The sequence below is a fragment of the Actinorhabdospora filicis genome (assembly GCF_030269765.1).
Lineage (GTDB): Bacteria > Actinomycetota > Actinomycetes > Mycobacteriales > Micromonosporaceae > Actinorhabdospora > Actinorhabdospora filicis.
The window spans coordinates 2,367,927-2,592,175 of the sequence record NZ_BSTX01000001.1 but is presented as its reverse complement, the minus strand read 5'-3'; the positions used below and the strand labels follow the sequence as shown (position 1 = coordinate 2,592,175).

Genomic DNA, 224,249 nt, shown 5'->3' with positions numbered 1-224,249 from the left:
GCGCGACACCGAGTAGTGACAAGAATGGCGGGGTGACGAACTCGCGCTGCCCCGCGCAATTGACCAAAAGAAAGAGAACCCGCCGCGGCCACCACCGCGACGGGTTCTCTTTATCACGGAAGTCAGGAAACGCGCACGGTGCCGTTCAGCGCGTTGAGCGCGATATCGGTGCGGTGCTGCGAGCCCGCCAGCCGGACCCCGTCCACCAGCGCGTAGGCCTTCTCACGCGCCTCGGCCAGATCCGCGCCCGAGGCCGTGCAGCACAGGACGCGCCCGCCGCTGGAGATCAGGCGCCCCTCGGCGTCACGCGAGGTCCCGGCGTGCAGGACGCCGTCCACCCCGTCGGCGCCCTCGATCACGCGGCCGGTGACCGGCGTGTCCGGGTAGTTCTCGGCGGCGATGACCACGCCCACGGCGTTCCCGTCGCGCCAGGTGAGCTCGACCTCGTCCAGCCGACCGGTCGCCGCCGCGCGCACCAGCTGCCCGAACGGCGTCTCCAGCAGCGTCAGGACCGCCTGGATCTCCGGGTCGCCGAAGCGGCAGTTGAACTCGATGACCCGGATGCCGGTCTTCGTCAGGGCCAGCCCGCAGTACAGGACGCCCGTGAACGGCGTGCCGCGCTTGCGCATCTCGGCCAGGGTCGGCTCGGCGACCTTCGCCATGATCTCCCCGACGAGACCCTCCGGCGCCCACGGCAGCGGTGTGTACGCGCCCATCCCGCCGGTGTTGGGGCCCTCGTCGCCGTCGCCGACGCGCTTGAAGTCCTGCGCGGGCAGCAGCGGCACCGCCGTCTCACCGTCGGAGACCACGAACAGGCTGACCTCGGGACCGTCCAGGTACTCCTCGATCACCACCCGCTCGCACGCGGCGGCGTGCGCCAGCGCCTCGTCCCGGTCGTTCGTCACGACCACGCCCTTGCCGGCCGCCAGACCGTCGTCCTTGACCACGTAGGGCGGCCCGAACGCGTCCAGCGCGGCCGCGGCCTCCTCCGGCGTCACGCAGTTGAACGAGCGGGACGTCGGCACGCCCGCCGCCGTCATCACGTCCTTCGCGAAGGCCTTCGAGCCCTCCAGCAGCGCCGCCGCCTTCGACGGCCCGAACACCGCGAGCCCCTTGGCGCGCACGGCGTCGGCGACCCCGTTCACCAACGGCGCCTCCGGGCCCACCACGACCAAGTCCACGCCCAGCTCCACCGCCAGGGCGGCCACGGCGTCATTGTCGGTGAGATCGACCGGAACGCAACGCGCCACGGCCGCCATCCCCGGGTTGCCCGGGGCGCAGACGAGCTCGGTGACGGACGGGTCGGCGGTCAGGGCCAGGGCCAGGGCGTGCTCGCGCCCACCGGTGCCCAGGAGGAGGATTCGCACAGCTAGAGCCTACGGGGACCCGTTATCCACAGCCCCCGCGGACCGGCGACCGACACGCCCGGGTGTGCCAACCCTGAACTTTCCTTCGTCCACAGGATGTGCACATCGTCACCCCAGCTCAGGGACGCAATTCACAGCCCCCCACACCTCTGTCCACAGGTTGTCCACAGCCCCGTCCACATGATCCACCGACTTATCCACACGTTATCCACAGGGTTGTCCACTGTCCGATTTGAGCCCTCGCCCAAGGCCTCGTACAGTGCATACCCCGTCCTGTCGGCGGGCAGCCGATCTGGCAATAGAGTGAACCCCGGGGCCGGGGAAAGGAGCGGGCGCGTGGCCATCAGCGACGACATGCGCACCGTCGAAGGACCGCCCCCCGACGAATACGGCGGCGGCGCCTACGAGCGCACCCCACCGCAGGACATCGCGGCCGAGCAATGCGTCCTGGGCGGCATGCTGCTGTCCAAGGACGCCGTCTCCGACGTCGTCGAGATCCTCACCACCGGCGACTTCTACCGCCCCGCCCACGCCCTCATCTACGACGTCATCCTCGACATGTACGGCCGCGGCGACCCCGCCGACCCCGTCACCGTCGCCGCCGCCCTCACCAACTCCGGCGAGATCGGCAAGATCGGCGGCGCGCCCTACCTGCACACGCTGATCTCCTCGGTCCCCACCGCGGCCAACGCCTCCTACTACGCCCGCATCGTCTCCGAGCGCGCCACACTGCGCCGCCTCATCGAAGCCGGCACCCGCATCGTCCAGCTCGGCTACGGCACCGCCGCCGGACAGGGCCGCGACATCGACGACCTCGTCGACCTCGCCCAGCAGGCCGTCTACGACGTCACCGAGCGCCGCGTCACCGAGGACTACTCGGTACTCGCCGAGCTGCTCCAGCCCACCCTCGACGAGATCGAGGCCATCGGCTCACGCGGCACCATGGCCGGCGTCCCCACCGGCTTCACCGACCTCGACCGCCTGATCAACGGCCTCCACCCCGGCCAGCTCGTCATCGTCGCCGGACGACCCGGCGCCGGCAAGTCCACCGCCGCGATGGACTTCATGCGCTCGGCCTCCCTGCACCACAACATCGCCTCCGCCATCTTCAGCCTGGAGATGAGCAAGGTCGAGATCGTCATGCGCCTCCTGTCGGCCGAGACCCGCGTCCCCCTCCACGTCCTGCGCTCCGGCGACCTCTCCGACGACGACTGGACGAAACTCGCCCGCCGCATGGGCGAGATCTCCGAGGCGCCCCTCTACGTCGACGACAGCCCGTCGATGAACCTCATGGAGATCCGCGCCAAGGCCCGCCGCCTCAAACAGCGCCAGGACCTCAAGCTCATCATCGTCGACTACCTCCAGCTGATGAGCTCGCCGAAGAAGACCGAGAGCCGCCAGCAGGAGGTCTCGGAGATGTCGCGTGGCCTGAAGCTGCTCGCCAAGGAGCTGGAGTGCCCGGTGGTCGCCGTCGCCCAGCTGAACCGAGGTCCCGAGCAGCGGACGGACAAGCGGCCGCAGCTGTCGGACCTGCGCGAATCCGGATCGCTCGAACAGGACGCGGACGTCGTGATCCTCCTCCACCGCGAGGACTACTACGACAAGGAATCCCCCCGCGCGGGCGAGGCCGACTTCATCGTCGCCAAGCACCGTAACGGCCCCACCGACACCATCACGGTGGCCGCGCAGCTCCACCTGTCGCGGTTCGTGGACATGGCGATCGGTTAGCTTCCGCCGAGCCTTACTCACGAGTAGCCTCAAGGGGCATGACCCACGAGGTGTTCAACCAGCCGCCGCCGTACGCCGACCGGAACCTGCTCGCCGACAATCTGCCCTTGTCGCAGGCCATGAACTGGTCGGGCGCGGGCTGGGCGCGGGAACGGGCCGGGGAACTGGCGTCCACTGTGGGCGATGCACTGTGGATGGAGCGGGCCGAGCGGGCCAACCGGTGCGAGCCGGTCCTGCGCACCCACGACCGCTACGGGCATCGCGTGGACGAGGTCGACTTCCATCCCGACTGGCACGCGTTCATGTCGCTGTCCATCGGCGCCGGGCTGCACTCGATGCCGTGGACGACGCCGCGCGGGCACGCGGCGCGGGCGGCGATGTTCATGCTGGTCGCGCAGGTCGAGGCGGGCCACGGGTGCCCGGTGTCGATGACGTACTCGTCGATCCCGACGCTGCGGCAGAACCCGGAGCTGGCCGCCGAGTGGGAGCCGCTGATCACCTCCACCGCCTACGACTTCGGCCTGCGGGCGCCGCAGCTGAAGCAGGGGCTCGTGCTGGGCATGGCGATGACCGAGAAGCAGGGCGGCTCCGACGTGCGCGCCAACACCACCCGGGCGGAGAGGGTGGACGGCGGTTACGCCCTCACCGGGCACAAGTGGTTCTGCTCGGCGCCGATGTCGGACGCGTTCCTGGTGCTGGCGCAGGCGCCCGGCGGGCTGTCGTGCTTCCTGCTGCCGCGCGTGCTGCCGGACGGCACCCGCAACTCCATGCGGCTGATGCGCTTGAAGGACAAGCTGGGCAACCGGTCCAACGCCTCCTCGGAGGTCGAGTACGACCGCGCCTTCGCCCACCTGGTCGGCGAGGAGGGCCGGGGCGTGCGCACCATCATCGAGATGGTGAGCCACACGCGGCTGGACTGCGTGCTGGCCACCACGGCGGGCATGCGGCAGTCCACTGTGGAGGCAGTGTGGCACGCCACCCACCGCTCCGCCTTCGGCGCGCACCTGCGCGACCAGCCGCTGATGGCGCGGGTGCTGGCCGACCTGTGCGTGGAGTACGAGGCCGCGCTGGTCACCGCGATGCGCCTGGCCGCCGCCCACGACGATCCGGCCGACACCGCGTTTCGCCGGCTGGCCGCGCCGGTGGCCAAGTACTGGGTCTGCAAGCGCGGCCCGGCACACGCCGCCGAGGCGCTGGAATGCCTGGGCGGCAACGGGTACGTCGAGGAGGCCCCGCTCGCCCGCCGCTACCGGGAGCAGCCGCTCATGTCGGTCTGGGAGGGCTCGGGCAACGTGATCTCCCTCGACGTCCTGCGCGCCCTGGCCACCTCGCCGGAGTCGGGGCAGGCGTTCCTGGACGAGCTGGTCACGGGCGCCCACCCCTCGCTGGACGCGCACGTCCGGCGGCTGAAGCGGCAGCTCGCCGAGGGTGTGGCGCCCGAGGACGCCCGGCTGCTCACCGAGAACCTCGCGCTGGCGCTCCAGGGATCGCTGCTGGCGCGCCATTCCACCGATGAGGTCCTGGACGCGTTCTGCGCCTCGCGGCTGGAGGCCGGGCGCGGCCACTCCTACGGCGCCACCGCCATGGACGCCAAGGCGATCATCGACCGGCACCTGCCCTAACGGGCACAGCATCGTTCCCTTCGCGGCGAAACCGCAGGTCACCGACATCGAGGGCGGCGGGCTCCCGCTATCGTCCCTAAGGGACGAAGGGGGAACGATGGCCCGGTGGACCCGCATCCGCGCGCTCGCGCTGACCGCCGCCCTCGCGCTGGCGCTGACCGCGTGCGGTGGCGACGACGAGGGCGACGGCGGCGTCCAGTCCAATGAGGACGGATCGGTGTTCGCGCTGGACGTCGGCACCGAGTCCTTCGACGCCGCCGCGACCGCGCTGCTCAAGGGCGACAAGCCCAAGGGCAAGCCGCGCCCGCAGGAGTTCGTGAACGCCTTCGCCCAGGACTATCCCGAGCCCGAGGGCGACGGCGTGAGCGTCACCGCCGACGGCGCCAAGCCGCCCGCCTGGTACCCGGCCTCGCCGCAGACCCGCATCGTGCGCGTCGGCCTGCGCACCAGGGACCTGCCGAAGGGCGGGCGGACGGCCGCCTCGCTGACCTTCGTCGTCGACGTGTCGACCTCGATGGGCGACGGCGGCAAGCTCGACGCGGTGAAAACGGCGCTGCACGGCCTGATCGACCAGCTCAAGGACGGCGACTCGATGGCCGTGGTCGCCTTCGACAAGCGCGCCAAGGCCCTGCGCTCGATGACGCCGGTGAAGAACGGCCGGGAGCTGCTGCACGCGGCGGTCGACAAGCTGAAGTCCGGCGAGGAGACCGATCTGGAGAAGGGCCTGGCCACCGGCTACGTCGAGGCCCGCAGTGGCTACACCGACGACGCCACCAACCGGCTGGTGCTGATCAGCGACGACCTGTCGGCCACCGGCGTGACCGACGCGTCCCCGATGATGAAGACGATCGCCGAGGAGGCCGCCGGCGGCATCTCCCTGGTGGGTGTGGGCATCGGCGTGGACTCCGATCCGCTGCTGGAGAGCATGGCCGACGCCGGCGGCGGCTTCACCCTCTACGTCAAGGACGCCGACGCGAAGGAGGCCGAGCGGGTCTTCGCCGAGCGGCTGCCGACGAGCCTGGCGGTGCAGGGCCGCGACACCAAGGTCCGGGTCACCTTCGACAAGTCGACGGTGACCTCGTTCCGGGCGATCGGCTTCGAGCCGCGCCTGGCCGAGGCCGACGACTTCCGCGACGACTCCGCCGACGGCGGCGAGCTGCCGCCGGGCCACTCGGTGACCGCGCTGTACGAGGTCACCCTCAAGGACGGCGCGTCCGGCCCGGTCGGCAAGGTCTACGCCCGCTGGCTGTCGAGTGTGGACGGCGGGACCGAGGAGGCGGTGGCCAACCTCAAGACCGAGGACCTGGACCGCGACTGGGCCCAAGCCCCGGCGCCCCTGCGCGTCGACCTGCTGGCGGCGTCCCTCGCGCTGGTCCTGGGCGGCGACGCGCCCGGCGACGTGTGGTTGCCGCCGATGACCGAGGAGGGCGAGGGCCTCGCGGCGGCGACGAAGGACGAGGCGGTCGAGAAGCTGGTCGCGCTGCTGAAGGCGGCGAAGTAACCGCAGGATCACGGCACGGTCACCCATCATCACGGTTCGGGCGGCCAGGTCTCGGACGCGCGGCGGTTCGGCGACGGCGGGAACGGGCGCGCGGCCGGGTGAGTCGCACCTCTCGAACGGCCCATCGAGAGGAGTGCCCCATGAGAATCCGATACGCCGCCGCTCTCTCCGTCCTGTTCCTCGCCGCCTGCTCGGGACCGGGCGGAGGCGCCGACTCCGGTCGCCCCGCCACCGCGCCGGAGTCCACAAAGGACGACGCGCTGTCCACCTTCGCGCTGGACGTCGACACCGCCTCCTACGACTTCGCCGCCCGCACCCTCGACGGCGGCGCGCTGCCCGACCGGGCCACCATCCGGCCCGAGGAGTTCGTGAACGCGTTCCGGCAGGACTACCCGCGCCCCACCGGCGAGGGCGTGGCCGTCACCGCCGACGGCTCGCGCGCCCCGTCCTGGTACGGCGCCGCGAAGGACGCCCGGATCCTGCGGGTCGGCGTCGCCACCCGCGACAAGCCCGCCGGTGACCGTGCGCCCGTCGCGCTGACCTTCGTCGTCGACACCTCCGGCTCCATGGCCGAACCCGGCCGCCTGGACCTGGTCAAGGACGCGCTGCACTACCTCGTCGACCGGCTCGGCCCGGACGACTCCGTCGGCCTGGTCTCCTACAGCACCAGGGCCGACGTGCTGCGCGAGATGACGCCGGTGAGCTCCCGCGGCAAGCTGCACGACGCCATCGACGAGCTGGAGATCGACGGGTCCACCAACCTGGAGGACGGCCTGGTCACCGGCTACGAGGTCGCCCGCGAGGGCTTCCGCGAGGGCGCGGCCAACCGCGTCATCCTGCTCTCCGACGGGCTGGCCAACACCGGCTCCACCGAGAGCGCCGACATCCTCGAACAGACGAAGGAGCAGGCGGGCAAGGGCATCGCGCTGCTGTGCGTGGGCGTCGGCAGCGAGTACGGCGACGCGCTCATGGAGCAGCTCGCCGACAAGGGCGACGGCTTCGCCGTCTACGTCGCCGAGCAGGAGAAGGCGCGCCGGCTGTTCGCCGAGCGCCTCACCCAGACGCTGCTGGTGGCCGCGCGCGACGCCAAGGCGCAGGTCGCCTTCGACGAGGCCACCGTCAAGTCCTACCGGCTGATCGGCTTCGAGAACCGGGCCCTGGCCGACGACGACTTCCGCGACGACGCCGCCGACGGCGGTGAGCTCGGCCCGGGCCACACGGTCACCGCGCTCTACGAGGTCGTGCTGCGGCCGGAGGCCTCGGGGCCGGTGGCGACGGCGACCGTGCGGTGGAACTCGCCTTCGGGCGGGGCGGCGCAGGAGGTCGCGGCGTCCATCGCGACCGGTGACCTGGACGGCGAGTGGGGCGCGGCGACGCTGCGGGCTCGGGTGGACCTGCTGGCCGGGTCCTTCGCGCGGGTGCTGCGGGGGGACGAGGAGACGCGCGAGTGGCTGCCCGCGCTGGAGGAGGAGGCCGCGGCGCTGGCGAAGGCCACCGATGACGGCGAGGTGGTCCGGCTGGCGGGGCTGATCGGGCGGGCGCGCGAGCTGTCCTGAGGGGTTCGGGAGGGGCCGTGTCGCGGCCCCTCCCTTTAAGGCGGATTGCCGCACATCCGCCGGTCGCAACTGGCACGATCTGCTCATAACGCCCACGTCCCCGGGGGGTCGCATGCAGGTTCTCGCGTTTCCCGGCCCGGGTGAGGGCTGGCCGTTCTTCCTGGCCCTGGCCGGGCTGGTGCTGATCGTGGGCACCGGGCTGTGGCTGTGGTTCCGCCGGTACCGGCAGGGCGAGGACTAGCTCTTCTCCTCCAGTCCGGCCTCACGCAGTCGCTCCTTCGCCCACTCCCCTTCCGGCAGGGCCGCGTCGCGCAAGCGCTCCTTGGCCCAGGCGGACCATTCAATGGACGCGCGGCTGAAGCGGATGCCCCACTCCATGGCGATGCGCCCGTAGACCGACAGTGCGGTGTCGTCCCACGGGATCTGGCCTTCCAGGGCCAGCAGGTGATCGTGGTAGGCCTGGGCGTGCTTCTCCTGGCCGTCGAGATAGCCCTCGGCCTCGGCCGGGGTGACCTGGTTGAGGAAGAAGACGCGCAGGAGCATGTCGCTGCGGCGGACGCGGGTGGGCTCGACCTCCAGCAGCCAGTGGCGCAGTTCGGCGCGTCCCTCGTCGGTGATCGCGTACTCCTTGCGGCCGCGCGGGCCCTCGGAGGCGACGACGATGAGCCCGGCCGCGTCCAGCTTGCCGAGTTCTCCGTACAGCTGGCTCTGGGTGGCCGACCAGACGTTCGACAGCGAGAGTTCGAAGGATTTCAGCAGGTCGTAGCCGCTGGCGGGGCCGTTGGCGAGCAGACCGAGGACGGCGTGTCGAAGGCTCATGGAGAAATCTTACCTTCCTGTGTTGACATGTCGTCGGTGGAGGTTCTATCTTCGACATGTCAACACAGGAATGTCGGCCGCGAGGCCTTCCGAAGGAGCCACCCCGATGCTGCGTTACGTCCGCACCTTCCTCCCCTGGATCGCCTTCGCCGCCATCACCACCAACGGCGAGCCCCGCTGGGGCGCCATCGTCGGCGCGCTCCTCTCGGTCGTCTTCATCGGCTACGACCTCCGCAAGGGCCACAAGTGGGACGCGCTGATCGTCGAGATCAGCTCCGGGATCTTCCTGGTGGGCCTGGCCGCGGCCACCCTCTGGGACCCCACCCCGCTCGGCTCGTACAGCACCGCCATCTCGATCGCCTGGCTCGCCGCCACCGCCTGGGGCTCGATGCTGGTGAAGCGGCCCTTCACCCTCGGCATCGCCAAGGGCATGGTCGAACCGGAGCTGCACACCAACCCCTACTTCATCCGCGCCGCCTACGTCTTCACCGGCGCGTGGGCGATCGGCTTCACCCTGACCGCCATCGCGCTCGCCGTCCTGAACGCCTACGCCCCCGGGGCCACCGTCTGGCTGATCGCCATCAAGGTCGCCGGGTTCGGCGTCCCCGCCTGGTTCACCGGCTACTACCGGGGCGTGCTGGACAAGCGCCGCGCCGCCGTGCAGGCCGCCATGGCCGCCGCCGAGTAGTCCACCACCCCCACGACGCGAAGAAGGGCACGAAGATGACGACCACCGCTCCCGGATACCTGACCGGCCTGCGCGCTCCCGTCGCCGACGAGATCGGCGCGGTGGACCTGAAGGTCACCGGCACCCTCCCCGCCGAACTGAACGGCCGCTACTTCCGCAACGGCCCCAACCCGCTGCCGGGCGCCGACCCCGGGCACTGGTTCGCCGGCGCGGGCATGGTCCACGGCGTGCGGCTGCGCGACGGCCGCGCCGAGTGGTACCGCAACCGCTGGGTGGAGACCAAGCGCGGACGCTACGTCGACCCCGAGACCGGCCGCGTCGACCTGGACGTGTCCACCGCCAACACCTCCGTCATCCGCCACGCCGGGCGCATCCTGGCCCTGGTGGAGTCCAGCCACCCCTACGAGCTCACCCCCGAGCTGGACACCGTCGGGCCGGTGGACTTCGGTGGGCGGCTGACCACCGCGATGACCGCCCACCCCAAGGAGGACCCGGTCACCGGCGAGCTGCACCTGTTCGGCTACGCCTTCCGCCCGCCGTTCCTGACCTACCACCGGATCTCGGCCTCCGGCGAGCTGATCCACACGTCCACCGTGGAGGGTCCCGGGGCGACGATGATGCACGACTTCGCCATCACCGCCAACCACGTGGTCTGGCTGGACCTGCCGGTGGTCTTCGACATGGAGAAGGTCGGCAAGGCCCTGCCGTTCTCCTGGTCGGACGCCTACGGCGCCCGCATCGGCCTCATGCGCCACGACGGGACCGGCCTGCGCTGGTTCGACGTCGAGCCCGGCTACGTCTTCCACGTCGGGAACGCCTTCGAGGACGAGCTGGGCCGGGTGACGCTGGAGGCGGTGCGCTACACCCGCGAGTCCTTCGCCGGGATCTGGGGCTACGTGGGCGCCGTGCCCAACTCCGCCCGCCATCACGGTTCGGTGCTGCACCGCTGGACCGTCGACCCCGCCACCGGCACGGTCACCGAGACCGACCTGGACGACCGGGACGTGGAGTTCCCGTCCATCGACGAGGGCCGCACCGGCCGTCCCACCCGCTACCTCTACGCCGTCACCGGCGGGGAGATCGTGAAGTACGACGCCGAGGGCGCAGCGAGCGTCCGCGACCTGGGCGTCGTGCCCGGCGAGGCGGAGTTCGTCCCCCGCCCGGGTGCCACCGCCGAGGATGACGGCTGGCTGCTGTCGATCGTCACCGACCGCGAGGGCAGCGGCTCGGACCTGCTGGTCCTGGACGCGGCGAGCCTGGAGACGGTGGCGGCGGTGCACCTGCCGCGCCGGGTTCCGATGGGTTTCCACGGGACGTGGATCAACGACTGAGTCATGGGGAGTGGATCGCCGACTGAGTCACGGTGAGTGGATCGCCGACTGACCTCTGTGGACACTCGATCGGGCGGCCTTCGGGCCGCCCTTTGGCGTTACAGCGCCGCCGGGTCGAAGGCCGCCGCCATCGCCGCGAAGCCCGCCGGGTTGGGGTGCAGCCCGTCGGAGCCCGCGCTGAACTCCGCGCGCATCCGGTCCGGCTCGGCCGGATCGGCCAGCGCGGCGTCGAAGTCGACCACCGCGTCGAAGGACCCGGGCGAGCGGATCCACGCGTTGACGGCGTCCCGGGCCGCCTCGTTGGCCGGACTGTCGTAATAGGACCCCTTGAACGGCGTCAGTGTCGCACCCACGATCCGCAGCCCGCGCGTCTTGGCGGCCACGACCAGGGTCCGCAGCCCCTCCACGATCCGGCCCGCGATCGCCGGGTCCCCGCCGGACTCGCCGATGTCGTTGACCCCGATGAGCACCACGACCGTCCGGACGCCCGGCCGCGCCAGCACGTCCCGCGCGAACCGGGCCAGCGCCGACTCCCCGTAGCGCTCGGTGCCGGTCAGCAGCCGGTTGCCGGTGATGCCGCAGTTGAGCACGGCCGAGCCGAGGCGTGCGGTGAGCTGGTCGGGGTAACGGTCGTCGCCGCCGACGGTGGAGCCGAGGCCGTCGGTGATGGAGTCGCCGAAGGCGACCACGGCGTCCTCGCGCGGCCCGGCGACCTCGACTGCGGTGAGGTAGTAGGACGAGAGGACCGGCGTGGTGAAGGCCGCGCCGCTGGTGTCGTGGCGGTGGTCGCCGGGGGCGCGGTAGGCCCGCTCGGCGGCGGTGCGGTGGAAGGTCGCCGGTCCGGTCGTCCCGGCGAACCAGAGCGTGACGCTGATCCGGGTGAGCGCGGCGGCGTCCAGCCGGGCGGCGTCGGAGCGCAGCTCCTCACCGGGCGCGATCACCGTCGCGGCGCGCCCGCCGAAGGTGAGCGGCCAGGACGTGCCCGGCGCGATGCCGCCCCCGGCGCCCGCCAGCGCGACGCTCGCCCCCGAGACCACCAGCGGGCGGGTGCCGTAGCGGTTGGAGAGCGTGACGCGCATCTTCGTCCCGCCGGCGGTGAGGCGCAGGACCTGCCGCACGCTCTCCCCGGCGAAGCCCGCCAGCGACCAGTCCGGCGAGGCGGCGGCGCTCGCGGTGGGCGCCTGCATCGCCCGCGCCCACGCGCTCGACCACACGCCGGGCGCCTCGGCGGCGGCCGGTACCGCCACCGCCGCCAGCGCGAGGGCGAGGACCGTGGCCAGGCCCAGTTTCCGCATGGCGCCAGTCTGCCAAGCCGGGCGGCCCGGCGCGATGGGCCGGACAGGTCCCCGCCCCCGCCGCCGCGCGAACCGCTACCCTCAAGTCCGACCCGGAAGGAGCCGCCATGCAGCCCGGTGACCTCGTCGAGGACTTCGAACTACCCGACCAGACCGGCACTCCCCGGCGGCTGTCGGCGCTGTTGGAGGACGGGCCGGTGGTCCTGTTCTTCTATCCCGCCGCCATGACGCGGGGATGCACCGCCGAGTCCTGCCACTTCCGGGACCTGGCCGCCGAGTTCGCCGAGGTCGGCGCGCAGCGCGTCGGGATCAGCAAGGACACCGTCGACAAGCAGGCCGAGTTCGCCGCCAAGCACGACTTCGACTACCCGCTGCTGTCCGATGTGGACGGGGACGTCGCGCGGGCCATGGGCGTGCGGCGCAAGCTCGCGCTGGGGCCGCTGAGCACGAAGCGGGTCACCTTCGTGATCGGCAAGGACCGGCGGCTCATCGAGGTCATCTCCAGCGAGACCAACATGAACGCGCACGCCGACACCGCCCTGAAGGCGCTGCGGGACGCGTGAGGTTGCGCGCGGCCGTCAAGATCGGTTAGCTTCGAAGGCGGTGGCGTTGCTCCCGTCGACCTTCTTGTACCGGTCCGGGGTCGGCTTCGTCACGACTTCTAGGAGTACCACCGCACGTGTCTGAACCCCGCAAAAGTTCAGTGCAGCTCAATCACACCATCGTCGCCACGACGAACCACCGCATCTCCGCCCAGTTCTGGGCCGACGTTCTCGGCCTGGAGATCGGCGCGGAGTGGGGGCCGTTCATCCAGGTGAACACCGATAACGGCGTCGGGCTCGACTTCGCCGCGGTGCCACCGGGTGAGGAAGTCCATCCGCAGCACTACGCCTTCCTGGTCACCGATGACGTCTTCGACGCCGGGTTCGCGCTGCTGAAGGAATGGCGGGTGCCCTACTGGGGCGATCCGCGCAAGTCCACGCCGGGCGAGATCAACACCAATGACGGCGGCCGCGGGGTCTATTTCGAGGATCCCGATGGGCACTACATGGAGATGATCACGGTCCCGTACGGGGGCTGGAAGCAGTAGTCAGAGGGCGGCCCGCGGGCCGCCCTTCACGTTCGCCGCCAGAGTCCGCAGCCCTCGCTGCGGAAGGCCACGTCATCGGGCTCGATGGTGATGACCGCCTGGGTGCCGGGTTTGGCGTTGCCGTTGGCGATGATGTCGTCGAGCTCGCCGGTGGTGTTGGACAGCCGCTCCCAGTAGCAGAGGATCGCGGTGGCCGGGACCGTCGTCCGGTACCGCCCGGCCTCGACGTCGGCGCCGACCAGGTAGGTCCCGTCGCCGGGGATCGCCTCGCCGATCCCGGACGCGGCCACGCCCGGCGGTGGCGCGGCGAACGCGGGCGGCGAGGCGGGGGCGGTGGGCGTGTCGGGCGTCGGCTGGACGCCGGAGCCGTCCTCGGCGGGCTTCTCGCCGGCGGCGCGGATGAGCCCGATCAGCCCGAACAGCAGGCACAGGATCCCGACCGCGACGAACACCGAGACGGCGATCAGGACGCCCTTCTGCCGGGGCGGCCCGGATGGCGAACCGGGCACCCCTCCGGGGTGCCCGAGCTGTATCGCGGTCGTCGTCGTGGGGCCCGGAGGCCCCGCCTCCCCGGAGGGAGGCGGCGGCACATCCGGCATGGGCGCCGGTGAATCCGGCGGTACGGGTGTCGGTACGGGTTCGGCCGACCGCGGCGGTTCGACGGGTTCGGCGGGTCGCTGCGGATCAGGTGGGAACGGCCCGGGCGGACGCCACGGGTCCGGCTCCGGCCCACCCGGCCGGGTCGGCTCCTGGCTCATGACTCCATGGTCGTCGCCGAAACGGTCTTTGGGGCCGGAATCGGCCAACCCGTCACCATCCGATGGCGGCCTTGGGGCGGGTGAGGAGCAGGGCGCCGATGAATCCGTAGGTGCCCAGCAGCCAGAGGGCGGAGAGGTAGGTGAGCGCGACGCCGTCCCCCACGCCGAACTTGAGCCCGATCAGCACCGGCAGCCACACACCGGCGGCCAGCGGCAGCCACCGCAGCGGCCCGGTCCACTTCCCCACGCGGGCGATGGCGATCCCCTCCACCGCCATCCCCAGCATGGTCAGCGGCCAGGCGGGGTCGATGACCATGAGCCAGCCCGGCAGGTCGCCGTAGGTCGGGTAGGGCATGGAGGCCACGTTCACGATCGCGGCCAGGAACGCCGTCCCCATCAGGCCGATCGGGATGATCCGGCCCTTGCGGGGGCCGGTGGCGCGGGTCGCCAGGACGGCCCAGTGCAGGCCGATGACCGTGAGCATGAAGACGCCGCCGGTGCCCAGGTCCCAGGCGGACTGGCCGTCGTCGATGGTCACGTTGTTCCGGTCGAGCTGCCCGAGCGACCAGGCGAGCGTGCCGAGCAGGGCCGCCGCCCCGGCGACGCGGATCGCGCCGGGTCTGGTGGCGGTGAGCGGTGCGGTCATGTGTTCCCCCTCGTGGGCGCGCGGCCGCAGGTCGGCCACCGGCACACCGTCCCTTCCGGACGTCCCGGGCCGGCAGAGCCGCGGGCGCGCCGGAAGCGGGCGGGTGTCCCGGGTGGCCCGGGACGTTCGCCCGGCGCGGCGGGACACCCGCGGTGGCACGCTGTCGTGGTGCCGCACGATCGCCCGCTCAGACGCCTCGCCTACACCCTGGCGCTGCTGTGCCTGCCCGCCACCGCCTTCGTGATCTGGGTGGACACCGGGCATCCCGGCGGCGTCGGCAGCGAGGCCCTGTCGGCCCCGGCCTGGCAGGACCTGGGCGCGGGCCTGCCCTACGTCGCGGCGGCGGCGATCCTGGCCACGCGGCTGCCGCGCCACCCGATGACGTGGCTGCTGATGGCGACCGGTCTCAGCGCCTACGCGGTCGGGGTGGGCAGCGCGTACGCGACGCTGTCGCTGGCCGGGCACGGCGGGCACCTGCCGCTGACCTCGGCGGCGATCTGGGCGGGCGGCCGGATCGGGCCGGTCATCAACCTGTCGCAGCTGGCGCTGCTGCTCTACTTCCCCGACGGCAGGCTGCCCGGCCGCCGGTGGCGGTGGCCGGCGGGGCTGGCGCTGGTCGCGGCGGTCTACGTGGTCGGCGTGCTGTTCACCGTCCCGTGGCGGCTGCTGGACCCGGGCGGGGCGGTACCGGAGGCGCTGCGGCCCGACCCGTTCGCGCTGCCGCTGCCCGACGCGTACTGGGTGTCCACCAAGGGATTCCCGCTCATCTTCGTCTCGGTGTACGGGTTCGTGCTGGCCACCTTCGTGCGCCGCTTCTTCGGTGCCGACGCCGAGAAGCGCGCGCAGCTGCGGTGGATGCTGCTGGCCGGGTGCGTCCTGTTCGCGCTCATCCTCGGCGACCGGATCGCCCCGCCGGGCCTGGTCTACGGCCTGGTGAGCTACCTGGCGAGCATGGCGGTGGTGGCCGTGGCGGTGCTCATCGCCGTCTCCCGCTACCGCCTCTACGACGTCGACATCCTGCTGGGCCGCACCCTCCTCTACGGGCTGCTCACCGTCCTGGTCGTCGGCGTCGACATCACCGTGTTCGTCTCGGTGGGCGCGTTCCTGGACGATCCGGTGGCCGCGGTGGCGGGCGCCGGTGTGGTGGCCGTCCTCTATGGACCGTTGCGGCTGCGGGTCCAGCGCGGCGTCAACCGGGTCCTCACCGGTCGCGGCGAGCCCTACGACCTGATCGCGGCGCTGGCGGTGCGGCTGGAGGAGTCCACCGACCCGCGCGAGCTGCTGCGCGAGGTCGCGCGGGTGGTCGGGCGGTCCTTCCGGGCCTCCTACGTCAAGGTCGAGGTGGACGGCGGGCAGTCGGCCGCGTGGGGTGAGCCCGCCGACTCCGCCCTCGACCTGCCCTTCGCCTACCGGGGCGTCCACATCGGACGCCTGCTCATCGCGCCCCGGCCCGGCACGCGCCTGGGCGACGCCGACCAGCGACTGCTGGCCGACCTCGTCCGGCAGGCCGCGGCCGCCGTCCGCAACACCGCGCTGACCGAGGAGCTCCAGGCCGGGCGGGAGCGCCTGGTCACCGGCATCGCCGAGGAGCGCCGCCGCCTGCGCCGCGACCTGCACGACGGGCTCGGGCCCGCGCTGGCCGCCGCCGGGCTCAAGGCCGAGGCCGCCCGCAACCTCGCCGCCCGCGATCCCGCGCGGGCCGGGCGGATCCTCGATGAGCTGCGCGGCGACCTCACCGGCGCGCTGGCCGACCTGCGGCGGGCCGTCCACGACCTGCGCCCGCCGGTGCTGGACCAGTACGGGCTCGCCACGGCGCTGCGGCGGCAGGCCGAGGCCTTCGACGGGCCGCGCCTGCGCGTGGCGGTAGAGGCCGGGGAGACCGGGGACCTCCCGGCGGCCGTCGAGGAGGCGGTCTACCGCATCGCGGGCGAGGCGCTGTCCAATGTGGTCAGACACGCCGCCGCCTCGGAGTGCGTGCTGCGGCTGGAGGTCACCGGCGATACCGTGGCCCTGGACGTCGCCGACGACGGCGCCGGGCTCGCCGACGGCACCGGCTACGGCGTCGGGCTCATCGGGATGCGTGAGCGCGCCGCCGAGCTGGGCGGCGAGCTGACGGTGGCGTCCGGGGCGTCCGGGACCACCGTGCGGGCCCGCATACCCCGCCGGAGGAACGACATGGAGGGGACGAGGTGAGACCGACCGTCCTGATCGCCGACGACCACCCCGTCTACCGCGACGGGCTGCGGCTGATGCTGGAGTCGACCGGCGAGGTGGAGGTCCTGGGCACCGCCGCCGACGGTCTGGACGCGGTCATCATGGCCCGCGAGCTGCGGCCCGACGTCGCGGTCCTGGACATCTCGATGCCCACTGTGGACGGTGTGGAGGCCGCGCGGCGGATTTTGGCGGCCGAACCGGGCACCGGGATCCTCATGCTCACCATGTACGACGACGACGCCAACGTGTTCGCCGCGATGCTCGCCGGGGCGCGCGGCTACCTGGTCAAGGGCGCCGACCAGACCCAGATCCTGCGCGCCATCACCGCCGTGGCCGCCGGGGAGACCATCTTCGGACCGGCGCTGGCCGCCCGCGTCACCGCCTACTTCGGACGGCTGGCGGCGAGCCCGGCCGCCGATCCGTTCCCGGAGCTGACCGCGCGCGAGCGGGAGGTCCTGGAACTGCTGGCGGCGGGCCTGGGCAACGCCCAGATCGGCGCCCGGCTGGGGATCTCGCCGAAGACGGTGCGCAACAACGTCTCGGCGGTGCTGGCCAAACTGCGGGTCGCCGACCGCGCCCAGGCGGTGTTGCGGGCGCGATCGGCCGGGCTGGGCTGACCCGGTGCCCCTCGCCGCATCGCTCTCCCGGCCGGGCCGGAAGACCGGTTCGCGAGGAACACGGAGCCGCCGCATCGCGGCGGACTCCGTCTCGCACACGCCCTAGATGAGGTCGGCGTAGTCCTTGGCGTCGTCCATGGCGCCCGCGCCGTGCGAGAGGGCCTCGTTGAGGGACTGCACCTGCTGGTCGAGACGGCCGATGCTCTCGTCGACCTTCGGGTTGGACGAGCCGGAGGTGGCCTCGCGCAGCTGCGCGACCGCCTCGTTGACCTTGTCGATCGCCTGCTGGATCAGGGCCTGCGCCTCCCCGGCGGTGTCGGCCGCCTGCGCGATGCCGGCCTTGACGTCGTCGATGCCCGCCATGGGTCCTCCTGTGGCGCCAGTGTCGAGTGGTGCCTCGACAGTAGCGGCAGCGCGCCCCGGGCCGCCTCCGTCACCGCCACGGGACGGTGAAGCGCTTGCGGGCCCGGCGGATGCCGGGCCCGTCGCGGGGTAGTAGGGGTGGAGCTCTTCGGGGCTACAGCGCCTCGGGGGCGATGCGCGCGTCCTGCTTGGCGGCGAAGCGCTCCATCAGGCGGCGGTGCTTGGTGTTCTGGAAGGCCGCGAAGCGCCACTGCCCGCCGTTGCGGACCGCGGTGAGCGTCTGCACCTTCAGCTGCGAGCGCTTCGGGGCGTCCTGGCCGGGCTTCAGGACGGCGCCCTCGGTCACGATCACCGCCACGTCCGGGGTCAGGAACCGCATCCGGCGGATCTTGCCGTACAGGTGGGTGTTCTTCTGGAACTTCTCCCACAGCGCGGCGTGTGCGTCCACGATCTGCTTGCGGCCGTGCAGGTGCGTGCCCACGAAGGTCACGTAGTCGGCGTCCTCGGTGAAGGCGTCGGCGTAGGCCTCGGCGTCCCCGGCGCCCCAGGCGGCGTTCAGGCGGTCGAAGAGGGCGGTGACGGCGGCGGAGTCGGCGGGGGTGGCGTACATCGGTTTCTCCCTTGTTCTGTTTCTCATCCGGGGTGTTTTCCCTGATGAGAAGAACTTACGGAGAGACCGGGGCGGCCCGAATCGGTCGACTTACTTAGGTGCCTACCGGCGTACCGACTTAACCCACGCCGGGCAGCGCGAAGGCCACCGACGGGTCGCGGCCGTCGAGGAGGCGGGCGTAGCGCAGGAGTTCCGGGACGATCCCGGCGTTGCCCTGGCCCCAGCCGGTGCAGGGCTCCAGGTCCGGGCGCTCGTCGCGGTAGGCGTGGTTGGACCAGCGGGCGCCGCTGGCGTCCACGGTGGCCCGGTCGGCGAGGTCGGCGTGGAGGGTGGCGGCGAAGTCGAGGGCGTCGCCGTGGCCCGCCTGCCGGTCGACGGCGAAGGCGAGGACACCGGCGGTGCCGCAGCAGCGCCCGTTGTTGTCCCAGAAGCCGGGCCGCACCCGACGGGGCAGGCCCGAACGCGTGACGGTGTACCAGCAGCGCGAGACCAGGTCCGTCCACTTCGGATCACCGGTGGCCCGGGCGAGCGCGTTGAGCGCGTCGGCGTCACCGGCGGTGCCGTTGCACCAGCCGTAGCTGTAGCGGGGCGTCCCGTCGGGCCGGAACTGCGGGTCGGAGTGGGGCACGAGGAAGCCCTCGGGTGCCTGCTCGTCGCGGGCGATGACGTCGGCGGCGCCCCGGGCGGCCAGGTCCACCAGGTCGGCGCGGCCGGTGGCGTGGCCGACCACGGCGAGGGCGTGGACGACGCCGAGGGTGCCGTGGGCGTGGTGGTGGACGATCTCTCCGGCGTCGTCGCGGCGCAGCCAGTTCACGCGGTCGCCGGTGACGATGGCCTCGTCCACATAGGCCTGGAGGGCGCGGACGGCGAAGTCGGCGTCCCCGAGGACGAGGGCGGCCAGCGCGAATCCGGCGTTGCCGCTCATCAGCTCGAAGTGCTCGGTGAAGCGGCGGCCGTCGAAGCGTTCGCGGACGCGGTCCATGATCCGCTCGGCGGTCTTGGCGCAGCCCTCGTCGCCGTAGCGTTCGGCGATGTCCCCCAGGATCACCGCGATTCCGGCGTGGCCGAAGAAGAGCGTGGGGTTTTCGCCCTCGTCGGCCCGGGCCAGGGTCCGGGCGGCCCGCAGGGCGATCTCGGCGTAGCGGTCCTCGCCGAAGTGCGCGGCGGCGGCGACGTAGGCCGGGATGATGCCCGCCCCGCCGTTGTAGAGGTCGTGGTGGACCTCCTCGGCGCTGGCCCATGCGGGCCAGGCGATTCCGCCCTCGTCGTCCTCCCTCGCCTGCGCGGTCAGCCAGTCGAGGGCCAGCACGGCCAGGGTTTCGGGATCGAAGGCGGCGGTCATCCGTGGTCCTCTCGTCGCGACGGCTGGATCGCCATTGTGCGGCATGAATCACACCCGTGGGGCCGCGATTTCGGGCGGACACACGTTGATCATTCGGTTGCGATCGCGCCACAACGCCGTCACCGCAGGCTTTGTGCCGTGACGATCATCGACAGCGCGACCACATCCGCGGCGGCCGCGACGGACCTGCGGGCACTGGCCGCCGTCGCGGGGGGATACGGGCCGGTGCTGGACGCCGACCCGATCGCGGGCGCCGACCGCGCGCGGGCCATCGCCGACTACATCGCCCGCCTGGCACCGATCTGGGCGCGGCTCGGGGTGGACGCCGCCGGGCTCGCCGCGACCGCCGAGGCCTTCGCCGCCGACCCGCGTGAACGGCACCGGGACCTGGCCCGGCTGCTGCGCGAGGCCGTCCCGGCGGGGGAGACCGAGGCGCGCACCGGCTGGGAGCTGGCCTGGCTGGAGACGCACGGGACGCCCGCGAGGGGGGCGCGTGCCGCCTTCGCCCGCGACCGCTTCCGGTCCCTCGCCGCGCACGCCCTCCACGGGCGGCACGGCGAGCGGGCCTCGATGCGGATGCCCGGTTTCGCCGCGACCTGGCTGGCGGCGGTACTGACTCCGGCGCTGATCCCGTTCCTGGGCCTGAAGGTCACCGCGGGTGCCGCCGCGCTGGTGCTGGCGGTGGCCGGGTGCGCGCGCTGGCACCGGCGCAACCGCTGGTCGGCGACGGCCTTCGTCGCGGTGATCGCCGGGGCGACCGCGGCGGTGGCGCTGACCATGACCGCCCGTCACCTGGCCGAGTCGGCGCGGCTGGCGACCTGGCAGGAGCTGCTGGTGCTGGCCCCGGTGCTGGCCGCCGCGCCGGGCGTCCGCCCGTTCGCGGTGCGCCTGTCGGCGCTGAGCCCGCGCGTCCCGATCCTGGCCGGGATCACGCTCACCGGTGCCGCGCTGGCGCTGCTGACCACGGTCGGCGCCGACGCGCATCTGGGCGTCCTGCCGGCGGTGTTCCTGCTGGCGATCGGCCTGCCGCTGCTGTGGACGGCCTCACCGGCGGCCTACTTCGGGGCCTCGGCGGGACTGCTGATCGCGGTGACGGTGGCGGCCGCGCACACCGGTGACCGGCTCGCCGAGGGGGCGTCGCGACGGGACGCCTTCGCGGGCGGGCTGGCGACCGGCTGTGCGGCCGGGCTGGTGTTGCTGGCGATCGGGACGGCGATCACGCTGCTGGCGGTGCGCGATGAGCGTTAGCGGCGTTCGCGCCACTCGGCGACCACGACGTCCACCTTCAGCGGCATCACGGTGACCGGGGGCCCTTCGACGGGTCCCCGCAGTCCCTTCATGATGCGGGTGTTCAGTTCCTCGACGTGCTCGCGGACCTCGGACTCGCGGGTGAGCCGGTCGAGGACCTTCGGCAGCTCCTGGATCTCCTTCTTCAGGGCCAGCGCCGGGGGCAGGACGCCGGTGATCCCCTCGCGCGCGATCAGGTCGCGCACCCACCAGTCCTCGGACAGGTGCTGTCCGGCGCCCGGCAGGGGCTTGCCCATGCCGGGGAGGTTGGCGAACTCCCCGCGCTCTTCGGCCTGGCGGATGGCCTGGTCGGCCGCGGATTCGAAACGGTCGGTCATGGGTCATCACCTCCCCCGCATCCTAGGTTGGGGCGAAGCGCGGTTAATTGAATTGCGACCGGCGTCACGCGGGTGTTCCCTGACCCCGTGCCCCTCATCGAAGCGAAGGACTTGGTCAAGGAGTTCCGTCGGGTCCGGCCGAAGACCGGCGCGTTCTCCACCGTGCGCACCCTGTTCAGCCGCGACTTCGAGGTCACGCGCGCCGTCGACGGCGTCGGTTTCGCCGTCGAGGCCGGTGAGCTCGTGGGCTATCTGGGCCCCAACGGCGCCGGGAAGTCCACCACGATCAAGATGCTCACCGGGATCCTCACGCCCACCTCGGGGACCGTCGAGGTCGCCGGTGTGGTCCCGTGGCGGCAGCGCGAACGCAACGCGCGCAACATCGGGGTGGTCTTCGGGCAGCGCTCGCAGCTGTGGTGGGACCTGCCGCTGCGCGACTCGTTCCGGATGATCGGGCGGCTGTACCGGGTGGCCCCGGCGCGCTACGCGCAGAACCTGGACCGCTTCGTGGAGGTCCTGGGCCTGGCGTCCTTTCTGGACACTCCGGTGCGGCAGCTGTCGCTGGGGCAGCGGATGCGCGGGGACCTGGCCGCCGCGATGCTCTACGAGCCGCCGATCCTGTACCTGGACGAGCCGACCGTCGGTCTCGACGTGATCGCCAAGGAGCGCATCCGCGAGTTCGTCGCCGGTCTCAACGCCGAGCAGGGCACCACGGTCCTGCTGACCACCCACGACATGGACGACGTGGAGCGCCTGTGCCGCCGCCTGGTGCTCATCGACCACGGCCGGGTCCTCTACGACGGGCCGGTGGCGCCGCTCAAGGAGAAGTACGCCCCGCACCGGGAACTGGTGGTGCAGTTGGCCTCCCCGGCCGAGGTGGTCGTCCCGAACGCCGACGTGGTGCGTGCCGAGGAGGGCCGCGTGTGGCTGTCCTTCGACCCGCGCACGACCCCGGCGGCCTCGCTGATCGCGGAGGTCTCGGCGAAGTACGAGGTGACCGATCTGTCCCTTGTGGAGCCGGATCTGGAAGGCGTCATCCGCCGGATGTACCTGGAGCGTGAGGGATGAGCGCCTGGGCGCTGGAGCGCTGGTCCTTCGTGGACAACCGCATCCGGACCGTCTTCGCCTACCGGGTCGACATCCTGGCCTGGCTGGTCGGCATCGCGCTGCACCTGGTGCTGATGGTGACGCTGTGGCGCGCGGTCTACGCCGGGCGTCCCGTCGTGGACGGCGTCCCGCTCGCGGTGATGACCACCTACGCCTCGATCGCCGCGCTCCAGGCCCTGCTGAACAACGACGACACCGTCGACTGGCTCACCGAGCGCATCCGCGACGGCAAGGTCGGCGCCGACCTGGCCCGCCCGGTCGGGCTGCTCCAGCAGCAGGTGTGCGGGCAGGCCGCGCAGCTGGTGATGAAGGTGCCGATGATCGTGCTGGTGGGCCTGGTCGCGATGCTCGCCGTGGGCGTCTCGGCGCCCGCCGCGCCGGGCGCGTTCCTGCTGTCCACGGCCCTGGGCTGGGCGGTGAACTGCTGCCTGGGTCTGCTGCTGGCGGCCACCGCCTTCTGGACCCTGGAGACCGACGGGACGATGTTCCTGTACTTCGTGCTCTCCGGCCTGCTGTCCGGCGCGCTGGTGCCGCTGTGGGTCATGCCTTCCTGGCTGGGCGGGCTGCTGTCCTGGCTGCCGTGGCAGGCGGTGGTCTACACGCCGGTGTCCATCTACATCGGACGGCTGTCGGGATCGGCGATGTGGTCGGCGATCGGCGTCCAGGCCCTGTGGGCGGCCGTGCTGGCCGGGCTGGTCGTGCTGGTGTGGCGGCGCGCCGTCCACCGCGTCGTGGTCCAGGGAGGCTGAATGCTCTGGCAGCTGCGGGCCGGGCTGATCCTGCTCGGCGGCGCCTTCCGCGCCACCGCCCAGTACCGGGCCAACATCTTCTCGAACATGGCCGCCGGGGCGGCCTTCCAGACCGTCGGGCTGATCGGCCTGTGGGTCATCCTCAACCGCTTCGGCGAAGTCGCCGGCTGGACCATGAGCGACGTCGCCCTCATGTACGGCCTGCGGCTGACCGCGCACGCCGCCTGGGCGGTGCCGCTCAACCAGCTCATGGAGATCGAGCACCAGGTCCGCGAGGGCCTCATCGACCGCTACCTCGTGCGTCCCGTCAACCCGCTCGTGCAGCTGCTGACCGGCCGGGTGCGCCTCAACGTCTTCGGCGACCTGGCCGCCGGGCTGATCCTGCTGGCCGTGGCCGCCTCCCGCGCCGACGTGGACTGGACGCCCGCCCGGCTGGCGTTCCTCGTCCTGGCGATCCTGGGCGGCGGCATGATCGAGGGCGGCTTCCAGCTCGGCCTGGCCGCGATCTCCTTCCGCACCCTGGGCACCAGCGAGATGCGCTTCACCGTCGACACCATCTTCAACCTCTACGGCAACTACCCCGCGAAGATCTTCTCCGTGCCCGGCCAGATCGCCCTCAGCGTCCTGCCGGTGGCCTTCGTGGCCTACCTGCCGACGTGCGCGCTCCTCGGCCGCGACTCCGGGCTCCCACTGCCGGACTGGGCCGGGTACGCCGCGCCCGGCCTCGGGTTGCTGATCGCCACCGGGGGATACCTGTTCTGGCGCTCGCAGCTGCGCAACTACCAGGGCGCCGGTTCCTGACTTTCTGACACAGCCCGCTGCGAGCATCACGGCATGGACATCGTCAACCGCCTGAGCCTGCGCTGCTCGCCCACGCGGGCCTTCTACTCCTACGCCGACCTCGGCGCGTGGTGGCCCGCGCGCTACTCCGCCGACCCCGCCACGCTGGAGTCCGTCGTCCTCGAACCCCGCGTCGGCGGCGCGGTCACCAGCACCCACACCGACGGCCTCGCCTACACCTGGGGCGAGGTCGTCACGTGGGACCCGCCGTCCACGCTCGCCCACACCTCCACCCTCGCCCAGGACCCCGGCACGCCCACCGTCGTCCGCGTCCGCTTCACCCCCGAGGGCGAGGGCACCCTCGTCGAGCACTTCCACGAGGGCTGGCGCGAGGGCAACCTCGCCGACCGGCCCAAGTTCGGCGACTGGCCCCTCATCCTGCGCGCCTACCGGGAACACGCCGAGTCGGCGTGACCCCGCCCACAACGGTCACATCCACCCGTCCACGGCCGTCAAGGAGGTGTCGCAACGAGAGAGGACCACCGAGATGTCCCGCATCACGCACCCCGCCTTCGGCCTGCCCGACGTCATGAAGGGCCTCCAGGCCATCGGCAAGGCCGTCACCGACGCCGGCGTCGACCCCAAGCTCGCCGAGCTGGTCAGCCTGCGCGCCTCCCAGATCAACGGCTGCGGCGCCTGCGTCGACCTGCACCCCAAGATCGCCCTCAAGCTCGGCGAGACCCCCGAGCGCCTCTTCGCCGTCGCCGCCTGGCGCGAGTCCCCGCTGTTCACCGGCGCCGAGCGCGCCGCGCTCGCCCTCGGCGAGGAGCTGACCCGCATCGCCGACCGCCCCGAGGGCGTCACCGACGCGGTCTGGGACGAGGCCGCGAAGCACTTCGACGAGAAGCAGCTCCAGGGACTGGTCACCTCGATCGCGGCGATCAACGTGTGGAACCGCATGAACGTGGCGGTGCGGCAGATGGCCGGGAGCTTCTAGCCCGCCGCCGCCCGGGGACGGCCGCCGAAGGGGCCGACGGCCGTCCCACCCCGGCTCATCCGGCCGCTCGCCGCCTTCGCGGCCCGGTGGCCGCGGCACTTCGCGTGCCGGAGGCGTCATCCGATCCAGGCGTGACGGTGGTCGCGGAGCGGCTTCCCACCGGGATCGAGGCCGTCCGGCGCATGCCCGCGCGACTGTGGCCCGGCTCTCATCGGGACGCGTCCCCGCAGCTCACCGCGCTTGCCGAGCGGTGTCGCACGGCCCCGGACACCCTCGAATTTCCTTTCCGGAAACTCGACACTTGCCAACCCGGAAACTCTGCCTTAGAGTTTCCATCATGGAAACCAACGCCCCTTCGGCCCGCCCCACTCCCGAGCAGGCCCGGGCCGCGCTCGCCGAGGCCGCCCAGATCCGCACCTCCGTCACCGCCGTGGCGGCCACGCCCTGGCCGGTCTGGTTCACCGTGGTCATCACCGCGATGTTCGTGATCCTGCCGATCGCCATCGGCGGCGTCCTGGCCGAACCGGAGTGGCTGATGTCGAAGGGCGTCTGGCTGGGCGTGCTACTGGCCTCCGAGACCACCTTCTGCGCGCTGCTGGCGGTGGCCAGCAAGAGCTGGCAGGCCAAGACCGGCGTGGCGCTGCGCTGGAACGTCCTGCCCAAGGCCGTCACGATCCCCGGGTTCCTCGGCCTGGCCGCCGTCCTCATCGGATCCGGCTACGTCTTCCGCTACACCGGCCAGCCGATCTGGCTGTTCGTGGCCTCGGGCATCGGCGCCGCCGCCTCCATCGCCTCCCACATCGTCTTCACGCGCCTCCACCGGAAGTCGGCATGAGCACCGTCGAGACCGACCCCATGGACGGGTTCAACGCCACCATCCACGCCCCCAACCGGCTGCGCATCTGCGCCCTGCTCGACACCGCCGCCGAAGCCGAGTTCGCGATGATCCAGGAACAGCTCGGGGTCTCCGCCTCGGTCCTCAGCAAGCACGTGACGGTGCTGATGGAGGCCGGATACGTCGAACAGCGCAAGGCGGTCCGCGAGACCAGGCAGCGCGTCTGGCTGTCGCTGACCAAGGAGGGCCGGGCGGCCTACCACGCCCACCACGAGGCCCTCAAGGCCATCGTCGGCCTCTAGGGACACCACGGAACACCCGGGCACGGCCCGCCGCGACACCGCGGCGGGCCGCCTCGCTGTCCGCGATTCGCCTGCGCCGCATGATCACCCGGCACGACAATGTCGACGTGCATATAGGGTGGTGTCAACGGCGCGTCAACACGCGTGTCCGGGGAGTGCCGGGAAGTCTGGTCGGCGGCCAACCACCGACCCCTCGGAGCCCCTCATGACCGCCCCGCAGCGCGGCGGCCTCCTCGGCCTGCTGCCCCTCCCCGAACGCAACGCCGTCACCCGCGCCCTGCGCACCGAAACCGTCGGCGGCATCGTCCTGCTCATCGCCGCCGTCCTCGCCCTCGTCTGGGCGAACTCCCCATGGGGCGACGGTTACGCGTCCGTCCGCGACTTCCACCTCGGCTTCGGCGCCTTCGACCTGTCCATCGGGCACTGGGCCTCCGACGGGCTGCTCACCCTCTTCTTCCTCGTCGCCGGCATCGAACTCAAACGCGAACTCGTCGTCGGCGAACTGCGCCGCCCCGCCGCCGCGGCCGTCCCCGTCGTCGCCGCCGTCTGCGGCATCGCCCTCCCCGCGCTGATCTTCACCGTCGTCGCCGGGACCCAGGGTGGCGATTTGAGCGGCTGGGCCGTCCCCATCGCCACCGACATCGCCTTCGCGCTGGCCGTCCTCGCCGTCATCGGCACGCACCTGCCCGCCGCCGTCCGCGCGTTCCTGCTCACCCTCGCCGTCGTCGACGACCTGTGCGCCATCCTCGTCATCGCGATCTTCTACACCGCGAGCCTGGACCTGCTCGCGCTCGCCGGAGCCGTCGCCGGGCTCGTCGTGTTCTGGCTGCTCCAGCGCTTCCGGGTGCGCGGCTGGTACCTCTACATCCCGCTCGGGCTGGTCATCTGGGGACTGATGCTCACCTCCGGCGTCCACGCCACCGTCGCCGGTGTCGCGATGGGCCTGCTGCTGCGCGCACGCCCCAACCCCGGGGAGGAGGAATCGCCCGGCGAGCAGGTCGAGCACGCCGTCCGCCCGCTGTCGGCCGGCGTCGCCGTCCCCCTCTTCGCGCTGTTCTCGGCCGGGGTGAGCGTGTCCGGGACCGCCCTCGCCGGGGTCTTCACCGAACCCGAACCGCTCGGCGTGGTCCTCGGGCTCGTCGTCGGCAAGACCATCGGCATCTTCGCCGGGACCTACCTCGTCGCCCGCTTCACCCGCCTGAGCCTCAACCCCGACCTCGCCTGGCGCGACGTGTTCTCCATCGCCGTCCTGGCCGGGATCGGCTTCACCGTGTCGCTGCTGATCACCGAACTGGCCTTCACCGACCCCGCCCTCACCGAGAGCGTCAAGGCCGCCGTCCTGATCGGCTCGCTCATCGCCGCGCTGCTGGCCACCGTCCTGCTCAAACGCCGCAACCGCCACTACTCGCGGCTGTGCGAGGAGGAAGAGGCCGACGAGGACGGCGACGGCGTCCCCGACGTCTACCAGCGCTAGCTACTCCCGAGAGGCCTTCCCGGTCTCCGACTCCCACGCGCTCAGCTGCCGCTCCAGGGCCTTCATGATCTCGAAGACCTGCGACGGCGGGATCTTCACCCGCGCCACCACCTTCGCCGGGGTGTTCAGGAACCGCTCACCGGTGTTCGGGTCCTCCGCCGGCTGCGGCGGCCGCGTGGTGGTGGCGAAATCGAGGGTGAAGGACTCCGCGTCGTGCCAGATGGCCACGAAGTTCGCGTACACGCCCGCCTCCAGATCGGCGGGCATGTCGAGGGAGATCCGGCGATCCGGGATGGCTTCGTGGGCGGCATGGTCGCTCATTCGGGCGAGGCTACCGCCATTCGGGGACGGACGGGGACGGACACGCGTCACCCGCGCACCACCGCCCCCACCCCTCAGTTGCTCTCCTGAAGCTCCCGCCCCAGCTCACGACCGAAGTGCCGGGCGTTCTTCTCACCCGCGTACAACCCGAACGGCGTCACCGGCGCGTACCCCAGCGACGTGTACAGCGCGATCGCCTCCGGCTGGTGGATCCCCGTCTCCAGGATCATCCGCGCCCGGCCCTGCCGCCGCGCCGACTCCTCCAGGATCGACACCATCCGCCGCGCCAGCCCCAGCCCCCGCGCCGACGGACGCACGTACAGCCGCTTCATCTCCGCGTCCGCCGCCCCGTGCCCGCGCCACGCGCCCGTCGCCACCGGCGCCCCATCGGCGTAGGCCACGAAAAAGGCCCCACGCGGAGCCTCGAAGTCCGAAGCCGCCAGGACGGTCTCGTCCGGGCCGCCGTAACGGACGACATACTCGGCCTGCACCTCGGCGATCAGCAGCTGGGCGGCCTCGCCGTCATAGGGTTCGAGACGGAATTCGACTGCGGTCATGCCCGAAACACTGACACGCCTCCGACCGGACCGCCAAGGGGTTCTCCGACCATCATCCGCACAGCTCACGCATCATCCGTACGGACTGGCCTTTAGGCCCGAAGCGGCGACCGGAAAGGGGTGCCCATGAGCCCCGGCGCCCGTCATGCTGAACAGCGACGATCATGATTGTCCGCATATGGGCGCCCCCGGGCGGCCCGCCAGACCGAAAGCTCATCCCGTGATGGCCCGAGCCAGCCGTGCCGCTCGCACCCGCGCCGCCTGGACCCGCCCCGACGCGCGGGCCGGCATCGGCGCGGCCATCGTGCTGCTCGCCCTCATCGCAGCCGTGGAACTCGCCGACGGCGCCGAACCGCGAGTCGTCGGGCTCCTCGCCACGCCCCCGTTCGTGGCCGCCGCCTTCGCCGGCTGGCGCTCGGTGGGCCTCATCGGCCTCGGCTGCACCCTCTTCGGCGTCGGCGTCACCTCCTTCGGCGCCAACAACGTCGCCCTCGGCGAGGCCACCGACATCGCCGCCATCGTCGTCGCCACCGGCATCGCCATGGCCACCGCGGTGGCGCGCCAGCGCCAGCTCGACCGGATGAACACCCTCTCCCGGCTCGCCTCGGTCGCCCAGGAGGCGGTCCTGAGACCCCTCGGACCGCAGATCGGCCACCTCAACCTGGCCGCGCGCTACGTCTCGGCGTCCACCGCCGCCGACATCGGCGGCGACCTCTACGAGGTCCTCGACACCCCCTACGGCGCCCGCATGATCATCGGGGACGTGCGCGGCAACGGCCTCGACGCCGTCCGCCTCGCCTCCACCGTCCTGGGCTCCTACCGGCACGTCGCCTTCGAACGCGCCGACCTGCGCGCCATCGTCGCCGACCTCGACCGGGCCGTGGCGCGCTCGGTCGGCGACGAGGACTTCGTGACCGCCGCCCTCCTCGAAGAGCGCGGCGGCTCCCTCACCATCGTCAACTGCGGCCACCCGCCGCCCATGCTGCTGCGCGACGGACGCGTCCAGCTCCTCGAACCACCCTCGGCCGCCCCGCCCCTGGGGTTCATGCCCGTGGTCTCGCTGCGCTCGCACCGGCTCGAACCCGGTGACCGCCTGCTCCTCTACACCGACGGCCTGACCGAGGCCCGCCGCGCCGGGGAGTTCTTCCCCATCGCCGAACGCGCCTGGGGCCTGCTCGGGCACGGCTCCGTGGTGGACGGCCTGCGCTCGCTGGAGTCGGCGCTGCGCGAATGGGTCGGCGGCCCCCTGGACGACGACATCGCGCTGGTCCTGGTCGAGTACACCGGCCCCCGCGCCGGAGCCGAGGAGGCCACCCCGAGCTGGGCGGTCGCCGAGCGGGGCCGCGGCTCGGACGGCTCCATGGCGGTGGGCCCGGGCGACATCCCCACGCCGCCCGGGCCCAATTCCCCCGCCGTTCCCCCTGCTGCGGGCCCCTCGTCCCTCTCGGGTCGATAGGGCCCCGCCGGGCATTCCGTCTTCTTCGTGCCCTCTCGGGTCGATAACGGTCAGCCCGGACTCGCCGGACCTTCCCCAGTCCGACGTTCGGCGCGCCTACTCCGTGGACAACAGGTCGTCCATCGGCACGTAGGGCGTGCCGGACAGTTCTCGCCGCGCCTCCACGGCGGCCGCGCGGTGGCGGCCCGTGTAGCCAAAACGGGAGGCGAGCTTCGCGATTAACGTGCGCAGGTCCGCCATGTCTCTCTCCGTCCCGGGTGGTCCGCCCCCCAAGGGCCATGGGGTGCGCGGTTCACCGAATAGAACGAACCCTTCACTTTTCGGTGACGTCGCTCGATGAGTCGGTTACCCGACACGCTTAACCCGGTCACTCGGCAGTGTTGGCACGTCCGGTGCTTGCCGATGGTTACTCGCGGGTAATATCCTGGGTCTACTGACGAGTAGGAGGCCGAGGATGTCCCACTACAAGAGCAATCTCCGAGACATCGAGTTCAACCTGTTCGAGGTCTTCGGCGCCCATGAGCTGATGGGCCGAGACCTGTACGCCGACGTCGACGCGGAGACCGCCCGGGACATCCTGCGCGAGGTCGAGCGCATGGCCCGCGAGGACCTCGCCGAGAGCTTCGCCGACGGCGACCGCAATCCGCCGGTCTTCGACCCGGCGACCAACTCCGTGGCCATGCCCGAGGCGTTCCGCAAGGCCTACGAGACCCTCATGGCCGGCGAGTACTGGCGCCTGGACGTACCCCCGGAGCTGGGCGGAACCTGGGCGCCGCGCGCCCTGTGGTGGTCGCTGGCCGAGCTGGTCCTCGGCGCGAACCCGGCCGCATGGATCTACGCGTGCGGCCCGTCCTTCGCCCACACCCTCCACCACGAGGGCACCGCCGAGCAGAAGGAATGGGCGAAGCTGTTCGCCGACAAGAAGTGGGGCGCCACCATGGTCCTCACCGAGCCCGACGCGGGCTCCGACGTCGGCGCCGGCCGCACCAAGGCCTACCTCCAGCCGGACGGCTCGTGGCACCTTGAGGGCGTCAAGCGCTTCATCACCTCCGGTGAGCACGACCTGACCGAGAACATCGTCCACTACGTCCTCGCCCGCCCCGTGGGCGTCGAGGGCGCCGGCGGCGCCGGCACCAAGGGCCTCTCGCTGTTCGTGGTCCCGAAGTTCCACTTCGACCCCGCCACCGGCGAGCTCGGCGAGCGCAACGGCGTCTACGCCACCAACATCGAGCACAAGATGGGCCTGAAGGTCTCCACGACCGCCGAGCTCACCTTCGGTGAGGATCGCCCCGCCAAGGGTTGGCTGATGGGCGAGAAGCACGAGGGCATCCGGCAGATGTTCCTCATCATCGAGTACGCCCGCATGATGGTCGGCACGAAAGCCATCGCGACCCTCTCGACGGGCTACCTGAACGCCCTGGAGTACGCCAAGCAGCGCGTGCAGGGCGCCGACATGCTGACGCCGTCCAAGGACGCCCCCCGCGTGTCGATCATGAAGCACCCCGACGTCCGCCGCTCGCTGCTGATGCAGAAGTCCTACGCCGAAGGCCTCCGCGCCCTCACGACCTACACGGCCGTCTGGCAGGACCGCCTCCGCATGGCCGAAGCCGCGGGAGACGCCGAGACGGCCAAGGAAGCCCAGCGCGTCAACGACCTGCTGCTGCCGATCGTGAAGGGCTGCGGCTCGGAGCGCGCCTACGAGCTCCTGAGCTCGGAGTCCCTGCAGATCTTCGGCGGCTCCGGCTTCCTGCAGGACTACCCGCTGGAGCAGTACGTCCGCGACTCCAAGATCGACACCCTCTACGAGGGCACCACCGCGATCCAGTCCCTGGACTTCCTGTTCCGCAAGATCGTCAAGGACCAGGGCTTCGCCCTCATGAAGGTCGCCGGCGAGATCCAGACGTTCCTGACCGACGCAGAAGGACACGAAGACCTCACCCAGGTCCGCGCCTCCATCGGCAAGGGCCTGGAGACCGTGCAGGGCATGCTCGGTGTCCTCGGCGGCTACCTCGGCGCCTCGCAGGGCGAAGAGCCCAAGGCGCTCTACAAGGTCGGCCTCCACTCCCGCCGCCTCCTCCTGGCAGTGGGCGACCTGATGGTGTCGTGGCTCCTGGCCCGCCAGGCCGAAGTGGCCCTCAAGGCCATCGCCGACGGCCGCGACGAACCGTTCTACCGCGGCAAGGTCGCCACCGCGAAGTTCTTCGCGGCGGAAGTCCTGCCAAGGCTGGTCGCGGACAAGAAGATCATGGAAGCCGCGACCTACACGGCGATGGACCTCCCCGAGGACGAGTTCTAGGAAGAGCGGGAAGAGCCAGACGAGCAAGAAGAGCAAGAAGAGCAAGAGAAGAGACTTCGCTTCAGGGCGTAGAGACGAACACCCGCCCCGGTCGGTGGACACCGGGGCGGGTGTTCTGCATCCAAGAGACGGCGAAAGACGAAGACAAGACAAGACAAGAGCCGGGCGCGACGTGCACCTGAAGTGCAGCAAGCGCGAGACGAAGGCAAGAGCCGGGCCACCCACGCGGCGATGGGTGAAGCCCGCCCGAGACGAGAACCGGGGACGATGTGTCAAGCCGGGTGCGATGCGCAGCAGGGTAGGGCTCTTGACCTGACCCGCAGCCTGCAAACCTGCCCGTCACGACAGACCAGGCCCCGCACAACCTTTCCCGAAGAGAGCTGGATCTTTCGGCGTGCGGCCTGACGGGTGTTTGGAACGAGGGTTCTGGGGGTGTCAAGACACGCTCTACCGTCTTGACACCCCCGGGTTCCTCGTTCACCGTCGCCGAGGCCGAACGACGGGAGATCCGCGGCCGGCAACCGACACGACCACAGAGGGATGGAAGGGCCGGGCCAAGACGGAGAGGCGGGAGAAGGCCGGTGCGGCCTGGGCTGGTGCGGGCCGGGGTGGTGCGGGCCGGGGTGGTGCGGCCCGGGGTGGTGCGGGCCCCCAAAACCCAAAAACCCACCCCCACTCCCCACATGGGTAACCCCGAACCCACCAACCCACCCACCCGAAAGCCCCCACCATGCCCACCCCACCCCACCCCAAAACCTCACCGGCAAAACCGCCCTCATCCCCGCCGGAGCCCGAGGTCAAGCCCGCACCCACCCCCTAACCCTCGCCCGCGAACGCGCCAACATCGTCATCACCGACCTGCCAGCGCAAGCACCACCACCCCCTCCGACCCAGCCGAAACCAAAGCAATGACCGAATCCACCGGCCGCCCCTCCTCACCCTGGAAGCCGACGTCCGCGACCCTGCCCAAATGCGCGCCGCCGCCGCCCGAGCCGTCGCCGAGTTCGGCCGCATCGACATCCTCGTCGCCAACGCCGGCATCGCTTCCCACGGCTCGGTCGTCGGCATGGGCGAAAGCCAGTGGCACGACCTCACCGGCGCCTTCCACACCTTCCGCGCGAGGGCGGTGGTCGGCGACGAGCGGACTCACTCCCCCCGCCGCACCCCCCGCGGCGATGCCCCCAGCTCGCGGCGGCACACCTTGTTGAACGACTGGAGGTCGCCGACGCCGACCGCTTCGGCGACCGCCGGTATCGGCAGGGTCGATTCGCGCAGCAGGTGCCGGGCGCGGGCCATGCGCCGCCGCCGGACGTAGCCGACGACGGTGTCGCCGGTCTCCGCACGGAAGAGGCGGGTGAGGTGGTTGTGGCTGACGCCGACGGCGCGGGCGATCTCGGGGACGGCGAGGGGTTCGGCGAGGCGGGATTCGATGTGCGCCATCGCCGCCGACAGGGCGGGGTGGCGGTGGTCGGGACGCGCGGAGAGCGCGGCGACGCGGTGCAGCGCGGCCCACACCTCGGCGCGGGCGCGGGCGGGGTCCTCGGGGAACGCGGTGATCGCCGAGGACAGCAGGCTGGTCAGCACGGGCGCGTCGGCGCCGGCGTCCTGCATGACGGGGACCTGGACGCGGCGCCCGGAGCGGCCGGGACGAAAATGGACGTAAAGGTGCTCCGAGGGTCCCTTGTAGATGTACTGGGAGGTCGCTCCGGCGGGGATGAGGCTGACGCGGCCGGGTTCGATGGCGTGGCGTTCGCCGTCGACGGTGAGGTCGGCGCGGTAGCGGTAGAGGTGCAGCTGCCACAGCTCGGGCAGCCGGAAGCGGTCCACGCGCCGCCCGCCGGTGCCGTGGAGGCCGACGCCGAGGTTGACCAGGGTGACCGGGGCGTCCAGAGCCAGCTCGACCATGGTGAAAATCTACCAGTAATGCCTGATCGAGCCCACGTAATACGCGCATGATCTTCCTAGCCTTGTGGGGAAGCGACCACTAGGAGAGAAACCATGACCTCCCAAGGCCCGGGGCCGGAAAGACGGCACCTGCTCACCTCGGCGCAGATGGCGCGGTTCGTCGCGCACGGCTCGCACCGCATGGACGCCGTCGTCCCCGCCGCGATGAACGAGCGCGCGATCTCCGTCTTCGACGCCGGGGTCCCGCACGCCCGCGACGGCGCGACCGTGGACGAGGCGTACCCGCCCGGCTCCTTCGTGCGCGAGCTGCTGGAGCTGCCGGAGATCGCCGGGGCCGTCCACAGCCTCGTCGGGCCGGACCCGCTCATCGACCACCACGCGGTGCACATCCGCCACGCCCGCAACGGCGAGGCGCAGCCGCTGCACGCCGACGCCATCATCGACACCCGCGAGGACGCCTTCGACGTCCAGCTCATGTACTACCCGCAGGACGTCACCCTCGACATGGGCGGCACCCTCTCGGTGCCGGGCTCGCATCTGCGGCGCATCAACGAGACCGACACCGGCCGCTACCAGAACGTGCGCGGCCAGACCCGCCTGGTGTGCCCGGCGGGGACCGTCCAGTTCCTGCACCACGGCATCTGGCACGGCGGCCGCCGCAACGACTCCGACATCACCCGCTACATGTTCAAGATCCGCTTCAACCCGACGGTGAAGCAGCGTCTCCTGTGGAACACCGAGGACCTGGCCGCCCCCGAGGTCCTCGCCGAGCTGCGCACGCGCTTCCCCTGGTACGAGAACGCCTCCGGGCGCATCGAGTACCTGAACCGCTCGCGCCTGTGGGCCGCCCTCACCGGCGATCCCGCCTTCGACCTGGACTACTGGTCGACCCGCGTGTCCAACCGCCCGCAGCGCGTGCTGCCCGTCCGCTAAAAGGAGCCGATGGTGATTCGCCAAGAGGTCCTGGTCCTGTACCTGGCCACGTCCGCGCTGGACGCCGAGGTCATCGCCTGGTCCCGCTACGACGGCACCGGCCGCACGAAACCCGCCGCCGGTGACGGCGACGAGCCGCCCTACGAGACGGGCGTGGCCGCGCTGCTGGACGGGTGGCGGCTGTTCCAGGCGTCCCAGCTGATCCCGCCGCACCCCGGTGACGAGTACCGGACCTCGTTCCTCAAGCACGAGTTCTTCTTCGAGAAGCTCACCGAGGTCTAGAGCTCCCGGGCCGCCGCCAGCAGGCTCCGCGCGTACTTCCGCGTGATCCGCTTCTGGACGAAGCGCGCCACCGGCGAGCCCCACCGCACGTACCACCGGCCCGGGCGGCTGTACGCGTTGATCGAGAAGCGCGTGCAGCCGTCCGGGGTCTCGCGCACGAAGAAGGACTCCTCACCGATCTCCGGATGCCCCTCCAGGGTCCCGTAGGCGAAACCCGCCGCCCGCGGGCCGTTCTTCACCCACACCACCCGGCACGGCGCCCGGAACGGCCCGAAGTACTGCGTGATCTCGGCCCCGACCGCCACCGGCCCGGTGACCTTGTGCCGCAGCGCCCGGTGCGCGCCCCACGCGAACAACGCTTCCCGGGCGGCCTTGAAGGGCACGTCCAGGACCGTCTCGAACCGCAGCGCCCGCATCCGCGCCGGAGGATCGGGCGCGTTCGTGACGCCCTGCGGGCCGTAGGTGAAGTCCATCAGTTCGGCAGCGGCCGGCGACCCGGGAAACCCAGATCGGTGCGGTGATACCAGGCCAGCTGCACGTCGCCCTCCAGCCAGCACAGCCGGACGCTCTCCCCGTCCAGCCGCGCCGGGAAGTCCAGCAGCAGCGGCGCGATCCCCTTCACCTCGATGCCGCGCGCCCCGAACCACGACAGGGCCTCCTCCAGGTGCGCCTCCAGGGCCTTCGCCTCGGCCACGCCCCCGCCACCCGAGCGCCCCACCCGCAGCGCGTGCGACAGCTCCGCCAGGTCCGCCCGCAACCGGACGATGATCGCCGCCCGCTCCCGCAGCTCCGGCATCAGCGCGCGAGCCTCGTCCAGGGTGAACTCGTCCATGGGGGAGAGTCTGGCACGTCCCGGGCGCTCAGCGCGGTGTCTGCTGGTGGAAGTAGAGCCGCCACCCATCCCCGCGCCGGACGTAGTGGCTGCTCACCAGAGCCGCGTACGCGCCGCCCTCACGGACGGCGTGCGCGACGTAATCCACCACCCCGACGTCGTTCGACGGCCGGGTCACCGTCGGCTCCGACAGCCGGTACGCCTCCCACGGCGTCCTGCTCATCAGCCGCACCATCTCCTCCCGGTCGGCGATCCGTAGCCCGCCCGGCAGCAGCATGAGCGGCTCGTCGTCGAGGACCTCATGGTAGAAGCGCTCGGCGGCCCCCTCGGTGGCCAGCGCGCGCCAGCCGCGTTCTTCGAGATCGATCAGCTCGTCCATGCCCGGCGAATACCCGCCCGCGTTGAGGCACAATCCCCCAGTGCGCCCCACCACCTGGCCCCGCGTCGCCGCCGGCCTCGCCGCGCGCCTCGTCGACCATCCCCTCGCCGACGACGCCGCCTACCTCAGCCTCGGCATCGACTCCCCGGACGCCGCCGCGCCCGGCGAGCTGGCCGCCGCCATCGCCGCCGAACTGCGCCCCCTGGGCCACGCGGCCTTCATCGTCCCCACCCGCGGGTTCCTGCGCTCGGCGTCCATCCGCTTCGAATACGGCAAACGCGACCCGGACGCCTACCTCGACCTGTGGACCGACGACGCCGCGCTGTTCCGCGAGGTCTTCAACCCGCTGCTCAAGACCGGCTCCGGCGAGGTCCTGCCCGACCTGCTCGACCCCGTCACCAACCGCGCCACGCGCTCGCCCTACGTCGCGCTGGAACCCGGCACGATCGTCATCGTGCACGGCCCGGCGCTGCTGAAGCACTGGTTCCCGTTCGACCTGACCGTCCACGTGCAGCTGTCCGACGCGGCCTTCCTGCGCCGGACGCCCGAGGCCGAGCACTGGCAGCTGGACGCGTTCCGCCGCTACCGCGAGGAGTACGCTCCGCACGACGCCGCCGATGTGGTCATCCGCGCCGACGATCCCAAACGCCCGGCGTGGTCGGCTTGACCTAGAGTCCACTCTAGGTCGTACGGTCGCGGGTATGACGCAGAAGAGAATCGACTCGGGCTTCGGATACCGCACCACCGCCGACGACGTCCTGTCCGGCATCGACCTGTCCGGTAAGTACGCGATCGTCACCGGCGGCTACTCCGGCCTCGGCCTGGAGACCGTCAAGGCCCTCACCAAGGCCGGTGCCGAGGTCCTCGTGCCCGCCCGCCGCCCCGAGGCGGCCGCCGAGGCCCTCGCCGGGCTCGCCGAGGTCGACACGCTCGACCTCGGGGACCTGGACAGCGTCCGTGCCTTCGCCGGACGCCACCTCGACCGGCCCGTCGACATCCTCATCAACAACGCCGGCATCATGGCCAGCCCCGAGACCCGCGTCGGACCCGGCTGGGAGGCCCAGTTCGCCACCAACCACCTCGGCCACTACACCCTCACCAACATGCTGTGGCCGGTGCTCGCCGACGGCGGCGCGCGCGTGGTCGCGGTGTCCTCCGCCGGGCACCGGCTGTCGGGCATCCGCTGGGACGACATCCAGTTCACCACCGGCTACGACCGCTGGCTCGCCTACGGGCAGGCCAAGACGGCCAACATCCTCTTCGCCGTCGAGCTCGACCGGCGCGGCCGCGACGAGGGCGTCCGCGCCTTCAGCCTGCATCCCGGGCCGATCATGACCAACCTCCAGCGGCACATGACCCGCGAGGAACTCGACGAGCGCGGCTGGGTCGACGAGTCCGGCCGGGCCGTCCCCGACTTCAAGACCCCCGAGCAGGGCGCGGCCACCCAGACCTGGGCGGCCACGTCCCCGCGGCTGGACGGCCTGGGCGGGCTGTACCTGGAGGACTGCGACGTCTCCGAGAACGGGCACGACTACGCCCTCGACCCCGAGCAGGCCCGGCGGCTGTGGACGCTGTCCGCCGAGCTCACCGGGGTCGGCTAGCTAGAAGCCGTCCACCACCGCCCAGGTGTCCACCGTGGACAACATGGACCCGCGCCGGTAGGCCTCCTCGAACTCCCCCGCCGGCATCCGCTCGCGCAGGGCGGCGTCATGCCGCTCGGCGTGGGCGGTCAGCACCGCGAAACCGAACAGCCGGGCCTCCACGTCCGACCAGTGCCAGTGCGCCCGGCCCAGCAGGATCGCCGCCCGGTGGTCGTCGCCCACGGCGGCGGCCACCCAGCCCAGGGCCTCCAGGTTCGCCGCGATGGCGCGCCGGTCTGCGAAATCCTCCTGTATCCGCAGCGACTCCCGCAGCAGCGGCAGCGCCGTCCGCGGATCGTCGCCCATCACCCGCAGCCAGCCCTGCGTCCACAGCAGGTACGCGCGGTGCCAGCGCTCGCCGTGCGCGGCGGCTATCCGGCGGCCCTCCTCGACGCTGGACACCGCCGCGGCCTGGTCGCCGCCCATCGCCCGGGTGATGCCCAACTGCGACAGCGCGTGCTGGACGCCCTGGGCGTCGCCGAGCGCGCGGAAGCGCGACAGGGCGTCGGCGGTGAGCTCCACGGCCTGCTCCAGCGTCCCCGAGACCAGCTCGGTGAGGCCGCGGATCAGCGCCGACCAGGCCAGCGCCTTCGGCGCGCCCGAGGCGGCGGCCTCGTCGCAGAGCTCGCGGGTGCGGCCGATCTCGCCGAGCAGCACCGAGACGTACCCGCACGCCCAGAGCGCGTCGACGCTCTCGGGGGCGTCCCCGCACACCTTCAGCGACCGCTCCAGCCAGTCGCGGCCCTCGTCGATGAGTCCGGAGGCCAGCCAGTACCACCACAGCGACACCGCGATGCGCAGGCCGCGCACCGCCGCGTCCCCGCCGGAGGACAGGCCATGGTCCATGGCCGCGCGCAGGTTCGGCATCTCCTCGCGGATGCGGTTGAGGACCTCCAGCTGACCCGGCCCGTACCAGGCGGCGTCGGCGTTCTCGGCGTAGTCCAGGCACCAGCCCAGGTGCCGGTCGCGCGCGCAGCGCAGCTTCCCCGAGGACGACAGCCGCCACAGGCCGTACTCGCGCACCGACTCCAGCATCCGCAGCCGCCGTCCGGCGCTGACCAGGACCGACTGGTCGACCAGCTCGGAGACCGCGCCCAGCGCCTCGGGCCCGGCGGTGGACTGGACGGCGGCCAGCGGCGCGCCGCCGAGGTAGACCGACAGGTCCCGCCACAGCCGCTGCGCCTCGGGCGAGCACAGGTCGTGGCTCCATTCCAGGGTCGCGCGCACCGAGGCCTGCCGCCGGTGCCGGACGCCGGAGTCGTCGCGCAGCAGGCTCGACGGGGCGTCCAGGAACTCGCACAGCTGCGCCAGCGTGAACGTCCGCAGCCTGCGGGCGGCGAACTCGATGGCCAGCGGCAGCCCGTCGAGACGGTGGCAGAGCAGCTCGGCGATCTCCAGATCGGCCTCGGTGGGGGAGAAGCCGGGCAGGACCGCGCGCGCCCGCTCGATCAGCAACGCCACGGCCTGGCTCATCGGCAGCGGCCCGATGGGGCACAGGTGCTCCTCGGGCAGCGCCAGCGCGCGGCGGCTGGTGGCCAGGATCGAGACGGTGGTGGTGGACGTGAGGATGTCGCGGACGAGCTTGGCGCACTCGACGGCGAGATGCTCGCAGTTGTCCAGGATGATCAGTAAATACCGCTTGGCCAGCGCGTCCATCAGCTGCTCGCGCGGCGGGCGGGCCGGTTCCGGCGGTATGTCCAGGGTGGACAGGATCGCCCGCGGTATCAGCGAGGCGTCGGTGACGTCGGACAGCTCCACCCACCGCGCGCCGTCGGCGTGGTCGAGCGCGGCGGCGTGCGCCGCCCGCTGCGCCAGCCGCGTCTTGCCCGCCCCGCCCGGCCCGGTGATGGTCACCAGCCGGGAGCGGTCGAGCCGCTTGAGGACCACGTCGAGGTCGGCGCCGCGTCCCACGAACGTCGCCGGGTCGTCCGGGACGTGCCCGGCGCGCGTCGGCGGCCGCGTCCCGTCGGCGGCGGCCTGCCAGCGCTCACGCCACGGTCCCTCGTCGCTGACCTCGCAGGCGCGCAGGAACCCGGCCACCACCGGCCAGCTCGGCAGCCGCCGCCCGGCGGTCGCGTCGGACAGTGTGGACGGTGCGCAGTTGGCCAGTTTGGACAGTTCCCGGTACGACCGTCCGCCGGTGCGCTCGCGCAGCCGGCGCAGCGAGGAGGCGAACTCGGCGACGGGTCCACCACCCTCGTCGATTGGTCGTTGCGGCCTTCCCATGCCTCGCTCCCCTTCCTGAGGACCGGCCTTCCAAAGAGTCGGCCATCGCGTCCTCGAGAGGATTGTTCGAACTCCGTTCGGAGCCCGTTCGGATCGTCACGTGTCGGTGGCGGTCAATCGCCCGAAGTTACAAACTAGCCATTCCGAACCCATTCGGCACCGACGGGACTGGACAGCGAGGCACAAGTAGCACGAACGGGTGAACACCGAACGGAGGTCGCCGTTCGGTGACGGTGGATCCGTCACGGGAAGAATTCACGTGACGTCGGGAAACACGGTGTGGCTGGTGGCGAACATCGTGTCAACCCCGGCCGGCCCTAGCGCCCGGCGATCCCCGCCGCTCGTGCCGAGAAGTGCGCTTGGTGGGCGCGCTGCCTCGTCCCGTCGCTGACCAACGGTCGCCGAAACCGGGTTCGGGCGGTCCGGATCGACGACCTCCCGTGGGACGCCGATCCGGACCGACTGCCGACGCGGTTCGAGGTCGCTTGTGAGGAGCGACGCGAACCTGTGGCGCGAGCCGGTTCCAGCGCGCCACGCCACCCCCGGAACCCGGTTGGGGCGGGTACCGGGGGTGGGGCTTCGGTCCCGGACGCCCCGGCCGAGGCCGGATGCGCCGGCGTGAAACGATTTCACCGCGAATTGAGCCTTCGATAACGCGCTATATGCGCGTGGGTCGGCATTTGTCAACCGCCGGTGCCCGACCTGAAACCGTTTCAGGGCAGGCGATCCGAGTGAGATTCATCCGTTTGACGATCGCGGTATTCCCGCGGCGCGGAAAAGTCCGGACGGCCGAAGGCGCGGCGAAATCGCCGGACGGCGATGTTCGGCGCCGCCGCGGCCCGGCCGGTCAACTCGCGAACGCCTTTCGCGCCAAGGGGTCTGCGGCCATTCGCGGGCGCCCGCCCGTTCCCGGCGCGGAAAGGCGCCGCCCCCGGCCGGTGGGGACGGCGCCCGTGCACATCGTCGCGGGGCCGTCCCGCGTCACGCCGGTCTCCCGGCCGCGTACAACAGCGGTACCGGGCCGGAAGGCCGGCGCTAAGGCCGCCAGTCCCAGCTGCCGCCGGGCCGCCGCCATCGCCGCCGGGGTGTGCGGGTGCACCCGCCCGGTCTCGGCCAGCCGCGGCAGCACCCCCACCGCGGTCAGCGCGCGGTGGTGGTCCTCGCGGACCCCGGCGAGGTGGACGTGTTTGCCGGCCGACTCCAGCGCCTCGATCACGTCCCGCAGGAGCAGGGCCCCCGAGGAGTCGATCGTGGACACCTTGGCGCACCTGAACACGACCGCGCCCGATGGCGGGGGCTCGTCGAAGGTGTGCAGGAGCCGGTGGGTCACCGCGAAGAACAGCGGCCCGTCCAGGCGGAAGGTGGCGATGTCGCCCTCGTGCCCGACGCGTTCGGCGCGGGTCGCGGCCGCGATCTGGCGGATGGCCGAGATCCCGGCGACCGCCACGCCGATGGCGATGGCGGCGAGCAGGTCGTGGACGAGGGTCAGTACGGCGGTGAGCAGCATGACCACGCCGTCGGCGCGGCTGACCTTGCCGAAGGTCCGCAGGACGCCCAGCTCCAGCATCCGGATCGCGGTGGCGATCAGGACACCGGCCAGCGCGGCCAGCGGGATGTGCGCCACCAGTGGCGCGGCGGCGATGGCGAGGACGCCGAGGCCGACCGCGTGGGTGAGCGCCGACAGGCGCGAGGTGGCCCCGGCGCGGACGTTGACCGCCGTCCGGGAGATGGCCGCCGAGGCCGGCATTCCGCCGAACAACGGCGCGACCAGGTTCGCCAGCCCCTGCCCGAACAGTTCGCGGTTGGGGTCGTGGCGGGATCCCTTGCCGCGCATGCGATCGGCCACGGTGGCCGAGAGCAGGCTCTCCAGCGCGCAGATGACGGCGATGGTGACGGCGGCCCCGCCGAGCGTCGGGATCGCCGACCACTCCAGGAACGACGCCGATGGTGTCGGCGGCATCGCGGGCAGCGCGCCGATCTCGGCGGTGTTCAGCCCGAACACGCCGACGATGACGGTCGCGGCGATGATGCTCAGCAGTGAGAACGGGATCTTCGGCCAGCGGTGCGCGCCGATGAGGGTGACCGCGGCGACCGAGACGGCGATGAGCACCGGCGTCCACCGTGGTGTGTCCACGAAGGACAGTGCGGAGTGCCAGGCCCCGACGGTGACCTTCTGGGTCGGATCGGCCGACTGGCCGAGCAGGATCGGGATCTGCTGGAAGAAGATGATCCCGGCGATCCCGGCGGTGAATCCCTCGACCACCGGCGCCGGGATGAGCCGCACGTACCGGGCGATGCCGGTGGTGGCGACCAGGACGAGCATCAGCCCGGCCAGCATGGCGGCGGTGAACACGCCGCCGATGCCGTAGGCGGCGACCATCGGCGCCAGCACCGCCGTCATGGCCCCGGTCGGGCCGGACACCTGGAGGTTCGAGCCGCCGAAGAAGGCGGCGACGGCTCCGGCGACGATCGCGGTGGTGAGTCCGGCGGCGGCGCCGAGTCCGGACGCCACGCCGTAGCCCAGGGCCAGTGGCAGCGCGATGATCGCGACGGTGACACCGGCGGTCAGATTGCGTTTCGGGTGGTCGCGAACCAGCTCGGTGAACTCCGAGCGGGGCGGCAGCAGGCCGCGAAAGCCTCGCGTCGCGGCGGCGGCCACATAGGACATGACGCTCATGGCTCCTCCCGGTGCGCGGGAGGCCCCGACGGCGGTCCGTGATTCGGGCAGCTTCGTGGAATGGGCGAAACGGCGGCCATTATTCCCCCTTGGTCGCCTATTTGTCCGGTCTATTTAATTGTGTGAATATCATGGTGCTTTATGCGGGATGCCTGCACCGTAGCGGTTCCGGGGCGGTCGCGCGGTGATCTTCGCCGACGTGTCGTGATCTCGACAAACGTGCGGTACCTTCAGCGCAGCCCGTCCAGCAGCGCCGGAACGGCCGCCTCGTACTCGAACCATTGCACGTCGGGGTCGAAGCCGAGCTGCGCGTTGACGTGTTCGAGGGGCGAGTTCTCCAGCGCGGTCCAGGTCTGGACGTCGCGCAGCTGCGGCTCGGCCGAGCGCAGCTCGGTCAGCATCCGCGCCTTCATCGCCAGCGCCAGCCCGTAGCTGCGGTGGGCGGGGGCGACGACGGTGTCGTACTGGTCGCCACGCGTGGGCCGCTGCGCGGCCACGACCAGCTCGGTGAGCCCGGCGACCTGCTCGGTCTTCTCGTGGACGGCGACGACCATGTGGGTGCGCATGCCGCGGCCCTTGAGCGTGGCGAGGCTGTCGCGCAGGCGGACGGCGTCGGAGCTGCCCCGCCACTCCCCGGCCTGCTGCGGCCCGGCGGTGCGCAGGTTCGCCTTGGTGGTGGCGTAGCGCTCGTGCAGCTCCTCGGGCAGCCCGCCGCGGTGGTATTCGAGGCGGTAGGGCGCCGAGACCTGCTTGGCCTGCTGCGCGATCCGGGACCAGTCCACACTGGACAGCGCCAGCAGCGAGCGCTGCTCGACCACCGCCCGGGCGAAGCCGAGGCGCTCGTAGAACCCGACGGCGGGGGTCGTGGCGATGACCTCGGTGCTGATGGTCTCGCGCCCGTCGGCGGCGGCGTGCTTGGCCAGCTCGGTGAGCAGTGCGCGTCCGGTGCCGCGGCCGCGGGCGGCGGGGCGGACGAAGATCTCGAAGACGCCGGTGTGGGCGAAGTCGCCGCCGAACAGCAGCAGGTTGGCGTGCCCGGCGACGCCGATCTCGTCGTCGTAGGCCGTCCAGGCGATGCGCGATTCGCCGGGCATGGTGACCGACAGGTAGTCGGCGATCCGGTCGTCGCACCAGCGGGGCTCGTCCGGCATGTCCTCGGCCGTCATCTCGTTCAGGACGGTGAGCCAGTCGCCGAAGGCGGTCGAGTCAGCGGTGGACGGATCGAAATCGCGTACCTGCATTGACCCTGCTTACCCGATTCGCGGCCGGAACGCGACCCTCATGCGGGGGTTTTACAACATGTTAAAGGTTCCGGTGACCGCGGCCGACGATTCAGCGGATGGTCACTGGGTCGGACGGGGGGTAGACGCGGAGTGGCGGACAGTCCACTGGCGACGACGGCGTGTCGTGTCGGATCAAGGACAGAACCGCTGGTCACGCCGTGCCGGAGCGTGGCCTCCGCCCTACCCTTTCGAAATGAGTGCCCACCCGCCCTTCGCGCCCGATCAGGACCCCCACCACAACCGCAAGGTCCGCCGCTACACCGTGCTCGGGTTGTGGATCGCGGCGGCGAGTCTGATCGTGGCCGCGGTCCCGGTGGCGAACAACCTGCTGAAGGAGCAGGCGGGCGCGGGCGCCGACACGGTCGCCTCGACGCCGTCCCCGGAGCCCACTCCCGCCCCGCCGGTGGCGTGGGCGGAGGAGCTGACCCAGGAGGGCGTGGGGATGCTGGTGAGCGCGGAGTGCCCGACGCTGTGGCTGGACTTCGACAAGGTCTTCCAGGCCGAGTACGACTCGGGCGTGGTGGGCGACCCGTCGGTGCTGCCCGATGCCGCCGATTACGTCGTCACCGGCTGCCCGGGGGACGTCCACGCGCGCCCGGCGGCGGGCCTGAAGGCGGGCGAGGCGGGTGAGAAGAACGCCGAGACCGCGGCGGCGTGCGCGGCGATCGCGGCGAAGGACACGCGTTCCGAGTGGTCCCTGTCGACCGCCGAGCCGCACGTGCGCTCGGTGCACTGCCTGGTCACCACCGACGGCGGGCGGCTGGCGAGGGTGGTCTACCTGGGCTTCACCGGGGACCTGCCGTATTTCACGTTCACCACGTGGACGCGGGCGTAGCTTTACGCGTCGCCCGCCGCTTCGGCCTCGTGAGGGGCCCGTCCCGCGCACCTTCGGCGTCACCTGCCATGGAAAGAGGGCCCGGCCTGAGCCGGGCCCTCATGTCGTGCGGGTGGGTCTCAGCCGGTGGCTCCGGCGGTGTCGAGGATCCAGGCGAGCGCGAAGGCCTGTTCTTTCCAGGAGTCGTAGCGGCCGCTGCGGCCGCCGTGCCCGGCTTCCATTTCGGTCTTGAGCAGGAACGGGCCGCCGGTGGCGACTTCGCGCAGGCGCGCGATCCACTTGGCGGGCTCGTGGAACAGGACGCGCGTGTCGTGGAGGCTGGTGACGGCCAGGATCGCCGGGTAGTCGACGGCCGTGACGTTCTCGTACGGCGAGTACGACTTCATGTACTGGTACACGTCGGCGTTTTCGAGGGGGTTGCCCCACTCCTCCCATTCGATGACGGTGAGGGGCAGGGAGGGGTCGAGGATGGTGTTGAGCGCGTCCACGAAGGGCACGTCGGCGACCACGCCCGCGAAGCGGTGCGGGGCGAGGTTGGCGACCGCGCCCATGAGCAGGCCGCCGGCGCTGCCGCCGCGCGCGACGAGCTTGTCGGGGGCCGACCAGCCGGCTTTGACGAGGTGCTCGGCGCAGGCCACGAAGTCGGTGAACGTGTTCCGCTTGTGCAGCATCTTGCCGTCGTCGTACCAGTGGCGGCCCATCTCGCCGCCGCCGCGGATGTGGGCGATGGCGAAGACCATGCCCCGGTCGACCAGCGACAGGCGCGGGACGGCGAAGTAGGGGTCGATGGACGTCTCGTAGGACCCGTACCCGTAGATCAGGCAGGGCGCGGTCCCGTCGGGTTCGAGGCCCTTGCGGTACATGAGCGAGATCGGCACGCGGGTGCCGTCCTCGGCCACGGCCCACTCGCGGCGCTGCTCGTAGTCGGCGGGGGCGAAGCCGCCGAGGACCTGCTTGCGCTTGCGCAGCAGCAGTTCGCGGGAGGCGAGGTCGTAGTCGTACACCGAGTCCGGGGTGGTCAGCGACGCGTAGGTCAGCCGCACCTGCCGGGTCTCGTAGGAGGGGTTGCTGCCGGTGTAGACGGTGTAGATCGGCTCGTGGAAGGCCAGTTCGACGGGCTCGCCGTAGGTGGTGCCGTCGAAGTCGAGGACGGCCAGGCCGGTCAGCCCGTCGCGGCGGTAGGACACCACGACGTGCGAGGCGAAGGCCTCGGCGTCCAGGATGCGGGTGTCGGCCCGGTGCTCCAGGATGGTGTGGAACTGGTTCGTGTCGGTGACCGGCGTCCAGCCGAGGGTGAAGTTCTCCGCGCCGTCATTGTGCAGCAGGAGGAAGCGGTCGCCCTGGTGGTCGACGCTGACCTCGATGCCGTGGCGGCGGCCGGCGCCCAGGATCGCGAACTCGCCGGTGGGGTCCTCGGCGGCCAGGTAGCGGATCTCGCTGGTGATCTTGCTGTGCGCCTCGATGAACAGGTACTTCTCGCTGCGGGACAGGTCGACGCCGACCCAGAAGCGCTCGTCGTCCTCCTGGTAGACCAGGGTGTCCTCGGCGCCGCCGAGTTCGTGGCGGAACACCTGGTGGGGGCGCCACGACTCGTCCACGATGGTGTAGAAGAGCGAGGACCCGGCCCAGGCGGCGCCGTAGAACACGTCGGGGATCTCGTCGGCGAGGTGCTCGCCGGTGCGCAGGTCCTTCACGCGCAGGGTGAAGCGCTCGGCGCCGGTGAGGTCGATGGAGTAGGCCAGCAGGTGCCCGTCGGGGGTGGTGGTGAACGCGCCGAGTGAGAAGAACTCGTGTCCCTCGGCGAGCTCGTTCTCGTCCAGCAGCACCTGCTCGCCGGGCAGCGGGCCGCCCTCGCCCAGGTCGGGCGGGGTGTCGCCGTCGGCGGCGAGGCGGCAGTGGATGCCGTACTGCTTGCCCTCCTCGGTGCGGGTGTAGTACCACCACTCGCCCTTGCGGGAGGGGACCGTCAGGTCGGTCTCCTTGGTGCGGGACTTGATCTCGCCGAAGATGGTGTCGCGGAGTTCGCCGAGGTGCCCGGTGCGCTGCTCGGTGTAGGCGTTGTTCGCCTTGAGGAAGGCCAGGACCTCGGGGTCGTCGCCGTCGCGCAGCCAGGCGTACGGGTCGTCGACGGTGTCGCCGTGGTGCGTGCGTGGGGACGGGCGCTTCGCCGCGCGCGGGGCCTGGAGCTCGCTCATAAGACGCGAGCCTACCGGGTGCGAGGAGGCGGGCACGGGACGGCGATCTCAGCCGGGCTCCACGCCCGACCTGCGCAGTTCCGCCGCGCGGCCGTCCTCGAAGGCGCGGCCGAGGTCCTCCAGGCGTTCCTCGGGGACGGCCTTGGCGAGGCGGGGGAGCACGTCGCGCTCCTCTTCGTCGACATGCTCGCGGAGGGTGGCGGCGCATTCGGCGAGGGCCTCGGCGTAGCGCTCGGTGCCCTCGGCGCGTTCGGCGGCGGCGATCGTCTCGACGGTCTCGTCGCGTTCGTGTGCGCCGTGGTATGCGGTTCCGTACACGTGGTCCTCACCGGCGGCGTGGGCGGCGATGCGCGCCTTGAGTTCGGTGAGCAGCCAGGGCCGGCCGCCCTCGGCGAGGTCGTCGATGAGGGATTCGATGAGGCGGTGGTCGCGGGTGATGGCGGTGACTACGTCCATGCCGACGGGTACCCGGGTCCGGTGCGCCTGAAACCCCACGTGCCGCGCAAATGGGTGGTTATGGTCGGGCGATGAGGATCAAGGTCACCGGGGACGGGCCGTACCGCGTCACGGGCGGCGTCCCGCTGTCGCGGCAGACGATCGGCGTGGATGCGCAGGGGCAGTCGGTGGAGTGGCGCGAGGGGCCCGGCTTCGACCACGGGGACGTCTACGAGCTGTGCCGGTGCGGGCGGTCGGGTTCGAAGCCGTTCTGCGACGGCTCGCACGAGCGGGTGGGTTTCGACGGGACGGAGACGGCGTCCCGCGAGCCGTACCTGTCGCAGGCCGGTGAGCAGGACGGGCCGGAGGTCACCCTCACCGACGCCGAGCCGCTGTGCGCGTTCGCGCGCTTCTGCGACGCCGACGGGCAGGTGTGGAACCTGGTGGAGCGTCCCGGGCACGGCGATGACGTGGTCCGCGAGGCCGGGAACTGCCCCTCGGGCCGCCTGGTGGCGTGGAACCTCGCCGAGCGCGAGCCCTACGAGCCGCGGCTGGAGAAGTCGATCGGCGTGGTGGAGGATCCCGCGCAGGATGTGAGCGGGCCGTACTGGGTGCGGGGCGGGGTGACGGTCGAGGCGGCCGACGGCGGGGAGTACGAGGTCCGCAACCGGGTGACGCTGTGCCGGTGCGGTGCTTCGGCGAACAAGCCGTTCTGCGACGGCTCGCACGCGGCGATCGGGTTCCGCGACGGGTTGTGAGGCCTCCGGCCATTGACCTCTCCGGGCAATCGTTGCGGCCCCGGGGCTCCACATTGTCCACTCCGGGCATGCCCAGCCGGTCGTGAGACGAAGTGGAGTGACACATGAAGAAGATCGCGGGGATTCTGGCCGCCATGGCGGTGCTGACGGCGCTGTTCCTGCCCGGCACCGCGTACGCGATTCCGGTGCAGACGGCCAAGACCCTGTGCGACGGTCCCGGCGGCAACGGCTGGATCGACGTGCGGGACTCGGCCGGCCACATCCTCGGCAAGGTCCGCAACTGCACCATCACCTGGTACCACGACCTCGACAACGACTCCTATGGGCAGATGGTCGACTTCGACCTGGCCGACGAGTACAAGGACGGCTACTCGGCCATCGCCCTCGCCGAGTGGTTCGTCCAGGCGCCCGGCAGGTGCACCACGAACGGCAAGGGGTACTGCGCCGACGGTGACGGCTGGAGCCACTACCAGATCTCGCTGAGCGGCCGGTCGCCCTCGAACCAGATCATGTTCTCGGTGGCGTGGGGACCCGCGTCCTCCGGCCCGATCGCCCTGCGCTCGAAGTGGGCCACGGTGATCTCGCCGGCGCCCGCCGGCTTCTAGTTCCCGTACCGGGGGCGGCCTTCCGACGGGGGAGGCCGCCCTTTCCGCGTGCCCCTAAGTCCCCGATCAGCTGATCGGCGATGGAGCTGCGCGAGTAGTACACCGACCGTCCTTTCTGGACGCGTTCCAGCAGCCCGGCCCGGTGCAGGGCGGTCAGGTGGCGGTTGATCATCGGGGCGGTCCGGTCGGTCTCGCGCGCCAGTTCGGTTGTCGTGGCGGGGATGCCGAGCCGCGCCAGCAGCGCCGCCCGGGTCGGGCCGACGAGCTGCTCCACGGCGTCCGGGACCCGGGATCGCGGCAGCCACACCGATCCCCGGCCGCGCGCCGGGTAGTAGATGACCGGCGGATGGTTCAGGTCGCTGTGGGTGGTGGCGCGCTGGAGGAACAGGGACGGGACCAGCCGCAGCTCCCGACCGGCGACGGTGACCGCCCAGTCGGTCTGCCCGAAGTCGTCGATGAAGATCGCGCCCGGCGTCCAGCGCAGCGTCGGGAACAGCGACTCGACCATCGCCTGGAGCCCGCGCGTGACGGCCAGGCCGCCGCGGTGGGCGGCGTCGGCGTCCAGGGCCGCGCGCATCGCCGTCCAATGTGGAGCGAGGCAGGCGTCCCAGTACGCGGCCAGGGAATCGGCCACGCGCGCCAGGACCCGCTCCGGGGTGCCGCGCAGCACGGCCGGGACCGGCGCGCTCAGGTAGGCGAGTTCGATGTCGCGCGCCACGATCTCCGGATCACCGCCGCGCAGGCGGTCCAGGCCCTCGGCGAAGGTCTCCTCGCGGCCCGCCGGGCGCGGGAAGAGGAAGTCGGGCAGCCGCCACCGGTCGGTGACCAGCGCGGACAGCACCGGATCGGCCAGCCGCGCGAAGGCCGGGCCCGTGGCGGTGAGGAAGCCGCCGTGCTCGGGGTGGCGGTGCGGGAAGCGGTGCACGATCAGGCTCGTGGAGACCTCGGTGACGGGAGTGGCCGCGACGGTGATGGCGCCGACGTCGGCGGCGCCCAAACGGAAGCTGATCATTGACTTCTCCACGCAATCGTTGCGAGGCAAGGGCTCCCATTGTCCACTCGGTGTCACGCCCAACCGGTTACGAGACAAGTGGGAGTACCACGTGAAGAAGATCGCGGGCCTGTTCCTGGCGGCCGTGGCCGCCATGTTCGTCATCGCCGCCGTACCCACGGCGGCCTCGGCGGCCACCACCTGGAAGTACTGCGACGCCAATGGCGGCGGCGGAACCCCGAACGACGGCTGGATCCAGATCAACGGCGACGACGACCTGCACGCCAAGATCCGCAACTGCAAGGTCACCTGGCACCGGGAGAACACCGGCGAGTACTGGCAGAGCATCACCTTCGACATGGCCGACGCGATGAGCGACGACGCCTCCGCGCTGGCCGACGCCAGCTCCGGTTCGGACGCCAGGTCGAGCTGCTCCGGTACCGGCAATGTGTGGTGCTACAACAAGGACTTCGCGTGGAAGTCCTACGAGCTGCTGCTGAACGGCCGCGCCGCGTCGGTCGACACCCGGCTCGGCTGGGGCAAGTCCGGTAGGGGCATCACCGACCAGTGGACCAAGGTCACCGCCCTCACCCCCGCGGGCTACTAACCCGCTCCGGCGGGCGGCCCATTGCCCGGGCCGCCCGCCCTCACAGGCCGTAGAGCGTCTGCACCAGCAGCACCGCGATGACACCGGCCGCGAACACCACCGCCCAGTAAGGCCACCGGCGCGGCGTCTCCCCCGGGACGCCGTGCCGGTACCACCGCGCCGTGGCCGGGGCGGTCAGCAGGACGACGTTCACCAGCGCGAGCAGGATCGCCACCGCGAGCGGGACCGTGGTGACGGTGATCTGCTCGTCGCTGCCGTAGTGGATCCATTCGGTGGCGGCGGATCCCGAGTAGGTGAAGAACAGGGCCATCCCGATCTGCCCGTAGACGGCCACCGGACGCATCGCCCGCAGCCGCGTCGAGATGCCCGCGATCACCGCCGTCAGCGAGACCATGCCGATGATGATGGCGACGACGTCGGGCCACTCGTCGATGTGGTCGAGGTCCTCGTTCAGGCCGAAGCCGGAGATGATCACGCACGCCAGCTGCGTCAGCAGGATCGGCAGGGCCGCCCGCAGCGCCAGGGGACGCCGGTCGCCCATCGGGGCGGGATGGCCCGGAAACGGCGGGGGCGAGGTGGGGCCGCCCGAGATCGGCGCGCCGGAGATCGGGCCTGCTGAGACTGGGCCTCCGGAGATCGGGCCGCCCGAGATGGGAGCACCGGGGTGGGGCGGGGAGTAGACCGGGGCGGTGGCGGCGATCCGCCCGGCAGGAGGGGCGGCAGGGTGGCCGGGGCTGGCGGCGGCCTGCGGGTACGCGGGTCCGGTGGGCTGCACGGGGACGCCGGGCGGTGTCGTGCCGGGAGCGGCGGGTGCCGGTGGTGCCGAATGCGGCACCGGCCCTGCTTGCGGAAGCGGATTCCGGTTCCGCTCCCCCTCGCCGTCGACCATCGGCGCCCCCGCCGGAAGCGGATTCCGATTCCGGCTCCGTTTCACGTCCTCGTCGAGGATCGCGCCCCTGGCCACCACCTGCTCCACGTCATCGGTCAGCGTCGGCGCCGCCCCGAGGACCCGGTGCAGCAGTGTCGCCACCAGGGGCATCCGGCTGCCGCCGCCGACGAGGAAGACCCCGGCGCGCCGCTCGGGCGGCACGGCCGCCTCGGCGAGCACGGCGTGGGTGACGGTCATCGCGCGTTCCAGGAGGGGCGCGACGACCGTCTCCAGCTCCTCGCGGGTCAGGTGCGCGTCGACGTCCACGACGGGGATGTACAGCTCGGCGACGGTCTGCCGGGACAGCCGCTCCTTGGCCGCGCGCACGTCGTTGCGGAAGGCCGCGCGGGCGCGGCGGGTGGCCAGGTCCTCGCCCTCCAGCAGGCGCGTCCACGCCTCGGCCTCGCCGACGGTGGCGCGCAGGTGCCGGATGAGCGCCTCGTCGAGGTCCACGCCGCCGAGGTCGGCGAGCCCGTCCACGGCCAGGACTTCGAAGCCGTCCCCCACGCGGCGGACGACGCTGGCGTCGAAGGTCCCGCCGCCGAAGTCGTGCACCGCGACCGCCGAGCCGTCGGGGACGTCCACGCCCAGCTCACCGGTGTAGTAGGCGGCCGCCGCGACCGGTTCGGGCAGCAGCCGCGCGCCGGGCAGGCCCGCTCGCGAGGCGGCGTCCCTCAGCACCGCTCGACGGGTCGGCCCCCATGCGGCCGGGTGTGTGATCGTCACCGACGACGGGACCGTGCGCCCTACTTCGACGCAGCGCTCCCGGACGCGCGTCAGCACCGCCGCGAACAGTTGCGCGACGCTGAACTCGCGGTCCCCGAGCAGGACCGTCCCGTCGTCCACACGCCGTTTCGGGTGCGGCTCGACGGCCGCCGGGTTGGAGCGGGCGGCGTGCAGCGCGTCGAGGCCGACGTTGACGGTCGTCCCGGCGTGCACCGCCGAGGGCATTAACGGGGAGCCGTCGAAGGTGAGCGCCTCGACCCGTCCGTCCGCGCGGCGCAGCACGGCGACGGTGTGCGAGGTGCCGAAGTCGATGCCGAGGTGGGCGGACATGCCCGTTAGCTAAGCACAGTGCCGCCTTGATCGCCCGCGGGTTGTGCGGGCGGAAGCAGGGTCTGCCCGGAGGGGAAGCCGCGCGGCCCTCATCGCCCGGCCCGGCTCAGCAGATGCAGCGTGTACCGGCCGCCCGTGGCGGTCTTGAACAGGTACTCCGCCCGCTCGTAGGACAGCCGGGCGCGCCCGGTGTGCGGGCACAGGTCCGCCGGGCCGGGCATCCGTCCCGGGCCCGGGCGGCGGTCGGTGAGGAACACCGGCCCGGCGGTGCGCGAGCCGGTCAGCGCGCGCAGCAGCGCGGTCGTCGCCGGGCTCCAGCGCAGCCCGCGCGCGCCGTCGCCGTCGAGCTCGCCCACGTCCAGCGACAGGGCCGTGGTGGCGCTCGCGCCCGATTCGGCGAGCACGCGCCAGAACGCGCGCTCGCGCGGCGCGGCGTCCAGGGCGAGGACGGCGTCCAGGTCGGCGATCGCGCGCGCCGAGACCCGCACCTCGTCGCGGCGTTCGAGCCCGTCGGCGAAGGACACGCCGGTCCAGGACGCGAAGCTGCGCGCGGCGGCCACGTGCCGGTTCCAGGTCTTGGCGGCCGCGTCGCCCCAGGCCACGCCGAACAGCTGCGCCACGCGCCGCGCCGAGAGCGTCCCGATGAGCGTGCCGCGTCCCAGGTCCACGCACAGGCGCCGCAGGGTCTGCGCGTAGGAGCGGACGGTCGCCGCGCTCAGGTCCCCGCGCGCCAGGAACGCGTCGGCGCTGGGCCCGAGGGAGGCCGCGGCGGGCGCGGGGGCCTCACCGGCGCGCGCGAGGAGGAACTCGCGTTCGGCGGAGTTGCGGGTGAGGGCGGCGGCGCGCTCGAACTCCGCGCTCGCCTCGGTGTGGCGTCCCAGCCGTACGAGGAGGTCGCCGCGCACCACTGAGAGCGGGTGGTAGTTGCGCAGGGTGGGGTCGGTGGTGAGGTCGTCGGTGAGGGCGAGCCCGGCGTCGGCTCCGTGGGCCATGCCGACGGCGAGGGCGCGGTTGAGGCGGACGACGGGGCTCGGCAGGAGCCGCACGAGCAGTCCGTACAGCGCGGCGATCTGCACCCAGTCGGTCTCGGCGGCCGAGGGCGCCTGCGCGTGCGAGACGGCGATCGCGGCCTGCAGGACGTAGGGCCCGGGCGGCTGCCCGAGGGCGCGGGCGCGCAGCATCGCGGCGAATCCGCGGCGGATCAGCAGCGGGTCCCAGCGTCCCCGGTTCTGTTCGTGCAGGGGGACCGGTTCGCCGCCGGGGCCGGTGCGGGCGCCTGCGCGCGACTGCTGGATCTCCATGAGCGCGACGAGCCCGTGCACCTCGGCGTGGTCGGGGGCCAGCTCGGCCAGGACGCGGCCCAGCCGCAGCGCTTCGAGGGCGAGGTCGGCGCGCATGAGGTCGTCCCCGGAGGTGGCCGAGTAGCCCTCATTGAAGATCAGGTAGACGACTTCGAGGACCGACGCCAGCCGCGCGGCCAGCTCCGGCCCCGCCGGCAGCTCGAAGCCCACCCCCGCCTCGGCGAGGGTGCGCTTGGCGTCGGCGAGGCGCTGCGTCATGACCGGTTCGGTGACCAGGAACGCGCGCGCGACCTCGGCGGCGGTGAGCCCCCCGAGCAGGCGCAGGGTCAGCGCGGCCCGCTGCTCGGGCGGCAGCACGGGGTGGCAGGAGACGAACATGAGGCGCAGGACGTCGTCGGGCACCTCGTCGGCCTGGTCGAGGGAGCGCGCCAGGTCCTCTTGCCGTTCTTCGAGGCGCTTGTCGCGGCGGATGCGGTCGACCGCCCGCCGTTTGGCGGTGGTCATCAACCACGCGCCGGGGTTGGCCGGGACGCCCTCGGCCGGCCACTGTTCGAGAGCGGCGACGAGGGCGTCCTGCGCCAGTTCCTCCGCGAGCCCGACGTCGCGGACGAGCCGGGTCAGCGCGGCGATGATCTTGGCGGACTCCAGCTTCCAGACCGCGTCGATCGCGCGGCCGGTGGCGTCCATGGTGGCCATCAGGGCTGGTAGAGCTCCTGGATGCGGCCGTCACCGTCGCCGATGATGCCGAAGAAGCGGCGGGACAGCTCGACGGCCTCGTCGCGGCTGCGGACCTCGACGATGGCGTAGCCGCCGGCGAGTTCCTTGGCCTCGGTGAAGGGGCCGTCGGTCACGGTGATCTCGCCGCCCTTGGAGACGAGGGTGACGCCGCCGAGCTCCATGCCGCCGGTGGAGAGGAGGACGCCGGAGGCGGTGAGCTCCTCGACGAACTTGCCCATCTCGATGAAGAGGGCCTCATCGCGGCGGACGGGGGCGACGGTGGTCATGAGAAAGCGCATGTCGGTGCTCCTTGGTGGTGGTTTTTGTCTTCTCACCACTACGTCGAACGGGAGATGTGACAGGGAATGCTAGCGGGTCTTGTGCGGGAGGGGTGAGGGCTGTACAAGAGTGGGATTCGATCGTCACGGGGAGTGAGCATGCGGCGAGTGAGCGCGTACGAGTCCGAGCCGGTGTCCGCCGAGGCCGCCACCCGGGTGGGTGAAGGGCGCCGACCTGCGGAGTTACTGCTCGGGTTGCAGCGGACGGCGGGCAACGCGGCGGTGGCCCGGGCGGTGCAGCGGGTGGGTGAGGAGGGCGCAGGCGGGAAGGACCGGCCGGTGGAGCTGCGGATGCTGGACCGGTTCGCGCGGACGATCAAGGGCACGCCGGGCGTGCCCAAGTCGCCCCACTACGCGACCGCGATCGTCCCGCGAAAAGGTGGCTACGAGCTGCTCTTCGCGGGCAACTCCGGGGTGAGCCGGCTGCGGCCGAAGGTCCTCAAGCGGCTGACGGGCCGACTCGCCGGGCGTGACGACCGGCTCGGCGACGCCAACATCGATCGCGACGCGATGCCGCTGCTCCAGGACGAGCGGCCGGATAAGAAGGAGCGCGGCAAACAAGTGCGGTATGCGCTGAACCGGCGTGCCGACCGCGACCGCGAGAAGCTGTGGGCCCTGGCGCGCGGCGGTTACCACTGGAAGAGGCGGGACATGCACCTCCTCGCCACCGGTGCCGGGCACCCGAGGCTCATCTCCAACCCGGCCCGCGAGAGCGGCGACGTGCACGGGGAGATGGTCGTGCTCGGTGAGCTGCTGAAGCGGTGGCGAGCCGAATTCGAGTCCGGGGAAGGGGGCGCCCGCACACCCGTAGAGGTCACCCACGTGGGCGGCGTGAAGAAGGCCTGCGCCGCCTGCCAGTGGGTCTTCGAGGCGGTGAACGAGACCATCGGTGCGACCTATGGTCGGAGGGTCGTGGCATCCGGAACCCACGGGACGGTACCCAAGGGCTGGGCCAAGCCGCCGTGGCTGGCGCAATTTCCGGAGGTCGCGGCAGTGCTGAACGCGAAGGCGAAGCCCTACCTCGATCGTGAGATGTCCATCGAGTACATGCGGGCCATCGGCAAGTGGGCCGGGCTGCTGATCGACCTTGCGGGAGCCGCCGGGGACAAGTCGGCGGTGCGCAGACTGAGCGGCAAGGTCGACGCCGCGCGCGATCCGCAGCCCCCGGCCCCATTCGATCCCGGGTTCGAAGAGATGAGCCACGGCGACCCCGCCCCCACCGGCACCGCGATCAACCTCCTCGATCCCGCCGAATCGGACTCCGAGGCCGAAACCAAATCCAGTACGCCATCCAGAATTCGTCCGCGACATCACCGCGACGATTAAATGACCCCACTCTTGACGTCAGTGACATCACCATGACATCATCCTCCCCATGGAGCTCACCGTCCAAGGACTCCCCGCCACCCTCACGCTCCCCGAAGGCCCCGTCCGCGCAGGCCTCATCCCCCTGCACGGCGCCTCGAACCCCGAGCGCGACCACTGGCTCTACCGCCACCTCGCCGAGGTCCTCCCCCAGCACGGCATCGCGGTACTGCGCTATGACCGGCGCCCGTCCGCCTCCGACGTCCCGTTCGCCGACCAGGCCGCCGACGCCATCGCCGCCGTCGAGGCCCTCCGCGAATACACCGGTGACGTCCCGATCGGCCTGTGGGGCTACAGCCAAGGCGCGTGGGTCGCGCCGCTGGCCGCGGCGACCGCGCCGGAGTGGGTCGCCTTCGTCATCACCGTCTCGGCGTGCGGGGTCAGCCCCGGCGAGCAGATGCGCTACGGCCTCGCCGAGCAGTTGCGCGCCGCCGGGCACGCGTCCGCGCTGGGTGAGCTGACCACCGTCCAGGACGCCCTGTACGCGTTCTTGCGCGGCGAGTCCGACGCCGCCGCCTACAACGCGGCCGTCGCGCCCTTCGCCGAGCGGCCGTGGTGGGGACTCACCGGGTACCACTCGGAGCTGCCCGCCGACCTCCAGGCCACCGGCCTGTGGACCGACCTCGACTACGACCCCGAACCGGCCTTCGCGGGCGTGCGGTGCCCGGTGCTGGCCTTCTACGGCGAGTCCGACGCGTGGGTCCCGATCGAGCACAGCCTGAACGTGTGGAACAACGCCGCGGTGCATTCCCCCGAGGTCGTGCGGCTGGAGGGCTGCGACCACAAGCCCGCCACCGATCCGGACGGCCCGCCCGCGCGGGAGTACGAGGACGCGCTGGTCGAGTGGCTGGCCTGGCGGGTCACGGGGCGGAACCGGTGAAGGGGCCCGCGCGTTCCCGCCGATGCGGACGGATGAGGCCCACCGGGACGACCGGCTGCCGCGCCGGGCGGCGCGCCCCGGGGGTGCGCGGGGATGGGCCGCGTTCCGGCTGAGCGCCGCACGGGCCGCCCACCCTCACCCCGGGTGTCGCGTGACCGGCGCCCGCGCGGTTCCCGGACGTCGCGTGGGCCGCTCTCACCCCTGGTGCCGCGCGCCGGTGAGGCCCGCCCGGCGAGGGCCGGCCGAGCCGACGCCGGGCGACGGGTCCGCGCGCGACGGGCGTCCTACCCGTGCCGCGCCGGCGTTCCCGCTGTCGTGGCCACGGTGTCGTCCGCCGCCACCGCGTCCGGCTCCACCGGCGCCGTCCCGAACAGCTCGTGGAACCTCCCGCTGAACAGGTCGCGTCCCTTGTAGTCGACCACCATCTCCCGCGGCAGCACCCACGCCCCGCCCTCCCCGGGGAACTGCCCGACGCCGCCCTCCGGCCCCAGCGGCAGCAGGATCGCGGGCACCGGCGAGGGGTGGTACTCCGCCGTCGGCTCCTCCCCGCGCAGCGCGGCCAGGATGTTCTCCGCGACGACCGCCGCGTGCTGCATCGCGTAACCGGCCATCTTCGCTTCGGGCACGTCGGTCACGTCGCCGACGGCGTGGACGTTGGTGTGGCCCTCGACGGTCAGGCGTGGCGTAACCCGGACGCGGCCCCGCTCGTTGACAGGGAACCCGGCTAGAAAATTCGTTCGAACACCGTGCGCGCGGAACCAGATGTCGGCCTCTTCATCACCCGTGCTCACCACACCGTGCACACCGGGCTCGCTCGCGGGCTCGGGCAGGCGCACGCCCAGGCGCAGCCGGACGCCCAGTCCGGCGAGCTGCTCCAGCAGGTCCGCGCGGAGGGCCTCGTCGAAGCCGTCCAGCAGGCTCTCGCGGGGGTCGACGATCGTCACGGCCTTCCCCGGCCACACCGAGGCGATCTCGCCGGCCAGCTCCAGCCCGACGGGCCCGGCGCCGAAGATCAGCACGCGCGCGGACTTGCGCAGCTCCTCGTGCGTGGCCGCCAGCTCGGCGAGGGCGGCGGCGCGGTCCGGCGTCTCGGTCTTGGCGGGGTAGGGGTAGCCGGAGCCGACGGCCAGCACGATGTGGTCGGCCTCGACGCGCTCGCCGGACGCCAGCGTCACGCCCCGGGCGTCGACGGCGGTGGCCTTGTCGCGCACCACGCGTCCGCGTTCGAGCAGGTTGTCGTAGGAGAAGAACATGTTCGGCGCCCACTCGGGGCGGACGAGCGCGCGCAGCGATCCGGCGGCGTGCACGAAGGCGTCGCGCGGCTCGATGAGGACGACGTCGGCCTCGGCGTCGAGGGACTTGGCGACCTGTGCGCCGCCGTAGCCTCCGCCGATGATGGCGACGGTGCTGCTCATGATGCCTCCAGTGGTTCGTCATCCGAACCAGATTGGTTCGTGTAACGAACATTAGTGGTTCGTGTTGCGAACCAAAAGGCATCGTGGTCGCGGTCACAAGGAGATCTGCATTCCCTGTCGCATCGCCCAGTCGACGTATGGGCAGAAGAACGAAAACCCGCAGGAGGACAGAGAAATGACCGCCATGATCGCCGCCCCCGCCGCCCGCACCGCCACCTCGATCTCCACCAAGGTCCTGCTCGCCGCCGGCGCCCTCGCCGGGCCGCTGTGGCTGGCGACCTCGTGGACGCAAGCGCTGACCCGCGAGGGCTTCAACCCCGCCTTCCACCCGCTCAGCCAGCTCGCCACCGGTTCGCTCGGGTGGCTCCAGATCACCAACTTCCTGGTGGCCGGGCTGCTCTACGTCCTCGGCGCCGAAGGGCTGCGCCGCATGCTCCCCGGCCGCTGGACCGGACGCCTCGTCCGCCTGATCGGCATCGGGATGGCGGCCGCCGGAGTCTTCGTGATGGACCCCGGTTACGGCTTCCCCGTCGGGACGCCGAACGAGGCGCCCACGTCGATGAGCTGGCACTCGGCCATGCACATGGTCGCCGGGACCTTCACCTTCAGCATCATGACCGCCGCCCTGTTCGTCATCGGCCGCATCCACGCCAAGGCCGGCCGCAAGAACCAGGCGATCCTCGCCCGCATCGCCGCCAGCGCCGTGATCGTCGGCAACGTCTGGGCCATCACCCAGCTCCCGGGCGCCTCCCCCGTCATGGCCGTCGGTGTCGGCATCGGGCTCCTGTGGACCTCGGTCACCGCGCTCCGCATCCGCCTCGGCCGCTAGTCCCCGACCCCGAACCCCACCCCTTCCGATCAAGGAGAAACCCGATCATGACCACCGTCAACGATTACGCCGCCACCCTCCCCGCCCACCAGCGCGAGATCACCGACATCCTCCTGCCGATCATCGAGGCCGAGCTCCCCGGCGCCGGAGCCCTCTGGCACGGACACCCCGTCTGGAGCCTCGGCATCAAGCCCGGACAGCGGACCGTCTGCCTGGTGAAGGCCTACCCCAAGAACGTGACCTTCGGCTTCTTCCGAGGCCAGGACTTCACCGACCCGAGTGGCCGCCTGAAGCCCGGAGCCCGCCGGATGGCGGCGGTGAAGCTCACCTCGGCCGACGAGGTGGACGCCGAGACCTTCACCGCCTGGCTCCGAGCGGCCCGGGATCTGGAGGAGTAGGGAAAGCCGAAAGGCGAAGACGAGAAGAAGCGACACGAAGGCCCGGCCACACGGCCGGGCCTCATCGCGTGCTCACAGCTCACAGCTCACGGCCACAGCTACCACCCCGGCCCACTGGCCTACTTGCCACAGGCAGGCGGCTCGCGCCTTGAGGCTCGCGCATCACGGCCCACAGCCACAACGCCATCGCCCACGCCCATGGCCGTCTGGCCCGCAGGTGGGCGCCTCGCGCCTCGCAGCCACGGCTCCGGGTGCCTGCCCATGGCCCGCTACTGGCCCACCGGCGGGCGGCCCGCTTCTCATGGCCCACAGCCACAGCCACAGCTACCGACCCCGGCCCACTGACCGCAGCCCGGTGCCCGGCCGGTCTCGGCCGCCGCGCCCAGCCATCGCGCCCAGCCACCGCCCGAGCCCCTAAAGCCTGCCCGGCCGCCGCCCGAGCCCCTAAAGCCCGTCCAGCCATCCCACCAGCCGCGCTCCCTCGCGCGTCATCACCTCCGGGTCGCGCAGGGCGCCCGCCATCATCGACATCCCCTGGTAGCCCGACACCAGCGTCAGCGCGAGGTCGTCGGCGTTGGCGTGTCCCATCGCGGTGAACTGCGCCGCCACCCAGTCGAGGAGCTGGCGAACCACGCGTCCGGCCTCCACGTCCAGGATCCCGTCGGCGCGCTTGTCGAGCTCGACGGTGAGGGTCCCGGTGGGGCAGCCGTAGCGGGCGGCGGTCTCCTTCTGCTCCACCCAGGCCGCGACGAGGGCCTTGAGCCGCTCGCGGGGTTCGCCGATGGCGTCCAGCGCGTCCGTCATCTGCTTCAGGTACGCCGAGTGCTCGCCGAGGGCGGCCTGGACGAGGTCGTCCTTGGTCTTGAAGTAGTAGTACACGTTGCCGACGGGGACGTCGGCCTCCTTGGCGATGTCGGCGAGGGTGGTCCGCTCGACGCCCTGACGGTGCAGGACGGCGGTGGCGGCGGCGGTGAGGCGGCGGCGCTTCTCGGCTCCGCGCGGCTGAACTGAGTTGGTCACCTAACCCACTCTAGACACGATCATGGACGGCTGCTACCGTTCTCCTCAGTCAGTCAACTAACTCAGTTTTGGAGCGAGACAATGATCGTCGTCACCGGAGCCACCGGCAACATCGGACGCACCCTCACCCAGCTGCTCACCTCCGCCGGCGCCGAGGTCGTGGGGATCTCCCACGAGGCCGCGCCCGCCGATACCGGCATCACCTACCGCACCGGGCTCGACACCAGCACCGTCGAGGGCATGCGCGAGGCCGTGGCCGGTGCCGACGCGCTCTTCCTGATGCTGGGCGGCGCGCAGAACGCCTTCGGCGGCGATCCCGCCGAGCTCGTCGGCGCGGCCGTCGAGGCGGGCGTCAAGCGGATCGTGCTCAACTCCTCCCAGGCGAGCGCCACACGTCCGCAGGCCGCTTCGCACGCCCGGTTGCGGGCCTTTGAGGAGGCGGTCCGCGCCTCGGGTGTGGAGTGGACGATCCTGCGGCCGAGCGGCTTCGCGTCCAACGCCTTCGCGTGGCTGGAGAGCGTCCGCACCCAGCGGACCGTCTACGCGCCCTACGGCGACGTGGCCTGGCCGGTGGTCGACCCGGCCGACATCGCGGGCATGGCGGCGGTCGCGCTGCTGGAGGACGGGCACGTCGGGCGTGTGTACACCGTGACGGGGCCGGTGGCGGTGACCCCGCGCGAGCAGGCCGCGGTCCTGTCCGCCGCCCTCGGTGAGGATGTCGCGTTCGTCGAGCTGAGCCGTGAACAGGCCCTGGAGGCGATGTCGGCGTACATGCCGGCGGAGATCGCGGCGGGCACCCTCGACATCACCAAGGAGCCCCTGCCGGAGGAGTCGCGCATCAGCCCGGACGTGGCCGCGCTGCTGGGACGCCCGGCGGGCGACTTCGCGGGCTGGGTCGCGCGGAGCGTGGAGGCGTTCCGGTAGGGGCCGGGTGGCGCATTGGGGTGCCCACCAGGGCGTTTGCCTGGGCAGACGGTAGGTCGGCGAATCCTGTACGACGTGCGGAACTCGGTTCTGTACGGCGTACAGGATTCGGCGTATTCGGGACGGGGTCAGCCCCGCGGGTGTGGGCGTGGCTTGCGCCACGCTTGCTTGGCGCGGGCGCGGAGACCGGAGACCTGAAGCCCCCGGAGGTCCCCGGCGTTCTAGTCGAAGACCGCCGGGACCTCGTTCGCCTCGACGACTCGTGCCAGCAGTCCCGCGAGGCGGCCGCGTTCGGTGCCGGACAGGCGTCCCGCCAGCTCGGCGAGGCGGGCGCAGGTGTCGTCGTAGAAGGTCTCCGCGAGCGCCGCGCCCGATGCCGTGAGCGCGACCTGCACCGCGCGCCCGTCGGAGGGATCGGGGACGCGTTCGACGAGCCCGCGCCGGGCGGAGCGGTCGACGAGGCCGGTGAGGCTGGACTTGGCGAGTCCGAGCATGGGACCCAGGTCGCTCATGCCGAGTGGGTGGGCCATCAGGACGCACAAGAGCTGCCCCTGCTGCGCGGTGACGCCGTGCTCGCGGGCGGCCTGGGCGTAGACGGCGTCGACCAGGAAGGCGGTGCGCACGAGGGCGGTCACCATGGGCATCTTCTCGTCGTCACCGGCGCGGACCATGATCCGACGATACCTTTCGTGGTGCGAACTACCCAGGGGGCGGGACGCGGGTGGGATGGGCTCGGATGGGACGGAGACGGGGACCTCGGGTGGGACGGAGACGGGGACCTCGGGTGGGACGGGGATGGGGGCTGCGGCAGAGGCGCGCGCTGCCAGGGGCGGGCCGGATGGCTGCCCGGCCGAGTGAGTGGAGCCGGGACGGGGTGAGTGCCGCCGCTCCATCGCGTGTGGGCGGGGGCGGGGTTGAGGCCCGCCTCAGCGAGCGTGCTCTGCCGGTGGGGTAGAGGTTCACCTGACCCCGCCCGATCGTGTGGTTGGAGAAGCGCACCGCACCTCACCGCCCCGGTGCGCCTCGCCGGAGAGACCGGGGGTGGTGGGGCGGGTGCCGGTGACCGGAACCCGCCGCGTGGTTCGCCGGCGGGGCTGAAGGTCGGCCCCGGGGCTTGCTTGCTTCGCGCGTGGGGAGAAGCTCGCCTGACCGTGACCGTGTGCTCGGCCGGTGGGGCGGGTAGCCGAAGTTGCGGTGGATGCCGGTGGCCGGAGCCCGCTCACAGGCTTCGCAGTGAGGCTGGGCCGGGGCGAGCACCGGTGCCTGCGAACCCGTCGACTTCGCTCACCCTGCCAGCCCGGTTCGCCCTGTGTGCTGTGGGTGGGGTTGAGGCGCGTCTCGGCCCACTCCCGTGTCGGGCGGGCGGGAGTGGGTGGCCGAGGTCGCGGTGGATGCCGGTGGCCGGAGCCCGCCCGCATGCTCTGCCGTGAGGCTGGGTGAGGCTGGGTGAGGCTGGGTGAGGCTGGGTGAGGCTGGGTGAGGCTGGGTGAGGCTGGGTGAGGTCCTGCTCCACCCCGTCAGTCCGGTGTCTCGTCTGCTCGATGCCCGTGATCTTCGAACTCTTCGGCGGTGATCCACCACCGGAGGTCGCCCGTGCCGTGGTCGTGGAGGGTGCGGGGCACGCCTACTCGCCCACCAGGTGGCCGACGACGGGCCAGCCCCAGAGCCAGAGGTAGCCGACCGCGAGGCCGACGGCGACGAGTCCGACGAGGCCGACCACGCCGATGACTCCGCGGCGGACGGGCCCGAACCAGCCGAGCAGCCACGATGTTCCCGCGAACGCGATGGCCCCCGCGGCCGTCGCGCTGAGGATGCTGACGAGGCGGCAGGCGGGGGTTCCGTTCTCCGCGAGGAGCAGCCCGCCGGGGTTGGCGAGGAAGACGGCCGCCGCGGCCGCCGATCCCCCGAGTAGCGACAGTGGCGCGGTGAGCACCATGCGCGTCACGCTCTTCATAACTACAGGGTCGGATGTTAAAGGACCCTCCACATCAGACCGGCGTACCGATCCGTCCGGTCGGTCTCCTCCCAGGGGCGTCATCCCCAAGGCTGGTGTCACGAGAGCGACGCCGTGGCTACCGTTCGGGGCATGCGAGAACCGTGGTGGCTGCGGGAGAAGGACCGCCTGCTCGTGGCCGTGGACGCCGGGATCGCCGTCCTCATGGCGGTTCCGGCGGTCATGGGTGTGCTGGATCCGATGGACCTGCGGACCTTCCACGGCTGGTTTCTGGTGACGGGACTGCTCGTCGCCCTCTCGTACAGCTTGCCGATGTCGCTGCGGCGGCGGTGGCCGCGGGCGATCTATGTCGTCGTGCTGGCCGCGACGGTCGTCGCGGATGTCATCGAGGTCAGTTCGGGGGCTTCGGCGGCGGCCGCGTGGGTGCTGTACATCGTGGCGCGGGACCGGGCGCGCCGGGAGTCGCTGGTGTGGCTGGGGGCGGGTGCCGGGTCGATCGGGCTGATCCTCGTGGCGAGCCGGATCCAGCTGCACGCCGAACCGAACCCGTACGGGCAGGCGCAGGCCGGGCTGGGACTGCTGCTGTTCGGGCTGGCGTGGGTGGTGGGTTACATGGCCCGCAGGCACAAGGAGATGGTGGACGCGGTGGCGGCCGAGGCGCGCCGGCGCGACCGGGTCGAGGCGAGGCTGCACCTGGCGCGCGAGGTGCACGACGTCGTCGCGCACAACCTCTCGGTGATCACGGTGAAGGCGGGTGTGGCGTTGCACGTGGCCGGGCGCAGGCCGGAGGAGGCCGTGGACACCCTCCGCGTCATCGAGCGCACGGGCCGGACGGCGCTCGCCGAGGTCCGCCAGCTCGTGGAGACCCTGCGGAATGACGTGCCTGCCGCCGCCGGGCTGGCGGGGTTGCCGGAGCTGGTCGAGAGCGCCGCCGAGGCCGGGGTGACGGTCACCGTGGAGCGGGACCTGCCGCCGCTGCCGCCCGGGTTGGAGGCATCGGTGTTCCGGATCGTGCAGGAGGCGGTGACGAACACCGTCAAGCACGCCGCGCCCGCGCGCTGCCGGGTCACGATCGGGCATGACGAGCGGCACGTGCGGATAGAGGCGGTGGACGACGGGGACGCCCGGCGCGCGCCGCTGCCGGGTGGGCATGGGCTGATCGGGGTTCGGGAGCGCGTTGAGGCGTACGGCGGGGTCTTCACCGCCGGGCCGGTCGGGACCGGCGGGCCGGGTGAGCGGGGCTGGCGGCTGGCCGCTTCCCTGCCGTACCAGGAGGTCCGGTGACCGGCTGGAGGCTCGGTGACCGGGTGGGAGACACGGTGAACAGGTGGGAGGTTCAGTGATCAGGGTGGTCATCGCCGATGATCAGGAGCTGTTGCGGGCCAGCTTCCGGGTGCTCATCGACTCCGAGCCGGATCTGACGGTGGTGGCCGAGGCCGCCGATGGGATCGGGGCGGTCAGGGCGGTCCGTGAGCACCGGCCGGACGTGGTGCTGATGGACGTGCGGATGCCGGAGATGGACGGGGTGGAGGCCACCCGCATCATCTGCGCGGGCTCGGATGGGAACACCGAGGCCACCAAGGTGGTGATCTTGACGACCTTCGATCTCGATGAGTACCTGTTCGCCGCGTTGAAGGTGGGCGCATCGGGTTTCCTCCTCAAGGACTGCCCGCCCGGGGATCTGCTGCGGGCGATCCGGGTGTCGGCTTCGGGTGAGGGCCTGCTGGCTCCGGCGTTGACGCGGAGGGTGATCCGGGAGTTCGCGGGGACGGTGAAGAAGCCGCCGGTGGAGCGGGAGCTGGACGTGACCTCGCGCGAGCGGGAGGTCCTGGAGCTCATCGCCCGTGGGCTGACCAATGACGAGATCGCGGTGCGGTTGTTCCTGAGTCCGGCGACGGTGAAGAGCCATGTGCGGAGGCTGCTGGCGAAGCTGCGGGCGCGGGACCGGGCGCAGCTTGTGATCTCCGCCTATGAAGCGGGTGTGGTGGTGGCCGGCGAAGGATGACGGGCGTACTTTTCCTGCTCCACAAGCGATCGGGCTTGGGTGGAGCTGAGGAGGTTGCGTGCGCGCGTTGCGGCAGGTTTCGCATGAGGGACCGAAGGATCTGACCTATGTGGAGGACGTGGAGGTGCCCACGCCCGGGCCCGGTGAGGTGCTGCTGCGGGTGACGTCGGCCGGGGTCAACTTCGCCGACGTCTCGCAGACCTACGGGATCTACGACGGTGGTCCGGATGCTCCCTACATCGCGGGTTTCGAGGTGACCGGTGAGATCGTCGGTGGGGACGGTGAGGTCGGGAAGCACGTCATCGGCTTCGGGAACGGGGCCTTCGCGGAGTACACGGTGGCGCCGGCGGCGGCGTTGATGCCGATTCCGGAGGGCTGGCGGGACGAGCAGGCGCTCGGGCTGGTGCTGAACTGGGCCACGGCGCTGGCCGCGCTGAAGCCACTGGGCCGGCTGGCGGAGGGCGAGACGGTGTTGATCCACGCGGCCGCCGGTGGTGTCGGGCAGGCGGCGGTGCGGATGGCGAAGCACTATGGCGCGCGGGTGATCGCCACGGCCTCACCGGCGAAGCACGAGGCCGTACGGGCGCTGGGCGCCGATGTCGTGCTGGATTACCACGGGGATCAGGAGGGCGTCGCGGCGGCGGTGAACGAGCTCGGCGGTGCGGACCTGGTGCTGGAGTCGGTCGGCGGCGAGACGTTCGCGGCGAGTCTGGCGGCGGCCAAGCCCGTGGTAGGGAGAGTGGTCGTCTTCGGTGCGGTGGCGGGGAACGCATCGGTGTCGAACTGGGAGCTGATCTTCAAGTACCGCGTGAGCGTGATCGGGCTGCACATCGGGGCCCTGCCGCAGCACGCGCCGGAGGTCTACGGCTGGATCATGTCGGAGATCGAGCGGTTGCGCGAGGAAGGTGTCTACCTGCCTAACGACCCGACGATCTATAAGTTGCGCGACGGCGCCCGGGCCCTGAAGGACCTGGAGGGCCGGGGCACCGTCGGCAAGCTCGCGATCGTTCCCTGAGCGGGAAGACGTCGAAGCGAGGCGACGAAGGACGCCCGCACGGCCCCGACGGCGACACGGGTGCCGCGCGCACCGCGCGAGAACCCCACCGACACCGTTCCGGGGCCGGGGCCGGGGCGCGGTACCTAGGACACCGGAAGCTGGAGCGACACGAATTCGTCCTCCAGCCCCTCCGGGATCCCGCGCTCCACCTCGACGAACCCGCGTCCGATGGCGAACTCGTAGCCCTCCTTGTTCGCCGAGAGCACGATCGTCTCGATGACCCCGGGGTCCAGCTCCGCGGCCTGCTCCATGCAGTGCTGGAACAACGCCGTCCCGAAACCCCTCCGCCTGAACTCGGGCAGGATGCGGGCGATCACCACGACCGCCCGCTCCTCTCCCTCCGGCATACGCACGGTCGAGCACCCCACGAGCTCACCGTTCACGTACGCCACCGAGAGGACGTTGCGGCCGGCGCGCTCCCGCACGTCCGCCTGGGACAGCGGGTCGGCCGGAATGATCACGTTGTGCACCTCGCGCCAATCGGCGAGCGCCTTGGTGTCCCCGGGCTCGGCGCGGTCGATCTGCATGCTTGCCATGCCGACAGCAGATCATGCCGGTCGCGTGCCCCGTCAAGTCCCTTAGGAGCTTCTTGAGACTCGCTCTCACCCGTGTGGCGCCTCGGGTGACCGTCATCTCACAATTCACCCGTTCGGCCGATCAACGCCCACACCCCGACAGCACGTCTACACAAGTGAACCCGAAAGCGGGTTCACATGTATGGAAATACTGTCGGGGGAAGGGTTTGGCCAGATGACTCTGTGGGAGGACATCTACGTCGTCGTCGGAATCCTCGGCGGCGCGCTGTTCCTGGTCGGCGCGCTCGCCCTCTGGATCGCCCGTTTGCGCCCGGAAGACACCTTCGTGGAACCCGACCTGGTGGTCATGCCGGAGGTCCCGCTGGCAGACTGATCGGCTCTGAACAGGCACCCCACCGGTGCCGCAACAGGAGCCGATCATGCCGCCCGCACCACCTCCCGCAACATCGCCCGCGCAGCCCAAGACGGACCGACTGAGCGCCCTCACCCTCCGGATCAGCGCGGAGGGCGAGGGCCTCGCCGAACGCCTCCGCACCACCAATCCCTACATCGTGGACACCGCGATCGCGGTCCTCGTGTGGGTGGCCCTCTCGGTCCAGTTCATCGTGCCGCGCGCGCCCAGCCTCCCCCCGGCGTCGACCTCCTCCTACTTCCTGACGTGCCTGTGCGCGGTGCCGCTGATCTGGCGGCGGCGCTTCCCGCTCACCGTCCTGCTGCTGGTGAACGTCCCGGCGATGATCAACCAGTACATCGACGGTGTGGGCCAGCCGCTTCCCTACGCGGGACTGATCGCCACCTACACGGTCGCGGCGATCTCGCCCCTCACGCAGCGCCTGGTGATGAACGGGATCGCGCTCGTCGTCATCCCGCTCGCCGTCGCCTTCAACTCCAACCAGGCGCGCGAGTACCTCTTCACCTTCTTCACCTACTTCGGCGCCTACGCCCTGGGCCGCCTCACCCACACCCGCCAGGAACGCGCCCGCGAGGTCGAGGCCCGCGCCGAGCAGCTCGAACGCACCCGTGAGGCCGAGGCGCAGCGCGCGGTCGCCGAGGAACGCGCGCGCATCGCCCGCGACATGCACGACGTCCTCTCGCACGCGGTCAGCATCATGATCGTGCAGGCCGAGGCCGGACCCCTCGTCGTCCGCAAGGACCCCGATCGCGCCGAACGCGCCTTCGACGCCATCGCCTCGGCCGGCCGCGACGCGATGACCCAGCTCCGCCGGATGCTCGGTGTGCTCAAGGAAGAACCCGGCGACGCCCTCCGGGTGCCCCAGCCGACTCTCGACGACCTCCAGGGCCTCGTCTCGGGCGTGTCGTCCTCCGGGCCCGCCGTCTCCCTGGACGTCACCGGCTCACCCACCCCCCTCCCGGCCGACGCGCAGGTCGCGATCTACCGCATCGTCCAGGAGGCCCTGACCAACGTCGTCAAGCACGCGCGGGCCACCCGCGTCACCGTCGCGCTCGACTGGACGCCCGGCGAGCTCACCGCGTCCATCACCGACGACGGGCGCGGGCCCTCCGGTGCGAGCGATGGACGGGGACACGGCATGATCAGCTTCCGCGAACGCGCCGCCGCGCACGGGGGTACCGTCACCACCGGTCCCGGGCCCTCCGGCGGGTTCCAGGTCACCGCCCGATTCCCCCTCACCCCCGCTTCAGAGCCCCAGGAGGTCACCCGATGATCCGCGTAGTCGTCGCCGACGACCAGGAACTCGTCCGCGCGGGCTTCGCGATGATCCTCGCCGCCCAGGACGACATCGACGTGGTCGCCGAGGTCGGCGACGGCGCGATGGCCGTCGGCGCGGTCGCCGAGCACCAGCCCGACGTCCTCCTCCTCGACATCCGCATGCCCGTCATGGACGGCCTCGAAGCCGCCCGGCGGGTCTGCGCCACGTCCGATACGAAGGTCATCATGCTGACCACCTTCGACCAGGACGACTACGTCTACGACGCCCTGTACGCCGGCGCCTCCGGCTTCCTGCTCAAGGACGTCCGCCGCGACGACCTCGTCCACGCCGTCCGCGTGGTGGCCGCCGGGGAATCACTGCTCGCGCCCTCGGTGACCCGGCGGCTGATCGCGGACCTGACCGCCGCGCGGCGCCCGGCCACCCCCAGCTCCGCGACGGGCTCGGAGCGGCTGACCGCCCTCACCGAGCGCGAACGCGAGATCCTCGCGCTGCTCGGGCGCGGCCTGTCCAACCCCGAGATCGCCGCGACGCTGGTGGTCAGCGAGCACACCGTCAAGACGCACGTGTCGAAGGTCCTGGCCAAGCTCGGGCTGCGGGACCGGGCGCAGGCGGTCATCGCGGCCTATGAGACGGGCCTGATCGCGGCGGGCGGGGTCTAGAAACGGAAGAAGGGCGGCCCGCGGGCCGCCCTCGGTCTCCCGGCTACATGAGCCCCATCGCGCAGGCGATGATCGGCATCATGAGCGGGCTCTGCTCGCCGCCCTTGGCGTCCGTCGAGCCGATCGAGTAGACGAGCACGCGCGCCCCGTCCCTCGTCGCGCCAACGCCGTTGACGTACCCTGGGCGGGCGCCGGTCTTGCCCCACACCACCGTGTTGTCCGGCAGGACATCGCGCTTGAGCCCCATGGACCGGGTCGCGGGCTTGTCGTTGGCGGGATCGGTGTCACCGTCGTAGACGGGCACGGCCGGGACCTGGAACATGTGCTCCAGCGCGTCCCCCTTCACCACGTCACCGGCGAAGAGGGCCCTGATGAACACCGCCAGATCCGCGGTGGTGGACACCATGTCGCCCGAGGCCCAGGTCGAGGACTGGTCCCAGACCGTCACGTCCACGTACTCGGGCCCGTTCTTTCCGTCCACGAGCTGGTATCCGCGCTGGTGGACGCCCTTGATGCCGACCGACTCGCCCACGGCGTAGGTGTCCTTGAGTCCCAAGGGCTTGGCGATGCGCTTCTGGACCTGCTTCTCCCACGTGCTTCCGGTGACCTTCTCGATCACGAGTCCACTCAGGACGGTGTCGATGTTCTTGTACTCCTGCTTCTCGCCCGGAACCGAGTGCATCGCCTTCCCGCGGACCGAGGCGCGGACGTAATCGCGCGGCTCCCAGTGGTCGAAGCGGTGGGCGTACTGCCAGGCGAACTCGTCGGAGCCCGGGATGTCCATGGAGGGCAGCCCGGAGGTGAAATTCAGCAACTGCCCCACCGTCACCGGCTCATAGGCCCTCGGCAGCAGGCCCGGGAGCAGGCGCTGGACGGTGTCGTCCAGCGACAGGCGGCCCTCGTCGACCAGCTGCAGCACGATCGCGGCATTGAAGACCTTGGTGACACTGCCGATCCGGAACTTCGCGTCCACCGTGGACGGCTCGCCGCTCCGGCGGTTCAGGACGCCCGATGCGCCCGCCCAGTCCTGCGCGTCGTCGGCGTCGTCCACGCGAACCTGGGCGTAGGTGGCGATCCCGGACGGCAGCCCGGCGATCACCCGCTCCAGCCCGGCCTTGTTCACCGGGCGCAGGCCCGGCTCGGCGGCCGAGGCCGGATCGGCGAGCCCGAGGGAGTAGCCGACGGCGGCGGTCACGGTGAGCGTGACGCCGATCGCCCGGAGCGCGCGCTTCTTGATGATCGTCATGTGCTTCGTCATGCCCCCAATCCTGTTCACGCGGGCCTCCTCCGGCATCGCCGACGGGAGCGGTCTTGAGGGGCCCCAGGGCATCGCCGACACGGGTGAGCCGGCCCTTCACCCCCTCACTCGCGCGACTGATACCGGCTCGCCTACCAGCGGAAACGTTGCCGCGTCGGGGAATCACCCCTAGTCCCCCTCGCCCGTGCGGGTGAGGCGCGAGACCGCTCCGCGCACCGATGTCCGCGACCCCCTTCCGGCCGCAGGCTTTCCCGGTCCCCACCACCGGAAGGCCCGCCATGAACACCCGCACCGCCCCCGTCCTCCCCGCTTTCGCCGCCTCGCTCCTCCCCGTCCTCGCCCCACTGCTGGGCGGGCTGGCCGCGCTGCTGGCCGTCCTGGGCGTCCTCGCCGGGCACTTCGACACCACGACGCTGAGCCCATGGGTGCACACCATCTCCGACTACGCCGCCGCCGACCGGGGCGGGCCGGTCGAGACCGGCATCTTCCTCGCCGGACTCGGCGCGCTGCCGCTGATCCCGGCCCTGTGGCGGCTGTCGAAGACCGCCGCGTGCCTGGCCGGAGCCTGGGTTGCCGGCCTGATCGTCACCGCGATCGTGCCCACCGACCCGCTGGGGCACGTCACCATGAGCACCGCCGGATACGTCCACCGCTACGCGTCCACAGTGGCCTTCGCCGCCCTCGTCATCGCCGCCGTCATCCTGGCCCGCCGCCTGCGCTCGGTGCTCTACGCCGTCCTGAGTGGACTGTCGATCCTCGGCGGCCTGTGGGTCACCTGGGCGACCTACTGCGGCGGCCGGGTCCTCATCGGCCTCGGCGAGCGCGTGCTGGCCTTCGCGATGCTGACGCTGCTGATCGTGCTCGCCGGGCGCATCGCCCGCGCCCACCTCCGTGCGGTCCCCGCGTTCGCCTGATGCGCCAGGTTTCCCGGGCGCTACGCACGGCACTTACCGCCCGATCGGCCCCTCCCCGGGGAATGGGGATTGCGTATCGGCCTGCACAGTGCTGGGATGTGTCGATGAGCGCGATCAGCGGGCGTTCAGTGATTGTCGCCGAGATCGCCGCGCACCTCGCGCGTGGCGGCGTCCTGGTGGCCGGGCCCCCCGGCTGCGGGAAGACGACGGTGCTGGACGACCTGGCCGCGGCCTCGCGCACGCCGGTCCGGCGCACCTCCGCCGGACTCGGGGTGACCCGGCTGCCCTATCTCGGTCTGGCCGACCTCCTCGGCGAGGCCGACGCCGGGCTGCCCGGCCACCTGCGCCGGTCCCTGGCCGGGGCGTTACTGCGCGGCTCGCCCGGCGGCACCGGGAATCCCGTTGCCGTGGACCGGATCGCGGTCCGGGTCGCCGCCCGTGAGCAGCTGGCCCGCAGCGCGCCCCTGTTACTGATCGTCGACGACGCCCACGCCCTGGACGCCGAGAGCGCCGCCGTGCTGGCCTACCTCGCGGCCCGGCCCGTGGACGGGATCCGCGTCCTGGCCGCCTCCCGCGATCCCCAGGTGCGGGTCACCGACGGGCCCTGCGTCCTACTGTCGCTTGTGGAGGGGCCACGGCAGAGCGTGGACCTGGACGAGGACGCCCGGCGGGCCGCGCTCCTGACCGCCGCCGCCGTCCGCGCCACCCCCGAACTCCTCGACCGCTGCGGCGCCCTGGGCGAACCGGCGTCCCCGCGCCTGGCCGAACACGCCTACATCCACGCCGACGACGCCGAACGCGCCGCCGCCCACGCCGACCTCGCCAAGGCCGCCGAGGACCCCATCGAACGCGCCCGGCACCTCGCGCTGGCCGCGCCCGGGCCGTCGGCGGTGCCCGCCCTCGCCGAGGCCGCCGCCCACGCCGAACGCCGGGGCGCGCCCGGCACCGCCGCCGAGCTGGCCGAACTGGCCGCCGCCCGGTCGGTGGACGCCCACGAACGCGCCGCCCTCCTCCTCGCCGCCGCGCGCAGCCACCTCTCGTCCGCCCGGCCCGCCGACGCCGCCCGCACCGCCACCGAGGCCGCCCGCACCGGCCCGCGCTCCGTCCGCGTGGCCGCCCGGCTGCTGCTGGCCGAGACCACCGGCTCCGACTGGGGCGCGGCCGTACCCCACGTCGAAGGCGCCTGCGGCGACGCGCGCGGCGTCCCCGAACTGGAGGCCGAGGCGCGCCTGCACCGGGGCGTGCTCGCCTACGCCGCCCACCACTACGAGGCCGCCGCCACCGAACTCACCGACGCCGGGCGCCTGGCCGGGGACGCCGGGCGCGGCGACCTGCTGGCCACGTCCCTGCGCTGGCGCGCCGCCATCGCCCTGCGCCAGGGCGAACCCGGCGACGAGCTGCTCGCCCGCGCCTACCAGGTCGCGCGCGGCCTGCCCGCCGACCCGGCCGTCACCGCCGTCCGCGTCGTGTGGGCCACCGCCGCGTGCCTGCGCGGCGAGGTCTCGGCGGCCGTCCGCGAACTCGACGAGCAGACCGCCGCCACGCGCGAGCGCGGGACACTGGGCGAGCTCATCCGCGTGCTGGCCGCCGCGACCGGCGTCCACGACCGGGCCGGGCGAGCGAACGAGGCCCTGTCGGCCGGGCGCGAGGCGCTGTGGCTGGACGAACGCGTCCACGCCACGCCCGGCCTCGGGTCACTGGCCGCCGCACAGGGGGAACTGGCCGGCGGGACCTTCCTGGACGCCGCCTCGCACGCCTCCCGCGCCCTCGCGGTGGCCGAGCGCGCCCGCGACGACGAGTTCGCGCTGCCCGCGCTGGTCGTGCGCGGCAAGGCGCTGCTGGCCGACGGGGACGTCGAGGCCGCCGCGGAGTCCTTCGCGCGCGCCGCCGTCCTGGAACGGCGCGCCCGGGCCGTCGACCCGGCCGTGCACATGTGGCACGCCGATAGGGCCGAGGCCCTCATCGGCACCGGCGAACCCGAGCGCGCCGCCCGCCTCATCGGGCGCATCCTCACCCTGGCCCGCGCCCGGGGCCGCCACACCGTGCTGCTCGGGCTGGCGCGCGCCGACGCGGTGCGGCGGGCCGCCCTCGGCGACTCCGGCACCGCCGTCCGGCTGCTCACCGCCGCCATCGACCGCGCCTCGGCCCACCCCTATCCGATGGAGGTCGCGCGCGCCCACCTCACCCTCGGCGCCATCGAACGCGCCGCCGGGCACCGCCACGCCGCGCGCGAGGCGTACCTGACGGCGTCCCGTCGCTTCACCGCCGCCGGGGCCGCGCCCTGGGCGGCGAAGGCCGAGGCGGCCCTGACCGACCTGGCCGACCGCCGCGACCTCAGCGCCCGGATCGTGGAACTGGTGCGGACCGGGGCGACCAACCGGGAGATCGCCGCCGAGCTGAACGTGAGCGTGAAGACCGTCGAGGCGCGGCTGACGGGCCTGTACCGCAGGTACGGGGTCCGCAACCGGGTGGAGCTGGTGCGGGTCCTGGGCTGAGCCGGTCCGGGGAGAACCGAAAGGGCGGCACCACCCGGAACCCCGGTGATGCCGCCCTCACTCGTCCACCGGACGAGCGCTCAGCCCACCGCGATCACATCGCCATGCGCATGATCGCGTAGAGCATCCCGTCGGCCGCCTCGTTCAGGCCACGGGTGGCCACATTGGACGGATAGCGGTCGCAGGCCTGGTGGTAGCAGGGATCGAAGGGCGCACCGGACGTCCCGCCCCACTTGGCGGCCTGGGCCGCCGTCTTGCGGGCCGAGGCGCCGGTGGCGTAGCCGCTGGTGGGAATGCCGACCTCGCGGAAGGAGTAGTCATCGCTGCGCCCGGCGCCTTCGACGTTCTCCTCCGGGAGCAGGCCGCGTCCCTGCCAGTAGGCCTTGAGGGCCGCGGCGGCGGGAGTGTTGATGTTGTTGATGAAGAAGCCGCCGTTGGTGGAGCCGACCATGTCGAAGTTGAGGTAGCCGGTGATCTTCGCGCGCTCGGTGCGCGACAGCCGCGACACGTAGTAGCGCGATCCGACCAGCCCGGACTCCTCATCGGACCACCACGCGAAGCGCACCCGCTGCGTCAGCGCCAGGTTGTAGGACGCCATGGTCAGCGCCACCTCCAGCAGCGCCGCCGCGCCCGAGCCGTTGTCGTTGACGCCGGGACCGGCCGAGACCGAGTCGAGGTGGGCGCCGAGCATCAGGACGCGGTTGGCGTCGCCCTTGGGCCATTCGGCGATCAGGTTCGGCGCCTGGTTGCGGCAGGTGGCGCACTTCTGCTCGGTGACGGTGAAGCCGGCCGCCAGGAGCTTCTGCTTCACGTAGGCCACCGACGCGGTGTAGCCCGCGCTGCCCGCGCGGCGGTTGCCGCCGTTGTCCTGGGCGATCTTCTGGAGGGCCGCCAGGTCGGCGGTCACCTTGTTCACGTCCACGTCCGGGACGTCGGGATTGGCCGCCACGGCCAGGCTGAACACGGCCGTCTTCGTGGCGGTCTGGCCGCGCCCGGTCACGGTGACCTGGTAGTTGCCGGGGGTCACGCCCGAGCCGACGGACACCGTCATGGTGGCGTTCTGCCCGGACATCACCGTCGAGGGGCTGAAGGAGGTCGAGATGCCGATGGGCGAGGTCGCGGAGAGATCGACGCGCTGCTCCATGCCGACCGAGCTGGTGTGGACCGTGACGGTCAGGTTCTGGCCGGGCTGGGCGGTGCCGGACGAGGGGTCGGTGAAGATCTCGAAGCCCGAGCCGTCGCAGACGGCCTCGCCGGTCGTGGGCGGGACGGCCACGGCGTTCCACGCCGCTTTCGCCGCCCGGTACAGGCTGCAGCTGGCGTCCAGGTCGCGGGCGGCCGAGAGGGTCGCCGCGCGGTACTTGGCGTGGGTCATGCCGGAGGTCTTGCGCAGCATCGCGTAGTAGAAGATCTTCCCCGCGTTCTGGATGCCCACTCCCGACACGGTGGAGTTGTCGCAGGTCGGGGACGCCGGTTTGCCGCCGGGCCGGGAACCCTCGGCGAGCAGGTAGAACCAGTGGTTCATGACCCCGGCCGCCTGGTGGGTCTCGGTGCCGGGAATGGCCGCCGACCAGCAGTTCGGATCGCCGGCCAGCGAGGGGTTGTACATGTACCGCAGCGGTGAGGCGTTCGGGCCCTCGCCGACGGTGTAGTCGGGGGTGTCGAAGGGCGCCGGCTGGTTGGCGTAGGTCTCCAGCAGCGCGCCGAAGATGTCCCCTGTGGACTCCGAGAGCCCGGCCTCGGTGGCGGCGCCGCCGGGCGTGGTCTGCTCGATGACGTGCCCGAACTCATGCCCGAGAATGTCCATCTTGGACACCCAGTGGCCGGTGTTGTCGTGGCCGATGAGCATCCGGTTGCCGTCGTAGGAGATGCCGGGCGATTCGAGTCCGACGGCCATCGGGATGCCGCGCCCGTTGCCGTCGAAGCCGTTGCGGCCCAGCCAGTCGCGCAGCATGTCCCACTGCCGCTGGGCCACGTACATCGCGTCGGCGCAGCCGGTCTCCTTGCCGGTGCCGCCGTCGCCCCACACGTCGTCGGAGCCGTCGAAGGTGCCCGAAGGGTAGGGGCTGCAGGAGATCCCGGTGCGGACCGGGTCGGACAGCACGTGCGCGCCGGTGGAATCGGTGGAGGTGTCGATGGAGAACGGCGGTGGGCCGTTCCAATAGCCGTTGCCCTGGCCGGAAGCCGCTCCCGAGGCCCCCGCGGCGCCGGGCGCGACGAGCGTCGCGGCGGCTAACAGCAGGGTGACGGGAATGGCGAGGCGTGACCTCATGGGTCGCTCCCTTTGATCGAGTGGTTACCGGTAGGGGCAGGAAACCACGCCGGGGGCGTCCACAGGGGACCGGGAATTCACCGAACCTTCTCGCGCTCCCGGAACGCGCGCACCCTCGCCTTCACCCCGCAGCGCCCGCTGGGGCACCAGCGCCGCCGCCCGCCGGGGTCCAGGAACACCGAGCGGCACACCGGCTCGGCGCACGCGGTCAGCTTCGCGGCCTCGTCACCCGACAGCATCGTCACCGCCTCGCGGGCCAGGCGTCCCATGGCGTGCCGGACCGAGGAAGGCGGGTCGAGGCGCACCCGTCCGTCCACAATGCTCACCTGGATCGGGCGGCAGCCCGCCAGGACCTCGTTCACCGCCTCCACCGCCGCCTCCGAGGGCGCGACTCCCGTCGCCGCCGACAGCGCGAGGTTCCGCAGCGCGTCGCGGACGCCCCGGGCGTGCGCGAGGTCGTCGTCGTCCACCGGGTAGGTCACGCCGACCTCGTGCTCCAGCCACTCGGCCAGGCGTGACGCGTCCCACAGGCGCTCCACGGGGTCCGGGCCGTACCCGTCGGCCACGGTCGCGGCCAAGTTCAGCCAGGTCGCGCCGGTGGTGAAGCAGAACCGGTGCCGGGCGTCGTAACTCATCCCACAAAGGTAACGCCTTGTGCCGTTACATCGATCGCCATAGCGTGTAACGCGCCGAACCGTTACGAGCAGAGAGCGAGGCCCGCATGGCGACCCTCACCGCGACGCGCCCGAGCGCGGGACGCCGTTTCCTGCTCGGACCCGGCCTGTCGATCCTGTTCATCGCCCTGTGGACCAGCGGATTCATCGCCGGGCCCATCGGCGTCCACCTCGCCCCGCCGCTCACCCTGACCTTCTGGCGCTTCGCGCTGGCCGCCCTCGTCCTCACCGCCGTCGCCGTGGTCACCAAGGCACCCTGGCCCAAGACGCGCGCGGCCTGGCTCCAGCTGATCGTCACCGGCGTCCTCATGCAGGCCGTCATGTTCGGCGCGGCCTACCTCGCCTTCGAAGGCGGCGTCTCGGCCGGACTCGCCGCCCTGGTCAACGGATCCACGCCGATCATCATCGCCGCCGCCGGAACCGTCGTGCTCAAGGAGAAGCTCACACCCCTCCAATGGCTGGGCACCGCCGTCGGCTTCGCCGGGCTCACCGTCGCCGTCGCCGGAGACCTCGAAGCCGGGCCCGGCATCGTCTTCACCCTCATCTCGGCCGCCGGATTCGCCGCCGGGACCCTCGTCCAGCGCAAAGCCGGTGGCGCCATGGACCTGCGCACCGGAGCCGCCGTCCAGCTCGGCGTCGCCGCCCTCGTCATCCTGCCCCTGGCCGCCCTCCACGGCGGCCTCGCGCTGCCCGTCAACGCGCCCACCCTCGGCGTCCTCGCCTGGCTGGCCATCGGCAACTCCGTGGTCGCCTTCGGGGTCATGTTCTTCCTGCTGCGCCACCGCACCGCCGCCGACACCGCGCGCATGGTCCTCATCGTCCCGCCGCTCACGGCCGTCCTGGCCTGGCCGCTGCTGGGCCAGGCCGTCCACTGGCCGATCTGGGTCGGCCTGCTCATCACCGGAGCCGGAGTCGCTATCGCAGCTCGCCGGCGTAGTAATCCACCGGCCACCGGTACCGCGTCAGGTGCGGAGCCAGCGCCTTCAGACTGACCGACAGAGCCTCGCCGTGGCGGCCGGACGAATGCAGCGCCAGCGCGTAGAACGCCGCCACCGCGTCGTCCAGATCGTCGGACACCTCCCGCTCGGCCGCCAGCAACGCCACCGCCCGCTCGAACTCGCCGAGGTTGCGCAACGTGCTCGCCAGCTGGATCGACGCCTGCCGCCGCCGGGCCTCGTCCAGACCCGCCGCCAGCGCCGCCTCGTACAGCGGGGCGGCCTCGGCCTCGTGGCCGGCGGCGTCCCGCGCCCCCGCCCGCTCGAACAGGGCGGAGGCCTCGTCCGGGGCCTCCGCGGCCAGCGCGTCCATCGCCTCGATGAACGCCACCTCTTCGAAGTGATCCATGCGCTCGTACAGGTCGTCGACCCTCTTCTGCCAGTCACTCATCGTCAGATTCCACCAGAAGCCTTGCGTAGTTGCGCATCGACCGTTGGTACCGCGGCAGGTAGGCCGTCATCGCGGTGATCACGTCCCGCAGCGCCTCGCGCTCGCGGCCCAGGTCGGCCAGGCACAGCGCGGTGGTGAGCGTCAAGGCGTCCGACAGGTGGTCGGCGCCGTTCTCCGCCTCGGCCAGCAGCAGGCCCAGGGCCTCCTCGGGACGGCCCAGGTTCCGGATCGAGCTGGACATCTGGATGATCGCCCGGCGGCGGTTCTCCCCGTCCAGGCCGTTCTTCAAAGCCTCCCGGTAGAGCGGCGCGGCCTGATCGGAGTGACCCGTGGAATCCCACGCGCAGGCCCGCTCGAACAGCGACACCGGGTGGCCTTCGGGCAGCTCGGCGACGTGCGCGGCGATCAGCGCCCGGAACTCCTCCTCGGAGTGGTCGTCGATGGACGCCCACAGGGCGGCGGACCTGGCCTGGAATGCCTCGTTCATGTCGATCTCCTCATCGCTCGGGGTGTGCGGCCATCCTGCGAAGATCGCTATTCTCGCCACAAGACATTCGTCCACCACCGAATCAGTGGGGTGCTACGTGCCGGTATCGATGAGTTTCACCCCCGCCGACCTCGGCCGCGTCCGCTTCGCCGTCTCGCCCATCTGGGAGACCGTTTCCGCCGTCCGCGTCGTCACCGGGCCACAGGGGCCCGGCCCACACGGACCCTGGCCCGGGCGTGTCGCCCGCGGCCTCGACCTGCGCCTCCTGGCGCTCCTGCTGCCCCGCTACGGCTACACGCCCGACTTCATCACCCCGCCACCCGGCAGCCGCGCGCCCACCATCGACGACGAACTCGCGCGCGTGGCCGCCACCCCGCCCGACGTCGTCCACGAGGAGATCCTCCGCGCCCTCGCTGAGACCCCCGGCGCGTCCCATACGCCCACCGGGCGGCTGCTGATGGCCGACCCCGCCAAGGTCCTCGTCCTGCTCGTGGAGAAGATCGCCGACGCCTGGCGCACCCTCGTCCGGCCGCACTGGGGACGCGTCCGCGCCCTGCTGGACGCCGACATCGCCGTCCGCGCCACCGACCTCGCCGAAGGCGGCCTCGACGGGCTCTTCGGGCGGCTCCACCCGCTCCTGCACTGGCGCGACGGCGTCCTCACCCGCGAACGCGGCGACGACGAACACCGCGACCTCGGCGGCGAAGGGCTCCTGCTGATGCCCTCGGCCTTCAAATGGGACCAGGTCATCGTCATCCTCGACGAACCCTGGCAGCCCACCCTCGTCTACCCCGCCCGCGGCCTCGGCACCCTCTGGGAACCCCCGCGCGGCGGCGCGGCCCTCGGCCGCCTCATCGGCCGCACCCGCGCCGCCCTCCTCACCGGGCTCGGCGAACCGGCGTCCACGACCGCCCTCGCCCACCGCTTCGCGCTCGCGCCGGCGACGGTGTCGCAGCACCTGGCCGTGCTGCGGGACGCCGGGATGGTCGCCGGGCGGCGGCACGGGCACGAGGTGCGGTACCGGCGGACGGAGCTGGGGGAGGCGGTTGCGGAGAGCGCGAGCTGAGGGGCGTCCATTGTGGAGATCGGACGTCGCCGCGCAACCTCAAGGGCCGGTCGGGCGTCTACATGGGACACGGTATTGCCCGCCGTGTCCCGACCCGAAAAGGAAGCCCATGCCTTTACGTGCCCGTTCCCGCACCCTCCTCACCGCCGCCGCGCTCGGCGTCGCGACCGCCGTGGCCTTCGCCGCGCCCGCGTCCGCCGGTGAGGACGGGCTCTACGCCGGAACGCCCGTCGAGCTGACCGCCGCGCCCGGATCCTCGGTGACGCTCTCGCCGCAGGTCCACAACCCCGGCGCGGAGTTCACCGGACTCCGCATGCGCCTGTACGTCGACCACGCCTACGACCTGGCCGAGACCTTCGGCAACTGCAAGTACGCCGACCTGCCGGATTCGCCGGTGGTCACCGCGATCTGCGACTTCACCCAGCCGGTCACCGCCGGACGCGCCTTCGGACTGTCGACGTCCTTCACCGCGAAGGTCCGCGACACCACCTTCGGCGGCCTCTTCCAGTACATCTGGTACGCCCCCGGCGACGACGGCTACACCGAACCCTCCGACGCCGAACGCGCCTGGCGCACCGGATCCGGCGCGGCGGTGTCCCTTGAGGACATCGGCGTGCAGGGCACCGAGAACGACAGCAACGGCTCCTGGATCGGCGTCACCAGCAAGGGCGGCGCCGGATTCGACCTCGCCGCCAACGGCGCCACCGTCACCGGAAAACCCGGCGACACCGTCAAAGTGACCGTCGGCTACCAGAACAAGGGCGCCACGGTGGACGCCACCCGCAGCGGCTCGCCCGTGGCGGTCCTGCGCTTCGCCGTCCCCGCCGGCACGACGGTGACGTCGGTCCCCCGCGGCTGCGCGCTGATGGAGGACAAGGCCCGCTACCAGTGCAAGATCCCGGTGGTGATCCCCGCCGGGGACAAGGCGACCTTCACCTTCGAGCTGAAGCTGGGGGCGAAGCCGGGCAAGGGCTCGGTCGGGCTGATGGTGCCTTACACGTCCGAGGACGTGCTCATCGAGGACGGCGTCAGCGGTAACAACCGCGCGGATGTGATGGTGAAGGCGCCCGCGGCCCCGAAGCCGGACGCGCGGGAGCCGCTCGCGAAGACCGGCATGCCGCTGCCGCTGGGACTGGCCGGTGGGCTGGTGCTGGCGGGCGGGGTGATGGTCGCGGTGGCGCGGCGACGTCGTGGGGCGATCGACGGCTGACGTGTGTCCGTGGGGTGCGGCTTGGCCGCGCCCCACGGGCTGTGAGGGGGTGGTGGGCGCTGCTCGTGGGGCCGGGTGCCGCTCGTGACGGTGGGGTGCGGTGGCGCCGGGCACGGCGGCCGGTGTCGGTTGTTCCCGGCGCGCGCCTCGGAGGCATTCTCGGGTGAGGCTCTGTTGGTGGGGGCCCGAAGCCCGCCCCGCTGGGGCGAACGTAACCGGGCCGCACGCGTGGTCCACCAAACGGCCCATCGCGCGACCTGTGGATAACGGGCCGATTGTGGACGACTCGACATCAAACCGAAACAATCCGCCCGCGAATGCCTTCGCCGCCTTCTCGGTGCCCGGGCGTGGTCTTCGCCGGTCGCGGCTTGCTCCGCGCGGCGCGCCGAGGCGAGCGGTCCGGTCGTCCGTGGGCTCACCGTCGGGCCCGGGGGTGATGCCAGCGAGCCACGGCGGGCGGTGGCGCAACTCACGCGTCCGGCGGGCCGTGCGCGGCCCGTGCGTCCGGCCACCGGCCCGTCCACCCTCCCCCCGCGCCCACCAGCCGCGACACCGGCTCGTGTACCGTTGTCAGGTCGCGCGGCGGTCAGCCGTCGTGCGCGTACGCAACGACCCTCCTGCCGTGGAGAGACCACGGCCGACCTAGACCAGAGGAGGTGGAAGTCTTGCGTCACTACGAGATCATGGTGATCCTGGATCCCGATCTTGAGGAGCAGACGGTCACGCCGTCGCTGGACACGTACCTGAACGTGATCCGGACGTCCGGCGGGACCATCGAGAAGCTCGACGTGTGGGGCCGTCGCCGGCTGGCGTTCGAGATCAAGACGCCGACCGGCAAGAAGACCGAGGGCATTTACGCGGTCATCGACCTGCACTCGACGCCCGCCGCGGTCGCCGAGCTCGACCGTCAGATGCGTCTGAACGAGTCGATCATCCGTACCAAGGTGCTTCGTCCCGAGGTGCACTGACACACCCCGCTGATAGACCTAATCTCACGCCGATTACAGACCCGATCAAGGAGTGGTCATGGCTGGAGAAACCGTCATCACGGTTGTCGGGAACCTCACCGACGACCCCGAGCTTCGATTCACCCCGTCCGGTGCCGCCGTGGCCAAGTTCCGGATCGCCTCCACTCCCCGCACGTTCGATCGTGAGAAGAACGCGTGGGTGGACGGCGAGCCGCTCTTCCTCGGCTGCTCCGTGTGGCGGCAGGCCGCCGAGAACGTGGCCGAGAGCCTCACCCGGGGTTCCCGCGTCATCGTTCAGGGCCGGTTGAAGCAGCGCACGTACGAAACCCGCGAAGGCGAGAAGCGCACCGTCTACGAGCTTGAGGTCGAAGAAATCGGCCCCTCGCTCAAGTTCGCCTCGGCGAAGGTGCAGCGCATGGGCCGCGAAGGCGGCGGCGGTGGCGGCGGTGGCCGTTCCTCCTCCGCGCCGATGGACGACCCGTGGGCGACCGCGACCCCCGCCGGTGGCGGCGGTGGCGGCGGCTTCTCTGACGAGCCGCCCTTCTAGCGCCCGCGCGCTCCTCAAGAACGTTAGGAAGACAGGACCATGGCGAAGACTCCGCCGATCCGTAAGCCCAAGAAGAAGGCGAACCCTCTCGACAAAGAGGGCATCACCTACGTCGACTACAAGGACACGGCCCTGCTGCGGAAGTTCATTTCCGACCGCGGCAAGATCCGTGCCCGCCGCGTCACCGGCGTGAGCGCCCAGCAGCAGCGTCAGATCGCCCGCGCGATCAAGAACGCCCGCGAGATGGCGCTCCTCCCGTACACCGCGACGACCCGCTAAGGAGGCGAACATGAAGATCATCCTCACCCGGGAAGTCTCCAACCTCGGCTCCCCCGGCGACATCGTCGAGGTCAAGAACGGGTACGCCCGCAACTACCTCCTGCCCCAGGGCCACGCCATCGCGTGGACCAAGGGCGCCGAGAAGCAGGTCGTGACGATCAAGCGCGCCCAGGAGGCCCGTGAGATCCGCAGTCTCGACCACGCCAACGAGATCAAGGCGTCGCTGGCCGCCGTCCAGGTCCGCCTCATCGCCCGCGCGGGCACCGGCGGCCGCCTGTTCGGTTCGGTCACCCCCGCCGAGATCGTCGAGGCCGTGAAGAAGGCCGGCGGCCCCGCCGTCGACCGTCGCCGCCTTGAGATCGCCAACCCGATCAAGGCGCTCGGCACCCACCTGGTCAGCGTCAAGCTGCACCCGGAGGTCACCGCGACCTTCAAGCTTGAGGTCAACTCGGCGAAGTAGTCGGCACCGACACGTACACGGGCGCGCCCTTCGGGGCGCGCCCGTGGCGTGTTCAGGGGGCCTCATGGCCGACGTCGTTCGTGGTCACTTCAGGCGCCCGGCGAAGAAGGCGTGGTCGGGATGACCGTCCCGCAGCAACGGCATCGCCTCCGCACAGGCCCGGCGTACGCGGTCGGCGTCCCCGGCCGCCTCGGCGACCTCGACCAGGACCTCCAGTGAGGCCAGTGCCGCCTCCGTGTTGGTCGTCTCACGTGCGATGGCCAGGGACTCCTCGGCCAGCACGAGCGCCTCGGCGATCTCGCCCAGGCGCCGGTGCACGGTGGCGCGGCCACGCTGGATCTTCGCGGTCAGCGCCCGAACCCCGGCACGCTCGGCCTCGGGGTACGCGGCCGACAGCAGCTCGGCGGCGTCGGTGAGCTCATCGGCGCGAATGTGTTCGTCGGAGAGGGCGACGCGGGTGAACAGGACGCCGATGGACGACTGGTCGCGCTCGTAGAGGTCCACCGCGTGACGGAGCTCGGCCACGGCCTCATCGTGGCGGCCCTCCACCCCGTGCCACCTGCCCAGCATCGCGCGCGCGTTCGCCTCACCCGAGGCGTTCCCGATCGCGTGCATGTCATCGATCGCCGAGCGGTAGTGCCCGGCGGCCCGGGCGGGCTCGGTGAGGGCGAGACAGTTGCCCAGGCCGAGGGAGAGCCAGCCCCGGACCCCGATCTCGCGGTAGTCGGTCGTCTCGCCGCTCAAGAGCGCCAGGCCCGAGAGGCCGGCGGCGACCGCGAGGCGGTGCCGCCCGGTCTCGCGCCACCCGCCCAGCAGGGAATGGGCGACCGACGCGGCGCGCAGCCGGTCCCCCACCCGCCGGTAGGCGAGCCGTGCCGCTCGCAGCGCCGGTAGCGCGGAAGCGGGCTCGTCGCGGGCACGGGCACCCATCGCCCGCACCCACAGCAGGCTGGCGCGGGCTTCGAGCGGCAGATCGAGTCCGGCGAGGTACCGGTCGCAGCGCTCGAAATCGTCCCAGCGGTACTCGGCGAGAAGCGACACGGCGCTGGTGACGGTGAGGCGCCAGGCCAGCTCCGTCTCACCCAGGCCCGGAGCGTCGCCGACCGCGGCGACGGCGAGCTCGTGGTGCGCCGAGAGCCAGCCCCTGGGGTCGTCCGGGGCGGGCCGGTCGGCCTCATACCAGTCCGGCGGGTCCGGCGGGATGAACTGCTGACCCCGCACCCGTTCCTCGGCGATCATCATGCCGGTGAGCAGCGCGCGGAAGCCGCGCACCAGCGTCGCCCGGCGGGCGTCCGGATCGGGATCGGCGTTGAGGACGAACAACCGCACCAGGTCGTGCAGCCCGTACCGGGCCAGCTCGCCGCGGCCTTCGCCGAGCTCGACCATCAGCTGAGCGTCGATGAGGTCGTCGACGACGCGCCGGGCGTCGTCGACGGGCATCCCGATCGTCCCGGCGAGCGCGACCAGGGTGAACTCCGGGACCGGCAGCCATGCCGCCGCGCGGAGCGCCTCGCTCGCCGCCGTCCCCAGGCGCCGGTAGCCGATCTCGATGCAGGAGCGGACCATCCGGTCGCCCTCGGCGAGCTCGTCCAGGCGGTGGTGCTCGTCGGTGAGGCGCGTGAGCATGCGGCCGAAGTCGAGGTCGCGGCGGCGGCGCATGCGGGCGCCGACGATGCGCAGTGCGAGCGGGAGGTGCCCGGCGAGACGGGCCACCTCTCGCAGGACGCCGATGTCCCCGTCGCGTCCGGCGACGGTGGTCAGCAGGTCGACGGCCTGGCGCTCGGGGAGGGCGCCGATCGTGACGTGATCGGCCCGCAGGCCGGGCAGGTTGGTGCGTGCGGTCACGATCGCCGCGCATCCGTCACCCGCGGGCAGCAGATCGCGGACCTGTGCGGCGTCGAACGCGTTGTCCAGGACGACCAGCAGGCGGCGTGTCGCGGACAGGGTCCGGTACAGGCCGAGCCGTTCCGCCGGGGTGGCGGGGACATCGCGGTCGGGCACGCCCAGGGACCGCAGGAACGACCCCAGGACCGCGTGCGGGTCCCGTGGAGCCTCGTCCACGCCGCGCAGGTCGATGAAGAGGCAGCCGTCCGGGTAGTCGTGGGTGATCGTCCTCGCGACGCGTACCGCCAGCGCGGTCTTCCCGGTTCCGCCGAGTCCCGCCAGCGCGACGACTCCGTTTTCCAGCGCTTGAGTGACACGCGCCAGTTCGTCTTCGCGCCCGATGAAGTCCCCGACGGCCGCGGGCAGCTCCATCGGCACCGGGCGTCCGGAGCCGCCGGTGATCCAGCGGCGGACGACGTCGACCTCCCGGGCGAGGTCGCCGTCGGCGAGGGCTTCGCCGAGGGCGCGGAACTCGCGGCCGGGGTCGAGCCCGGCCTCCTCGGCGAGCGTCGCGACGGCCTCGGCGTGCAGGCGGGCGGCGGTGTCGCGGTCGGTGAAGGCCCTCGCCAGGACGCGCAGGTGCCACAGGCGCTCGTTCAGGCCGGGTGCGGGGACGTCCAGGTCGTGCGCGCCGGTGGCGAGGGTGGCGACCAGGTGGCGGGTGAGCGCGTCCAGGTGCTCCTCGGCGAGCCCGGGCGGGACCTCTCCGCACAGCTCGACGGCCGCCGCGTAGGCCTCGCGGGCGGCGGTCCAGTCGCCTGAGCGGGCCAGGCGGTCGCCGTCGGAGACGTGGGCGCGCAGCTCGGCCAGGTCGGTGGGTACGTCCAGGACGTAGCCGCCGCGCTCTCTGCGGAGCAGCGTGTGTGCGTCGGCTCCGAGGGTGGTGCGGATGCGGTGGACGGCGATCTGGAGCTGGTTGGCGACGGTTTTGGGTGCCGTGTCACCCCATACGGCCTCGACGAGGTCGGCGTCGGGCACGACCGTTCCGGCGTGGGTGGCCAGGACGGTGAGGACGTCGCGGGGGCGGCCGGTCAGGTCGGCGGGGTGGCCGTCGACGTGCAGGGTGGCGGGTCCCAGGACGGTGACGCGAAGCGAGGGCATCCCAAAAGGATGCCGCACGCCCGGCGAAGGTGAGAGGGCGCTTTAACGATGTTTCACGTGAAACATCAACTGGGGGTGGGGCCCTCCGAGCCGCTCTGCTCGGCGAGGAAGCGCTCGAATTCCGAGGCGAGTTCGTCGGCGGTGGGCATGTGCTCGGTGGTCTCGGCGAGGAGGCTCTTGTGGCCCTGGGCCTCGGAGAACACGTCGTACTGGCGCTCCAGGGCGGCGACGACGTCGGCGACTTCTTCGGAGCCGCGGACCTGGCCGGCGATCTCGGCGTCGGTCTTCTCGGCGGCCTCCAGGAGGGGGCCGGCGGGGAGGGCGAGGCCGGTGGACTCCTGGAGGGCGTCCAGGAGGACGAGGGAGGAGGCGGGGTAGGTGGCCTGGGCCAGGTAGTGGGGGACGTGGGCGGCGTAGCCCATCGCGTCGTGGCCGGACTCGCCCAGGCGCAGCTCCAGGAGGGCGGAGATGTTGCCCGGCACCTGGAGGGTGTTCAGCCATGGAGAGTGGGTGGGGCCGAGGAGGGCCTGGCGGGTCGCGTGGGCGGTGACGCCGAGGGGGCGGGTGTGGGGGACGCCCATGGGGATGCCGTGGAAACCGACGGTCAGGCGCACGTCCCAGTCTTCGATGAGCTCGCGGACGGCGCTGACGAAGAGCTCCCACTCGCGGTCCGGTTCGGGGCCGGTGAGCAGCAGGAAGGGGGTGGCGGTGGCGTCGTGAAGGAGGTAGATCGCCAGCTCGGGGGCCTCGAAGTCGGCCCACCGGTCGGACATGAACGTCATCGGCGGGCGGTTCGAGCGGTAGTCGATGAGACGGTCGACGTCGAAACGCGCGATCAGGCGCGGCTCGAACTCGTCCAGCAGGTGGGCGGTGAGGCCCTTGCCGGCGGCGCCCGCGTCCATGAAGCCGTCGAACTGGTGCAGCAGGACGGCCCCGGACAGCTCGGGGATGTCGGGGTCGAGCTCGTAGAGGTCTCGTGGGTCGCGCACCGGGCTACCTTCCTTCGACGGTAGTTACGTCAGCTCCAACACGGTGGATACCCGGATTCCTTCCGGACCCACGAAAATCGGGCCGGGAGGGTGACGCAAGGCACGTTTCGCGGACGGCGGCTCCCACCTCCGGGTCGACGACGGGGACAAAAGGCTGAGAGGGTTGCGGGCATGAGAGAGATCCGCGCCGACTACGACGCCAAGACGATCGTCGTCTACCAGGCCTACTCCCCGGCCATCGCCGGACCGGCGCTGCGCGCGGGACGCTTCGTCGCGCCGTTCTCCTTCACGCGCATGACCTGGATCAAGCCGTCGTTCCTGTGGCTCATGCACCGCAGCGACTGGGCCAGGAAGGCCGGGCAGGAGCGGATCCTGGGTGTCCGCGTCAGCCGCGAGGGCTGGGAGGCGGCGCTGGGCGAGGCCGTCCTCATCAACGCGCCCGGATACAACGACGTCACCGACGCCCCCGTGCACGCGCAATGGGACCCCGAACGCAACCTGCGGGGTGCCGCGCTCAACCACTACTCGATCCAGATCGGCATCGGACGCGCGCGCATCGAGACCTACGTCCGCGACTGGATCGTCGGGCTCACCGACCTCACCGAGACCGCGCAGAAGGCCGCCAAGCTCATGCGCGCCGGACACGCCGACCGCGCCAAGAAGCTGCTGCCCCCCGAGCGCGCGTACCCCGTCCCCGACGCCATCGCCGAACGGCTCGCCATGCGGGACTGAGCCACCGAGCGGCGACGGGGCAGAATACCCGGGTGGACCCAGCCAGCACCGTCCCACCGGGACGCCCCCGCCGCCGATGGCTCACCGCCCTCATCATCGGCTGGGCCGCGATCCTGGCCGTCTTGGCGTTCCTCGCCACCGGACGCGCGCCGACGGTGAAAGAGCAGGTTAACGCAGGGGTGTCGCGGACCGAAATGGCGCGCGGCACCGCCATGGCGCTGCGCAGCCTCGCCGGTGCCGAGGGCGTCCTGGTCACCGCGACCGGCTTCGAGTTCACCGAGGCCTGCAAGGTCACCCCCGTCCGCGACGGCGTGCGCTACACCCAGACCGTGCGCGTGTACACGCCTCAAGAGAACGTCGTATCCGTCATGGAGCGCCTGTACGGCGCCCTGCGGACCGACTACGACCTGGTCAACAACGGCGCCGGAGGCTACGCCGGGCACGCCTCGCCGTTCATCAGCGCGCTCCTCGTGCCGACCCTCGACGCGCCCGTCACCTGGCGCCTCGACACCGGCTGCCGCCCCGACGACGAACCCACCGCGACCCTCGACCCGCCCGCCGCGCCCGGCCCGCAGGCCACCGCGCTGCTGGCCGGACCCTGGCGGGCCGCGCTCGTCGACTGCGGCGACGGGCGCAGCGCGAAGACCTACACCGCCACCGGCGCGGGCACCGTCGGCGAACCGGCGTGGAAGACGTACACGGGGACGGCCGGGGGCACCGGGTGGGCGGCCGGAGCGCCGCCGGAGGGGACGCTGACGGTGACCGCCGAAGGGGACGGCGAGATCACCGTCCGGGAGACGACGGCCTGCGCCTGAGGCCGGGCACGCGAAAGGGGCCGCCCGAAGACGGCCCCTTCATCGCGCTCTACTACTTCCCGAGCGAGGTGCCCACCGAACGCAGGTCCTCGCACGCCCGCACGACGCGCTTGGCCATGCCGTCCTCGGCGGCCTTGCCCCACGAGCGGGGGTCGTACTGCTTCTTGTTGCCGACCTCGCCGTCGACCTTGAGCACGCCCTCGTAGTTGCGGAGCATGTGGTCGGCGACCGGGCGGGTGAACGCGTACTGGGTGTCGGTGTCCACGTTCATCTTCACCACGCCGTAGTCGACGGCCTCGCGGATCTCCTCCAGCAGCGAGCCGGAGCCGCCGTGGAAGACGAGGTCGAACGGCTTGTCCTTGCCGTACTTCGCGCCGACGGCGTCCTGGATCTCCTTCAGGATCGACGGGCGCAGCTTCACGTTGCCGGGCTTGTAGACACCGTGCACGTTGCCGAAGGTCAGGGCGGTCATGTACCGGCCCTTCTCCCCGATGCCGAGGGCGGCGGCGGTGGCCATGCCGTCCTCGACGGTGGTGTAGAGCTTGTCGTCGATCGCGCCGACGACGCCGTCCTCTTCGCCGCCGACCACGCCGACCTCGATTTCGAGGATGATGCGCGCGGCGGCGGCCTTGGCGAGGAGCTCCTCGGCGATCTGCAGGTTCTCACCCAGCGGCACGGCCGAACCGTCCCACATGTGCGACTGGAACAGCGGGGCCTGACCGGCGGCGACGCGCTCGGCCGAGACCTCCAGCAGCGGCCGGACGAAACCGTCCAGCTTGTTCTTGGGGCAGTGGTCGGTGTGCAGCGCGATGTTCACCGGGTACTTCTTGGCGACCTCGTGCGCGTAGGCGGCGAAGGCGAGGGAGCCGGTGATCATGTCCTTGATCGTGGGTCCCGAGAAGTACTCGGCGCCTCCGGTCGAGACCTGGATGATCCCGTCGCTGCCCGCCTCGGCGAACCCCTGCAGCGCGGCGTTCAGGGTCTGCGAAGAGGAGACGTTGATGGCGGGGTAGGCGAACGCGCCGGCCTTGGCGCGGTCGAGCATCTCGGCGTAGACCTCGGGTGATGCGATGGGCATGACAGCTCCTGGATGTCGTCGAACGGTTTGAGCCGGACGGCGGTGTCCGCGCCTGTCAGCACGCAGTCGGCCGTACCGGTCACACGCGCCGACGAGCGGCCTTACGGTGATCCTATGACGGCCCATGACTGGCAGGACCCAGAGGCACCGGAGGGCGACGCCACGGAGCAGTCGCAACCCGTCGACCCCGACGATGTGGAGGACGACGTCACCGGCGAACTCCCCCGCGAAGCCGACGAGGCCGACGCCCTGGAGCAGACCCGCACCGTCCCGACCGCCGAGGACGACTACCGCGGCTAGTGTCACCGGGTGAGCAACCGCCCGGTTCCCGTCGCGTCCGTCGCCGAACTGATCCTCGCCCCCGGCGAGCGCCCGCACCCCGGGGTGCCGGCGGTCTCCGACGCCACCGAGCTGCGCCTCCTCGGCGCCGACCTCGGCACGGTGGCGCGATTCCCGCTGCCCGCGCCACTGTGGACGCAGGCCGTCGTGTCGGCCGACGCGCGCGTCGCCGCCGTCCCCACGTCCACCGCCGTCCTGGGCCTGGGACCCGAGGGCGAGCTGTGGCGCTTCGAGCACGCCGACTGGGCCGAACAGCACGGCTCCGGCTCGGTGCTGGTGCTCGGCGAGCGCGTCTACGCGCACGTGCCCGGCGGCCTCTCCGACCGCTGGGTCGTCCTGGACGCCCGCACCGGCCAGCTGCTCGCCGAGGCGCCGCTGGCGTGCGAGGCCCTCGGCTCGGAGCACTTCAGCGACGGCGTGGCGGTGGCCCTGTCGGTCGGCGAGGGGCAGGACGCCTGCCCGCTCTACCGCGGCGACTACCGCGACGGGCTGCTCATGGTCCGCGAGGACCCCGAGCGGGTCATGGTCGACCTGCGCGGCGAGGCCTTCACCATCGCCCACTACCTGGAGGACGCCGCCGTCCACCGCCCCGACGGGAGCGTGCGCCTGGAGTTCCCCGCGGAGTGGCTGGTGACGCGCGCCGGGCTGTCGGGCGTGGAGTGGTCCCTGGACTACTCGGGCGGGTTCGTGGACGGCGAGACGCTGCTGGTGGTGCTCCTGGACAACGACGAGGGCGCCTACGCGCACCTGCTGCTGGACGCGTTCACCGGCGACGTGCTGGGCGCCCCCGGCTACGCCGACCCGCCGCAGGGCCCGGCGTATCCACAGGGCGACGGGACGTGGCTGACGGTCGTGGACGACCGGGTCGTCCGATGGCGCGCCTGTTGACAAACCTGTGGACAAACCTGTGGACGACCTGGGGAAAACTGTGGACAACTTGTGGACACAGCTGTGGATTGCCTGTGGATAACTCTGTGACAAATGGGAAGGCGACGTCGACCCAGTCGTTACCGGACATGCCCAGCGCGCCCCAGAAGACCCCGTCGGCGAGGTCGATGCCCGCCGGGTTCTTCACCCGGCGCCCCTTGCCGTCCTGGCCGCCGTTGTAGCCCCACTCCCAGGCGGCCTGGGCCTGCGGCGTCCCGCGCGGCAGGTCGCCCCAGCGCTGGCGCACGTCGGAGGTGTTCCACCAGTCGTCGTCGATGTTCCACGGGCCCACGTCGAGGACCGGGACGGTCACCGAACGGTCCCCGTAGGACACCGTGACCTCCTCGCCGAGCGCCGTGCGGGAGGGCAGCGCGACGAAGCGGTCGTTCTCGACGATCACGTGCCCGGACGCGGTGGTGCCGCCCACCAGGCCCTCGCGGGTGGCGAAGACGCGCGCGGTGAAGGGCTCGTGCGCGGCGGCCCGGCGGGGCACGGCGAGCGCGGCGGGGACGGTGGCGGCGGCGATGAGGAGCGAGCGGCGGGTCAGTCGGGCGTCCATGGTGGACGATTATCGTGGAGTGAGGTGAGGACTACTCGCGGTTCGGCGGACGTGAGTCCGGCTCACTCGTCGGCGAAGCCCGCCAGCACCGTCACGGCCTCGTCGGTGTCGTCGGTGACGTGCACCAGGTGCGACAGGTCCCCCTCACGGCTGCCCGCCAGGACCGTGCGCAGCAGCTCCGGCGCGGGCAGCTCGCGCCAGTACCGCGTCCCCAGGAACACCATCGGACCGGTGGGCCCGTCGGAGTTGTAGAAGATCTTCGTGGCGGCCTGGAAGACCTCCTGGACCGTCCCGGCCTTGCCCGGGGCGAACACGATGCCGCCGCGCGCCAGGCGCAGGATCGTGTCCTCGCGGATCGCGTTGGAGAAGTACTTGGCGATCTGCGCGGCGAACAGGTTCGCCGGTTCGTGCCCGTACAGCCACGTCGGCACCGACAGCCCGCCCTGCCGCGCCCAGTCGCGGCCGTTCACCGTGTCGGCGGCGGTCTCGCCCAGGTCGCGGCGGACGTCCAGCGCGGCGGCGGTGAACGGGTCGTGGTCGCCGAAGTCGGGGTGCTTGGCCAGGATGTCGATGGCGCGCGCCAGGTCCGCCTCGTCGGCATCGGCGGCGAAGGCGCCCAGGTTCGCCGCCTCCATCGCGCCCGGCCCGCCTCCGGTGACGACGAGCGCGCCCGAGCGGGCCAGCTTGCGGCCCAGGCGCGCGACCTTGCGGTACTCGGAGGTGCCGCGCAGCTCGGCGTGCCCGCCCATGATGCCGATGACGGGGCCGCCGCCGAGGTGCGCCCAGCCCTTCATCAGGTCCAGGAGCGCGTTGTCGATGCCGGAGTCGTGGAGCCGCTGCGCCAGCGCCTCCCGCGTCTCGGGCATCGCCGCGCCCCGCTCGACGTAGTGGTTGTAGACGAGCGTGTCGTACATGCCCGCGAAGCCGTGCTCGGCGAAACCCGCCGACAGCTCACGCGGCGTGTACAGGTGCCCCGGCTGCGTCGGGTACGGCGTCTCCCCGAACGTGGGGATCACGTGCGCCCGCCGGGCGACGAGGCCCGCGGCCACGTCCGCGCCGGTGAAGCGGCACCCGATGAACATCGCGTCGGCGACGTCGACCGCGGCGAAGTCCGGCGGGTCGGTGCGGAAGTCGAGACCCTGGACGGTCAGGCCGGCCAGGGTCCCCTCGGCGAAGCGCGCGTCGAACTCGGCGCGGGTCTCGACGTCGGTGTCGGAATGATCGAAGCGCACTGCCATCACGTGGCAAGTGTGCACCCGGGTGGCAACCCCTAGTCGGTGACCAGGCGGATCTGGATGTTCTTGTCGCGCCGGGCCATCTGCACCCGCAGCCACAGGTGGATGAACTGCTCCGGCCCGTTCGCCGTCTCGATCCCGCCCAGGTCGAGGACGTCGTCGTCGGCCCAGCCCAGCTCGGCGAGGAGCCGGCGGGCGAGCGACTTGGCGTCCTCGTGGTCGCCCGACAAGAAGACGGTGTGCCCGCCGGGGACCAGGCCCGGCTCGACCATCACCGCGTTGTTCATCGTGTTCAAGGTCTTCACGAACTTCGCCTGAGGGAACTTCGCCTGGAGATGCGCGCCCAGGCTGCCCTCCTCCGGCACCACCACCTTCGGTGGGAAACCACCGGAGAAGTCCAGCCAGTTGGTGATGTCCAGGACGACCTTGCCGTCCAGCGCCGCGCCCGCCGCGCCCAGCGCCGAGGCCGCGTGCTCACCGGCGACCGCCAGGATCACCGCGTCCGCGCCGTCGACGGCCTCGGCGAAGCTCCCCGCCCGGCCGCCACTCGCCGCGGCCCACTCCAGGGCCTTCGGGTTGTCGCTCGTGCGGGCGCCCATGATGACGTCGTGGCCGAGCTTGTGGAAAGCGCCGGCGAAGGCGTGCCCGACGCCTCCAGTGCCAAGAACAGCGATATGCATTGGGGAAGTATGCCGCTCACATCAGCAGATCGAACAGGATCGTCGACAACCCCGCCCCGATCACCGCCGCCGCCGTCCCGCAACTGACCGCCCGCCACGTCTCGGCGAGCAACCGCAGCACCACCGACAACATCAGGCTCGTCGCCGCCGCCAAACCGAACCACGGCGCCGCCGCGGCCACCGCGCCCCGCGGATCGACGTCGGGATCGCAGACGAGATTCGGCGCGCAATCGGAGGCGGCCGCGCCATCGGCGAAGAACATCGCCCACAGGAGCAGGAGCAGGCCGAGACCGAGGTACCAGGCGACGGTGACGCCGAGGACGGGGAGGTAGACGCGGTCGGGGGGTTCGGGCGGGGTGGGTGGGGTGTCGGGGGGCGGGGTGTCGGGGGACATGGGGGGAGTTTCCCACCGGGGGAGGGGGGTTGGGTGGGTGGTTGCCGGTGGGTGGGGGGTGTGTTCCGGCCCGGCCGAAGCGGCAGGGGCGGGCGGAGCGGCTGGGGTGGGTGGCCGCGAACGGCTGGCGCTCAGGCGGCCGGGGTGGGTATTCGTGGGCCGATTGCTTCGGGTTGATTGCGAGTTGTCCACATTGGGGGCGTTATCCACAGGCCGCGCGGTGGGCCGTTTGGTGGAGTACGCGTGGGGTGGGGTTACGTTCGCCCCAGCGGGGCGGGCTTTGGGCCCCCACCAAGAAAGAGGTCGGCGCGAAAGCGGGGCCGGAGGCGGGAGTCACTGCGGCCCGGTTCTGCTCGCTCAGCCGCCGCATGGGCCGCTGCTCCAACGGTGCCCACTTCAGCCCGCCATGCACGTCGCGACCGTGAAGACTCCGTGCGGGCCGCACAGTGGCGGTGTGGCCGGGGTGGGCATTCGCGGGCCGATTGTTTCGGGTTGATTGCGAGTCGTCCACATTGGGGGCGTTATCCACAGGCCGCGCGGTGGGCTGTTTGGTGGAGTACGCGTGGGGTGGGGTTACGTTCGCCCCAGCGGGGCGGGCTCTGGGCCCCCACCGAAAAGGAGTCGGCGCGAAGAATGCCGGGGCGGCGTGGGGTTCACGTGCGGGTGGCGCGCGCAGCGGGGCGGCCAGGCGCAGGTGCCGGGAGCCCACCTGGGTGGGCTCCCGGGTGTCGTCAGCCGATGCTGCTGAGGGCGTCGGCGGCGGCCGGGTCGCTGTCCCGCAGGAACTGGGCGCAGCGGGCGGCTTCGTCGGCTTCGCCGATGGAGGCCGCGGCCACCGACAGGCGGTGCAGCGAGGTCAGGAAGCCACGGTTCGGCTTGTGGCTCCAAGGCACGGGACCGTGCCCGCGCCAGCCGTTCTTGCGCAACTGGTCCAGCGCGCGGTGGTAGCCGGTCCGCGCGTAGGCGTAGGCGGCCACGTCGTCGCCGGCCTCCATGGCCTTCTGCGACAGCGCGGCCCAGGCCGCCGGGAAGTCCGGCCAACGGCGGGCCACTTCACGGGGGTCTTCGGTCTTCAGGGCCTCCACTGCGGGAGTGATCTCCGGCAGCAGCGTCGGCGGCGGCTCCGGGAGCAGGTTCTGCGGCATGGATCCTCCGGATCTGGACTCACGGGAAAGATCAGTCTTCCAGTGACGCCCCGCAGAAGCCCTTTTGGGGCCTCCCGGGCCCCTTGTCCCGGGAGGCACACCCGTCTTGATCAGTGCGGCATCAGCTCTTTGACCTCGGCGAGCGGCGCGTTTCGTTTGACCGACTCGATCCCGTTCATGCAACCCGCACGGGACTCGTAGGCCTCACCGACGGCGATGATCTCGCCGTTACCGGCTTTCAGGCGCCAGCGGTACTTCCCGGCCTTGTCGGTGTAGAGCTCGAACTTTCCGGCCATGGTGCCTCCCCCTGAGACGTTCTCACGGCCCATTCGAGCCGATTCGCGGAGAACTATTCACATTTTGCCGGAGGGGTCGGGATGGCGAGGAGGTTTGGCGGGTTTGGACGCGACCGGCGCGCGGGGGTGCCGGGGCACGGCACGGCGGGAGTGGGCGGGGCGGGCCGGACGGGGTGAGGCGAGGTGCCGGGAGGTGGAGCGCGTGTGGGCTCGCGCTGCGGTGGTGGGGCGGGGGCGTGCGCTCGCCGCCCGGACGTACGTGCCGCGGTCGTGGTGAGCTCATGGGCGAGGCCCGAGGAGACGTGCGGACGAGGCACGCCCCATGCCCCACGTGCCTGGGCCGGGCGCGGGATCGGCCCGTCAAGACGCACGACCGGGTGCGATCTTGGGAGTAGGCACCAGTGAGTGAGACGGCGACGGTGATGGGCCACGGCATCGTGGGCGGCCGCCTTGCCGAGGTCCCGGCGGCGGTGAGCGCATGCGAGGCCCGAGGTCGGCTCGACCGTTCGGGGACGCGGCCGGGTGCCCCGATGCGACGCCACCCGCGAGCTCCGGTGAAGGACGGCCGAGGCAGAGGCCGTTCGCCGGGGCGGGTGGCGTGAACCGGATTCGGCCGGACGGAACCGAGGAGCGCACGGGCTTGCCGGAGCCGGTGGGGCACGGTTTCCTCTGCCCGAAGCCCGAAGCCCGAAGCCCGAAGCGACGATCCGGGAACCGCCGGTTCACCGGCTCGGCTCGTCACTCTGGGCTCGCCCTGAGATCGCCCGGGGCGGCTTCGCGGGAGGCTGTTCCACCCGATCGCCACGGGCACGCCGGGTGGTGGACGGGGGCTGACTCGTGGCACCACCGAGGGAAATCGGGGCCAAGGCCGGTGAGTGGAGACGCCTCCCTACCCGCGCACCGCCACGGCGAGATCGTCCGCCCACTGAGGCCGGGAAGTGGAGCCGGGACCCACACGTCGGCCGTGTGCTCGACCGTGTGCCCGGGCCGCCGCGCGTGGCCGATCGGCTGCCGGTGGGTGCGAGCGGGTGAGTTGTGGTGGCGCCGAGGCCACGGCAGGAGTTCGCCTGCGTTTGTGGGCCCACAGAGGCCGTGTCGAGCGGGCCGTGTCGAGCGGCCCATACCGCCGACGCTCGCCGGGGTCGAGAGTCCGAGCCGAGGCGGAGCCCGCACGGCCGAGGAAGCACCGGGCGCACGGCCACCGCCGACTAAGAAGCCGCGAGGCGCCCGGTTCGCAAGCTGGGTGGGACCTGGGGAGGAACGACCACACCGTGTGCGTCATCGGGCGCCCCGCGGGGCTCTGTATAGGGGTTGTCAACCGCCGCCGCCGAGTCGCGCCGTCGAGCGCGCCTCACCGCCGGGTCGTGCGGGCCGAACTGGTCGTGCTGGTACCGCCGTGTCTTACCGGGCCGCCTGGCGCTGTGAGGCCACCGTGCGGACGGCCGCCGCGCCGACGCCCACGAGGGCGACCGTGGCGATCAGCGCGAGGAGGCCGGTGGAGCCGCTGGGGGTGGCGTCGCCGTTGACGGGTTCGACCGCGAAGGCGTCACCGTGGTCGTTGTTGTCGGACACGGGGTGCTGGTCGGTTCCGGCGGGCGCCTGGGAGGGCACGGTGCCGGTGGGGGCCGCTTCGCCGCCGTCGGGTGGGACGGCGCCGTCGGCGACGGGGCGTTTGCCGTCGACGGACGGCTGGGCGCCCTCGGCGGGGACGCCGGGGGTCGAGCCGGTGGTGGGCTTCTTGGGCGGTGTGGACGAGGGTGAGGGCTTGGCGGGGGCGGGGGCCTCCGGGCTGTCCTTCACCGACACCGTCATCGCGCCCATGTCCTCCAGCAGCGCGCGGCCGTACCAGCATTTCGGCAGCATCTTCACTTCCGCCGACTTGCCGATCTTCACCTCGATGGTCTTGCCCTTGTCGACGTCGACGGTGGTGGAACCGACGTACAGGGTCGCGTTGGCCCCGAGGTCGTTCTTGAAGGACACCTCGGCGTCCTTGTCCACGGTCAATGTCGACTTGTCGGGCTTCGAGGAGGCGGTGATGCCGATGAGGCCGCAGCCGCCGTCGAAGGTGACATCGGCGGTGGCGTCCTCGGCGAAGGCGGGCGCCGCGCCGAACAGGAGGAGGCCGAATACGGCGGTCGCGACCGCGGACTTTGTGAGCGTGCTCTTGCGCATTCCGACCCCTTTCCCATTCGCGTTCGTGTCTAACGTCATGTCGTATGTCCCCAGGTCAAACGGGTTCGAAGGAACTAACGAGCGGACCGGGCGCGGGTGACGCGGGCGCGGAGGAAAATTCAGCTCCGCCCTCCGGTGTACTCGTCGGTAGGCGCAGGACCCCAGCTTAGGCCCCGCGAGGGAGCGCGCGAAAGCCCTCGGCGAAAGGCTCGTCGCGGGGCTTCACCAAGTAAGCTCACGCCCATGCGCATCGGGGCTCACGTCGATTCCGTCGATCCAATCGCCGAGGCGGCCGCGCGCGGTGCCGACCTCGTCCAGTTCTTCCTCGCCGATCCGCAGGGCTGGAAGGCGCCGCCCGCCCGCGAGGACGCCGAGGCGATCAAGGACGCCGAGGTCGACGTCTACATCCACTCGCCGTACGTCATCAACCTCGCCTCCCTGAACAACCGCATCCGCATCCCCAGCCGCAAGCTGCTCACGCAGCACGCGAAGGCGGCCGCCGCGATCGGCGCCAAGGGAGTCATCGTGCACGGCGGCCACGTCCGGGACGGAGAGGACATCGCCGTCGGCTTCGACAACTGGCGCAAATTCTTCGCGCAGGCCGCCGACCAGGGCGGGTTCGACGTCCCGATCCTGGTGGAGAACACCGCCGGCGGCGAGCACGCCTGCGCCCGGCGGCTGGACAACATCGCGCGCCTGTGGGACGCCATCGGCGAGTTCGAGCCGGGCTTCTGCCTGGACACCTGCCACGCGTGGGCGGGCGGGCTCGAATTCCCCGACGTGGTGGACGCGATCATGGCCATCACCGGCCGCATCGACCTGGTCCACGCCAACGACTCCCGCGACGACTTCGACTCCGGGCGCGACCGGCACGCCAACATCGGCGCCGGGAAGATCGACGCCGAGGAGCTCGCCGAGGTCATCAAGCGCACCGGCGCGCCGGCCCTGGTCGAGACGCCGGGTGGCGCCGAGGAGCATTCCGCCGACATCGCGAGGCTTCGGGAACTGACCGCATGAGCACCGACACCGCCGCCGACGAGACCGCCGTCCCGGAGGAGGAGCCGGCTCCGCCGTCCCCGGAGCCGGAGAAGTCCGATGTGGACCCGTGGGAGCGCTTCGCGGCCACCGCCCACGAGGACGAGGACGACGGTGAGCTGCCGCGGCGCGGCCGGGTGGGCCTGATCGCCGCGCACGCCTCGCGCGTCGTGCGGCACGAGTGGACCCTGGCGGCGGTGGCGAGCCTGCTGCTGGCGGTGGTCATGTCCTGGCCACTGTGGACGGACCCGGTGCACCGGGTCCCGCACGACACCGGCGATCCGCTGGTCTCGGCCTACCTGATCGGCTGGACGGGGCACGCCACGCTGACCGACCCGCTGGGCGTGTTCAGCCTGAACTCCTTCTTCGGCAGCCGGCTGAGCCTGTTCTTCGGCGACTCGCTGCTGGGCTTCGCGCCGGCCGGGCTGATCGGCTCGGGGCCGCAGGCGGCGATCCTGCGCTACAACATCCTCTACACGCTCTGCGTGGCCCTGACCGTCTTCGGCGGTTACGCGCTGCTGCGCCAGCTCGGTTCGCGGGTGCCGGGCGCGGCCTTCGGCGCGGTCGCGATCGCCTTCGCCCCTTGGCGTCTGGCGCAGGCCGGGCACATCCAGGTGATCGCCGTCGGCGGGATCCTGCTGTCGCTGGCGATGCTGGCGCGCGGGCACGGATGGTCGCTGCGGCACGGATACCGGCCCCGCCGCACCCGCTGGGGCTGGATCGCGGCCGGGTGGGCGGTGGCGACCTGGCAGATCACCATCGGCTTCGGGATGGGCGTGGCCTTCGGCTACCTGCTCGCCGGGATCGTGGTGGTCGCGGCGATCGGGTGGCTGTTCAAGCGTCCCCGGGTGCCCGGCGAGGTGCTGATCACCGACGCGGCGGGCGCGGCGGTCTTCGCGGTCGTGGCGATCGTGCTGTCGATCCCCTACTTCCAGGTCGCCGCCGCCTATCCGTACGCGGCGGACAACGCCGACGCGGCCGAGCGGTTCTCGCCGCCGTGGCTGGGCCTGATCACCGCGCCGGGCGAGTCCTGGCTGTGGGGACGCCTGCACACGCCCGCCCGGGACTCCATGTACCTGCCCGGCGAGACCACGCTGCTCATCGGCTTCGCGCTGCTGGGCCTGGCGCTGGCCGGTTTCCTGTACTCGTCGTGGACGCGGCGGCAGCGCTGGTTCCTGGCGCTGGGCCTGGCCGTGGCGGTCGTGCTGACGATGGGCGCGAACTTCCTCGACGACGGCGCCTGGGGCTACATGGCGCTGCACGAGTACCTGCCGGGCTGGGCGGCGATGAAGGTCCCGGGCCGCCTGATCCTCTACGTCACCGTCATCGCCGCGATCCTGGCCGCCGGGACGATCACCCGGCTCGGCGACCGGCTGCACGAGATGGCCGTCGAGCGCCGGGTGGACCCGCGCGAGCCCGTCCGGCGCCCGCCGCTGGCCCGGGTGGCGCTGCTGATCCCGGTGGCGCTGGTGCTGCTGGAGGGCGTGTCGGTGGCGGCCTACCCGACCGTCCCCGCGCCCCCGGCCGCGCTGTCCGAAGTGGACGGGCCGATGCTGGTCCTGCCGGCGGGCAAGGCCGAGGACGCCAGGCTCATGTTGTGGTCCACCGACGGTTTCCCGGAGCTCGTCAACGGCGCGGCCACGTTCGTGCCCGAGGAGCAGGACCGGATGCTGGCCGCGGCGGTCTCGTTCCCGAACGGCGGCGCGGTGAACTACCTGCGCGCCATGGGCGTCAAGACCGTCGTCGTCCGCAAGGACCGCATCGCGGGCACGTCCTGGCAGCACGTGCTCGACTTCCCGCCCACCGACGCCAATGTCGTCATCGAGGACAAGGGCGACGTGGTGGTGTTCAAGCTGTAGCGACCCGGTACGGCGCGTCTTCGCTCACCTCGTCGGCGAAGGCGCGCACCGGGTCCAGCTCCGGTCGGTACAGCTCCCGCAGGACCTGCCCGCACAGCACCACCACGGTCACGATCCGGGCGATCGAGGCGACCACGAAGACCCACTCGGGGAACGCGAAGCCGCCACCGGCGTTGATCAGCTCGCCGTAGAAGCACAGGAAGTACATCAGCTCGGCGGCCTGCCAGGCCAGGAACGCCGTCCACTTCGGACGCGCCAGCACCACCAGCGGCAGCAGCCACAGCACGTACTGCTGCGACCAGACCTTCCCGGTCAGCAGGAACGCCGCCAGCACCAGGAACAGCAGCTGCGCCAGCCGCGGGCGCCGCGGCGCGGTCAGGGTGATGTAGGCGATCGCCACGCAGCAGACCAGGAACAGCCCGAGGTACAGGGCGTTCAGCCAGGTCGGGTCGTTCAGGACCTCGCCGCCGCCCTCGGGCACGAAGAACCGCAGGACGTACCAGAGCGTCCCCCAGTCGACGCCGCGCTCGGAGTTGAGCCGGAAGAACCGCAGCCACGAGTCCGGCCACAGCAACGCCACCGGCGCGTTGACCAGGACCCAGGTCAGCAGGGCCGTGCCGAGCGTCAGCATCGTGTCGGCCCATTTGCGGGTTCTCAGACACAACAGCAGCATCGGCCCGGCGAACAGCAGTGGATAGAACTTCGCCGCGACCGCCAGCCCCAGGAATATGCCCGCCCAGATGAAGGCCCGGCGGCCGAAGGCGAGCAGGAAGAACACCGACAGCGACACCGCCAGCAGGTCCCAGTTGACCGTGGCGGTCCACACGATCGCGGGCGCGGCGGCCAGCATCATCGCGTCCCAGGGCCGCGAGCGCCGCAGGGCCATGAGCGCGGCGACGGCGCCGATGCCCAGGACGGACAGCACCACCGCGTTCAGGTCGAAGAAGACGCGCGCCTCGTCGAAGTCGGCCCGGTCCTTGCCCAGCTCGTAGACGGGGATGCCCAGGACGCCCATGAACGCGCCGGTGAGCACCGGGTACTCCACCGGGTGGTCGCGGTAGGGGATCGCGCCGTTGGCGAGGTTCTCGTTGTAGTACAGGGCGATGATGTCGGAGTAGCAGAACTGCTTGTACTGGGAGTTGTTCTCCCAGGCGCCGTCCCGGCAGGGCGCCTTCTGCAGGAACGACAGCCCGAACACCGCCACCGCCACCAGGAGCACGACGCGCACCGGCGTCCAGAAGCTCCGCCGCGGCGGCTCGACGGCGTGCTCGCCGGCCGGGCCGCCGACGGCCTCGGAGAGCGAGCGGACGGCGGGGTCGTCGTGCGAGGGGACGGCCTGCTGGGTCATGTCTGGCATCTTGCCATGCGAAGCCGCGACGCCCGGGCCTTGCATGGACACAGTCGCCGGTGGGCCGGGACGCCGAAAGGGCCCCGGGAGCGACTCGCTCCCGGGGCCCTTCGCGTGTTCGGCGCTCAGCCGCCGCCCGGGTTGGGCACGCGGTTGTCGTCCTTGCAGTTCGGGTTCCACACCGGGCAGTCCGGGTTGGGGCTCTGCGGGGATCCGCCCGGGGAGGGCGACTGCGGTCCCTGCGAGGGCGAGTTGCCCGGGTCGGGCGGCGAGGACGGCGAGTTGCTCGGCTTGAGCGGGGACGCGTGGTCGCCGTTGGTCGCGCTGCCGGTGTTGGCCGGCGGGTCGAACTGGGTGGCCTTGAGGTCGAGGATCTCGATGGCCTCCTTCATGAAGGTCAGCCACACGTCGCCGGAGATCTGCGAACCGAAGGTCGGGCTCCCGTTCTTGTCCTTGAGGGAGCCGTTCTCCTTCTCCTTGTCACCCAGCCAGGAGGCGGCGGCCAGCTGCGGGACGAAGGCCGCGTACCAGTTCTGCGAGTTCTCGTTGCAGCCGTCGCAGAACTTCTCCCACGTGCCGGTCTTGCCGGCGTATTCGCCGCCGTTGGGGAGGGTGTTGCCGCCGTTGTTGGGGTGGATGGTCTTCAGGATGTGCGAGGCGTCCTGCGCGACCGGCACCGACACCGCCTGCTGGGGGCTGAAGTCGGCGGTCGGCTTGATGACCTCGCCGTTGCGGCGGACCTCGCGGATGACGTGGGCGGGGATGCGCTCACCCTTGTTGGCCAGGGTGGCGAAGGCGGCGGCCATGTCCTGGACGCTGACCGCGTACTGCCCGAAGCCGACCTCGTTGTCGAAGCACTCGTGGTACTGCTCCTTGGGCGTCTTTTCGAGGTCGACCTGCTTGGAGTTGCAGGGCGCCTCCTCGCCGCCGACCATCTGGGTGATGCCCATCTTGCGCGCGGTGTCCACGACGTTCTCGGCGCCGAAGGTCTTGGTCATCGAGTAGGTCGGGGTGTTCAGCGACTTGCGGATCGCGTTGATCATCTTGCAGTCCTTGCCGCAAGAATTGTCGTTCTCGGAGTTGCTGACCGGCGTGGTGCGGCCGTCGAACTTCTTCGGCGAGGACGCGTCCCACAGCGACTCGATGGACGCCGCGCCCTGCTTGTCGGTGCCGCTGAGGGCGGTCAGCATGGTGAACACCTTGAACGACGAGCCCGGCGGGTGCGGGTTCTTGTACCCGGCGCGGTTGAGGTCGGAGCCGTTGTCGGAGCCGCCGTAGTACGCCACGATCTCGCCGTTGGTGGGGTCGACGGCGACCAGTGCGGCGCGCAGGTTGTCGGGCTGGCTCTTGAGGACCTTCCCGTCGGTGGAGGCGGCCTTGCGCGCGGCCTCCTGGAGCTTCGGGTTGATCGAGGTGACGATCGTGTACCCGCCCTTGGCCTCCAGCTCGTTCTGATTGATGCCGTAGTTCTTCTCCAGCTCCTCCAGCACCACGCCGTGGGAGACGAAGCCGGTGTCCTTGTCCAGACCGACGTTGGCGGGGTTGGAGGTGTTCTCCAGCGTCGTGGGCGGCTCGGTGTAGGTGGCGCGCTCCTCGGCCGGGAGCTTGCCGATCTTCACCATCGAGTCCAGGACGTAGTTCCAGCGCCCGAGGACGGCGTCGTTGTTGCCGACCTCCTTGGGGTCGCGCGGGTCGAAGCTGCCGTCGGGGGACTTGATCTGCCCGGCCAGCAGGGCGGCCTGGGGGACGGTGAGCTCGGCGGCGGTCACCCCGAAGTAGGCCTTGGCGGCGGCGCCGATGCCCTCGGCGGTGCGCCCGAAGGGCACCAGGTTCATGTAGAACCCGAGGATGTCGTCCTTCTCGTACTCGTCGTCCAGCTTCATCGCCATGACGGCCTCTTGGATCTTGCGGCCGTAGGTGCTCTCGTCGCGGAACTGGGCGGCGATGCCGGCGTACTGCTGGGTGATCGTGGACGCGCCCTGGGTGTCGCCGCCGGTGATGTTGTTCCAGGCGGCGCGCAGGACGCCCTTGAAGTCGACGCCGTCGTTCTCGTAGAAGGTCTGGTCCTCGGCGGCGATGATGGCGAACTTGACGTACTCGGGGAGGGTCTTGATGTCGACCTTCTCCCGGTAGGCGCTGCCGATGCGGGCCATCTCGGTCTTGCCGTCGGAGAACATGACCGCGTTGGACTCGGCCATGGCGATGTCGTCGGGCAGCGGCACGTTCTCGAAGAGCATGGTGGTGCCGACGATGCCGACGCCGGTCAGCATCAGGACGACGCAGCCCAGCGCGATGAGGATGCGCTTGCGTTTGCGCTTCTTCTTGAGGGCCTTGCGGGCGTCCTCGTCGAGGTCCTCGCCACCGGGACGGCGGCGGCCGCCCTTGCGCCGGCTGCCGCCGTGCTTCTCGTAGGCGGCCTCCATCTTCGACATGCGATCGGCCTGCACGTCCTCGACGGACACCGAGGCCTTCGCCTTGGCCGAGCCCACCGCCGCGGACCCGACCGAGGCCGACCCGACCGAGGCCCGCCCGGACGACGAGGTGGAGCGCGCCGAGGGGTAGTCATAGTCGCCGTACGGGTCCTCGTGGCCGCGCGAGTCGCGGGAGGACCGCTCGTACCCGGAGGAGCGCTCGTAGCCCGGGGAGCGGTCGTAGTCGGAGGACCGGTCGTAGCCGGTGGACCGGGCGCCGTAGGAGTCGCGGTCGGCCTGCCGCCGGTCGTCGCGGTAGTCGCCGCGCCGCCCGTAGTAGTCGGCGCCGGCGTCGCTTCCGTAGGACCGGTCGGCGTGACCGCCGTGGTCGCGCCGGTCGCGGTGGTCGCCGTGGCCACGGTCGTGGTCGCGATCGTCGCGTCCGCGGTAGTCGCCGTAGTCGCCGTATCCGCGGGGGGGCTCTTGGTCGTGCCTGCCCATCCGGGTCCGCCCTTTCGGTCTGGCTCGGAGGTCCTCGCTTGAGGGGATCGGTGGTACCTGGGGGGTGAAGGTATCAGTTCCGGCATAACACGAACCCGCCGCCGAACGGTGTTCAGCGGCGGGTTCGGGTGAATCAGTTGTCGCTCAGCGCGTATTCGCGCTGGTAGATCGCGTCGTAGCGGAAGGTTGCGGTGAAGCTGCCGACACCCCGGTCGTCGACCGGAGCCAGGTTCGGGTGCCCGTTGTCGTCGTCGTTGCCCGGGTCGGTGGTGTCGTCGTTGCCGCCCGGCTCATCGTGCCCGCGGCCGTGGTCCTTGCACTTGGGGTTGATCGCCGCCAGGATCGGGTCCTCGCAGTCCTTGTCCTTCTCCGGCTCCTGCTTGGCGTCACCGGCGTTGACGTCGCCGACGCCGACCTTGGGCGGGAAGTTCTCCACCTTGGTGCCCTTGAGGGCCTTCTCCATGAAGTTCTTCCACACCGCGCCGGCGGTCGAGGCGCCGTAGAGCGGCGAACCCCACTTGTCGGTCGCCTTCCCGTTCGGGTCCTTCTCGTCACCGACCCACACGGCCGTCGACAGCTGCGGGACGTAGCCGACGTAGGAGGTGTTCGAGTTCTGCCCGTCGACGCAGCCGGGGATGTTGTTGTTGCAGTCGCGCTCCCACGTGCCGGTCTTGCTGGCGGCGGGACGGCTCAGCGGGCCGACGGCCTGCGCGGGGAAGATCTTGGCGAGCACCGAGGTGACGTCGGCGGCGGCGCTCGGGTCGACCGCCTGGACCTTCTTCAGCTCGCGGGTTTCCTTGACCTCCTCGCCGTTCTTCAAGACCTTGGCGACGAAGTGCGTCTCGACGTGCTCGCCGTTGTTGGCCAGGGTCGCCGCGCCGGCGGCCAGGTCCTGAACGGTCGAGCCGTACTGGCCGAAGGAGACCTCGCGGTCCCAGAACTGCCGGGAGTCGTTGAGGTCCATGCCGGCGAAGGAGTGCCACTTACCGTCGACGTTGCTGACCATGCCGGTGACGCCCATGAGCGCCGCCTGCTTGATGATCGCCTCTGATCCGTACTTCTCCGCGATGGCGTACATCGGCGTGTTCAGCGACTGGATGACCTCCTGCTCCAGCGTGCAGTGCGGGCACTGCGCGCCGCGGCCCTCACCGGAGTTGCGGACCGGGCCGGCCGGGTCGTTCTTGCTGCGGCCCGGGAACTCGCGCGGCGAGGAGCCGTCCCAGCGGGATTCCACCGAGACGCCGTTCATGACCGCGGTGGTCAGCGTGAAGATCTTGAAGGACGAGCCCATCGGGTGCTGGTAGCTGCGTTCCGGCTCGTAACCGGCCTTGTCGATGCCGGAACCGTCGTCGCCGCCGTAGTACGCCTTGACCTCGCCGGTCTTCGGGTCGACCGCCACGAGCGCCGCCGCCAGGTTCTTGGGCTCGTCGTTCATGACCTCGCCCTTCTTCGTGGCGGCCTTGACGGCGTACTCCTGCATCTCCTTGTCGATGGTGGTCACGATCGTGTAGCCACCGGCGTTGGCGATGTCGTTGCGCTTGGTGACCTTGCCGTTCTCGTCGAACTCGGCGTTGCCGTACAGCATCTCCTTGGTGATGCCGTAGCGGTCGAACAGTTCGCCCTCCACCTTGCGGTGCGAGATGAAGCCGGTGGTGGCGTCCTCGCCGAAGTTGGCCGGGTTCGCCGTCGACTTGGCCGTCTCCGGCAGCGTGTTGTACGCCGCGTCGTACTTGTCCTGCGGGATCGTGCCCATCTTCTTCATCTGGTCCAGGACGTAGTGGTAGCGGTCCCACACGTCCTGTTCGGTACCGGTGTCCGAAGGGTGCGCCGGGTCGTAGAAGCCGTCCGGGGACTTGATCTGCCCCGCCAGGAACGCCGCCTGGTCGTAGTCCAGCTTGCGCACGTCGGTCTGGAAGAACGCCTGCGAGGCCGCGCCGACGCCGTAGGCCGACCGTCCCATGTAGACGACGTCGAGGTAGAAGCCGAGGATCTCGTCCTTGGTGTACTCGTCGTCGAGCTTCATCGCCATGACGGCCTCACGCGCCTTGCGGCCGTAGGTGCCCTCGTCGCGGAAGTTGGCCGCGATGCCGGCGTACTGCTGGGTGATCGTCGAGGCGCCCTGCTGCTCGCCGCCGGTGACGTTGTTCCAGAAGGCGCGCACGACGCCCTTGAAGTCGACGCCGGAGTTGGTCTTGAAGCTCTGGTCCTCGGCGGCGATCACCGCGTCCTTGACCGACTGCGGGATCTCGGCGAAGGGGACGTTGACGCGGAACTCGTGGCCGAGACCGGCCATGTCGTCCTTGCCGTTGGCGAACTTGATGCTGTTGGCGGCGGTGAGTTCGAGTTTGTCCGGAAGCGGCACGTCCGCCCAGAAGTACGAAATGCCGAAAACGGCCGCGCCGGCCATCATGAGCACGACACAGCCGAAAATGGCCCAGCGCCTGATCCGGCGTTTCTTCTTCAGCCGCTTCTTGCGCTCGGCCAGCTCGGCGTCGGTCGGCTTGGCGCGGGGCCCGGTCACCGACGCGCGGCCCTTGGCCTCGTGCTTGCCCACGCTCGCGCGGCCGGTGACGGTCGGCGGCTCGTAGTTGTAGTCGTCCGGCGTAGGCGCCGACGCGCCGGGCACGCTCGCCCGGCCGGTCGGGGGCTCACCGTCGTATCCGGTGCCCCAGGCGGAGCCCGGCCCGGACGCGTCCTGCGCGTGCGGGTCGTAGTAGTTCCCACCGGGTACGCGGGCGCTCCCGCGATCGGAGTGGTCGGCCATGGCAGGTCACACCTCTTCGAGCTGGTTCGGTCGCGAAGCCACCGGATGGTCTCGGCCGAGCAGGAAACGGAACACCAGGTGATTCCAGCCACAGCCTCGGCAAACCTCCACCGCGTACACGTCCACCTCGTGGTGGGTGTTGGCGATGAGAGCCAGTTCACGCAGGCTGCGGGCCTGCCCGGCGGACGCTTTGAGTTCGTCGCCGAATATGTAGTGCACGGTCCACACGTTGTCGCGGCGGCAGATCGGGCAGCGCCGATCGGTGCGCTCACCGTGGAAACGGGCCGCGTTCAGCAGATATGGAGAAGCGTCGCACACCTCGGCGACGCCCTTCCGTCCTGAGTAGACGTCACGCAGAAGGGCTCGCCGTTGAAGCGAGTAGTCCACCACCTGACGCCGAGATTGCACGGCAAAGAGCGTACGCGTAACGGGCCACCGGAGCACGCCCGGATGACCGCCTCGTCCGGATTGGTGTGGAACATGCCGCAGTCTCTTGCCGGTTCGGCCGAGGTGGTCTAGGGTGCGATGTATCAGACCGATACATCCGTCGGCCATATCGGCTCACTCTATCGAGCCGGTGGGCGGCGGGCGTATCGACACGTGAGGTGAGGAGAGGCGCTTTGCTGGAGCTGGCCGTGCTCGGTCTGCTGCACGAGACGTCCATGCACGGGTACGAGCTGCGCAAACGGCTCACCCAGCTGCTGGGCGCGTTTCGTGCCGCCTTCAGCTACGGCTCGCTCTATCCGACGCTGAAGCGCCTCAAGGACTCCGGGTACATCGCCGAAGACGCGGGCGACCCCAACGAGCCGGTACCGCCACTGACCGGCAAGCGGGGACGCATCGTGTACAAGCTCACCGCCGAGGGCAAGGAACGGTTCGCCGATCTGCTCGCCCAGGCGGGGCCGGAGACGTACGAGGATTCCGGATTCGGGGTGCACTTCGCGTTCTTCTCGCGCCTGGACCAGGCGCAGCGGCTGCGGATCCTGGAAGGCCGCCGCCGCCGCATCGAGGAGCGGCGCGAAGGGCTGCGCGAGACGCTCACCCGCTCGGTGGAGCGCCTCGACGCGTACTCCCTCGAACTGCAACGTCACGGACTCGACGCCTGCGAGCGGGAGGTGCGCTGGCTCAATGAGCTGATCGCCTCCGAGCAGTCCGGCAGACCGCCGTCGGTCACCACCGTCGGCGGGTTCGTCCCACCGGAGCCGCAGGCTCCATCCGTCCACGAGCCGTCCGAGGATCCGGACGCTCACCGTGAATAGAAATAAGGAGGCGTGCGCGATGAGCAAGGTTCGCGTGGCCATCGTCGGCGTGGGCAACTGCGCCTCGTCGCTCGTCCAGGGTGTGGAGTTCTACAAGGACGCCGACCCGTCGACTCGCGTGCCCGGGCTGATGCACGTGAAGTTCGGCGACTACCACGTCGGTGACGTCGAGTTCGTCGCCGCCTTCGACGTGGACGCCAAGAAGGTCGGCCAGGACCTGGCGGCGGCCATCGGGGCGAGCGAGAACAACACGATCAAGTTCGCCGACGTCCCGCCGAGCGGCGTGACCGTCCAGCGCGGCCCGACCTTCGACGGCCTGGGCCAGTTCTACCGCGAGATCATCGAGGAGTCCGACGAGGCGCCGGTGGACGTGGCGCAGGCGCTGCGCGACGCCCGCGTCGACGTGGTCGTGTCCTACCTCCCGGTGGGCTCCGAAGAGGCCGACAAGTTCTACGCCCAGGCGGCCATCGACGCCGGTTGCGGGTTCGTCAACGCGCTGCCGGTGTTCATCGCCTCCGACCCGGTATGGGCGAAGAAGTTCGAGGACGCCGGTCTGCCGATCGTCGGCGACGACATCAAGTCCCAGGTGGGCGCCACCATCGTCCACCGCGACCTGGCGAAGCTCTTCGAGGACCGCGGCGTGGAGCTGCTGCGGACCTACCAGCTGAACTTCGGCGGCAACATGGACTTCATGAACATGCTGGAGCGCAGCCGCCTGGTGTCGAAGAAGATCTCCAAGACGCAGTCGGTGACCTCCCAGATCCCGCACGAGATGGCGAAGTCCGACGTGCACATCGGGCCCTCCGACCACGTGCCGTGGCTCGACGACCGCAAGTGGGCCTACATCCGCCTTGAGGGCCGCAGCTTCGGCGACACCCCGCTGAACGCCGAGCTCAAGCTGGAGGTGTGGGACTCGCCGAACAGCGCCGGCATCATCATCGACGCCGTCCGCGCGGCGAAGATCGCCCTGGACCGCAAGATCGCCGGTCCGGTCATGGCCCCCTCGGCGTACTTCATGAAGTCGCCGCCGGTGCAGTACCACGACCACGACGCCCACGCGGCGGTCGAGGCGTTCATCCGCGGCGAGGAGTAGGTCTCCCGCGAGGTGTGTGAAGGGCGGTCGCCGCGGCGACCGCCCTTTTCACGTCCCCGGTAGCCGCGGGCGGGGCCCGCACACCGCCCACGGCTCCCCGTCGCGCCAGACTGTCGCAATCGGACGGTGGGCGCATGAGCCGAAAGGGCAAGAATGCGTGCACCCATGGTGAGGAGCGGTCGGTGCGTGAGCGCGCGGCGACCGTCCACTCAGGACCCGGCGGCGAGCCTCGCGCGCACCGAGCGGCGCCAGGGCCGGACGAGTTCGCGCTGGAAGCGCGCGTTCTCGGTGCCGGTGTCCAGGGCCGCCAGGGCGTAGCCGTCGCGCCCGTCGGTGGTGGCGCGGGCGATCCAGCCGCCGCCGGGGGCGACGACGCCGGAGGGGACGGTCGCGCTGAACTGCGCGGGCACCGAGTACCCGATCCACATGTTGTACAGAATCCCGTAGGTCTCGGCGATCCGGGCGCGGGGAGCGTCGTCGACCATCACCGACAGCAGGACGCAGTCCACGCCGAGGGTCTCGTACTCGGCGATGAGCTCGGGGAAGTTCGCCTCGACGCACAGGACCACGCCGAAGCGCAGGCCCTCCGCCTCGAAGACCAGCGGCGCCTCACCGGCGCGGTACATGTACGTCGCCTCGGTGTAGGACAGGACGCGCTTCTCGTAGCGGCCCACCTCCACGCCGTCGGGGGAGAACACGTGGAACGCGTTGGCCGGCCGCGCCTCACCGGTGGCGTGGATCGTGCCGAAGCCGGTCCAGACCGACAGCTCCACGGCGGTCTCGCGGATCAGCTCCTTCTCCTCGGCCAGCACGTCCCAGCGGACGCCCGACCAGTCGGCCTCGCCGAGCTCGCCGTCGCGGGCGCACACGACGTGCTTGCTCGGGTACACCAGCGCGCCCTCGGGGAACTGGACGAACCGCGCGCCATCGGCGGCGGCGTCGCGCATCAGCGCGCGGATCCGGCGCCCGGCGGCGCGGATCGCGCCGGCGTCGGCGGGGTCCTCGGGGACACGGGTCTGGGCCACGGCGAGAAAGGTCATCCCGGGAGACTAGTGCCCTTCCGCGGCCATACGCGGTCCGCGACGGCCGCCACCCCCAGCCACGCCACCCCCAGCAGCCAGCCCGCCAGCACGTCGCTCGGGTAGTGGACGCCCAGGTAGACCCGCGAGGCGCCGACCGCGACGGCGCCGAGCGCGGCCGCCGTCCACGCCGTCGCCCACAGCGTCCGGTTCACCGTCACCATGCACAGCAGCCACGCGATCAGGCCGAAACCGACGACCGAACTCGCGCTGTGACCCGAGGGAAAGGAGTATCCGGTCGCGGTCACCAGGTGCTCGGCGATCGCGGGCCGCTGCCGCCCGATCACCAGCTTGATGACGTTCACCAGCACCTGGACCCCGCCCAGCCCCGCCAGCGCCAGCCAGAACGGCCGCCACGAGCGCGTCCGGCGGCACACGTACACCGTCACCCCGCCCAGCCCGGCCACCAGCGCGATCGCGCCGCCCAGGTTCGTCGCGGCGATCTCGGCGGCGTCCAGCACCGGCCGCCTGCGCGCGGCCAGCCACGCCACCACCGGCTCGTCGAGCACCGCGATGTCATCGCCCTCGGTGACCGCGTCCAGGATCCCCAGGAACAGCGAGAACGACGCCACGATCACCGCCGCGCCCGCCGCCAGCACCACCACCTCGACCGAGATCCACCCCGGCGGCCGGATCCGGGCCGCCAGCGGCCGCGACAACCGGACCAGCCCGTAGGCGAACGCGACCAGCACCACGGCGGCCACGGCACTCCAGAGCATCACGGACTCCGCTCGGGTCGGGAGGGGAGACCGGCGATGGCGTGAGCCTAGCCGGGCGCCGTCCGCCGAGGTCATATAGTCGGGCGATGCGATCGCCCAAGGACACCTTCATCACCGTCTACGGCCGGATGCCGGTCCTGGAGGTGCTCCAGGACGCCGGACTCGACGTCGACAAGATCGTCGTCGCCCACGGCGGGCACGGCGACAGCCTCGACCGCATCCTCGACCTCGCCCGCCGCCGCGGCGTCCCCGTCGAACGCGCCACCGCCCAGCGCGTGAAGCTCCTGGCCGGGAACGGCAAGCACGACCAGGGGATCATCGCCGACGTCGTGGCCCCCCGCATGCGCGGCATCGCCGAGTTCGTCACCGAGACGCCCGAACGCGCCAGCGTCCTCGTCCTCGACGGCGTCAACAACCCCTCGAACGTCGGCATGATCATCCGCACCGCCACCGGCGCCGGGATGACCGCCATCGTGCTGCCCCACGTCGGCTCCCCCGGCGTCGACCCCCTCGTCGTGAAGGCCTCCGCCGGAGTCGCCTACCGCGCGGCGATCGTCCGGGCCCGCACCGGGGCCTCGGCGGTGGAGTCCCTGCGCGAGGCCGGGTACACGGTGTACGGGCTCTCCGGCGACGCGCCGCGCGGGCTGTACGCGAGCGAGTTCGCGCCGCGCGCGGCCTTCGTCCTCGGCAACGAGACCGAAGGACTGTCCCGCGAGACGTCGGCGCTGGTGGACGAGTGGGTGTCGATCCCCCTGGAAGGCGGCGTGGAGTCGCTGAACGTGGCCAGCGCGGCGGCGGTGCTGTGTTACGACCTGGTGCGGCGGCGCGGTGGGGCGCGGGTCGCGCCGCCGGAGCCGAAGGCGGAGCGGCCGCAGCCGGGCCGGACGCGGTCCGGGGGCGGCCCGGCGGCGGTGGTGGGGCGGCGGCCGAGGGCGCGATAGCCCCTCACCACCCCTCCGCTCCCTCCAGCCGCTCCAGGTCGGCGAGGGTGTCCAGGTCCCACGGGTCGGCCACGTCGCCGCACCACACGCGGGCCACTTCGCCCGCTCGCGCGCGCAGGTATTCGCGGGCGCCGACTTCGCCCTGCGCCGTGGCCGCGACGCCCGCGATGTGGTCGCGGCCGATGAGGACGGGGTGGCCGGGGCCGGAGGTGTAGAGGGCGGTGGCGAGGGTGGCCTCGGTGGTGATGAGGCGGCGGACGGCTTCGGGGCCGATCCAGGGCTGGTCGGCGAGGAGGACGACGACGTCGAGGGAGCCGGCCGCCTCCAGGCCGACGCGGAGGGAGGTGCCGATGCCGAGGGGCCAGTCGGGGTTGTGGACGCGGTGGCAGCCGGGGGGCGCCGGGACGGTGAGGTCGGCGCCGAGGACGAGGTAGACCGAGGCGCAGCCGGCGTCGGACAGGGCCGCGCAGGCGCGGGCGGCGAGGGTCTGGCCGTTGTGGACGATGCCCGCCTTGGGGCGGCCGAGGCGGGTGCCGGCGCCGGCGGCGAGGACGAGTCCGGCGGTCTCACGGGTTCTCATCGTGCACCAGGTGGAAGTGGGGCGCGACGAGGATGGTGACGCGCATGGCCGAGCAGCGCAGGGCGAGGATGATCTCGGTGTAGAAGCCGGTGAGGCCGAGGGGGGTGAAGTGCCGGTCGGTGTCCAGGACGCAGCGGTAGGCCGCGCCGGAGGGGACGTCCCACTGTTCGACGCGGCCGGTGCAGTCGGTGCGGGCGACGTCCACGGTGGACCAGCCCTCGCAGCCGCGGTGTTCCAGGCGCACCGGGAGGTCCTCGACGGGGAGGCCGTTGTGGGCGTCGAGGACGCGGAGGGACACGGTCATGTGGGGATCCTCGCTGGGGTCAGGAGGCGGCCCCGGCGGGCGCCGCTCACGGGAATGCCGGAGAGCCAGGTGGTGCGCACGGCTCCGGTGAGGCGGCGGCCGGTGTAGGGGCTGACGGGGTTGCGGTGGGCCAGGAGCAGCGGGTCCACACTGGACTCCGCGGTGGGGTCGAAGCGGACGAGGTCGGCGGGCGCGCCCACGGCGATGGCGCCGCGGTCGAGCCCGGCGAGGGCGGCGGGCGCGGCCGACATCCAGCCGACCACGTCGGACAGGGTGAAGCCGCGGGCGCGGGCGGCCGTCCACACCAGCGGGAGCCCGAGCTGGAGCGAGGAGATGCCGCCCCAGGCGGTCCCGAAGCTGCCGGTGAGCTTCAGGGAGGCCGTGGCGGGCGAATGGTCGGACACGACGCAGTCGATGACGCCGGAGGCCAGCCCGTCCCACAGCAGCGCGCGGTTGGCCGAGGAACGGATCGGCGGGCAGCACTTGAACTCGGTGCCGCCGTCGGGGACGGCGTCGGCGTCCAGGACGAGGAAGTGCGGGCAGGTCTCGGCGGTCACCGCCACGCCCCGGGCGCGCGCTGCGGCCAGCAGCGGCAGCGCGTCGGCGGAGGACAGGTGCAGGACGTGGACGCGCGCGCCGGTGCGCTCGGCCAGGGTGATGACGCGGGCGATCGCGTCGACCTCGGCGCGATCGGGCCGGGAGGCGAGGAAGTCGCGGTAGCGGGGCGAGTCGGGCGCGGGGCGCAGGTGGGCGGGGTCCTCGGCGTGGACGAGGAGAACGCTGCCGAGGCGGGCGATCTCGGCCATCACCGGCTCCGGGTCGGGCAGCGGCGGGAACTCCGGGACGCCGGAGTCGGCCAGGAAGCACTTGAAGCCGCGCACCCCGGCCTCGTGCAGGGGTGCCAGTGCGGCGAGGTTGCCGGGGATCGCGCCGCCCCAGAAGGCGACGTCGACGGCGCACTTGCCGGAGGCCGCCGCGCGTTTGGCGTCCAGCGCGGCGACGTCCACTGTGGGCGGAAGGGAGTTGAGGGGCATGTCCACGATCGTGGTCACGCCGCCCTTGGCGGCGGCGGTGGTGGCGGTGGCGAAGCCCTCCCAGTCGGTGCGGCCGGGCTCGTTGACGTGGACGTGGGTGTCGACCAGGCCGGGCAGTAGCGCGTCGTGGCCGAGGTCTTCGGTGTGCCGGGCGGGAACGCCGGCGTGGTAGGGCAGGACGGCGGCGACGCGGCCGTCCCTGACGCCGATCGCGGCGGGACGCTCACCTTCTGGCAGGATCGCCCGCCGGGAGCGCAGGAGCAGGTCGAGCATCGTGTTTCCTCCTCTCACTGTCGTGGATCGGCCCGGTGCCCCCGGTGAGGAAGCCACCGGTGCCGCCGCGGCGGACGGCGGTGACCTCGGCGAGGATCGACAGGGCCGTCTCATGTGGACTCCGGCCGCCCAGGTCGAGGCCGATGGGCGCGCGCAGGCGCGCGATCTCCTCCGGGGTCAGGCCCTCGTCGAGCAGCAGCCCGGTCCGGCGGGCGGCGCTGCGCCGGGAGCCGAGGGCGCCGACGAAGGCCAGCGGCGCGCGCAGGGCCAGCGCCAGCAGCGGGACGTCGAAGCGCGGCTCGTGGGTCAGCACGCACACGGCGGTGTCGGGGCCCGGCCGGGTGGCCGCGAAATGCCGGTGCGGCCAGTCCACGACGACCTCGACCCCGGCGGGGAAGCGGACGGGATCGGCGAACACCGGGCGCGGATCGCACACGGTGACGCGGTATCCCAGCGGCAGCGCCAGTTCGGCCAGCGCGGAGGCGAAGTCGACCGCGCCGTAGACCAGCAGGCGCGGCAGGGCCGGGAAGGACTCCACGAAGACCTCGGTGGGCGGCGCGCCGGCCCGCTCGAAGACGCGCAGGCCGCTGGTGCCGGCGGCGAGCATCCCGGCGGTCTCGGCGGCGATCCGGCGCTCCAGCACCGGATCCGGGAGCGCGCCGACCGGGACGAAAGAGCCCCGCACGGCGATGCCGTGCCCGGTCCAGGGACCCGACACGATCCGCGCCCACCCCACCGCGTCCCCCGCCGCCACGGCCGTGGCGACCGCCGCGAAGGCCGGATCGGCGGGCGAGACGCGCTGCACCAGCACGCGCATCGCGCCCTCGCAGCTGAGCCCGACGGCGAACACGTCGTCCGGGGTGTACCCGAAGTCCACGATGGACGGCGGCCCGCCCGCCAGGGCCAGGCCGCACAGCCGGTGCACCTCCGCCTCGACGCAACCGCCCGAGACCGCGCCCAGGACGCCGGAGCCGGAGCGCGCCAGCGCGGTCCCGGCGCCCCGGGGCGTGTTGCCCCGGGTGCCGATGACCGTCGCCAGCGCCACCGGCCCGGACAGGTACGGCAGGAGCTCGCGCATCACACGCCCACCAGGTCCCACGGGCGCACCGGGACCCGCGTCACGGGCCGTCCGGTGGCCGCCCGGATCGCCGCCACCACCGCGGGTGTCGACGACAGGGTCGGTGGTTCCCCGACGCCGCGCAGGCCGTAGGGCGCGCGGGGATCGGCGTTCTCCAGGATCTCCATGCGCATCGGCGGCATGTCCAGGGAAGTGGGGATGAGGTAGTCGGTGAAGTCGGGATTGCGGATCACGCCCTCGCCGACCTGGATCTCCTCCATCAGCGCCAGCCCGAGGCCCTGGGCGCTGCCGCCGTGGATCTGGCCCTCGATGGACTGCCGGTTGATGATCTTCCCGACGTCCTGGACGGCGGCCAGCTCGACCACCTTCACCAGGCCCAGCTCGACGTCGACGTCCACCACGGCCCGGTGGACGCAGAAGGCGAACTGCGTGTGCGAGTCGCCCTGCCCGGTCTGCGGGTCCAAAGAGGACGTCTTGTGGTGATGGAACTCGCGGGTCTCCTCCAGGACGATGTCGCCGAGCACCTCGGCGATGGTGGCGATGACACCGTCCCGGCGGGAGACGACCTTCCCGCCGACCAGGGAGACGTCGGCGGAAACCCTTGATCCCAGTCGCGCCAGCAGCTGCTCGCGCACCGCCTCGCAGGCGACCTTCACCGCGCCGCCGGTCATGTAGCTCTGCCGGGACGCCGAGGTCGACCCCGCCGAGCCGACGGTGGTGTCCGGCGTGGCGAGCACGACCCGGTCCACGCCCAGTTCGGTGCGCGCGATCTGGGCCTGGATGGTGATGCCGCCCTGCCCGACCTCGGCGGCGGCGGTGTGCACGAGCGCGGTCGGCTCACCGTCCACGACGGACAGTTGTACCCGTGCCGTGGAGTAGTCGTCGTAGCCCTCGGAGAAGCAGATGTTCTTGATGCCGACGGCGTATCCGGTGCCGCGTACGACTCCCTCGCCGCGCGTCACGTTCGCCACGCCGCCGGGCAGGTCGGTGGGCTCGGTGCCCGAGGGCGGGGGTTCGGGCAGTTCCCGGGCGCGGTAGAGCATCTGGGCCAGCGGCGCCGGGGCGTCGATGCGCTGCCCGGTGATGATGCGCGAACCCTGCCGGACGGCGTTGATCGCGCGGACCTCGACCGGGTCCAGCCCGACGCGTTCGGCGATCTTGTCCATCTGCGACTCGTAGGCGAAGCAGGTCTGCACCGCCCCGAACCCGCGCATCGCCCCGCAGGGCGGATTGTTGGTGCGCACGCCGAAGGCGTCGATCTGGGCGTGCGCGACCTCGTAGGGCCCGACCGCCATGGAGGCGGCGTTGCCGACCACGGCGTTGGTGGAGGAGGTGTAGGCGCCGCCGTCGAGGAGGATCTCGGCCTTGACGTAGACCAGCTTCCCGGCCGAGGTCGCGCCGTGCTCGTAGCGCATCCGCGCCGGGTGCCGGTGGACGTGCCCGACGAAGGACTCCGCCCGGTTCAGCACCATCCGCACCGGCCGCCCGGTGCGCAGGGCCAGCATCGCCGCGTGCACCTGGACCGAGAGGTCCTCGCGCGCGCCGAAGGCGCCGCCGACACCGGCGAGGGTGACCAGCACCTTGTCGACGGGCAGCCCGAGGCAGGGCGCGATCTGGTCGCGGTCGGTGTGCAGGGCCTGGGTGGCCACCCGCACCTCGATGCCGTCCCCGGTGGGCAGTGCCAGCGCGGCCTCGGGACCCAGTGGCGCCTGGTCCTGCATGCCGACCTCGTACTCGCCGATCACGACCACCTCGGCGTGCATCCGGTCGGGATCGCCGAGGCGGACCGGCTGGTAGCGCACGAGATTGCCGTCGGGGTGGACGCGGGGCGCGCCCGGGTCGAAGGCCGCCCGGCGCGGATCGGTGAGCGCTTCGAGGGGTTCGTAGCCGACCTTGATGAGGGCGACCGCCGCGCGGGCGGTGTCCTCGTCCTCGGCGGCCACGATCGCCACCGGCTCGCCCCAGTAGCGGACCTCGCCGACGGCGAGGACGGGCTGGTCGGCCACGTCCAGGCCGTAGAACTTCGCGCCCGGGACGTCCTCGTGGGTCAGCACGGCCCGCACGCCCGGCAGGGCCAGGGCCTCGGCGACGTCCACCGCGGTGATGCGGGCGCAGGCGTGCGGGGACCGCACGGTCGCGCCGTGCAGCATGTCCGGCGCGGTCAGGTCGGAGGCGTAGTCGAAGGCGCCGGTGACCTTCAGGCGGCCGTCGGGACGCGGGGCGCTGTCGCCGACCCCGCCGCCCTCGTGGGCGAGCAGGCCGGTCATCGCAGCCTCCGGGACGCGTGCGCGAGATTGGACGCGAGGGTGACCGGGTCGGCGGTGCGCAGCTCGCCGCCGGACACCACCGCCTCGCCCTGCACCAGCAGCAGCTCCACCGGCGCGGGCGGGCCGATGACCAGCGCGGCCACCGGGTCGTCGATGCCGGCGTGGCCCAGGCCGTCCAGCCGCCACAGGGCGATGTCGGCGAGCTTGCCCGGCTCCAGGGAACCGATCTCGTCCTGGCGGCCCAGGCACTGCGCGCCGCCCATGGTGCCCAGGTAGAGGGCCTCGCGGGTGTTCAGCGCGTCGGGTCCGTTCTGGAGGCGCGCCAGGTACAGCGCCTGCCGCAGCTCCTCGACCATCAGCCCCGACTCCTGCGAGGCCGCGCCGTCCACGCCGAGCCCGACGCCCGCGCCCGCGTCCAGCAGCGCCCGCACCGGCGCGATGCCCGCGCCCAGACGGCCGTTGGAGCTGGGGCAGTGCGCGATCGAGGTGCCCGAGGCGGCCAGCAGCTTGATGACGTCATCGCCGAGGTGGACGCCGTGGGCGAGCCACACGTCCTCACCCAGCCAGTCGAGCCGGTCGAGGTACTCCACCGGGCCGCAGCCGTGGACGCCCTGGCAGAAGGTGTCCTCGTCGCGGGTCTCGGCGATGTGGGTGTGCAGGCGGACGCCGCTGGCGCGCGCGAGGTTCGCCGAGGCGGCCAGCAGCTCGGTGGACACCGAGAACGGCGAGCACGGGGCGACCGCGACGCGCAGCATCGACTCCGGTGAGGGGTCGTGGAAGCGGGCGATGGCCTCGACGGTGGCGTCCAGGATCGCGTCGAGGTCCTCCACGGCCTCGTCGGGGGGCAGGCCGCCAGCGGACTGGCCGCGGTCCATCGAACCCCGGCAGGGGTGGAAGCGCAGGCCGATCTCGCGGGCCGCCTCGACGGTGGCGCCCAGGGCGTCCACGCCGCGCGGGAAGAGGTAGTGGTGGTCGGAGCTGGTGGTGCAGCCCGACAGCGCCAGCCACGCCAGCCCGGCGGCGGCCGCGTCATGGGTGACCTGCTCGTCCAGTTGTGTCCACAGTGGATACAGCTCGCGCAGCCAGCCGAACAGCGTGGCGTCGGTCGCCAGGCCCCGGGTGGCCCACTGGTAGAGGTGGTGGTGGGTGTTCACCAGGCCCGGCGTGGCCAGGCAACCGGTGCCGTCCACGCGCGGGACGCCCGGGTGCTCCGGCGCGGGACCCGGTCCCACGGCGGCGATCCGGGTGCCGTCCACGACGATGTGGCCGCGGCCGTACTCGGCCCGGTCGGGCGCGACCGTGGCGATCGCGCAATTCTCGATGATCAGCGTGGGCATCTCATGCTCCCGGCGGTCGCGACGCGGCCAGCCGCGCCGCTTCGACGATCTTCTGGTAGCCGGTGCACCGGCAGAGGTTCCCGGCGATCCGCTCGCGCACGACGTCCTCGCCCGGGTCGGGGTCCTCGTCGAGCAGCTCGCCCAGGCTCATCAGCAGCCCCGGCGTGCAGAAACCGCACTGGACGGCCCCGGCGCGCAGGAAGCACGCCTGCGTCGCCGACAGCCGGTCCTCACCCGCCAGGCCCTCGACCGTGCGGATGTCGGCGCCCTCGGCCTGCCCGGCCGGAACCAGGCACGCGCACACCGCCCGCCCGTCCATCCGGACCGTGCAGGACCCGCACTCGCCCTGCTCGCAGGCGTTCTTGGCGCCGGTGAGCCCGAGCCGGGCGCGGAGGAGGTGGAGGAGGTTCTCGTGCACCCGCACGCCCTCGGCGGTGCGGGGCTCGCCATTGACGGTCAGCGTGACGTTCATCAGCGCCAGCCCTTCAGGAAATCCGTCCAGCACCACCGCAGCGCCCGGTAGGCCAGCACGCCCAGCGCGTGCCGCCGGTACGCCGCCGTGGAGCGGATGTCGTCGATCGGGTCGGCCGCGGTGACCACCAGCTCGGCGAAGCGGCGGTGGACCACGTCCGGCAGGGGACGCCGCTTCTCCCAGTAGTCGCCGTCGGCGAGTTCGGCGTCGAGGTAGCGTTCGGCCGCGCCCGCGATGACGGGAGTCGGTGCGGCGGAGCCGATGCCGGTCCCGACGCGCTGCTCGTCGGCGTGCAGGGCGAGGGCGAAGGAGCCGACGGCGATGACCATGGCGTTGCGGGCGCCCACTTTCGCGAACTCCTGGGGCGCGGTGGCCTTGGGGATCAGCACGCCCTTGATGAGCTCGTCGGGGGCCAGCATCGAGCGGCGCGGGCCGAGGTAGAACTCGCGCGCGGGCAGCAGGCGCTCACCGCGGACGGACTCGACCTCGATGGTCGCGCGGGTCGCCAGCAGCGCCGGATGGCAGTCACCGGCGGGAGAGGCGGTGCCGAGGTTGCCGCCGATGGTCCCGCGGTTGCGGATCTGCGGCGAGCCCACCCCGCGCGAGGCGCGGGCCAGGGCCGGGGCGTGCTCGGCGAGGTCCCGCACCATCGCGGTGTAGGTCATGGCCGGGCCGACGCGGATCCACGCCGAGCGGTCCGACCACTCCGCCAGCCCGGGGACGGCCGACAGGTCCAGCAGTGCGGCGGGCCGGTGCCCGGCGAGGTTCATCCGCACCATCAGGTCGGTGCCGCCGGAGACGGGGACCGCCTCGGGGTGCGCGGCCCGCAGCGCCAGGGCCTCGCCCCAGCTTCGGGGCCGCAGGTGTGCCATGGCCGTCTACCACCAGGCCGCGTCGGCGCCGACGGCGCCTTCGCGCATCAGGGCGCCCTCGATGAGCCCGTAGGGCTGCTCGGTGGCGACGAAGACGGAGTTCGGGTTGTCCAGCCCGAACGGGGACAGGTCGACGGCGATGTGGTGCTGGTTGGGCAGCGCCAGGCGGATCTCGGCGATCGCCGGGCACGCCGCCAGGGCCTTCTCGCCCATCGCGTACAGGGTCTGCTGCAGCGAGCGGGAGTAGGTCTCGGTGAACGCGGTGACCAGCGCGGCGCGGATCTTGCCGTGCCAGGCGTCCCAGTCGCCGCGGGTGCCCTCATAGCGCCACCCGGCCGAGACCGAGGTTGCCAGGATCCGGTCGCCGGCCTCGGGCAGGGTCGTGTACTCGTCGCGCGGGAAGTCCTTGAACTCCGAGCCCGTCGAGTTCAGCAGCCGCAGGCCCGTCAGACCGCCCACGACCCACGTCTTGCCCGCGTCGTGGGTGACCGTGACGGTGCGCAGCTCGCCCTCGGAACGCACGAACGAGTGCTGCGGGGTGATGCGGTCCCAGTGGTGGCGGCTGATGCCGATGCGGGCCCGCTTCACCGTCTCATGCGCACGGACGAAATGCCGGGCGAGCAGTAAGGCGAAGTCCTCGATGCGCTGGACGCCGTGCTGCCTGGCGAAGGCGTAGACGGTGTTCTTCTGGCTGTCGGTCGGCAGGACCCCGGCGTTGGCGCCGGTCAGGTAGGTCTCCTCGAACTCACCGGTGAGGGTGACGTCCACGTCCAGGTCGGTCAGCTCATGGCGGTCCCCGTCGCGGGTGACGTGCACCAGCCGGATCGCGCGCTTGCCGTACTGGTGGTGCTGGAGCAGGCTGTCGGTCATCGTCAGCTTCCTTGATAGGTGGAATAGGCGAAGGGACTCAGCAACAGCGGCACGTGCAGATTCACCGCCGGGTCGGTGACCAGGAAGGACACCGCGATCTCGGGGTAGATCGTGTTGACGCCCAGGGCGCCGAAGTAGACGCCGGAGTGGAACTCCAGCCGGAACAGGCCGGTCCCGCTGACGGAGCCGCCCCACTCGCGGATGCGGCCGTCGCCGTCGGTGCGCGCGGAGGCCACCTGCCGCCAGTCGCCCTTGTCCTGGTGGGACAGGAGGACCAGCATCCCGGTGACGGGGCGGCCGCGGGTGGAGTCGAGTACGTGCGTGGAGATGCTCACGGCGTCATCAGTCCTTCCAGACGCAGCAAGGTGATGTCGGTCAGTTCGGCGCGGACGACGGCCAGCTCGGCGGCGTCGTCGTTGCCCAGGCGCGACCGCAGCGCGGCGAGGATCTCGCTCGCGTCGCGGCCGGCCGCGCGGATGAGGAAGACATGCCCGAAGCGCTCCTCATAGGCCCGGTTGGCGGCGGAGAGTTCGTCACTCGGGAGGACCCGGGACTGCTCCCGCCGCGAACGGGAGTCATGGGGATCGGAGCCGGTGGGCGGCTCGCCGATGCGGGGGTGCCGGTTGACGGCGGCGAGGAACTCGTCGTCGGGCAGGTCGTCCAGGACCTCGGCCGAGTGGGCGAGCAGCGCTGCGGCGGTGCCGTACGGCCGTCCCTTCTCCACGAAGTCCGCCCACAGTGGAGAGCGGCAGCAGTCGAAGAGGAGAGTCCGGCAGGCGGTCGCGGACAGGGCGTCGAATTCGGCCGGGGTCATCGTCCTAACCCCAGATCGTCTCGTCGCAGGTCGGCTCGTCGCACGGGCCCAGCTCGGTGCAGGAGAGAACGAAGGCGGTGACGGAGGCGGTGGCGACGAGAGCGTTCATTTTCGGTTCTCCATTTCGGTTCTCGCCCGGCCCCCGGTTTTCGGTGGCTCCCTTGGCGATGGACACACTCAATCGCCGGCGCCTCTCGTCTCACTTCTCTCTCGCTTATCGCCGAAGGGCCTCCACCTGCCCTTTCGGGCGATAGCGAGGCGATAGAGATCCATCTCGCGCCATCGCGCGACAGGGCCGCGATACCCGCCGGATAGGCGGCGGCTATTGACTTCCGGGCACGCCCAACAAGCCGGGCGGGACGCTAAGGAAGGAATGCGATGACGACGATGACGGCGCCGACGCGCTCGTCGCCGGGGCGGCCCTCGGGAACATCGATCGCGGTGTTCTGCGGCGCGCGCCCCGGCACACCCGAGGCCGTGGCAGCCGCCCGCGAGATCGGCGAACTGATCGGGACCGGCGGCCACCGCCTCGTCTACGGAGGCGGCGGATGCGGCCTCATGGGCGAGCTCGCCTGGTCCGCCTGGGAGAACGGCGCGGAGATCCTCGGGGTGACCCCCCGGTTCCTGCACGAGCGCGAGCGGCACGTGGCCGCCCCGCCCCAGACCGTCCGCATCACCGACACCATGGCCGAACGGAAGAGGGTGATGCTCGACGAGTCCGCCGCCTTCATCGCGCTGGCCGGCGGGTACGGGACCCTCGACGAGGTTCTGGACGTCATCGGCCTCACCTATCTCGCCGTCCACCACAAGCCGCTGGTCCTCCTGCAGGCCGACGGCGAATGGGACGGGCTGGTGGAGGTCCTGGAGTCCCTCGTCGGGAGCGGCTACGCCGATCCCCTGCCCACCGGCCTGTTCACCGTGGCCGGCACCCCCGAGCACGCCATGAAGTACGCGCTCGAACCCTGCCCGGCGGTGACCCCGTGAGCCACACGCCATTACGCGAACGCGCCGTCCAGATCGACGGCATGCGGCTGCTCAAGACGATCGGCGAGCTCGCCGAGTTCGGCGCCGACAGCCAGGGCGGAGTGTCCCGGGAGGCCTTCACCCCCGCCGATGACGCCGCCCGCGAGTACCTGTCGCGCCGGGCGCGGGAGGCGGGGCTGCACCCGCGCGTCGACCAGGCCGGGAACCTGATCGTGCGGATCGGGCCGGAGCCCGACGGGCGGCCGCAGCTGATGATCGGCTCGCACCTGGACTCGGTCACCAACGGCGGGCGGCTCGACGGCGCCTACGGCGTCGTGGCCGCGCTGGAGACCCTCACCGTCTTCGCCGAGTCCGGTGTGGACAGCCGCTTCGAGCCGGTGATGGTGGCCTTCACCAACGAAGAGGGATCTCTATTCCCGCAACCCTTCTGGGGCTCGATGGCGATAGCGGGGACCCTGGCCGACCCCGAACTGGCGATAGATCGCGCCGGAGAATCCATCCGCGAACCCCTTGCGCGGGCGGGCGGGGACCTCGACACCATCGACGAGGCCGCCTGGGCGCCCGGATCCATCGCCGCCTACCTGGAACTGCACATCGAGCAGGGCCCGGTGCTGGAGCGGCGGGGCTTCCCGATCGGCGTCGTGGACGCCATCGTGGGCCGCACCATCTTCGAGATCACCGTCTCCGGGCGCCGCAACCACGCCGGGACCACCCCGATGCCGGACCGGCAGGACGCCCTGGTCGCGTCCTCACGCCTCGTCCTGGCCGTCGAGGAGGTCTCCAAGCAGCGCAAACTCTGCTCGGTCTCCACCGTCGGCCTGCTCGACGTGGAGGCCGGACTCACCAACGTGGTCCCCGGGCGGTGCCACCTGTCGGTGGAGATCCGCGACACCCGCACCGAGGCGCTCCAGAAGGCCGAGCAGGCCATCGTGGACGCCGTCGCGGCCATCGGCGAGGAGACGGGCACCTCCGTCGAGGTCGAGGTGACCATGCGCTCCCAGCCCGTCCACGCCGACCCGTGGCTGAAGGCCGCCATCGCCGAGACCGCCGACCGCATGGAACTGCCGCACATGACGCTGTCCAGCGGCGCCGGGCACGACGCGCAGATCATCGGCGGCGTCGCGCCCATGGGGATGATCTTCGTTCCCAGCGAGCACGGCATCAGCCACGCGCCCGAAGAGCACACCGACGACGTGTATCTCGTCGCCGGAGCCGACGTCCTGGCCGCCACGGCCGCCAACCTGTAGGAGCAGCCATGACCGCCGAAAGCGTCCCGGACCGCTTCGCCCGCCAGGCCCGCCTTCACCCGAACGCGCCCGCGATCACCGGCGAGGGCCGCACCTGGACCTACGCCGAGGCCGAGGCGCACGCCAACCGGCTCGCGCACTGGCTGCTGGACCACGGCGTCCGGCCCGGCGACCGGGTCGGGCTGCGCGCGCGGCGGTCGGCGCGGACCGTGCTGGCGATGCTGGGCGTGCTGCGCGCGGGCGCGGCCTACGTGCCGCTGGAGGCCGACGTCCCCGCCGAGCGCCTGAACCAGATCGTCGGGGAGTGCGGGCCCTCGCTCGTGCTCAGCGACGGCATGGGCCTCCCGGGCCGCTCGGTGTGGACGTTCCCCGGCACCGCCGGGTACCCGGCCGCGATCCCGCCGGTGACGGTGGATCCCGGGGACGTCATGTACATCCCGTACACCTCGGGCTCGACCGGCCGTCCGAAGGGGACGGTCGTGCCGCACCGGGCGGTGGCCGGGTTCTTCGACGGCGCCGACTACGCCGCCTGGGGACCGGGATCGGTGGCGCTGCACCACTCGGCGCTGTCCTGGGACGGGCACGTGCTCGACATCTACCCGGCCCTGCTGACCGGCGGGCACGTCATCGTCCACGATGGACCGGCGTCCGACCCCGCGCGGACCGTGTCCAACGCGGTCGCCTCGGGCGTCACCGTCCTGTGGCTGACCGCCCAGGCGTTCAACACGGTGGTCAACGACGATCCGGCCCGGCTGGCCGGGCTGCGGTACCTGATGATCGGCGGGGAGACCGTCTCCCCGCCGCACATCGCGGCCGCGCTGGACGCCGTCCCCGGGCTGCGGATCGTCAACGGCTACGGGCCCTCCGAGTGCACCGTCTTCACGACCGCGCACCCGATCGCGCTCACCGACCTGGCGGGGCCGATCCCGATCGGCCGCCCGATCGGCGACCGGCGCGTCCATGTCATCGGCGCCTCCGGCGAGGCCGATACGGGCGAGCTGTGCGTGGGCGGTCCCGCCGTCGCGCACGGCTACCTGGACCGGCCCCGCCTGACCGCCGAGAAGTTCGTGCCGGATCCCTTCGGGGAGCCCGGATCGCGCATGTACCGCAGCGGCGACGCCGTCGTGGTGCGGCCCGACGGCGTCCTCGACTTCAAGGGACGCGACGACGGGCAGATCAAGCTGCGCGGGGTGCGCATCGAGCTCGGTGAGATCGAGCGCGCCCTGAGCGGCCACCCCGAGATCGTGGACGCCGCCGTGGCGGTGGACCGCTCCCGGCCGGGCGCCGAGCGCCTGGTCGGCTACCTCGTCACCCGGGGCGAGTTGCCCACCGGGATCGCCGCGTTCCTCGGCGAGCGGCTTCCGGCCGCGATGATCCCGCCGGTCTACGTCCGGCTGGACGCGCTGCCGCTGACCCGCAACGGAAAACTCGACCGGGCCGCGCTCGTGCCCCCGTCCGCGCAGGACGACTACGAGGCTCCGGTCACCCCCGCCGAGAAGGAGCTGGCCGCGATCTGGGCGGAGCTCCTGGGCGTGCCCGAGGTGGGCCGCCGCGACGACTTCCTCGCCCTCGGCGGCAACTCCATGCACGCCACGCGTCTCGTCAACCGCCTCCGCGACCGGCTCGGCGTGAGCCTGCCGCTCCCGGAGATCTACCGCCACAGCGTGCTGGCCGACCTGGCCGCCCGCATCGACGAGACCCGGCCGACCAACGCCGCGCCGGCCATCCGCCCGCGCGCCCGACGACTCATCACGACCCGGTAGGTGAACCACCATGACCGCAGCCGTCTCCACCCCCTCTCAAGCGATGAACGAGCGCGTCCGCCGCTACTACGACCTCGTGGACGCCGATGACGTCCCCGGCCTGATCGCGCTGTTCGCGACCGACGCCGTCTACCACCGGCCCGGCTACGCGCCGCTGGTCGGGCACGGTGACCTGAACCGCTTCTACACCGCCGATCGCGTCATCGTCTCCGGGCGGCACACGGTCACCTCGCTGGTCACCGGCGAGCACGAGGTCGCCGTGATGGGCGAGTTCGCCGGGGTCCTCAAGGACGGCCGCGAGGTCGCCCTGCGGTTCGCCGACTTCTTCACCCTCGACGAGCGGCTGCTGTTCGCCCGCCGCGACACCTACTTCTTCGCCCCGCTCGTCTAGCGGAAGGAGTCTCGCCATGTCCGCACCAACCGCCGTGCGCCCGGTCGCCGCCGGACCCGGTTTCGGGCGCGCCTTCACCGCGCACACGGTCAGCATGACCTGGACGCGGGAGACCGGGTGGACGCCGCCGGTCACCGAGCCGTACGGGCCGCTGCTGATAGACCCCGCCATGGTGGGACTCCACTATGGACAGGTCGTCTTCGAGGGCCTGAAGGCCTATCGCCGCCCCGACGGGACGGTCGCGGTGTTCCGCCCGGGCGACAACGCCCGGCGGTTCGCCGCCTCGGCGCGCCGCCTGGCGATGCCGGAACTGCCGGTGGAGCGCTTCCTGGCCGCCGTCGACCAGTACCTGCGCGCCGACGGCGACGCGGTCCCCGCGGAACCCGGGCAGAGCCTGTACCTGCGGCCGATCATGTTCGCCACCGACGCCGACCTGGCGCTCAAGCCCGCCGAGAACTACCGGTTCATCCTGCTGGGCTTCGCCACCGAGACCTTCTTCGACCCTTCGCTCCCGGCGGTGTCGGTGTGGGCCGGGGACCGCTACGTGCGGGCCGCGCCCGGCGGCACCGGCGAGGCCAAGTGCGCCGGGAACTACGCCGGCGCGCTGATCGCGCAGGTGGAGGCGGCCGAGCACGGCTGCCAGCAGGTCCTGTGGCTGGACTCGAAGGAGCGCCGGTGGGTGGAGGAGATGGGCGGGATGAACGTCTTCTTCGGCTACGGCGGCTCTGGTGACTTCACGCTGGTCACCCCGCCGCTGACCGGGACGCTGCTGCCGGGCCTGACCCGGGCCTCGGTGCTGACCCTGGCCGCCGACCTCGGTTATCGCGTCGAGGAGCGCCCACTGTCCATCGAGGACCTGCGGGCCGACTGCGAGTCCGGCGCGATCACCGAGGGCTTCGCCTGCGGGACCGCGGCCGTCATCGTCCCGATCGGGACCGTGAAGCGGCCCGGCGGCTCCTGGGTGGTCGGCACCGGCTCTTCCGGGCCGGTCACCACCGCCCTGCGGGAGCGGCTGACCGCCGTCCAGTACGGCCGCCACCCCGACGTCCACGGGTGGATGCGCCCGGTGACCGGAGGGCCGAAATGACGGCCGCACCGCTGACCGGGCGCCTGGCCGCCGTGCCCGACCGGCTGCTGCACGAGGAGGTACTGGCGCCGCAGTTCCGTTACGAGATGGCGCATCTGCGGCGCTGGTACCTGCACATCGAGAAGATCCTGGTCTGCGAGTACCGGCGGCTCGGGGTCATCGGTGCCGACGAGGCCGCCGCCCTCGGGGCGGCACTGCAATCGGTCGCGGAGGCCGACCTCGTCCCCGATCTCGCCGAGAACCTCGCCGACCCGGCCTTCGCCATCGAGCGCCGGGTCGAGGCGGCCCTGACCGTCCCGGTCCCGGCCTGGCACGTCGACCGCAGCCGCAACGACCTCCAGGCCACCGCGCAGGTGATGGCCGCCCGCGACTGGGTCACGTCCTCAGTGGACGAACTGCTGGACACCGCCGCGGTGGTCGCCGAGACCGCCGCGCGGCTGGCCTGGACGCCGATGCCGGGGCAGACGCAGCTCCAGGCCGCGCAGACCAGCTCTCCCGGTTTCCACCTGGCCGCCCTCGGCGACCAGATACTGCGGACCGCGCGGCGGCTGCTGGCCACCCACGACGACATGAACCTGTGTCCCCTGGGCGCCGGTGCCCTCACCGGCCAGGAGCTGGCCTTCGACCGCGACCGGATGGCGCGCCTGGGCGGGTTCGCCGGGCGGCAGCCGCACGCGCTGGTCTCGGTGGCGTCGCGGTCCTGGGCCCTGGCCTTCAGCGCCGACGTCTCGGTCTTCGGGGTCACCCTGAGCCGCTTCGCCACCGACCTGATGGCCTGGGGCGGCGGGGACGCCGGGTACCTGCGGCTGCCCGACGAGCTGTCGGGCATCTCCTCGGCGATGCCGCAGAAGCGCAACTACCCGGTGCTGGAACGGATCCGGGGCCGCACGGCGCACCTGTCCTCGGCCTACTTCGACGTGGCCCTCGCCCAGCGCAACACGCCCTACAGCAACATGATCGAGGTCTCCAAGGAGTCCACGGCCGGTATCCGGTCCATGGTGGACACCCTGACGTCGGTGCTGCGTTTGTTGCGGGCGGTGCTGTCCGGCATGACCATCGACGCCGAGCGCGCCCGCGAGGCCGTGGAGAGCGAGTACCTGGGCGGCTTCACCCTCGCCAACCAGCTCACCCTGCGCGGCGGGGTGCCCTGGCGGCGGGCGCAGGTCATCGCCGGGCGCTACGTCACCGCCGCGCTCAACCGCGGGCTGCCCCCGGCCGCGGTCGACCCGGGCCTGCTGGCCGGGATCGCCGAGGCCGCCGGGCATCCCATCGCCGACCCGGTGACGCCGCTGACGCGCGCGTTCGGCGGGGACGGGCTCACCGCGAAGGTCACGCCGGGCGCGGCCCACCCGGACGCGGTGGCCGCGATGCTGGACGCGCAGGCCGGCGACGCGGCCCGCCTGCGCGAGGACTGCCGGCTCCGCCGCGCGGCCGTGGTGTCCGCGCTGTCCGAAGTGGACGCGCTGCTCGGGGTGGGTGCGCCATGACGCGTCCCGTCGTCACCGCCGCCCCTTTCGTGACGGCGACCGCCACGGCCGGCGGCACCTTCGGCGAGCTGCTCCAGGGCGCGCTGCCCGACGGGCGCGACTTCCTGGTCACCCTGCCCATCACCCGCTCGGCGACCGCGCTGCTGACCCTCGACCCCTCCGCCGACGGGCTCACCGTGTTCCCCGCGTCGCGCACCAAGTCGCGCACGCTCGTCGAGCGGGCGCTGGACCGGCGCGGCCTGCCGTCCGGCGGCGTGCTGCGCTTGTCCGGCGATCTGCCCGTGGGCAAGGGATTCGCCAGCTCCTCGGCCGACCTGGTGGCCACCGCCCGCGCGCTCGGGCGGGCCCTGGGCGAATCCCTCGGCCCGGCGGCGATAGCGGCGATGCTGCGCGACATCGAACCCACCGACGGGGTCATGTACGACGGCGCGGTCGCCTTCTACCACCGCGAAGTACGGCTGCGGGAGGTCCTCGGGCCGCTGCCGCCGACCACGATCGTGGCCGTGGACGAGGGCGGCGAGGTCGACACCATCGCCTTCAACCGCGTCGCCAAGCCCTTCACCCGCACCGAACGCCGCCGCTTCGCCCACCTGCTGCGCGTGGCCGGGTCCGCCATCCGCAACGGCGACGCCCGCGCGATCGGCGCGGTGGCCACCGAAAGCGCCCTGCTCAACCAGCAGCTGCGACCCAAACGGACCCTGGACGCCATGATCGGCGTGTGCGCCGAGATCGGCGGTGTCGGGGTGGCCGTGGCCCACTCCGGCACCACCGTCGGCGTCCTCGTCCCCGACGACGATCCCTCCTACATGGACAAGGTCCGCGAGGCGCTGGAAGCCTGCCGCGACCTCGGCGACGACGTCGCCGTCTACCACACCAACTCCGGCTGAGAAGGGAAGGCCATGCCGTACTCCGACATGCTCGCCGCCATCGGCGGGACCCCACTGGTCCGGTTGCGCGTCGACTCCGCCCCGGGCGTCGAGGTCTACGCGAAGCTGGAACTGGCCAACCCCTTCGCGATGAAGGACCGGGTGGCCCGCCACGTCATCACCTCCGCCCTCGCCGACGGCGGCCTCACCCCCGGCGCGCCGATCGTGGAGAGCTCCTCGGGCACCATGGCCCTCGGGATCGCCCTGGTGGGCACCTATCTCGGCCACCCCGTGCACATCGTCACCGACCCCCGCATCGACCCGATCACGCTGGCCAAACTGCGCGCCCTCGACTGCGAGGTGCACATCGTGGAGGCCATGACCGGGCAGGGCTGGCAGTCGGCGCGCCTGGAACTGCTGGACCGGCTCATGGCGACCCTGCCGGGCGCGTTCTGGCCGCGCCAGTACTCCAACCCGCGCAACCCCGAGTCCTACGCGAGCCTGGCCACCGAACTCGTCGAGGACCTCGGCCGCGTGGACGTGATGGTCGGCGCGGTCGGCTCCGGCGGCTCGCTCTGCGGCTCCACCCGCGCGCTGCGGGCGCTTCAGCCGTCGGTGCGGGCGGTGGCCGTCGACTGCTGCGGCAGCGTCCTGTTCGGACAGCCCGACGACCCGCGCCGCAGGCAGAGCGGACTCGGCAACAGCCTCCTGCCGCCGAACCTGGACCACTCGGTGCTCGACGAGATCCACTGGCTCAACGACCGCGAGGCCTTCGAGGGCGCCGCGCGGCTGGCCCGCGAGCAGAAGATCTTCGGCGGCAACACCTCCGGCTCGGTCTACACCGTCCTGAAGCACGTGGCACTGCACGCCGAGCCCGGCTCGCGCGTCGTCGGCATCTTCCCCGACCGCGGCGACCGCTATGTCGAAACCGTCCACTCGCCGGAGTACCGCGAGTCCCTTGTGGAGCTGCCCCTGTCGGCCGAACCGGCGCACGTGGCCTACGAGACGCCGGTGTCGAGCTGGTCCTGGGCGCGCCTGCCCGCCGTGACGCGGAAGGAGCCGGGCGATGTCCTCGCTGCTGTTCGTTGAATCCAACACCACCGGCACCGGCATGATCGCGCTGACCAGGGCCCGCGCCCTCGGGTACGAGCCGATCCTGGTGACCGCCGATCCCTCGCGCTACCGCGGGCTCGCCGAGACCGGGGCGGGCGTCCTGGTGCGCGACACCGCGTCCGCCGCCGACATCGCCGCCGCGCTCGACCCCTCGTCCCTGGCCGGGGTGACCACCACCAGCGAGTACTACCTGCCGGTGGTCGCCGAACTGGCCGAGAAGTTCGCGCTGCCCGGCAATCCACCGGCGGCGATGCGGGCCGCGCGCGACAAGGCCGCCGTGCGGGATCTGCTCGCCCGCGCCGAGGTCGGCCAGCCGTCCTTCGCCGTCGTGGACGGCCTTTCCGGCCTGGACGCCGCCCTCGCCACCGTCGGCCTGCCCTGCGTGGTCAAGCCGGTGGACGAGTCGGGCTCCCTCGGCGTCCGGCTCTGCGCCTCCCGCGAAGAGGCCGCCGAGCAGGTGGAGGTGCTGCTTGCGGTGCGCGTCAACGTGCGCGGGCTGCCGCGGGCGCGCAGCGTCCTGCTGGAGGAGTACGTCACCGGGCGCGAGTTCAGCGTCGAGCTCTTCGGCGGGTCGTGCATCGGCGTCACCCAGAAGAGCGTCGGCGGCGCCCCCTGGTTCGTGGAGACCGGGCACGTCTTCCCCGCGCCCCTGCCCGATCCCGTCACCGCGTCCCTTGTGGACACCGCCCGGCGCGCGGTCGCCGCCGTCGGGATCACCATGGGGCCCACCCACACCGAGATCCGGCTCGGCGCGCGCGGTCCCGCCGTCATCGAGATCAACGGCCGCCTCGCCGGCGGCATGATCCCCGAGCTGATCCGCCTCGCCACCGGCGTCGACCTGCTGGAGCAGCAGATCCGCGCCGCCGCCGGGCTCCCCGTCGACCTGACCGGCGGCGCCACCGGCCGCGCGGGCATCGCGTTCCTCACCGTCCCCGCCCCCGGCGTCCTCACCGGCGTCGCCGGAGTCGAAGCGGCCCGCGCGATCCCCGGCGTCCACGCCGTCACCGTGACCGCCGCGCCCGGCGCGTCCGTGCGCCCACCCCGCGACGCCTACGACCGCCTCGGCCACGTGATCGCCGTCGGCACCTGCGACCGCGCCGTCCGCGACAGCCTCAACGCCGCCCGCGAGACCATCCGCCTCAGCCTTGGAGACCAGCCGTGATCGAACTCCGCTCCGACACCTTCACCCTGCCGACCGAGGCGATGCTCGACGCGATGCGCCACGCCGCCCTCGGCGACGACGTGTACGGCGAGGACCCCACCGTCAACCGCCTCGAAGACCGCGCGGCGGAGCTGCTGGGCAAGGAGTCCGGGCTGTTCCTGCCGTCCGGGACCATGGCGAACCTGACCGCGCTGCTGGCCTGGACCCCCCGCGGCGGGCGCATCATCGTCGGCGACGAGTCCGACATCTACTGCTACGAGGCCGGTGGCGCCTCCGTCGTCGGCGGCGCCGTCTACCACCCCGTCCGCACCCAGGCCGACGGCACACTGTCCCTTGCGGACCTGGAAGTGCCCTTCGAGGACGACCCCGAGGACCCCCAGTTCGCCGTCCCCGCCCTCCTCTGCCTGGAGAACACCCACAACCGCTGCGGCGGCATCCCCCTCCCCCTGCCCTACCTCGACGAGATCCGCCGCTTCGCCGACGCCAAGGGCATCGCCCTCCACATGGACGGCGCCCGCGTCTTCAACGCCGCCGCCGCCCTCGACGTCCCCGTCGCCACCGTCGTCGCCGCGGCCGACACCGTCCAGTTCTGCCTCTCGAAAGGACTCGGCGCCCCCATCGGCTCCATGCTCGTCGGCCCCCGCGACGTGATCGCCCGCGCCCGCCGCCTGCGCAAAATGCTCGGCGGCGGCATGCGCCAGGCCGGCCTCATCGCCGCCGCCGGACTCGTCGCCCTGGAGGAATCCCCCGCCCGCCTGCACGAAGACCACGCGAACGCCCGCCGCCTGGCGGCCGGGCTGTCGAGCGTGGAGGGACTGAAGGTGCATCCCGTGCACACCAACATCGTGTTCTTCGAGGTCCTGGACCCGGAGTACCCGTGGCGCCGCCTCGTCGCGGAAGCGGCGGCGGTCGGGGTCGGGATCGCCGAGCTCGGGCACGGCAGGATCCGGGCGGTGACGCACTGCGGCGTGACGGCGGGGGATGTGGAGGTGGCGGTGGAGAGGCTGGCGGGGGTGGTGGGGGTTCGCGGCTAGACCTCGGCCGAGGCCAGCTCGTAGACGTGCGAGAAGTACTCGTGGAACGCGGCCTCATCGAGGTTCTCGGGCGACATCAGGGCGTAGGCCAGGATGAACATCATCTGGAGGACGTCCCCGAAGTCGTAGGGCTGGAGTAGCTCTTCACCCTCCAGCAGCGACCGGAGGACGTGCTCGGCGAGGGTCGTGTCGATGGCCTCGGCACCGTGGGGGTACCGCTCGTGCAGGCTCTCGGCGTAGGCGCGGAGTTCCTCGATGGGGGTGCCTTCGGGGAACTTGCGCTCGGCGGCGACGACGACAGCGGCGGCTATGAGCATGTAGACCGCCTTCGCGCCCAGCTTGTCCACCAGGCCCGGTGTCGGTTCGGCGCGATGGGTGATCGAGTCGCGGATGAGGGTCTCGGCGTCAGCCCGGTTCATTGCGTCTCCTCCACTCGGTGACCTTGTCGATCGCCACCTTGGTCTTCTGTGCCGCCCCGGCCGCGAAGAAGGCCGCGGCCAGCACGCCCATGGCGACCATATCGGTCGAGGCCGCCGGCCGGTCGGGGGCGCGAATGACCGGCCCGGTGGGATTCCCGGTCGTGGTGGCGGTGGTTCCGGCGCCGCCGAAGCGGTCGTCGAGGATCTTGAAGGCCGCCTGACGGCTCCGCTCGACCTCTTTGGCGGCGTCGCCGAGGTCGCCCGCCTTCTCGACGAGGGTGCGGCCGATCCGCCGCAGGCGGCCGGCGGAGTCCGCGCGCCGCGCGAGTGTCTCCCCCGTCGGCCGCGCGATATCGGCGTTCCGCCGCCCGCTCCCCGGGCTCAGTACCTCCAGGTACCCCGCCAGCGCCTCGTCCGCCGCCACCAGCTTCGCCAGCAGCGCGCCGACGTCCCCGTGCGCTCGCCGCCACAGCCCGAGTCCCGCCAGCGCGTCCTCGTGCGCCGACGCCCCTAGCGCCGTCTCCGCCTTCGCGACCGCGTCGGCCGTCTCGTCCGACGCGGTCGCCGCTAACGCGATCGCGGTTTGGATCGCTCCTCTGACCGCGATGAGCCGGGTGATGACCTCCCCGAGTGCCATGGCGCGAACCTACCGTCCCGGTACAAGGGGGCTACTCGTCGTACTCGTCGGCCTCGGCGATGACCTCGGCGATGTAGGACTTCTCCTCGTCCGGGGTGAGGTTCTCGCGGGACATGATCGCGTAGGTGATCAGGAAGCAGAGGCTCAGGACCTCGTCGGGGTCCATCTCCTCGACCTCGGCGGAGGCTTCGGGGTCGCCGGTGAGGGCGGCGACGAGGAGGAGTTCGGCGTCGGCGGGGTCGATGGCGTCTTCGGCGTCGGGGAAGCGGTGGGGGAGGTCTTCGGTGAAGGCCTTGATGTCCTCGGGGGAGGCGGTGGGGAATTTGCGGCGGGCGGCTTCGGTGAGTGCCGCGGAGATGAGGGAGGTGACGCGTTCGTCGCCGAGGCGTTCGATGACGTCGTCGGAGATCTCTTCGCTGCGGGTGATGGTCTGGTGGAGCAGGTGCTCGTCGTCGTTCATCGCGCCTCCGTCGGTCGGGTTTCCTGCATTGTCGACCGGCGGAGGCGTGGCGCGTGCCCGAACTACATCTTCGGGCCGAGGTACATGCCGCCGGTGGCGTCGATGAGATTGCCGGTGATCCAGCCGGCGTCGGGGGAGGCGAGGAGGGCGACGGTGTCGGCGATGTCCTCGGGGTGGCCGACGCGGTTGAGGGCGGTGGTGCTCTTCATGCCCTCCACGAGCTCGGGGAGCTGGAACATGGGGTGGCCGGTGTCGGTGGGGCCGGGGGCGACGGTGTTGACGGTGATGCCGCGGGAGCCGACGCTCAGGTCGTTGGCGAGGGTGCGGCCGAAGACGTCCAGGGCGCCCTTCGTCATCGCGTAGGCGATCTCGGGCAGGGCGATGCGGACCACGGCGGAGCTGATGTTGATGATGCGGCCGTTGTCGCGCAGGTGCGGGAGGAGACGCTGGACCAGGAAGAAGGGCGCCTTCACGTTCACCGCGAAGATCTTCTCGAAGTACTCGGGAGTGGAGTCGGCCAGGCGGGTGTCGCCGAGGGTCGCGGCGTTGTTGACGATGATGTCCAGCTCGGGCGAGCCCAGCTCGGACACCAGCCCGTCCACGAGGGTGTCGACGTCGCCTTCGACGCCGAGCCGCGCCTGGACGGTGAAGGCGCGGCCGCCCTTCGATTCGATCGCGGCCACCGTTTCCAGGGCGGCGGCCTCGTTGCCGCCGTAGTGGACGGCGACGAGGGCGCCATCGGAGGCCAGGCGCTCGGCGATGGCGCGGCCGATGCCGCGGGAGGCGCCGGTGACGAGGGCGGTCTTGCCGGAGAGCTTCGACATGAGAGGTACTTCCGTTCGGTCGTGTCCTTCTTGACGACCGAAGATTCGCCGGGGGCGCTTACCGCGCCCGTACCGGCGGCTTACCGCGGCGGTGCGAGGGGAGTCAGCCGACCTCGTCGGCCAGCTCCACCACCGTGCGGACGAAGTCCTCGCGCCCGGCGGCGTCCAGGTCCTGGCGGGCCATGAGGTCGTAGGTGAGCAGCCGGGACGCGGCCAGCACCTCGTCGAAGGTCACCGGCTCCAGCAGGCCCTCCTCGCCGAGGCCGCCGCGGATCACCGCCTCCAGGACGGCCGGGCTCAGCTCCTCGCGGGCCGCCGGGAAGCGCTCCAGCAGCTCCTCCACGTACTCGCGGACGCGCCCGGGCGCGACCCCGCGCGTGACGCTGCGGTCGATCGCCTCGGCCATCGCCGCGCTCATCAGCTCGTAGGTGCGCTCGTCGCCGAGGCGTTCGATGACGTCCAGGGGCGCCTTGGCGTCCTCGGTGATGGCGGTCAGCAGGAGGGTGCGCTCGTCTTCGTTCACCAGGTCACTAGATCACGGCCGGTCACTCCTCCTCGGCCAGGCCCGCCGCCAGCGGCGCGAACAGCTCCGCCCAGTTGCCGGGCAGGTGGCGGACGGTCTCGGTCAGGTGGAAGCGGGCCACCAGCCACTCGTCGGGGGAGTCGTCGACGCCCTGCCCGGCGAGCACGGCCAGGCACTCGTCGAGGAATGCGGGGTCCTCGGTGTCGAGTTTGAGCCTGGCCGCGGCCGCGGTGGCCTCGGGGGACGCGGCGAACCAGTCGGCCCAGCCGGTGGCCGCGCCCAGCAGGTACAGCAGGTGGCCGCCCGGGTCGGGCAGCTCCTCGTGCAGGGCGGCGGACGTGAACTCCCGGTGGGCGTCGGCGTCCGTCAGCGCCGAGGACGCCACTGCGGCCTCGACCAGCTCCGCCCAGTAGGACGCGTCGTGCTCGCCGGTCCGCTGCCGCATGTGCGCGGCGGCGAAGGCCGCCATGGCGGCGGCGTCGTCGATCAGCGGCGAGACCACCAGGTCGGCGGAGTAGTCGAAGCCGAAGAAGTAGCGGCGTTCGTCCAGCACCAGCGACTCGATGCCGCCCACATGACCTACAAGGCCGGGGAAGGGCTCGATCATGCCGCCGACCATAGCGGGGACCACCGACTATTCCCCCAGCCGCTTGCGCAGGTCCTCCACCAGCGCGCCCACGGCGGCCGGTTCGAGCTCCCCGGTCAGCGTCAGCGCCTCCCGCCAGGCCATGCGGGCGGCGTCCTCCTCGCCGAGCCCGTCGTAGGCGTCGCCGATGGCCTGGAGGGTCGTGCACCGCCAGGTGGACATGTCCAGCTCGGAGAAGATGCCCAGGGACTGGGTGAGCGCGTCCAGCGCGCGGTCCCACTTGAGGACGTCGAGGTACATCCGCCCCAGCGTCACCCCGATGCGGCCGCTCATCAGCCGGTGCGCGAGGTAGTTCGCGCGCGACTGGGCCTTCAGCAGCGTCTCCTCGGCCTCGTCGACGCGGGACTGGACGGCGAGGGCGCTGCCCAGTCCGTGCATCGCGTAGACCTCGCCGACCTCGTCGCCGTAGGCGCGGACGGCGGTGACCGTCTGGGCGTACAGGGACTCGGCGGCGGCGTGGTCGTGGCGGGCCATGTGCACGTCGGCGAGACGGCACATCGTCTGCGCCCGGACGCGGCGGGAGTCGGTGGCGTCCAGCAGCGACAGGATGTGGGTGAGCAGCTTCTCGGCCTCGTCCCACTGGCCCCGGTCGACGTGGATCTGGGCGAGGGAGTTGAGGACGTGCGTCTCGCCGATGTTGTCGCCGACCGCGCGCAGCCCGTCGAGGGCCTCGTGGCAGCGGGCCTCGGCCGACTCCAGGCGGCCCTGGATGCGGTCCAGGAACGCCAGGTTGCGCAGCACGAGGGCGTGCCCGTGGGTGTCGCCGATCTCGTGGAACAGGGACGCGGCGGCGTTCAGGCGCGGCGCGGCCTCGTCGAAGCGCTGCTCGAAGAGCCGCAGCGTGCCCAGGGAGTGCTGCATCGCGGCCTCGCCGCGCTTGTTGCCCGCGCGCTGGGTCTCGGTGAGGGCGATCTCGTGGGTGGTGCGCCAGTCGTCGAAGTAGCTGCGGGCCTCGAAGAGGGTGACCGCGGTCAGCGCCAGGTCCCAGCACAGCTCGTCCAGGCCGCAGCCGGCGGCCTGCTGGACGGCGGCGATGATGCCGTAGCGCTCCCGCTCGTACCAGTCGATCGGGTCGGTCAGCTCGCGGTCGACGACGTGGCCGGGCAGCGGGAAGCGCTCGGCCGCGCCGTGGATGAGGGTGTGGTCGCCGCCGTACTCGCGGCGGTGGGCCTCCTCGGTGAGGAACAGCCAGGCGCTCAAGGTGCGCGTCAGCGAGCCGATCCGGTCGGCGGGGGTCTCGTCGTGGACGAGGCGCTCGCGCGAGTAGGCGCGGATCAGGTCGTGCAGCTTGAAGCGGATCTGGCGGCCCTGGGCGACCTTCTCCACGTCCACGAACTGCGCGTCGACCAGCTCGTCGAGGACCTCCCCGGCGTCGTCGGGGTCGAGGCCAAGGAGGGGCGCGGCGACCCAGCCGGGGAAGTCGGCGGTCTCCAGCATTCCCAGGCGCCGGAACAGGCGGCGGCCGGTCTCGGAGAGCACCTCGAAGGTCAGTTCCAGGTGCGCGCGGACGCCGAGGCCGCCGTGCACGAGCTCGTCCAGGCGGCGGGTCTCGTTGACCAGCCGCTGCACGAACTGCTCCACCGTCCAGTGTGGACGCGCGGCGAGCCGGGCGGCGGCGATGCGCAGCGCGATCGGCAGGCCGCCGCACAGCGCGATCAGCTCCAGGGACTTCGACAGCTCGGCGTACACGCGCGCCGAGCCGACGATCTTCACGAACAGCTTCATCGCGTGCTCGCTGTCGAGCACGTCGACCTCGACCGTCAGCGCGCCCGGCAGCCCGGCCAGGCGCGAGCGGCCGGTCACCAGGACCGCGCAGGACGGGCTGCCCGGCAGCAGCCAGCGCACCTGCTCCTCGGCGGCCACGTCGTCCAGGATGACCAGGATGCGCCGGTCGGCCACCGACTGCCGGTACAGCTCGGCGCGCTCCTCCAGCCCGGCCGGCACGGAGTTCCCGGGCACGCCGAGGGCCCGCAGGAACCGCTCCAGCGCCTGCTCGGGGGTGACGGGACTGGCCGAGAGCCCGTTGAAGCGGATGAACAGCTGCCCGTCGGGGTACTCCTCGGCCAGCTCGTGTCCCAAGTGGACGGCCAGGGTGGTCTTGCCGACCCCGGCCTTGCCGCTGATGGTGGCGATGCGGACGCCCGGGTTGGCGGTGGGCTCCGAGGGCGGCAGCAGGTGCGCCGAGACCTGCTGCACCAGCTCGACGTTGCCGGTGAAGTCGCTGACCGCGCCCGGCAGCAGGCGCGGGATGACCGCCACCGCCGGGGGCATGGCCGCCGCCGGGGACATCGCGGCCGGTGCCGGGGCGGCGCTCAGCTCGGCCGCGCCGGACAGGATCGCCTTCTCCAGCTGCCGCAGTTCGTCGCCGGGCTCGATGCCCAGCTCGTCGACGAGCAGCGTCCGCCCGACCCGGTAGACCTCCAGGGCCTCGGCCTGCCGTCCGGAGCGGTACAGCGCCAGCATCAGCTTGGCGCGCAGGCGTTCCCGCAGCGGGTGCTCGCCGACCAGTTCCATCAGCTCGCCGACGAGTTCCTGATGCCCGCCGAGGAGGAGCCGCACCTCGGCCCATTCCTCGGTGACCGCCAGGCGCTGTTCCCCGAGGCGCACTTCGACGGCCTGGAGAACGGAACTGCCGCCGGTGGTTATCTCTCCGCGCCACAGTGACAACGCCATCCGGAAATCCTCATCGGCCTCCGGATAGCGGCCCTCGGCGGTTCCTTTGCGGGCGGATCGGACGAGTTCGTCGAAAACCCGCAGATCCAATTCACCTTCCGGCACCTGCGCCAGATACCCGGCCGGGGCGGTGGTGATCATGTCGGGCATGCCCGCTTCGGCGAACAATCGCCGCAGAATGGACACACAGATCTGAATCTGCCCTTTTGCGGTGGCCGGTGGGGACATGCCCCAAACCGCTTCCATGAGGCGGTCCACGGGTACCGGTCGGTTGGCCTCGAAGAGCAGCATCGCCAGGATGATCTGCTGACGCGGGGCCGCGATGGTCACCGGTCCTTGTGGTCCCTCGATGGTCATGGGTCCTAGAACGCGAAAGCGCACGGAAACTCCTCGACACGAGCAAGACACTGACAAAGGCCGCCACCGCGGGCCAGTGGCTCATTCGAGGGTAGCGATTCTTCCGTGTCATTCGCGCGACAAATTGTGACCGTCCGGCGGCACCGTGCGCGCATTGCGCATGACGCCGCCGGACGGCCACTGTGGAGTTTCCTAAGCGGGAACCTCCCCCGCCAGCAGTAGCGCGTCCTCTTCGGACAGTTCGGCCAGCTCGGCGAGGATGAGCTCCTCGACGGCCGCGGCGGCCTCGGCCACCGTCGGCTTCTCGAAGACCAGGCTCAGCGGCAGGTCCAGCCCGAAAGCCTGACGCATCCGGGTGATGATGCGGGTGGCCAGCAGCGAGTGCCCGCCCACGGCGAAGAAGTCGTCGTCGGCGCCGACCTGCGACAGGCCCAGGACCTGCGCCCACAGCCCGGCGATGACCTCCTCGCCGGGCGTGGACGGGGCCCGGTAGGGCCGTTCGCGCACCGACTCCGGGTCCGGTGAGGGCAGCGCCTTGCGGTCCAGCTTCCCGCTGGCCAGCAGGGGCAGCGCGCCGATCAGCGCGATCGAGCCGGGGACGGCGTAGCCGGCCAGGTGCGCCTGCGCGTGCGCCCGCAGGTCGGCGGCGGTGACCGAGGGATCGGACACGACCACGTAGGCCGCCAGCCGCTTGTCGGAGGGCGTGGCCTGCCAGGCGATCACGGCCGCCTCGGCGACACCGGGGTGTGCGCGAAGGACGGTCTCCACCTCGCCGAGCTCGATGCGCACGCCCCGGATCTTGACCTGGTTGTCGCGGCGGTCCATGAAGGTCAGCGACCCGTCCCCGGCCGCGCGGCCCTGGTCGCCGGTGCGGTAGATCCGCTCGCCGGGACGGTAGGGGTGCGGGACGAAGGCGGCGGCGGTCTTGCGCGGATCGCCCAGGTAGCAGCGGGCCAGGCCCACTCCGCCGATGGCCAGTTCGCCGGGGACGCCCACGGGCAGCGGCGCGAAGTCCTGGTCGAGGACGCACACGTCGTTGTTGTCGAAGGCCACGCCGAGGCTGACCACGGCGTCCCCGGCGGCGTCGGCCGGTCCGCACTCGCGCCAGGTGGAGTCGATGGAGACCTCGGTGGCGCCCCAGGTGTTGTCCAGGCTCACCGCCGTCCCGAAGCGCTCCAGGAACCGCGCGACCAGCGCCGGGCGCAGGGCCTCGCCGCTGGAGAGCACGCTGCGCAGCGACTCCAGCCCCGCGGTGCCTCGTTCGTCCAATGTCGACAGGAAGAGGTCGAGCATCGAGGGCACGAAGTTGATGTGCACCGAGCGGTACTTCACCGCCGCGTCCAGGATCGCGGCCGGGTCGCGGTGCTGGCCCGGGGCGAGCATCGCCACGCGCCCGCCGGCCAGCAGCGGCCAGAACAGCTCCACCGCCGAGTCGTCGAAGGTGAGGGTGGTCTTGTGCAGGACCGTCTCGCCGGGCCGCATCCCGTGCCGGTTCTGCATCCACCACATGCGGTTCACCCAGCCGCCGTGCGTGCAGGCCACGCCCTTGGGCTTGCCGGTGGAGCCGGAGGTGAAGTAGACCGCGCACAGGTTGTCGGGATGCACGTCCACCTTCGCGACCGGCGCGGCGAGGACGGCCTCGGCGATGGTGAGCGGTGTGCCGCCCGCCTCCCGCACGGTGTCGGCGAGTTCGGGTTCCACCAGGGCGACGGGGCATCCGGCGCCTTCCAGCAGCGCCCGCACCCGGGCCACGGGCGTGTCGGTCTCGACGGGCACGAACGCGCCGCCCGCCTTGAGGACGCCCAGGACGCCCGCGAGGAGCTCGCCGGACCGGTGGAGCATGACCGCGACGGGCACGTCCGGCCCGACGCCGTGGCCGCGCAGGGCCCCGGCGACGCGGGCGGCCCGGTCGTCGAGTTCGGCGTAGGTGAGGGAGCCGTGGACGTCCACGACCGCCTCGGCTCCGGGCGTCTGCGCCGCCTGCCGCTCGAAGAGCTCGTGGAGGCCGATGGCGGGGAATTCGCTGGGTTCGGGGCCGGTGAGCAGCCGCTCGCGCGCGGCCTCGGCCGGGGTGAGCAGCGCGGCCTCGCCGATGGCGACGGTGGGGCGCGCGGCCAGGTCGGCGAGCAGGACGGCGAGGTGGCGCGCCCATCGGTCCACGGTGGACGCCTCGTAGAGGTCGGCGTCGCCGACCACCAGGCAGCGCAGGCCCTCGGGGGTGCGCTCGAAGTCGACGGCCACGTCGTACTTGGTGGCCGCCAGCGCCACCGGCACCTCCGCCAGGCCCAGGCCGGGGATCGTGAGGTGCGATTCGGGCTGGCTGTTCAGTTTCACCATGACCCCGAACAGCGGCGTGCGGGACAGGTCCCGCTCCGGCGCCAGTTCCTCGACCAGGCGGTCGAAGGGGGTGTCCTGGTGGGCGTAGGCGGCCACGGCCATGTCGCGGGTGCGGTCCAGCAGCGCGCCGAAGGTGGGGTTGCCGGACAGGTCGCCGCGCAGGACGAGCATGTTCACGAAGAGCCCGATGACGCGTTCGGAGTCGGCGTGGGTGCGCTCGGCGGCGGTGGTGCCGATGGTGACGTCGGCGCGCCCGGAGTGGCGGTGGAACAGCACCTGGCAGGCCGACAGCAGCACCATGAACAGCGTGGCCCGGTGCTCGGTGCCCAGGCGCTCCAGGGCGTCGGCGACCGATGGCGGGACGGTGACGGTGGTGCTGTGCGCCAGTCCGCGGCGGCGGGCCGGTCGCGGTTTGTCGGCGGGCGGCTCGAAGGGCGCCAGGCCGTCCAGTGTGGACCGCCAGAACTCCATCCCGGCCGGGTCGACCCGCGATTCCTGCCATACGGCCAGGTCGTGGAAGGCCACCGGCGGCGGCTCGATGGCCGCGCCGGCGTATCCGGCGGCCAGTTCCTCGTAGAACACGTGGTAGGACCAGCCGTCGAAGGACATGTGGTGGAAGGTCAGGCACAGCAGGTGGTCGTCTTCGGCCAGCCGCAGTAGCCGGGCCCGGATCGGCAGGCCGCCGTCCAGGTCGAGACGTTCCCGGGTGTGCTTTTCGGCCAGCTCGGCGATGTCGGCGATGTCGCCGCCGCTCTTGGAAGGGTCATGCTCGTCCAGGATCTCCAGCGCGAAGTCGCCCACCGGGCGCAGCACGCCCATCGGCCGGTCGTCGACGATGCGGACGCTGGTGCGCAGCACGTCGTGCCGCTCGACGATCCCGGTCAGGGCCGCGCGCAGGGCGTCCACGTCCAGCGGACCGGTCAGCCGCAGCGCCAGGGGCATCTCGTACTCGCCGCCGGAGGCGTCGAGCTGGTCGAGGAACCACACCCGCTCCTGGCCGCGCGAGAGCTCGAAGGGCTGAGAGCGGTCGGTGGCGGGCGCGGATTCGATTCCCGGGACGGTTTCGCCGTCTCGGGAGAGGAGCGCGTCGACCTCGGCGGCGAAGTCGGCCAGCACCGGCCGCGCGAACAGCGTCCGCAGCAGCTGCTCGGTGCGCAGGCCGAGCAGGTTGCGCAGCTGGCTGGACGCGCGCGCGGCCACCAGGGAGTGCCCGCCGCTGCCGAAGAAGTCGTCGGTGGCGCCGACGCGCACGCCCAGCAGCTCGCCCCAGACCCCGGCCACGGCGATCTCGGTCGGCGTGGCCGGCGGGACGTGCCCGTCGGCCTCGGCCGAGGGTGCGGGGAGCGCGGCCCGGTCGACCTTGCCGTTGCGGGTCATGGGCAGCGCGTCCAGCCCGACCAGCGCCGAGGGCACCATGTACGGCGGCAGGACCTTCCGCAGCGCGCCCAGCAGCTCGCCCGTGGGCAGCTCCGGGACGTGGTAGCCGACCAGGCGCGGCAGGCCGGGCCGGTCCTCGCGGACGATCACCGCGGCCTGCTCGACGCCGGGCAGGGCCCGCAGCGCCGCCTCGACCTCGCCGAGCTCGATGCGGTGCCCGCGCAGCTTGATCTGCCCGTCGCGGCGGCCCAGGTACTCGATGACGCCGTCGGCGCGGCGGCGCACGAGGTCGCCGGTCCGGTACATCCGCGCGCCCGGCACCCCGCCGAACGGGTCGGGGACGAAGGCCGCGCCGGTCAGCGCGGGCCGCCCGAGGTAGCCGCGCGAGACGCCCGCGCCGCCGATGTACAGCTCGCCGAGACCGCCGATGGGCACCGGGCGCATCGCCGCGTCCAGCACGTACACGGCCGTCTCGGCGATCGGCAGGCCGATCGGGACGGGCTGCGCCGGGTCGTCGGCGGGAGAGAAGGTGCGGACCACGCAGCCGACCACGGTCTCGGTCGGCCCGTACTCGTTGACGATGCGGGCGCCCGGGAAGAGACGCTGCCAGGCGTCGGCGGTCGCGCCGTGGAACTGCTCGCCGCCCACCACGAGGTTGCCCACGGTGGTCAGCGGCTCGCCCTCGAAGCGGGCCGACAGGGCCTCCAGGTGCGCCGGGGTCAGCTTCAGCAGCCCGATCGGGACGCTCGTGTCGCGCAGGACCCGCGCCAGCCCGTCCAGGACGTCGGCGCCGGCCACGATCCGCACCGCCCGGCCGGTCAGCAGCGGCCAGAACAGCGGGGTCACGGTGAAGTCGAAGGTCAGCCGGGAGTGGAAGACGGCGTCGCCGGGGGCGTCGGCGGGGTAGGCGGCCACCATCCACTTGAGATAGTTGGCCAGCCCGGCGTGGGTGATCGCGGCGCCCTTGGGCTTGCCGGTGGAGCCGGAGGTGAAGATGACGTAGGCGATCTCCTCGCCGTCGACGCGCACACCCGGGTCGCTCTCCGGGAAGTCCGCGAAGTCCTCCACCGGAATCGCGTTGCCGACCGGCTCGGGCACACCCGGTCCGATGAGGACCGCGACCGGCTCGACATCGGCGACCAGGTCCGCCAGGCGCGCCACGGGCGCGTCCGGGTCCAGCGGCAGATAGGCCGCGCCGGACTTCAGCACGCCCAGCACCGCCGCGATCTGCTCGGCCGAGCGGCCCGACAGGACACCCACCAGGCGGCCCGGACCGGCGCCCTCGGCGATCAGCCGGTGCGCCAGGCGGCTGGCCCACGCGTCCAGCTCGGCGTAGCTGAGCTCGCGCTCGCCGTCGCGGACCGCGATCGCGTCCGGGAAGGCGGCCACCGTCGCGGCGAACAGATCGGTCACGTGACCGGGTTCGAAGGCCGCGGCGGTGTCGTTCCAGCCGCGCAGCAGCAGCTCCAGCTCGCCCTCGGCGAGCCCTTCGGCGTCCCCGATCGCGGACTCCGGCGCGGCCAGGTAGGCCGCCAGCAGCCGCGCGTACTGGCTCTGGAGGCGCTCGATGGTGGCCGCGTCGAACAGGTCGGTGCGGTACTCCCAGTAGCCCTCGAAACCCTCGGGGCCTTCGAGGAGGGTGACCGAGAGGTCCAGATTGGACGCCGAGGGGAAGATCTGCTCCTGGGACACCCTCAGCCCGGGCAGCGACAGCGGCTCGGCGGGGGTGTTGTGAACCTGGAAGAAGACCTGGGTGAGCGGCTGGCGTCCCGGTTCGCGGACCGGCTTGACCTCGGCGACGACGCGCTCGATGGGCGTCTCGGCGCGCTCCAGGCCGTCCAGTGTGGACTCCTTGACGCGCCCGACGAGGTCGGCGAAGGAGGGATCGCCGGAGGCGTCCACCCGCAGCGGCACGGTGTTCACGAAGAACCCGACCAGGTCCTCCAGCTCCGGGCGCGAGCGCCCGGCCACCGGGGTGCCGATCACCAGGTCGCCCCGGTCGTCGTAGCGGGTCAGCAGGGCGGTGAAGGCCGCCAGGCAGACCATGAAGTCGGAGGCGCCGGAGGCCTGCGCGTAGGCGTGCACGGCCGCGGTCAGGTCCTTCGGTAGCCGCGAGCGCGCGGTCCGTCCCTTGTGGTCGCTGGTGACGGCCGGCGAGCGGTCGAAGGGCAGCACGGTCGCGCCGGGCGCGCCCGCCAGGACCTCGCGCCAGCGCGCGGCGTCGGCGTCGTGGTCGCGCGAGCGCTGCCAGGCGGCGTAGTCGGCGTACTGGACGCGCAGCTCCGGCAGCGCCGCACCGGCGTAGAGGCGCGCGAGTTCGCCGTGCAGCAGCGATTCCGACCAGCCGTCGGTGGCGATGTGGTGCAGCCGCAGCAGCAGGACGTGCTCTCCGGCGTCCCTGCGCAGCAGCGTCCAGCGGACCGGCGGCTCGGCGGCCAGATCGAAGGGCTCGTCCACGGCGGTGGCGATGTATCCGTCGAGGTCGGCGGGTGCGTCGAGGACGGTCAGCGGCACCGGATCGGGCAGGATCACCTGGTCACCGGCGGTGTGCAGGGTCCGCAAGATCGCGTGCCGCCGCCCGAGTGCGGACACCGCGCGCGACAGGGCGTCCACGTCGAGGGCGCCGGAGATCCGGTACGCGTAGGACATGTTGCCCACCGGCGAGCCCGCCGCCATCTGGTTCAGCAGGCGCATCCGCTCCTGCCCGAAGGACAGTGGCGCCGGATCGCCGGGCGCGCGCGTGGGGAATGCCTCGGTGCGGGCGGAGATGCGGGCGCGCAGGCCCGCCAGTGTGCTCGTCATCGTCGTGCCTCCCCCGCCAGAGCCCGGCGGTCGACCTTCCCGTTGTCGGTGAGCGGAAGCGCCTCGTGCGTCTCGAAGCGCATCGAGCGCATGTGCGCGGGCAGGCGCTCGGCGACGTGCGCGCGCAGCGCGCCGATCGCCAGGTCCAGCCCGGGTTCGGCGGTGAGGTGCGCGACGAGGATGCCGACGCCGAAGTGATCGGTCTCGATGGTGCACACGCAGCGGCGGACGGCGGCGAAGTCGGCGATGACCGCCTCCACCTCACCCAGCTCGATGCGGTGGCCGTTCAGTTTGATCTGCCGGTCGCGGCGGCCCACGTAGTGGTAGCGGCCGTTGTCGCGCACACCCCAGTCGCCCGAACGGTAGTAGCGCCTGCCGTCCTCGGTGACGAAGCGCTCGGCGGTCAGCTCCGGGCGGTTCAGGTAGCCGTGGCTGACGCCGAGGCCGGAGACCCAGAACTCGCCGGGCTCGCCGTCGGGGACCGGGCGGCCGTCCTCGCCGCGCAGGGAGAAGCCCAGGCTGGGCAGCGGATCGCCGATCGGCGTGGTCGCCTCGGGCCCGCCGGTGAAGGTGCCGCGCTCGATGACGCAGTGGCTGACGTGCACGGTGGTCTCGGTGATCCCGTACATGTTGACCGGGACGCAGTTCGGCGCGGTTCCGGCGTCCAGCCAGGCGAGCACGTCGGCGGGGTTGACCGCCTCGCCGCCGAAGATCACGTACCGCAGGTCCGGGAGGGTGATCTCGGTGAGCGCGCAGGCGATGGCGAGGTTCCCGAAGGCCGAGGGCACCTGGTTGAGGACGGTGACGCCCTCGGCGCGCAGCAGCTCGGCGAAGTCGACCGGGTCGAGCCGGTGCGCCGGGTGCACCACGACACCGCGCCCGCCGTAGAGCAGCGGTCCCCAGATCTCCCAGACGGAGAAGTCGAAGCTGGTGGAGTGGAACAGTGTCCACACGTCGGTCTCGGTGAAGGCGAACAGCGGATCGGTGGCGTCCATGAGGGACAGCACGTGCCCGTGGCCGACCACGCAGCCCTTCGGATCGCCGGTGGAGCCGGAGGTGTAGATGACGTAGGCGGTGTCGGCCGGGACGTCGTGCGGCTCGGCGGCGGCCCGGCGCAGCAGCTTCAGCCCGCCCGCCTCGGCCAGGAGCTCGCCGTCCTCGACGCGGTCGGTGACCACCAGCGAGACGCGGGAGTCGTCGAGGATGTAGCGGCGGCGCTGCTCGGGATAGTCCGGGTCGACCGGGACGTATCCCGCGCCCGCCTTGAGGATCGCCAGCATCCCGGCCGGGCCGGCGACCCCGCGCCCGGTGCTGAGCGCGACGAGGCGCTCTCCCGGTCGCAGGGCCGCGGCGATCTCGGCGGCGAGGGCGTCACTGGCGGCGTCCAGCTCGGCGTAGCTGATCTGCGCGTCCACATCGGACAGCGCTATGCGCTCCGGGAACCGGGCTGCGGTCTGGCGGAAGCGCTCGTGCAGGCTTTCCACGGTCTACCACCCGCCCGCGATGGACAGGTCCGCCTCGATGGCCGCGGCCAGCACACCGGGCTCATCGAAGCCGAAGAAGTGCTCGCCGGTGAAGGTCCGAAAACGCGCGGCGGCCGAGGTCCGCACCCGCCAGCCCGCCAGTTGCGGGCGGTTCACGGTGGGATCGGCGTGCCCGGAATAGACGAAGATGGGCCGGTCGATCATCGCCGAGGCGGCGTGGTCGTGCCGCTCCCAGGTGCCCAGGTCGGTGCGCAGGGTGCCCAGGGCCATGCCGAGCAGCTCCTCGTCGGCCAGCATCTCCTCCGGGATCGCCTGCCACTTCTGGACCTGCGCCAGCAGCTCGGCGTCGCTGGCCTCGCCCAGCCGCACCGAGGAGCGGGTGTGCGGGGCGGGTGAGGCGACCGCGAACAGGGCCAGCGGCGCCGGTGCCCCGGCGGCGGCCAGGGAGCGGACCAGCTCGAAGGCGTAGGACGCGCCCAGGCTGTAGCCGAGGATCGCGTACGGGCCGTCCACGTGCTCCAGCGCGGCGACCGTCAGGTCGGCGATGAGCTCGGCGGCATTGGTGTAGGCGGGGTCGTCGAAACGGTTCTCGCGCCCGGGAAACTGGGCCGGCAGTGCGGCGATGGACGGGGCGAGGAGGCGGGCCAGAGGCAAGAAGCGGCTGGCCCCGCCCCCGGCGAAGGGGAGGCAGAGGAGGGTGGCCTTCTCCCCGGCGGTCCGCGCCGGGAAGGGGAACCAGTCCTCGCTGCGGGTCTCGCGTACCAACTGAACGCTCATGGTGACAGGAAAGGCGCGGCGGCTGTCGCGGCTCTGTCACCGCGCTATCGGCCCGTCACCACGCGAAAGACGCCGCCTCGCGGGGGCGAGGCGGCGTCCACAAGGGAGGGAGGCTAGGCCGGTTCGGGCGCGGCCTCCATCGTCTCGGTGCCCTCCTTCTCCGCCGGCTTCTCGGCCGGGTGGATCTCGTGGTCGGCGAGGGATCCGGGCGGGATGGGCGCGTTGCGGCCGAGCAGCGCGATGAGCGCGCCGAGGACGCTGACGCCCAGGGCCACCGCGTACATGGCCTTGTAGTGGACCAGCTGGATCAGCAGCGAACCCAGGCCCGTGGACGCCGTCAGCGCGCCGGTGTAGGCGATGTCGGCGGCCGAGTAGACCCGGCCCTGGAGGTTGGACGGGGTGTACCGCTGGAGCACGGTGACCGCCCCGACGCTGGCCATCGGCAGCGTCAGCCCGGCCACGAAGGACGCGGCCAGCACCACCGGGATCAGCGGCGTGATGGTGGCGAAGATGGCCGCCCCGAACCCGGCGAGGCCGATCGTCACCATCCACACCTCGCCCAGGCGCTTGGCGAACATGCCGATCAGGAAGCCGATCACGATCGATCCGGCGCCCTGCACCATGCCCATGACGCCGACGAACGCGCTGGGCTGCCCCAGTCCCTCGGTGGCCACGGCGAACATGCCGGCCTCGGTGAAGCCGAAGACCAGGGCGGCGATGGTCGCCCCGCCCATGACGGCCAACAGGATCCGGTGCGCGAAGAGGTACTTGAACCCGGCCAGGGCCGCGGTGGTCACCTTCTCGCCCTTCTCGGGCGGCACCGGCTTGGGCTCGTTCACCTTCATCAGCAGGAACAGCAGGGGCGCGACCAGGAAGGTGGCCATGTCCAGGATGACCACCGCCTCGATGCCCATCCACGTGTACAGGCCCGCGCCCAGCAGCGGGACGATGATCCGCATCGACTCCTGGAGGGAGCGCAGGATCCCGTTCGCCCCGGCCAGCAGGTCATCGGGGACGATCGTGGTCAGCAGCGCGCTCTGCGCGGAGTTCACGATCCGGTTGATCACCCCGTAGCCGAACATGATGGCCAGGACCGCCCACAGGGCGTCCTTGGCGTCCACCAGCAGCAATGGCGCGATCAGCACAATGCCGACCAGGTTGGACCAGATCAGCAGCGGCAGCCGCTTGACGCGGTCCACGACCAGACCGACCAGTGGCCCGGCGATCACGCTCAGCCCGAACGCGAACATCGCCAGACCCGCCTTGGCGGCGCTGCCGGTGACGGCGTTGACCCAGATCGCCACCGCCAGCCACAACGCCGACGAGCCCACCCCGGACAGCGTCTGCCCCACTATGTAGAAACGCAGGTTTCGGTTCGCCAGTAAAGCTCGCATTACATCCTCCCTGTGTGGGCTTCGTCACCCACGATGTATGTGACGACGGTATCGGAGATCTCGTCGAGCGCGAGCCGTCCGGCGTCCGCATTGGACAGAATGACCAAGCCGCTCCCGCGCACGGGATCGGCGAGTGTGAGGCAGCGGTGCCCGGGGACGTCGCCGACGCCCAGGAGCAGTCCGCCGGTGCCGGTCCCGGCCGGGTCCAGGAAGATCGCGGCCGACTCCCGGGAGAGGAAGGCCGAACCGGATCCGGTGTGTCCACGGTGGACCTCGGTGAGCATCCGCGCCATGTCGGCGGCGGTGCTCCACAGCCCGGCGGCGGCCAGTTCGGCGAAGTGCCGGACCGGCAGGGCGGTCCCGTGCTCGTCGTGTCCGATCGCCTCGCCCGGCTGGTAGCCGGATCCGCTCATCCCCAGCGGATCGAGGACGAGCTCGCGGGCCAGCCGCGCGTACGGCGTCCCGGTGACCTCTTCCAGCAGCAGCTGGAGCACGGTGTAGTGGCTGCCGGAGTAGCGGAACCGCGTCCCCGGCCTGTCCTCGGCGCGCACGGCCGGGGTCGCGCCCCGGCCCTCCAGCACGTCGAGCAGCGAGGGCAGCGGCTCACCGGGGAGGTACCCGTCGTAGCCGGTGACGGTCAGCCCGGCGGTGTGCGCCATGAGCTGCCGGACGGTGACCGGCGCGCCCACGCGCCACCCGCTCAGGTGGCGGTCGGCCTCGTCGTCGAGCCGCAGCGTCCCGTCCTGCGCCAGCCGCAGCAGCGCCAGGGCCGCCACGTACTTGCTGCCCGAGCCGACCGGGAACGCGGTCTCCGGCCGGACCGGGACGCCCTCGGCGGCCAGCCCCGCCGCCCAGGTCCCGGCGAGCTCGCCGTCCCGCAGGACGGCCGCGGCCACGCCCGGCACGCCGTGCCGGTCCATCGGGACCGACACCACCGGCGAGCCCTCGTAGGCCAGGTCGCCGGGCAGGGCCGCGCGGCGGGTCGTGCCCGCCAGCGCGGTCAGCCGCTCGATCACGGCCGCGGCCAGCTTCGCGACGGTGGCGGCGGTGTGCCGCTGGCGCGAGTACTTCCAGATCACGTAGAGCCGGTCGTCTTCGATGCCGGCGTCGACCTCCAGGAGGTACTGCCGCACGCCCTCCGGCGCCCGGGTCACCCCGACGGGCCCGTCGACCGGGGTGAACCGGCCCTTGGCGCCGCCGGAGCCGCGCTGCCCGTGGTAGTTGACGATGATCTCGCCGCCGTCGAATCCGTCGACGGCCAGGCCGTGCCCGATGCCGGTGATCTCGCGCAGCTTCGCGCGGACCACGGCGGCGGCGTCGGCCAGGTCGCCGGGCACGCGCAGCTCGATCGGCCGTACGGCGGTGAACCAGCCGATGGTGCGGCTGAGGTCCACGTCGTCGAAGAGGTCCTCGCGGCCGTGGCCTTCGAGGTCGAGACGGACATCATCGCGGCCGGTCCAGTCGCGGACGGCCGAGGCCAGCGCGGTCACCAGGGCCTCGTTCATGCGGGACTTGAGGGCCGCGGTGGCCGTGGCGTCCAGGAACGCCACGTGCTGCTCGGTGGAGCCCTCGGTGTTGGGGCCGGACGCCAGGTCCAGCGGCAGGGGCGCGTCCGGGACGGGCCGGGTGCGCCAGTAGCGGGCCTCGGCGGCGAACTCCGGCCCCCGGGCGTACTCGGCCAGCCGGGACGCCCACCGGCGGAACGAGGTGGTCGGCTCGGGCAGGGCACGCCCGTCGTGGGCGGCCTCCAGGTCCTCCAGCAGCGGTCCCCACGACACGATGTCGACGGCGATGTGGTGCACGGCCAGCAGCAGCCGGTTGGTTTCGGGGAACAGCACGCCGCGCAGGATCGGTCCGTCCACCAGGGACAGTGACGCGTTCGCCTCGGTGGCCAGCGCCTCGGGGTCCTCGCCGGGCGCGGCGACCCGGATCAGCCGCGCGGTCTCGGTCTCGGCGACGTGCTCGCCCTCGGCGGTCAGCCGCAGCCGCAGCGCGTCGTGGTGGGCCACGACGGCGTGCAGCGCGCGCTCCAGCCGCTCCGGATCGGTCTCGCCGTCGATCGACAGGAGGCTCGCCTGGTTGTAGTGGTCGTGCGGGACGTCGAGGCGGGCGAACCAGCGGTGCACCGGCGTGGGCTCTACCGGCCCGTGGCCCGGTTCGTCCACTTCGGACGCCGTGACGCGGGCGACCGCGGCCAGGCCCTCGATCGTGGGGTGGTCGAGGACGTCGGCGACGGTGACGGCCGCGCCCGCCCGGGTGGCCCGGGCGGCGATGAGCAGCGCGTCGGCGGTGAGGTCCAGCCCGGCGCAGACGCCGGTGAGGATGCGCACCGCCTCCGGGCGCGCCGGGCCGGTGGCGGTCCGGGGCGCGCGGACGGGCGTCTCGGCGAGGGTGAGAACGCCGGGCGTCCCGAAGCCCTCGCGCAGGATCGCCTCGGCTTCCTCGCGGTCGAGCAGGACGCCGGAGAACTGCCACACGAGCAGGTTCCGGTCCCCGGTGTCGATCACGTCGACGCGCTGCGGGGAGCGCGCCGGGTCGAGGCCGCGTGTGCGTTCCACGGCCAGCCAGGTCGCCAGCCGCGCCTCGGGGATGAGGGCCGCGCCGGGCGCGGCGGGGGCGGCGTGCAGGTGCCGGACCGGGCCGTCCTCGGCGTCCCACTCGATCGTGGAGCGCAGGACGTCGTGCCGATCGGCCAGCCGCCGCCACACCTCGGCGGCGTTGCCGCCGACCTCGGCCACGGCCTGCCAGTGGTGCGCGCCGGGCGAGGCGAGCGCCTCGGCCAGTGCCGCCCACCGCTCGCGCGGCAGCGGGACGCTGTCCACGACGGCGTCGCGGGCGGCCTCGGGCCGGGTGGCCACGACGCCGAGCCCGGCGACGGTCCGGTGGGTCAGGATGTGCTTGGTGGTGATGCCGTACCCGGCCTTGCGGGCCGCGCCGACCACCTGGATCGCCAGGATCGAGTCGCCGCCCAGCTCGTAGAAGTCGTCGGCGGCGCCGACGCGTTCCACACCCAGGATCTGGGCCCAGATCGCGGCCAGGGCCTCCTCCACCGGGCCGCGCGGCTCGACGTGGCCGACGGCCTCGTCGTCGGCGGCGACCTCGGCGGCGGAGGAACCGGCGGGCAGGACGCGCGCCGCCCGCGCCGGGCTCGCGCCCGGGTCGGCGGCGAGTGACGCCAGCAGCGCCAGGAAGCCCTCGGTGATCGCGGTGGCCTCGTCGCGGGTGAAGCGGGCGCGCTCGTAGTTGAGCTGGAGGTTCAGCTCACCGTCCCACAGGGCGTCCAGGACGACCGGGTAGTCGGTGGCGACGGCCTCCTCGCCGGTGCGCGCGCTGAAGCCCCCGGGCAGACCGCCCTCGCCCTCGCGGACGGCCTGGTAGACCAGGATGCTCTCGAACAGCCGCCGCCCGGCCGGGACGGAGGTGGCGCGCTGGATGTCCACCAGGGAGCAGTGCTCGTACTCACGCAGCTCGCCCAGCTCGCGGTGGGTGGCCAGCAGCCACTCGCCGACGGTGGTGTCATCGGGCGCGGCCATGCGCACCGGGAGGGTGTTCATCAGCATCCCGACCATCTGGTCGGCGCCGGTCACGGGGGCCGAGCGGCCGGTGACGGCGGTGCCGAAGACGACGTCCTCGCGGCCGGTGCGGCGGGCCAGGTACAGGCCCCACGCGGCGTGCAGGACGGCGCCCACGGTGACGCGGTGGCCGCGCGCCAGGGCGTCGATGGCGGCGCTGAGTTCGGGCGCGGCGGTGTTCTGGACGGCGGCGAAGCCCTCGCCCTCGCCGGTGCCCGCGGGCAGCGGGGTGGGCCGGGTGAAGCCGGACAGGGCCGCGCGCCAGTGCGCGTCCTCGCCTCCCCGGTCGTGCCCGCCCATCCAGGACAGGTACTCCTCGTAGGGCGCCGGGGTCACCACCGGCGGCTCACCGCCGGCCGCGCGGGCCAGGTAGTCGGCCAGCACCTCGTCGCAGACCCGCCCGGCGCTGAAGCCGTCGAGGGCGATGTGGTGCGAGCGCCACACGAACGACCAGGTGTCCGGGCTTTTGCGGACGACGGTGACGCGGGTCGGCGGGGCCAGCGAGAGGTCCACCGGCCCGGCCTGCTCGGCGGCGGCGAGGGCGGCCAGGCGCTCTGCGGCCTCCCCGGCGGGCACGTCCGACCAGTCCAGGACGCGCAGGTCCACCGCGGTGCCGTGCAGGATCGCCTGCACCGGGTGCGCCAGGTCCTCCCAGGCGAAGACGGTCCGCAGCGCCGGATGCCGGTCGGTGGCGGCCTGCCACGCGGCCCGGAACGCCTCGGCGTCCAGGGGAGCGGCCACGTCGTAGGCGAAGACCTGGACGTAGTCGTTGCCGCCCTCGCCGCCCAGGGCGTGGAACAGCATGCCCGTCTGGAGCGGGGTCAGCTTGTACACCGACTCCGCGCCGGGGTGGCGGCCGCCGAGCACGGCGAGGTCCAGGCCACCACTGTGGACGGTGGCGGGCGCGGCGGTCTCGGCCGCCTTCGCCGCCAGGGCCGCGATCGTGGGCGTGCGCGCCAGGTCGCGCGGCCGCAGGGTCATGCCCAGGTCGCGGGCGCGGGCGATGACCTGCATGGCCAGGATCGAGTCGCCGCCCAGGACCACGAAGTCGTCGTGGACCCCAATGGTGGAGTCGATGCCGAGCACCTCGCGCCACACCTCGGCCAGCGCGCGCTCGGTCTCGGTGCGCGGGGCCACGTGCGCGACCTGCGGGACGGCCACGGGAGCGGCGGCGACCGCTCGCGGCCGGGCCACCGTGGTCGGGGCCAGATCCTTGAGGGACGCGGTCGGCAGCGCCTCGACCAGCGCGAGGTAGGCGTCCAGCATGCGCCGGGCGTCGGCGGCGGTCACCCGCTCGGTGTCGTAGTTCAGGCGCAGCATCAGCACGTCGTGCAGGCCGGCGCCCAGGACCAGCGGATAGCCGCTCTGGCCGTAGGAGTAGGCCAGATCCACGCGCAGCCCGCCGATCTCGCCGTCGTCGGGGACCGGGAAGTTCTCGTAGACGAAGATGCTGTCGAAGACGCCGCTGCCCAGCGGGATCCCCGCCGCCCGGCGCACCTCGCCCAGCGGCACCTGCTCGTGGTCGCGCAGCTCGCCCAGCGAGGTGTGCACGTCCCGCAGCCACTCGGCGACGGGCGTGTCGGTGACGGTCACCCGGAAGGGGACGGTGTTCATCAGCAGCCCGACCATGCCGTCGATGCCCGGGACGCCCGAGGCGCGCCCGGCGGTGGTGCTGCCGAACACCACGTCGGCCCGCCCGGAGTCCTTCGCCAGCAGCAGGCCCCACGCGGCGTGCAGGACCGCGCCGACGGTGACCCGGCTGTCGCGGGCGAAGGACGTCAGGCGCTCGCTGGCCTCGCGGCTCAGCTCGGCGTCGATGACGCCCGTCGCGCCGCCCTCCTCCTGCTCGGGACCCACGACCGGGATGGGCGTGGGCAGGTCCGCGCCGCCGAGGGTCTGGCGCCAGTAGGCGGCGTCGGCCTCGGGATCGCGCGCGGCCAGCCGGGTCACGAAGGCCCGGAACGGCGCGGGGGCGTCCCGCACCGGGACGGGATCGCCGGTCACGGCCGCGCGGTAGTCGGCCAGGACCTCGTTCAGCACGATGCCCAGGCTCCAGCCGTCCAGCACGATGTGGTGGAAGCGCCAGGCCAGCAGGTGCCGGTCCTCGCCGAGCCGGGCCAGGGTGAACTCCACCGGCGGCGGGCCGTCGAGCGGCAGCGGACGGCGGCGGGAGGCGTCCAGCATCGCGGGCACGTCCGCGCCGGTCCAGTCCGCCTCGATCCACTGTGGAGCCGCCTCGGCGCGCACCAGCTGCACCGGGTAGGGCAGCTCGCGCCACGCGAAGGACGTGCGCAGCGACGCGTGCCGCGCCACCGCCGCGTCCCACGCCGCCCGCAGCGCGACGGCGTCGAGCGGGCCGTCCAGGGAGTAGGCGAACTGCTCGATGTAGTCGTGCCGGTCGGGCTGCGCGGCCGTCTGGTAGAGCATCCCCGTCTGCAGCGGGCCCAGCCGGTAGACGTCGGCGACACCGGTCAGGTCCACGCCGTCCAGACGCGGTAGCTCACCGGTGAGATCGGCCAGCACCGAGGCGAAGCACTCGGCCAGCTTCTCGATGGTGGACGCGTCGTGGCAGCCGCCGCCGTAGGTCCAGGTGATGCGGAAGCCTCCATCGTGGGCCTCGGGGGAGACGTCGAGGAGGTGCTTCCGCGCCTCCTCACGGGTCCCGGTCGGAGTCGGTCCGAAGTGGACCTGCGCGTCGGCGGCCCGGGGGCCCTTGGCCTGCGCGGCGATCGCGCCGATCAGCGCGGCCGGTCCCTGGCCCTGCGGGCGCAGCACCACCGGCTTACCGGCCACCTCCACGGCCAGGGCGACCCCGCCCCACAGGTCGAGCCCTGCCCGCGCGAGCGCGGCCAGCAGGACCTCGTCCACGCTCACCCCGAGGGCCTCTGCCAGGCCGCGGGTGGCGGTGGCGCGGGCCGAGCCGATCGCCGAGACGTGCGAGACGGCGTCGGCGAAGAGGTTGGCGTCCGGCGGCAGATCCGTCGGGATCGGCGGCGCGGGCGGCAGATCATCGGCCACCACCGGAACCGTGGCGGCCAGATCGCCGATCGTCTGGTGCCGGAACAGCGCCGCCGGGGAGATCGCCAGGCCCGCCTCGCGCGCCAGGCCCACGACCTTGATCGCCAGGATCGAGTCGCCGCCCAGCTCGAAGAAGTTGTCGCCACTGCCCACATTGGGCACACCCAGGACCTTCGCCCAGATCTCGGCCAGGGCCTTCTCCTGCGGGGTGGCGGGTTTGACGGCCTCGCGGCGGACCGCGCCCGGCGCGGGCAGCGCCGTCCGGTCCACCTTGCCCGCCGAGGTGAGCGGCATCGCGTCCAGCACCACGAAGACCTGCGGGACCATGTACTCCGGCAGCGCCTCGGCCATGAACGCCTTCAGGTCCGATGTGGACGGCGCCTCGCCGTCGCACACCACGTAACCCGCCAGGCGCTTGTGCCCGCCGTGCCCGGTGATGACCGCCGCGACGGCCTCGGTGACCGCCGGGTGCAGGCCCAGCCGGGCCTCGACCTCGCCGAGCTCGATGCGGTAGCCGCGCACCTTCACCTGGAAGTCGGTGCGGCCCAGGAACTCGAAGTCCCCGTCGGCGCGGTAGCGGGCCAGGTCACCGGTGCGGTACAGGCGATCGCCCGGCGCGCCGTAGGGGTCCGGCACGAACTTCGCCGCGGTCAGCTCCGGGCGGTTCAGGTAACCGCGCGCCACACCGTCCCCGCCGATGTACAGCTCACCGACCACGCCCACCGGCGCGGGATTGAGCCCGGCGTCCAGCACGTACATCCGCAGGTTCCCGATCGGCTTGCCGATCGACACCGAGATCGACGGATCGAAGTCCTCGGGGACCTCGTAGATCGAGCAGCCCACGACCGTCTCGGTCGGGCCGTACTCGTTGATCACGCGCGCGCCCGGCGCGATCGCCCGCCAGCCCATGACCGTCTCGGCGCGGACCTCGTCGGCGCCGACCACGAAGGTCCGCACCGAACGCACCTGCCCCGGCTCCAGCATCCCGCGCATCACGTCCAGGTGCCCCGGGGTGATCTTCAGCAGCGAGAAGTCGCCCGGCTCCGACAGCCGCGCCGCCAGGCTCTCCAGGCTCTTGTCGGTCGGCAGCAGCGTCGTGCACTTGCCGCCGATGAACGGCAGCCAGAAGTTCGGCACCGACAGGTCGAAGGCGATCGAGCCCAGCATCGGGGCACCGCGCTCGCCCGCCAGCCCGTAGCCGTCGATGGCCCACCACAGGTAGTTCACCACGCCCCGGTGCGGGACCAGGACGCCCTTGGGACGCCCGGTGGAGCCGGAGGTGTAGATCGTGTAGAGCAGATTGTCCGAAGTGGACCACGGCTCGGGGTCGTGATCGGGGTACGCCTCGATGGCCGCGCGTTCGGTGTCCACCGCCAGGATCTCGCCGTCGAAGGCGGGGATCGAACCGCGCAGGGCCTCGGTGGTCACCACGACCGGCGCGGCGGTGTCGGTCAGGATCCACTCCAGCCGCGAGGCCGGGAGCGAGGCGTCCAGCGGAACGTAGGCCGCGCCCGCCTTGAGCACGCCCAGCAGGATCACGAACATCTCCACCGAGTGCTCGGCGCACACCCCGACCAGCGTCTCGCGGCCGACGCCGTGCTCGCGCAGGTAGTGCGCGAGGCGGTTGGACATCGCGTTGAGTTCGCCGTAGCTGACGGGCGTGCCGTCCAGCCGCCAGATCGCCGGGAGCTCCGGCTTCTCATTGGCCCACGTGGTGAACAGACCGTGGACGGTGTCCTCGGTCGGGTAGTCCATGCCGGTGGCGTTCCACTCGACGAGGGCGGCGTGGCGCTCGCCGTCGGTGAGCATGTCGGCGTCGGCGACCCGGGTCCCGGCGCTCGCGGTGGCCGCGTCCACCACATTGGACAGGTGCGCCAGCAGCCGGGTGGCGAAGGCCGGCGCGTACAGGTCCTCGGCGTAGGTCAGTTCGAGGGTGACGCCGGAGGGCTGGTTGACCGCGATCAGCGTCAGGTCCACTTTGGCCAGACCGGCGTCGAACCACACGGCCTCCACGTCGAGCCCGGCGAAGTCCCATTCGTGCTCGCTGACCTCGACGCACTGGAACAGCGCCTGGAACAGCGGGTTGCGGCCGGGCTCGCGCGGCAGGCGCAGGCCGGTGACGACCTGGTCGACGGTGGCGTCCTGGTGGTCGAGGGCGCCCACGACCGAGCGGCCGGTGCGCTCCAGGACGTCGGCGAAGGAGGGCGAACCGGTGAAGTCGAGCGGGATCGCCACCGTGGAGGCGAACATGCCCATCATGTTCTCCACCTCCGGGCGGCCCCGGCCCGACAGCAGCGAGCCGACGGCGAAGCGCGCCTGGCCGGAGTACTTGTGCAGCACCGAGCCGAACAGCGCCAGCAGCGCGCTGAACAGCGTCGTCCCGTGCGCCTGCGCCAGGGCCCGCAGGCCCGCGCTGGCCTCCGGCGACAGCGTCAGCCGCTCGATGCCGCCCCGGTAGGTGGGGACGTCGGGGCGGATGCGGTCGGTGGGCAGCTCCAGCACCGGCGGGACACCGGTGAGCGCCTGCGTCCACCACTCGGCGTGTTCGGCGCGGGTGGCGGCCTGCGCGGGCTCGGCGAGCCAGGCGGCGTAGTCGGCGTACTGGACCGGGAGCGCGGGCAGGCCGTGCGCGCGACCGTCCCTTTCCGCCGCGTACAAGGCGGCCAGCTCCCGGGCCAGCAGGCCGCAGGACCACTCGTCGGTGAGCAGGTGGTGCATCCGCAGGAAGAGCAGGTGCTCGTCGGCGCCGGTTTCGGTGAGGCGCGCGGTGAACAGCGGGCCGCGGGCCAGGTCGAAGGACTCGGCGGCGGCCTTCTCGGCCTCGGCGAGCGCGGCGGCCCGCCGTTCGGCCGGGGTGGAGCCGGGCGCGGCGGCGACGGTCAACACGGCCGCGCCCGGCGTCTCGACCACCTGCACGGCGTCGTCGCCGTCCGGGCGGTAGGTGGTGCGCAGGACCTCGTGCCGTTCGACGAGGCCGGCGACCGCGCGCGCGAACGCGTCCCGGTCCAGGGCGCCGCGCAGCCACATGACCCGGTACACGCCCGACACGCTGGTGTCGGCGCGCAGCTGGTCGGCCAGCCAGACGCCCCGCTGCGCGGGCGACAGCGGGGCGGGGCCGTCGCCGGTACGGCGCCGGACACCCGTGACGGGCGCGCCGGACAGTCCGCGCAGGCGGCGTTCGAGGAGGACGCGCTTGGCGTCACTGAGTCGGGAGGCGTTCTCGGCGGTCATGTCGGCGTCCTCGCAGCGGTCGGTGGGCTTTAGGCGGCGTCGGCCATGCGGCGGCGCAGGCTCAGGGGGCGCATGTCGATCCACACCTGCTCGATGTGGTCGAGGCATTCATTGCGGGTCCCGGTGGTCCCGTCCGAGCGCCAGCCCGCCGGCAGTTCCCGGTGCGCGGGCCAGATCGAGTACTGCTCCTCGTGGTTGACCACCACGACGTAGGTGGCCTGGTCGTCGTCGAACACGGTGTGACTCCTCTGGTGGTCGGTGTCGTGACCAGACGATCTAGGGCGCGTCTTTCAGTGGTCTTTCGCACCGCTATCACCTGGTGGATGGCGGCCCGATAGGGGGCGAATAGGGCGGCGAACGAGATTGACCACCATGGAAACCATGCCGACCGACGCCGAAGGCGTCCTCGCCGCGCGAGCCTCCTTCGCGCAGGAACGCATGTGGCTGCTGGAACAGATGGAGGACGACGCCGCCACGTACAACGTGCAGATGGGACTGCGGTTCCTCGGGGACTTCGACGCGCGCCTCCTGCGGTCCGCGCTCGACGAGGTCGTCGCCCGGCACGAGATCCTGCGCACCACCCTGGAGACCCGCGACGGTGAGCTCACCCAGCTCATCGCCGCGCCCGCGCCCGTCCCCCTGCCCCTCATCGACCTGGCCGCCGAACCCGGCCGCCTCACCGGCATCGCCGAAGAGGAACGCGATCGCGCCTTCGACCCCGCCGCCGAACCGCCCATCCGCGCGTTGATCGCGCGCATGTCGCCCACCGAGCACGTCCTGCTGGTGACCCTCGACCACATCGCCGCCGACGCGGCCTCACTGCACGTCCTGCACGGCGAGCTGGTCGCGCTCTACGAGTCCGGGCTCACCGGCGTCCCCGCCACCCTGCCCGAACTGGAGATCCAGTACGCCGACTACGCCGACTGGCAGCGCGAATGGCTCACCGGCGGCGAACTCGACCGGCAGATCGGCCACTGGCGCACCACATTGGACGGATCGGGCCCGCTCGACCTCGGCGTCCCCGGACCGGTGCGGGAACCGGCGACCGCGAACCGCGTCGTCCCGGCGGAGCTGATCGACGGGCTGTCGGACCTGGCCGCGGCGGCCGGCGCGCCGATGTACACCGTCCTGCTGTCCGCCTACGCCCTCGCCCTGGCCGAGCGCACCGGCCGCGCCGACCTGGTCATCGGCACCCTCCTCAATGGACGCACGCGCACCGAGATCGAGCCCCTCATCGGCTTCTTCGTCAACACCGTGGCCCTGCGCCTCGACCTCTCCGGCCGCCCCACCCACAAGGAACTGGTGGAACGCGCCGCCGCGGTGACCCTGGACGCCTACGCCCACCAGGACGCGCCCTTCGACCAGATCGTGGCCGAGCTCAACCCCGTGCGGGCCTCCGGGCGTCCGCCGTTCTTCGACGTGATGTTCCAGCTCGCCGACCTCGACCACGAGGCGGTGGATCTGCCCGGCGTCCGGCTGGAACCCCTGTCCCTGGCCAGCGCGCCCGCCCCGGTGGACCTGGTCTTCGCCATCCTGCGTGAAGGAGGGGAGCACCTGGGAGTCTGGGACCACGACGCGTCGATCCTGTCCCCGGGTGCCATCGCGGCATTGCAGGACGGCTTCGAGCGCGCCCTGGCGGCCATGGCCGCCGACCCCGGGGCGCGCATCCCCGAGTACACCGGCCGTGCAGCGGTGCCCACAGTGGAGTCGGTGGCGGGAGTCGCCGAGATGACGCCGCTGGCGGAGGAGATCGGCGCGATCTGGAGCGAGCTGCTCCAGCGTCCGGGGATCGAGGCGGGAGACGACTTCTTCGACCTCGGCGGCCACTCGCTCGCGGCGACCCGGCTGATCATCAGGCTGCGGGCCGAGCTGGGCTTCCCGCTGCCGGTGCGGGTGATCTTCGACCATCCGGTGCTGGCCGACTTCGCGGCGGCGGTCGAGGAGAAGGCGATCGCGGCCGCGGGGTAGACGATGGGGCCTCGGGTCGTGTCGCGCGGCCCGAGGCTTCGCGCGCGGGGGAGGATGGTCCGGTGGACATCGCCGAGGTGCGAGAGCACGTTGCCGAAGCCGCCGCCGATCTGCCCTTAGCCGCGCTCCAGGCGTCCCTGGAAGTGCTGGATGAGCAGCGATCCCACCTGGCCGAGGCGCTGTCCGGCACGGGTAGTGAGGACGCAAAAGCCGCCCTGGCCGCGTTCGAGCCGGTCGCCGAGCGGCTGCGCCGGGCCGTTGCCGCGTACCGGGCCGCGGTGAGTTGCTGTGACGATTACCTGGACGCGGTATGAGCAACCCGGGTGAGATCGCGGCGGTGATCCGGGCGGTCCTGGAGGCCCTGCCGGTGGACGCGTTGCGAGCGGCCAACACAGCCGCCGGGGAGTCGGCGGAGAGGATCGCCGCCGCGACGGAAGGCACCGGCCATGACGCTCCCCGGGAGGCACTGGCCCACATCGCGGAGGGGATCGAGCGGACCGGGGAGGCTCTGGCCGGTCTGGGCGAGATCCGGGAGCGTCTGAACGCGTACTTGGCGGTGCTCGTGCCCGGCGTGGAGGCGATGGTGGCACGCCCCATCGCCGGTCCGGCGGGGAAGCGGCCGATCACTCCGCCCAACCGGCGACACCATCTCAACAGCGTCGGGCGAAAGTCCCAGGTGCGCGAGGAGAACACGGTCATCTTGCCCGGAACGGATGTTCGGGGTGACCTGGACGCGATTCGCCGTGGTGAGGCGGCCTGGCTGCCCGATCGGGACCGCTGTCTGGTGAACGGGCGGCTCTACGGAGTCGAGGTGCCGGGCACGGTGTACCCCGACGAGGGACCGGGTCTGGTGAAGCTGAACCGGTCGGAGTACAAGGCCCTCAAGGGCCTCATCGAGGCCCGTGGCGACATGGACAGCCTGCCATCGGCTCTTGCGAACAACCCCGCCGTGACCGGTGCAGACTGGCAGAGGGCCGCTGAAGTGTACGAGCACCACAAGGACTACCGCAGCGAGGACACCTGATGGGCATCGAGATCAACTTCGACAGTCGCACGTCGGCGCAGCGAGTGCAGGAGGTTCTTTGCGCGCGCTACGGGATCGACCCGGCTCTGCTGTACGTCGGAGACCTGGGCGAGTATTCGGGTCCGCGGCTGATCGCGTATGTCACGCCGGCCCCCGAAGGCGAGCGGTACTTCGCCTGTGTGCTGGAGGGTGGACCCGAGTTCGATGAGGCGATCGGCGGTCTCACCGAGCTGCAGTTGGCGACGCTGCTCTGCAAGGAACTCGATACCCGTGCCCTCATCGATGATGGGGGTGGGGCCGCCACGAGCTGGATTCTGGTGACCGCCGACGGCTGGCACGGTCGCGTGATCGTCGACGATGACAGGCTCGACGATGAGTTCGTGATCCTGGAGGCGTTGCAGCCGGTGCCCAGTGCGCCGGAGATCCCAGTGGTGGAGCCGCCCGACTGGCAGAAGGGCTGGTACAAGGACGGGAAGATCCCCACGTCGGGTTTTGACCCCGATGACTGGCGGAAGCCGAGTGAGGCGGCCGGGTAGCCGGTTCCAGCGCGTACCCGGCCGATGGGGTTAGAGGTCGAAGCGGCCGGCGGCGATGTTGGTGAGGAAGGCCGACCAGGCCGGGGTGGGGATCGTGAGGGTGGGGTAGTCGTGGCCGGTGGCGATCTTCGAGTCGCGGACGGCGATGGTGGCCGCGATGGACGCGGCCTCTATACATGCCCCGTTGTTGGTGCTGTGGCTCGCCTTGCGCCAATGCAGCTCGTCAAGGCACACGGCAGCCTCAACGCAGTTGCCGTTATTCGCACTTCGGCTGCTCTTGATCCAGCGGAGCCGACTACCGGCGTTAGAGCTCATTGATGAGGTCCCTGATCGTTTCAGCGGAGGCGGCGGGCGATTGCGCCACCTGCTTGAGGTTCTCTGAGACCATCCTATACGTCTCGATGCTGTCGAGATCCTGTACGTAGACGGCCCCGTCGAACAGCTCCGTGAACGCGATCGGCATCGCCGACTCGAACTCCAAGACGAAGAACTGACCGATTTCGACCGCCGCGTGCATCCCGTCCTCGGGCCGCAGTACCTGGATCGTTACGTTCTCTCGGTCGCCCATCGCGAGCAAGTGCCAGAGCTGCTCGCGGCGTTGCTCCACTGTGCCGACCACCAGTTGCAACGCAGCCAGGCCGATCACCGTGTGCAGCCGAAGGTAGTCCTCTGCCTCCAGCCGCGCTGCCCGCGCTCGCCGGAACTCGACGAATCGTTCAGTTTGGTCGGGCCGCACGAAACCAGTCGCGCTTGTGATCGCCGAGCCGTACGCGGCCGTCTGAAGCAGGCCAGGGATGACCATCGGCTCGAACATGAAAGCGGACCTGGCGAGGCCCTCCAGTCCGGTATATGTCCGGTTCCAGTCGGGCACGATGTTCGACCACGGTGCCCACCACTGCTTCGCATCTTGCTGAGAGGCGAGGTGCACGATGCGGTCGATGTCGTGCTGGCTCGCGTCGCACACCCGCAGGATGCGCACGATGTCATCGGGGAACTGCTGGAACCGGCCGGTCTCCATGTTGCCGATCTTCGGGCGGCTCATCTTCGCGCCGCCGTCTTGGGCGAGCCGATCTGCGACCTCCTGCAAGGTCAGCCCCGCTTGCTTTCTGATGCGCGCCATCTCGGTGCCGATCAGCCAACGCATCGCGGAAGGGTCGGAGCGAGACGTCATCGATTACCTCCAAGGTGGCGTCGGCTACCGAGCCTAACGAGGCAGTCGGATCCGCGACACGCCGCGTCCATTATCGCAAGCGTTCTTGCGACCACGGGTGCAATGTGGTTAAGTCGGAATGTAACCGCTGGTCAGGCCACCGGAGGGGGAACTCATGGGCCTGTCGCCCCGCGCATCCGAACTTCTCAAGGAGATGGGCCGTCACGGCCCGCTCGTCTCCTTCTCCCCGATCATCTGCCGCTCCAGCTGCCCGGAGCACTGGCCGTGCGCGGCCTACAAAACCGCCCAAACCGAGTTCGACGCGATCGTCATCCCGCCGGTCGCCGAACCCGGCTCCACGTCCACATAGAAACGGCGGCCATCCCGCAAAGGTCTCGAAAACCCGGGCTGGCCGCCTTGACACGAAAGGCGTCCTTTCATGCTGCTGGAAAACCTAGCACCTCTCATCGGCTACCTCCTCCTCGGCGCGATACCCGTGACCACCGGCTTCACCCTCCTCGTCGCCACCGCCCACGAACACGACCTCACCCTCCTCGGCTACTGCCGCTGCTTCACCTGCCTCCTGGCCTACAAACTCGACCGCCACCACGGTCGGCATCGCCTCGAAGACCATTTCGACCGCCAGTCCACGATCCGGGCCGATTTCCACTCCCTCACCCCGGATAGCTGAAGCGCCGCCCGGGGCGGATGGGGCCCCGGGCGGTCCCCAACTCATCCCCATTCAGGACACGAGCTGACCGCAAAACCCCTCAAGCTGAATCCATGACCGAAACAGTCGCCCCCATCCCCGCCGGCTACACCACGATCACCCCCTGGATCATCGGCGACGACACCGCCGGGCTCATCGACTTCCTCCAGCGCGCGTTCGGCGCCGAGGACCTGGGCCGCTTCACCAACGCCGACGGCCGCATCGGCCACGCCGAGCTCAAGATCGGCGACGCCCACCTGATGGCCTTCGACAGCCCGCCCGGCTGGGAGGCCACCCCTTCCTTCCTGCGCCTCTACGTCCCGGACGCCCGCGCGGCCCACGCGCGCGCCGTCGCGGCGGGCGCGACCTCGGTCACCGAGGTCACCCACCTCTTCTTCGGCGACGAGGTCGGCCGGGTCCGCGACCCGTTCGGGAACCTGTGGTGGATCCAGACGCACATCGAGGACGTGGACGCCGACGAGCTCACCCGCCGCCTGTCCGATCCGGCCTTCACCCGCGCGATGGAGTACGTGACGGGCGCGCTGGCGCAGAACTCATAGCAACACCGCCCGGGCCTCGCGGGCGGCGGACGCCAGCTCCTCCACCCGCGCCCGGCACTCCGCCACGTCGGACGGCGACAGCACCGCCAGCCGCCGCGCCGCCACCACCTGCGCGGCGGGCAGCCCGGCGGCCTCCGCGCCCGACAGGGCCGCCCGGTGGTGCTCCACCGCCTCCTCATCCCGCCCGAGCGCGGACAGCGCCAGCCCGATCGCGTTGTGGCTCTCCGGCTCCTCGCCGCGGTTCCCGGTGCGTTCCAGCACCTCCAAGGACCTCAGGGCCTGCGCCAGCGCCTCCCCACCTCGCCCAAGCCGCCGGTGCGCCGCCGCCAGCGACCGCCGGGTCAGCGCCTCCCCGGCCCGGTCGCCGATGCGGCGCTGCTCCTCCAGCGCCCGGCGCAGATGGTCCACCGCCTTGGCCGCTTCACCCGTGGCGACCATGAGCGTCCCGACCTGCGCGGTCACCCGCGCCGACAGCAGCTTGTCACCGAGCCCTTCCGCCAGGGCCCGGGACTCGCGGGCGTGCCGGGCGGCCCGGTCGGTCTCGCCGAGCCGCCCCCACAGCTGCGACAGGGTCAGATGCGCCCAGGCACCGGTATCCCGGTGCCCGGTCGCCTTGTACAGCGTCATCGCCTCCTGAAGACGCCCGTGCGCCGGGACGTACTCGCCCAGCAGCAGGTGCGCCTCGCCGAGGTTCAGCAGGTTCACCCCGCGCGTGTCCTCGTTGCCCAGCTCGATCGCCAGGTCCAGCGCCTCCAGGTAAAGCGGCACCGCCTCGCGGGGACGCCCGGCCAGCAGCGCGACGAACCCGAGCGCGCCCAGGGCGTGCGCCTGCCCGGTGCGGTCGCCGGCGTCCCGCTTCAGCTCCAGGGAGCGCTCGAAGAACGAGCGCGCCGGATCCAGCTCGCCCCGGCGCCAGTGCACGTCGCCGACGCGGAAGATCGCCGCGCCCTCACCACTCGTGTCATCCAGCCGGTGGGCGGCCTCGGCGGCGGCGGAGTGCACGGCCAGTCCGTCCTCCCAGCGGCAGCGCTGGTAGAAGTGCCGCCACAGCAGGCTGGACAGCGACATCGCGTGCCCGGGCCAGCCCTCCCGGGCGGCGTGGACGGCCACCGCGGTCAGCTCGCCGAGGTTCCGGTCGGTCCACGCGGTGGCCGCGTGCGGCTCGGTGAACACGATCGCGTACCGGTCGTCGCCGGGCATGGCCCGCGAGCGGGGCTTGTCCCAGGGCGCGAAGCAGTCCTTGGCGTGGGCCGCGGTGTGCGCGAAGTGGTCGAACAGCCGGGTCAGCGCCGGTTCGCGCTCGGCGTCGGCGGCGGCCAGTTCGGCGGCGTACACCCGCAGCAGGTCGTGCATCCCGAAACCGGCCGAGCCCGCCTCCTCCAGCAGGTGCGCGGCCAGCAGGACCCCGGCGTGCTCCTCGGCGGGACCGCCGAGCAGCGCGGTCAGGCCCGCGATGTCCAGGTGCCGCCCCGGATGCGCGCCCATCAGCCGGAACAGCCGCGCGGCACCCGCCGGCAGATGCCGGTACGACCACGAGAACACCGGCCGGACGCCGGTCTCCAGCGGGTCGAGCTCATCGGCGATCTCGGCGAGGGACCGCCCGGGACGCTCGGCGGCGTGCCCGGCGGCCAGCCGCAGCGCCAGCGGCAGCCGCGCGCAGCGGTCCACGATCCGCCGCGCGCTGTCCACATCGGACGTCCGCTCCGCGCCGAGCAGCCGCCGCAGCAGGTCCAGCGCCTCGCCCTCGTCCATCGGCTCCACATCCAGGCGGTGCGCGCCATCACGGGCGATCAGCCCGGTGAGGCTGTCGCGGCTGGTGACCAGCACCAGGCAGGTATCGGACTCCGGCAGCAGCGCCCGCACCTGCTCGACCCCGGCGGCGTTGTCCAGCAGCACCAGGACGCGCCGGTCGGCCAGCAGATCCCGGAAGCGGTCCTGGCGCCCGGCAAGGGTTTCCGGGATCGCGCCCTCGGGTTCCCCGAAGGCCAGCAGGAACTCGCCGAGGACCGTCGCCGGGGCCAGCGGCTCGCCGGTGTCGAAGCCCTGCAGGTCCACGTACAGCTGCCCGTCGGGAAAGCGGGCGGCGATGGTGTCGGCCCAGCGCAGGGCCAGCGCGGTCTTCCCGACACCGCCACCACCGATGAGGGCCGAGACCACGACGATCCGGCGGCGGCGCAGCAGTCCGTCGAGTTCGGACAGTGCCCGGGCCCGGCCGGTGAACGCCGGGTCGGGCGGCGGCAACTGGCGCGGGACGCGCGCCGGTCCCGGCCGCGCCGCCCGCCGCCAGGCCCGGTACCAGGCCTCGGTGTCGGCTTCCGGCGCGCACGCGGTCACCAGGGCCCGCACGGTCGGCCAGGACGGGACGTGCTCGCCGCGCGGGTTGGCGGCCTCGGCGAGGGTGGCGCGTTTGAGGCCGGTGGCCTGGGTGAGCGCGCTGAAGGACAGCCCGGCGCGTTCCTTCAGCTCCCGAAGGGCCGTCGCCAGGCCCAGCCTGCTGTGCACTGTGGACGGGTCGGACACGGCTCCCCCTTTCGCCGTCGCGCGGCGACCGACGATAGCAATCCCCGGCCAGACCCGCCGTCCGACGCCGTCCGAGCGCCCTTGTCAGACGCCTCCCGGGCGGCTTCCCTGTTCCCGGCGCGCGGTGAGCCCACACCCGCGCGAGGTTCCGTCTGAGGGGAAGCACACGTGCCGAGCGACATCGGTCCCGCCATGCGCCTGTTCGATCCGGGCGAGCGCCTCGGCTGGGCCTACGCCGATCCCGAGCTGCAGCGCCGCTCGTTCCCCGATCCCAGGCCGCAGGAGCCGAAACCGCCGAAGGTCACCGAGATCGGCGCGATCCTCGGCGCGGTCGGCCTGATCGGCGGCGGCGGGCTGGCCGTGGTGATCCTCGGCGTCATCGTCATGATCATCATGCTGATCTGTGGCGCCGCCAACGACACCGCCACCGGCGTCGGCAATCTCGGCGTCATCATCGGCATCGTCATCGCCGTCCTCGGGGTCGCCCTGGGCGTGTTCATGATCGTGCGCCGCGGTGGCGAGAAGAGCCGGGCGGACGCGCAGCGGCGCGAGTACGAGGCCGCCGTGCTGCGCTGGGAGTCCGACCGGCACCGCTTCATCGGCGATGAGCAGGCCCGGATCGACGCGCTGCCGGAGTGGTACGCGATCGGCGTCCCCGCCGCCACCCGCCGCCTGGACGTCTACGGCGGCGGCAACCGCGGCTGGAGCTCGCTGCTGACCACCTACGGCGCCTCGGCCGTGGCCACGCGCTCCCCGGTGGTGCTGCTGGACTTCAGCCGCGCCCAGGTCGCCGAGGACCTGTGCCGCTGGACGGCCGCGGCCGGCGCGAAGGTCCGCCGCAGTGTCCTGCCCGCCGAGCTGCACGCCGCCGACCTGCTGTCCGGGCTCACCGCCGAGCAGATCGTGGCCGCGCTGGTGGAGTCCACCTTCGGCGCCGAAAGCGATCACCGCAACCAGAAGCTCAAGGCGCACCGGGTCCTCAGCTCCATCACCGAGGCCCTCGGTGGCGACATCACCATGGGCCGCCTCCTGGAGGCCCTGCGGGTGGCCATGCGCGATCCCGCGCGCCCGCAACGGTTGTCGGCCGAGGAGGAGAACCGGCTCGGCCAGCTTCTCTACGACTCCTATGTGGCCAGTGCGCTCGACGAGCTGCGTGAGATGGAGGCCGTCCTCTACCCCCTCGCCCGCCTCGGCGAGCAGCGCGAGACCTCGTCCGGCGGCCACCACCTCGACTGCTTCGTGCTGGCCGACACCGGCGCCTCGGTCACCGCCGATCTGCTGGCCGACCTCCTTCTGCATTGGACGACGCACCGGCTGACCACCGGCGCCGGCGGTACCGTCATCATCGCCGGGGCCGACCGGCTGGCCTCCCGGCACCTGGAGCACCTGACCGACATCTGCGCCCGGGACCAGAGGCTGCGCCTGGTCCTGCTGTTCCGCAACCTCCGTGACGACGCCCTGCGCGTCATCGGCGGCGGCACCGTCGGGTTCATGCGCCTGGGCAACCACCAGGAGGCCGAGCAGGCCGCCCAGTACATCGGCAAGGAGTTCAAGTTCGTCGACCACAGCGTCACCGAGACGCACGGCACGAACGAGGGCACCTCCAGTAGCGTCGCGCACTCGGAGAGCACCACCGTCACCGACAGCTCGGGCAGCTCCGGCTCCTCCGGCAGCAGCGACTCCAACTGGAGCGTGGGCGGCAGCCGCAGCACCACCACCGGCACCACCCGGACCGAGGGCACCTCCAAGGGCACCACTCACAGCATCGCCTGGGGGCAGCAGCGCGTCCACGAGTACCGGGTGGAACCCGTCGTCCTCCAGCACCAGATGGCCGAGGAGGCGATGTACCTCGTGCAGGGCGGCGGCGGGCAGGGCGCGCGCGTCCAGCGCGTGGACACCAGCCCGCAGACCGTCGCCCTCCCGCGCTCCTCGACCACGCCGGTGGAGGTGCCGCCCCAGCCGGTCCGGCCCGCGCTGCCGCCGCCCGCCGAGCCGCAGACCGGTCCCTATCAGGTGGTGGGCCGGTGACGGCGGTCGTCCTCACGACGATCCCGCGCCTGGCCGCCGGACCCGGGGACGTCCGCGCCGGACGCTCGATGCGCCTGGCCGCCGTGGTCGCCGCCTACCACCGCGCGCTGGCCACGGGCGAGGCCTTCACCCTGGGCTGGCGGCGGATGCGGCCCGGCGGCGACGTGGACGTCATCATCTCCGGCGTCGAGAGCACGCCCGCGGACGAGGGCGTGCGCGTGTCCTACCCGCCGGGCGCGGCCGGGCGCAAGGCCGACCTGAACGCCTTCTTCGGCGTCGTCCCCGCCTGGACGCACCTGGAGATCGTCACCGAGCAGCTCGGCGTCGTGCCCGGCGCGGCACCCGAGCAGGCCGCCCCCGACCTGCACCTCGGGCTCCTGTCGGCCTGGACGGGCCCCTTCGCCTGGTACGTCACCGCCACTCCGGTCGCACCGTCCACCGTGGACGAACTGGCGGCGGGCGCGCAGAACCGGCTGCGCTCGGCCCGCGCCAACACCACCATGGCCGACGCGGTCCTGGCCGCCGAACGCGAAGAGGCCCTGCACCGCCAGCTGAGCACCGCCGGGGCCGCCGGGATGTGGGAGCTGCGGGTGTCGGCCGGAGCGGCGTCCACCGTGGAGTCGGCGCAGGTCGCCGGGCTGCTGGCGGTGTCCACCGACCTCGCCGGACTGCCCTACGCGCTGCGGCCCTCGTCCACGGCGTCCCCCGCCGTGGCGACCTCGGAGCTGCTGGCCGCGCTGGCCGCCGTCCCCGCGATCGAGGTGCCCGGCGTCCGGCTGGTCACCCCGCCCATGTTCGACGTGACGCCCGAGACGCGCGGCCGCGAGGGCGTCGACGTCGGCGCGGTTCTGGACGCCGCCCTCTCCCCGGGCGAGGCGCTGCGGCTGCCCTTCGGCTCCCTCAACCGGCACGCCTTCGTCACCGGCGCCACCGGCGGCGGCAAGTCCCAGACGACCAGGCACCTTCTGGAACAGGCCACCGGCGCCGGACTCACCTGGCTGGTCATCGAGCCCGCCAAGGCCGAGTACCGGGCCATGGCCGCCCGGGTGGACGACGACGTGCTCGTCGTGCGCCCGGGCGACCTGGCGAGCATCCCCGCCGGGCTCAACCCGCTCGAACCCGAACCCGGCTTCCCCTTGCAGACCCACGCCGACCTGCTCAAGGCGCTGTTCCTGGCCACCTTCGACGGCGACGAGCCCTTCCCGCAGGTCCTGGCCGCCGCGCTGGCCCGCGTCTACGAGTCCACCTTCGACATGGTGCTGTCGGAGCCCCTGCGGGTCGGCGCCTCGCCGCGCTGGCCGGACCTGGGCGACCTCCAGTCCGCCGCCGACGCCGTCGTCCAGACCCTCGGCTACGGCAAGGAGATCAGCGACAACGTCCGCGGCTTCATCAAGGTCCGGCTGTCCTCGCTGCGTCTGGGTACCGCCGGGCGGTTCCTGGACGGCGGGCACGCCATCGACTTCGGCGAGCTGCTGCGCCACAACGTGGTCATCGAGCTGGAGGACATCGGCGACGACCGCGACAAGGCCTTCCTGATGGGCACCGTGCTCATCAGGCTCATCGAGCACCTGCGGATGAACCCCGCGCCGCGCGGCGTCCTGCGCCACCTCACCGTCATCGAGGAGGCGCACCGCCTGCTGCGCAAACCCGAGGGCGGCGGCGCGGCGGCCCGCGCGGTGGAGATGTTCGCCGACATGCTCGCCGAGGTCCGCGCCTACGGCGAGGGACTCGTGGTCGCCGACCAGATCCCCGCCAAGCTCGTGCCCGACGTCATCAAGAACACCGCGGTCAAATTCCTGCACCGCCTGCCCGCCGAGGAGGACCGCCTCGCCGTCGGCGCGACCATGAACCTGACGCCCGAGCAGTCGGAGTACGTGGTCTCGCTGTCCCCCGGCCGCGCGGCCGTCTTCGCCGACGGCATGGACCGGCCGATCCTGGTGCAGATGCCCGACGGCTCGGCCTCCGAGCTGTCCGGCACCGCCCACGTGCCCCCGGACGCGCTCGTCCCCGGCCGCCCGGCGGGCTGCGCCACCGGATGCGCCTGCACCCTGCGCGACATCACCCTCGCCCGCCGCCTGGTCGCCGACCCGCGCGTCACCGCCTGGGCCGAGCACATGCTGCGCGCGCACCTCACCCCACGGCCCACACCCCTGCCGGGCCCGGCGATGCTGGCCGAACTCGCGGCCGACCCGCGCACCTCGTGCGCCATCGCCCACGCCGTCGAGGACGCCCTCGCCGCCCGCCGCACCTTGCTGGACCGGCCGGGCCCGCTGGGCGCGCACCTGGCGTCCGTCATGCGCGCCCAGCTCACCGGCGCCGACCCGTGCGCCCTCGCCGAGACGACGTGGGCGGCACCGCCGGGCACCTCGCGCGAGGCGATCGACTTCGGCACCCGCAGCCCGTCGGGCATCGAACGCGCCACCGGACTGACCCGCCACGACCCCGGGGTCGGCGGCGCCCTGCGCGCCCTCAACGCCCACTTCACCCGCGGACCCTGGAGCACGTGATGGCCCACGACACCCCCGCCGAGACCACCGACGTCCCGCCCCCGCCTCCACCGCCCGCCGACACGCCCGATCTGGACGCCGAGGGCGGCCACGACGCCCCACCGCAGGCGCGGGAGGACACCGCCGACCTCGACGCCGGGTACGAGGACGCCGGGGTCGATGAAGCAGGAGTCGATGAAGCAGGAGCCGAGGACGCAGGAGTCGAGGAAGCAGGGCACGAGCCGGAACTGACGCACGCCGAGGACGGGTACTCCCGCCCCACCGCCGCCGAGGTCTTCGAGAAGTACGACGAGGGCGGCACGGAGCACCAGCCGGAGTTCGAGCATGAGGCGGACGGGTACACGCGGCCGACGGCGGCCGAGGTCTTCGAGAAGTACCGCGAGCCGGAGACGCCCACGGGTCCCGATGACGTGTTCGGGCCGGACGCGGACAAGGAGTACGCGCCACTGGAGCGTGAGGAGGGACAGCTGCCGGGGGATGAGGTCGGGCCTTTGTTCGAAGGGTCCAACGAGCGGGACGCCGATGAGGTGACGCGGGAGCCCGAGGGCCGCCTGGAGACGCCCGGGGAACCGGCCGAAACCCTTGAGCCGCCCGAGCCCACCGGCGACGAGGCGGACACCGGCACCGGCATCGAGACGGAGGCCGAGACCGGCACCGAGCTCACCACCGACGCCGGGACCGGCGCGGACACCGAACCCGGTGACGCACCGCCGTCCCGCGACCCGGCCGACGCCGAACCCGAGCCCACCCGGGAGGCCGAGCCCGTCACGGAGACCGAGCCCCTCGCCGAGGCCGAGCCCCGGGCGTCCGACACGGGCGAGAACCCACCGCCCGAGGGCCCCGGCGGCCCCGGCCCGGGCGACGGCTTCTCCACCCGCGCCGAACGCCACGTGGAGAGCACCGAGCTCGCCCAGCACGCCCCGATCGGCGCGTACACGGGCCGCTTCGAGGCCGACTCCACCGCCGAGACCGACCCGAACCCGGCGGGCTCCACCGGCGACCGGTCCATTGAGGGAGAACGCGGCGGGTTCGGCGAGACCGTCCAGACCGTTCTCGACCACCTCGCCGGGACCGATGGCGCGCCCACGCCGACCGACGCCGCCGCCGAGGCGGCCGGGGTGTCCGGCCTGGGCGCGCTCGGCGACATCGCCGACGGCGCCGGGGTGTTCGTCGCGGCGGCCAAGGACCTCCTGCAGAGCGGCCCGGCGGCCGTGACGCAGGTGCGCGGCATGTTCGATCAGGCCGTCGGCCGCGAGTACGACGCGCCGCCCGAGCCCGAACCGCTCACCCACCGGGACCGCTCGGAGGCGCTGATCCGGGGCCACGAAGCCGATCCCGAGGAGCGTCGCTAGTCCGTCCACTGTGCGGGGTCCACTGTGACCGGCGAGATATCGCGCGCCCGTCCCCTTCGTCTATGTTGGCCGACAGAACCTATGTCGGCCAACATAGACAGGTCGTGCGATGCCCACCCCCGCGAACGACACCACCCCGAAACCCGCCCGCCGCACCCTCTGGGCCGGCTGGGCACTCATCGCCATCGGTGCCGGCCACAGCGTCATCGGCTTCGCCATCAGCGCCCACGTGTGGCCCGGCTGGTTCACCGGCGACCTGCACGGGACGCTCTTCCACTCGGCCCTGAGCGAGTCGGAGCTCGCCTTCTGGTCCGGGCCGGGCGGCTTCCCCGTCCCGCTGATCCTGCTGGGCTGTCTGACGATCGGCCGCGCCCGCAAAGGCGAGGCCATGCCGCGCTACGTCGGCTGGACCCTCGCGGCCTGGGCGGTCTTCTGCTCCTACATCGGCTTCCCGGGCGGCTTCCTGCTCTTCGCGATCCCGGTCCCGCTGCTCCTGCTGGACGCCCGCCGCGCCCGCCGCGCGTCCTAGCCCGGCAGCAGCGCCCGGATCGTCTCGCGGACCTCGTCCAGGTCCACCGCCTCCGGCGCCACCCGCCACTGCGCGTGCAACCCGATCACCGCCCCCACCAGCAGGGCCGCGTACGCCTCCCCCGGGATCCCCGGCAGCGGCGGCACGGCCCGCCGGACCGCCTCCCGCAACGCCGCGTGCAGCCGCGCGTAGTGCAGCCGGATCGGCGAGTCGTCCTCGACGGCCTCGGCCAGCAACGTGATGAACAACCGCGCCCCCGGCCGCCGGACGAAGGCCATGACGCCGTCGAGCGAGGCGTCCATCCCGCCGAACCCGCCGACCACGGCGTCCAGCTGCGCGTCCACCACCGCTTCCAGCAACCCCAGCTTGTTCCCGAAATGCCACGGGATCGAGCCGCGGCTGATGCCCGCCAGCTCGGCGATGTCCACGAAACTGGTGCGCCGGTAGCCGTGCTCGGCGAACAGCCGGGTCGCGGCGTCGATGAGCAGCCGGCGGCTCTCCTGCGTCCGGTCGTCGCGTCGCGTGGCCATGCGAACCATTCAACCAGGGCTGTCGGATCACGGACAGCGCCGCCGAGACGGGCGTCCGGACAATGTGCCGGTGACCGGCCCCCGCATCGCCGCCCGCGCCCGCGCGATCCCCCTCGGCCTCGGCAAGTCCCTCCACGCCACCCCCGGCCCCGGCTCCATCGACCTCTCCATCGGCCTTCCCGGCTACCCCGAACCGCCCGCCGAACTCGTCGAGGCCGCCATCGGCCGCCTCCGCTCCGGCGACCACCAGTACGAGGAGACCGCCGGATCCCCCGGCGCCCGCGCCCTCATCGCCGCTTCGTATGACGTGCCCACCGACCCCGACACCGAGGTCACCATCACCAACGGCGCCACCGAAGCCCTCACCGCCGCCCTGCTCACCTTCTGCGAGCCCGGCGACGAGGTCATCGTCTTCGAGCCCTTCTACACCAACTTCCTCTCCGCGATCGCCCTCTCCGGCGCCCGCCCCCGCTTCGTCCGCCTCCACGCCCCCGACTGGACCTACGACCCCGCCGAACTCGCCGCCGCCTTCACCCCCGCGACCCGCGCGATCATCGTGAACACCCCCAACAACCCCACCGGCCACGTCTTCACCCCCGCCGAACTCACCGAGATCGCCCGCCACTGCCGCGAACGCGACATCCCCCTCCTCGCCGACGAGGTCTACGCCCACTACGTCCACGAAGGACGGTGGACCTCCGTCACCGGCATCGAAGAGGCCCGCGACCTCTGCGTCGCCATCGGCAGCCTCTCCAAGAGCCACGCCGTCAGCGGCTGGCGCATCGGCCACATCCGCGCCCCCGCACCGCTGACCGCCGCCATCCGCCGCGTCCACGAGGCCATCACCGGCAGCACCGCCGCGCCCCTGCAGAACGCCCTCGTCTTGGCCGGGCTCACACCGTCCACATGGGACCAGGCCGCGCTCATGCGCTCCCTGCGCGACCGCGCCCTCACCGCCTTCCAGACCCTCGGCCTGAAGACCTTCACCCCCGCCGGCGGCTGCTACTTCCTTGCCGACGCCCCCGACGCCAGCGGCTTCGCCTGCGCCGAACGCCTCTACGCCGACCACGGCATCATCATCGCCCCCGGCGAGCTGTTCTACGCCGAACCGCCCGAAACGGCCCGCATCCGGGTCGCGTTCAACAAGTCGCCGGAGCTGATCGAGAAGCTGGTGGAGCGGGTGGCACAAGGCTGATCGGGCCACCCTCGCGGGCACCCTCGCCGTCCCGAATGTCGCTACCATGTGCGAATGATCCGGCACTTAGAGTCGACTGTGGACACGTCCGTGCGCAAGCCCCGGCCCGGACGGGCGGCACCGGCCGAACCCGGCGGGCTCATGGCGCTGCAGCGCGCGGCCGGAAACCGTGCGGTCGCGTCGCTGTTGGGCCGGCCGGCGGTCCAGCGGGCCATGGCGGTGCCCGCGGTGCAGGGCACGGCGCAGCTGAGGCAGCGGGCCCGGGACAAGCTGAACGCGGTCCACGACGTGCTGGCCCGCATGGGACCGGGCATTCCGGGCCCGAATTTCCAGCTCCTGCTCACCGTGACCAACTACAAGACGGCCTCCCCGGCCTACACGCAACTCGCCGCCAACGGAGACATTCAGGTGACCCTGGAGAAGTGGTACCTGCGCGGTTCCTCGATCGGCGAGATCGTCGGACTGTGCTGCCACGAACTCGGGGTGCACGAACTCGCTGACAAGCTGCTGAGCCCGGCCGAGCGCGGCCTTGAGGCGAACGCGGGGACCGCCGACGAGCAGGTTCCCGGCACCGCGTTCGGGATGCGGCCCGGCCGGACCTTCCGGCTGGGCGCCTACACGGGCGCCGCCGATCCGCGGCAGCTCGATCACGTCAACATCGCCAGGTTCGCCTCACCGCGGCGGCAGGTCTACGAGGACACCATGGTGAGCGCGGGCGACGCGATCGACGCGACGGCCGGGATCTCCCTCGACGAGAAGCGGGAACGTCACCTGGAGCTGGTGAAGACCTTCCTGTTCGACGTCGCGCGTATCATCGTCACCGACGACGGCGGTCCAGAGGCCACTTTCGCGAACCGGGATGCCATCACCGAAGTGATGCTCGCCTACCGGAGGCAGCTCATCGCGACCCACCGGCAGGCGCATCCGTGGATCGCCTCACCGGTCGTGCGGCTGATGAGGCCGGGGGAGGTCCTCGGCAAGCTGGTGGACTTCGCCTGGCATTTCGTCACCGGCTGAGCGACCCGTACACCCGCCGCCGTGGATCATGGTCCCGACACCCACCGCCACCCGAAAGGCCCGCCATGCCCGTCGACCACGACCTCATCGCCGCCGCCACCGAGGTCGCGCGCACCCGCACTCACGGCGACAACCACTCCATGGCCGCCGCCGGGCGGGCGTCCGACGGGCGGGTCGTGACGGCGGTGAACGTGTACCACTTCACCGGCGGCCCGTGCGCCGAGCTGGTGCTGATCGGCGCGGCGGCCTCGCAGGGGATCTACGAGCTGGACGTCATCGTCGCCGTCGGGGACCGCGAGCGCGGGGTCGTGCCGCCGTGCGGGCGGTGCCGCCAGGTGCTGCTCGACTACTTCCCTCGGGTGGAGGTGATCGTGGGCCGGGGCGAGGACCTGCGGTCGGTGCCGATCGCCGAGTTGCTGCCCGAAACCTATGTCTGGGCCGCGCACCAGGGCGGCGATACAGTCGATACGGAGAACTGACGGGAGGTGCGCCTTGGTCGTCCAGACGGCGATGGTCGCGCGCTTCCTCGTCTTGCTCCTCGCGGTCGGCGTGAACTCGCGCGTCGAACCGCTTCCGGCGCTGGTGATCCTGCTGCTGGTGGCCGGCGCGATGGTGGTCGTCCCGACGCTGCGGTGGCTGGTCCATCGCCTGCTGCGCGTCGCAGCGGCCCCGGCGCACGGCCCGCCGCGGGTCGCGCGGACCGGCTCACCCGGCGTCCGCACGCCCTCTGACCCGGGGATTCCCGGTGCCGTGCGCGCCCGCGCGCCCTCGCCCGGCGGTCACGCCTTCGCGTGAGCGCCGCCGATGCGGGCGTTCTCGCGAGGCGATCGATTCCATCGACCGTCCTTCGAGCGAGAAGAGTCCCGCCGTGCGCAAGTTCGTCCACCGTGCCGTCTTCACCGTCTCCGAGCGCCTCAAGCTCGGCGTCTCCGCCGCCTACCTCGCCGCCGGTTCGCTGATCGGCGTCGAGGCGCTGGTCCTGGTGCTCACCTACACGTCCATGTGGCCCGTCTCGATCCCCATCGTCATCGGCGGTCTGGCGGCCGTCCACTACATCCGCAAGCGCGTCCGGCGGATGCGCGGACGCCGCGACGACGACTAGTCTGCGTCCCCGTGACGAACACGCTGATCCTGTGGGACATCGACCTGACGCTGGTGAACACGGTCGGAATGGGCGCCGAGCTGTACGCCATCGCGTTCAAGGCGGTGACCGGACGGGAGATGGGCGCGGTCGCCGACATGGCGGGCCGGACGGAGAAGGCGATCCTCACCGAGACCCTCGCGCTGAACGGGATCGAGACCGGCGACTTCGCCGTCTTCTACACCGCGCTCGAAGCGGCGGCCAGGACGCTGGAGCCGCGCATGCGCGCGTCCGGCCACGCCCTGCCCGGGGCCGCCGCGGCGATCGCCGGGCTGGCGGGGGACGGCGTCCTGCAGTCGGTGGTGACGGGCAACCTGCGCTCGATCGCGGAGATGAAGCTCGCCGCCTTCGGCCTGCACCACGCCATCGACTTCACCGTGGGCGCCTATGGCGACGACGACCACGACCGGGCCGTCCTGGTCGCCCTCGCCCGCGAGCGTGCCCAGGCGCGCCACGGCCTGGCGATCGATCCGGCGCGCGTGGTGGTCATCGGCGACACCCCGCACGACGTGAAGGGCGCCCTCGACCGGGGCGCCATCGCCGTCGGCGTGGCCACCGGACGCAGCAGCGCCGAGCGGCTCGCGGCGGCCGGCGCGCATGTGGTCGTCCCCGATCTGAGCGGTGTGGTGGCGGCGATCCGGGCGCGGCTGGACGCGTGAGGGGGCGGGGTGGTCGCCCGTCCCGCTACTCCGCCGCACCCTTCCGGCGCGCCCGGCGCGTGTAGAACTCCGCGGCCAGGCGCAGGCCGACGTAACCCACCGGCCACACCCACATCGTGTGGCGGCCCAGGATCAGCGCCAGCGGGATGGACACCGCGAACATCGCCGTGGTCATCGCCGCCCAGGCGCGGATGCCGTTGATGACGCCGCGCGGCGCCTCGGGGTCGATGAGCTTGGCGCGGACGGCTTGGCGGGCCACCAGGAGCATCGTCAGGCCGAGGAAGGTCATGGCCGCGGAGTAGACGATGACGCCGGCGCCGTTGTCCACCTCGCCGAGGGTCTTGCTGGCCCAGGGGATGAGGACGTAGGCCAGCAGCGACAGCAGGTTCAGCGTGACCAGCGCCGGGTCGGCGCGGCGGACGTGGATGAACAGCATGTGGTGCGCCACCCAGGTCGCGGCGATCACGCAGAAGGAGATGAGGAAGGCGGTGTACTCGTCGGAGTGCTCGGCGAGGCCGTGCCAGAGCGCCGCCGGGCTGTCGACCTCCGGCACCGGCAGCTCGATCGCCAGCAGGGTCAGCATGATGGCGATGACGGCGTCGGAGAAGAACGTCATCCGTTCCAGGCCGTGGTCGTTCTTCGCGCTCAAGACGGTGCTCCCGGTGGTGTGTGCGGGCGGATGATCACGCGGCGGTGAAATTACCACCGCCCGCGACGGCGCGGTGGGCGCCACTCGCGGTCCATTGAGGACGAATGGCGCGCCGATTCGGTTCGCCCGCACCTCGCTCACGCCTAGCCGCGACCTTGCCGCGCGTCCATAGCCTCCCGCGCAGGAAGGACACCGGAAATGGGGATGAGCGATGACCGCACCGTCCGAAGGGGAACACCCCGGTTTAACGGGTGAGGAGTTCCTGGAGAAGTTGCGCGGCATGAGAATCCGCGCGCAATCGCCCGATCGCAGTGTCCGCGTCGTGTTCGGATTCGGTGGGACGAGCGTCGAACTGGCGTCCACCGGCAGCGCCGGGCACACCGAGGATTCGCTCGGCAAGCAGATCTCGGCGGCGCTGGAGGCCGCGCAGCACGGCTATCAGCGCGCGATGCCGATGCTGCTGGCGCAGGCGCGCGGACGTCCGGTCCCCGACCCGTCGCGGCCGCCGGAGCGCGATCCGCGGTTCGCCGCCTTCAGCAAGGCCATCGGGGGTCTGGCGGTCGAGTCGGTCTCCCCGCGCGGGCTGGTCCGGGTCCGCCGCGAGGGCAGTACCGGTGTCGCCGTGGAGATCCGGCGGGGAGCGCTGCGGCGCGGCACCGACGGCGACGAGGACCTGATCGCCGAGATCAACGCCGCCGTCCAGGGGGCCGATGAGGAATACGGCCGCAAGTTCGAGGTGGCCGATGTCAATCATTTGCGTGAGGAGAACTGATGTCCGGTGAACTGGTCGCCCCGGTGTACGAACTGCGCAGGGTCGGATACGAGATGCTGCCCGAGGCGGCGGGAAACTGGGGCGCGCTGACCAAATACGTGGCGAATGTCGGCGAGGTCGGACCGGCCGGGGCGCTCGCGGCCGAATTGGCCCGGGCCGCCTACGAGGTCTTCGCCGAGACCGCCGACCGGCTCTACGATTCGGCCGTCGCGGTGTGCAAGATCGCCAATGGCTACGAGCTCACCGACAACCTGAACAATGACAAGATGCCCAAGGGCCCCGGAATCGAGCCGCAGACCCCGGTCAACCCGAAACTGAAGACGCTCTGACATGGGACATGTGACCCTCGACCAGGTCTACGCCGAGTACGTCAAGCTCCGCCAGGCCTGCCACGACTCCTACATCGCGGTCACCGAACGGATCCGGGGCGCCGTCACGCCCCCGCCGGACGTGCTGGCCCGCTCCATCCAGATCGACATCCAGAACATCGACGCCGCGTTCGAGCCGATGCTGAGCATCATCGGCGCCGACTACGTCCAGCCGACCTACGACGGCATGAACGCCCTCAAGAAGCGCCTGGACGACGACGACTTCGCCTCGGCGGCGCTGGCCGTCGGCGAGGTCGTGGGCGACTGGCGCGGCTCGGCGGCGAACAACTTCCACGTCAAGTTCATCGGCCAGTTCAAGACCGCGGTGGGCAACCAGCGCAAGGTCGCCAACGCGGTGGTGGACGCCTACGCGGGCGTGATGAACCTGAGCAACGCCGTCCTGGGCGCCGGGCTGGCCATCGCCAAGTCCGGGCAGGAGGCCTACAAGGCGGCCGGTGAGGGCGGCGGGACCTACGGCCCCAGCGGCGTGAAGCTGCTGCTGAACATCATCAACATGGTCACCGGTGTCGGCGCGGCGGTGGCGGGCGCGGCCACCGGCGGCGCGACGATCGCGCTGTGGCTGGGCTCGACCTCGGCCGTCAGCGGCTTCTTCGGCAACGTCATCGAGGACGCCAAGAACAACCCGCCGCTGATCACCGGCTCCCACCCGGCGACGGTCACCGCCAACATCGTCAAGAAGCTCGGCGAGTCGCTGAAGGCCCACAAGGAGCGCGAGGACAAGTGGAAGGAGAAGATCCAGGGCGACCTGGACACCATCCGCGGCAACCTCGAATCCCAGCTGCTGCCGCAGCGTCCGGCCATGGTCGGCGGCCCCGCGCACTGAGCACCGCACCGCCGGGTCACCGCGTGGCCCGGCGGGTCGCGCGCCGTTGAAGCCGGGGTGAAGCCCGGCCGATCTAGCGTCCGGAGACGATGGCGCGGCCGCGGGCCGCGCCGCGAGGTGAGGAGTCGAGGATGCTGAGACGACGGGTGCTTCAGGTGACGGCCGCGATCGGACTGGTCGTGGCGGCCCTGCTGGGCACGGGCTCGGCGGCGAACGCGTCGCCGGGCAGTTTCAAGGCCCTGACGATCCATGCCAACGGGGCGGGCGCGGTCGCCGACCAGGCGGTCGGCGGCATCACCTGGTACAACCGCTCGGTGGCGCTGACCTCGGTGAAATTCTGGGTCCACGCCGGCGAGTGCGGGAGCCTGGAGCTGAGCGGCATGGACTCGGCGGGCTACATCAAGGACCAGCGCGAGTACACCGGTCTGTGCGGCAACCGCACCAGCGGGAAGTGGTACACGATCGGCGATGTCGTCCTGGACGGCAGCGATGTCCCCGGTGGTCTGCGGGACGTGATGATCTACGTCTGGGACGACACGCACAAGGGCTCGGGCTACACCACCTGCGCCCGCGCCGCCGCGTCCTGCGTGATCCGCGCGTCCTAGCCGGACGACCGTCGCCCACGGCCGCGCCCTTCGGGGCGCGGCCGTCGGTGTCAGCGGCGGGACAGGGCGGTGACAGGGCGTGTGGTCATAGTTGCGCCCATGACCAACCCCGGGACCTCCTCGCCGCTCATCGCCTCCCGCCTGCCCGGCGATACTGAGTGAGTCGGCTAACTTGGTATCTGTGATGATCGCGAACAGCGCTTCGGGCGCGCGGCGGGGGCCACGCGCCCGAAACGGTCACCGGCGGGAACCCTCCGGTGACCTCGTACCGCCGGCTGGATCAGACCGGGCGGTACCGCAGGTGGACCACGCCGCTGGCGAAGGTGGCCGAGTGCACCAGCGCGAGCGGAAGCTTGCCCGTCTCCTCGGTGAACAAGCGCGCCCCGGAACCCAGCACGACCGGGTGGACCAGCAGGTTCAGCTCGTCGACGAGTCCCGCGCGCAGCAGCTCGCGGGTCAGCGTGATGCTCCCGGTCAGGTTGATGTCGCGGCCCGGCCGCTTCTTCAGCGCGGTCAGCGCGGCGACGACGTCGTCCCCGAGCAGCTCCGAGTTGCTCCACTCGACACTGTCCAAAGTGGTCGACGCCACCAGCTTCGGCATCCCGTTGAGGCCATCGGCCAGCTCGCCCGTCTGGTGCGGCCAGACCGCGGCGAACTCCTGGTAGGTCTTGCGGCCCAGCAGCAGCGTGTCCGACCCGGCCACCAGCTCGCCGACCACCGCCTCCATCTCGTCGCTGAGGTAGTCGAAGTGCCAGTCCTGCGGGGATTCGACGACGCCGTCCAGTGACATGTACAGACCGGCGACGATCCGCCGCGTGCCCGTTTCCTCAGTGCCCATGTCCATCCATCCTCAGTGGTCGTAGGTGTCTCCACCCTCGTTCACCGGGGGACGGCCATCAAGATCCGACCGCGCCACGGTCGTTCACCCAGATTCAACGACGGAGGAGACCCATGTGGGAGAGACACGAGATCGAGACGTTCCTGATGCTGGCCGGGGACCTGCACTTCGGGCGGACCGCCGCCCGGCTGCGGCTCACCACCAGCCGGGTCAGCCAGACCATCAAGAAGCTGGAGCGCCGGATCGGCGCGCCGCTCTTCGAGCGCACCAGCCGCCAGGTCCGGCTGACCCCGCTGGGCCGCCAGCTCGCCGACGGCCTCGGCCCGATCGTGGCGGAGCTGGCCAACGCGATCCGCGACGCGGCCGAGGCGGCGCGCGGGATCACCGGCACCCTGGGGGTCGGTTACTCGACCCCGTGGGCGGGCGAGCTGCTGACGCGGGCCGCCGGCGCCTTCCACGCCCGCCACCCCGATTGCGCGGTGTACGTCCAGGAGGTTCAGCCGGGCGACCCGTTCGGCGGGCTGCGCGCCGGGGACCTGGACGTCCAGATCGGGCACTTCCCGGTGGACGAGGCCGACATCACCCGCGGCCCGGTGGTCTTCTCCGAGCCCCGCGCGCTGGTGGTGCCGCGCACGCATCCGCTGGCCGAGCGGGCGTCGGTCTCGCTGGAGGACCTCGCCGAGGTCCCCCTCGTGACCCTCGCCGGGGCCACCCCGGGCTACTCGCTCGACTACCACTACCCGCGCCGGACGCCCGGCGGGAAGCCGATCCCGCGCGGGCCCGGCGCGGTCTACTGGAACCAGGTGCTCTCCTACGTCGCCACCGGCCGGGGCGTCACCTTCGCCGCCGCCCGCGCCGTCCACCACCACGGCCGTTCCGACATCGTGTTCGTCCCCTTCACCGACGCCCCCGCCATCGACTACGGCCTGCTGTGGCCGACCGCCCGCGAGACGGCCCGCACGCGCGCCTTCGTCAAGACCGTGCTGGACGTGCGCTGGGGCTACCTGACCGGGTTCGCCGGGCGGCTGTGAAGCGTGTGCCCGCTCACTGTGGACGGTTCCGGGGCATCGGGCGTCCGCCCGGGATCAGCGCTCCACCAGGGCGAACGGCGCTCCCGGCGCGTTCGTGAAGCCTGGGGTTAACGATCGTTGCCGCATCGCTCGTTGTTCGGCCCGTGAAGGGCTTGCGATGCTCGGAAGCGACGGTGAGCGCCCACCGCTCCCGATTCCCCCGAACCGACACCCGCAGCCGCACCGGCTCGCGGGTGCCCTCGGCGTGTCCGGGACCGGCGCCCATCCGCCCACTTGAGACAGTCCAATTCAGACAGGAGTTCCGCGATGGCGAAGAACACCGGCCCGACCCGCCGGGCCGCCCTGGGGTTGCTGGGAGCCGCGGCCGCCGGTGGCGTCCTGGCCGCCCCGGCGCCGGCGGGGGCGAACCCCGTCCCCCGCTACGACACCACGAGCAGCGGCGACGGCCTCTCCAAGGACGCCCGGCGGCGCCTGCGCGAGGTGCTGGCGCGGCACGTGGAGTCCAAGCAGATCCCCGGCCTGGTCGCGCTGATCGGCCGCGGCCGCGAGACCTACGTCGAGGCCCTGGGCACGATGCGCCACGAGGGCGGCGCGCCGATGCGGCGCGACACCATCTTCCGGATGGCCTCCACCTCCAAGCCGGTGGTGATGTCGGCGGCGCTGGCCCTGCTCGACGACTGCCGGATGCGGCTGAGCGACCCGGTGGAGATCTGGCTGCCCGAGCTGGCCAACCGGGTGGTGCTGAAGAAGCCCGACGGCCCGATCGGGGACACCGTCCCGGCCCGGCGGCCGATCACCGTCCGCGACATCCTGACCTCCACCTTCGGCCTGGGCCTGGACGCGACGATGGCGGGCACCCCCATCCACGCCGCCGTCATGGCCGCGATCTACCCCGAGGGGATGAACCCCGTCCACGCGCCCGACGAGTGGATGCGGCGGCTGGGCACGCTTCCGCTGGCCACCCAGCCGGGCGAGTCCTGGGCGTACAACGTGAGCCTGGACGTGCTCGGCGTGCTGGTGGCCCGGGTCTCCGGGAAGTCCTTTGAGGACTTCCTGCGCGAGCGGATCTTCGAGCCGCTCGGCATGAAGGACACCGGCTTCCACGTCCCCGCCGCCAAGATCGACCGCCTGCCGCCCAGCTACGCGCCGAACCCGCAGACCGGCGAGTTCACCATCTGGGACGAGGCGATCGGCGGGAAGTGGAGCAAGCCCCCGGCCTTCCAGGGCGGGGGCGGCGGACTGGCCTCCACAGTGGACGACTACCACGCCTACTTCCGGATGCTGCTGAACAAGGGCGTCCACGGCTCCAAGCGGATCCTGTCGAAGGCCGCGGTGGAACTGATGACCACCGACCGCCTCACCGCCGGCCAGCGCGCCGAATGGGACCGCCAGGCCGACAACCCCGTCGCCTTCGGGCTCTCCCGCCAGGGCGCCTGGGGCATGGGCATGGCCGTCCGCGTCCACCGCGACGACTACGCCTCCATCGGCCAGTTCGGCTGGGACGGCGGCACCGGCACCACCGCCTACGCCGACCCCGAGAAGGGCTTCTTCGGGATCATGCTCACCCAGGTCGCCATGAGCGTCCCGAACGCGCCCCGCGCCATCCACGACTTCTGGACCGCCGCCTACCAGGCCATCGACGAGTAGACCCGCCGAACACCACCCCGCCGGGCGGATCCCCCCGCCCGGCCCGGAAACCGAGGAACCATGAGGACCACATCCCGGCCGCGCGCGACGTTGCGGCGCGCGGCGGCCACCGTCCTGGCGGCCACGACCCTGCTGGCCGTGGCGGCCGTACCCGAGGCGGCGCACGCCGGGCGCTCCCGCCCGGACCTGCGCGAGACCGTCCAATCCGTCGTCGACCGCGGCTTCGCGGGCGTGCAGATGCGCGTCTACGACGAGCGCGGCGAATGGACCGGCAGCGCCGGCGTGAGCCGCCTCGGCTCCCCGGCGCGCCCGTCCACCGAGGGGCTGTTCCGCGTCGGCAGCGCCACCAAGGCCTTCACCTCCGCGCTGGTGCTGGGCCTGGTCGACGAGGGACGCGTCGGCCTCGACACCTCCGCCGGCACCTACCTGCCCGAATGGCACCTGGACCCGCGCATCACCGTCCGCATGCTGCTCCAGCACACCAGCGGCGTCTTCAACTTCACCGGCGAGTACTACCCCGACGGCACCTTCACGCCCGGCATCCCGGTGCGCGGCAAGGAATGGGTCGACAACCGCTTCCACGACTACCGGCCCGCCGAACTGGTCACACTGGCCCTGTCGAAGGAACCCCGCTTCGCGCCCGGCCAGGGCTGGAGCTACTCCAACACCAACTACGTCCTGCTGCGGCTGCTGGTGGAGAACGTCACCGGCGACCCCTTCGCCCGCGCGATGCGCCAGCGGGTCCTGCGGCCCCTCGGGCTGAGCGACACCTCCGTCCCTGACGGCCGCACCGACATCCCCGGCCCGCACGCCCACGGCTACCACCGCTACCTGGACGGCGAGCAGTGGAAGACCGCCGACGTCAGCCGCCAGAGCCCCACCTGGCTGTCCACCGGCGGCGACATGATCTCCACGACCGAGGACCTGTCGGCCTTCCTCGCCGCACTCCTGGACGCCGAATTCTTCTCGCAGCCGCTATTGGACGAGATGCTCAGGCCCGATCCCCGCTCACCCGTCGGCTACGGCCTCGGGCTGTCCGTCAACGACATGGGCCTGGGCTGCGGCACCCTCGTCAACATCAACGGATACGCGGCGGTCACCTACAGCACCCTCGACGGCCGCCGGTCCTTCTCGGCCTCGATCACCGAGGGCGACGCCCCGATCGACTTCATCACCGAGGGCGGCAAGGCCGTGAGCGACCTCGCGAAGTCGGTGTTCTGCAAACCGTGACACCGCACGCCGGCCGGGGCCGTGCCATCTGGCGCGGCCCCTTTCCGCACCACTAGGACGCGGACCCCTTCAGCGCGGCGACGAGCCGATCGCGCCAGTCGTCCTCGTCCCCTTCGACCCCGAGCTCCGCCCACCCCTCGATGTCCCAGTCCCAGACATTGACGGTGCTCCAGTCGGCGAAGTACCCGTTCCGGCCCCAGTCGAGCGCCACCCGGTCCAGCGGCACCGCCTCGGCCAGCAGCACCGCGTCGTACAGGTCCTTCGCCAGCCCCACCGGCCCGTCGGCGAGCCACTGGATCTTCCACACCAGCGCCGTCTCCCGGTCCACGCACCGCAACCGGACACCCCCGACCTCGATCTCCGTGGTCGGCCTGGGAATCCCCTCCCCGAAACTGATCTCGACCCGCACCCCGCTCTCGAAGACCAGCCGCCGCCCCACGGCCTCCCCATAGTCGAGCAGCTCCTCCTCGACCCGCACCGGCCCCACAGCCGCCACCACGGCCGCCACAACCTCGTCGTGCCCGCCCTCGCCGGTGTCGATGAGATCGATATCGCCCGGCACCCTTGCCACCCCACCGAACCAATCCCGCATCGCCACACTGCCCCGCAGCACCAGGCGATCGGCGACCGGCGAAGCCGCGATCGCGGCCAGTACGTCCCGCATACTCGTCCTCCATCCGCTAGCCGTCCGCCGGCCATGATCGCATGCCCACCCACCCCGGGACCGACGGCGAAGCACCGGGTCCGGCCCGCGGCAAAGTCCCCTCACCGAAGTTGCCGACGCCGCGGGCGAGGACTTCCAGGATCGTCGCCGGGCGGATGAGAGTGTGTCGGGGTCGCCTCATGGTCTGTCTCGTCAAGGGCGTGTGCTGCGGTTACGGTCCAGCTGAGGGGCGCTCGGTGCCCCGCTCGGTGTTAAGCGCTCGCCGGATAGGTCGCCGGAGTGACCGGGGATGGGCGCGGGCCCGAGTGACCGCCCTGCTTCCGCAGCGGTGCTCGCGTAGGGGCCGTGCGGCCGAAGCGGCCAGGGTGAAGGCGGGCTGTTCTTTGCCGTCGACCATGAGTCGGCACACTGACGGTTCTCCCTGGTGAACGGTGTGGTCATGTGCGTCGTCACGGCCCTCGGCCTGCGAGGTGCTCGACGCACGGGGCAACGAAGGAATACGGAAATGTCGCCCCAGACCAGGCACACGTCAGGCACAGCCGCAGACCCGAACCCGGGCATAAGCCGGGCACAGACAGTCCAGTTGCAGGTCGTGTCCCGAATGGTGGCCGCGTCGCCGACATCCGAGGCACTCGACTCAAGGCGCCTGTAACCAGTCGTGACCGAGGGGCCAGCACGGGCTTTGACCATTGAGCAGCACGGGAGCAGAAGACCGCGGCTTTAAGGCCTTTCAGGGCGGTCACAGGCCACCTTCGGGTGGCCTGTGACCCGATGTCACCGCAGTCCCACGAGCACCAGGCCTGCGGCCTCGCTGGCGATCCGTGCCGCCGTCATTGCCGCTGGTGTGGTCTTTCTGGCCGCCACGATCGTGCCGGCTGAGACGTACCTCTATTACGCCCGTGCCCACGGCGGTGGTCATATCCTGGGCTTTCTCGCCTCCGCCGATGGCAGAGGACGGGCGGGAACCGATGGCATCCTCCCCGTTGCCTGCTCGGCACTAGGTGTCCGGCTCGTCCTACGCGGAATGCGCCGTCGGACCGGCTAGCAGGAGACCTCTGCGTCCAGACCAGTGCGGTGGCGCCCCGGCGACGTCGTCGGCGTCGAAGCCCGGCCGTGAGTCGATGCCGTCACCCTCGGGCGGTGCGCACACCCTGTGCCCGACTACTGGGGCCCACTTCGTCGGCGCTGACCTTCCTCACCTGCAGCCAGTAGATGGCGGCGGCGGTCTCCTCGTTGCGCAGGATGACCTTCTCGATCTGCGGCATCCCCCAGTGAATGAAAGCGGCACCGCTTCCGGGGTGGGCATGTGCGCGGAGATGCCCCTCAGCATCGTCGTGATCCGCGAGATCGCGTTGGCCAGGTTCGTGGTGAGCAGCCGGCGGTCGGCGTCCATGATCAGGTGGAAGGCGTGGTTGGTGGGGTATCGGGGCGTGCCGGCTGCGCCGCGCTTCTGGTCCCTGGTGGTGCGCACGAAGCCGCCCTCGCGCTGGCCCGGCAGATCCGCGAGGCCGCAACCGACAAGGTCCAGGTCGTCTTCTGCGTCGCGGAGATGAAGCGCTTGGCGCGCGACGCCGCCAAGTTGATGATCGTCGCGGCCGAACCTGGCGGGCCACAGCTGCGCGGGGACTCGAACCCGGGCCGGCAGACGCATCGCGGTCTGGAACAGGCCCGTCCACATCGCCTACGGGAATCGCCCCGGCCGGTACGGGACTGACTCCCGTACTCCTTCACGCAAATTCTGTGACGCCGTTCTGATCTGCGGGAACGCCTCACTGGTACGGAAGCTCCAGGGGCGGCGCGATCCCGAACTCACGGTGAGTCTCGTCGAGATCATGGACTTGCCCTCCAGGCCGGGCGATCACCCGGCGGGAAGGCCGCGGGCCGGGGAAATCCGGATCCGCATCGTTCACGCCTTCTTGTAAGGAGACGAAATGCAGGACGAGATTCAGGAAGTCGAGCAGGACTTCGCCGACTTCGTCATCACCACGCAGGCGACCAGCGAGACCCTCGCCGGCCACGCGGTGGAGAACCCCTCCAGCGACAACGGCACCAGCTTCTGGGGCGCCGAGTAGATCACCTCGCCACTGGCGAAGTGATCGCCCGCGGGCGGCGGACCGGTCTTGGACCGCCGCCCGCGCGGCGGCTGTTCGATTCGTCCATTTCTGTAACGGAGGTACGACTGTGCAGGGCGCCGACTCCGCAGATGCGCGGGAAGCCAGCACGCTCATCGTCGTGATGCCATGGGCGTCTCTACACCGTCCGTCCCTCGGCGTCGGCATCCTGGCCGCCGCCGCACGGCGGGTCGGAGCCGGACGGGTCGACCAGTTGTACGCCAGCCTGGAGTGGGCGCAGTACCTGATGGAGAGGTCCGGAGGGGAGATCACTCCGGAGGCGTACACCCACGTCGCCGAGCGGTACTTCGCCGGTGCCGGCGAATGGGTCTTCGCAGCCGCGCTGCACGGTGAAAGCAGCTGGCAGGTCGAGGAGTTCACCTCCTACACGAGGGCCTGCACCGACCTCGATCCCGACCTTCTGGTGCGGATGCAGGAACTGGCCGAAGGGTTCGTCGACGAACTCTGCGAGCGGATCACCGCCCGTGGCTACGACGTGGTGGGCTTCAGCTCCACGTTCATGCAGAACGTCCCCTCCCTCGCCTTGGCGAAGCGCGTCAAGGCCGCCCGGCCCGAGACCAAGGTCGTGTTCGGTGGCGGGAATTGTGACGGCGAGCAGGGCGAAGCGCTGCACCGCAACTTCCCGTTCGTCGACCTCGTAGTGCGCGGCGAGGCCGACACGGCCTTTCCGCTCCTGCTCGCCGCCTTGCGGAAGGAACCCGAAGACGCCGAACGCATGCTGCGCCGAATCCCCGGCCTGTGCTGGCGAAAGCCCGACGGCCGTGTGATCGTCAATCCCGTACTCGGCCAGCCGGTGGCGCTCCACCAGGCGCGGCCGCCGGATTACGAGGACTACTTCACGGGGCTGCAACGCACCGGAATCGACGCGTGGGTCGAGCCCGAACTGGTACTTGAGGCCTCACGTGGATGCTGGTGGGGTGAGAAGCACCAGTGCACGTTCTGCGGCCTGAACGGCTCCGCCATCGGATTCCGCAGCAAGCCCCAGGATCAGTTCCTGGACGAGCTGGCCGGAGCGGTGGAGCGATACCGGGTCCTCGACGTCACCCTCGCCGACAACATCCTGGACATGAAGTACTTCGCCGACTTCGTTCCCGGCCTCGCCGCCAGAGACTGGGATCTGCGAATCCACTGTGAGGTGAAGGCCAACCTCACCGAGGCTCACGTCCGCGAGCTTCGCAAGGCCGGCGTGGTGAACCTCCAGCCCGGGATCGAGAGCCTGAGCAGCCAGGTTCTCAAGATCATGGACAAGGGGATCACCGGCACGCGGAACGTGCGGTTGCTGCGAGACTGCGGCCACCAGAAGATCACTGTCGAATGGAACTGGCTGTACGGGTTCCCCGGTGAGGAGGTCGCCGACTACCGGGCGGTGCTGGACCAGCTCCCCGCCCTCGTCCACCTTCAGCCACCCTCGGGTGCCTTCCGCATCGCGCTGGAACGATTCAGCCCCTACTTCGAGCAGCCGGAACTCGGCCTCGTCAACGAGGGGCCGGCGGCGATCTACAGCATGATCTACGACCTGCCGCAGGAGGAGCTGGCGAGCCTGGTCTACCTGTTCGACAGCACTCCGAACGGAATCTCCGGTGTGTTCGAGGCAGAACTGCAACGCGCCGTCGCCGCCTGGGAGGCGAACCACGCGGGAAGCACCCTGACGTACTCGGTCACCGACGACGGCGTGATCGTCCATGAGGGACGACGCGGACGGGAAGCGAGGGACCACCTCCTGCCCTTCGCAGGACGGGCCGAAGCGTTCCTCGCGCTGGCGAAGGACCGGACCCCGGTGGCGCTGCTCAGCTCCCTGCGGCCGGTGGGGGTGGCGGTGAGCGAGGCCGAACTGACCGGGTGGCTGGACGAATTCGTGCGCGAGGGATGGGTCTTCGTCGAGAACGGGCGGTACCTGGCCCTCGCCACGCCGACGGCGCACCCCGACCACATGCTGACGGGCGACGAACTGCGTCCGCGCGTCCTGGGAGGCAGCCTTGCCTGAACCGATCCATGCCACGACCGCGCGCACCATGCACGCCGGGGCACCGGAGAAAACGGTGAGAGTACCCGGCGTCATCGACTTCGACACCGACCCACCGCGCGAGACCGCGCAGTTCATTCGCCTCCTGCGCGACGCGGCCGCCGAGGGCACGGACGTCCACTGGACCGGCCGCGGCAACGATCCCGAACTGACCCGGAAGCTGACCCACCTTCCACCGCCCTCGGAGCCCCTGCACCCCTCGGTGACCGCGCCATGGCGCGACTGGACCGCGTCGTACCGGCTGGGCGTGCTGTACCGGCGAACGGGCCCGGGATTCCTCATCGTCCAGGATCGCCGGCCCTTCCGGCAGAAGCCCGCCCGCATCGTCATCGGGGACCCGCACCTGAGAAGCGTGCTGGAGCGCTGCGACGAACCGGCCGATCTGCGAACCGGGGGCATCGGCAAGGCGGCCGGGTTCCTGGCCGGCTCCGACCTCGTGCTGATCCTGGGGGACTGGGTGGTCACCCTGCCCTACCGCCTAGCGGGATGGCCCGTGCCCGCCTACTCGGTGTGATCCAAGAACACCGGCACACGCCCACACAGAAAATGGAGCCCATCAGATGGCCGAACCAGTCACGGCCCTTCCGCACTCGCGGTTGAGGCTGCGCGACACCGCCGTGGTCGACGACCGGGACGGAGAGGTCGCGGTATATCTGCACGACCTCGGTGGCGGAAGCGTGCTGCGAGGCGTCCCGGCACTGATGTTCCGGTCGGTCCAACGGCGTTTCGGTCCCGAGTGGTTCACGGTCACCGCCGCGGTGGGAGACGACCTCGCCGGCGACACCCAGATGTGGACCAACGTCCTCACCGCCCTCACCGAACGAGGCATCCTCGTCACCGGAGGGGACGAGCGCGGCACCGTACCGGCCCCCGAACTCCTGCGGGTGCAGGTGACCGCCGACGCCGAGGACATCGAACGGCTCGCCGGACTCACCGCGGCGGCGACGAACGTCGAACTCGTGTCCGGACCACCGCATGGGACGCACCCAACGGCGGACCTGGCGGTCCTCTTTGACCGCGGAGCCGGCGCGGAGGACGCGCTCGCCTTCGCACGACGGCAGGCCGAGGCGGGACGTCAGTCCCTCACGGTCCGCGTGTACGGCGAGAACCTCGAACTCGGACCATGGACCGTACCCGGGCGAACACCCTGCTTCGAGTGCTACTGGTCGCGGCTTCAAGCGGGTCGTGAGCGAACACCTCCACAGTCCTTCCTGCACGGATACGCTCTGCCGGCCACACCCTCGATGGCCGCCGAGGCGGCCCTGGTGTTCGTCGCGGGAGAGATCGCAAAGGCGGCCGCCGGAAAGCCGCCGGTCACCATGGGCCAGGTGCTGCGCCTGGAGCTCGCCGCCCTGGAACTCGTCAAGCACAAGGTCGTGTCGGCACCGCGCTGCCCAACATGCGCCACGGCGTTTCGGGCGGCGGCGTGAACGGGCCGGCGGGATCGGCTCTGGTGGATCTCCTCGGCCCAGAGATCCCGGCGACGGTGGCGGCCCCGTACTTCCGGTCCCTCATCGATCCCGCCGTGGGCGTGGTCCGCAGGGTCCGCCAGCGCGACGACTGGCCCCACGATGAGCCCAAGACCATCATGTACCGCGCGGAATTGATGCCCACGACGGCGTTCTCTTCAGGCGGCTACAAGTCGATCCCGGCCGAGGCAGGCCGATCCACGACCCACGAGACCGCCGCGGCCAGCGCGCTGTTCGAGGCGGTGGAACGGTACTGCCTCTCGATCTACCGGATCGATGACCTCACCGTCGCCGACTACGACGAGCTGCGCACCGCGGGAGTCGCCGCCCTAGATCCGGCGTCGCTGAACGCACCGGACGGCGCCGACACCGCCGACCGGCTACGGTCCACCCGCCTCGCCTGGACCACCGCACGCTCCCTTTTGCACGGCGCGAACCGCATGGTTCCCGCCCAACTGGTCCATCTCCCTTATCAGTTCCCCGAGGGAGAGCCCGTCCTGCGCGATCCACTCACCACGGGCTGTGCCGCCGGAACGGCGACCGGCCCAGCCGTGCTGCGAGGCCTGCTGGAGGTCATCGAGAGGGACGCCACGATGATCCGGCACTATCGCGGCATCTCCCCCCAGCGGCTCGAACCCGCGATCTTCGGCTCAGGTGAGCTCGACGGCCTTGTGAGAGCCTGCGAGCGCTACCGTCTCGACGTCGAGCTCTTCGACTACTCCCTGGACATCCCGGTCCCGGTGATCGCCGCCCGGGTCAGGGACCGCTCGGGGGCGACGCCGGCGATGACCTTCGGATCCAAAGCGGCCTTCGATGCCGCAGAGGCCGCCGTCGGAGCCCTACTGGAAGCGGTCACCTTCCGTGGGCCGATCCGCGCCCGCTCCAAGACGGCCCGGAGGGTGGCACTGGGCCTCCTCCCCGAACCCGGGCGCGTTGCGTCGGGCTCGGAGCGGGCCTTCCTTTGGATCCAGCCGGAGATGGCCAATTCCCTGCACTATCTCGATCACGCCGAGCTCGGCACCGCGCTCCCGTCGGCGCACCGGCCCACCCCCTCACCTGAGGACGTCGCAGCACTGGTGCGGCGGGTCGGCGAGGAGGGCGGCGACATCCTCATCTGCGATGTCACGACCCAAGACATCGCGGATATGGGCGCGGTCGCGGTGAAGGTGCTGGTCCCCGGCCTCCAACCCATGCACCTATCGGAACCGGATCGGCGCTGGACCCGGCGCCTCCTGACGTATGGCCGACTCGACCGTGAGCCGGTGAGCGCGGCCGAACTCAACCCGCTCCCGCACCCGTTCCTATAGGGAGACCGCATGAAGCGATCACTGGCGGCGACCGCGGACCTCACCGATTACGAGGACTTCCACGCGGTGAGCTCGCTCCAGGGCTGGCAGGTGGACCGCTTGCGCCTCGCCGACCCCTCGTCCTGGCCCCGGGAGTGGACCGAGGTGGCCCGGCGTGACTCCGGTCGCCTTCCCCTGACACCTCTTCCGCGACCACGTCCGCTGACCATGGGGCTCGGAGACGCGCTGATCCGTCGCCGCACCGACCGAGGCGCGCGCAGTGAACCCGTCGCCGTCCAGGATCTCGCCGACCTCCTTGGCTGGAGCCTCGGGACGCGCGAGCAGCCCGGCGCCGCGCCCGGCTCCAGGCGCCACTACCCCTCCGCCGGGGCGCGATTCCCGATCGACTGCCACATTCTGGCATTGAACACCGAGGGCATCGCTCACGGCGCGCATCTGTACTCGCCGTTCGAGCACGGCTGCCTCACCTACGGTTCGGTGATACACGACGCCGACGTCGAGCGGTTGCTCGGGTTCGGCGACACCGCTCTGCCACGGATGATTCTCATCCTGTCGGCGTCCATGAACCGGACCACCCGCAAGTACGGCGAGCGCGGCTACCGGTACGCGCTGATCGAGGCCGGTCACATGATGCAGAACCTGTACCTGACAGCCGCCGCTCTCGATCTTCCCTTCGCCGCCGTCGGCGGCTTCTGCGATATCGACGCCCGGCGGTTGATCGACGGTTTGGAGACCGACGAGCTCCCTCTGTACTGCGCGGTCCTGCCATGAGCGGCGCCGAGAAGACGGTGGCGAGCCTGCTGGCCGCCGCGGCGGTCGTGTCCTATGAGGACCTTCCGGTGCCCGTGGTCGAGGACTGCCGGTGGAGTCTGCTGGACCTGCTCGCGTCGTGTGCGGCCGGTCCAGACCCGGTGTTCTGGGAGCTGACGACGTCCGAGGGCGCGCTCATGCGCAACGCCTTCCGCGGCCATGCGGTCGATTTCGATCCGGTGCACCCGCGTTCGCACGGCCACCCGGCCGCGATGCTGTTCCCCGCCTTGCTGCCCTACTACACGTCGGGCGCCTGCACGGGCCGGGACCTGATCACCGCTTACGCCGTCGGGCACGAGGTCATGTGTGCTTTCGGGGATGTTGCGGGACGCGCGCTCCGCGACGCCGGTCGTCATCCGACCTGCGTGCTCGGCGCCATCGGGGTGGTCGCTGCGGTTGGCAGACTCTTCGGGCTTGGCTCGGATGACCTGGAACGGGCGGTGTTCCTGGCGGCCCTCACGACGACCGGCCACTCCGCCGGGTTCGGATCAGCGGCGAAGCCCTATCAGCTGGCCGTGGCGGCACGTAACGGTCACACCGCCGCAGTCGCGGTGAACGACAGGACGGTCGGCTCGATCGACGTCGCCGGGTCGATCTGGGGAGTGCTGGCCGATCCGTCCTCGTTCCGGGAGGAAGACGTGCCCGCCTTCGGGGCTCCTTGGCGTGTCGTGGACGCGCCCACGTTTCACAAGCCGTTGCCGATCTGTGGCTACCTCATCACCACCGTCCTCGGTTTTCAGAGACTGCTGTGCGACCACGCCCTGGCACCCTCCTCCATCGCATCGCTGGAAGTTCGCGTGCCCTGGAGCGTGGCGGCCGTCTGCCGGCCCGGCGTTCCTCGCACGGCCCATGAGGCCCGGTTCGCCCTCGGTTTCCAGCTGGCGGTATGCCTCACCCGCCCCATCGAGGGATTCGAGAGCGAGGTGGGGGCTCTGTCGCGTGATCCCGACATCGCTCGCCTCGCCTCCGCCGCCGAGATCACCCATGACCCGACCTGCGACGACGACGGATCGACGCTGATCACCGTGCACCTGCGGGGAGGCGACGCGGTGCGTCTGGAGGTCCCCGTGACTGGCGCCGGGCTGGCCCTCGGCGGCGAGCTGGTGGTGAACGGGAAATGGCGCCGTTACCTGGAAGACCGGTTCCCGGACGGAGCGGCGGCACGGCTGGCGGCGGCCACCCGCGACCTGGAGAACGTCGCGGGTCCGGAGTGGGCGGGGATGCTGGCGAACCTGATCCCGGCTGCGGCAACCGAAAAGGAGTGAGTCCATGGAGAGCGCGACCTTGTTCCGGACCCCGTTCCCGCACGGCACCGTGCGGGGGGTCTTCCCCGAGGATGTGGCCCGGGAACTGGCGATGTGGATAGGTGACGAGCGGACCTGGCGGGACTGTGACCGTGAGGACCCGCCCCGTCGCAGCTTCTACTGGACCAGCACCGCCGCACCGCCCGCCATCGCCGGCCTACTGACGCCCGCGCTCATGCGGTCACTGCGTGAACAGGCCGAGGAAATCTTCGGCAAGAGCTTCGAGCGAGACTTCCCGGTGTCGGCCAACCGCTACCCCGTCGGCCACGGAATCAAGATCCACAATGACTACTTCCCCGATCCGGCAGCCCATCGGTACTTCTTCACACACCGGCTCATCGTGTACCTGTCGCCGGACACGGACGCGGATTCAGGCGGCCTGCTCGGCATCTTCGAGCGGGACGACCCCGGGACCAGGATCCGGACGATCGTCCCCGCCTTCAATGCCGGTTCGCTCATGGCCATGGGCCCCGGGTCATTCCACGCCGTGAGCGCGGTCAAGACCGGAGTGCGTTACAGCATCGGGTTCTCCTTCACCAACATCACCGGACGGTACTGACCCGCGCCGTGCGTCTTCGACCGCGACCGACATCGAGAAAGGGATCGATCATGGAGACGACCGACGAGGCCACGACCGGGAGAGCGGTGCTCGACCCGGCGGCCCTGGAGCGGATGCTGGCGGGCTCGTGGGAGGTGCGGAGCCTGCGGCCGGAGCGGGCCACGATCGCCGCCGCCCCGCCCTCCGCCGGCTCACCGGATACCACGGTGGAGCGTGCCGTGGACGCAGCGGCGATCGAAAGCGCGATCGCCGGCCTCGGTGACGGCCTCGCCGAGGCATGGCGGGAGCGCAACTACGACGAGCGCGAGTTTCCCGCGTTGGCCGAGGAGGCGCTGATTCGCGCCGCGGCGCACCGCGCATGGGACGTGAAGACGCTGACGGCATGGCTGATGTCTTCGAACCGCGTCCCGAGACAGGTAAGCGCACCGCAGTTCGGCCAGCCGCCGATCACGCTGTACATCGGGCACAAGTTCTACATCGAGGCCCTCGTCTGGCGCGACGGCACGACCGCGATACACCAGCACAGCTTCAACGGAGCCTTCACCGTGCTGCAGGGATCCAGCCTGCACAGCCAGTACGGTTTCGACGAGTCCGACCGGGTGTGCGAGCAGCTGCTGTTCGGCCGGCTCACATGGCGGTCCTCGCAGATCCTGCGCCCCGGTGATGTGCATCGGATCCTGCCCGGTACGGCCTACATCCACTCCCTCTTCCATCTGGAACACCCTTCGGTCACCCTGGTCGTGCGCAGCTACACCGCCGCCGGCCCGCAGTACGAGTACTTCGCCCCCGGCATCGCCGCCGACCCTTTCCACGACCCCCAGCCCCTCAAGGTGCGCCTTCGGGCGCTGGAGGCCTTGGACGCCATCGATCCAGAGGCCTTCCGGCGAACCGCCGCATCGTTGCTCGCCGAGGCAGACCTGTGGACCGTGTGGAGAGTTCTCCGTGCCACCGCCGAAAGGGGCGCCCACCACCCGGGACTTCTGGAGCCGGCCCGCCGCCGCCACGGCGGTCCTCGCGTCGACGCCCTGCTCGCCGCGGTAACCGGACGTGTGCGCCAGCTTCAGATCGCCCGCCTGCGCCAGACGATCAGGAACCCCGAGCACCGCTTCTTCCTCGCGCTCTTGCTCAATGTGCCCGACCGGGAGGAGATCCTCACCCTCATCGGCCGCGAGCACCCCGGCATCGACCCCGCCGACCGAGCGGTGAGCTGGCTGAGCGAAATCGCCGCCACCGGCGCTTTGAACCTGACTATCACCCCGGTGGCCCTGGCGACGCTCCGAATGGCCCTGGAGAAGGCGACCTTCGCCGACGTGGTGGCCACCTTCGAGCAGGTGATCCCCACCGGCGAGGTCGAGGAACGGCGGTCGCTGCTTCGGCAGGTGTGGGACGAGATCCACGGCCTGCCCCTCTTGTCCGCCCTCACCGCCGAAGCGAGCGCCAGAGACGGCCGGCGATGACGTCCGGCCCACACCGATGAGAGGAGCAGTGCGATGAGAGGAGCAGTGCGATGAGATGGACGACCATCGACGGCGCCGTCGAGGAGCGGATATGCGAGGGCTTGGTCGAGTCGTTCCGGGACGGCATCGGAACCTACGGCTTCAAGAACAAGGTCGACTTCTGGAGCCACCGGCTGATCAACTCCCATGACCTTCCCGTGGGCTCGGAACTGAGGAGCACCATCGACGGCATCGGCCAACTGGTGATCGACACGATCCTCCGTGAGTGGGGAGAGCTCGCCGCGATGCAGGTCAGCCAGCTCGTCAGCTGGCCCGCCGGTACCGCCCAGGGAGCACACATCGACAGGTTCTTCCCCGACACCGCCTTCGCCGCGATCCTCTACCTCAATGCCGACTACAGCGGAGGCGAGACCTTCCTGGAGCTTCCAGAAGAGACCAGGCGGGTGAGCCCTCGAACCGGACGCCTCCTGGTGTTCGAGGGGACGCGGATCATGCACGGCGTGGAGCAGATCGGCCAGGGCGTCCGCTACACCAACGCGATGTGGCTGTCCGCGCCGACGGCCGGGCCACAATGATCGCGGGGACGGCCGGGCGGCGTACTCCGGAGGACCGCGCCGGTTCGTGGCGGCTTCTCGACGAGCGGCGCCGCGACGACGCCGTCCTGCTCATGAACGAACGCGCCGGGAAGGTGATGCTGGCAACCGGGGATCTCCAGACGCCGGTGCCGCTTCCCGGGATCGGCCACGGCTCTCCGCTCACCGCGCGGTTCGACGGTTCGGCCGACCGGGTCATGGTGCAGGGCGAGGACGCTCGGGAAGCCGCCTTCATGTACACAGTCCAGCGCGGATCCACCACCGGCCGGTGGAACCCGCCCCGACCGCTCAGGCTGCCACCCGGGTGCGGCCCACTGGACTTCGGTGGACAGGGCGAGGACGGCGTGGTGGTCCGGCACCACGCCGGAGCCGGCGGCACCGATCTGTGCTGGTACGACGCCGGGACCGGAGTCTGCCGCGTACTCCACCGTGATCCCGGCTGGGTCTACGGCGCCGCTCTGTCACCGGACAGGCGTTCGGTCGTGTTCCTCGTAGGCGGCCCGGTCTCCCTCTCGGCCACCGTGTGGGTGTGCGACATTGACGGTTCGGCACGACCCCTGCACCCACCGAACGGCCACGCGGCTGTGAGCCTCCCCGCGTGGACGGCCGATGGCCGAGGCCTGGTGTTCTCCTCCGCCTACGGACGTGACCACGCCGCCGTGCTCCACCTCGACCCCGTCAACGGAACCCACCATGTGCTGTACGCCGATCAACACGACATCGGGGTTCGCGTCCTGACCGGCGACGACCGTCTGCTCATCCTGGAGAACCGTGACGGCGCGTCCTCGCTGGCACTGCTCGACCCGCTGACTTCGGCACACCCGATCCCGCTGGCTCTTCCAGGGCACGGCCTGGCCACGGTCGTCCGGCGTCCAGAGCTGGGCCCCGGAGACGAATTGCGCGTCACCTTCACCGCACCCGGTCTCCCATCGGCGGTATGGGCGATCGCCCCGGAAAGAGAGCCACGCTCGCTCACACCAGAGGCCGGCATCGACCGGACCTGGCGACCCGAACGCTTCCACGTGGCAGCGGCCGACTCCGTGCGGGTGCCGGTGCTCGACTGGTTTCCCGGCGAGGAACGTGGCGACGGCAGGCCGGCACCGGCCGTCGTGGCGCTGCACGGAGGCCCAGAACAGCAGTGGCTCCTCCAGGACGAGCAGATGTTCGAGTTGTTCCATCAGCGGGGGATCGCCGTCTTTGCAGCCGATCTGCGCGGATCGATAGGCTTCGGCATGCACTACAGCTCCCTCGATGACGGCGTGAAGAACTTCGACGTCCTGCTCGATCTAGAGGCGGTGCACTCCACGCTCGAACAGCGGGGCGCAGATCCCCGGCGAGCGGTTCTCGTCGGTGCGTCGTTCGGCGCCTACCAGGTCCTGCTGGCTCTCGCCCATCAACCGCAACTGTGGGCCGCCGGAGTGGCCGTCTCGGGAGTGAGCGATCCACTGTCCTATCTGGATCAAACGCGGCCACATCGCCGCGCGCAGCGAGAGCTCGCCTACGGTTCCGCGGAACGAGACGGCGCGCGGATGGCCGAGATGTCACCCTTGAACGCCGCCGCGAAGATCACCTCGCCGCTGCTGCTGGTGCACGGAGCGCTCGACGTGCGGGTGCCCGTCACACAGTCCCGGGAGATGGCCCGGGTGATCGGAGAAGCCGGAGGCGATGTCACCCTGCGCGAGTTCCCGGACGAAGGGCACCGCTTCGCCTCCTCCGCCAACCGGGCCGTCCGGAATCAGCTCGTCGCCGACTTCGTGACCACCCACACACGAGAGACCACCACATGAGCTCCGATCGTCCGCGGCCCGCCTCCCGCTTCGGGCCATTCCTCCTGGCGACCGGCACACTGCTCAGCTCGACCAGCTTCTTCCTCATGCTGCCGGTCGTGCCGCTGTACGTCATCCACGTCGCCGGTTCCGGCGACTTCGCCCTGGCCGGAGTGGCACTCGGTGCGTCCTTCCTGGTCAGTAGCCTGTCGAGTCCAATCTGGGGCCGCCTCACCGACCGCTTCGGCGCGCGCCCGATGATGCTGCGCTCGGCGTTCGGGCTGGCGATCGTCTACGCCCTGTTCCCGCTCGCGCAGACGGTGGCCCTCGTGATCGCGGTGCGCATCCTGAACGGCCTGGTAGCCGGGTACACCCCGGCGGCCTTCACCCTGGCCACCAGAGTCACCCCACCGGAGCGGCTCGGGCGGGCGTTGACCGGCCTGTCAGTGGCCCGCAACGCCGGCGGCCTGCTCGGCCCGGCCCTCGGCGGCCTGCTCGTCGCCTACGCAGGCTTCACCGAAGCCTTCCTGGCGGCCTCGGTGATCACCGTCGGCGCGGGCCTGGTGGTACTGCCGCTCAAAGAAGAGCGCAAGCCGCGAAACCGTGAGCGAACTGAACCGATGCCGCTGCTCCCCAGACTGGGACGCGAGGGCTATGTGGCGCTCACTCTGACCATGGTCACCGTCGCCGCCACCAGCATGCTGAGCATCACGCTTCCGCTGCTGCTGGGACTGGCGGAGTCCGACGCGCAGAATGTCGCGCGGAACTTCGGCGTCCTGCAGAGCCTCTCGGCCCTGATCGCGCTGGCGCTCGGCATGGCGTGGGGCTGGCTGGCCGATCGCGGTGGCTACGCCCGTCTGGTACCAGCGGTCTTCGTCACCAGCGGGATCCTGCTGGCAGTCCTGGGCCTCATGCAGGGAACCCCGTCGATCGCGACGGTCTACCTGCTGTACTCGGCCGTGCAATGCGAAGCGATGACGCTGATCGTGATGTACCTGGCCGCCGTGGTCCCCAGCGGCCTGCGCGGCTCGGCGATGGGACTGCAGAACTCGGCGCAGCAGATGGGCAGCGCGATCGGGCCGGTCCTGGGCGGCGCGGTGGTCTTCCTCGGTGGGATCCGCCCGTCGTTCTGGGTCAGCGCAGCGCTGCTGGGCCTGTGCTGCGCCACCTTTCTGCTGGCACGCCGCCACCTCCGATCTCAACCGGCCGCCGAGAACGATCAGGTCGAGACCGGCACCGGGTGAGACCGCGGGCCGCCCATCAGCGAGCCTGCGAAGCCGGTCCGATCCGCTGAGTCAGGATGCGTCGATGGGTGTCGGCGAGTTCACGGGTCGGGCGGACTCCGAGTTCGCGGGAGAGCAGCCCGCAGAAGCTCCGATAGCGCACGAGCGCTTCGGATTGGCGACCGCTGCGCGCGAGGGTGAGCAGCAGCAACGACTGAACGGACTCGTCGAAGGGGTCACGCGCCGCCGCCGACTCCAGATGAACGAGGGCCTCGTCGAAGCGCTCCAGGGCGGATAGCGAGGTGGCCAGGCTCTGGACGGCCGAGCAGCGGAGCCGCGACAGCTTGAGCACCTCCGGATGGCCGGTCAGCGTCTCGATCTCCGGGAGCGCCTCGTCCCGCCACAGCCGAAGGGCGCCATCGAGAAGCTCGGCGGCCTCATGGTGCCTGTCGGCGTCCAGCAGCACACGGCCGCGCTCGCAGAGTGCCACGAACTCGTCAGAGTCGCGCACGCACTGGTCGGCGCGTAGCCGGTAGCCTCGGCCGACGCGCTCGATCGGTCCCGCTGTCGGCGCGCGTCTCCCGGTGCCTGCCATGGGCGACAGGAGTTCACCCGCCCGCCGGACGTATTCGACGGCCCGGTTCTCGGCGCCGGGCGGTGGAGCGTCCCCCCAGAGCAGATCCACGAGGGCGGCACGGCCGATCACGGTGCCCACGCTCACCGCCAGCCGCGCGATCAAAGTCCGTACCTTCCCGATGCCGATGTGGACGGCCATGCCGTTGACCTGGACCTCCAGCACACCGAGGATCGAAACCCGCACTGGCGGCTCCGCCCCGTTGGTGGACGAAGGCATGGCGACCGCGTGTTCCGCAGGCACGAGATCGAGACTGAGCGCCGAGGAGAGCCGGCGAAGAGACGACCCGTAGGGACGTCGTGTGCGGCCCTGCTCCAGATCGCGGATCATGCCGAGGCTGAGGCCGGTGGTCGCGGCGAGTTTTCGCTGGCTCGTGCCCAGGGCCAGCCGCCGGTCCCGGACCAGCGAGCCGATCGTGTGGGGTGCACCGTCCATTCCTCATCCTCCGTTCGCCGAGCGGGAGCCTCGCGCCGACCCGGGGTCGGTGACCAAAGCTTGACGAACCGCCCTACTCTCGAATGATCCGTTCACTACTCGGCGCCGCCCGGTCGGATGATCATGTCCGGTTCGAGGGTTCCCTCGGCCCATGGCCGGTCATTCACGGGGCACGCCGGGCGGGGAAGGCGGCCACGATGTGTCCGCCCACGGCGAGTCGGTGCCCAGCGCCGTATCGTTCCCACCCACTGGTGAGCGGCACCCGAAACATCGTCGGTACCAGTGCGACCTCGTGCCCGGTCGCGCGCGCGTAGACAAACTCGCCGGTTCTGTTCGGCGCGGTGACCTTCACCGTGGCCGCTGCCGGTGTGAACCGCCTGTCACCGAGCGGCTGCCCGCCTCGGCCGGACACGGCGGTGGGCACGCGTGCGCGTATGAGGGAGCGGCCGCTCGGTGGGAGGAAGAGCAGAGCACATGCCGATCAAACAGGCTCATGATCTCCACACATCGCCGCCTTTGCGGGTACTCGGTCCACTAGAGGCCGTGGCCGATGGCCGTCGGCTGAACATCGGCGGGCGCAGGCAGCACAAACTGCTCGCGCTGTTGCTGTTGAATCTGGGCGCGACCACGTCTCTGGAACGGATCATCGACGCGCTCTGGGAGGAGCCCCCGCGGTCGGTCAAACAGCAGGTCCACAACGCGATCGGCGGTCTCCGGCGGGCGCTGGCCCCCCTGCCCGACGCCGAGATCGTCAGGGTGAATGCGGGTTACCTGATGTGTGCCCCCGAGAACGCGCTCGATCTTCACGTATTCCGCGAGCGGGTGAGCATGGCCCGCATTCTGGAGGCGCGCGACGATCTGGGTGAGGCCGTCCGCACGCTCCACGCGGCCCTCGAACTCTGGCGCGGTCCGATGCTGGAGGGCCTCGACGGCCCGTACCCGCGGGGGACCGCCGGTCAGCTCGGCGAAGAGCGGCTGAGCGCCGAGGAGCTCCTGATGACCCTGCGGCTGCGTCTTGGGGAATCCGGTTCGCTGGTGAGCGACCTGATCCGGCTCACCGGTGAGCATCCGCTGCGGGAGTCTCTCCGCGCGAGCCTCATGCTCGCGCTCAGCCGCTCCGGACGGCAGGCCGAGGCATTGGCGGTATACGAGGACCTCCGCGGCCACCTCGCCACGGAACTCGGCGCCGACCCCGGTTCGCACCTCCGTGAGCTGCACACCCGTATCCTGCGCGGTGAGGAGAGCCCGCACCCGGGTGAGGAACCCGCAGGTGCGACCGCCGACGTTCCCTGGCGAGTGGGAAGCTTCCTTCCCCGCGACGTCCAGGAGTTCACCGGCCGCTCCGTCGAGGTGACCAAGCTGCGGGAGAGCGTGGCGGGATCGGCCTCTTCGGCGCTGGTGATCTCCGCGATCGACGGCATGGGAGGCCTCGGGAAGACCACCCTCGCAGTGCATCTCGCCCACCTTCTCGCCGAGGAGTTCCCCGACGGTCACTACTTCCAGGACCTGCAGGGATTCAGTCTCGGCCGCGCACCCGTCAGCCCCGAGCAGGCACTGGAGGATCTGCTGCGAGAGACGGGTATACCCGCCGAACTGGTGCCCTCGGAGCCGACGGCCAGGGAGCGGCTCTGGCGGACGCGGATGGCCGGTCGGAGAGCCCTGATCGTCCTCGACAACGCCAGGGACGAAGCGCAGGTCCGGCCGCTCATCCCGGGATCGCCGAGCATTCTGGTGCTGATCACCAGCAGGCGACGGCTCACCGCGTTGGAAGGCACGGTGCCGCTTTCCCTTGACGTCCTCCCGACAGCGGACGCGGCCGAGCTCTTCGTGCGCATCGCGGGCGCGACGCGAACGGCACAGGACCCCGCTGCGGTGCGCCGTGTCGTCGAACTGTGCGGGGGACTTCCGCTGGCGATCCGCATCGCCGCCGCGCGATTCCGCGACCGGGAGTCGTGGACGATGGCCGACCTCCTGAGCCGCCTCAAGACCCGGCGGCAACGCGTCCGCTTCCTGAACATCGGCGATCGGGACGTGATGGCCGTCCTCAAGTTGTCCTATGACTACCTGCCCGAAGCCGCCAAACGCATGTTCCGGCTCCTGCCGCTGTACCCGGGACCCACCTTCGCCGCTCCGTCGGTGGCAGCGCTGTGCGGTATGCACATGGACGAGGCGGAGACCTGCCTCGATCTGCTCTTCCAGCACAGCCTGCTGCTCGAACGCGCGCCCGGCCGCTACGCTTTCCACGACCTTGTCCGGGACTGCGCCACGGCGCTGCTGGAGGAACACGACTCGGTCGAGACACAGCGGACCGCGCTGCACCGGCTGCTGGATCAGCTGCTGCATCTGACCCACACCTTGTGCCAGCCCAAGGCCGTTGAACCATTCGTCTTCACGCCGGACATCACACACACCGTCGAAGACCTGGGGCCGCCACCCGCGGACCTCGATGGGTACAACCTGCTCGCCGTCGACCATGAGACCCTCGTCGTCGCCAGTCGGTACGCGGCCGACAACGGCCCGCTCACCCACGCCTGGCAGATCCCCTGCGCGATGATGCCCTACCTCCGCAGCTTCAACTACGGTTCGGACGCCGAAGGTCTCTACACCCGCGCCTTGGCGGCGGCGCGCACCGCAGGCAACCGCCACGGTGAGGTCGCGTCGATCGCGGCCTTGGCGTGCATCGCCCGGGACCGGGGCATGTCCCCGGAGTTGGCGGAGTCGCTGTTCAGCGAGGCGGTCGAGATCAGCGCGGCCGAGGACCGACCGGACTGGAGCATCCAGCTGTCAATCGAGCTGGGCGTCCTGCGGCTCTATCTCGGCCGCGCGGAGGAGGCGTACCGGCTCTTCTCGGACTCCCTCGCGCAGGCCCTTGAGCTCGGCCGCACACGTGAACTGCGGATTCTGGCGAACGGCTGCGGTGTGGCCTGCCGCGACCTGGGGCGCTTCGACGAAGCCCTGGAGTACTTCGACCAGCTGCGTTCGATCGTCGACGCTCCCATGACGTTGAAGGGCGAGGCCGTCCTTCTGTTCAACGTCGGATTCTCCTACCAGCTCATGGGACGGACGTCGGACGCCGCGCTCAAGCTGGAACGCGCACTGCTGGCGAGCGAGGAGGCCCGCGATGACGAGCTGATCCCGACCGTGCACGCGGTGCTCTCGGAAGTCCACCGGTCGCTAGGAGACAACGGGCTCGCTCTGCAGCACGGCCGCGACGCCCTTGATCGGGCCCGGCGGATGAAACTCTCCGAGATCGAGTGCATGGCGCTCAATGCCCTCGGTGAAACGCATCTGGCCACCGAGGCCGTGAAGGTCGCTGAAACGGTCTTCACAGAGGCCTTGAAACTGGCGAGATCACGCGGTCTGAACCCTCAGGTGGCTCGCGCGATCGAGGGTCTGGCGCACGTCGACCGAGCCCGCGGCGATCACTTCGCCGCCAGGAGGAGGTGGCTTCAGGTAATCGCCGACCATCCCGGAGAACGTGCCAGCGTGACCGCCGCTCGCCGGCATCTCGACGCCGGGGAAGAGACCGTCCACTGTCAACGCTGCGTCCGGGGGCGGTCCTGACCGGCTGCCGTCACGTCAACTCAGCACCCTGACGACCGCGCTCTCGATGGACTGTTCGAATACCAGCAGCGTTGCCGGCTCACTGAAGCCGAGCGCGGTGTTGATGCGCGCCATGTGCGTGTTCTCCCGAGACGTCGAGGTGATCACGGTGGCCAGGTCGCCGCGGTCCCGCGTCAGGTGCGTGAGCATGGTCGCCTTCAGCCACAGACCCAGTCCTTTGCCGCGGTACCGCTCAAGGACGGCCGTGTCTCGCTGCATGCCGAGTTCGGGACGTGCGGGGAGGAACTCCATGATCGTCAACCCCGCGACCATCCCTGTGTGCTCCTCCACGGCGGCGAGTACGTGCCGCTCGATACCGAGCTCGCGCTGTTCCCGCTCGTCGTCGCGGATCTCGTCGGCGGTCCAGCGGGGTGCGTCATAGCTGTCCGTCTTCGGACGGTCGTGGATGGCGTTTCTGGCCAGTGCGTACGCGGCGAGCAGCTCTTCGGGAGCCTCCCGGCTCCAGCCACGCAGAACGAAGCCCGGGACCTGCGGGACGTCCCACAACTTCTGGTCGGCGATGGGCACGTCCAGCCGCTGTTTCCGGTAGCCCGCCGTCACCTCGAAGCCCAGGGCGTTCGCCCATGCCTCGCCCGGGCTGCCCTCGTCGGCGGCGCCGGTGACCTTGGTGCGTCCCCCGTCGCCCAGGTGGACGGAACATCCGCGCATGAGGGCCGTGCCCACGCCCCGCCTGCGGAACTCCGGATGAACGCGCACCATGATCTGCACGATCGATGCGTTCACTCCGGTGAGAGGCTCGACCTTCGCGTATCCGATCACCCGCGTTTCCCAACGGGCGAACCAGATGGAGTTCTCCGCGGCGGGAACCTCAGGCCGGATGTTCTCGATCATCGCCGCCCGGGCGGGTAGCTGGGAGTACGGCTGATCGATGGGGAACGACGCCGCGACGAGTGCACAGTAGCCGTCGATATCACGATCGGAGAGGCCGTACGGGTCGACGCGTTCGACGTCAAACAGCATTGCCGGACACCTTCGCTTCAGGGTGGGAACGGGATTTCTTAGGCGGCCTACTCGGAGCCCGGTGCCCGAGGATGACGAGAATCAGCAGGGATAGCATCGCCAACTCGAAACCGGCGATGCCCATGAGGGCCAAGATCCCCAAATGCAGGCCGGTCCCGGCCCCGAAGGCCACCAAGCGGGATCTACGCGTTCCCCAGAGGAGAAGGGCGATGGCCCCCTCGGCCAGAACCGTTCCCCAGGTGATCACGGCCGCCAGCATGGGCCACCAGGACAGAGATTCGAGCCGACTCGTGACCGCCTGCGGGAAGCCGAGCATCGGGTCGTGCACGATGACGGTCATCGCAGTTCCGGACCGCCAATCGGCGTTGGTGAGCTTTGAGATCGCGGTGGACAGATAGATGATCGAGGTCTGGGCGCGAAGTCCCAGGAACGCCGCGTAGGCGGCTCCGCGGGCGCGTCCGGGGAGCGGCGTGGACGGGGAGACCCAGTGCCACGCACGATCGTCGCTCAGGCAGATCGGAACCAGGAGCATGCTGACGACCTGAACGACGTTCTCACCTCCATTCGGCATCGAGAGCCCGGTCGCCAGGCTGAAGGCGACATACCAGTGAGGCACCGCCGTCCAGCGTGGCCTGTACCCCACGACCACCAAGACGAGCACGACCACCGCGATCGACCGTGGCACGACGGGGGACACGGCGGCGGCCTCGGACAGGCACCAGAGCGCCACCGAGCCCGGCCCCGAGCAGGAGATCCCGCTCGGGGCCCGGGGGGTCGGCGCGAAGAGTACGTGATCCGGATTGGCCAGCAGCAGAATGAGGCTCGCCAGACCGAGACCGGATCTGCCCAGTGCCATCGGGGTGGTACGGGGATCGAAGTCGATCAGCGGGCCTTCCACCGACCGCCATACCCGGGCGATCAGGCTCACTGGTGACCGCACTTCAGTTCAAGGACCACGCCCTGGAGGACTCTGGCATGCAGACTCGCCGAGTCGCTCACATCGGCCTTGCCGGGACGAACGCGCAGCAACGCGACGTGGCCGCAAAGGCTTGGCTCGGCGTAGAGATTCGTGGACCAGACCGGATCGGCGCTCGTGATCTCCTCCACGCAGAGATCATCGTCCGCCTTGCACATGATCCACCGGTCGTCCGGCACCGACGAACTGATCAGCGCGATCTCGGCGCGGTGAGCGTAGCTTCCTCTCCGCAGTCCCCACAGCTCCGCCGTCGTGGCTTCCCGTTCGGTCAAGAGCGTCAGGGTGCCATCCTCCTGGATCTGATACGCGAGCAGCACCGGAGCGACCGATGCGGTACCGAAGAACGGCCATGACTGAGGCCAGATCTGCCGCCAAACAACTCGCGCCCCACTCCCGTACGCACCGGTGAACTGCACCGCCACGGAGGCCGCGAGGAGCACCGCCAGGAAGGAGATGGCGAACCTGAAGGTTCGGCGGGCGGCCTGGGCATCGTCGGAGTCGACGCCTCCGCGCTGAGTTTCCGACATGTCCGGACTGCCCGTCAGGGCATGTCGCCACCGGGTGTGGTGGGGGGATTGTTCTGCTGGACGCCTGGGTCGTCCCCGGATTGCACCGTGGCCAAGCCGCCCACGAGGCCGAACAAGGCCAGGACCACAACCGCCAAGAGCGCGCCATAGAGAGCCGGACGCTTCATCATCATCCCATCTTTGCGAGCACACGGGCCCGTCCCGTTCCGCGATCCTGCCCCGACGCACTACTCGTTTCCTACTCGGACCTGTGGCCGGGCGCACCGGGGTCCGGCGGGTGGGTCTCGGCGCGCAGAGCGAGAAGCTCGCCGAACCGGGCACGCAGGCCGGTGGTCGGCTTCACCGCATCGACGGTCGGCGTGGACAGATCCGGCGGGGTCGCGGGCTCCTCGGCCCCAGGTCTCGCCGGAGGATTGGGGGGCGTCAGGATCGCGGCGAGATCGTCAGGCGTCAGATGCTCCAGGCGGCCATGTGCCGTGTGGCCGCCGGCGTTGACCATGACACCGCCACCGGTCCCGCCGCTGTCGAGGGGCACGCACCTGGAGGCCCGACGCCGACCGGTGGGGGAGTCGCAGTCACCGGTGATGGCCAAGAGCATCGGCCCGGCGGGTTCGTGTGGCTGGGAGATGGGTACGTGCCGCGGGGCGACAGGCCGGCCGGGAGACGAGTCGGCTCGGGCCGGTCCCGTGGGCATTCACGAATGCCGATTGACGGCTGACGGTCTTGATCTCCGGCCCGGCTCGTGTTGATCCATGCCGTTCTTCAATCCTGCGTCCCGGAGTCGATTAGGTACGGCGAGCAGCCACCGAGCAGCCGGCGTTCCGGTGTTCGGCGTGATTGCCAGGATCACCCGGTGTACGGGTGGCCCTACGGGGATGGAAACCAGGTTTTCTGGTGCCCAGTGGCGCGTTTTCGGCCGCTGAGGATGTGTGGATGACACGCCTATTCTTCGGATTCCTGCTTGCGTCAGTAGGCGAGGTTGTTGCGGGTGGTGAGGGTGTTGGGGTGGTCGGGGCCCAGCAAGCGCAGGTGGTTGGGAAGGAGTTCCTCAAAAGCGTGGGCTGCGCCGGTGGCGTCGCCTGCCTGGAAGAGGACTGGGTGAGCCTCAGCGTTGATCAACACATTGTTGCTGTTGACGTGCAATGCGGCGGTGTCGGTGGCCAGCAGGTTGAGAGGGATGCCGTTGGGGTCGAGCAGGCTCGCCTCCCGTAGCACCACACCGGCCATGCCAGGTGGTTCCAGGGCGTCGGCGGCCAATCGACAGCGACCAGGTCGTTGCAACAGTCGCGTTGTAGTCATCGGGTCGGGTGTCATCGGGAAAGAGCTCGGCGAGGCGGTGGTGGCGGGCGGCGAAGCGTTCTCGGTAGGCCGTGCAGCCCAGGCCGCGGTCGATCATGTACGCCGTTGCCTGCCCAAGCGCCGGTGGCAGGTATCCCAGATCCGCGGCAAGCTCAGCCCGCCGATCCAGGGGATCGCGGCCAGGTTCCCGGCGCCCGTCGGCGCCCGCCCGGGTGGAGTGCTCCAGGGACTCCTCGCGCCGCCCGGTCTGTCTGCGGGAAACCCGGTCACGGGCGGCCTGGTCCCACAAGGGACCAGCACGGGCTTTGACTATTGAGCAGCACGCGAGCAGAAAACCGCAGCTCTAACGCCCCTCAAACCGGTCACAGGCCACCCGCGGGTGGCCTGTGACCGGATGTCATCGCAGGTCAGCGGCCTGCGTGACGGGTGGTGCCGTGGTGGGCCCCCAGGGACTCGAACCCTGAACCTACGGATTAAAAGTCCGCAGCTCTGCCATTGAGCTAGAGGCCCGTCGGCTCGTGAGCTTACCGTCACCTCTCGCGGGCCGTACATCGACTATCGCTCTGGGAGTAGGGTCTGGCGACGTGCTTAGGGGACGTGCGGGTGAGGTCGGGGTTCTGCGGGGGCTGGTCGAGGGGGCCGTCGCGGGGCGGGGTGGTGCGTTGGTCGTGCGTGGGGAGGCGGGGGTCGGGAAGACGGCCCTGCTGGACGTCGTCGCGGGGAGCGACGGGGTGCGGGTGTTGCGTGGGGCGGGGGTGGAGTCGGAGGCGGCGCTGGCGTACGCGGGGCTGCAGGTCGTGCTGCGGGAGGTGCTGCGCCGGGTCCCGGCGTTGCCGGGGCGGCAGGCGAGCGCGTTGCGGGCGGCGGTGCGGGGTGAGGGTGAGGGGGAGGCGTTCCTGGTGGGGGCGTCGGTGCTGACGCTGCTGGGGGATGTGGCCGAGGACGGGCCGGTGCTGGTGCTGGTCGATGACGCGCACTGGCTGGACCGGGAGTCGGCGGACGCGCTGGTGTTCGCGGCGCGGCGGCTGGGGGCGGAGCGCGTCGCGGTGGTTTTCGCGACGCGGGGTGAGGGTTTGGGGGGTTTGCCGGAGGTGCGGCTCGGGGGGCTGCCGGACGTGGTGGGCGCGGAGGTGCTCATGGACGTCGCGCCGGGGCTGGCGGCCAGTGAGCGGCGAAGGTTGCTGCGGGCGGCGGAGGGGAATCCGCTGGCGCTGGTGGAGCTCGCGGGCGGGGACGTGCGGCGGGTCTACGACGAGCGGCTGGCGAGGCTGCCGGAGGCGACGCGGGTGATCTTGACGGTCGCGGCGGCCGAGGACACGGGGGACCTGGGGCTGGTGCTGGAGGCGGCGGTGCGGGTGGGGCGGGCCGTGGCCGAGGATCTGGCGCCGGCGGAGGCGGCGGGACTGGTGCGGGTGGTCGGCGGGCGGCTGGAGTTTCGGCACCCGCTGGTGCGGGAGGCCGCCTACCGGGTGCCGCTCGCCGAGCGGGTGGCGGCGCACGCGGCGCTGGCCGAGGTGACGCGGGACGAAGCGCGGCGGGTGTGGCATCGCGCGGCGGCGACGCCGGGGCACGACGAGGAGCTGGCGGTGGAGCTGGAGCGGCGGGCCGAGCTGTGCCGGGCCAGGGGTGGGCGGGCGGCGGTCGCGGCGGCATATGAGCGGGCGGCGGCGCTGTCGCCGGACGACCGGGCGCGGGGACGCAGGCTCGCGGCGGCGGCGGTGGCCGCCGGGGACGCGGGGGACATCGACCGGGGCATCACGCTGGCCGAGACGGCGGCGGGTCTGGTCCGGGACCGCGCCGGGCGGGCCAGGATCGCCGAGGCGCGCGCCGACCTGGAGCACACGCGGGGACGCCCGGAGGCGGCCAGGGCGCTGTTCGTGGACGCCGCGCTGGCCGCGCCGACGCCGTTGCGGCTGGTGAAGGCGATGATGGCGGCGTGGGACGACGCCGATCCGGCGGCGGCGGTGACCGACACCGCCGCCCGGCTGGGTGGGCTGGAGCTGGCGGGGCCGCTCGCGCGGGGTGCGGAGGGCATGCGCGCGCACGCCGTCGGCGAGTTGCGCGAGGGCGCGGTGGCCATTCGCGAGTTCGCCGAGGGCGTCGAGGCGACCCGGGACGAGCGGTGCCTGGCCGATCATGTGCTGCTGCAGGGCTGGGACCTGCTGCTCGGCGAGTACGCCGCCGTCCACGAGCGGGTCGTGCGGCTGGACCTGGAGTGCCGGGAGCAGGGCGCCATCGGGGTCCTCCCGCGGGTGCTGCTGCGGGAGGCGCGGTGCCTGATGTTCCTGGGCCGCCACCACGACGCGCACGCCACGGCCATGGAGGGCGTCGCGATCGCGCGGGACACCGGTTGCGATCACCTGACCGCCACGTTCGGCGGGTTGCTGGCGGCGCTGGCCGCGCTGGACGGTGAGACGGTAGAGGAAGAGGCCGGGGTAATTCTCATAACGAGCGCGCCCTGGCGCGGTTACGCGGCCGGGATGCTGGAGCTGGGCGCGGGCCGCTTCGACGCGGCGGCGGGCCGGTTCGCCGAGGTCACCGGCGGCCCGTACCGGCACACGCTGATCGCGCTGCACGCCCTGCCGGAGCTGGTGGAGGCGGCCACGAGAGTGGGGCGGCACGAGGAGGCGGCGGTCGCGGCGGCGCGGTTCGCCGAGTGGGCGGACGCCACGGGCGCGCGCTGGGCGAAGGCGGTCGAGCTGCGCTGCCGGGCCCTGCTGAGCGGCGAGGAGAGCCTGTACGTGGACGCGATCGCCGCCCACCAGGGCGACGGGCGCCCGTTCGAGCTGGCCCGGACGCGGCTGCTGTACGGCGAGTGGCTGCGGCGGGCGAAGCGGCGGGGAGACGCCCGGACGGCATTGTCGGCGGCGCTGGCGGGCTTCGAGCGGGCCCGGCCGTGGGCTGAGCGCGCGCGGGCCGAGCTGCGCGCGGCCGGGGACACCTCCGAGGCACCCGCGCCCGCGCCGGTGGCGCGGCTGACGGCGCAGGAGACGCAGGTGGTGCGCCTGGCGGCCACGGGCATGACGAACCGCGACATCGGCGCGCGGCTGTTCCTGAGCCCCCGCACGGTCGGCTACCACCTGTCGAACGCCTACGCCAAGCTCGGCGTGGCCTCGCGGGCGGCGCTGGCGGGGTTGAACCTGGCGGTGTGACCCGGTGAGGGTGGGGTCGGCTGGGGCCGGGCTGTGGCTGCCCGGATCGGGCTGCTGGGTTGGATGCGGCCTCGTTAGGTGCTGGTGGTGAGGGGGAGATGGGTAGGGCGGCGGGGCGTCCGGTGGCGCTGGTGGGGCTGAACCTGGCGGTGTGACCCGGTGAGGGTGCCGGGTTCGGTTCGGTGGCCGGGCCGTGGCTGCCTGGATCCGGCTGGTGGGGTGGACGCGGCCTCGTTCGGCGCTGGTCGTGAGGGGAATCGGTTGGGTGGGTGGGGCTCGGCGGCACCGCCCGGACTGAACCCTGCCGTGCAACCGGCGAAGGCGCGCCGGTCGCCGGTCACGTGATCCGTCTATGAACCCGGTCATCTGACAGATCCGATGCGGCTCCCGATATCGCAGACTTCTCCAGCACGAAGTCACTAAGAGGAGCACATGATGAAGATTCTTGTTCTTGGCGCCACCGGTTACATCGGCTCGGCGACCGTGAACCGCCTGCTGGCCGAGGGGCACGAGGTCGTCGCCTTCACCCGCTCGGGCGAGGCCGCGAACCTGCCGTCGGTGGCCGGGGACCTGACCGATCCGGCGTCGCTGCGCGCGGCGATCACCGGTGACATCGACGCCGTCATCAACATCGCGCCGCCCACCGGCGACGAGGACGCCGACCACGCCGCGACCGACGCCATCGTGGAGAGCCTGGCGGGCAGTGGCCGCGCCTACGTCTACACCTCCGGTATCTGGGTTCTGGGCGAGACCGGCGATGACGCGCTGGACGAGGACGCCCCCACCAACGCGATCGCGATCGTGGGCTACCGCCCGCGCGTCGAGCAGCGAGTCCTGGACGCCGCGTCGCGCGACGTGCGCACCGCCGTGATCCGTCCCGGCATCGTGCACGGCAACGGTGGTGGCATCCCCGGGATGATGATCGGCTGGGCGAAGGAGCAGGGCGTGGCCCGCCACGTCGGCGAGAACACGCGCTGGCCGATGGTGCACGTGGACGACCTGGCCGCGCTGTTCACGCTGGCCGTGACCGGCGCCAAGGCCGGTTCGCTGTACCACGGCGTCGGCGAGGAGTCGGTGCTCGTCGCCGACCTCGCGGCGGCGACCGGCGCGCCGACGGAGGTGTGGACGCAGGAAGAGGCCGCGGCGGTGGTCGGGGAGGCGTTCGCCGAGGCGCTGGGGCTGAACCAGGTCGTGTCGGGTGCGAAGGCGCGTGCCGAGCTGGGCTGGTCTCCGCTGGGACCGGGCGCGGTGGAGAGCATGCGCTCCTAGATCTAACGACGACGGCGGCGGATCCGATACGGGTCCGCCGCTTTCGCGCCCCCTCACAGGCGCAGGGCGAGGCCGTCCAGGACCCGTTCGAGTCCCCAGTCGAACTCGGCGACGATGCTGCCGTAGTCGAGGGAGTCGGGCGCGACGGTCTGCTCCTCCTGGGCGGAGTAGAGGCGGTTCAGGTTCGGGTAGGCCCGGGCGGCCTCGCGTGCGGCCGGCCACATGCTGGCGATCCACTCCTCCGGGGTCATGCCGCTGCGGGCGATGCTGTTGAGCCAGGCGGCCTCGGCGATGGCGTTGCCGATGACGTAGCAGTTCACCACCTTGAGCAGGCGGTCGGCCTCCAGGAGCTTGAAGCCGGAGTCCTCGAAGAGGCCGAGGACGTCGTTGCCGATGCGCATGAGGTTGGGGCCCAGGTGCGCCACGCCGGACTCGCCGAGCAGCGACACCATCCAGCGGTGCTTCAGCAGGGCCGCGCGGATGCTGTGGGCCATGGCGCGCATGCCGTCGCGCCACTGGGCCGGGTCGGTGAGCCTGGGGACGACGACCTCGCCGTAGACCTCGTCGACGGCCAGCTCCAGCAGCTGCTCCTTGTTCGCCACGTGGCGGTACATGGAGGTCGCCCCGGCGTTCAGCTCGGCGCCCAGGCGCCGCATGGAGAGGGCCTCGATGCCTTCGGCGTCCAGGATCTCGATCGTCTTGGCGAGGATCTGCTCCCTGGTCAGGGCGGGCTTGGGCCGCTTGCCGGGGGTCGTCCAGACGGACGGCACGGTGTCGCTCATATCGGCTCCTTCGCGTGGTTACACGTGTTCATCCTAGCGCACATCGTTCGCAGATGCGCACATCGTCTGCGTCTACGAAGAATTTTGCGCGACGTTAGGCCAGGTCAGCGCGTTTGCGAAGGGCGTGCGCAAGTTGGGAACGGCGTATGCCACTTGCGTACAGCGTTCGCAACGCGTACGTTCTCCATCAGCAGCGCACGCCGTTCGCATCTTTCGAACGATGTGCGCATCGAGTTGAAGGAGTCCCCCTCATGTCCGAAGTCGCAGCGGTGGTGAGACACCCCAAGCGGTGGCTGATCCTCGTCGTCCTCATGCTGGCCACCCTCGTCCTGGTCGTGGACAACATGGCCCTGAACGTGGCGATCCCGCCCCTCACCGAGGACCTGGGCGCCACCGCCCAGGAGATCCAGTGGATCATCGCCTCCTACATCCTGGTCTTCGCCGGCCTTCTGCTCACCTCCGGGAGCCTGGGCGACCGGTTCGGGCGCCGCAAGCTGATGATCATCGGCCTGGTGGTGTTCGGGCTGGCGTCACTGGCCGCGGCCTTCTCCAAGAACCCCGAGCAGCTGATCGCGGCCCGCACCCTCATGGGCGTCGGCGGCGCGCTGGTGATGCCGTCCACCCTGTCGATCCTGATCACGGTGTTCGAGGAGGACGAGCGGCGCAAGGCCATGTCGGCCTGGGGCGCGGTCTCCATGGTCGGCCTGATCGGCGGTCCCGTCGCCGGTGGCGCCATCATCGCCCACTTCTGGTGGGGCGCGGTCTTCCTGATCAACGTGCCGATCGCCGCGATCGCCATCGCCGCCGCCCTCGTGTGGATGCCGGAGTCCAAGGCCCCCGCCGGTAAGCCCGACGTGCTCGGCGCGATCCTCTCCGTCATCGGCATGGTCTCGCTGACCTGGGCCATCACCGAGATGCCCAAGGGCCTCGACCGCGCCTCGACCCTCGCCGCCTTCGGTGTCGCCATCGTCGCGCTGACCTCCTTCGTCATCTGGCAGGTCAAGAACCCGAACGCGATGGTCCCGATGAACCTGTTCCGCAAGCGGAACTTCGCCGGTGGCTCGCTGGCGCTGACCCTCGTCCAGATCGGCAACGGCGGCCTGCTGCTGGTGCTGACCCAGTACGTCCAGTTCGTCATGGGCTACACCCCCACCGAGGCCGGACTGGCGTTCATCCCGCTGGCCATCGCCGCCCTCGTGTTCAACGGTGTCGGCGCGGCCCTCGGCGCCAAGGTCGGCAACCGCGTCCTCACCTTCGTCGGCCTCCTGACCATCGCCGGCGCCTTCATCTACCTGGCCAACGCCGGTGAGGGCTTCTGGCCGCTCGCCCTGGCGATGGGCCTGATCGGCGCCGGTTCCGGTGTCGCGATGCCCGCCGCGATCGGCTCCCTGATGGGCGAGATCCCGCCGGAGAAGGCCGGTGTCGGCTCGGCCCTGAACGACACGATCCAGCAGGCCGGCGCGGCCCTCGGCGTGGCGATCCTGGGCAGCCTGCTCACCGCCGGATACACCGACGCGATGCCGGAGTCGGCGCCCGAGCAGGCGAAGGCCTCCATCGGCGACGCCTTCGGGGTGGCCGCCCAGACCGGCGACACCGGGCTCATCGCCACCGCTCGCGAGGCCTTCGTCACCGCGCAGGGCACCACCTTCCTGATCAGTGCCGGGATGGTCGTGGCCGCCGCGATCCTGGCGGTCATCGTCCTGCGGGACAAGAAGAAGCAGCCCGGGGACGAGACGCCCCAGCAGGACCCGGAGCTGGTCACCGCCGCCTGAGGCGGGCCGCGACGACGACGGAATCCCTTCGCACCGAAAGGACACGGACATGCCTCGCACCGAGACCCGCGGCGCCACCGAGAAGCCCGCCTTCCCCGGCCGCGCCCCGCTGATCCGCGACCCGAAGGTCCGTCCGCAGTGGACGGCGGAGGGATTCCGTCCCGCCTCGCAGGCAGGGAACGGCCGGGACCTCCCGGCCGCCGGGACGCGAAACCCGGCCCACGCCGTCGCCGGGAGCGCTTCGCCCGTCGGCGAGCGGGAACCGATCGGCCACCTCCCGGCCGATGGCGGCGAGCCCCGCGCGGTGGCCCGGCCGAACCCGATCCCGGCCGCCGGGCCCGCCGTCCGGGCCGAGCCGATGGTCCCGGACATCGCCACCTAGACCTTCTTCAACTCGATAGAAGCGGGGCACCGGACTGCTGGAGATCAGTCCCGGTGCCCCGCTTCCCCGTGTCAGACCCCGACCCCGTAGTCCTTGAGGTCGATGCTCTCGGCGGCCTTGCGGCTCATCTTGTCGAGGAAGCGGATGAAGAACGGGCGGGTGAGGATCTTGTGCAGGCGGTCGCGCAGCTTGATGCCGCGGGCGGTCCGGGGCGCCAGGAACAGTCCGGCGTTGCCCGCGACCTTCTGGCATTCCACGGCGTAGCCGCGGATCTGGGCCTCGTAGGCGGGGAACGCGACGGTGTGGTCGCCGCCCGCGGCGGCCAGTTCGCCGGCCAGGACGTAGGCGGCGACCAGGCCCATCCCGGCGCCCATGCCGCCGCAGGTCGCGCCGTATCCGGCGTCGCCGATGAGGACGACGCGGCCCTTGCTGTAGCGGTCCATCTTCACCATCGAGATGGAGTCGAAGTAGAAGCCGCGGCCTTCGTCCAATGCGGACAGCGCGGCGGCGGTCTTCCACGGCAGGCCGGTGAAGGTCTCGCGGACGAGCCGCTTCTGCGCCTCGGTGTCGCGGTGGTCGGCGGGGCCCTCGGCGCCGTGGAAGACGAACATCGCGTGCGCGCGGCCGTCCCCGCCGCCGATGGAGATCCCGCGTCCGGGCTGGTTGTACAGCTCCGAGGCGCCCTGCACGGCCAGGTGGGCGGGGACTTCGTAGAGGGCGATGTGGTAGCCGGAGGGCTTCACGAAGTCCGTCTCGGGCCCGAAGGCGAGGCGGCGGACGTTGGAGTGCAGGCCGTCGGCGCCGACGACCAGGTCGAAGCGCCGCCGCGTCCCGCCCTCGAAGCGGACGTCGACGCCGTCGGCGGTCTCGGTCAGCTCGGCGATGGAGTCGCCGAAGAGGTACTCGACGCGGTCGCGGGTGCGCCGGTAGAGGAGATCGGCGAGCTTGCCGCGCTCGATCTCGACCGCGCCGCCGGTGAAGGACTCCGGCAGGGTCAGCCGGGCGCGGCCCTCGGCGTCCACCACGCGCAGCTCGGATCCGCCGGTCTGGAGGGCCTTGACGTCGTCGAGGATGCCGGTCCGCTCCAGGATCGCCAGGTGGGCCGCGCCGCGGAAGTCGACGGCCTGGCCGCCCTCGCGGATGGCGGGGGCGCGTTCGACGACGGTCACGTCGAAGCCGTGGCGGTGGAGCCAGAGGGCGAGGGCGGGCCCGGCGATGCCGGCGCCGGAGATGAGGACGGACTTACCGGTCATGACGTGCTCCCCTGGTGGCGTGTGCGCTGGTCGATGTGCAGAGCCTGGGCGCGGGCGCTGACCGGGCGCATACCATCGGCTTACCGCCCATCGCCCTAACGGTGATAGACAGCCCTAGCAGTGTTAGTCCATACTCACGTCATGCGACCGAATCAGCACACACGAGGGGGCGGTTTAACCGCCGGGCTGATCAGTGTGGTGGTCGTCGGCCTGGTCGGATCGGGCTTCCTCGCGCTCTGCGCGTTGATGGCCGACTGGCATTTCATGGGCGGCGGCACCTCACCGGAAATGCGCGCCGCCGAGACCACCAACAAGCGGGTACTCGGGACGACCGCGCTCATCTGGTTCTACTCCGCCGCCGGGCTGGCGATCGTGCTCGCCTGCGCCGGACGCCGCCGCGCCTGGATCTGGCCGCTGGTGCTCACCATGGCCACCTGCTCCTGCGGGCTGGCGGTCCCGGTCGGGCGGGACGTGAACCACAAGGTGACCCTGGCGGTGGAGCTGCTGTTCCCGAAACCGGCGTGGCAGCCGCGACCGGAGGAGGAGCAGCCGGTGGGCTGCTTCGGCGACAGCCCCGCCGACGCGGGCAACCCGCGCTGCAAGGGCGGGTGAGCACCGGTAGCCTCCCCGAGTGCCCACCGACTTCCGGCGACTCTGGATCGCCTACGCCACCAGTGAAGCCGGGACCTGGATAGGGCACGGCGCGCTGCCGCTCATCGCGGTCCTGCTGCTGGACTCCCCGGCCTACCAGATCTCGCTGCTGGCCGCGCTCGGCGCGCTGGCGGGCGCGGCGCTGGCGATCCCGGCCGGGCCGTGGGTGGAGTTCCGGCGCAAGCGGCCGGTGATGATCGCCGCGGATCTGGCCCGCTTCGCCGCGCTGGCCTCGGTTCCGGCGGCCGTGGCCCTGGACGCGCTCACCTATGCGCAGTTGTGCGCAGTGGCCGTCATCGGGACGGCGGGCGCGATCGTGTTCGCCGCCGCCAGCGGCGCGCACCTGCGCGACGTCGTCCCGGCCGAGAAGCTGGTCGCGGCCAACGCGAGGTTCGAGACGACAATGTGGACGGCCGTCACCGCCGGGCCGCCGGTCGGCGGTCTCCTGGTCGGCTGGATCGGCGCCACCGCCTCGATCGCGGTCGACGCGGTGTCCTATCTCCTGTCGGCGCTGGGCGTCACACGGCTGCGGACGCCCGAACCGGCGCCACCGCGGCGGCGGGCGCGTGACCGGGGCGTCGCCGAGGGCTGGCGGCGGATCGGCGCCGACCCGCTGCTGCACCGTCTCCTGTGGAACTCGCTGCTGTTCGGCGGCGGGATCATGATGACCTCGCCGCTGCTGGCGGTGTTCCTGTTGCGGGACCTGGGGCTGGGGCCCTTCGAGTTCGGGCTGGCGATCGGCGTGCCCGGCCTCGGCGGGATCCTCGGCTCGCTGCTGGCGCGCCGCCTGAGCGGGCGCTTCGGCGAGCGGCGGACGCTGCTCGCGCTCGGCGTCCTGCGGACACTGTGGACGCTCGTGCTGCCGCTGGCGCCCAAGGGGACCGCGGGTCTGGTGGTCGTCATCGCCGCCGAGACGGGCCTGCTGATCTCGGCGGGCGTCTTCAACCCGGTTTTCGCCGCGGTCCGGCTGAAGGCGATCGCGCGGGAGCACACCGCGCGGGTGCTGGGGGCGTGGTCGGTGAGCACGAAGCTCGCGCAGCCGCTGTTCATGGCCGCCGGCGGCGTCCTGGCGACGCTGCTGGGGACGCGGGCCGCGCTGGCCGTGGCGGGCGCGATCGTGCTGGCCACCGTCGCGCTGCTGCCGTGGCGTCAGCGCAGTCCGGACGCCACCAGCCGGACCACGGCGTCGGCGTACGCGTCGTCCAGCGGGCCCAGTCCCAGCGACCAGCGGTAGTAGATCGCGCCGAACAGGACCTCGGCGGCCACCTCCAGGTCGGCGTCGGCGGCGACCTGCCCGGCCTCGCGGGCGCTGGCCAGCCGGTCGCGCGCGGAGGCCAGGGCGGGACCCAGGTAGCGTTCGCGGTAGACCTCGGCGAGGGCCGGGTCGGTCTGCACGGCCACGTTCATGGCGCGGGTGGACGCCTGGATCTCCGGTGAGGCCATCTCGGCGGCGGTCAGGCGCATGACCTCGCGCAGGTCGGTGGCCAGATCACCGGTGTCGGGCAGGGCGGCGCCGTTGGGCGTGTCGCCGATGAGGGAGTCGAGCACGACGGCCCCTTTGGACGTCCACCAGCGGTAGATGGTCTGTTTTCCGACGCCCGCGCGGGCGGCGATGGCCTCGATGGTCAGCTTGGCGAAGCCGTACTCGGCGACGAGTTCACGGGCGGCTGTGAGAATGGCCTGCCGGGACTTTTCACTGCGCCGGACGGGCGGCTTCTTGTCGGTCACCCCGACAGCCTATCGCAAGACGAGACGTATCGTCTTGACAGCGGTGATCGGCACGGGCATACTCAGCAGCGAAACGAACGTAAGGAGCCACCGATGGCCAGGACACGCGACGGAATGCTCGGGCAGGGCGGGCAGCGACGCAAGATGTCGTCCAAGGACTTCAAGGGCGACCCGCAGCTCGCCGACCGCGCCGAAGCCGAAGAGGGCAAGGCCGCGATGTTCGCGCGGATCAAGGAGATGCGCGAGAAGCGCACCAAAAAGGACGCCGCCGAGTAAGGCGGTCACGGCGAACGGGCGCACCCCGCGTACCCTGGACAGGGTGTCCGCGAGCGGTGCGCCCATTCTCTTGTCCACGTCCTCGGTCTACCCCGAACCGACCGCGGTCGGTTTCGAGCTGGCCGCCGAGCTGGGCTACGACGGCGTCGAGGTCATGGTCTTCACCGACTCGGTGAGCCAGGACTCCGACACGCTCGCCCGGCTCTCCAGGCATTACGGCGTCAAGGTCGGCTCGGTGCACGCGCCGTGCCTGCTGATGACGCAGCGGGTGTGGAGCCCGGACCCGTGGGAGCGCCTGCGCCGGGCGGCGCTGATGGCCGAGAAGCTGGGCGCGTCCACGGTCGTGGTCCACCCGCCCTTCGCCTGGCAGAAGAGCTACGCGGCCGGTTTCGCCGAGGGGCTGGCCAAGCTGGCCGAGCGCTTCGCGCCGATCCGCTTCGCGGTGGAGAACATGTACCCGGTGAAGATGGCCGGGCGGAAGTTCGTCCCCTACGCGCCGCACTGGGATCCCACGATCGAGGGTTTCGGCGCCTACACGCTGGACCTGTCGCACTGCGCGGCCTCGTCCACCGACGCCTTCGCGATGCTGACCCGGATGGGGCCGGACCTGGCGCACGTCCACCTGGGCGACGGTTCGGGTCCCGGGCGCGACGAGCACGCGGTGCCCGGGCGCGGCTCGATGCCGTGCGCGGAGGTGCTCAAGCACCTCGGGGAGATCGGGTTCCGGGGCACGATCGCGGTGGAGGTGTCCACCCGCAAGGCCGGCCACCGTGCCAAGCGCGAGGCGGACCTGGCCGAGAGCCTGGCCTTCGCGCGCAAGCACCTCGTCTACCCCTAGACACAAAGAAGCGCGGCGGCCATCGGGACCGCCGCGCTCGACTTCGGGTAGGTCAGGAAGCCGCCGCCCCGGCGACTTCCTTTTTGCGGGCCCGGTGCGCGGCGACGTGCGACCGGGTGGCGCACCGCTCCGAGCAGAAGCGGCGGCAGCAGTTCGAGCTGGTGTCCAGGTACACCTTGGAGCATCTCTCGTCGGCGCAGATGCCGAAGCGCTGGCCGCCGTAGCTGCACAGCCACACCGACAGCCCCCACACCGCGCCCGCCAGGTACTCCGACGCCACGGTGGCGCCGCGTCCGGTGACGTGCATGTGCCAGTTCTTGTTCGGATGCCCCGAGA

General features: G+C 71.7%; 206 protein-coding genes, 1 tRNA gene and 3 pseudogenes (1 of these 210 only partly in view). 115 read left to right on the top strand and 95 right to left on the bottom strand.

Annotated elements, in window-relative coordinates; translation table 11 throughout:
- Positions 1–122 precede the first annotated feature (122 nt).
- On the bottom strand, positions 123–1,367 hold the full coding sequence (gene purD / locus QSK10_RS12190) for a phosphoribosylamine--glycine ligase (protein WP_285662769.1): 1,245 nt from the start codon (positions 1,365–1,367) through the stop codon (positions 123–125).
- A gap of 354 nt (positions 1,368–1,721) precedes the next feature.
- Here purD and dnaB point away from each other — a divergent pair, with 354 nt between their 5' ends.
- The 5 genes from dnaB (at position 1,722) to QSK10_RS12165 (ending at position 8,015) form a co-directional block, all read left to right on the top strand.
- Positions 1,722–3,095, top strand: coding sequence for a replicative DNA helicase (dnaB, locus tag QSK10_RS12185; protein ID WP_285662964.1), 1,374 nt, complete (start codon positions 1,722–1,724; stop codon positions 3,093–3,095).
- A gap of 38 nt (positions 3,096–3,133) precedes the next feature.
- Positions 3,134–4,717: an acyl-CoA dehydrogenase family protein gene (locus QSK10_RS12180; RefSeq protein ID WP_285662768.1), complete on the top strand. Its 1,584-nt coding sequence runs from the start codon at positions 3,134–3,136 to the stop codon at positions 4,715–4,717.
- Between the two features lie 97 nt (positions 4,718–4,814).
- Positions 4,815–6,218, top strand: coding sequence for a vWA domain-containing protein (locus QSK10_RS12175; RefSeq protein ID WP_285662767.1), 1,404 nt, complete (start codon positions 4,815–4,817; stop codon positions 6,216–6,218).
- 140 nt (positions 6,219–6,358) lie between these two features.
- Entirely contained in the window at positions 6,359–7,774 is a 1,416-nt protein-coding gene (locus QSK10_RS12170; protein WP_285662766.1) for a vWA domain-containing protein, read from the top strand.
- 112 nt (positions 7,775–7,886) lie between these two features.
- Positions 7,887–8,015: an LPXTG cell wall anchor domain-containing protein gene (locus tag QSK10_RS12165; RefSeq protein WP_285662765.1), complete on the top strand. Its 129-nt coding sequence runs from the start codon at positions 7,887–7,889 to the stop codon at positions 8,013–8,015.
- Here QSK10_RS12165 and QSK10_RS12160 read toward each other — a convergent pair.
- Complete coding sequence (locus QSK10_RS12160; protein ID WP_285662764.1) at positions 8,012–8,593, bottom strand: PadR family transcriptional regulator; 582 nt, start codon at positions 8,591–8,593, stop codon at positions 8,012–8,014. The genes QSK10_RS12165 and QSK10_RS12160 overlap by 4 nt on opposite strands.
- A 106-nt stretch (positions 8,594–8,699) precedes the next feature.
- Between QSK10_RS12160 and QSK10_RS12155 the strand changes: the two genes are divergently transcribed.
- Together QSK10_RS12155 and QSK10_RS12150 are read left to right on the top strand one after the other, a co-directional pair.
- The gene (locus QSK10_RS12155; protein WP_285662763.1) at positions 8,700–9,281 is read left to right on the top strand and encodes a hypothetical protein; all 582 of its coding nucleotides are present in this window, start codon (positions 8,700–8,702) and stop codon (positions 9,279–9,281) included.
- A gap of 35 nt (positions 9,282–9,316) precedes the next feature.
- Positions 9,317–10,612 (top strand): carotenoid oxygenase family protein, encoded by a 1,296-nt coding sequence (locus QSK10_RS12150; protein ID WP_285662762.1) that lies wholly within the window; start codon positions 9,317–9,319, stop codon positions 10,610–10,612.
- Between the two features lie 98 nt (positions 10,613–10,710).
- Here QSK10_RS12150 and QSK10_RS12145 read toward each other — a convergent pair whose 3' ends face one another.
- Complete coding sequence (locus tag QSK10_RS12145; RefSeq protein WP_285662761.1) at positions 10,711–11,907, bottom strand: SGNH/GDSL hydrolase family protein; 1,197 nt, start codon at positions 11,905–11,907, stop codon at positions 10,711–10,713.
- Between the two features lie 107 nt (positions 11,908–12,014).
- On the opposite strand from QSK10_RS12145, the gene QSK10_RS12140 reads away from it, so the two are divergent.
- Together QSK10_RS12140 and QSK10_RS12135 are read left to right on the top strand one after the other, a co-directional pair.
- Positions 12,015–12,470: a peroxiredoxin gene (locus QSK10_RS12140; RefSeq protein ID WP_285662760.1), complete on the top strand. Its 456-nt coding sequence runs from the start codon at positions 12,015–12,017 to the stop codon at positions 12,468–12,470.
- A gap of 140 nt (positions 12,471–12,610) precedes the next feature.
- Complete coding sequence (locus QSK10_RS12135; RefSeq protein ID WP_285662759.1) at positions 12,611–12,997, top strand: VOC family protein; 387 nt, start codon at positions 12,611–12,613, stop codon at positions 12,995–12,997.
- Positions 12,998–13,023: 26 nt separating this feature from the next.
- Here QSK10_RS12135 and QSK10_RS12130 read toward each other — a convergent pair whose 3' ends face one another.
- Both QSK10_RS12130 and QSK10_RS12125 read right to left on the bottom strand, forming a co-directional pair.
- Positions 13,024–13,506, bottom strand: a complete 483-nt coding sequence (locus QSK10_RS12130) for an Rv1352/Rv1906c domain-containing protein (protein WP_285662758.1) — start codon at positions 13,504–13,506, stop codon at positions 13,024–13,026.
- A 301-nt stretch (positions 13,507–13,807) separates the two neighbouring features.
- On the bottom strand, positions 13,808–14,401 hold the full coding sequence (locus QSK10_RS12125) for a hypothetical protein (RefSeq protein WP_285662757.1): 594 nt from the start codon (positions 14,399–14,401) through the stop codon (positions 13,808–13,810).
- Positions 14,402–14,569: 168 nt separating this feature from the next.
- On the opposite strand from QSK10_RS12125, the gene QSK10_RS12120 reads away from it, so the two are divergent.
- Positions 14,570–16,594 (top strand): sensor histidine kinase, encoded by a 2,025-nt coding sequence (locus QSK10_RS12120; RefSeq protein WP_285662756.1) that lies wholly within the window; start codon positions 14,570–14,572, stop codon positions 16,592–16,594.
- Positions 16,591–17,232 (top strand): response regulator, encoded by a 642-nt coding sequence (locus QSK10_RS12115; protein WP_285662755.1) that lies wholly within the window; start codon positions 16,591–16,593, stop codon positions 17,230–17,232. The genes QSK10_RS12120 and QSK10_RS12115 overlap by 4 nt, the downstream gene beginning before the upstream one ends.
- Positions 17,233–17,334: 102 nt before the next feature.
- Here QSK10_RS12115 and QSK10_RS12110 read toward each other — a convergent pair whose 3' ends face one another.
- From QSK10_RS12110 to QSK10_RS12100, 3 genes are all read right to left on the bottom strand, one after another.
- Entirely contained in the window at positions 17,335–17,595 is a 261-nt protein-coding gene (locus tag QSK10_RS12110; protein WP_285662754.1) for a BRO1 domain-containing protein, read from the bottom strand.
- A 154-nt stretch (positions 17,596–17,749) separates the two neighbouring features.
- Entirely contained in the window at positions 17,750–18,205 is a 456-nt protein-coding gene (locus tag QSK10_RS12105; RefSeq protein WP_285662753.1) for an SgcJ/EcaC family oxidoreductase, read from the bottom strand.
- A gap of 118 nt (positions 18,206–18,323) precedes the next feature.
- Positions 18,324–19,547 (bottom strand): lanthionine synthetase LanC family protein, encoded by a 1,224-nt coding sequence (locus QSK10_RS12100; protein WP_285662752.1) that lies wholly within the window; start codon positions 19,545–19,547, stop codon positions 18,324–18,326.
- A gap of 138 nt (positions 19,548–19,685) precedes the next feature.
- Here QSK10_RS12100 and QSK10_RS12095 point away from each other — a divergent pair, with 138 nt between their 5' ends.
- On the top strand, positions 19,686–20,795 hold the full coding sequence (locus QSK10_RS12095) for an MFS transporter (RefSeq protein ID WP_285662751.1): 1,110 nt from the start codon (positions 19,686–19,688) through the stop codon (positions 20,793–20,795).
- On the opposite strand, the gene QSK10_RS12090 is transcribed toward QSK10_RS12095, so the two are convergent.
- The gene (locus tag QSK10_RS12090) at positions 20,792–21,172 is read right to left on the bottom strand and encodes a DnaJ family domain-containing protein (protein WP_285662750.1); all 381 of its coding nucleotides are present in this window, start codon (positions 21,170–21,172) and stop codon (positions 20,792–20,794) included. The genes QSK10_RS12095 and QSK10_RS12090 overlap by 4 nt on opposite strands.
- Positions 21,173–21,259: 87 nt before the next feature.
- Here QSK10_RS12090 and QSK10_RS12085 point away from each other — a divergent pair, with 87 nt between their 5' ends.
- From QSK10_RS12085 to nhaA, 8 genes are all read left to right on the top strand, one after another.
- Positions 21,260–22,240 (top strand): ABC transporter ATP-binding protein, encoded by a 981-nt coding sequence (locus tag QSK10_RS12085; RefSeq protein ID WP_285662749.1) that lies wholly within the window; start codon positions 21,260–21,262, stop codon positions 22,238–22,240.
- Positions 22,237–23,028, top strand: a complete 792-nt coding sequence (locus QSK10_RS12080; protein ID WP_285662748.1) for an ABC transporter permease — start codon at positions 22,237–22,239, stop codon at positions 23,026–23,028. Before QSK10_RS12085 ends, QSK10_RS12080 begins: the two co-directional genes overlap by 4 nt.
- Positions 23,029–23,829: an ABC transporter permease gene (locus tag QSK10_RS12075; RefSeq protein WP_285662747.1), complete on the top strand. Its 801-nt coding sequence runs from the start codon at positions 23,029–23,031 to the stop codon at positions 23,827–23,829.
- Positions 23,830–23,862: 33 nt separating this feature from the next.
- A complete protein-coding gene (locus QSK10_RS12070; RefSeq protein ID WP_285662746.1) occupies positions 23,863–24,282 on the top strand; it encodes an SRPBCC domain-containing protein in 420 nt (139 codons plus the stop codon).
- A 73-nt stretch (positions 24,283–24,355) separates the two neighbouring features.
- Positions 24,356–24,805, top strand: a complete 450-nt coding sequence (locus QSK10_RS12065; RefSeq protein WP_285662745.1) for a carboxymuconolactone decarboxylase family protein — start codon at positions 24,356–24,358, stop codon at positions 24,803–24,805.
- 337 nt (positions 24,806–25,142) lie between these two features.
- Positions 25,143–25,640: a hypothetical protein gene (locus tag QSK10_RS12060; protein WP_285662744.1), complete on the top strand. Its 498-nt coding sequence runs from the start codon at positions 25,143–25,145 to the stop codon at positions 25,638–25,640.
- Positions 25,637–25,942: a transcriptional regulator gene (locus QSK10_RS12055; protein WP_285662743.1), complete on the top strand. Its 306-nt coding sequence runs from the start codon at positions 25,637–25,639 to the stop codon at positions 25,940–25,942. Before QSK10_RS12060 ends, QSK10_RS12055 begins: the two co-directional genes overlap by 4 nt.
- A 205-nt stretch (positions 25,943–26,147) precedes the next feature.
- On the top strand, positions 26,148–27,416 hold the full coding sequence (nhaA, locus tag QSK10_RS12050; protein ID WP_285662742.1) for a Na+/H+ antiporter NhaA: 1,269 nt from the start codon (positions 26,148–26,150) through the stop codon (positions 27,414–27,416).
- On the opposite strand, the gene QSK10_RS12045 is transcribed toward nhaA, so the two are convergent.
- On the bottom strand, positions 27,417–27,737 hold the full coding sequence (locus QSK10_RS12045) for a DUF3467 domain-containing protein (protein WP_285662741.1): 321 nt from the start codon (positions 27,735–27,737) through the stop codon (positions 27,417–27,419).
- Between the two features lie 74 nt (positions 27,738–27,811).
- The gene (locus QSK10_RS12040) at positions 27,812–28,294 is read right to left on the bottom strand and encodes a GNAT family N-acetyltransferase (protein WP_285662740.1); all 483 of its coding nucleotides are present in this window, start codon (positions 28,292–28,294) and stop codon (positions 27,812–27,814) included.
- A 223-nt stretch (positions 28,295–28,517) separates the two neighbouring features.
- Between QSK10_RS12040 and QSK10_RS12035 the strand changes: the two are divergent.
- Positions 28,518–29,624: pseudogene (locus QSK10_RS12035) on the top strand (PP2C family protein-serine/threonine phosphatase); the annotation flags it as partial.
- A 222-nt stretch (positions 29,625–29,846) separates the two neighbouring features.
- Here QSK10_RS12035 and QSK10_RS12030 read toward each other — a convergent pair.
- Positions 29,847–29,990, bottom strand: coding sequence for a hypothetical protein (locus tag QSK10_RS12030; RefSeq protein WP_285662739.1), 144 nt, complete (start codon positions 29,988–29,990; stop codon positions 29,847–29,849).
- A 214-nt stretch (positions 29,991–30,204) separates the two neighbouring features.
- Here QSK10_RS12030 and QSK10_RS12025 point away from each other — a divergent pair, with 214 nt between their 5' ends.
- Positions 30,205–32,046, top strand: a complete 1,842-nt coding sequence (locus tag QSK10_RS12025) for an acyl-CoA dehydrogenase (RefSeq protein ID WP_285662738.1) — start codon at positions 30,205–30,207, stop codon at positions 32,044–32,046.
- 970 nt (positions 32,047–33,016) lie between these two features.
- Positions 33,017–33,079, top strand: a pseudogene (locus QSK10_RS12020) (hypothetical protein); the annotation flags it as partial.
- A 113-nt stretch (positions 33,080–33,192) separates the two neighbouring features.
- Here QSK10_RS12020 and QSK10_RS12015 read toward each other — a convergent pair.
- The gene (locus QSK10_RS12015) at positions 33,193–33,951 is read right to left on the bottom strand and encodes an AraC family transcriptional regulator (protein ID WP_285662737.1); all 759 of its coding nucleotides are present in this window, start codon (positions 33,949–33,951) and stop codon (positions 33,193–33,195) included.
- A 93-nt stretch (positions 33,952–34,044) separates the two neighbouring features.
- Between QSK10_RS12015 and QSK10_RS12010 the strand changes: the two genes are divergently transcribed.
- Positions 34,045–34,884 (top strand): phytanoyl-CoA dioxygenase family protein, encoded by an 840-nt coding sequence (locus QSK10_RS12010; protein WP_285662736.1) that lies wholly within the window; start codon positions 34,045–34,047, stop codon positions 34,882–34,884.
- 9 nt (positions 34,885–34,893) lie between these two features.
- Positions 34,894–35,166 carry a hypothetical protein gene (locus QSK10_RS12005; RefSeq protein ID WP_285662735.1) on the top strand — a complete coding sequence of 91 codons (273 nt, stop codon included), beginning with the start codon at positions 34,894–34,896 and terminating at the stop codon, positions 35,164–35,166.
- Here the strand turns inward: QSK10_RS12005 and QSK10_RS12000 are convergent.
- Genes QSK10_RS12000 through QSK10_RS11990 form a run of 3 tightly spaced genes read right to left on the bottom strand, consistent with a single transcriptional unit; the run spans position 35,163 to position 36,377 of the window.
- Entirely contained in the window at positions 35,163–35,639 is a 477-nt protein-coding gene (locus tag QSK10_RS12000) for a DUF1990 domain-containing protein (protein ID WP_285662734.1), read from the bottom strand. The two genes, QSK10_RS12005 and QSK10_RS12000, sit on opposite strands and share 4 nt — an antisense overlap.
- A complete protein-coding gene (locus QSK10_RS11995; protein WP_285662733.1) occupies positions 35,639–35,998 on the bottom strand; it encodes a DUF2203 domain-containing protein in 360 nt (119 codons plus the stop codon). Before QSK10_RS11995 ends, QSK10_RS12000 begins: the two co-directional genes overlap by 1 nt.
- A 28-nt stretch (positions 35,999–36,026) precedes the next feature.
- The gene (locus tag QSK10_RS11990; protein ID WP_285662732.1) at positions 36,027–36,377 is read right to left on the bottom strand and encodes a nuclear transport factor 2 family protein; all 351 of its coding nucleotides are present in this window, start codon (positions 36,375–36,377) and stop codon (positions 36,027–36,029) included.
- A 40-nt stretch (positions 36,378–36,417) separates the two neighbouring features.
- Here QSK10_RS11990 and QSK10_RS11985 point away from each other — a divergent pair, with 40 nt between their 5' ends.
- Both QSK10_RS11985 and QSK10_RS11980 read left to right on the top strand, forming a co-directional pair.
- A complete protein-coding gene (locus QSK10_RS11985; RefSeq protein ID WP_285662731.1) occupies positions 36,418–37,044 on the top strand; it encodes a nucleoside/nucleotide kinase family protein in 627 nt (208 codons plus the stop codon).
- Between the two features lie 34 nt (positions 37,045–37,078).
- Positions 37,079–37,978 carry an SDR family NAD(P)-dependent oxidoreductase gene (locus QSK10_RS11980; RefSeq protein WP_285662730.1) on the top strand — a complete coding sequence of 300 codons (900 nt, stop codon included), beginning with the start codon at positions 37,079–37,081 and terminating at the stop codon, positions 37,976–37,978.
- Here the strand turns inward: QSK10_RS11980 and QSK10_RS11975 are convergent, their stop codons facing one another.
- From QSK10_RS11975 to QSK10_RS11965, 3 genes are all read right to left on the bottom strand, one after another.
- On the bottom strand, positions 37,979–40,243 hold the full coding sequence (locus tag QSK10_RS11975; RefSeq protein WP_285662729.1) for a helix-turn-helix domain-containing protein: 2,265 nt from the start codon (positions 40,241–40,243) through the stop codon (positions 37,979–37,981).
- 847 nt (positions 40,244–41,090) lie between these two features.
- On the bottom strand, positions 41,091–42,920 hold the full coding sequence (locus tag QSK10_RS11970) for a SulP family inorganic anion transporter (RefSeq protein ID WP_285662728.1): 1,830 nt from the start codon (positions 42,918–42,920) through the stop codon (positions 41,091–41,093).
- Between the two features lie 230 nt (positions 42,921–43,150).
- Positions 43,151–44,161, bottom strand: a complete 1,011-nt coding sequence (locus QSK10_RS11965; RefSeq protein WP_285662727.1) for a GNAT family N-acetyltransferase — start codon at positions 44,159–44,161, stop codon at positions 43,151–43,153.
- Positions 44,162–44,396: 235 nt separating this feature from the next.
- On the opposite strand from QSK10_RS11965, the gene QSK10_RS11960 reads away from it, so the two are divergent.
- A complete protein-coding gene (locus tag QSK10_RS11960; protein WP_285662726.1) occupies positions 44,397–45,038 on the top strand; it encodes a hypothetical protein in 642 nt (213 codons plus the stop codon).
- 119 nt (positions 45,039–45,157) lie between these two features.
- Here the strand turns inward: QSK10_RS11960 and QSK10_RS11955 are convergent, their stop codons facing one another.
- Complete coding sequence (locus tag QSK10_RS11955; protein WP_285662725.1) at positions 45,158–47,233, bottom strand: S9 family peptidase; 2,076 nt, start codon at positions 47,231–47,233, stop codon at positions 45,158–45,160.
- Positions 47,234–47,281: 48 nt separating this feature from the next.
- The gene (locus QSK10_RS11950) at positions 47,282–47,689 is read right to left on the bottom strand and encodes a hypothetical protein (RefSeq protein WP_285662724.1); all 408 of its coding nucleotides are present in this window, start codon (positions 47,687–47,689) and stop codon (positions 47,282–47,284) included.
- A 71-nt stretch (positions 47,690–47,760) separates the two neighbouring features.
- Between QSK10_RS11950 and QSK10_RS11945 the strand changes: the two genes are divergently transcribed.
- Positions 47,761–48,426, top strand: coding sequence for a CDGSH iron-sulfur domain-containing protein (locus QSK10_RS11945; RefSeq protein WP_285662723.1), 666 nt, complete (start codon positions 47,761–47,763; stop codon positions 48,424–48,426).
- 104 nt (positions 48,427–48,530) lie between these two features.
- Complete coding sequence (locus QSK10_RS11940) at positions 48,531–49,031, top strand: hypothetical protein (protein WP_285662722.1); 501 nt, start codon at positions 48,531–48,533, stop codon at positions 49,029–49,031.
- Here the strand turns inward: QSK10_RS11940 and QSK10_RS11935 are convergent.
- On the bottom strand, positions 48,934–50,043 hold the full coding sequence (locus tag QSK10_RS11935) for an ArsR/SmtB family transcription factor (protein ID WP_285662721.1): 1,110 nt from the start codon (positions 50,041–50,043) through the stop codon (positions 48,934–48,936). The genes QSK10_RS11940 and QSK10_RS11935 overlap by 98 nt on opposite strands.
- A gap of 91 nt (positions 50,044–50,134) precedes the next feature.
- On the opposite strand from QSK10_RS11935, the gene QSK10_RS11930 reads away from it, so the two are divergent.
- A complete protein-coding gene (locus QSK10_RS11930) occupies positions 50,135–50,629 on the top strand; it encodes a hypothetical protein (RefSeq protein ID WP_285662720.1) in 495 nt (164 codons plus the stop codon).
- Between the two features lie 40 nt (positions 50,630–50,669).
- Here QSK10_RS11930 and QSK10_RS11925 read toward each other — a convergent pair whose 3' ends face one another.
- From QSK10_RS11925 to QSK10_RS11915, 3 genes are all read right to left on the bottom strand, one after another.
- Complete coding sequence (locus QSK10_RS11925; protein ID WP_285662719.1) at positions 50,670–52,613, bottom strand: Hsp70 family protein; 1,944 nt, start codon at positions 52,611–52,613, stop codon at positions 50,670–50,672.
- A gap of 89 nt (positions 52,614–52,702) precedes the next feature.
- Positions 52,703–54,610, bottom strand: a complete 1,908-nt coding sequence (locus QSK10_RS34190) for an RNA polymerase sigma factor (RefSeq protein ID WP_349497682.1) — start codon at positions 54,608–54,610, stop codon at positions 52,703–52,705.
- On the bottom strand, positions 54,610–54,930 hold the full coding sequence (locus QSK10_RS11915) for a YciI family protein (RefSeq protein WP_285662718.1): 321 nt from the start codon (positions 54,928–54,930) through the stop codon (positions 54,610–54,612). Before QSK10_RS11915 ends, QSK10_RS34190 begins: the two co-directional genes overlap by 1 nt.
- Positions 54,931–55,101: 171 nt before the next feature.
- Here QSK10_RS11915 and QSK10_RS11910 point away from each other — a divergent pair, with 171 nt between their 5' ends.
- Both QSK10_RS11910 and QSK10_RS11905 read left to right on the top strand, forming a co-directional pair.
- The gene (locus QSK10_RS11910; RefSeq protein WP_285662717.1) at positions 55,102–56,295 is read left to right on the top strand and encodes a hypothetical protein; all 1,194 of its coding nucleotides are present in this window, start codon (positions 55,102–55,104) and stop codon (positions 56,293–56,295) included.
- Positions 56,296–56,344: 49 nt separating this feature from the next.
- Positions 56,345–57,214 (top strand): alpha/beta hydrolase family protein, encoded by an 870-nt coding sequence (locus tag QSK10_RS11905; protein ID WP_285662716.1) that lies wholly within the window; start codon positions 56,345–56,347, stop codon positions 57,212–57,214.
- A 284-nt stretch (positions 57,215–57,498) separates the two neighbouring features.
- Here QSK10_RS11905 and QSK10_RS11900 read toward each other — a convergent pair whose 3' ends face one another.
- Positions 57,499–58,629 (bottom strand): NAD(P)/FAD-dependent oxidoreductase, encoded by a 1,131-nt coding sequence (locus QSK10_RS11900; protein WP_285662715.1) that lies wholly within the window; start codon positions 58,627–58,629, stop codon positions 57,499–57,501.
- A gap of 175 nt (positions 58,630–58,804) precedes the next feature.
- On the opposite strand from QSK10_RS11900, the gene QSK10_RS11895 reads away from it, so the two are divergent.
- Both QSK10_RS11895 and QSK10_RS11890 read left to right on the top strand, forming a co-directional pair.
- Entirely contained in the window at positions 58,805–59,458 is a 654-nt protein-coding gene (locus tag QSK10_RS11895) for a DUF998 domain-containing protein (RefSeq protein WP_285662714.1), read from the top strand.
- Positions 59,459–59,505: 47 nt separating this feature from the next.
- On the top strand, positions 59,506–59,856 hold the full coding sequence (locus QSK10_RS11890) for a DUF1801 domain-containing protein (protein ID WP_285662713.1): 351 nt from the start codon (positions 59,506–59,508) through the stop codon (positions 59,854–59,856).
- 444 nt (positions 59,857–60,300) lie between these two features.
- Here QSK10_RS11890 and QSK10_RS11885 read toward each other — a convergent pair whose 3' ends face one another.
- The gene (locus QSK10_RS11885; RefSeq protein WP_285662712.1) at positions 60,301–60,876 is read right to left on the bottom strand and encodes a TetR/AcrR family transcriptional regulator; all 576 of its coding nucleotides are present in this window, start codon (positions 60,874–60,876) and stop codon (positions 60,301–60,303) included.
- Positions 60,877–60,957: 81 nt separating this feature from the next.
- On the opposite strand from QSK10_RS11885, the gene QSK10_RS11880 reads away from it, so the two are divergent.
- Positions 60,958–61,800 (top strand): NAD(P)H-binding protein, encoded by an 843-nt coding sequence (locus tag QSK10_RS11880; protein WP_285662711.1) that lies wholly within the window; start codon positions 60,958–60,960, stop codon positions 61,798–61,800.
- Between the two features lie 221 nt (positions 61,801–62,021).
- Here QSK10_RS11880 and QSK10_RS11875 read toward each other — a convergent pair whose 3' ends face one another.
- Both QSK10_RS11875 and QSK10_RS11870 read right to left on the bottom strand, forming a co-directional pair.
- Positions 62,022–62,471, bottom strand: a complete 450-nt coding sequence (locus tag QSK10_RS11875; RefSeq protein ID WP_285662710.1) for a MarR family winged helix-turn-helix transcriptional regulator — start codon at positions 62,469–62,471, stop codon at positions 62,022–62,024.
- Between the two features lie 953 nt (positions 62,472–63,424).
- The gene (locus QSK10_RS11870) at positions 63,425–63,754 is read right to left on the bottom strand and encodes a hypothetical protein (protein ID WP_285662709.1); all 330 of its coding nucleotides are present in this window, start codon (positions 63,752–63,754) and stop codon (positions 63,425–63,427) included.
- A gap of 132 nt (positions 63,755–63,886) precedes the next feature.
- Between QSK10_RS11870 and QSK10_RS11865 the strand changes: the two genes are divergently transcribed.
- From QSK10_RS11865 to QSK10_RS11855, 3 genes are read left to right on the top strand one after another with little or no spacing between them, the layout of a single operon-like run.
- Entirely contained in the window at positions 63,887–65,038 is a 1,152-nt protein-coding gene (locus tag QSK10_RS11865; protein ID WP_285662708.1) for a sensor histidine kinase, read from the top strand.
- Between the two features lie 55 nt (positions 65,039–65,093).
- A complete protein-coding gene (locus tag QSK10_RS11860) occupies positions 65,094–65,759 on the top strand; it encodes a response regulator (protein WP_285662707.1) in 666 nt (221 codons plus the stop codon).
- 58 nt (positions 65,760–65,817) lie between these two features.
- Positions 65,818–66,774, top strand: a complete 957-nt coding sequence (locus QSK10_RS11855; protein ID WP_285662706.1) for a zinc-binding dehydrogenase — start codon at positions 65,818–65,820, stop codon at positions 66,772–66,774.
- Between the two features lie 125 nt (positions 66,775–66,899).
- On the opposite strand, the gene QSK10_RS11850 is transcribed toward QSK10_RS11855, so the two are convergent.
- Positions 66,900–67,352, bottom strand: a complete 453-nt coding sequence (locus tag QSK10_RS11850) for a GNAT family N-acetyltransferase (protein WP_285662705.1) — start codon at positions 67,350–67,352, stop codon at positions 66,900–66,902.
- Between the two features lie 214 nt (positions 67,353–67,566).
- Here QSK10_RS11850 and QSK10_RS11845 point away from each other — a divergent pair, with 214 nt between their 5' ends.
- The 3 genes from QSK10_RS11845 to QSK10_RS11835 are packed head-to-tail and all read left to right on the top strand — an operon-like array spanning position 67,567 to position 69,702.
- On the top strand, positions 67,567–67,725 hold the full coding sequence (locus QSK10_RS11845) for a hypothetical protein (RefSeq protein ID WP_285662704.1): 159 nt from the start codon (positions 67,567–67,569) through the stop codon (positions 67,723–67,725).
- A gap of 46 nt (positions 67,726–67,771) precedes the next feature.
- On the top strand, positions 67,772–69,037 hold the full coding sequence (locus tag QSK10_RS11840) for a sensor histidine kinase (RefSeq protein ID WP_285662703.1): 1,266 nt from the start codon (positions 67,772–67,774) through the stop codon (positions 69,035–69,037).
- A complete protein-coding gene (locus tag QSK10_RS11835) occupies positions 69,034–69,702 on the top strand; it encodes a response regulator (protein ID WP_285662702.1) in 669 nt (222 codons plus the stop codon). Before QSK10_RS11840 ends, QSK10_RS11835 begins: the two co-directional genes overlap by 4 nt.
- A 43-nt stretch (positions 69,703–69,745) precedes the next feature.
- Here QSK10_RS11835 and QSK10_RS11830 read toward each other — a convergent pair whose 3' ends face one another.
- Positions 69,746–70,960 carry a serine hydrolase domain-containing protein gene (locus QSK10_RS11830; RefSeq protein WP_285662700.1) on the bottom strand — a complete coding sequence of 405 codons (1,215 nt, stop codon included), beginning with the start codon at positions 70,958–70,960 and terminating at the stop codon, positions 69,746–69,748.
- A 278-nt stretch (positions 70,961–71,238) separates the two neighbouring features.
- Here QSK10_RS11830 and QSK10_RS11825 point away from each other — a divergent pair, with 278 nt between their 5' ends.
- Complete coding sequence (locus tag QSK10_RS11825; protein WP_285662699.1) at positions 71,239–71,874, top strand: DUF998 domain-containing protein; 636 nt, start codon at positions 71,239–71,241, stop codon at positions 71,872–71,874.
- Positions 71,875–71,978: 104 nt separating this feature from the next.
- Positions 71,979–74,369 (top strand): AAA family ATPase, encoded by a 2,391-nt coding sequence (locus QSK10_RS11820; RefSeq protein WP_285662698.1) that lies wholly within the window; start codon positions 71,979–71,981, stop codon positions 74,367–74,369.
- A 94-nt stretch (positions 74,370–74,463) separates the two neighbouring features.
- Here the strand turns inward: QSK10_RS11820 and QSK10_RS11815 are convergent, their stop codons facing one another.
- Positions 74,464–76,641, bottom strand: a complete 2,178-nt coding sequence (locus QSK10_RS11815; RefSeq protein ID WP_285662697.1) for a M28 family peptidase — start codon at positions 76,639–76,641, stop codon at positions 74,464–74,466.
- A gap of 77 nt (positions 76,642–76,718) precedes the next feature.
- Positions 76,719–77,276, bottom strand: coding sequence for a CGNR zinc finger domain-containing protein (locus QSK10_RS11810; protein ID WP_285662696.1), 558 nt, complete (start codon positions 77,274–77,276; stop codon positions 76,719–76,721).
- An 86-nt stretch (positions 77,277–77,362) separates the two neighbouring features.
- Between QSK10_RS11810 and QSK10_RS11805 the strand changes: the two genes are divergently transcribed.
- Positions 77,363–78,307: a DMT family transporter gene (locus tag QSK10_RS11805; RefSeq protein ID WP_285662695.1), complete on the top strand. Its 945-nt coding sequence runs from the start codon at positions 77,363–77,365 to the stop codon at positions 78,305–78,307.
- On the opposite strand, the gene QSK10_RS11800 is transcribed toward QSK10_RS11805, so the two are convergent.
- Both QSK10_RS11800 and QSK10_RS11795 read right to left on the bottom strand, forming a co-directional pair.
- A complete protein-coding gene (locus tag QSK10_RS11800; protein ID WP_285662694.1) occupies positions 78,231–78,701 on the bottom strand; it encodes a tetratricopeptide repeat protein in 471 nt (156 codons plus the stop codon). The two genes, QSK10_RS11805 and QSK10_RS11800, sit on opposite strands and share 77 nt — an antisense overlap.
- Positions 78,694–79,188, bottom strand: a complete 495-nt coding sequence (locus QSK10_RS11795; protein WP_285662693.1) for a tetratricopeptide repeat protein — start codon at positions 79,186–79,188, stop codon at positions 78,694–78,696. Before QSK10_RS11795 ends, QSK10_RS11800 begins: the two co-directional genes overlap by 8 nt.
- 109 nt (positions 79,189–79,297) lie before the next feature.
- On the opposite strand from QSK10_RS11795, the gene QSK10_RS11790 reads away from it, so the two are divergent.
- The 6 genes from QSK10_RS11790 (at position 79,298) to rplI (ending at position 83,718) form a co-directional block, all read left to right on the top strand.
- Positions 79,298–80,254, top strand: coding sequence for an ArsR/SmtB family transcription factor (locus QSK10_RS11790; RefSeq protein ID WP_285662692.1), 957 nt, complete (start codon positions 79,298–79,300; stop codon positions 80,252–80,254).
- Positions 80,255–80,363: 109 nt separating this feature from the next.
- Positions 80,364–81,464: a hypothetical protein gene (locus QSK10_RS11785; RefSeq protein ID WP_285662691.1), complete on the top strand. Its 1,101-nt coding sequence runs from the start codon at positions 80,364–80,366 to the stop codon at positions 81,462–81,464.
- A 665-nt stretch (positions 81,465–82,129) separates the two neighbouring features.
- Entirely contained in the window at positions 82,130–82,432 is a 303-nt protein-coding gene (rpsF, locus tag QSK10_RS11780; protein WP_285662690.1) for a 30S ribosomal protein S6, read from the top strand.
- Between the two features lie 58 nt (positions 82,433–82,490).
- Positions 82,491–82,979, top strand: coding sequence for a single-stranded DNA-binding protein (locus tag QSK10_RS11775; protein WP_285662689.1), 489 nt, complete (start codon positions 82,491–82,493; stop codon positions 82,977–82,979).
- 39 nt (positions 82,980–83,018) lie between these two features.
- Complete coding sequence (gene rpsR, locus QSK10_RS11770; protein WP_285662688.1) at positions 83,019–83,258, top strand: 30S ribosomal protein S18; 240 nt, start codon at positions 83,019–83,021, stop codon at positions 83,256–83,258.
- 10 nt (positions 83,259–83,268) lie between these two features.
- Positions 83,269–83,718, top strand: a complete 450-nt coding sequence (gene rplI / locus QSK10_RS11765; RefSeq protein ID WP_285662687.1) for a 50S ribosomal protein L9 — start codon at positions 83,269–83,271, stop codon at positions 83,716–83,718.
- Between the two features lie 84 nt (positions 83,719–83,802).
- Here rplI and QSK10_RS11760 read toward each other — a convergent pair whose 3' ends face one another.
- Complete coding sequence (locus QSK10_RS11760) at positions 83,803–86,703, bottom strand: ATP-binding protein (RefSeq protein WP_285662685.1); 2,901 nt, start codon at positions 86,701–86,703, stop codon at positions 83,803–83,805.
- Between the two features lie 65 nt (positions 86,704–86,768).
- Positions 86,769–87,692, bottom strand: a complete 924-nt coding sequence (locus QSK10_RS11755; RefSeq protein WP_285662684.1) for a proteasome assembly chaperone family protein — start codon at positions 87,690–87,692, stop codon at positions 86,769–86,771.
- Positions 87,693–87,863: 171 nt separating this feature from the next.
- Here QSK10_RS11755 and QSK10_RS11750 point away from each other — a divergent pair, with 171 nt between their 5' ends.
- Complete coding sequence (locus tag QSK10_RS11750; RefSeq protein ID WP_285662683.1) at positions 87,864–88,424, top strand: DUF4291 domain-containing protein; 561 nt, start codon at positions 87,864–87,866, stop codon at positions 88,422–88,424.
- A gap of 32 nt (positions 88,425–88,456) precedes the next feature.
- Positions 88,457–89,239, top strand: a complete 783-nt coding sequence (locus tag QSK10_RS11745; protein ID WP_285662682.1) for a hypothetical protein — start codon at positions 88,457–88,459, stop codon at positions 89,237–89,239.
- 52 nt (positions 89,240–89,291) lie between these two features.
- Here the strand turns inward: QSK10_RS11745 and fbaA are convergent, their stop codons facing one another.
- A complete protein-coding gene (fbaA, locus tag QSK10_RS11740; RefSeq protein WP_285662681.1) occupies positions 89,292–90,317 on the bottom strand; it encodes a class II fructose-bisphosphate aldolase in 1,026 nt (341 codons plus the stop codon).
- Positions 90,318–90,431: 114 nt separating this feature from the next.
- Between fbaA and QSK10_RS11735 the strand changes: the two genes are divergently transcribed.
- On the top strand, positions 90,432–90,617 hold the full coding sequence (locus QSK10_RS11735) for an Rv3202a family protein (RefSeq protein WP_285662680.1): 186 nt from the start codon (positions 90,432–90,434) through the stop codon (positions 90,615–90,617).
- Between the two features lie 802 nt (positions 90,618–91,419).
- On the opposite strand, the gene QSK10_RS11730 is transcribed toward QSK10_RS11735, so the two are convergent.
- The 7 genes from QSK10_RS11730 to QSK10_RS11700 form a co-directional block, all read right to left on the bottom strand.
- Positions 91,420–92,142 (bottom strand): DUF8814 domain-containing protein, encoded by a 723-nt coding sequence (locus tag QSK10_RS11730; protein WP_285662678.1) that lies wholly within the window; start codon positions 92,140–92,142, stop codon positions 91,420–91,422.
- A gap of 62 nt (positions 92,143–92,204) precedes the next feature.
- Complete coding sequence (locus QSK10_RS11725; RefSeq protein ID WP_285662963.1) at positions 92,205–93,380, bottom strand: LOG family protein; 1,176 nt, start codon at positions 93,378–93,380, stop codon at positions 92,205–92,207.
- A gap of 32 nt (positions 93,381–93,412) precedes the next feature.
- Positions 93,413–94,057: an NADPH-dependent F420 reductase gene (locus tag QSK10_RS11720; RefSeq protein ID WP_285662677.1), complete on the bottom strand. Its 645-nt coding sequence runs from the start codon at positions 94,055–94,057 to the stop codon at positions 93,413–93,415.
- A gap of 16 nt (positions 94,058–94,073) precedes the next feature.
- Positions 94,074–94,451, bottom strand: a complete 378-nt coding sequence (locus QSK10_RS11715; RefSeq protein ID WP_285662676.1) for a hypothetical protein — start codon at positions 94,449–94,451, stop codon at positions 94,074–94,076.
- A 731-nt stretch (positions 94,452–95,182) separates the two neighbouring features.
- Positions 95,183–95,596: a DUF3151 domain-containing protein gene (locus QSK10_RS11710; RefSeq protein WP_285662675.1), complete on the bottom strand. Its 414-nt coding sequence runs from the start codon at positions 95,594–95,596 to the stop codon at positions 95,183–95,185.
- Positions 95,597–95,706: 110 nt separating this feature from the next.
- Positions 95,707–95,892, bottom strand: coding sequence for a YegP family protein (locus QSK10_RS11705; protein WP_285662674.1), 186 nt, complete (start codon positions 95,890–95,892; stop codon positions 95,707–95,709).
- A gap of 1,401 nt (positions 95,893–97,293) precedes the next feature.
- Complete coding sequence (locus QSK10_RS11700; protein ID WP_285662673.1) at positions 97,294–98,064, bottom strand: hypothetical protein; 771 nt, start codon at positions 98,062–98,064, stop codon at positions 97,294–97,296.
- A gap of 243 nt (positions 98,065–98,307) precedes the next feature.
- Here QSK10_RS11700 and QSK10_RS11695 point away from each other — a divergent pair, with 243 nt between their 5' ends.
- A complete protein-coding gene (locus QSK10_RS11695; RefSeq protein WP_285662672.1) occupies positions 98,308–99,081 on the top strand; it encodes a deoxyribonuclease IV in 774 nt (257 codons plus the stop codon).
- Positions 99,078–100,958, top strand: a complete 1,881-nt coding sequence (locus QSK10_RS11690; RefSeq protein ID WP_285662671.1) for a hypothetical protein — start codon at positions 99,078–99,080, stop codon at positions 100,956–100,958. Before QSK10_RS11695 ends, QSK10_RS11690 begins: the two co-directional genes overlap by 4 nt.
- Here QSK10_RS11690 and QSK10_RS11685 read toward each other — a convergent pair.
- The 4 genes from QSK10_RS11685 to QSK10_RS11670 all read right to left on the bottom strand — a co-directional run bounded on the left by QSK10_RS11685 (position 100,948) and on the right by QSK10_RS11670 (position 108,390).
- Positions 100,948–102,315 (bottom strand): glycosyltransferase family 87 protein, encoded by a 1,368-nt coding sequence (locus QSK10_RS11685; RefSeq protein WP_285662670.1) that lies wholly within the window; start codon positions 102,313–102,315, stop codon positions 100,948–100,950. The genes QSK10_RS11690 and QSK10_RS11685 overlap by 11 nt on opposite strands.
- A 116-nt stretch (positions 102,316–102,431) precedes the next feature.
- Positions 102,432–105,218, bottom strand: a complete 2,787-nt coding sequence (locus QSK10_RS11680; protein WP_285662669.1) for a transglycosylase domain-containing protein — start codon at positions 105,216–105,218, stop codon at positions 102,432–102,434.
- Between the two features lie 133 nt (positions 105,219–105,351).
- Positions 105,352–107,982, bottom strand: coding sequence for a transglycosylase domain-containing protein (locus tag QSK10_RS11675; protein ID WP_285662668.1), 2,631 nt, complete (start codon positions 107,980–107,982; stop codon positions 105,352–105,354).
- 6 nt (positions 107,983–107,988) lie between these two features.
- Positions 107,989–108,390, bottom strand: a complete 402-nt coding sequence (locus QSK10_RS11670) for a DUF5318 family protein (protein WP_285662667.1) — start codon at positions 108,388–108,390, stop codon at positions 107,989–107,991.
- 212 nt (positions 108,391–108,602) lie between these two features.
- Between QSK10_RS11670 and QSK10_RS11665 the strand changes: the two genes are divergently transcribed.
- A complete protein-coding gene (locus tag QSK10_RS11665) occupies positions 108,603–109,241 on the top strand; it encodes a PadR family transcriptional regulator (RefSeq protein ID WP_285662666.1) in 639 nt (212 codons plus the stop codon).
- Positions 109,242–109,260: 19 nt separating this feature from the next.
- Positions 109,261–110,334 carry an inositol-3-phosphate synthase gene (locus tag QSK10_RS11660; RefSeq protein ID WP_285662665.1) on the top strand — a complete coding sequence of 358 codons (1,074 nt, stop codon included), beginning with the start codon at positions 109,261–109,263 and terminating at the stop codon, positions 110,332–110,334.
- Between the two features lie 209 nt (positions 110,335–110,543).
- On the opposite strand, the gene QSK10_RS11655 is transcribed toward QSK10_RS11660, so the two are convergent.
- Together QSK10_RS11655 and QSK10_RS11650 are read right to left on the bottom strand one after the other, a co-directional pair.
- Positions 110,544–111,374 (bottom strand): carbon-nitrogen hydrolase family protein, encoded by an 831-nt coding sequence (locus tag QSK10_RS11655; protein ID WP_285662664.1) that lies wholly within the window; start codon positions 111,372–111,374, stop codon positions 110,544–110,546.
- Positions 111,371–112,132, bottom strand: coding sequence for a phosphatase PAP2 family protein (locus QSK10_RS11650; RefSeq protein WP_285662663.1), 762 nt, complete (start codon positions 112,130–112,132; stop codon positions 111,371–111,373). Before QSK10_RS11650 ends, QSK10_RS11655 begins: the two co-directional genes overlap by 4 nt.
- Positions 112,133–112,218: 86 nt before the next feature.
- On the opposite strand from QSK10_RS11650, the gene QSK10_RS11645 reads away from it, so the two are divergent.
- Positions 112,219–113,073, top strand: a complete 855-nt coding sequence (locus QSK10_RS11645; protein ID WP_285662662.1) for a TrmH family RNA methyltransferase — start codon at positions 112,219–112,221, stop codon at positions 113,071–113,073.
- A 4-nt stretch (positions 113,074–113,077) separates the two neighbouring features.
- On the opposite strand, the gene QSK10_RS11640 is transcribed toward QSK10_RS11645, so the two are convergent.
- The 11 genes from QSK10_RS11640 to uraD are packed head-to-tail and all read right to left on the bottom strand — an operon-like array spanning position 113,078 to position 122,974.
- A complete protein-coding gene (locus QSK10_RS11640) occupies positions 113,078–113,653 on the bottom strand; it encodes a nucleotidyltransferase family protein (protein WP_285662661.1) in 576 nt (191 codons plus the stop codon).
- Positions 113,640–113,957, bottom strand: coding sequence for a hydroxyisourate hydrolase (locus QSK10_RS11635; RefSeq protein ID WP_285662660.1), 318 nt, complete (start codon positions 113,955–113,957; stop codon positions 113,640–113,642). Before QSK10_RS11635 ends, QSK10_RS11640 begins: the two co-directional genes overlap by 14 nt.
- Entirely contained in the window at positions 113,954–115,264 is a 1,311-nt protein-coding gene (allB, locus tag QSK10_RS11630; RefSeq protein ID WP_285662659.1) for an allantoinase AllB, read from the bottom strand. Before allB ends, QSK10_RS11635 begins: the two co-directional genes overlap by 4 nt.
- The gene (locus QSK10_RS11625; protein WP_285662658.1) at positions 115,215–116,342 is read right to left on the bottom strand and encodes an XdhC family protein; all 1,128 of its coding nucleotides are present in this window, start codon (positions 116,340–116,342) and stop codon (positions 115,215–115,217) included. The genes allB and QSK10_RS11625 overlap by 50 nt, the downstream gene beginning before the upstream one ends.
- Positions 116,342–118,609, bottom strand: coding sequence for a xanthine dehydrogenase subunit D (gene pucD, locus QSK10_RS11620; RefSeq protein ID WP_285662657.1), 2,268 nt, complete (start codon positions 118,607–118,609; stop codon positions 116,342–116,344). The genes QSK10_RS11625 and pucD overlap by 1 nt, the downstream gene beginning before the upstream one ends.
- Positions 118,606–119,946 (bottom strand): 8-oxoguanine deaminase, encoded by a 1,341-nt coding sequence (locus QSK10_RS11615; RefSeq protein ID WP_285662656.1) that lies wholly within the window; start codon positions 119,944–119,946, stop codon positions 118,606–118,608. The genes pucD and QSK10_RS11615 overlap by 4 nt, the downstream gene beginning before the upstream one ends.
- 1 nt (position 119,947) lies before the next feature.
- Positions 119,948–120,418 carry a (2Fe-2S)-binding protein gene (locus tag QSK10_RS11610; RefSeq protein WP_285662655.1) on the bottom strand — a complete coding sequence of 157 codons (471 nt, stop codon included), beginning with the start codon at positions 120,416–120,418 and terminating at the stop codon, positions 119,948–119,950.
- On the bottom strand, positions 120,418–121,290 hold the full coding sequence (locus QSK10_RS11605) for an FAD binding domain-containing protein (protein WP_285662653.1): 873 nt from the start codon (positions 121,288–121,290) through the stop codon (positions 120,418–120,420). The genes QSK10_RS11610 and QSK10_RS11605 overlap by 1 nt, the downstream gene beginning before the upstream one ends.
- A gap of 6 nt (positions 121,291–121,296) precedes the next feature.
- On the bottom strand, positions 121,297–122,160 hold the full coding sequence (gene pucL, locus QSK10_RS11600) for a factor-independent urate hydroxylase (RefSeq protein ID WP_285662652.1): 864 nt from the start codon (positions 122,158–122,160) through the stop codon (positions 121,297–121,299).
- A gap of 2 nt (positions 122,161–122,162) precedes the next feature.
- The gene (uraH, locus tag QSK10_RS11595; protein ID WP_285662651.1) at positions 122,163–122,495 is read right to left on the bottom strand and encodes a hydroxyisourate hydrolase; all 333 of its coding nucleotides are present in this window, start codon (positions 122,493–122,495) and stop codon (positions 122,163–122,165) included.
- Entirely contained in the window at positions 122,492–122,974 is a 483-nt protein-coding gene (uraD, locus tag QSK10_RS11590; RefSeq protein ID WP_285662650.1) for a 2-oxo-4-hydroxy-4-carboxy-5-ureidoimidazoline decarboxylase, read from the bottom strand. Before uraD ends, uraH begins: the two co-directional genes overlap by 4 nt.
- 378 nt (positions 122,975–123,352) lie before the next feature.
- On the opposite strand from uraD, the gene QSK10_RS11585 reads away from it, so the two are divergent.
- Genes QSK10_RS11585 through ltaE form a run of 10 tightly spaced genes read left to right on the top strand, consistent with a single transcriptional unit; the run spans position 123,353 to position 134,108 of the window.
- Positions 123,353–123,958, top strand: a complete 606-nt coding sequence (locus tag QSK10_RS11585; protein ID WP_285662649.1) for an LOG family protein — start codon at positions 123,353–123,355, stop codon at positions 123,956–123,958.
- The gene (locus tag QSK10_RS11580; RefSeq protein WP_285662648.1) at positions 123,955–125,205 is read left to right on the top strand and encodes a Zn-dependent hydrolase; all 1,251 of its coding nucleotides are present in this window, start codon (positions 123,955–123,957) and stop codon (positions 125,203–125,205) included. Before QSK10_RS11585 ends, QSK10_RS11580 begins: the two co-directional genes overlap by 4 nt.
- Before the next feature lie 8 nt (positions 125,206–125,213).
- Positions 125,214–126,968, top strand: coding sequence for a non-ribosomal peptide synthetase (locus QSK10_RS11575; protein ID WP_285662647.1), 1,755 nt, complete (start codon positions 125,214–125,216; stop codon positions 126,966–126,968).
- 10 nt (positions 126,969–126,978) lie between these two features.
- Positions 126,979–127,359 carry a nuclear transport factor 2 family protein gene (locus QSK10_RS11570; protein WP_285662646.1) on the top strand — a complete coding sequence of 127 codons (381 nt, stop codon included), beginning with the start codon at positions 126,979–126,981 and terminating at the stop codon, positions 127,357–127,359.
- Between the two features lie 16 nt (positions 127,360–127,375).
- Positions 127,376–128,446, top strand: coding sequence for a branched-chain amino acid aminotransferase (locus QSK10_RS11565; protein WP_285662645.1), 1,071 nt, complete (start codon positions 127,376–127,378; stop codon positions 128,444–128,446).
- Positions 128,443–129,933 (top strand): lyase family protein, encoded by a 1,491-nt coding sequence (locus QSK10_RS11560; protein WP_285662644.1) that lies wholly within the window; start codon positions 128,443–128,445, stop codon positions 129,931–129,933. Before QSK10_RS11565 ends, QSK10_RS11560 begins: the two co-directional genes overlap by 4 nt.
- A complete protein-coding gene (locus QSK10_RS11555; RefSeq protein WP_285662643.1) occupies positions 129,930–130,820 on the top strand; it encodes a GHMP family kinase ATP-binding protein in 891 nt (296 codons plus the stop codon). The genes QSK10_RS11560 and QSK10_RS11555 overlap by 4 nt, the downstream gene beginning before the upstream one ends.
- Before the next feature lie 12 nt (positions 130,821–130,832).
- Entirely contained in the window at positions 130,833–131,888 is a 1,056-nt protein-coding gene (locus QSK10_RS11550) for a cysteine synthase family protein (protein WP_285662642.1), read from the top strand.
- Positions 131,866–133,074, top strand: a complete 1,209-nt coding sequence (locus QSK10_RS11545; RefSeq protein WP_285662641.1) for an ATP-grasp domain-containing protein — start codon at positions 131,866–131,868, stop codon at positions 133,072–133,074. Before QSK10_RS11550 ends, QSK10_RS11545 begins: the two co-directional genes overlap by 23 nt.
- Entirely contained in the window at positions 133,071–134,108 is a 1,038-nt protein-coding gene (gene ltaE, locus QSK10_RS11540; protein WP_285662640.1) for a low-specificity L-threonine aldolase, read from the top strand. The genes QSK10_RS11545 and ltaE overlap by 4 nt, the downstream gene beginning before the upstream one ends.
- On the opposite strand, the gene QSK10_RS11535 is transcribed toward ltaE, so the two are convergent.
- From QSK10_RS11535 to QSK10_RS11475, 13 genes are all read right to left on the bottom strand, one after another.
- Entirely contained in the window at positions 134,105–134,527 is a 423-nt protein-coding gene (locus QSK10_RS11535; RefSeq protein WP_285662639.1) for a hypothetical protein, read from the bottom strand. The two genes, ltaE and QSK10_RS11535, sit on opposite strands and share 4 nt — an antisense overlap.
- Complete coding sequence (locus QSK10_RS11530) at positions 134,514–135,164, bottom strand: hypothetical protein (RefSeq protein WP_285662638.1); 651 nt, start codon at positions 135,162–135,164, stop codon at positions 134,514–134,516. The genes QSK10_RS11535 and QSK10_RS11530 overlap by 14 nt, the downstream gene beginning before the upstream one ends.
- Before the next feature lie 31 nt (positions 135,165–135,195).
- Entirely contained in the window at positions 135,196–135,624 is a 429-nt protein-coding gene (locus QSK10_RS11525) for a hypothetical protein (RefSeq protein ID WP_285662637.1), read from the bottom strand.
- Positions 135,625–135,686: 62 nt separating this feature from the next.
- Positions 135,687–136,448 carry an SDR family oxidoreductase gene (locus tag QSK10_RS11520; RefSeq protein WP_285662636.1) on the bottom strand — a complete coding sequence of 254 codons (762 nt, stop codon included), beginning with the start codon at positions 136,446–136,448 and terminating at the stop codon, positions 135,687–135,689.
- Between the two features lie 103 nt (positions 136,449–136,551).
- Positions 136,552–136,971 (bottom strand): hypothetical protein, encoded by a 420-nt coding sequence (locus tag QSK10_RS11515; protein WP_285662635.1) that lies wholly within the window; start codon positions 136,969–136,971, stop codon positions 136,552–136,554.
- Between the two features lie 22 nt (positions 136,972–136,993).
- A complete protein-coding gene (locus QSK10_RS11510; RefSeq protein ID WP_285662634.1) occupies positions 136,994–137,578 on the bottom strand; it encodes a hypothetical protein in 585 nt (194 codons plus the stop codon).
- Positions 137,579–137,605: 27 nt separating this feature from the next.
- The gene (locus QSK10_RS11505) at positions 137,606–140,647 is read right to left on the bottom strand and encodes an AfsR/SARP family transcriptional regulator (protein WP_285662633.1); all 3,042 of its coding nucleotides are present in this window, start codon (positions 140,645–140,647) and stop codon (positions 137,606–137,608) included.
- A 192-nt stretch (positions 140,648–140,839) separates the two neighbouring features.
- Positions 140,840–147,163, bottom strand: a complete 6,324-nt coding sequence (locus QSK10_RS11500) for a non-ribosomal peptide synthetase (protein ID WP_285662632.1) — start codon at positions 147,161–147,163, stop codon at positions 140,840–140,842.
- Entirely contained in the window at positions 147,160–148,647 is a 1,488-nt protein-coding gene (locus QSK10_RS11495; RefSeq protein WP_285662631.1) for an amino acid adenylation domain-containing protein, read from the bottom strand. The genes QSK10_RS11500 and QSK10_RS11495 overlap by 4 nt, the downstream gene beginning before the upstream one ends.
- A gap of 3 nt (positions 148,648–148,650) precedes the next feature.
- Positions 148,651–149,424, bottom strand: coding sequence for a thioesterase II family protein (locus QSK10_RS11490; protein WP_285662630.1), 774 nt, complete (start codon positions 149,422–149,424; stop codon positions 148,651–148,653).
- Between the two features lie 113 nt (positions 149,425–149,537).
- Positions 149,538–150,818 (bottom strand): MFS transporter, encoded by a 1,281-nt coding sequence (locus QSK10_RS11485; protein WP_285662629.1) that lies wholly within the window; start codon positions 150,816–150,818, stop codon positions 149,538–149,540.
- Positions 150,818–160,639 carry a non-ribosomal peptide synthetase gene (locus tag QSK10_RS11480; RefSeq protein WP_285662628.1) on the bottom strand — a complete coding sequence of 3,274 codons (9,822 nt, stop codon included), beginning with the start codon at positions 160,637–160,639 and terminating at the stop codon, positions 150,818–150,820. Before QSK10_RS11480 ends, QSK10_RS11485 begins: the two co-directional genes overlap by 1 nt.
- A gap of 29 nt (positions 160,640–160,668) precedes the next feature.
- On the bottom strand, positions 160,669–160,875 hold the full coding sequence (locus tag QSK10_RS11475) for an MbtH family protein (protein ID WP_285662627.1): 207 nt from the start codon (positions 160,873–160,875) through the stop codon (positions 160,669–160,671).
- A 145-nt stretch (positions 160,876–161,020) separates the two neighbouring features.
- Between QSK10_RS11475 and QSK10_RS11470 the strand changes: the two genes are divergently transcribed.
- The 4 genes from QSK10_RS11470 (at position 161,021) to QSK10_RS11455 (ending at position 164,167) form a co-directional block, all read left to right on the top strand.
- Entirely contained in the window at positions 161,021–162,607 is a 1,587-nt protein-coding gene (locus tag QSK10_RS11470; RefSeq protein WP_285662626.1) for a condensation domain-containing protein, read from the top strand.
- A gap of 62 nt (positions 162,608–162,669) precedes the next feature.
- Positions 162,670–162,921, top strand: coding sequence for a hypothetical protein (locus QSK10_RS11465; RefSeq protein WP_285662625.1), 252 nt, complete (start codon positions 162,670–162,672; stop codon positions 162,919–162,921).
- On the top strand, positions 162,918–163,631 hold the full coding sequence (locus QSK10_RS11460; protein WP_285662624.1) for a hypothetical protein: 714 nt from the start codon (positions 162,918–162,920) through the stop codon (positions 163,629–163,631). The genes QSK10_RS11465 and QSK10_RS11460 overlap by 4 nt, the downstream gene beginning before the upstream one ends.
- Positions 163,631–164,167, top strand: a complete 537-nt coding sequence (locus QSK10_RS11455; RefSeq protein WP_285662623.1) for a hypothetical protein — start codon at positions 163,631–163,633, stop codon at positions 164,165–164,167. The genes QSK10_RS11460 and QSK10_RS11455 overlap by 1 nt, the downstream gene beginning before the upstream one ends.
- A gap of 30 nt (positions 164,168–164,197) precedes the next feature.
- Here QSK10_RS11455 and QSK10_RS11450 read toward each other — a convergent pair whose 3' ends face one another.
- From QSK10_RS11450 to QSK10_RS11445, 3 genes and pseudogenes are all read right to left on the bottom strand, one after another.
- Entirely contained in the window at positions 164,198–164,401 is a 204-nt protein-coding gene (locus QSK10_RS11450) for a DUF397 domain-containing protein (protein WP_285662622.1), read from the bottom strand.
- Positions 164,402–164,482, bottom strand: a pseudogene (locus QSK10_RS34260) (DUF397 domain-containing protein); the annotation flags it as partial.
- Positions 164,472–165,311: a helix-turn-helix domain-containing protein gene (locus QSK10_RS11445; RefSeq protein ID WP_285662621.1), complete on the bottom strand. Its 840-nt coding sequence runs from the start codon at positions 165,309–165,311 to the stop codon at positions 164,472–164,474. The pseudogene QSK10_RS34260 and the gene QSK10_RS11445, both read right to left, overlap by 11 nt.
- Positions 165,312–165,492: 181 nt before the next feature.
- Here QSK10_RS11445 and QSK10_RS11440 point away from each other — a divergent pair, with 181 nt between their 5' ends.
- From QSK10_RS11440 to QSK10_RS11430, 3 genes are all read left to right on the top strand, one after another.
- A complete protein-coding gene (locus QSK10_RS11440; RefSeq protein WP_285662620.1) occupies positions 165,493–165,687 on the top strand; it encodes a hypothetical protein in 195 nt (64 codons plus the stop codon).
- Positions 165,688–165,756: 69 nt separating this feature from the next.
- Positions 165,757–166,008, top strand: coding sequence for a hypothetical protein (locus QSK10_RS11435; RefSeq protein ID WP_285662619.1), 252 nt, complete (start codon positions 165,757–165,759; stop codon positions 166,006–166,008).
- A 92-nt stretch (positions 166,009–166,100) separates the two neighbouring features.
- A complete protein-coding gene (locus QSK10_RS11430; protein ID WP_285662618.1) occupies positions 166,101–166,586 on the top strand; it encodes a VOC family protein in 486 nt (161 codons plus the stop codon).
- Here the strand turns inward: QSK10_RS11430 and QSK10_RS11425 are convergent.
- Positions 166,581–169,106 carry an ATP-binding protein gene (locus QSK10_RS11425; protein WP_285662617.1) on the bottom strand — a complete coding sequence of 842 codons (2,526 nt, stop codon included), beginning with the start codon at positions 169,104–169,106 and terminating at the stop codon, positions 166,581–166,583. The two genes, QSK10_RS11430 and QSK10_RS11425, sit on opposite strands and share 6 nt — an antisense overlap.
- 168 nt (positions 169,107–169,274) lie before the next feature.
- Between QSK10_RS11425 and QSK10_RS11420 the strand changes: the two genes are divergently transcribed.
- The 4 genes from QSK10_RS11420 to QSK10_RS11405 all read left to right on the top strand — a co-directional run bounded on the left by QSK10_RS11420 (position 169,275) and on the right by QSK10_RS11405 (position 175,522).
- Entirely contained in the window at positions 169,275–171,134 is a 1,860-nt protein-coding gene (locus QSK10_RS11420) for a hypothetical protein (protein ID WP_285662616.1), read from the top strand.
- Entirely contained in the window at positions 171,131–173,641 is a 2,511-nt protein-coding gene (locus tag QSK10_RS11415) for an ATP-binding protein (protein ID WP_285662615.1), read from the top strand. The genes QSK10_RS11420 and QSK10_RS11415 overlap by 4 nt, the downstream gene beginning before the upstream one ends.
- Complete coding sequence (locus QSK10_RS11410) at positions 173,641–174,993, top strand: hypothetical protein (RefSeq protein WP_285662614.1); 1,353 nt, start codon at positions 173,641–173,643, stop codon at positions 174,991–174,993. Before QSK10_RS11415 ends, QSK10_RS11410 begins: the two co-directional genes overlap by 1 nt.
- 109 nt (positions 174,994–175,102) lie before the next feature.
- Positions 175,103–175,522 (top strand): DUF6463 family protein, encoded by a 420-nt coding sequence (locus QSK10_RS11405; RefSeq protein ID WP_285662613.1) that lies wholly within the window; start codon positions 175,103–175,105, stop codon positions 175,520–175,522.
- On the opposite strand, the gene QSK10_RS11400 is transcribed toward QSK10_RS11405, so the two are convergent.
- Positions 175,519–176,052, bottom strand: coding sequence for a TetR family transcriptional regulator (locus QSK10_RS11400; protein WP_285662612.1), 534 nt, complete (start codon positions 176,050–176,052; stop codon positions 175,519–175,521). The genes QSK10_RS11405 and QSK10_RS11400 overlap by 4 nt on opposite strands.
- A 70-nt stretch (positions 176,053–176,122) precedes the next feature.
- Here QSK10_RS11400 and QSK10_RS11395 point away from each other — a divergent pair, with 70 nt between their 5' ends.
- From QSK10_RS11395 to QSK10_RS11370, 6 genes are all read left to right on the top strand, one after another.
- On the top strand, positions 176,123–177,247 hold the full coding sequence (locus QSK10_RS11395; RefSeq protein WP_285662611.1) for a pyridoxal phosphate-dependent aminotransferase: 1,125 nt from the start codon (positions 176,123–176,125) through the stop codon (positions 177,245–177,247).
- 141 nt (positions 177,248–177,388) lie between these two features.
- Positions 177,389–178,264 carry a hypothetical protein gene (locus QSK10_RS11390; RefSeq protein WP_285662610.1) on the top strand — a complete coding sequence of 292 codons (876 nt, stop codon included), beginning with the start codon at positions 177,389–177,391 and terminating at the stop codon, positions 178,262–178,264.
- A 65-nt stretch (positions 178,265–178,329) separates the two neighbouring features.
- Positions 178,330–178,743 carry a cytidine deaminase family protein gene (locus QSK10_RS11385; RefSeq protein WP_285662609.1) on the top strand — a complete coding sequence of 138 codons (414 nt, stop codon included), beginning with the start codon at positions 178,330–178,332 and terminating at the stop codon, positions 178,741–178,743.
- A 13-nt stretch (positions 178,744–178,756) separates the two neighbouring features.
- Complete coding sequence (locus QSK10_RS11380) at positions 178,757–179,059, top strand: hypothetical protein (RefSeq protein WP_285662608.1); 303 nt, start codon at positions 178,757–178,759, stop codon at positions 179,057–179,059.
- Positions 179,060–179,132: 73 nt separating this feature from the next.
- Entirely contained in the window at positions 179,133–179,366 is a 234-nt protein-coding gene (locus QSK10_RS11375) for a hypothetical protein (RefSeq protein ID WP_285662607.1), read from the top strand.
- An 11-nt stretch (positions 179,367–179,377) separates the two neighbouring features.
- The gene (locus QSK10_RS11370; RefSeq protein WP_285662606.1) at positions 179,378–180,064 is read left to right on the top strand and encodes an HAD family hydrolase; all 687 of its coding nucleotides are present in this window, start codon (positions 179,378–179,380) and stop codon (positions 180,062–180,064) included.
- Between the two features lie 25 nt (positions 180,065–180,089).
- On the opposite strand, the gene QSK10_RS11365 is transcribed toward QSK10_RS11370, so the two are convergent.
- Entirely contained in the window at positions 180,090–180,713 is a 624-nt protein-coding gene (locus tag QSK10_RS11365) for a TMEM175 family protein (protein WP_285662605.1), read from the bottom strand.
- 211 nt (positions 180,714–180,924) lie between these two features.
- On the opposite strand from QSK10_RS11365, the gene QSK10_RS11360 reads away from it, so the two are divergent.
- From QSK10_RS11360 to QSK10_RS11345, 4 genes are all read left to right on the top strand, one after another.
- Positions 180,925–181,485: a hypothetical protein gene (locus QSK10_RS11360; RefSeq protein WP_285662604.1), complete on the top strand. Its 561-nt coding sequence runs from the start codon at positions 180,925–180,927 to the stop codon at positions 181,483–181,485.
- Positions 181,485–181,814: a hypothetical protein gene (locus QSK10_RS11355; protein ID WP_285662603.1), complete on the top strand. Its 330-nt coding sequence runs from the start codon at positions 181,485–181,487 to the stop codon at positions 181,812–181,814. Before QSK10_RS11360 ends, QSK10_RS11355 begins: the two co-directional genes overlap by 1 nt.
- Position 181,815: 1 nt before the next feature.
- Positions 181,816–182,697 (top strand): hypothetical protein, encoded by an 882-nt coding sequence (locus tag QSK10_RS11350; protein WP_285662602.1) that lies wholly within the window; start codon positions 181,816–181,818, stop codon positions 182,695–182,697.
- Between the two features lie 131 nt (positions 182,698–182,828).
- Positions 182,829–183,302 (top strand): hypothetical protein, encoded by a 474-nt coding sequence (locus QSK10_RS11345; protein WP_285662601.1) that lies wholly within the window; start codon positions 182,829–182,831, stop codon positions 183,300–183,302.
- Positions 183,303–183,582: 280 nt separating this feature from the next.
- Here the strand turns inward: QSK10_RS11345 and QSK10_RS11340 are convergent, their stop codons facing one another.
- Positions 183,583–184,140 carry a dihydrofolate reductase family protein gene (locus tag QSK10_RS11340; RefSeq protein ID WP_285662600.1) on the bottom strand — a complete coding sequence of 186 codons (558 nt, stop codon included), beginning with the start codon at positions 184,138–184,140 and terminating at the stop codon, positions 183,583–183,585.
- A 113-nt stretch (positions 184,141–184,253) separates the two neighbouring features.
- On the opposite strand from QSK10_RS11340, the gene QSK10_RS11335 reads away from it, so the two are divergent.
- The 3 genes from QSK10_RS11335 (at position 184,254) to QSK10_RS11325 (ending at position 188,048) form a co-directional block, all read left to right on the top strand.
- Positions 184,254–185,171: a LysR family transcriptional regulator gene (locus tag QSK10_RS11335; protein WP_285662599.1), complete on the top strand. Its 918-nt coding sequence runs from the start codon at positions 184,254–184,256 to the stop codon at positions 185,169–185,171.
- A gap of 306 nt (positions 185,172–185,477) precedes the next feature.
- Positions 185,478–186,818, top strand: a complete 1,341-nt coding sequence (locus tag QSK10_RS11330; RefSeq protein WP_285662598.1) for a serine hydrolase domain-containing protein — start codon at positions 185,478–185,480, stop codon at positions 186,816–186,818.
- A gap of 60 nt (positions 186,819–186,878) precedes the next feature.
- Positions 186,879–188,048: a serine hydrolase domain-containing protein gene (locus QSK10_RS11325; RefSeq protein ID WP_285662597.1), complete on the top strand. Its 1,170-nt coding sequence runs from the start codon at positions 186,879–186,881 to the stop codon at positions 188,046–188,048.
- A 52-nt stretch (positions 188,049–188,100) separates the two neighbouring features.
- On the opposite strand, the gene QSK10_RS11320 is transcribed toward QSK10_RS11325, so the two are convergent.
- Entirely contained in the window at positions 188,101–188,712 is a 612-nt protein-coding gene (locus QSK10_RS11320) for a nucleotidyl transferase AbiEii/AbiGii toxin family protein (protein WP_285662596.1), read from the bottom strand.
- Positions 188,713–189,839: 1,127 nt separating this feature from the next.
- On the bottom strand, positions 189,840–189,977 hold the full coding sequence (locus tag QSK10_RS11315; protein ID WP_285662595.1) for a hypothetical protein: 138 nt from the start codon (positions 189,975–189,977) through the stop codon (positions 189,840–189,842).
- Positions 189,978–190,018: 41 nt separating this feature from the next.
- On the opposite strand from QSK10_RS11315, the gene QSK10_RS11310 reads away from it, so the two are divergent.
- The 13 genes from QSK10_RS11310 to QSK10_RS11250 all read left to right on the top strand — a co-directional run bounded on the left by QSK10_RS11310 (position 190,019) and on the right by QSK10_RS11250 (position 203,376).
- On the top strand, positions 190,019–190,426 hold the full coding sequence (locus QSK10_RS11310) for a hypothetical protein (protein ID WP_285662593.1): 408 nt from the start codon (positions 190,019–190,021) through the stop codon (positions 190,424–190,426).
- A 217-nt stretch (positions 190,427–190,643) separates the two neighbouring features.
- Positions 190,644–190,784, top strand: a complete 141-nt coding sequence (locus tag QSK10_RS11305; protein WP_285662592.1) for a hypothetical protein — start codon at positions 190,644–190,646, stop codon at positions 190,782–190,784.
- 163 nt (positions 190,785–190,947) lie between these two features.
- Entirely contained in the window at positions 190,948–192,828 is a 1,881-nt protein-coding gene (locus QSK10_RS11300; RefSeq protein WP_285662962.1) for a RiPP maturation radical SAM C-methyltransferase, read from the top strand.
- Positions 192,821–193,381 (top strand): DUF5825 family protein, encoded by a 561-nt coding sequence (locus tag QSK10_RS11295; protein ID WP_285662591.1) that lies wholly within the window; start codon positions 192,821–192,823, stop codon positions 193,379–193,381. Before QSK10_RS11300 ends, QSK10_RS11295 begins: the two co-directional genes overlap by 8 nt.
- 46 nt (positions 193,382–193,427) lie before the next feature.
- Positions 193,428–194,297 (top strand): TOMM precursor leader peptide-binding protein, encoded by an 870-nt coding sequence (locus tag QSK10_RS11290; RefSeq protein WP_285662590.1) that lies wholly within the window; start codon positions 193,428–193,430, stop codon positions 194,295–194,297.
- Positions 194,298–194,320: 23 nt separating this feature from the next.
- The gene (locus tag QSK10_RS11285) at positions 194,321–195,643 is read left to right on the top strand and encodes a YcaO-like family protein (RefSeq protein ID WP_285662589.1); all 1,323 of its coding nucleotides are present in this window, start codon (positions 194,321–194,323) and stop codon (positions 195,641–195,643) included.
- Between the two features lie 9 nt (positions 195,644–195,652).
- The gene (locus QSK10_RS11280) at positions 195,653–196,414 is read left to right on the top strand and encodes a SagB/ThcOx family dehydrogenase (RefSeq protein ID WP_285662588.1); all 762 of its coding nucleotides are present in this window, start codon (positions 195,653–195,655) and stop codon (positions 196,412–196,414) included.
- Positions 196,411–197,718 (top strand): MmgE/PrpD family protein, encoded by a 1,308-nt coding sequence (locus QSK10_RS11275; protein ID WP_285662587.1) that lies wholly within the window; start codon positions 196,411–196,413, stop codon positions 197,716–197,718. The genes QSK10_RS11280 and QSK10_RS11275 overlap by 4 nt, the downstream gene beginning before the upstream one ends.
- A gap of 4 nt (positions 197,719–197,722) precedes the next feature.
- A complete protein-coding gene (locus QSK10_RS11270; protein WP_285662586.1) occupies positions 197,723–198,316 on the top strand; it encodes a 2OG-Fe(II) oxygenase in 594 nt (197 codons plus the stop codon).
- 50 nt (positions 198,317–198,366) lie between these two features.
- Entirely contained in the window at positions 198,367–199,773 is a 1,407-nt protein-coding gene (locus QSK10_RS11265; RefSeq protein WP_285662585.1) for a cupin domain-containing protein, read from the top strand.
- Between the two features lie 50 nt (positions 199,774–199,823).
- Positions 199,824–200,348 (top strand): 2OG-Fe(II) oxygenase, encoded by a 525-nt coding sequence (locus QSK10_RS11260; RefSeq protein ID WP_285662584.1) that lies wholly within the window; start codon positions 199,824–199,826, stop codon positions 200,346–200,348.
- Between the two features lie 92 nt (positions 200,349–200,440).
- Positions 200,441–202,153 (top strand): S9 family peptidase, encoded by a 1,713-nt coding sequence (locus QSK10_RS11255; protein WP_285662583.1) that lies wholly within the window; start codon positions 200,441–200,443, stop codon positions 202,151–202,153.
- Positions 202,150–203,376: an MFS transporter gene (locus QSK10_RS11250; protein WP_285662582.1), complete on the top strand. Its 1,227-nt coding sequence runs from the start codon at positions 202,150–202,152 to the stop codon at positions 203,374–203,376. Before QSK10_RS11255 ends, QSK10_RS11250 begins: the two co-directional genes overlap by 4 nt.
- A 16-nt stretch (positions 203,377–203,392) precedes the next feature.
- Here the strand turns inward: QSK10_RS11250 and QSK10_RS11245 are convergent, their stop codons facing one another.
- Positions 203,393–204,424 (bottom strand): BTAD domain-containing putative transcriptional regulator, encoded by a 1,032-nt coding sequence (locus QSK10_RS11245; protein WP_285662581.1) that lies wholly within the window; start codon positions 204,422–204,424, stop codon positions 203,393–203,395.
- 474 nt (positions 204,425–204,898) lie between these two features.
- On the opposite strand from QSK10_RS11245, the gene QSK10_RS11240 reads away from it, so the two are divergent.
- Positions 204,899–207,988 (top strand): AfsR/SARP family transcriptional regulator, encoded by a 3,090-nt coding sequence (locus tag QSK10_RS11240; RefSeq protein WP_285662580.1) that lies wholly within the window; start codon positions 204,899–204,901, stop codon positions 207,986–207,988.
- Positions 207,989–208,003: 15 nt separating this feature from the next.
- Here the strand turns inward: QSK10_RS11240 and QSK10_RS11235 are convergent, their stop codons facing one another.
- The 6 genes from QSK10_RS11235 to QSK10_RS11210 all read right to left on the bottom strand — a co-directional run bounded on the left by QSK10_RS11235 (position 208,004) and on the right by QSK10_RS11210 (position 212,320).
- On the bottom strand, positions 208,004–209,008 hold the full coding sequence (locus QSK10_RS11235; RefSeq protein WP_285662579.1) for a GNAT family N-acetyltransferase: 1,005 nt from the start codon (positions 209,006–209,008) through the stop codon (positions 208,004–208,006).
- On the bottom strand, positions 208,998–209,936 hold the full coding sequence (locus QSK10_RS11230; protein WP_285662578.1) for an HTTM domain-containing protein: 939 nt from the start codon (positions 209,934–209,936) through the stop codon (positions 208,998–209,000). The genes QSK10_RS11235 and QSK10_RS11230 overlap by 11 nt, the downstream gene beginning before the upstream one ends.
- Positions 209,933–210,511: a hypothetical protein gene (locus tag QSK10_RS11225; protein ID WP_285662577.1), complete on the bottom strand. Its 579-nt coding sequence runs from the start codon at positions 210,509–210,511 to the stop codon at positions 209,933–209,935. The genes QSK10_RS11230 and QSK10_RS11225 overlap by 4 nt, the downstream gene beginning before the upstream one ends.
- Positions 210,512–210,749: 238 nt before the next feature.
- Positions 210,750–211,010 carry a hypothetical protein gene (locus tag QSK10_RS11220; RefSeq protein WP_285662576.1) on the bottom strand — a complete coding sequence of 87 codons (261 nt, stop codon included), beginning with the start codon at positions 211,008–211,010 and terminating at the stop codon, positions 210,750–210,752.
- A 467-nt stretch (positions 211,011–211,477) separates the two neighbouring features.
- Complete coding sequence (locus QSK10_RS11215; protein WP_285662575.1) at positions 211,478–211,738, bottom strand: tetratricopeptide repeat protein; 261 nt, start codon at positions 211,736–211,738, stop codon at positions 211,478–211,480.
- Between the two features lie 507 nt (positions 211,739–212,245).
- Positions 212,246–212,320, bottom strand: a tRNA-Lys gene (locus QSK10_RS11210).
- 8 nt (positions 212,321–212,328) lie between these two features.
- Between QSK10_RS11210 and QSK10_RS11205 the strand changes: the two genes are divergently transcribed.
- The gene (locus QSK10_RS11205; RefSeq protein WP_349497681.1) at positions 212,329–214,962 is read left to right on the top strand and encodes an ATP-binding protein; all 2,634 of its coding nucleotides are present in this window, start codon (positions 212,329–212,331) and stop codon (positions 214,960–214,962) included.
- A 435-nt stretch (positions 214,963–215,397) separates the two neighbouring features.
- Entirely contained in the window at positions 215,398–216,231 is an 834-nt protein-coding gene (locus QSK10_RS11200) for an NAD-dependent epimerase/dehydratase family protein (RefSeq protein WP_285662573.1), read from the top strand.
- A gap of 53 nt (positions 216,232–216,284) precedes the next feature.
- Here QSK10_RS11200 and QSK10_RS11195 read toward each other — a convergent pair whose 3' ends face one another.
- Positions 216,285–217,013: a TetR/AcrR family transcriptional regulator gene (locus tag QSK10_RS11195; RefSeq protein WP_285662572.1), complete on the bottom strand. Its 729-nt coding sequence runs from the start codon at positions 217,011–217,013 to the stop codon at positions 216,285–216,287.
- Positions 217,014–217,264: 251 nt separating this feature from the next.
- On the opposite strand from QSK10_RS11195, the gene QSK10_RS11190 reads away from it, so the two are divergent.
- Positions 217,265–218,785 (top strand): MFS transporter, encoded by a 1,521-nt coding sequence (locus QSK10_RS11190; protein ID WP_285662571.1) that lies wholly within the window; start codon positions 217,265–217,267, stop codon positions 218,783–218,785.
- A 49-nt stretch (positions 218,786–218,834) separates the two neighbouring features.
- Positions 218,835–219,167 carry a hypothetical protein gene (locus tag QSK10_RS11185; RefSeq protein ID WP_285662570.1) on the top strand — a complete coding sequence of 111 codons (333 nt, stop codon included), beginning with the start codon at positions 218,835–218,837 and terminating at the stop codon, positions 219,165–219,167.
- A 71-nt stretch (positions 219,168–219,238) separates the two neighbouring features.
- On the opposite strand, the gene QSK10_RS11180 is transcribed toward QSK10_RS11185, so the two are convergent.
- On the bottom strand, positions 219,239–220,420 hold the full coding sequence (locus tag QSK10_RS11180; protein WP_285662569.1) for an FAD-dependent monooxygenase: 1,182 nt from the start codon (positions 220,418–220,420) through the stop codon (positions 219,239–219,241).
- A 141-nt stretch (positions 220,421–220,561) separates the two neighbouring features.
- On the opposite strand from QSK10_RS11180, the gene QSK10_RS11175 reads away from it, so the two are divergent.
- The gene (locus QSK10_RS11175) at positions 220,562–221,032 is read left to right on the top strand and encodes a hypothetical protein (protein ID WP_285662568.1); all 471 of its coding nucleotides are present in this window, start codon (positions 220,562–220,564) and stop codon (positions 221,030–221,032) included.
- 19 nt (positions 221,033–221,051) lie between these two features.
- Positions 221,052–222,305 (top strand): MFS transporter, encoded by a 1,254-nt coding sequence (locus QSK10_RS11170; protein ID WP_285662567.1) that lies wholly within the window; start codon positions 221,052–221,054, stop codon positions 222,303–222,305.
- Here QSK10_RS11170 and QSK10_RS11165 read toward each other — a convergent pair.
- The gene (locus QSK10_RS11165; RefSeq protein ID WP_285662566.1) at positions 222,221–222,799 is read right to left on the bottom strand and encodes a TetR/AcrR family transcriptional regulator; all 579 of its coding nucleotides are present in this window, start codon (positions 222,797–222,799) and stop codon (positions 222,221–222,223) included. The two genes, QSK10_RS11170 and QSK10_RS11165, sit on opposite strands and share 85 nt — an antisense overlap.
- A 93-nt stretch (positions 222,800–222,892) precedes the next feature.
- On the opposite strand from QSK10_RS11165, the gene QSK10_RS11160 reads away from it, so the two are divergent.
- Both QSK10_RS11160 and QSK10_RS11155 read left to right on the top strand, forming a co-directional pair.
- Positions 222,893–223,075: a DUF6243 family protein gene (locus QSK10_RS11160; protein WP_285662565.1), complete on the top strand. Its 183-nt coding sequence runs from the start codon at positions 222,893–222,895 to the stop codon at positions 223,073–223,075.
- Between the two features lie 43 nt (positions 223,076–223,118).
- Positions 223,119–223,913 carry a sugar phosphate isomerase/epimerase family protein gene (locus QSK10_RS11155; RefSeq protein WP_285662564.1) on the top strand — a complete coding sequence of 265 codons (795 nt, stop codon included), beginning with the start codon at positions 223,119–223,121 and terminating at the stop codon, positions 223,911–223,913.
- A 52-nt stretch (positions 223,914–223,965) separates the two neighbouring features.
- On the opposite strand, the gene QSK10_RS11150 is transcribed toward QSK10_RS11155, so the two are convergent.
- Positions 223,966–224,249, bottom strand: partial view of a CGNR zinc finger domain-containing protein gene (locus tag QSK10_RS11150; protein ID WP_285662563.1) — the 3' portion only. 250 nt of this gene lie beyond the right edge of the window; only the last 284 of its 534 coding nucleotides appear in the window; its start codon lies beyond the right edge, outside the window; the stop codon is at positions 223,966–223,968.

What these genes read in the sequence shown, in the direction of transcription:
- QSK10_RS12155 (WP_285662763.1), top strand. Translation starts at nt 8,700, where the DNA reads ATGCTGCGTTACGTCCGCACCTTCCTCCCCTGGATCGCCTTCGCCGCC.
- QSK10_RS11255 (WP_285662583.1), top strand. Translation starts at nt 200,441, where the DNA reads ATGAACGAACGCGCCGGGAAGGTGATGCTGGCAACCGGGGATCTCCAG.
- QSK10_RS11345 (WP_285662601.1), top strand. Translation starts at nt 182,829, where the DNA reads ATGCTGAGACGACGGGTGCTTCAGGTGACGGCCGCGATCGGACTGGTC.
- QSK10_RS11715 (WP_285662676.1), bottom strand. Translation starts at nt 94,451, where the DNA reads ATGTCCCCCGACACCCCGCCCCCCGACACCCCACCCACCCCGCCCGAA.
- QSK10_RS11445 (WP_285662621.1), bottom strand. Translation starts at nt 165,311, where the DNA reads ATGCGTTGGCTGATCGGCACCGAGATGGCGCGCATCAGAAAGCAAGCG.
- QSK10_RS11890 (WP_285662713.1), top strand. Translation starts at nt 59,506, where the DNA reads ATGACCACCGTCAACGATTACGCCGCCACCCTCCCCGCCCACCAGCGC.
- QSK10_RS11490 (WP_285662630.1), bottom strand. Translation starts at nt 149,424, where the DNA reads ATGAGCGTTCAGTTGGTACGCGAGACCCGCAGCGAGGACTGGTTCCCC.
- QSK10_RS11355 (WP_285662603.1), top strand. Translation starts at nt 181,485, where the DNA reads ATGTCCGGTGAACTGGTCGCCCCGGTGTACGAACTGCGCAGGGTCGGA.
- QSK10_RS12125 (WP_285662757.1), bottom strand. Translation starts at nt 14,401, where the DNA reads ATGACCGCACCGCTCACCGCCACCAGACCCGGCGCGATCCGCGTCGCC.
- QSK10_RS11720 (WP_285662677.1), bottom strand. Translation starts at nt 94,057, where the DNA reads ATGCATATCGCTGTTCTTGGCACTGGAGGCGTCGGGCACGCCTTCGCC.
- QSK10_RS11215 (WP_285662575.1), bottom strand. Translation starts at nt 211,738, where the DNA reads ATGGCCGGTGTGGTGCTACGGGAGGCGAGCCTGCTCGACCCCAACGGC.
- QSK10_RS12165 (WP_285662765.1), top strand. Translation starts at nt 7,887, where the DNA reads ATGCAGGTTCTCGCGTTTCCCGGCCCGGGTGAGGGCTGGCCGTTCTTC.
- QSK10_RS11925 (WP_285662719.1), bottom strand. Translation starts at nt 52,613, where the DNA reads ATGTCCGCCCACCTCGGCATCGACTTCGGCACCTCGCACACCGTCGCC.
- QSK10_RS12055 (WP_285662743.1), top strand. Translation starts at nt 25,637, where the DNA reads ATGAGCACCGTCGAGACCGACCCCATGGACGGGTTCAACGCCACCATC.
- QSK10_RS11640 (WP_285662661.1), bottom strand. Translation starts at nt 113,653, where the DNA reads ATGAGAACCCGTGAGACCGCCGGACTCGTCCTCGCCGCCGGCGCCGGC.
- QSK10_RS11935 (WP_285662721.1), bottom strand. Translation starts at nt 50,043, where the DNA reads ATGATCAGCTTCCGTTTGGGCGCCGCCGACGTCGGCGCCATCACCGTC.
- rplI (WP_285662687.1), top strand. Translation starts at nt 83,269, where the DNA reads ATGAAGATCATCCTCACCCGGGAAGTCTCCAACCTCGGCTCCCCCGGC.
- QSK10_RS11675 (WP_285662668.1), bottom strand. Translation starts at nt 107,982, where the DNA reads ATGGCCGACCACTCCGATCGCGGGAGCGCCCGCGTACCCGGTGGGAAC.
- QSK10_RS11805 (WP_285662695.1), top strand. Translation starts at nt 77,363, where the DNA reads ATGGCGACCCTCACCGCGACGCGCCCGAGCGCGGGACGCCGTTTCCTG.
- QSK10_RS11965 (WP_285662727.1), bottom strand. Translation starts at nt 44,161, where the DNA reads ATGCAGGTACGCGATTTCGATCCGTCCACCGCTGACTCGACCGCCTTC.
- QSK10_RS12060 (WP_285662744.1), top strand. Translation starts at nt 25,143, where the DNA reads ATGGAAACCAACGCCCCTTCGGCCCGCCCCACTCCCGAGCAGGCCCGG.
- QSK10_RS12075 (WP_285662747.1), top strand. Translation starts at nt 23,029, where the DNA reads ATGCTCTGGCAGCTGCGGGCCGGGCTGATCCTGCTCGGCGGCGCCTTC.
- QSK10_RS11545 (WP_285662641.1), top strand. Translation starts at nt 131,866, where the DNA reads ATGTCCTCGCTGCTGTTCGTTGAATCCAACACCACCGGCACCGGCATG.
- QSK10_RS11645 (WP_285662662.1), top strand. Translation starts at nt 112,219, where the DNA reads ATGCGATCGCCCAAGGACACCTTCATCACCGTCTACGGCCGGATGCCG.
- QSK10_RS12090 (WP_285662750.1), bottom strand. Translation starts at nt 21,172, where the DNA reads ATGACCGACCGTTTCGAATCCGCGGCCGACCAGGCCATCCGCCAGGCC.
- QSK10_RS11635 (WP_285662660.1), bottom strand. Translation starts at nt 113,957, where the DNA reads ATGACCGTGTCCCTCCGCGTCCTCGACGCCCACAACGGCCTCCCCGTC.
- QSK10_RS11160 (WP_285662565.1), top strand. Translation starts at nt 222,893, where the DNA reads ATGGCCAGGACACGCGACGGAATGCTCGGGCAGGGCGGGCAGCGACGC.
- QSK10_RS11250 (WP_285662582.1), top strand. Translation starts at nt 202,150, where the DNA reads ATGAGCTCCGATCGTCCGCGGCCCGCCTCCCGCTTCGGGCCATTCCTC.
- QSK10_RS11750 (WP_285662683.1), top strand. Translation starts at nt 87,864, where the DNA reads ATGAGAGAGATCCGCGCCGACTACGACGCCAAGACGATCGTCGTCTAC.
- QSK10_RS11315 (WP_285662595.1), bottom strand. Translation starts at nt 189,977, where the DNA reads ATGCCGCAGATCGAGAAGGTCATCCTGCGCAACGAGGAGACCGCCGCC.
- QSK10_RS11235 (WP_285662579.1), bottom strand. Translation starts at nt 209,008, where the DNA reads ATGCTGTTTGACGTCGAACGCGTCGACCCGTACGGCCTCTCCGATCGT.
- QSK10_RS11870 (WP_285662709.1), bottom strand. Translation starts at nt 63,754, where the DNA reads ATGAAGAGCGTGACGCGCATGGTGCTCACCGCGCCACTGTCGCTACTC.
- QSK10_RS11525 (WP_285662637.1), bottom strand. Translation starts at nt 135,624, where the DNA reads ATGAACGACGACGAGCACCTGCTCCACCAGACCATCACCCGCAGCGAA.
- QSK10_RS11340 (WP_285662600.1), bottom strand. Translation starts at nt 184,140, where the DNA reads ATGGGCACTGAGGAAACGGGCACGCGGCGGATCGTCGCCGGTCTGTAC.
- QSK10_RS12150 (WP_285662762.1), top strand. Translation starts at nt 9,317, where the DNA reads ATGACGACCACCGCTCCCGGATACCTGACCGGCCTGCGCGCTCCCGTC.
- QSK10_RS11975 (WP_285662729.1), bottom strand. Translation starts at nt 40,243, where the DNA reads ATGGGAAGGCCGCAACGACCAATCGACGAGGGTGGTGGACCCGTCGCC.
- QSK10_RS11695 (WP_285662672.1), top strand. Translation starts at nt 98,308, where the DNA reads ATGCGCATCGGGGCTCACGTCGATTCCGTCGATCCAATCGCCGAGGCG.
- QSK10_RS11835 (WP_285662702.1), top strand. Translation starts at nt 69,034, where the DNA reads ATGATCCGCGTAGTCGTCGCCGACGACCAGGAACTCGTCCGCGCGGGC.
- QSK10_RS12160 (WP_285662764.1), bottom strand. Translation starts at nt 8,593, where the DNA reads ATGAGCCTTCGACACGCCGTCCTCGGTCTGCTCGCCAACGGCCCCGCC.
- pucD (WP_285662657.1), bottom strand. Translation starts at nt 118,609, where the DNA reads ATGACCGGCCTGCTCGCCCACGAGGGCGGCGGGGTCGGCGACAGCGCC.
- QSK10_RS11790 (WP_285662692.1), top strand. Translation starts at nt 79,298, where the DNA reads ATGAGTTTCACCCCCGCCGACCTCGGCCGCGTCCGCTTCGCCGTCTCG.
- QSK10_RS11710 (WP_285662675.1), bottom strand. Translation starts at nt 95,596, where the DNA reads ATGCCGCAGAACCTGCTCCCGGAGCCGCCGCCGACGCTGCTGCCGGAG.
- QSK10_RS11850 (WP_285662705.1), bottom strand. Translation starts at nt 67,352, where the DNA reads ATGGCAAGCATGCAGATCGACCGCGCCGAGCCCGGGGACACCAAGGCG.
- QSK10_RS11325 (WP_285662597.1), top strand. Translation starts at nt 186,879, where the DNA reads ATGAGGACCACATCCCGGCCGCGCGCGACGTTGCGGCGCGCGGCGGCC.
- QSK10_RS11795 (WP_285662693.1), bottom strand. Translation starts at nt 79,188, where the DNA reads ATGAACGAGGCATTCCAGGCCAGGTCCGCCGCCCTGTGGGCGTCCATC.
- QSK10_RS11950 (WP_285662724.1), bottom strand. Translation starts at nt 47,689, where the DNA reads ATGGACGTAGTCACCGCCATCACCCGCGACCACCGCCTCATCGAATCC.
- QSK10_RS12070 (WP_285662746.1), top strand. Translation starts at nt 23,863, where the DNA reads ATGGACATCGTCAACCGCCTGAGCCTGCGCTGCTCGCCCACGCGGGCC.
- QSK10_RS11435 (WP_285662619.1), top strand. Translation starts at nt 165,757, where the DNA reads ATGCTGCTGGAAAACCTAGCACCTCTCATCGGCTACCTCCTCCTCGGC.
- QSK10_RS11775 (WP_285662689.1), top strand. Translation starts at nt 82,491, where the DNA reads ATGGCTGGAGAAACCGTCATCACGGTTGTCGGGAACCTCACCGACGAC.
- QSK10_RS11970 (WP_285662728.1), bottom strand. Translation starts at nt 42,920, where the DNA reads ATGAGCGTCATGTCCTATGTGGCCGCCGCCGCGACGCGAGGCTTTCGC.
- QSK10_RS11735 (WP_285662680.1), top strand. Translation starts at nt 90,432, where the DNA reads ATGACGGCCCATGACTGGCAGGACCCAGAGGCACCGGAGGGCGACGCC.
- QSK10_RS11530 (WP_285662638.1), bottom strand. Translation starts at nt 135,164, where the DNA reads ATGGCACTCGGGGAGGTCATCACCCGGCTCATCGCGGTCAGAGGAGCG.
- QSK10_RS11520 (WP_285662636.1), bottom strand. Translation starts at nt 136,448, where the DNA reads ATGTCGAAGCTCTCCGGCAAGACCGCCCTCGTCACCGGCGCCTCCCGC.
- QSK10_RS12180 (WP_285662768.1), top strand. Translation starts at nt 3,134, where the DNA reads ATGACCCACGAGGTGTTCAACCAGCCGCCGCCGTACGCCGACCGGAAC.
- QSK10_RS11625 (WP_285662658.1), bottom strand. Translation starts at nt 116,342, where the DNA reads ATGCGCGAGCTCCTGCCGTACCTGTCCGGGCCGGTGGCGCTGGCGACG.
- pucL (WP_285662652.1), bottom strand. Translation starts at nt 122,160, where the DNA reads ATGACCGACAGCCTGCTCCAGCACCACCAGTACGGCAAGCGCGCGATC.
- QSK10_RS11245 (WP_285662581.1), bottom strand. Translation starts at nt 204,424, where the DNA reads ATGGACGGTGCACCCCACACGATCGGCTCGCTGGTCCGGGACCGGCGG.
- QSK10_RS11830 (WP_285662700.1), bottom strand. Translation starts at nt 70,960, where the DNA reads ATGACGAAGCACATGACGATCATCAAGAAGCGCGCGCTCCGGGCGATC.
- QSK10_RS11960 (WP_285662726.1), top strand. Translation starts at nt 44,397, where the DNA reads ATGAGTGCCCACCCGCCCTTCGCGCCCGATCAGGACCCCCACCACAAC.
- QSK10_RS11980 (WP_285662730.1), top strand. Translation starts at nt 37,079, where the DNA reads ATGACGCAGAAGAGAATCGACTCGGGCTTCGGATACCGCACCACCGCC.
- QSK10_RS12040 (WP_285662740.1), bottom strand. Translation starts at nt 28,294, where the DNA reads ATGACCGCAGTCGAATTCCGTCTCGAACCCTATGACGGCGAGGCCGCC.
- QSK10_RS11825 (WP_285662699.1), top strand. Translation starts at nt 71,239, where the DNA reads ATGAACACCCGCACCGCCCCCGTCCTCCCCGCTTTCGCCGCCTCGCTC.
- QSK10_RS11400 (WP_285662612.1), bottom strand. Translation starts at nt 176,052, where the DNA reads ATGGCCACGCGACGCGACGACCGGACGCAGGAGAGCCGCCGGCTGCTC.
- QSK10_RS11260 (WP_285662584.1), top strand. Translation starts at nt 199,824, where the DNA reads ATGAGATGGACGACCATCGACGGCGCCGTCGAGGAGCGGATATGCGAG.
- QSK10_RS12080 (WP_285662748.1), top strand. Translation starts at nt 22,237, where the DNA reads ATGAGCGCCTGGGCGCTGGAGCGCTGGTCCTTCGTGGACAACCGCATC.
- QSK10_RS11800 (WP_285662694.1), bottom strand. Translation starts at nt 78,701, where the DNA reads ATGAGTGACTGGCAGAAGAGGGTCGACGACCTGTACGAGCGCATGGAT.
- QSK10_RS11280 (WP_285662588.1), top strand. Translation starts at nt 195,653, where the DNA reads ATGAAGCGATCACTGGCGGCGACCGCGGACCTCACCGATTACGAGGAC.
- QSK10_RS12170 (WP_285662766.1), top strand. Translation starts at nt 6,359, where the DNA reads ATGAGAATCCGATACGCCGCCGCTCTCTCCGTCCTGTTCCTCGCCGCC.
- QSK10_RS12010 (WP_285662736.1), top strand. Translation starts at nt 34,045, where the DNA reads ATGACCTCCCAAGGCCCGGGGCCGGAAAGACGGCACCTGCTCACCTCG.
- QSK10_RS11305 (WP_285662592.1), top strand. Translation starts at nt 190,644, where the DNA reads ATGCAGGACGAGATTCAGGAAGTCGAGCAGGACTTCGCCGACTTCGTC.
- QSK10_RS11180 (WP_285662569.1), bottom strand. Translation starts at nt 220,420, where the DNA reads ATGACCGGTAAGTCCGTCCTCATCTCCGGCGCCGGCATCGCCGGGCCC.
- QSK10_RS11470 (WP_285662626.1), top strand. Translation starts at nt 161,021, where the DNA reads ATGCCGACCGACGCCGAAGGCGTCCTCGCCGCGCGAGCCTCCTTCGCG.
- QSK10_RS12140 (WP_285662760.1), top strand. Translation starts at nt 12,015, where the DNA reads ATGCAGCCCGGTGACCTCGTCGAGGACTTCGAACTACCCGACCAGACC.
- QSK10_RS12030 (WP_285662739.1), bottom strand. Translation starts at nt 29,990, where the DNA reads ATGGCGGACCTGCGCACGTTAATCGCGAAGCTCGCCTCCCGTTTTGGC.
- QSK10_RS12005 (WP_285662735.1), top strand. Translation starts at nt 34,894, where the DNA reads ATGGTGATTCGCCAAGAGGTCCTGGTCCTGTACCTGGCCACGTCCGCG.
- QSK10_RS11555 (WP_285662643.1), top strand. Translation starts at nt 129,930, where the DNA reads ATGACGCGTCCCGTCGTCACCGCCGCCCCTTTCGTGACGGCGACCGCC.
- QSK10_RS11190 (WP_285662571.1), top strand. Translation starts at nt 217,265, where the DNA reads ATGTCCGAAGTCGCAGCGGTGGTGAGACACCCCAAGCGGTGGCTGATC.
- QSK10_RS11275 (WP_285662587.1), top strand. Translation starts at nt 196,411, where the DNA reads ATGAGCGGCGCCGAGAAGACGGTGGCGAGCCTGCTGGCCGCCGCGGCG.
- QSK10_RS11485 (WP_285662629.1), bottom strand. Translation starts at nt 150,818, where the DNA reads ATGCGAGCTTTACTGGCGAACCGAAACCTGCGTTTCTACATAGTGGGG.
- QSK10_RS11760 (WP_285662685.1), bottom strand. Translation starts at nt 86,703, where the DNA reads ATGCCCTCGCTTCGCGTCACCGTCCTGGGACCCGCCACCCTGCACGTC.
- QSK10_RS11195 (WP_285662572.1), bottom strand. Translation starts at nt 217,013, where the DNA reads ATGAGCGACACCGTGCCGTCCGTCTGGACGACCCCCGGCAAGCGGCCC.
- QSK10_RS11405 (WP_285662613.1), top strand. Translation starts at nt 175,103, where the DNA reads ATGCCCACCCCCGCGAACGACACCACCCCGAAACCCGCCCGCCGCACC.
- nhaA (WP_285662742.1), top strand. Translation starts at nt 26,148, where the DNA reads ATGACCGCCCCGCAGCGCGGCGGCCTCCTCGGCCTGCTGCCCCTCCCC.
- QSK10_RS11690 (WP_285662671.1), top strand. Translation starts at nt 99,078, where the DNA reads ATGAGCACCGACACCGCCGCCGACGAGACCGCCGTCCCGGAGGAGGAG.
- QSK10_RS11460 (WP_285662624.1), top strand. Translation starts at nt 162,918, where the DNA reads ATGAGCAACCCGGGTGAGATCGCGGCGGTGATCCGGGCGGTCCTGGAG.
- QSK10_RS12000 (WP_285662734.1), bottom strand. Translation starts at nt 35,639, where the DNA reads ATGGACTTCACCTACGGCCCGCAGGGCGTCACGAACGCGCCCGATCCT.
- QSK10_RS11480 (WP_285662628.1), bottom strand. Translation starts at nt 160,639, where the DNA reads ATGACCGCCGAGAACGCCTCCCGACTCAGTGACGCCAAGCGCGTCCTC.
- QSK10_RS11350 (WP_285662602.1), top strand. Translation starts at nt 181,816, where the DNA reads ATGGGACATGTGACCCTCGACCAGGTCTACGCCGAGTACGTCAAGCTC.
- QSK10_RS11650 (WP_285662663.1), bottom strand. Translation starts at nt 112,132, where the DNA reads ATGCTCTGGAGTGCCGTGGCCGCCGTGGTGCTGGTCGCGTTCGCCTAC.
- QSK10_RS11585 (WP_285662649.1), top strand. Translation starts at nt 123,353, where the DNA reads ATGACGACGATGACGGCGCCGACGCGCTCGTCGCCGGGGCGGCCCTCG.
- QSK10_RS11550 (WP_285662642.1), top strand. Translation starts at nt 130,833, where the DNA reads ATGCCGTACTCCGACATGCTCGCCGCCATCGGCGGGACCCCACTGGTC.
- QSK10_RS11535 (WP_285662639.1), bottom strand. Translation starts at nt 134,527, where the DNA reads ATGAACCGGGCTGACGCCGAGACCCTCATCCGCGACTCGATCACCCAT.
- QSK10_RS11225 (WP_285662577.1), bottom strand. Translation starts at nt 210,511, where the DNA reads ATGTCGGAAACTCAGCGCGGAGGCGTCGACTCCGACGATGCCCAGGCC.
- QSK10_RS11685 (WP_285662670.1), bottom strand. Translation starts at nt 102,315, where the DNA reads ATGCCAGACATGACCCAGCAGGCCGTCCCCTCGCACGACGACCCCGCC.
- QSK10_RS11655 (WP_285662664.1), bottom strand. Translation starts at nt 111,374, where the DNA reads ATGACCTTTCTCGCCGTGGCCCAGACCCGTGTCCCCGAGGACCCCGCC.
- QSK10_RS11615 (WP_285662656.1), bottom strand. Translation starts at nt 119,946, where the DNA reads ATGCCCACGCTGATCATCGAGAATTGCGCGATCGCCACGGTCGCGCCC.
- QSK10_RS11390 (WP_285662610.1), top strand. Translation starts at nt 177,389, where the DNA reads ATGGCGCTGCAGCGCGCGGCCGGAAACCGTGCGGTCGCGTCGCTGTTG.
- QSK10_RS11500 (WP_285662632.1), bottom strand. Translation starts at nt 147,163, where the DNA reads ATGACGAGCACACTGGCGGGCCTGCGCGCCCGCATCTCCGCCCGCACC.
- QSK10_RS11840 (WP_285662703.1), top strand. Translation starts at nt 67,772, where the DNA reads ATGCCGCCCGCACCACCTCCCGCAACATCGCCCGCGCAGCCCAAGACG.
- QSK10_RS11725 (WP_285662963.1), bottom strand. Translation starts at nt 93,380, where the DNA reads ATGGCAGTGCGCTTCGATCATTCCGACACCGACGTCGAGACCCGCGCC.
- QSK10_RS11440 (WP_285662620.1), top strand. Translation starts at nt 165,493, where the DNA reads ATGGGCCTGTCGCCCCGCGCATCCGAACTTCTCAAGGAGATGGGCCGT.
- QSK10_RS11955 (WP_285662725.1), bottom strand. Translation starts at nt 47,233, where the DNA reads ATGAGCGAGCTCCAGGCCCCGCGCGCGGCGAAGCGCCCGTCCCCACGC.
- QSK10_RS11410 (WP_285662614.1), top strand. Translation starts at nt 173,641, where the DNA reads ATGGCCCACGACACCCCCGCCGAGACCACCGACGTCCCGCCCCCGCCT.
- QSK10_RS11505 (WP_285662633.1), bottom strand. Translation starts at nt 140,647, where the DNA reads ATGACCATCGAGGGACCACAAGGACCGGTGACCATCGCGGCCCCGCGT.
- QSK10_RS11705 (WP_285662674.1), bottom strand. Translation starts at nt 95,892, where the DNA reads ATGGCCGGAAAGTTCGAGCTCTACACCGACAAGGCCGGGAAGTACCGC.
- QSK10_RS11990 (WP_285662732.1), bottom strand. Translation starts at nt 36,377, where the DNA reads ATGGACGAGCTGATCGATCTCGAAGAACGCGGCTGGCGCGCGCTGGCC.
- QSK10_RS12175 (WP_285662767.1), top strand. Translation starts at nt 4,815, where the DNA reads ATGGCCCGGTGGACCCGCATCCGCGCGCTCGCGCTGACCGCCGCCCTC.
- QSK10_RS11360 (WP_285662604.1), top strand. Translation starts at nt 180,925, where the DNA reads ATGACCGCACCGTCCGAAGGGGAACACCCCGGTTTAACGGGTGAGGAG.
- QSK10_RS11895 (WP_285662714.1), top strand. Translation starts at nt 58,805, where the DNA reads ATGACCGCCATGATCGCCGCCCCCGCCGCCCGCACCGCCACCTCGATC.
- QSK10_RS11430 (WP_285662618.1), top strand. Translation starts at nt 166,101, where the DNA reads ATGACCGAAACAGTCGCCCCCATCCCCGCCGGCTACACCACGATCACC.
- QSK10_RS12045 (WP_285662741.1), bottom strand. Translation starts at nt 27,737, where the DNA reads ATGAGCGACCATGCCGCCCACGAAGCCATCCCGGATCGCCGGATCTCC.
- QSK10_RS11900 (WP_285662715.1), bottom strand. Translation starts at nt 58,629, where the DNA reads ATGAGCAGCACCGTCGCCATCATCGGCGGAGGCTACGGCGGCGCACAG.
- QSK10_RS12015 (WP_285662737.1), bottom strand. Translation starts at nt 33,951, where the DNA reads ATGGTCGAGCTGGCTCTGGACGCCCCGGTCACCCTGGTCAACCTCGGC.
- QSK10_RS11660 (WP_285662665.1), top strand. Translation starts at nt 109,261, where the DNA reads ATGAGCAAGGTTCGCGTGGCCATCGTCGGCGTGGGCAACTGCGCCTCG.
- QSK10_RS11240 (WP_285662580.1), top strand. Translation starts at nt 204,899, where the DNA reads ATGCCGATCAAACAGGCTCATGATCTCCACACATCGCCGCCTTTGCGG.
- QSK10_RS11810 (WP_285662696.1), bottom strand. Translation starts at nt 77,276, where the DNA reads ATGAGTTACGACGCCCGGCACCGGTTCTGCTTCACCACCGGCGCGACC.
- dnaB (WP_285662964.1), top strand. Translation starts at nt 1,722, where the DNA reads ATGCGCACCGTCGAAGGACCGCCCCCCGACGAATACGGCGGCGGCGCC.
- QSK10_RS11700 (WP_285662673.1), bottom strand. Translation starts at nt 98,064, where the DNA reads ATGCGCAAGAGCACGCTCACAAAGTCCGCGGTCGCGACCGCCGTATTC.
- QSK10_RS11905 (WP_285662716.1), top strand. Translation starts at nt 56,345, where the DNA reads ATGGAGCTCACCGTCCAAGGACTCCCCGCCACCCTCACGCTCCCCGAA.
- QSK10_RS12025 (WP_285662738.1), top strand. Translation starts at nt 30,205, where the DNA reads ATGTCCCACTACAAGAGCAATCTCCGAGACATCGAGTTCAACCTGTTC.
- QSK10_RS12110 (WP_285662754.1), bottom strand. Translation starts at nt 17,595, where the DNA reads ATGGCGGGCATCGACGACGTCAAGGCCGGCATCGCGCAGGCGGCCGAC.
- QSK10_RS11265 (WP_285662585.1), top strand. Translation starts at nt 198,367, where the DNA reads ATGGAGACGACCGACGAGGCCACGACCGGGAGAGCGGTGCTCGACCCG.
- allB (WP_285662659.1), bottom strand. Translation starts at nt 115,264, where the DNA reads ATGCTCGACCTGCTCCTGCGCTCCCGGCGGGCGATCCTGCCAGAAGGT.
- QSK10_RS11915 (WP_285662718.1), bottom strand. Translation starts at nt 54,930, where the DNA reads ATGCGCTTTCTCATGACCACCGTCGCCCCCGTCCGCCGCGATGAGGCC.
- QSK10_RS11185 (WP_285662570.1), top strand. Translation starts at nt 218,835, where the DNA reads ATGCCTCGCACCGAGACCCGCGGCGCCACCGAGAAGCCCGCCTTCCCC.
- uraD (WP_285662650.1), bottom strand. Translation starts at nt 122,974, where the DNA reads ATGACCCCGGCCGAATTCGACGCCCTGTCCGCGACCGCCTGCCGGACT.
- QSK10_RS11385 (WP_285662609.1), top strand. Translation starts at nt 178,330, where the DNA reads ATGCCCGTCGACCACGACCTCATCGCCGCCGCCACCGAGGTCGCGCGC.
- QSK10_RS34190 (WP_349497682.1), bottom strand. Translation starts at nt 54,610, where the DNA reads ATGGCCACCATGGACGCCACCGGCCGCGCGATCGACGCGGTCTGGAAG.
- QSK10_RS12100 (WP_285662752.1), bottom strand. Translation starts at nt 19,547, where the DNA reads ATGACCGCCGCCTTCGATCCCGAAACCCTGGCCGTGCTGGCCCTCGAC.
- QSK10_RS11945 (WP_285662723.1), top strand. Translation starts at nt 47,761, where the DNA reads ATGAGGATCAAGGTCACCGGGGACGGGCCGTACCGCGTCACGGGCGGC.
- QSK10_RS11290 (WP_285662590.1), top strand. Translation starts at nt 193,428, where the DNA reads ATGGCCGAACCAGTCACGGCCCTTCCGCACTCGCGGTTGAGGCTGCGC.
- QSK10_RS11560 (WP_285662644.1), top strand. Translation starts at nt 128,443, where the DNA reads ATGACGGCCGCACCGCTGACCGGGCGCCTGGCCGCCGTGCCCGACCGG.
- QSK10_RS11575 (WP_285662647.1), top strand. Translation starts at nt 125,214, where the DNA reads ATGACCGCCGAAAGCGTCCCGGACCGCTTCGCCCGCCAGGCCCGCCTT.
- fbaA (WP_285662681.1), bottom strand. Translation starts at nt 90,317, where the DNA reads ATGCCCATCGCATCACCCGAGGTCTACGCCGAGATGCTCGACCGCGCC.
- QSK10_RS11815 (WP_285662697.1), bottom strand. Translation starts at nt 76,641, where the DNA reads ATGAGGTCACGCCTCGCCATTCCCGTCACCCTGCTGTTAGCCGCCGCG.
- QSK10_RS11940 (WP_285662722.1), top strand. Translation starts at nt 48,531, where the DNA reads ATGAAGAAGATCGCGGGGATTCTGGCCGCCATGGCGGTGCTGACGGCG.
- QSK10_RS11330 (WP_285662598.1), top strand. Translation starts at nt 185,478, where the DNA reads ATGGCGAAGAACACCGGCCCGACCCGCCGGGCCGCCCTGGGGTTGCTG.
- QSK10_RS11785 (WP_285662691.1), top strand. Translation starts at nt 80,364, where the DNA reads ATGCCTTTACGTGCCCGTTCCCGCACCCTCCTCACCGCCGCCGCGCTC.
- QSK10_RS11565 (WP_285662645.1), top strand. Translation starts at nt 127,376, where the DNA reads ATGTCCGCACCAACCGCCGTGCGCCCGGTCGCCGCCGGACCCGGTTTC.
- QSK10_RS11680 (WP_285662669.1), bottom strand. Translation starts at nt 105,218, where the DNA reads ATGGGCAGGCACGACCAAGAGCCCCCCCGCGGATACGGCGACTACGGC.
- QSK10_RS11605 (WP_285662653.1), bottom strand. Translation starts at nt 121,290, where the DNA reads ATGGCACACCTGCGGCCCCGAAGCTGGGGCGAGGCCCTGGCGCTGCGG.
- QSK10_RS11335 (WP_285662599.1), top strand. Translation starts at nt 184,254, where the DNA reads ATGTGGGAGAGACACGAGATCGAGACGTTCCTGATGCTGGCCGGGGAC.
- QSK10_RS11845 (WP_285662704.1), top strand. Translation starts at nt 67,567, where the DNA reads ATGACTCTGTGGGAGGACATCTACGTCGTCGTCGGAATCCTCGGCGGC.
- QSK10_RS12105 (WP_285662753.1), bottom strand. Translation starts at nt 18,205, where the DNA reads ATGTACGCCACCCCCGCCGACTCCGCCGCCGTCACCGCCCTCTTCGAC.
- QSK10_RS11220 (WP_285662576.1), bottom strand. Translation starts at nt 211,010, where the DNA reads ATGGTCAACGCCGGCGGCCACACGGCACATGGCCGCCTGGAGCATCTG.
- QSK10_RS11455 (WP_285662623.1), top strand. Translation starts at nt 163,631, where the DNA reads ATGGGCATCGAGATCAACTTCGACAGTCGCACGTCGGCGCAGCGAGTG.
- QSK10_RS12065 (WP_285662745.1), top strand. Translation starts at nt 24,356, where the DNA reads ATGTCCCGCATCACGCACCCCGCCTTCGGCCTGCCCGACGTCATGAAG.
- QSK10_RS11610 (WP_285662655.1), bottom strand. Translation starts at nt 120,418, where the DNA reads ATGAACGTCACGCTGACCGTCAATGGCGAGCCCCGCACCGCCGAGGGC.
- QSK10_RS11300 (WP_285662962.1), top strand. Translation starts at nt 190,948, where the DNA reads ATGCCATGGGCGTCTCTACACCGTCCGTCCCTCGGCGTCGGCATCCTG.
- QSK10_RS11510 (WP_285662634.1), bottom strand. Translation starts at nt 137,578, where the DNA reads ATGATCGAGCCCTTCCCCGGCCTTGTAGGTCATGTGGGCGGCATCGAG.
- QSK10_RS11820 (WP_285662698.1), top strand. Translation starts at nt 71,979, where the DNA reads ATGAGCGCGATCAGCGGGCGTTCAGTGATTGTCGCCGAGATCGCCGCG.
- QSK10_RS11200 (WP_285662573.1), top strand. Translation starts at nt 215,398, where the DNA reads ATGAAGATTCTTGTTCTTGGCGCCACCGGTTACATCGGCTCGGCGACC.
- QSK10_RS11730 (WP_285662678.1), bottom strand. Translation starts at nt 92,142, where the DNA reads ATGGACGCCCGACTGACCCGCCGCTCGCTCCTCATCGCCGCCGCCACC.
- rpsR (WP_285662688.1), top strand. Translation starts at nt 83,019, where the DNA reads ATGGCGAAGACTCCGCCGATCCGTAAGCCCAAGAAGAAGGCGAACCCT.
- QSK10_RS11175 (WP_285662568.1), top strand. Translation starts at nt 220,562, where the DNA reads ATGCGACCGAATCAGCACACACGAGGGGGCGGTTTAACCGCCGGGCTG.
- QSK10_RS11570 (WP_285662646.1), top strand. Translation starts at nt 126,979, where the DNA reads ATGACCGCAGCCGTCTCCACCCCCTCTCAAGCGATGAACGAGCGCGTC.
- QSK10_RS11865 (WP_285662708.1), top strand. Translation starts at nt 63,887, where the DNA reads ATGCGAGAACCGTGGTGGCTGCGGGAGAAGGACCGCCTGCTCGTGGCC.
- QSK10_RS11995 (WP_285662733.1), bottom strand. Translation starts at nt 35,998, where the DNA reads ATGGACGAGTTCACCCTGGACGAGGCTCGCGCGCTGATGCCGGAGCTG.
- QSK10_RS11880 (WP_285662711.1), top strand. Translation starts at nt 60,958, where the DNA reads ATGATCGTCGTCACCGGAGCCACCGGCAACATCGGACGCACCCTCACC.
- QSK10_RS11875 (WP_285662710.1), bottom strand. Translation starts at nt 62,471, where the DNA reads ATGGTCCGCGCCGGTGACGACGAGAAGATGCCCATGGTGACCGCCCTC.
- QSK10_RS11320 (WP_285662596.1), bottom strand. Translation starts at nt 188,712, where the DNA reads ATGCGGGACGTACTGGCCGCGATCGCGGCTTCGCCGGTCGCCGATCGC.
- QSK10_RS12145 (WP_285662761.1), bottom strand. Translation starts at nt 11,907, where the DNA reads ATGCGGAAACTGGGCCTGGCCACGGTCCTCGCCCTCGCGCTGGCGGCG.
- QSK10_RS11270 (WP_285662586.1), top strand. Translation starts at nt 197,723, where the DNA reads ATGGAGAGCGCGACCTTGTTCCGGACCCCGTTCCCGCACGGCACCGTG.